178 protein-coding genes, 1 tRNA gene and 6 pseudogenes are annotated in these 182,203 nt (G+C 64.3%); 78 read left to right on the forward strand and 107 right to left on the reverse strand.

The annotated features are described in order from the left end of the window. Positions 1-1,050, reverse strand: a 1,050-nt coding sequence (locus tag ACFDR6_RS34410) for a DUF5801 repeats-in-toxin domain-containing protein (RefSeq protein ID WP_375861073.1), incomplete at its 3' end; no start/stop codon positions are given. Here ACFDR6_RS34410 and ACFDR6_RS34415 point away from each other — a divergent pair. Continuing rightward, positions 1,049-1,288, forward strand: coding sequence for a hypothetical protein (locus tag ACFDR6_RS34415; protein ID WP_317240733.1), 240 nt, complete (start codon positions 1,049-1,051; stop codon positions 1,286-1,288). The genes ACFDR6_RS34410 and ACFDR6_RS34415 overlap by 2 nt on opposite strands. Then, positions 1,285-1,713 carry a hypothetical protein gene (locus ACFDR6_RS34420; protein ID WP_212092651.1) on the forward strand — a complete coding sequence of 143 codons (429 nt, stop codon included), beginning with the start codon at positions 1,285-1,287 and terminating at the stop codon, positions 1,711-1,713. Before ACFDR6_RS34415 ends, ACFDR6_RS34420 begins: the two co-directional genes overlap by 4 nt. 65 nt (positions 1,714-1,778) lie before the next feature. Here the strand turns inward: ACFDR6_RS34420 and ACFDR6_RS34425 are convergent, their stop codons facing one another. The 4 genes from ACFDR6_RS34425 to ACFDR6_RS34440 form a co-directional block, all read right to left on the reverse strand. Continuing rightward, the gene (locus tag ACFDR6_RS34425) at positions 1,779-2,153 is read right to left on the reverse strand and encodes a hypothetical protein (protein WP_375861074.1); all 375 of its coding nucleotides are present in this window, start codon (positions 2,151-2,153) and stop codon (positions 1,779-1,781) included. Between the two features lie 123 nt (positions 2,154-2,276). After that, positions 2,277-2,720, reverse strand: coding sequence for a hypothetical protein (locus tag ACFDR6_RS34430; RefSeq protein WP_375861075.1), 444 nt, complete (start codon positions 2,718-2,720; stop codon positions 2,277-2,279). A gap of 584 nt (positions 2,721-3,304) precedes the next feature. Further along, complete coding sequence (locus ACFDR6_RS34435; RefSeq protein ID WP_317240736.1) at positions 3,305-3,784, reverse strand: hypothetical protein; 480 nt, start codon at positions 3,782-3,784, stop codon at positions 3,305-3,307. Between the two features lie 90 nt (positions 3,785-3,874). After that, on the reverse strand, positions 3,875-4,741 hold the full coding sequence (locus ACFDR6_RS34440) for an HlyD family type I secretion periplasmic adaptor subunit (RefSeq protein ID WP_375861076.1): 867 nt from the start codon (positions 4,739-4,741) through the stop codon (positions 3,875-3,877). 285 nt (positions 4,742-5,026) lie between these two features. Between ACFDR6_RS34440 and ACFDR6_RS34445 the strand changes: the two genes are divergently transcribed. Continuing rightward, a complete protein-coding gene (locus ACFDR6_RS34445; protein WP_317240740.1) occupies positions 5,027-5,404 on the forward strand; it encodes a hypothetical protein in 378 nt (125 codons plus the stop codon). A gap of 46 nt (positions 5,405-5,450) precedes the next feature. Here the strand turns inward: ACFDR6_RS34445 and ACFDR6_RS34450 are convergent, their stop codons facing one another. The 4 genes from ACFDR6_RS34450 to ACFDR6_RS34465 all read right to left on the reverse strand — a co-directional run bounded on the left by ACFDR6_RS34450 (position 5,451) and on the right by ACFDR6_RS34465 (position 9,467). Continuing rightward, positions 5,451-5,705, reverse strand: a complete 255-nt coding sequence (locus tag ACFDR6_RS34450) for a hypothetical protein (protein ID WP_212092658.1) — start codon at positions 5,703-5,705, stop codon at positions 5,451-5,453. A 391-nt stretch (positions 5,706-6,096) separates the two neighbouring features. Then, the gene (locus ACFDR6_RS34455; RefSeq protein WP_249154018.1) at positions 6,097-6,717 is read right to left on the reverse strand and encodes a hypothetical protein; all 621 of its coding nucleotides are present in this window, start codon (positions 6,715-6,717) and stop codon (positions 6,097-6,099) included. Positions 6,718-7,887: 1,170 nt separating this feature from the next. Next, on the reverse strand, positions 7,888-8,160 hold the full coding sequence (locus tag ACFDR6_RS34460) for a hypothetical protein (protein WP_212092659.1): 273 nt from the start codon (positions 8,158-8,160) through the stop codon (positions 7,888-7,890). 101 nt (positions 8,161-8,261) lie between these two features. Further along, a complete protein-coding gene (locus ACFDR6_RS34465) occupies positions 8,262-9,467 on the reverse strand; it encodes a polysaccharide biosynthesis/export family protein (RefSeq protein WP_317240742.1) in 1,206 nt (401 codons plus the stop codon). Between the two features lie 297 nt (positions 9,468-9,764). Here ACFDR6_RS34465 and ACFDR6_RS34470 point away from each other — a divergent pair, with 297 nt between their 5' ends. Further along, positions 9,765-10,070 (forward strand): hypothetical protein, encoded by a 306-nt coding sequence (locus tag ACFDR6_RS34470; RefSeq protein ID WP_375861077.1) that lies wholly within the window; start codon positions 9,765-9,767, stop codon positions 10,068-10,070. A gap of 74 nt (positions 10,071-10,144) precedes the next feature. Beyond that, positions 10,145-10,420 carry a hypothetical protein gene (locus tag ACFDR6_RS34475; protein WP_375861174.1) on the forward strand — a complete coding sequence of 92 codons (276 nt, stop codon included), beginning with the start codon at positions 10,145-10,147 and terminating at the stop codon, positions 10,418-10,420. Between the two features lie 224 nt (positions 10,421-10,644). On the opposite strand, the gene ACFDR6_RS34480 is transcribed toward ACFDR6_RS34475, so the two are convergent. Then, complete coding sequence (locus ACFDR6_RS34480) at positions 10,645-11,067, reverse strand: hypothetical protein (protein ID WP_375861078.1); 423 nt, start codon at positions 11,065-11,067, stop codon at positions 10,645-10,647. A gap of 147 nt (positions 11,068-11,214) precedes the next feature. After that, the gene (locus ACFDR6_RS34485) at positions 11,215-11,454 is read right to left on the reverse strand and encodes a hypothetical protein (RefSeq protein ID WP_375861079.1); all 240 of its coding nucleotides are present in this window, start codon (positions 11,452-11,454) and stop codon (positions 11,215-11,217) included. A gap of 474 nt (positions 11,455-11,928) precedes the next feature. Between ACFDR6_RS34485 and ACFDR6_RS34490 the strand changes: the two genes are divergently transcribed. Next, a complete protein-coding gene (locus ACFDR6_RS34490; RefSeq protein WP_375861080.1) occupies positions 11,929-13,149 on the forward strand; it encodes a hypothetical protein in 1,221 nt (406 codons plus the stop codon). 123 nt (positions 13,150-13,272) lie between these two features. On the opposite strand, the gene ACFDR6_RS34495 is transcribed toward ACFDR6_RS34490, so the two are convergent. From ACFDR6_RS34495 to ACFDR6_RS34505, 3 genes are all read right to left on the reverse strand, one after another. Next, positions 13,273-13,551, reverse strand: coding sequence for a hypothetical protein (locus ACFDR6_RS34495; protein WP_375861081.1), 279 nt, complete (start codon positions 13,549-13,551; stop codon positions 13,273-13,275). Between the two features lie 128 nt (positions 13,552-13,679). Further along, positions 13,680-14,096 (reverse strand): hypothetical protein, encoded by a 417-nt coding sequence (locus tag ACFDR6_RS34500; protein ID WP_212092663.1) that lies wholly within the window; start codon positions 14,094-14,096, stop codon positions 13,680-13,682. Between the two features lie 41 nt (positions 14,097-14,137). After that, positions 14,138-14,428, reverse strand: a complete 291-nt coding sequence (locus ACFDR6_RS34505) for a hypothetical protein (RefSeq protein ID WP_375861082.1) — start codon at positions 14,426-14,428, stop codon at positions 14,138-14,140. A gap of 569 nt (positions 14,429-14,997) precedes the next feature. On the opposite strand from ACFDR6_RS34505, the gene ACFDR6_RS34510 reads away from it, so the two are divergent. The 3 genes from ACFDR6_RS34510 to ACFDR6_RS34520 all read left to right on the forward strand — a co-directional run bounded on the left by ACFDR6_RS34510 (position 14,998) and on the right by ACFDR6_RS34520 (position 16,449). Further along, positions 14,998-15,171, forward strand: a complete 174-nt coding sequence (locus ACFDR6_RS34510; RefSeq protein WP_212092665.1) for a hypothetical protein — start codon at positions 14,998-15,000, stop codon at positions 15,169-15,171. A 329-nt stretch (positions 15,172-15,500) separates the two neighbouring features. Then, positions 15,501-15,920 carry an EAL domain-containing protein gene (locus ACFDR6_RS34515; protein WP_349643074.1) on the forward strand — a complete coding sequence of 140 codons (420 nt, stop codon included), beginning with the start codon at positions 15,501-15,503 and terminating at the stop codon, positions 15,918-15,920. Positions 15,921-16,083: 163 nt separating this feature from the next. Beyond that, positions 16,084-16,449, forward strand: coding sequence for a VanZ family protein (locus ACFDR6_RS34520; RefSeq protein ID WP_212092732.1), 366 nt, complete (start codon positions 16,084-16,086; stop codon positions 16,447-16,449). Positions 16,450-16,494: 45 nt separating this feature from the next. Here the strand turns inward: ACFDR6_RS34520 and ACFDR6_RS34525 are convergent, their stop codons facing one another. From ACFDR6_RS34525 to ACFDR6_RS34535, 3 genes are all read right to left on the reverse strand, one after another. Next, positions 16,495-16,617 (reverse strand): CHRD domain-containing protein, encoded by a 123-nt coding sequence (locus tag ACFDR6_RS34525; protein ID WP_349643075.1) that lies wholly within the window; start codon positions 16,615-16,617, stop codon positions 16,495-16,497. Next, complete coding sequence (locus ACFDR6_RS34530; RefSeq protein ID WP_212092666.1) at positions 16,559-16,840, reverse strand: hypothetical protein; 282 nt, start codon at positions 16,838-16,840, stop codon at positions 16,559-16,561. The genes ACFDR6_RS34525 and ACFDR6_RS34530 overlap by 59 nt, the downstream gene beginning before the upstream one ends. A gap of 165 nt (positions 16,841-17,005) precedes the next feature. Continuing rightward, positions 17,006-17,452: a hypothetical protein gene (locus tag ACFDR6_RS34535; RefSeq protein ID WP_212092667.1), complete on the reverse strand. Its 447-nt coding sequence runs from the start codon at positions 17,450-17,452 to the stop codon at positions 17,006-17,008. 424 nt (positions 17,453-17,876) lie between these two features. On the opposite strand from ACFDR6_RS34535, the gene ACFDR6_RS34540 reads away from it, so the two are divergent. Together ACFDR6_RS34540 and ACFDR6_RS34545 are read left to right on the forward strand one after the other, a co-directional pair. Next, on the forward strand, positions 17,877-18,545 hold the full coding sequence (locus ACFDR6_RS34540) for a hypothetical protein (protein ID WP_375861083.1): 669 nt from the start codon (positions 17,877-17,879) through the stop codon (positions 18,543-18,545). 19 nt (positions 18,546-18,564) lie between these two features. After that, a complete protein-coding gene (locus ACFDR6_RS34545; protein WP_375861084.1) occupies positions 18,565-20,715 on the forward strand; it encodes a CHASE2 domain-containing protein in 2,151 nt (716 codons plus the stop codon). Between the two features lie 188 nt (positions 20,716-20,903). On the opposite strand, the gene pobA is transcribed toward ACFDR6_RS34545, so the two are convergent. Beyond that, entirely contained in the window at positions 20,904-22,076 is a 1,173-nt protein-coding gene (gene pobA, locus ACFDR6_RS34550; protein ID WP_212092670.1) for a 4-hydroxybenzoate 3-monooxygenase, read from the reverse strand. Between the two features lie 50 nt (positions 22,077-22,126). On the opposite strand from pobA, the gene ACFDR6_RS34555 reads away from it, so the two are divergent. After that, positions 22,127-23,026, forward strand: coding sequence for a helix-turn-helix domain-containing protein (locus tag ACFDR6_RS34555; RefSeq protein ID WP_375861085.1), 900 nt, complete (start codon positions 22,127-22,129; stop codon positions 23,024-23,026). Positions 23,027-23,030: 4 nt separating this feature from the next. Here ACFDR6_RS34555 and pcaG read toward each other — a convergent pair whose 3' ends face one another. Then, positions 23,031-23,657 (reverse strand): protocatechuate 3,4-dioxygenase subunit alpha, encoded by a 627-nt coding sequence (gene pcaG / locus ACFDR6_RS34560; RefSeq protein WP_317240749.1) that lies wholly within the window; start codon positions 23,655-23,657, stop codon positions 23,031-23,033. Positions 23,658-23,660: 3 nt separating this feature from the next. Continuing rightward, positions 23,661-24,449, reverse strand: coding sequence for a protocatechuate 3,4-dioxygenase subunit beta (gene pcaH, locus ACFDR6_RS34565; protein WP_212092673.1), 789 nt, complete (start codon positions 24,447-24,449; stop codon positions 23,661-23,663). A 100-nt stretch (positions 24,450-24,549) separates the two neighbouring features. Between pcaH and ACFDR6_RS34570 the strand changes: the two genes are divergently transcribed. The 4 genes from ACFDR6_RS34570 (at position 24,550) to ACFDR6_RS34585 (ending at position 31,302) form a co-directional block, all read left to right on the forward strand. After that, positions 24,550-25,473 carry a LysR family transcriptional regulator gene (locus ACFDR6_RS34570; RefSeq protein WP_375861176.1) on the forward strand — a complete coding sequence of 308 codons (924 nt, stop codon included), beginning with the start codon at positions 24,550-24,552 and terminating at the stop codon, positions 25,471-25,473. A 75-nt stretch (positions 25,474-25,548) separates the two neighbouring features. Next, complete coding sequence (gene pncB, locus ACFDR6_RS34575) at positions 25,549-26,853, forward strand: nicotinate phosphoribosyltransferase (RefSeq protein WP_212092674.1); 1,305 nt, start codon at positions 25,549-25,551, stop codon at positions 26,851-26,853. 246 nt (positions 26,854-27,099) lie between these two features. Beyond that, positions 27,100-28,410, forward strand: a complete 1,311-nt coding sequence (locus ACFDR6_RS34580) for a GGDEF domain-containing protein (RefSeq protein WP_212092675.1) — start codon at positions 27,100-27,102, stop codon at positions 28,408-28,410. Between the two features lie 303 nt (positions 28,411-28,713). Continuing rightward, on the forward strand, positions 28,714-31,302 hold the full coding sequence (locus tag ACFDR6_RS34585) for an autotransporter outer membrane beta-barrel domain-containing protein (RefSeq protein ID WP_375861086.1): 2,589 nt from the start codon (positions 28,714-28,716) through the stop codon (positions 31,300-31,302). Positions 31,303-31,312: 10 nt separating this feature from the next. Here the strand turns inward: ACFDR6_RS34585 and ACFDR6_RS34590 are convergent, their stop codons facing one another. After that, positions 31,313-31,948 (reverse strand): TetR/AcrR family transcriptional regulator, encoded by a 636-nt coding sequence (locus ACFDR6_RS34590; RefSeq protein WP_375861178.1) that lies wholly within the window; start codon positions 31,946-31,948, stop codon positions 31,313-31,315. A 674-nt stretch (positions 31,949-32,622) separates the two neighbouring features. On the opposite strand from ACFDR6_RS34590, the gene ACFDR6_RS34595 reads away from it, so the two are divergent. Next, positions 32,623-36,027: an acyl-[ACP]--phospholipid O-acyltransferase gene (locus ACFDR6_RS34595; RefSeq protein ID WP_375861087.1), complete on the forward strand. Its 3,405-nt coding sequence runs from the start codon at positions 32,623-32,625 to the stop codon at positions 36,025-36,027. Positions 36,028-36,072: 45 nt separating this feature from the next. Here the strand turns inward: ACFDR6_RS34595 and ACFDR6_RS34600 are convergent, their stop codons facing one another. From ACFDR6_RS34600 to tcuA, 4 genes are all read right to left on the reverse strand, one after another. After that, the gene (locus tag ACFDR6_RS34600) at positions 36,073-36,639 is read right to left on the reverse strand and encodes a disulfide bond formation protein B (protein ID WP_375861088.1); all 567 of its coding nucleotides are present in this window, start codon (positions 36,637-36,639) and stop codon (positions 36,073-36,075) included. A 10-nt stretch (positions 36,640-36,649) separates the two neighbouring features. Next, positions 36,650-36,808, reverse strand: coding sequence for a DUF5993 family protein (locus ACFDR6_RS34605; RefSeq protein WP_212092678.1), 159 nt, complete (start codon positions 36,806-36,808; stop codon positions 36,650-36,652). A 73-nt stretch (positions 36,809-36,881) separates the two neighbouring features. Then, positions 36,882-37,988: a tricarballylate utilization 4Fe-4S protein TcuB gene (gene tcuB, locus ACFDR6_RS34610; protein ID WP_375861089.1), complete on the reverse strand. Its 1,107-nt coding sequence runs from the start codon at positions 37,986-37,988 to the stop codon at positions 36,882-36,884. Next, positions 37,975-39,366 (reverse strand): FAD-dependent tricarballylate dehydrogenase TcuA, encoded by a 1,392-nt coding sequence (gene tcuA / locus ACFDR6_RS34615; protein ID WP_375861179.1) that lies wholly within the window; start codon positions 39,364-39,366, stop codon positions 37,975-37,977. Before tcuA ends, tcuB begins: the two co-directional genes overlap by 14 nt. A gap of 150 nt (positions 39,367-39,516) precedes the next feature. Between tcuA and ACFDR6_RS34620 the strand changes: the two genes are divergently transcribed. Continuing rightward, positions 39,517-40,200: a GntR family transcriptional regulator gene (locus ACFDR6_RS34620; protein WP_375861090.1), complete on the forward strand. Its 684-nt coding sequence runs from the start codon at positions 39,517-39,519 to the stop codon at positions 40,198-40,200. A 5-nt stretch (positions 40,201-40,205) separates the two neighbouring features. Here ACFDR6_RS34620 and ACFDR6_RS34625 read toward each other — a convergent pair whose 3' ends face one another. The 15 genes from ACFDR6_RS34625 to mobB all read right to left on the reverse strand — a co-directional run bounded on the left by ACFDR6_RS34625 (position 40,206) and on the right by mobB (position 58,718). Next, positions 40,206-40,961, reverse strand: coding sequence for an IclR family transcriptional regulator (locus ACFDR6_RS34625; protein ID WP_375861091.1), 756 nt, complete (start codon positions 40,959-40,961; stop codon positions 40,206-40,208). Positions 40,962-40,969: 8 nt separating this feature from the next. After that, on the reverse strand, positions 40,970-41,851 hold the full coding sequence (locus tag ACFDR6_RS34630; protein WP_375861092.1) for an NAD(P)-dependent oxidoreductase: 882 nt from the start codon (positions 41,849-41,851) through the stop codon (positions 40,970-40,972). A gap of 62 nt (positions 41,852-41,913) precedes the next feature. Further along, complete coding sequence (locus tag ACFDR6_RS34635) at positions 41,914-43,110, reverse strand: ABC transporter substrate-binding protein (RefSeq protein ID WP_375861093.1); 1,197 nt, start codon at positions 43,108-43,110, stop codon at positions 41,914-41,916. A gap of 21 nt (positions 43,111-43,131) precedes the next feature. Continuing rightward, a complete protein-coding gene (locus ACFDR6_RS34640) occupies positions 43,132-43,983 on the reverse strand; it encodes an alpha/beta fold hydrolase (RefSeq protein ID WP_375861094.1) in 852 nt (283 codons plus the stop codon). Beyond that, entirely contained in the window at positions 43,980-44,423 is a 444-nt protein-coding gene (locus ACFDR6_RS34645) for a hypothetical protein (RefSeq protein WP_375861095.1), read from the reverse strand. The genes ACFDR6_RS34640 and ACFDR6_RS34645 overlap by 4 nt, the downstream gene beginning before the upstream one ends. A 164-nt stretch (positions 44,424-44,587) precedes the next feature. After that, complete coding sequence (locus ACFDR6_RS34650; protein WP_375861096.1) at positions 44,588-45,673, reverse strand: HupE/UreJ family protein; 1,086 nt, start codon at positions 45,671-45,673, stop codon at positions 44,588-44,590. Between the two features lie 18 nt (positions 45,674-45,691). Further along, complete coding sequence (ybaK, locus tag ACFDR6_RS34655) at positions 45,692-46,165, reverse strand: Cys-tRNA(Pro) deacylase (RefSeq protein ID WP_375861097.1); 474 nt, start codon at positions 46,163-46,165, stop codon at positions 45,692-45,694. A 137-nt stretch (positions 46,166-46,302) separates the two neighbouring features. Continuing rightward, positions 46,303-49,071 (reverse strand): formate dehydrogenase subunit alpha, encoded by a 2,769-nt coding sequence (gene fdhF, locus ACFDR6_RS34660; RefSeq protein WP_375861098.1) that lies wholly within the window; start codon positions 49,069-49,071, stop codon positions 46,303-46,305. Continuing rightward, positions 49,068-50,774: an NADH-ubiquinone oxidoreductase-F iron-sulfur binding region domain-containing protein gene (locus tag ACFDR6_RS34665; protein WP_375861099.1), complete on the reverse strand. Its 1,707-nt coding sequence runs from the start codon at positions 50,772-50,774 to the stop codon at positions 49,068-49,070. The genes fdhF and ACFDR6_RS34665 overlap by 4 nt, the downstream gene beginning before the upstream one ends. 292 nt (positions 50,775-51,066) lie before the next feature. After that, positions 51,067-52,719, reverse strand: a complete 1,653-nt coding sequence (locus ACFDR6_RS34670; RefSeq protein WP_375861100.1) for an OFA family MFS transporter — start codon at positions 52,717-52,719, stop codon at positions 51,067-51,069. Positions 52,720-53,066: 347 nt separating this feature from the next. Then, positions 53,067-55,091 (reverse strand): sensor histidine kinase, encoded by a 2,025-nt coding sequence (locus tag ACFDR6_RS34675; RefSeq protein WP_375861101.1) that lies wholly within the window; start codon positions 55,089-55,091, stop codon positions 53,067-53,069. Further along, the gene (locus ACFDR6_RS34680) at positions 55,084-56,517 is read right to left on the reverse strand and encodes a sigma-54-dependent transcriptional regulator (RefSeq protein ID WP_212092693.1); all 1,434 of its coding nucleotides are present in this window, start codon (positions 56,515-56,517) and stop codon (positions 55,084-55,086) included. The genes ACFDR6_RS34675 and ACFDR6_RS34680 overlap by 8 nt, the downstream gene beginning before the upstream one ends. A 129-nt stretch (positions 56,518-56,646) precedes the next feature. Continuing rightward, positions 56,647-56,880 (reverse strand): sulfurtransferase TusA family protein, encoded by a 234-nt coding sequence (locus tag ACFDR6_RS34685; RefSeq protein ID WP_212092694.1) that lies wholly within the window; start codon positions 56,878-56,880, stop codon positions 56,647-56,649. A gap of 44 nt (positions 56,881-56,924) precedes the next feature. Next, positions 56,925-58,181 carry a molybdopterin molybdotransferase MoeA gene (locus ACFDR6_RS34690; protein WP_375861102.1) on the reverse strand — a complete coding sequence of 419 codons (1,257 nt, stop codon included), beginning with the start codon at positions 58,179-58,181 and terminating at the stop codon, positions 56,925-56,927. A gap of 9 nt (positions 58,182-58,190) precedes the next feature. Next, entirely contained in the window at positions 58,191-58,718 is a 528-nt protein-coding gene (gene mobB, locus ACFDR6_RS34695) for a molybdopterin-guanine dinucleotide biosynthesis protein B (protein WP_375861103.1), read from the reverse strand. 208 nt (positions 58,719-58,926) lie between these two features. Here mobB and fdhD point away from each other — a divergent pair, with 208 nt between their 5' ends. Together fdhD and mobA are read left to right on the forward strand one after the other, a co-directional pair. Continuing rightward, entirely contained in the window at positions 58,927-59,817 is an 891-nt protein-coding gene (gene fdhD, locus ACFDR6_RS34700; protein ID WP_212092697.1) for a formate dehydrogenase accessory sulfurtransferase FdhD, read from the forward strand. Further along, positions 59,798-60,439, forward strand: coding sequence for a molybdenum cofactor guanylyltransferase MobA (gene mobA, locus ACFDR6_RS34705; RefSeq protein WP_212092698.1), 642 nt, complete (start codon positions 59,798-59,800; stop codon positions 60,437-60,439). The genes fdhD and mobA overlap by 20 nt, the downstream gene beginning before the upstream one ends. 4 nt (positions 60,440-60,443) lie before the next feature. On the opposite strand, the gene ACFDR6_RS34710 is transcribed toward mobA, so the two are convergent. Continuing rightward, positions 60,444-60,743 carry a hypothetical protein gene (locus ACFDR6_RS34710; RefSeq protein ID WP_212092699.1) on the reverse strand — a complete coding sequence of 100 codons (300 nt, stop codon included), beginning with the start codon at positions 60,741-60,743 and terminating at the stop codon, positions 60,444-60,446. Between the two features lie 109 nt (positions 60,744-60,852). Here ACFDR6_RS34710 and ACFDR6_RS34715 point away from each other — a divergent pair, with 109 nt between their 5' ends. Next, the gene (locus ACFDR6_RS34715) at positions 60,853-61,083 is read left to right on the forward strand and encodes a hypothetical protein (protein ID WP_375861104.1); all 231 of its coding nucleotides are present in this window, start codon (positions 60,853-60,855) and stop codon (positions 61,081-61,083) included. 49 nt (positions 61,084-61,132) lie between these two features. Here ACFDR6_RS34715 and ACFDR6_RS34720 read toward each other — a convergent pair whose 3' ends face one another. The 3 genes from ACFDR6_RS34720 to ACFDR6_RS34730 are packed head-to-tail and all read right to left on the reverse strand — an operon-like array spanning position 61,133 to position 65,089. Continuing rightward, positions 61,133-63,082, reverse strand: coding sequence for a molybdopterin biosynthesis protein (locus ACFDR6_RS34720; RefSeq protein WP_375861105.1), 1,950 nt, complete (start codon positions 63,080-63,082; stop codon positions 61,133-61,135). 13 nt (positions 63,083-63,095) lie between these two features. Then, complete coding sequence (locus tag ACFDR6_RS34725; protein ID WP_375861106.1) at positions 63,096-64,202, reverse strand: molybdopterin-binding protein; 1,107 nt, start codon at positions 64,200-64,202, stop codon at positions 63,096-63,098. Positions 64,203-64,255: 53 nt separating this feature from the next. Then, positions 64,256-65,089: an ABC transporter substrate-binding protein gene (locus ACFDR6_RS34730; RefSeq protein WP_375861107.1), complete on the reverse strand. Its 834-nt coding sequence runs from the start codon at positions 65,087-65,089 to the stop codon at positions 64,256-64,258. Between the two features lie 272 nt (positions 65,090-65,361). On the opposite strand from ACFDR6_RS34730, the gene ACFDR6_RS34735 reads away from it, so the two are divergent. Continuing rightward, positions 65,362-66,255, forward strand: a complete 894-nt coding sequence (locus ACFDR6_RS34735; protein ID WP_375861108.1) for a substrate-binding domain-containing protein — start codon at positions 65,362-65,364, stop codon at positions 66,253-66,255. A gap of 103 nt (positions 66,256-66,358) precedes the next feature. After that, on the forward strand, positions 66,359-67,573 hold the full coding sequence (locus tag ACFDR6_RS34740; protein ID WP_375861109.1) for an ABC transporter substrate-binding protein: 1,215 nt from the start codon (positions 66,359-66,361) through the stop codon (positions 67,571-67,573). Positions 67,574-67,758: 185 nt separating this feature from the next. On the opposite strand, the gene ACFDR6_RS34745 is transcribed toward ACFDR6_RS34740, so the two are convergent. Continuing rightward, positions 67,759-68,733: a TAXI family TRAP transporter solute-binding subunit gene (locus ACFDR6_RS34745; RefSeq protein ID WP_375861110.1), complete on the reverse strand. Its 975-nt coding sequence runs from the start codon at positions 68,731-68,733 to the stop codon at positions 67,759-67,761. A gap of 106 nt (positions 68,734-68,839) precedes the next feature. Between ACFDR6_RS34745 and ACFDR6_RS34750 the strand changes: the two genes are divergently transcribed. Together ACFDR6_RS34750 and ACFDR6_RS34755 are read left to right on the forward strand one after the other, a co-directional pair. Beyond that, on the forward strand, positions 68,840-69,814 hold the full coding sequence (locus ACFDR6_RS34750; RefSeq protein ID WP_375861111.1) for a Bug family tripartite tricarboxylate transporter substrate binding protein: 975 nt from the start codon (positions 68,840-68,842) through the stop codon (positions 69,812-69,814). A gap of 343 nt (positions 69,815-70,157) precedes the next feature. Continuing rightward, a tRNA-Ile gene (locus tag ACFDR6_RS34755) sits at positions 70,158-70,233 on the forward strand. A gap of 314 nt (positions 70,234-70,547) precedes the next feature. On the opposite strand, the gene ACFDR6_RS34760 is transcribed toward ACFDR6_RS34755, so the two are convergent. Together ACFDR6_RS34760 and ACFDR6_RS34765 are read right to left on the reverse strand one after the other, a co-directional pair. Continuing rightward, a complete protein-coding gene (locus ACFDR6_RS34760) occupies positions 70,548-71,273 on the reverse strand; it encodes a LysR substrate-binding domain-containing protein (RefSeq protein WP_375861181.1) in 726 nt (241 codons plus the stop codon). Between the two features lie 66 nt (positions 71,274-71,339). Beyond that, positions 71,340-71,546, reverse strand: a pseudogene (locus ACFDR6_RS34765) (helix-turn-helix domain-containing protein); the annotation flags it as partial. 24 nt (positions 71,547-71,570) lie between these two features. On the opposite strand from ACFDR6_RS34765, the gene ACFDR6_RS34770 reads away from it, so the two are divergent. Beyond that, positions 71,571-72,557 carry an MBL fold metallo-hydrolase gene (locus ACFDR6_RS34770; RefSeq protein ID WP_375861112.1) on the forward strand — a complete coding sequence of 329 codons (987 nt, stop codon included), beginning with the start codon at positions 71,571-71,573 and terminating at the stop codon, positions 72,555-72,557. 85 nt (positions 72,558-72,642) lie between these two features. On the opposite strand, the gene ACFDR6_RS34775 is transcribed toward ACFDR6_RS34770, so the two are convergent. Continuing rightward, positions 72,643-72,906 carry a DUF3833 family protein gene (locus tag ACFDR6_RS34775; RefSeq protein ID WP_375861183.1) on the reverse strand — a complete coding sequence of 88 codons (264 nt, stop codon included), beginning with the start codon at positions 72,904-72,906 and terminating at the stop codon, positions 72,643-72,645. Between the two features lie 1,047 nt (positions 72,907-73,953). Then, on the reverse strand, positions 73,954-76,137 hold the full coding sequence (locus ACFDR6_RS34780) for an ATP-binding protein (protein WP_375861189.1): 2,184 nt from the start codon (positions 76,135-76,137) through the stop codon (positions 73,954-73,956). Positions 76,138-76,326: 189 nt separating this feature from the next. On the opposite strand from ACFDR6_RS34780, the gene ACFDR6_RS34785 reads away from it, so the two are divergent. After that, entirely contained in the window at positions 76,327-76,698 is a 372-nt protein-coding gene (locus tag ACFDR6_RS34785; protein ID WP_375861191.1) for a hypothetical protein, read from the forward strand. On the opposite strand, the pseudogene ACFDR6_RS34790 reads toward ACFDR6_RS34785, so the two are convergent. From ACFDR6_RS34790 to ACFDR6_RS34810, 5 genes and pseudogenes are all read right to left on the reverse strand, one after another. Then, positions 76,600-76,875: pseudogene (locus tag ACFDR6_RS34790) on the reverse strand (winged helix-turn-helix domain-containing protein); the annotation flags it as partial. The gene ACFDR6_RS34785 and the pseudogene ACFDR6_RS34790 overlap by 99 nt on opposite strands. 131 nt (positions 76,876-77,006) lie before the next feature. Then, entirely contained in the window at positions 77,007-77,378 is a 372-nt protein-coding gene (locus ACFDR6_RS34795) for a putative quinol monooxygenase (RefSeq protein ID WP_375861184.1), read from the reverse strand. Between the two features lie 122 nt (positions 77,379-77,500). Continuing rightward, the gene (locus ACFDR6_RS34800) at positions 77,501-78,334 is read right to left on the reverse strand and encodes a VOC family protein (protein WP_375861113.1); all 834 of its coding nucleotides are present in this window, start codon (positions 78,332-78,334) and stop codon (positions 77,501-77,503) included. A gap of 93 nt (positions 78,335-78,427) precedes the next feature. Then, positions 78,428-79,441 (reverse strand): aldo/keto reductase, encoded by a 1,014-nt coding sequence (locus ACFDR6_RS34805; RefSeq protein ID WP_375861114.1) that lies wholly within the window; start codon positions 79,439-79,441, stop codon positions 78,428-78,430. A gap of 53 nt (positions 79,442-79,494) precedes the next feature. After that, entirely contained in the window at positions 79,495-80,250 is a 756-nt protein-coding gene (locus ACFDR6_RS34810) for an alpha/beta fold hydrolase (protein WP_375861115.1), read from the reverse strand. Positions 80,251-80,589: 339 nt separating this feature from the next. Between ACFDR6_RS34810 and ACFDR6_RS34815 the strand changes: the two genes are divergently transcribed. The 4 genes and pseudogenes from ACFDR6_RS34815 to ACFDR6_RS34830 all read left to right on the forward strand — a co-directional run. Then, a complete protein-coding gene (locus ACFDR6_RS34815; RefSeq protein WP_375861116.1) occupies positions 80,590-81,525 on the forward strand; it encodes a helix-turn-helix domain-containing protein in 936 nt (311 codons plus the stop codon). Between the two features lie 102 nt (positions 81,526-81,627). Beyond that, entirely contained in the window at positions 81,628-82,299 is a 672-nt protein-coding gene (locus ACFDR6_RS34820) for a type 1 glutamine amidotransferase domain-containing protein (protein ID WP_375861117.1), read from the forward strand. Positions 82,300-82,368: 69 nt separating this feature from the next. Next, entirely contained in the window at positions 82,369-82,659 is a 291-nt protein-coding gene (locus ACFDR6_RS34825) for a putative quinol monooxygenase (RefSeq protein WP_212092718.1), read from the forward strand. 70 nt (positions 82,660-82,729) lie between these two features. Beyond that, positions 82,730-82,852, forward strand: a pseudogene (locus ACFDR6_RS34830) (NAD(P)/FAD-dependent oxidoreductase); the annotation flags it as partial. A gap of 10 nt (positions 82,853-82,862) precedes the next feature. Here ACFDR6_RS34830 and ACFDR6_RS34835 read toward each other — a convergent pair. Continuing rightward, the gene (locus tag ACFDR6_RS34835; RefSeq protein ID WP_375861118.1) at positions 82,863-84,083 is read right to left on the reverse strand and encodes an ABC transporter substrate-binding protein; all 1,221 of its coding nucleotides are present in this window, start codon (positions 84,081-84,083) and stop codon (positions 82,863-82,865) included. A gap of 54 nt (positions 84,084-84,137) precedes the next feature. After that, a complete protein-coding gene (locus tag ACFDR6_RS34840; protein ID WP_212092720.1) occupies positions 84,138-84,839 on the reverse strand; it encodes a DJ-1/PfpI family protein in 702 nt (233 codons plus the stop codon). 92 nt (positions 84,840-84,931) lie between these two features. Here ACFDR6_RS34840 and ACFDR6_RS34845 point away from each other — a divergent pair, with 92 nt between their 5' ends. After that, on the forward strand, positions 84,932-85,918 hold the full coding sequence (locus ACFDR6_RS34845) for a GlxA family transcriptional regulator (protein WP_249154094.1): 987 nt from the start codon (positions 84,932-84,934) through the stop codon (positions 85,916-85,918). 55 nt (positions 85,919-85,973) lie between these two features. Here the strand turns inward: ACFDR6_RS34845 and ACFDR6_RS34850 are convergent, their stop codons facing one another. Then, a complete protein-coding gene (locus tag ACFDR6_RS34850) occupies positions 85,974-86,246 on the reverse strand; it encodes a hypothetical protein (RefSeq protein ID WP_375861119.1) in 273 nt (90 codons plus the stop codon). A gap of 7 nt (positions 86,247-86,253) precedes the next feature. Beyond that, the gene (locus ACFDR6_RS34855) at positions 86,254-86,934 is read right to left on the reverse strand and encodes a TetR/AcrR family transcriptional regulator (protein WP_375861120.1); all 681 of its coding nucleotides are present in this window, start codon (positions 86,932-86,934) and stop codon (positions 86,254-86,256) included. A 114-nt stretch (positions 86,935-87,048) separates the two neighbouring features. Between ACFDR6_RS34855 and ACFDR6_RS34860 the strand changes: the two genes are divergently transcribed. Continuing rightward, the gene (locus tag ACFDR6_RS34860; RefSeq protein ID WP_375861121.1) at positions 87,049-87,945 is read left to right on the forward strand and encodes an NAD(P)/FAD-dependent oxidoreductase; all 897 of its coding nucleotides are present in this window, start codon (positions 87,049-87,051) and stop codon (positions 87,943-87,945) included. Between the two features lie 157 nt (positions 87,946-88,102). Further along, positions 88,103-88,948 (forward strand): alpha/beta fold hydrolase, encoded by an 846-nt coding sequence (locus ACFDR6_RS34865; protein WP_212092725.1) that lies wholly within the window; start codon positions 88,103-88,105, stop codon positions 88,946-88,948. A 153-nt stretch (positions 88,949-89,101) separates the two neighbouring features. Here the strand turns inward: ACFDR6_RS34865 and ACFDR6_RS34870 are convergent. Further along, positions 89,102-89,212: pseudogene (locus ACFDR6_RS34870) on the reverse strand (SAM-dependent methyltransferase); the annotation flags it as partial. 38 nt (positions 89,213-89,250) lie between these two features. Next, the gene (locus ACFDR6_RS34875) at positions 89,251-89,901 is read right to left on the reverse strand and encodes a TetR/AcrR family transcriptional regulator (RefSeq protein WP_375861122.1); all 651 of its coding nucleotides are present in this window, start codon (positions 89,899-89,901) and stop codon (positions 89,251-89,253) included. A gap of 203 nt (positions 89,902-90,104) precedes the next feature. On the opposite strand from ACFDR6_RS34875, the gene ACFDR6_RS34880 reads away from it, so the two are divergent. The 3 genes from ACFDR6_RS34880 to ACFDR6_RS34890 all read left to right on the forward strand — a co-directional run bounded on the left by ACFDR6_RS34880 (position 90,105) and on the right by ACFDR6_RS34890 (position 92,091). Beyond that, positions 90,105-90,998, forward strand: a complete 894-nt coding sequence (locus tag ACFDR6_RS34880; protein ID WP_375861186.1) for an NAD(P)/FAD-dependent oxidoreductase — start codon at positions 90,105-90,107, stop codon at positions 90,996-90,998. Between the two features lie 21 nt (positions 90,999-91,019). Next, the gene (locus ACFDR6_RS34885; RefSeq protein ID WP_375861123.1) at positions 91,020-91,493 is read left to right on the forward strand and encodes a methyltransferase family protein; all 474 of its coding nucleotides are present in this window, start codon (positions 91,020-91,022) and stop codon (positions 91,491-91,493) included. 139 nt (positions 91,494-91,632) lie between these two features. Then, a complete protein-coding gene (locus ACFDR6_RS34890; RefSeq protein WP_375861124.1) occupies positions 91,633-92,091 on the forward strand; it encodes a nuclear transport factor 2 family protein in 459 nt (152 codons plus the stop codon). On the opposite strand, the gene ACFDR6_RS34895 is transcribed toward ACFDR6_RS34890, so the two are convergent. After that, positions 91,986-92,321, reverse strand: coding sequence for a DUF736 family protein (locus ACFDR6_RS34895; RefSeq protein WP_375861125.1), 336 nt, complete (start codon positions 92,319-92,321; stop codon positions 91,986-91,988). The genes ACFDR6_RS34890 and ACFDR6_RS34895 overlap by 106 nt on opposite strands. Here ACFDR6_RS34895 and ACFDR6_RS34900 point away from each other — a divergent pair. The 5 genes from ACFDR6_RS34900 (at position 92,320) to ACFDR6_RS34920 (ending at position 95,094) form a co-directional block, all read left to right on the forward strand. Continuing rightward, on the forward strand, positions 92,320-93,183 hold the full coding sequence (locus ACFDR6_RS34900; protein WP_375861126.1) for a class I SAM-dependent methyltransferase: 864 nt from the start codon (positions 92,320-92,322) through the stop codon (positions 93,181-93,183). The two genes, ACFDR6_RS34895 and ACFDR6_RS34900, sit on opposite strands and share 2 nt — an antisense overlap. A gap of 293 nt (positions 93,184-93,476) precedes the next feature. After that, entirely contained in the window at positions 93,477-93,938 is a 462-nt protein-coding gene (locus ACFDR6_RS34905) for a universal stress protein (RefSeq protein ID WP_375861127.1), read from the forward strand. Between the two features lie 79 nt (positions 93,939-94,017). Beyond that, on the forward strand, positions 94,018-94,146 hold the full coding sequence (locus ACFDR6_RS34910) for a hypothetical protein (RefSeq protein WP_007600646.1): 129 nt from the start codon (positions 94,018-94,020) through the stop codon (positions 94,144-94,146). An 89-nt stretch (positions 94,147-94,235) separates the two neighbouring features. Then, positions 94,236-94,604 (forward strand): rhodanese-like domain-containing protein, encoded by a 369-nt coding sequence (locus tag ACFDR6_RS34915; RefSeq protein WP_212092742.1) that lies wholly within the window; start codon positions 94,236-94,238, stop codon positions 94,602-94,604. 277 nt (positions 94,605-94,881) lie between these two features. Beyond that, positions 94,882-95,094, forward strand: a complete 213-nt coding sequence (locus tag ACFDR6_RS34920) for a hypothetical protein (RefSeq protein ID WP_212092743.1) — start codon at positions 94,882-94,884, stop codon at positions 95,092-95,094. Between the two features lie 207 nt (positions 95,095-95,301). On the opposite strand, the gene ACFDR6_RS34925 is transcribed toward ACFDR6_RS34920, so the two are convergent. After that, on the reverse strand, positions 95,302-95,526 hold the full coding sequence (locus ACFDR6_RS34925; protein ID WP_249154106.1) for a hypothetical protein: 225 nt from the start codon (positions 95,524-95,526) through the stop codon (positions 95,302-95,304). A 270-nt stretch (positions 95,527-95,796) separates the two neighbouring features. Between ACFDR6_RS34925 and ACFDR6_RS34930 the strand changes: the two genes are divergently transcribed. Then, complete coding sequence (locus tag ACFDR6_RS34930) at positions 95,797-96,072, forward strand: hypothetical protein (protein WP_375861128.1); 276 nt, start codon at positions 95,797-95,799, stop codon at positions 96,070-96,072. 24 nt (positions 96,073-96,096) lie between these two features. Here ACFDR6_RS34930 and ACFDR6_RS34935 read toward each other — a convergent pair whose 3' ends face one another. The 8 genes from ACFDR6_RS34935 to ACFDR6_RS34970 form a co-directional block, all read right to left on the reverse strand. After that, positions 96,097-99,180 carry an EAL domain-containing protein gene (locus ACFDR6_RS34935; RefSeq protein WP_375861129.1) on the reverse strand — a complete coding sequence of 1,028 codons (3,084 nt, stop codon included), beginning with the start codon at positions 99,178-99,180 and terminating at the stop codon, positions 96,097-96,099. Between the two features lie 194 nt (positions 99,181-99,374). Beyond that, the gene (locus ACFDR6_RS34940; RefSeq protein ID WP_317240807.1) at positions 99,375-100,169 is read right to left on the reverse strand and encodes an adenylate/guanylate cyclase domain-containing protein; all 795 of its coding nucleotides are present in this window, start codon (positions 100,167-100,169) and stop codon (positions 99,375-99,377) included. 134 nt (positions 100,170-100,303) lie between these two features. Beyond that, on the reverse strand, positions 100,304-101,494 hold the full coding sequence (locus ACFDR6_RS34945) for an adenylate/guanylate cyclase domain-containing protein (RefSeq protein WP_317240808.1): 1,191 nt from the start codon (positions 101,492-101,494) through the stop codon (positions 100,304-100,306). Between the two features lie 115 nt (positions 101,495-101,609). Then, a complete protein-coding gene (locus ACFDR6_RS34950) occupies positions 101,610-102,194 on the reverse strand; it encodes a HutD/Ves family protein (RefSeq protein ID WP_317240809.1) in 585 nt (194 codons plus the stop codon). Then, positions 102,169-102,432: an alpha/beta fold hydrolase gene (locus ACFDR6_RS34955; protein WP_317240810.1), complete on the reverse strand. Its 264-nt coding sequence runs from the start codon at positions 102,430-102,432 to the stop codon at positions 102,169-102,171. Before ACFDR6_RS34955 ends, ACFDR6_RS34950 begins: the two co-directional genes overlap by 26 nt. Further along, positions 102,429-102,695 (reverse strand): DUF2087 domain-containing protein, encoded by a 267-nt coding sequence (locus tag ACFDR6_RS34960; protein WP_375861130.1) that lies wholly within the window; start codon positions 102,693-102,695, stop codon positions 102,429-102,431. Before ACFDR6_RS34960 ends, ACFDR6_RS34955 begins: the two co-directional genes overlap by 4 nt. Beyond that, positions 102,683-102,994, reverse strand: coding sequence for a hypothetical protein (locus ACFDR6_RS34965; RefSeq protein ID WP_375861131.1), 312 nt, complete (start codon positions 102,992-102,994; stop codon positions 102,683-102,685). The genes ACFDR6_RS34960 and ACFDR6_RS34965 overlap by 13 nt, the downstream gene beginning before the upstream one ends. 244 nt (positions 102,995-103,238) lie before the next feature. Further along, positions 103,239-105,329, reverse strand: coding sequence for an adenylate/guanylate cyclase domain-containing protein (locus tag ACFDR6_RS34970; protein WP_375861132.1), 2,091 nt, complete (start codon positions 105,327-105,329; stop codon positions 103,239-103,241). A 308-nt stretch (positions 105,330-105,637) separates the two neighbouring features. Here ACFDR6_RS34970 and ACFDR6_RS34975 point away from each other — a divergent pair, with 308 nt between their 5' ends. Genes ACFDR6_RS34975 through ACFDR6_RS34990 form a run of 4 tightly spaced genes read left to right on the forward strand, consistent with a single transcriptional unit; the run spans position 105,638 to position 108,182 of the window. Next, on the forward strand, positions 105,638-105,943 hold the full coding sequence (locus ACFDR6_RS34975; RefSeq protein ID WP_212092751.1) for a BufA1 family periplasmic bufferin-type metallophore: 306 nt from the start codon (positions 105,638-105,640) through the stop codon (positions 105,941-105,943). Between the two features lie 43 nt (positions 105,944-105,986). Beyond that, positions 105,987-106,904, forward strand: coding sequence for an MNIO family bufferin maturase (gene bufB, locus ACFDR6_RS34980; RefSeq protein ID WP_375861133.1), 918 nt, complete (start codon positions 105,987-105,989; stop codon positions 106,902-106,904). Continuing rightward, positions 106,894-107,673, forward strand: coding sequence for an HvfC/BufC N-terminal domain-containing protein (locus ACFDR6_RS34985; protein WP_375861134.1), 780 nt, complete (start codon positions 106,894-106,896; stop codon positions 107,671-107,673). The genes bufB and ACFDR6_RS34985 overlap by 11 nt, the downstream gene beginning before the upstream one ends. Next, positions 107,673-108,182 (forward strand): DoxX family protein, encoded by a 510-nt coding sequence (locus tag ACFDR6_RS34990; protein WP_212092754.1) that lies wholly within the window; start codon positions 107,673-107,675, stop codon positions 108,180-108,182. Before ACFDR6_RS34985 ends, ACFDR6_RS34990 begins: the two co-directional genes overlap by 1 nt. 82 nt (positions 108,183-108,264) lie before the next feature. On the opposite strand, the gene ACFDR6_RS34995 is transcribed toward ACFDR6_RS34990, so the two are convergent. The 3 genes from ACFDR6_RS34995 to ACFDR6_RS35005 are packed head-to-tail and all read right to left on the reverse strand — an operon-like array spanning position 108,265 to position 110,348. Further along, entirely contained in the window at positions 108,265-109,110 is an 846-nt protein-coding gene (locus tag ACFDR6_RS34995; RefSeq protein WP_212092755.1) for an SDR family NAD(P)-dependent oxidoreductase, read from the reverse strand. Between the two features lie 10 nt (positions 109,111-109,120). Further along, positions 109,121-109,672 carry a carboxymuconolactone decarboxylase family protein gene (locus tag ACFDR6_RS35000; protein WP_212092756.1) on the reverse strand — a complete coding sequence of 184 codons (552 nt, stop codon included), beginning with the start codon at positions 109,670-109,672 and terminating at the stop codon, positions 109,121-109,123. Further along, positions 109,650-110,348 (reverse strand): TetR/AcrR family transcriptional regulator, encoded by a 699-nt coding sequence (locus ACFDR6_RS35005; RefSeq protein WP_375861135.1) that lies wholly within the window; start codon positions 110,346-110,348, stop codon positions 109,650-109,652. Before ACFDR6_RS35005 ends, ACFDR6_RS35000 begins: the two co-directional genes overlap by 23 nt. A gap of 119 nt (positions 110,349-110,467) precedes the next feature. Between ACFDR6_RS35005 and ACFDR6_RS35010 the strand changes: the two genes are divergently transcribed. The 3 genes from ACFDR6_RS35010 (at position 110,468) to ACFDR6_RS35020 (ending at position 112,972) form a co-directional block, all read left to right on the forward strand. Continuing rightward, entirely contained in the window at positions 110,468-111,457 is a 990-nt protein-coding gene (locus tag ACFDR6_RS35010) for a Bug family tripartite tricarboxylate transporter substrate binding protein (RefSeq protein WP_375861136.1), read from the forward strand. Positions 111,458-111,481: 24 nt separating this feature from the next. Next, on the forward strand, positions 111,482-112,018 hold the full coding sequence (locus tag ACFDR6_RS35015) for a VOC family protein (protein ID WP_212092759.1): 537 nt from the start codon (positions 111,482-111,484) through the stop codon (positions 112,016-112,018). Between the two features lie 141 nt (positions 112,019-112,159). Next, a complete protein-coding gene (locus tag ACFDR6_RS35020; RefSeq protein WP_375861137.1) occupies positions 112,160-112,972 on the forward strand; it encodes a class I SAM-dependent methyltransferase in 813 nt (270 codons plus the stop codon). A 34-nt stretch (positions 112,973-113,006) separates the two neighbouring features. On the opposite strand, the gene ACFDR6_RS35025 is transcribed toward ACFDR6_RS35020, so the two are convergent. From ACFDR6_RS35025 to ACFDR6_RS35035, 3 genes are all read right to left on the reverse strand, one after another. Further along, positions 113,007-114,560, reverse strand: a complete 1,554-nt coding sequence (locus ACFDR6_RS35025; protein WP_375861138.1) for a L,D-transpeptidase — start codon at positions 114,558-114,560, stop codon at positions 113,007-113,009. A 408-nt stretch (positions 114,561-114,968) separates the two neighbouring features. After that, positions 114,969-116,015 (reverse strand): fatty acid desaturase, encoded by a 1,047-nt coding sequence (locus tag ACFDR6_RS35030; protein WP_375861139.1) that lies wholly within the window; start codon positions 116,013-116,015, stop codon positions 114,969-114,971. A 662-nt stretch (positions 116,016-116,677) separates the two neighbouring features. Then, the gene (locus ACFDR6_RS35035) at positions 116,678-116,971 is read right to left on the reverse strand and encodes a GlsB/YeaQ/YmgE family stress response membrane protein (RefSeq protein ID WP_212092762.1); all 294 of its coding nucleotides are present in this window, start codon (positions 116,969-116,971) and stop codon (positions 116,678-116,680) included. A 280-nt stretch (positions 116,972-117,251) separates the two neighbouring features. Here ACFDR6_RS35035 and ACFDR6_RS35040 point away from each other — a divergent pair, with 280 nt between their 5' ends. The 3 genes and pseudogenes from ACFDR6_RS35040 to ACFDR6_RS35050 all read left to right on the forward strand — a co-directional run bounded on the left by ACFDR6_RS35040 (position 117,252) and on the right by ACFDR6_RS35050 (position 118,636). Next, positions 117,252-117,527, forward strand: a complete 276-nt coding sequence (locus ACFDR6_RS35040) for a hypothetical protein (protein WP_375861140.1) — start codon at positions 117,252-117,254, stop codon at positions 117,525-117,527. 148 nt (positions 117,528-117,675) lie between these two features. Then, positions 117,676-118,352, forward strand: a pseudogene (locus ACFDR6_RS35045) (Crp/Fnr family transcriptional regulator). A 56-nt stretch (positions 118,353-118,408) separates the two neighbouring features. Further along, positions 118,409-118,636, forward strand: coding sequence for a hypothetical protein (locus ACFDR6_RS35050; protein ID WP_375861141.1), 228 nt, complete (start codon positions 118,409-118,411; stop codon positions 118,634-118,636). Positions 118,637-118,719: 83 nt separating this feature from the next. Here the strand turns inward: ACFDR6_RS35050 and ACFDR6_RS35055 are convergent, their stop codons facing one another. The 3 genes from ACFDR6_RS35055 to ACFDR6_RS35065 form a co-directional block, all read right to left on the reverse strand. Beyond that, entirely contained in the window at positions 118,720-119,058 is a 339-nt protein-coding gene (locus tag ACFDR6_RS35055) for a hypothetical protein (protein WP_317240822.1), read from the reverse strand. A 46-nt stretch (positions 119,059-119,104) separates the two neighbouring features. After that, the gene (locus tag ACFDR6_RS35060; protein ID WP_317240823.1) at positions 119,105-119,248 is read right to left on the reverse strand and encodes a hypothetical protein; all 144 of its coding nucleotides are present in this window, start codon (positions 119,246-119,248) and stop codon (positions 119,105-119,107) included. A gap of 402 nt (positions 119,249-119,650) precedes the next feature. Continuing rightward, on the reverse strand, positions 119,651-121,087 hold the full coding sequence (locus tag ACFDR6_RS35065) for a lipopolysaccharide biosynthesis protein (protein ID WP_375861142.1): 1,437 nt from the start codon (positions 121,085-121,087) through the stop codon (positions 119,651-119,653). Positions 121,088-121,406: 319 nt separating this feature from the next. Between ACFDR6_RS35065 and ACFDR6_RS35070 the strand changes: the two genes are divergently transcribed. Next, positions 121,407-122,474, forward strand: coding sequence for an endo-1,4-beta-xylanase (locus tag ACFDR6_RS35070; protein WP_375861143.1), 1,068 nt, complete (start codon positions 121,407-121,409; stop codon positions 122,472-122,474). Positions 122,475-122,484: 10 nt separating this feature from the next. Here the strand turns inward: ACFDR6_RS35070 and ACFDR6_RS35075 are convergent, their stop codons facing one another. The 3 genes from ACFDR6_RS35075 to ACFDR6_RS35085 all read right to left on the reverse strand — a co-directional run bounded on the left by ACFDR6_RS35075 (position 122,485) and on the right by ACFDR6_RS35085 (position 127,791). Then, positions 122,485-123,435: a DUF6492 family protein gene (locus ACFDR6_RS35075; protein ID WP_375861144.1), complete on the reverse strand. Its 951-nt coding sequence runs from the start codon at positions 123,433-123,435 to the stop codon at positions 122,485-122,487. Between the two features lie 95 nt (positions 123,436-123,530). Beyond that, positions 123,531-124,325, reverse strand: coding sequence for a protein-L-isoaspartate O-methyltransferase family protein (locus ACFDR6_RS35080; RefSeq protein WP_375861145.1), 795 nt, complete (start codon positions 124,323-124,325; stop codon positions 123,531-123,533). A gap of 1 nt (position 124,326) precedes the next feature. Then, the gene (locus tag ACFDR6_RS35085; RefSeq protein WP_375861146.1) at positions 124,327-127,791 is read right to left on the reverse strand and encodes an AAA family ATPase; all 3,465 of its coding nucleotides are present in this window, start codon (positions 127,789-127,791) and stop codon (positions 124,327-124,329) included. A gap of 185 nt (positions 127,792-127,976) precedes the next feature. Here ACFDR6_RS35085 and ACFDR6_RS35090 point away from each other — a divergent pair, with 185 nt between their 5' ends. The 4 genes from ACFDR6_RS35090 to ACFDR6_RS35105 all read left to right on the forward strand — a co-directional run bounded on the left by ACFDR6_RS35090 (position 127,977) and on the right by ACFDR6_RS35105 (position 136,631). Next, positions 127,977-134,387, forward strand: coding sequence for a non-ribosomal peptide synthetase (locus ACFDR6_RS35090; protein ID WP_375861147.1), 6,411 nt, complete (start codon positions 127,977-127,979; stop codon positions 134,385-134,387). A 131-nt stretch (positions 134,388-134,518) separates the two neighbouring features. Continuing rightward, on the forward strand, positions 134,519-134,689 hold the full coding sequence (locus ACFDR6_RS35095) for a hypothetical protein (RefSeq protein WP_375861148.1): 171 nt from the start codon (positions 134,519-134,521) through the stop codon (positions 134,687-134,689). A gap of 233 nt (positions 134,690-134,922) precedes the next feature. Further along, the gene (locus ACFDR6_RS35100) at positions 134,923-135,654 is read left to right on the forward strand and encodes a 4'-phosphopantetheinyl transferase family protein (RefSeq protein WP_212092775.1); all 732 of its coding nucleotides are present in this window, start codon (positions 134,923-134,925) and stop codon (positions 135,652-135,654) included. Beyond that, positions 135,651-136,631 (forward strand): LLM class flavin-dependent oxidoreductase, encoded by a 981-nt coding sequence (locus ACFDR6_RS35105; RefSeq protein ID WP_375861149.1) that lies wholly within the window; start codon positions 135,651-135,653, stop codon positions 136,629-136,631. The genes ACFDR6_RS35100 and ACFDR6_RS35105 overlap by 4 nt, the downstream gene beginning before the upstream one ends. Positions 136,632-136,682: 51 nt before the next feature. On the opposite strand, the gene ACFDR6_RS35110 is transcribed toward ACFDR6_RS35105, so the two are convergent. The 3 genes from ACFDR6_RS35110 to ACFDR6_RS35120 all read right to left on the reverse strand — a co-directional run bounded on the left by ACFDR6_RS35110 (position 136,683) and on the right by ACFDR6_RS35120 (position 140,863). Further along, entirely contained in the window at positions 136,683-137,708 is a 1,026-nt protein-coding gene (locus tag ACFDR6_RS35110; RefSeq protein WP_375861150.1) for a histone deacetylase family protein, read from the reverse strand. A 127-nt stretch (positions 137,709-137,835) separates the two neighbouring features. Further along, complete coding sequence (locus tag ACFDR6_RS35115) at positions 137,836-138,777, reverse strand: SMP-30/gluconolactonase/LRE family protein (protein WP_375861151.1); 942 nt, start codon at positions 138,775-138,777, stop codon at positions 137,836-137,838. Beyond that, complete coding sequence (locus tag ACFDR6_RS35120) at positions 138,734-140,863, reverse strand: PQQ-dependent sugar dehydrogenase (RefSeq protein WP_375861152.1); 2,130 nt, start codon at positions 140,861-140,863, stop codon at positions 138,734-138,736. The genes ACFDR6_RS35115 and ACFDR6_RS35120 overlap by 44 nt, the downstream gene beginning before the upstream one ends. 169 nt (positions 140,864-141,032) lie before the next feature. On the opposite strand from ACFDR6_RS35120, the gene ACFDR6_RS35125 reads away from it, so the two are divergent. Continuing rightward, the gene (locus ACFDR6_RS35125) at positions 141,033-141,266 is read left to right on the forward strand and encodes a DUF6894 family protein (RefSeq protein ID WP_063196867.1); all 234 of its coding nucleotides are present in this window, start codon (positions 141,033-141,035) and stop codon (positions 141,264-141,266) included. A 9-nt stretch (positions 141,267-141,275) separates the two neighbouring features. Beyond that, positions 141,276-141,452, forward strand: coding sequence for a hypothetical protein (locus tag ACFDR6_RS35130; RefSeq protein ID WP_212092780.1), 177 nt, complete (start codon positions 141,276-141,278; stop codon positions 141,450-141,452). A gap of 190 nt (positions 141,453-141,642) precedes the next feature. Here the strand turns inward: ACFDR6_RS35130 and ACFDR6_RS35135 are convergent. Further along, positions 141,643-142,415 (reverse strand): annotated as a pseudogene (locus ACFDR6_RS35135) (enoyl-CoA hydratase-related protein). Between the two features lie 103 nt (positions 142,416-142,518). Between ACFDR6_RS35135 and ACFDR6_RS35140 the strand changes: the two are divergent. Next, positions 142,519-144,108 (forward strand): gamma-glutamyltransferase family protein, encoded by a 1,590-nt coding sequence (locus ACFDR6_RS35140; protein ID WP_375861153.1) that lies wholly within the window; start codon positions 142,519-142,521, stop codon positions 144,106-144,108. A 152-nt stretch (positions 144,109-144,260) separates the two neighbouring features. Further along, positions 144,261-144,491, forward strand: coding sequence for a hypothetical protein (locus ACFDR6_RS35145; protein WP_375849287.1), 231 nt, complete (start codon positions 144,261-144,263; stop codon positions 144,489-144,491). A gap of 53 nt (positions 144,492-144,544) precedes the next feature. Here the strand turns inward: ACFDR6_RS35145 and ACFDR6_RS35150 are convergent, their stop codons facing one another. The 4 genes from ACFDR6_RS35150 to ACFDR6_RS35165 are packed head-to-tail and all read right to left on the reverse strand — an operon-like array spanning position 144,545 to position 148,003. Beyond that, complete coding sequence (locus tag ACFDR6_RS35150) at positions 144,545-145,831, reverse strand: NAD(P)/FAD-dependent oxidoreductase (RefSeq protein ID WP_375861154.1); 1,287 nt, start codon at positions 145,829-145,831, stop codon at positions 144,545-144,547. Positions 145,832-145,843: 12 nt separating this feature from the next. After that, positions 145,844-146,575, reverse strand: a complete 732-nt coding sequence (locus ACFDR6_RS35155; protein ID WP_375861155.1) for an amino acid ABC transporter ATP-binding protein — start codon at positions 146,573-146,575, stop codon at positions 145,844-145,846. Beyond that, positions 146,572-147,225, reverse strand: a complete 654-nt coding sequence (locus tag ACFDR6_RS35160) for an amino acid ABC transporter permease (RefSeq protein WP_212092786.1) — start codon at positions 147,223-147,225, stop codon at positions 146,572-146,574. The genes ACFDR6_RS35155 and ACFDR6_RS35160 overlap by 4 nt, the downstream gene beginning before the upstream one ends. A 22-nt stretch (positions 147,226-147,247) precedes the next feature. Then, positions 147,248-148,003, reverse strand: a complete 756-nt coding sequence (locus ACFDR6_RS35165) for an ABC transporter substrate-binding protein (RefSeq protein ID WP_212092787.1) — start codon at positions 148,001-148,003, stop codon at positions 147,248-147,250. 180 nt (positions 148,004-148,183) lie between these two features. Between ACFDR6_RS35165 and ACFDR6_RS35170 the strand changes: the two genes are divergently transcribed. Then, positions 148,184-148,822 (forward strand): helix-turn-helix domain-containing protein, encoded by a 639-nt coding sequence (locus ACFDR6_RS35170; RefSeq protein ID WP_375861156.1) that lies wholly within the window; start codon positions 148,184-148,186, stop codon positions 148,820-148,822. A gap of 148 nt (positions 148,823-148,970) precedes the next feature. On the opposite strand, the gene ACFDR6_RS35175 is transcribed toward ACFDR6_RS35170, so the two are convergent. Beyond that, positions 148,971-150,236, reverse strand: a complete 1,266-nt coding sequence (locus ACFDR6_RS35175; protein ID WP_375861157.1) for a D-amino acid dehydrogenase — start codon at positions 150,234-150,236, stop codon at positions 148,971-148,973. A 70-nt stretch (positions 150,237-150,306) separates the two neighbouring features. Further along, on the reverse strand, positions 150,307-151,635 hold the full coding sequence (gene aptA / locus ACFDR6_RS35180) for an omega-aminotransferase AptA (protein ID WP_049801758.1): 1,329 nt from the start codon (positions 151,633-151,635) through the stop codon (positions 150,307-150,309). A 160-nt stretch (positions 151,636-151,795) separates the two neighbouring features. On the opposite strand from aptA, the gene ACFDR6_RS35185 reads away from it, so the two are divergent. Further along, positions 151,796-152,344: a cupin domain-containing protein gene (locus tag ACFDR6_RS35185; protein WP_212092790.1), complete on the forward strand. Its 549-nt coding sequence runs from the start codon at positions 151,796-151,798 to the stop codon at positions 152,342-152,344. A 143-nt stretch (positions 152,345-152,487) separates the two neighbouring features. Here the strand turns inward: ACFDR6_RS35185 and ACFDR6_RS35190 are convergent, their stop codons facing one another. From ACFDR6_RS35190 to ACFDR6_RS35200, 3 genes are read right to left on the reverse strand one after another with little or no spacing between them, the layout of a single operon-like run. Continuing rightward, the gene (locus ACFDR6_RS35190; protein ID WP_375861158.1) at positions 152,488-154,749 is read right to left on the reverse strand and encodes a xanthine dehydrogenase family protein molybdopterin-binding subunit; all 2,262 of its coding nucleotides are present in this window, start codon (positions 154,747-154,749) and stop codon (positions 152,488-152,490) included. Beyond that, a complete protein-coding gene (locus tag ACFDR6_RS35195; RefSeq protein ID WP_375861159.1) occupies positions 154,742-155,797 on the reverse strand; it encodes an FAD binding domain-containing protein in 1,056 nt (351 codons plus the stop codon). Before ACFDR6_RS35195 ends, ACFDR6_RS35190 begins: the two co-directional genes overlap by 8 nt. Further along, positions 155,794-156,291, reverse strand: a complete 498-nt coding sequence (locus ACFDR6_RS35200; protein WP_212092793.1) for a (2Fe-2S)-binding protein — start codon at positions 156,289-156,291, stop codon at positions 155,794-155,796. Before ACFDR6_RS35200 ends, ACFDR6_RS35195 begins: the two co-directional genes overlap by 4 nt. A 256-nt stretch (positions 156,292-156,547) precedes the next feature. Between ACFDR6_RS35200 and ACFDR6_RS35205 the strand changes: the two genes are divergently transcribed. After that, on the forward strand, positions 156,548-157,189 hold the full coding sequence (locus ACFDR6_RS35205) for a TetR/AcrR family transcriptional regulator (RefSeq protein ID WP_212092814.1): 642 nt from the start codon (positions 156,548-156,550) through the stop codon (positions 157,187-157,189). Between the two features lie 45 nt (positions 157,190-157,234). Here the strand turns inward: ACFDR6_RS35205 and ACFDR6_RS35210 are convergent, their stop codons facing one another. Further along, the gene (locus ACFDR6_RS35210) at positions 157,235-158,422 is read right to left on the reverse strand and encodes an MFS transporter (protein ID WP_375861188.1); all 1,188 of its coding nucleotides are present in this window, start codon (positions 158,420-158,422) and stop codon (positions 157,235-157,237) included. Positions 158,423-158,647: 225 nt separating this feature from the next. Here ACFDR6_RS35210 and ACFDR6_RS35215 point away from each other — a divergent pair, with 225 nt between their 5' ends. The 9 genes from ACFDR6_RS35215 to ACFDR6_RS35255 all read left to right on the forward strand — a co-directional run bounded on the left by ACFDR6_RS35215 (position 158,648) and on the right by ACFDR6_RS35255 (position 166,945). Beyond that, positions 158,648-159,088 (forward strand): hypothetical protein, encoded by a 441-nt coding sequence (locus ACFDR6_RS35215; protein WP_212092794.1) that lies wholly within the window; start codon positions 158,648-158,650, stop codon positions 159,086-159,088. Positions 159,089-159,164: 76 nt separating this feature from the next. Then, positions 159,165-159,446 (forward strand): hypothetical protein, encoded by a 282-nt coding sequence (locus ACFDR6_RS35220; protein ID WP_375861160.1) that lies wholly within the window; start codon positions 159,165-159,167, stop codon positions 159,444-159,446. Positions 159,447-159,455: 9 nt separating this feature from the next. Then, the gene (locus tag ACFDR6_RS35225; RefSeq protein ID WP_375861161.1) at positions 159,456-160,883 is read left to right on the forward strand and encodes a TolC family protein; all 1,428 of its coding nucleotides are present in this window, start codon (positions 159,456-159,458) and stop codon (positions 160,881-160,883) included. Positions 160,884-160,896: 13 nt separating this feature from the next. Further along, on the forward strand, positions 160,897-162,231 hold the full coding sequence (locus ACFDR6_RS35230; protein WP_375861162.1) for a multicopper oxidase family protein: 1,335 nt from the start codon (positions 160,897-160,899) through the stop codon (positions 162,229-162,231). Positions 162,232-162,263: 32 nt separating this feature from the next. Beyond that, positions 162,264-162,719, forward strand: a complete 456-nt coding sequence (locus ACFDR6_RS35235) for a cupredoxin domain-containing protein (RefSeq protein WP_212092816.1) — start codon at positions 162,264-162,266, stop codon at positions 162,717-162,719. A gap of 16 nt (positions 162,720-162,735) precedes the next feature. Continuing rightward, a complete protein-coding gene (locus ACFDR6_RS35240) occupies positions 162,736-163,029 on the forward strand; it encodes a copper-binding protein (RefSeq protein WP_375861163.1) in 294 nt (97 codons plus the stop codon). A gap of 193 nt (positions 163,030-163,222) precedes the next feature. Continuing rightward, complete coding sequence (locus ACFDR6_RS35245; RefSeq protein ID WP_375861164.1) at positions 163,223-164,005, forward strand: hypothetical protein; 783 nt, start codon at positions 163,223-163,225, stop codon at positions 164,003-164,005. 304 nt (positions 164,006-164,309) lie between these two features. Then, a complete protein-coding gene (gene flhA / locus ACFDR6_RS35250) occupies positions 164,310-166,451 on the forward strand; it encodes a flagellar biosynthesis protein FlhA (protein ID WP_375861165.1) in 2,142 nt (713 codons plus the stop codon). Positions 166,452-166,744: 293 nt separating this feature from the next. Continuing rightward, the gene (locus tag ACFDR6_RS35255; protein WP_212092800.1) at positions 166,745-166,945 is read left to right on the forward strand and encodes a hypothetical protein; all 201 of its coding nucleotides are present in this window, start codon (positions 166,745-166,747) and stop codon (positions 166,943-166,945) included. A 222-nt stretch (positions 166,946-167,167) separates the two neighbouring features. Here the strand turns inward: ACFDR6_RS35255 and ACFDR6_RS35260 are convergent, their stop codons facing one another. The 7 genes from ACFDR6_RS35260 to fliI form a co-directional block, all read right to left on the reverse strand. Further along, positions 167,168-167,560: a hypothetical protein gene (locus tag ACFDR6_RS35260; protein WP_375861166.1), complete on the reverse strand. Its 393-nt coding sequence runs from the start codon at positions 167,558-167,560 to the stop codon at positions 167,168-167,170. A gap of 2,107 nt (positions 167,561-169,667) precedes the next feature. Then, positions 169,668-170,885: an NAD(P)/FAD-dependent oxidoreductase gene (locus ACFDR6_RS35265; protein ID WP_375861167.1), complete on the reverse strand. Its 1,218-nt coding sequence runs from the start codon at positions 170,883-170,885 to the stop codon at positions 169,668-169,670. Between the two features lie 117 nt (positions 170,886-171,002). Next, the gene (locus ACFDR6_RS35270; RefSeq protein WP_317240854.1) at positions 171,003-171,962 is read right to left on the reverse strand and encodes a helix-turn-helix transcriptional regulator; all 960 of its coding nucleotides are present in this window, start codon (positions 171,960-171,962) and stop codon (positions 171,003-171,005) included. A 238-nt stretch (positions 171,963-172,200) separates the two neighbouring features. Further along, the gene (locus ACFDR6_RS35275) at positions 172,201-173,244 is read right to left on the reverse strand and encodes an anti-sigma factor (RefSeq protein ID WP_375861168.1); all 1,044 of its coding nucleotides are present in this window, start codon (positions 173,242-173,244) and stop codon (positions 172,201-172,203) included. Between the two features lie 36 nt (positions 173,245-173,280). After that, a complete protein-coding gene (locus ACFDR6_RS35280; protein ID WP_317240856.1) occupies positions 173,281-173,826 on the reverse strand; it encodes a sigma-70 family RNA polymerase sigma factor in 546 nt (181 codons plus the stop codon). 180 nt (positions 173,827-174,006) lie between these two features. Continuing rightward, positions 174,007-174,426 carry a flagellar export protein FliJ gene (gene fliJ, locus ACFDR6_RS35285; protein ID WP_008138882.1) on the reverse strand — a complete coding sequence of 140 codons (420 nt, stop codon included), beginning with the start codon at positions 174,424-174,426 and terminating at the stop codon, positions 174,007-174,009. A 121-nt stretch (positions 174,427-174,547) separates the two neighbouring features. Further along, complete coding sequence (fliI, locus tag ACFDR6_RS35290) at positions 174,548-175,873, reverse strand: flagellar protein export ATPase FliI (protein ID WP_212092805.1); 1,326 nt, start codon at positions 175,871-175,873, stop codon at positions 174,548-174,550. 416 nt (positions 175,874-176,289) lie between these two features. On the opposite strand from fliI, the gene ctrA reads away from it, so the two are divergent. From ctrA to ACFDR6_RS35310, 4 genes are all read left to right on the forward strand, one after another. Next, positions 176,290-176,991, forward strand: coding sequence for a response regulator transcription factor CtrA (gene ctrA / locus ACFDR6_RS35295; RefSeq protein WP_008138878.1), 702 nt, complete (start codon positions 176,290-176,292; stop codon positions 176,989-176,991). Between the two features lie 237 nt (positions 176,992-177,228). Then, positions 177,229-177,633, forward strand: coding sequence for a DUF350 domain-containing protein (locus tag ACFDR6_RS35300; RefSeq protein WP_212092806.1), 405 nt, complete (start codon positions 177,229-177,231; stop codon positions 177,631-177,633). 1 nt (position 177,634) lies between these two features. Continuing rightward, positions 177,635-178,030, forward strand: a complete 396-nt coding sequence (locus tag ACFDR6_RS35305; protein WP_375861169.1) for a hypothetical protein — start codon at positions 177,635-177,637, stop codon at positions 178,028-178,030. Between the two features lie 2 nt (positions 178,031-178,032). Then, positions 178,033-179,193: a glutathionylspermidine synthase family protein gene (locus tag ACFDR6_RS35310; RefSeq protein ID WP_375861170.1), complete on the forward strand. Its 1,161-nt coding sequence runs from the start codon at positions 178,033-178,035 to the stop codon at positions 179,191-179,193. Between the two features lie 56 nt (positions 179,194-179,249). On the opposite strand, the gene ACFDR6_RS35315 is transcribed toward ACFDR6_RS35310, so the two are convergent. The 4 genes from ACFDR6_RS35315 to ACFDR6_RS35330 all read right to left on the reverse strand — a co-directional run. Beyond that, positions 179,250-180,122: a CheR family methyltransferase gene (locus tag ACFDR6_RS35315; RefSeq protein WP_212092809.1), complete on the reverse strand. Its 873-nt coding sequence runs from the start codon at positions 180,120-180,122 to the stop codon at positions 179,250-179,252. After that, positions 180,119-181,309: a protein-glutamate methylesterase/protein-glutamine glutaminase gene (locus ACFDR6_RS35320; protein ID WP_375861171.1), complete on the reverse strand. Its 1,191-nt coding sequence runs from the start codon at positions 181,307-181,309 to the stop codon at positions 180,119-180,121. Before ACFDR6_RS35320 ends, ACFDR6_RS35315 begins: the two co-directional genes overlap by 4 nt. A 75-nt stretch (positions 181,310-181,384) precedes the next feature. After that, positions 181,385-181,750, reverse strand: coding sequence for a response regulator (locus tag ACFDR6_RS35325; protein WP_007600538.1), 366 nt, complete (start codon positions 181,748-181,750; stop codon positions 181,385-181,387). A 71-nt stretch (positions 181,751-181,821) separates the two neighbouring features. Next, positions 181,822-182,203: chemotaxis protein CheW (locus tag ACFDR6_RS35330; protein WP_375861172.1), on the reverse strand; the 382-nt coding region annotated here is incomplete at its 5' end.

Consider the following 182,203-nt stretch of genomic DNA (forward strand, 5'->3'; position numbering starts at 1 on the left):
CAGGAAAGTCAAATGCGAACCAACATCGGTTTGCGCGCTGGACGTTTGATTGCTGTTGTCGGTGACGATCGCAGTGATCGTGACCAGTCCGGCCGGCAATGAAATCCCTTCATTGAAATCCCCCGGCGTCAGCTCGTGCACCGCGCGCAGCTCTGTCAGCGTGACGTTGCCCGCTGCATCCACAGAGACAGTGAACACCAGGTCGCCGCCACCAGCGGTCCGCCCTTCCACGACACCGCCAGCACTGACCGACAGCAGAACGTGCTGTCCCGTTGCCGAATCGATCAGACCGGAATCCACATTTGGCGAGCTCACCGACAGCGCGAAGGTCAGCGACTGCACGCCACCCGGCACGTTCAGCGTCACAGGCAACAGTCCGCTTACCGTGGTACTTGCAAGGTTAGGCGTGGTGCCATCGACGCCGTTGGTCGCGGCGGTCAGGAAGCTCTCGTCGACAATCAAGCCCGGCAGCGTGCCGAGCGCAATCGTGGGCGCTGGAGGCACCGGCGTCTGCGGGATGAAACCGGTCGGCAGCTGGATCTGGAATCCGGGCAGCTCTTCCTGGGGCGCCAGGTTGTTGCTGGGGATGGGAGGAAGGGGATCGATCGAGAACGGGCTGAAGTTCGCACCGCTGCCCTGCGCGTTATTCTGGCCGAGCGAATCGCCCGCGGCCGGCAAAACGGCCGAAGCAGCCGTCGGATCGCTGATGATCGGGAAGGCGCTGGCGAATTCGGCGACGGTGAGCACGCGGCCGGGCCCAACCTCGATCGTCAGATTGCCGAGCTGATCGTGCCGCGAATCGAAGAACGGCTCGACGGTGACCGTGGACCGGTTGTCGAAAAGAATGATCAGCTTTTCACCAACGTGGATGAGCGTGATCTTCTCGTTGGCGATGGCGGAGAAATCGACCTGGACTTTTTGATCGTATCCAAGGTTCAACACGACCGCCTGGTCTGCGAACGGTTTGGTGAGCTTGAAGATGCGGGGTGGCGAAGCGTTGTTGGAATTTCCAGCGCCAGTGACCTGCGCAACCCGAAATTGCTCGTTCATGGAAATCTCTCCGCCACAGAACGTGAAAGTAAAAAAAGCTGGCAAATTTGCCGAAAAGTCTAACTTTAGGGTATTGTTAACCCTGGAGAGGGTCAAGAAAACTCTTTGGTTAATCAATACTTTCGATCAAGATGTGGTAAAGAGAACAACATGGCGCCGCCGCGTTGCAAAAATGCTCAGATTTCCCAATTTGGCACGTCGTCCCAATCCGGCAGGCGGCGGGTGGAGCACAGGATGAGACGGCTATTGGTGGTCGCCCTGCTGGCGGGGCCTCTCGGCACGCAGGCAGCTGCGGCTCAAGATCGCGAAATGCCGGTCCAGACCGTCGAACGGACATTCAAGGCGCTGCCGAACAAGGACACGCAAATCGGACTGTACGTCAACGTCAAACCCGATTGCACCTCCGGCCCCCTGCCGACGATCCGCCTGGCCACTCCTCCGGCGTCCGGGAAGGTCGTTGTCAAGACGGGCAAAGTCAAAGCGACGAACTACAAGGCCTGCCTCGCGCTCGAAGTGCCCGCCTACATCGCATTCTATAAGTCGCCGCCGGATTTCGTAGGCAGCGATGCGCTGACCATCGAAATCAAATACTCCGAAGGCCGGACCGAAATTCAGAAGATTACAGTGAACGTTGCCGGGACGGGCACTCAGCAGAAGATCTGAGGTGCCGCTCTTCAAAAGGGCTGACGGTCCGAGCTTCGCGTCTTCGGCAGGCCCGGGACCAGTGCTCAGTTCACCCGCGTCACTTCACACTCGCTTCGCGAGGTCATCCCGACCATGCCGATATTGACGTTCCTGAACTGCTGGCTCATTTGCGCGGAGATCGCCCCGTTGGCCCACACCAAAACCGTGGTCCGGCGCTCCGGGTCATTATCCGTCCAGCACGCCAGCTCGACCGATTCGATCTTGCTATCGCTACCGTTGAACAGGACGAAACTGGCTATTCCGTAACCGTCGGAACGCCTGATCGTCTGCAATGTCTCGACTTTGATCTGGTCCGCCGGGCTGGATTGTTGACCGGGCAATTGCGGTCCTTGCGCCGCGGCTATGTCAGCCAGCGCATACAGACCCGCCGAACATGCAATCCCGATCAGCAACCGCAAAGCCACCTCGCGCACAGACGCGTCATATTTCCGCGTCTTGCGGGGAGGCGCAAGCCCCTGTCCGGCAGGCGCTGAGCAACCAGGCTTCGAAGCAGGCCGATTCTACACTGCCAGATGCGGTATTTAGTGCGAGAGCGTCTTGGCTGTCGGTCGCTGTTCTTCGCCCCCATCACAATCGCCGATCCGGTGCGCCACGACCAACTCGACCCTCGGCATCTGACCTTCGTTCACCTCGTTCTTCTCGGTATAGGCCTCCTCGCTATGCACCGTGATCACGGTACTGACGGGGCCCATGTAGTCGCAGCGATTTGCAAAGGTGTACTGGTTGTCCCGCCGTTCGGGTCTGGCGGACACGCATCTGCCAACGGAAGGAGAAGAGAACGTCGCCTTCATCGACAATGTGGGATCAACGCAAGCGGTCATTTCTCGCTCGAGGAGCCTCTGCTTGGTCTTGCGATGAGCAACCATGTCCAACGTTCGCACGAAGTGCCAAAGGCCCTTCCGAAAGGTCGGCCCTTCGAATCCATCCGCCTTGGCTTGAGCGCTGAACGGAAGGATGAGGAGCACCAAAAGAAATCCGCGAATCAAACAGATCGTCAGGGGTGAGCACCGGCCAGTCATCATTCTCAAAACCCGCTTGTCTGCCCCTTGCGGCGCGATGGCTGTCTATGGTCGAATCGATACTCGAGTTTCAGGACTGGTTGCTAAGCAAGCGTTAACCGCCCGCTTTCCTCCTGAAAACAAGCGTGAACCGCACACCCGCACTTGCCCGTGGTCGAATCACCCTGAGCCACCCGCAACGCCCGAGCGGCAAGTTGTCACGGTGACCTGAGACCGGTCAACCGCATGCCGGTACGGAAGACTACTGGGAGGGGCTGTTGGCCGGTAAAGCGGGAGCCGCATCGATGGAATTCCGGCAACCGAGGCATTTTTGTAACACTCCCGTTCAGACCATGCCGGAGCGAAAGATCCCGTCGCGGCAAGGAAGCCCGCCTCCAGCAGATCAAGGGTCGAAGCGAGGTCGCGACATCCAGAGCGCGCCCAGCTGTTTCCGAGCACGATCATGGCGACAACAACTCCCGATTGCTCGGCGGCACAATCTGACTCTTGGGCCAAAGAGCCCTGTCATGGCCGCATCCCTTTCGCGCATCTTAGAAGCAGTTCGCGGTATTGCCGCCAAGTCCGCCGCAGGCGTCGGGGTTGGACGCCCTCCATTCGATGACGGCCCGGGGACTCTTCGGCCTCGCCTCGGGCGCGGCGCTGAGCCGCGCCTCCTCCTCGGCAATCAGCGCCTTGTGCAACTTCGAAAGCTGAGCATTCCGTTCGAGCAACGACATTGTACCGGTCCGCACTTGTTCGGCGAGGGATTTGCGAAGCCCGTTTTCTCGGTCAAGCAGTTCGGGATAGGGCAGGCCAGGCCGCACCGCGCTCTCGGTGGCCTTGACGATGCACTCGGCCCGCGGCACCGCCTCTACGATCTGGTCGGGGAAGCCATTGCGGCAATGCGCCAGCGCTTCTGACAGGCTGATCGGCGCGACCACATCGGCAGTCTCTTCAAGGATGATCTGCCGAGCGGCGCCGCACCCGGCGAGAAGCGCGAGACTCGCGAGCAAGACGACGGGACGGGCCATTCCCCTCGCTACCCGGCCTGATACTCGAAGCTCACTGTCTTTGCTCGGCCGGCGGTTGGAATGGCCTGGCAGCATCAGCCCGCGAACAACCTACTTTTGACGGAACGACTGGTTGAACGACATGATCAGCGGACCGACGATATACTCGAACGCCGTGCGTTGCACCGTCGGGATCATCACGGTGGCCGGCATACCCGGATAGAGCTTGACGTTGGGCATCGCCGCAAGCTCGGCCTCGTCGATGCGAACGAACGCCGTGTAATAGGGATTGTTGGTCTTCGGGTCAGTCAGCCGGTCGGCCGAGATCTGGGTGACCTCGCCGTGAATGATCGGGATGATGCGCTGCTTGTAGGCCGTCAGGTGAACCTCGGCCGCCATGTTCGGGCGGACGTCACTGATGTCCTCGACTGCGATTTGCGCCTCGATGGTCAACCCGTCCCGCACCGGCACCACGTCGAGGATCTTCTCGCCGCGCTGAATGACGCCGCCCACAGAGAACACGGCGAGCCCGACCACGCGGCCGGCATAGGGCGAGCGGATCTCCATCCGGCCGAGCACGGCCTTGGCGTTCATGGCCTTGGGGATCACCTCGAGCAGCTTGGCCTGGGTGTCCCGCAGGTCCTTGGTGATGTCGGCCATCCGGTCGTTGTCGAGCAGCGCGATCTGCTGCTGCTGCTCGGCGATCGCCTGACGCGCCTTGGCGATATTGGCGTTGGCGTCGGCGATCTGACCGTCGAGACCGTAGGCGGTGCGCTCGAGCTGCAGGATGCGGGGCCGCGCAATCAGCCCCTTCTCGACCAGCGGCCTGATGTTCTCCGCCTCGGCTTGAACCGAGGAAATCTGATCGGTGTACGCCTTGACCTGGGCTTCGGCGCCGACGATCTGCGATCCCAGCTGGTTGATCTTCTCGCGGATGACGCTGCGCTGCCCCTCGAGCGCGGATAAAACGGCCTGCATTCTCCCGGAGAATGGCAGGAAATTTGGATTTCTCGAATAGCTGCGAGCTTGGGCTCAAGCCGCCGTAGGTCGAGAGGCTTTGCCAAATTTTCCAAGGCCGGCGCCCTGCCGAGCAGGGACCCGGATCGGATGCGGCGCGTGTCCCTGACGAGAGGGCAACCGATGCAGGATTGCAACGGACGAGATATCTCGTGCGAAGCAGTCGGCCAATCCCACTTGCGGGTTTGACGTTGCCGCCGCTTTTTGCTCTTTTGCAGGACATTATTTACCCATTTTGGAGCGGCGATGCGCAATCTATCAAGCAAGCTTATTGCGACGGTGGCTTTTGGCCTGCTTCTGGCCGCAGCATCTCGCCCGGCCGCCGCCGCCGACATGGCCCTGCGGGCGTCGCCAGCCGCGGTCGGCGGCTGCTCGGAGCTCGTCTTTACCTGTGAGAACGGCAGGCAATATCCGCTGTGCCCGATCGCGGTATCTATCGCCGGTGAGGTGGTGACGGCGTCGCTGCGGACCGGCCACTCCGGCGGCTTGCACGTCCGCATGATCCCGATGGGCGTCGGCTATCGTTATGCGGGTCGCGGCGTGTGGGTCGACGGCTTCCGGGGAAATGCCCTGCTGAATTTCGGCAAACACAGCCAGATCGCCTGCACGATCGAGAACTATTGATTGGCAGGTCGGAGCGGCGCCTTCGCAAGACGCCGCTCATTGCGTGTTAGCCCTTGGCGCGGACGACTACCGCCCTGGCACGGGGGTACATATAGGCCTTGGGGTGTACATACACGGGGCAATAGTTCTGGAATTGCTGGAGCTGCCAATTCCATTTCCAGCACCCTGACTGGATTTCCGGATCGTAGCCCCAATCGAGCCGGTATGGCTCATCCCCAAGTGGATAGACGCCGCAATGGGCGGCGCCGGAAACAAACATCAGCGAAACGGTCAGAGCGGTGGCAGCCAGCAATTTTGGCATGTTGCCCTCAAGTTGTTGTGCCTTAACGTCCAAACTCTGCCAAAGCGGGAGTTTGCAATCAAGCGTCTAGACGCGGTCTTTTTGAGGAGGTCTCCACTTGGTCTGAACTAGGGAAGCTGAGCTTGAGGTGCGAATCCTGAGACGAACTGCCAAGTTGAGTATCTAAGCATCGCTCTCCACTGCAGCTGGTCGCTTTCGCTTCCGTTGCTTCACATATTCTCTAGGCAAGCGAACTCAGCTCTGAACGTCATGCCGTTCAACGACACGCTTCGCGCCATCAGGGCTGCCGACCTTCTGTGAATTGGCACGGCCATTCGGGCTCTCGGCCTCAGCAACGGATGGTCTTCAAGCCCGAAGACGGGCGCGTCGCCCCGGTCGAGAAGCCCTCTGGTCAGCGAGCGAATATCCGTGCGCCACGAGGCCATTTCCGCTGGTCTCCGATCGGACTGGCTCCGATTTCCCAACCCGCACCCGCCCATATCGCGTCAACAACCCCAAGATCACCCCTACCATCTCGGACAAAAAAAACGTTCGGGCGAGAGTCAATCTGCAAGGCCCCGCTTTCTCCATTCCCCTGCAGCGACAACAGGCACCAGACATCCCCGAGCTTGGTCTCATTGCGCGCGTTCAGTTCTCCTATGATCTCTGTGTCACTTGCGGGGCTCCTCAATACGTAGGCTTGCAGGGATGCATCGTCCGTGCTCGCTTCCACCTTGACGGCAAACCGGCGCGCAAAAGTTGCGCCAAGCCACGAAATCTTCACTCGCGCGCCCGGCGTGATGTTCTCTTTGAAATGTTTCCCGGCAACGAATGCTTCCGTCTGCGGTATCGTGGATGTCGTTGGGGGATCGAATGGTTGGCCAGTGTTTCCGGTCAGCGAGCATTCAACCCTCACGTCCGGAACGATTGAACTCGACCGTTGCTTACCAAGCTCCCTATCGTCCGCCATCACACCAAGGCTCGACGTCGCCATAATGGTGATGAAATACGGTGTGAACCTTAGGCGGCGCATAGTGAGCGTCCTTGAATCGACTTCAAGGAAGGTAAACCGATCGTTGGGACTGTAAATCGAAGATTAGGTTTCTGGTTAAGCTTAAAGTGAATAACAAAGACGAAGAATAGATTTAGTAAATTGGGAGAAATCTCCAGCGGCCATCGACTCCGCGAGCAAGGGTTGACTAGATAAAGCCTCCTGCTCGGTGTCGGTGTGTCGAAGTCTGCGTCGAATGACATGGCTGGATGCAGTAGCGGCGTAGCTGACCGCTGCTCGCTAGCCGCGGCAAGTCCTGAACTCTGCTGAAAGTACCGACGATCACGCCTAAGACGCGCACAACCCGTGGCTGACTCTTACGTAGCCTCCAACCGTGCAATCGGTTGTTTTGTTCCTGGCGCAATCTGCAAATCTCTTCCTGGGGCAAGACCTGACTGTGAAGGCGCCCGACAGCATCTCGCTTGTGCGCGAAGAGGATCGCTCCAGCTCCACTGCACGCGCCAGGCTGGATTACTGGTGTAAGCCGGGATACGCCAGAACCAGATCGTCTCATAAACACTGTCGCCGAACCGCTCCGCATCTGCGTGTCGCGCCGGCCAAAATGCCGCGACTGCGAGAGCGACCGCGAAAACGGGCCCAATTGATACAGCTAACTTGCGCATTCATAAAATTCCAAAAAAAACGAACATGGTCGCTTCGACCAACATTCCCAAAATATCCTCGGTGTTCCTGTAGTTGAACACCCCTTTCCAGATTTGGAAATCCGGAGCTTTACGGCTTCTCGACCAGGCCCCAGAATTATCTGGACCAGCATCCGGCAGCTAGCGGGACTAATGCAGCGCGACTAGTAGACGTAGGAAATCGGTCAAAGCAGTCGCCATGATGCTGCCAGTCCGAGCTAAGGCGACGGCTCGAGGCAGCATCGGCTAGTGCGCCTGCTCATAAAAGTCGGTGCGGTGAGAGCATTTGATGTCTGTCGCACCCGAAACTGAGGTGCGGAAGAGACTTCAATTGAGGTCCGTTGCGCTATACGCAGCCTCGGCAGGCGTCCGGTGATGTGTCGGCCACTTTATGGTGAAAGAGATGATCGCCTGCTTCAAAAAGCAAAGCTGACACTATGAACTAATAAAGCAGCCGTGTAGCTCGCACGACTGCTTCCTGAATTGAGTCCGATCTAATCAATGAGGCGGATCAGTAAGCCCTGCGAAGCACCGGTCCCGTCGGCGCGCAGACGCGATCGAAGTACCAGCCGTAGGGTGTCTCCACACGGACGATCGGGCAGCGGCGCCGCGGCACATAACGTTCGGGATAGGGCTGTGCCCAGAAGGTGACGGGCATCGTCTGGCCATTGCCTGCCAGCAGCGCCGTCGCGCCGGCTATCGGGATGCCGGCGTTTGCACCACTGACCGCCGCGAAGGAAGCGACCATCGCCAAAACGCTGAGCGGCGCAACCGTTTTGAACATTCGTAAAGCTCCCTTCACTCCAAGATGACTATTCGAATCCAACCGCGCAATACGCCAATAAAGCCCCGGTGCCATCGCGTTTGGTCGATCAAGTCGGCGCCTTACGGCGCCAGCTTGACGTTGTTGCGGAAGATCAGGGCGTCGTTGGAGAGGTTCACGGCATCGCTGCCGGTCGCCATGATCACCCGCATGTAGCTCAGGAACTTGGAGACTTCGACGTTGCGCGAGTTCGAGACATAGATGATGTCGCCGTTCTTCATCATGACCTTGGTGGCCAGGAAGAAGCCGCCCGGATCGCGGAAGTTGACGTTGAAGATGACCGGGATCGTCTCGGTCGTGTACTTGCTCACGTCGATGCCGAGTTGGGCAGCAACGTCGCGCGGCTCGCGGCGATAGAGATACACGGCAGCCGGATCGGCCTGACCATCGAGGAGACCACCGGACTTGCCGACGGCTTCGCCGAGGTTGATGCGCCAGGCATCGAAGTTGAACTCGCCGCTCTGTCCGCTGGCGCCGAACGCCATGAATTTCTGCTGCTCGCGATAGACGTAGATGCTGTCGTCGGGGCGAACATAGACGTTGTTCTCGGGCGCCATCACGAGATTTTCGAACGGCACGGTGGCCCGGCGTCCACCACGCTCCAGCATGACCCAGGTCTCGAAGCCCTGGCCCTTGATGCCGCCGGCGCGCGTGATCGCATCGAGCACGCGATCCTTCGCGCCCGCCGCGCTCGCCGGATAACGCGCCGGCGAATTGACTTCGCCGAGCACGCTGATCAGCTGGGTCCGCTGCGAGGACATCGAAACCACCGCCTGCGGTTCGATCGCGCGGTTACCGATCTTCTCGATGATCGAGCGCTGGATTTGGACTGCCGTCAGACCCGCCGCCTTGATCTGGCCGGCATAGGGAACGGTGATGAAGCCGTCATTGTCGACCGTCTGATCCGGGATCGTCACATAGTTGCCCGGGCGAACGCCGGCTTCCGCCGGGATGAACAGACCGCCTGCGGCGGCTTCGAAGATGGTAACGCTGACGACGTCACCGATCCCGAACACGATGCTGGCCGGCGGCCGCTTGTCCGTGAACGCACCGGCGAGCCCCTTGGGTTCGTGGGTGTGCAGAATCTTTACGGTAGCCGGATTGAGCGGCACCAGCTCGTAAGCCGGCGCGTTTTCAGTCTGAATCTTGTTGTTAACGTCATCGGTCAGCGGACCGGAGCCGGGATTGGTTGAGCACGCTCCAAGCGCCAAAGCGACGGCCAGAAACACGGGCCTTAATACATAGGTCTTGGCAACAACAGATGACATGAATCGCGTCCGAGGCTCCTCAGCTGACGTAAATTGGTACGGCGGCGCGGGCAGTGCGACAAGCGTTCCAGAGTGGTTGGGTGGCGATCCATCAGCCGCTGTTGCCCGTAGGCCACTGTTTGGCTGTCAATTCAGCCCTTTGTGACTATTTGTTGTGTTTCGTGTGTCCAGTCGGCGCGCAAATCGCCCAAGTCAGGGCTGCGATGCGGCTAGGCGCGGCTTCGTCGTCTTCTGCTAGGGCTGGTTTGTTAAGCGGTGTCCGGCCGTCTTCTGATGTTCGGCAGGTTCCCTCCTAGCATGAAGACAGCCGACACCAGTCAGTCCGATCCGGACTTCGCCGGCTTGATTGTCCGGTGCGCGTCGAAGGCCGCGATTGATGTGCTCTGGCCTCAATCCGGGGCCTCGCCGCCGCAGAGCCATCCGAAGGTCCTGATGGCTGCGGTGCGATTGCGCGATGAGGTTCAGGCCCTTGCCGCCGGAAAATGGCAGACGACGCTTCGTTGTCTGTTGCTGACAAGAGGAGCACCGGCGAGACAAAGGAACGGTGCTCTTGAATGGGCCGCGAGAAGCCTTTCATGGCTGCTGACAATTTGCGGCCAATAAGCGCAATTTAGTCATACAACTTAAGGGTCTTTTCAGGGGGGGGGACCTAGGGTCCGGAGCACGGAGTGTTTCGGATGATCTCGCTTTTGATTTGCAGCTTTTTGGCAGGGGCCGCGCTGGGCCAACGCTTTCGCGTCCTGGTGCTGCTGCCACTGACCTTCGTCATGATGCTCGCCGCCATCCCGGTCGGCGTGATGGTCGATCTCACCGTCCTCGGTAGCCTGAAAGGCGCGGTATTCGCGGTCATCGCTCTCCAGGCCGGCTATCTCTTTGGCTCAGGCGCTCGCTTTGGCCTTGTTGCCGCCCGAGCCGCCCGCGTCTTCGGTCACCCGGTCAAGGCCACCCGCTGACGCTGATCGCGCCGGTCAACGGTGCAACGAGCCCACACGCAATCGGTCCAAGGTTTAAGTGTTGGAGAGGCAAGATCCGCTCCGCGCTGGCCAATCGCTCCCGTTGCGAACCGCTGCTGATCACGGCCTACGTGCAGACAACGCCGCAAGGCAAGTCGCTGCTGCTCGAGACCACGAAGGTGACCGACGCCAAGTTCAACGAGATCTTGCGGCGGTGCTGAATCTCAGCGGACCGATTTCGGATTGACCGGCATAAAGTCCTGATCGCGGCGCGGCTGGTCGGAACGCCCCTGGTAGACGAACATGCCCTTCTTGGTCGTGACGATATCGCCTCGTTGCAGGCTGTCGTCGCGGAGCAGACGTTCGGTCGCGACGAGGTCCGGATCCTCCGGAATCGGCTTGTAGAGCTCGGGATGCTCGCGCCGCTCGCGCGAGACTTCCTTGGCCCGGCGCCGCGCGTCATCGATCCGCTTCCGCCATTCGTCGCGCGTGACCTCTTGCTCGCTCGGTGGAAGATAGTCGTTGAGCGAGGGCGCCGGTTCGGTCTGGGCGCGACACGGGGACGGACTGGCGAGACCAAGACCGATCGCACCTGCGGCGATGATGACCGTCCGGGACAGCGCCCCGAGCCGCTGGTCAACTGCCAAATGGTCACGTCGAACGGTTCGCACGCGTATCACTTCAGGGACACATCATAGGGACGATTAACCGGTAATTCTCGTCTCCCGCACTCTATCTCCTTGCCAATTGCAAGGAAGCGAATTCGCGGGCGAGATTTCCTTAGTCGCCCTCGCCTAACGACGGCTCGATCCGCTGCCCCGGGTTGTGTTGCCGTGATAGGGCCGGGCCCGTCCATAAGTCGTCACCGGGGGCTCGATCCGGCTCGGAATATTCCGCGTGGCGTTGGGGGGCGCGGGCTGCGACGGATTGACGATGATCACGTTGCGATTGGGCGTCGAGGGATCGTTGACGCCTTGGGCCCAAGCGCCGGCGGGCGCGACAAGGGCGAATGTGATCAAGATTAATCGTTTCATGTGCGAGATCTCCCGAGCATGAACGTCAGGGAGGCGAACACTGTTCCATCACAGATGCTTGCGCTTCACCTGGGCACGGCGACCAGCTTGCCGTCCCTCCAGACGCCTTGGGCCGCCCGTCCGGTCGGCAAGCTCCCTGTCACATTCCGAACCGCGGTCGGCCGGGAGGCCGCCTGAGTGGTCTGTTTCTTCTTATCGGGTGTCGTGATGATGCTGGAGCTCGTGGTGTTGGCCTGATCCTTGGTTCCTTGCGCAGACGCCGGTTGAATCAGGAAGGCCAAAAACGTGATTGCCGTCAAAACGCCGCGCATGGTCAAACACCGGAATGAGGAGCTTGGCGAAATGTCACAGGTTTCCGTCCAAAAGCAACCCTCCGAGACGATCGCGCAGGATCATGGCAGGCCGGCGTAACCGACGGGTACGAGGTGAAAGACCTAGCGAAATAGGCTCATTCGGGCTACTTGATCGGCCTTGATGACCGACTCCGGTGACACTGCGGCCAACGCTCCCACGACGCAAGAGATCAAAGCCGGGTTTATCCGTCTCCTGTCGAGCCGAATCCGCGCCGTATCCGACGATCCCCGACAGATGCGGGAGATCGTCTATGAGCTGGCGCGCGTCAAGCTTCTGGAACAATTCACGCACGCCGACGCGCGGGAATCTCGCGAGCTTCTGCAAGTCCTCGAACTTGCCATCAAGGAGGTCGAGCGTTCCTCCGAGCGCAGCGTCGCGGTGGAAGCGCAAAAACCTGTTGCGGCAGCCGCCGCCCCGGTGCCCCCAATCCTCCACACTCCCACTCCGCCACCCGTTCCGATGTCCTCACCGGTTTCGGTTTCGCCGCTAACTCCGAAGGACACGGGAGCACCACACCGTCCAGCCGCACCGCCAGCATCGCCCGACCGCCCCAAACGGAGCGGCGCCTTAAAATCTCTGGCTCGATTGACGGCCATCCTGCTGCTCATCGGTGCGGCCGCAACCGTGGCCGTCAATTGGCCCCGGCTGAAGACACAGCTTTCCGCATTGTCGCAGATGATCCGGCCGCCGGAGCGAGCGCCGAACAGCCCGGACTCTCAGCCGACCGCCAGCGCACCTCCCGCGGTCGGCGAAACCGCTGAACCGGCGCCGGATAGCCAGAAGGAGCCGGCGCAGCCTGCACACCCCTCGATTCCCCTGCCGACGACGTTTGGCGTCTATGCCCTGAGCGAGGGCCAGCTCCATGAGCTCAAGCCGGTGCCGGGCAAGATTCCGGACCGCCGCGTCGCGATCTCGGCGCCCATCACCACGCCGAGCGCGACTACATTGTCGGACGGCGATGTCAGATTCATCGTGTTCAGGCCCGACGGGGGTGTCGATGCAAGCGGCACCGAAGTCCGGGTGATCGCCAAAGTGTCCCGCGCGATGGGCGTCGATGCTACCGGGAAAGCGGCCATCGTCAGCGCCGGTGATTCCTGGGTCATCCGCAGCATGTCCTACCCCTACAAGGTAGGCCCGATCGACGATCAGTCGAGGATGCTACTGCTTCAACCAGAGCAGGACGGCTTCACGCTCGCTCCCGGTCGCTACATCGTGGTGGTCAAGGGCATGGGCTACGACTTCACGGTGGCCGGAACGATCACCGATCCCAATCAATGCGTCGAACGCGTCAACGCGGCGAACGGCGCGTTCTACTCGCCCTGTCCGCCGCCCCGACGCTAAAGCATGATCGGGAAAAGTGCGCAGCGGTTTTCCGGAAAGATCATACTCAACAACAACCTAAAGCGTGATGACGATCCTCATCGAATCGCGCTTTAGCGCAGCCTCCATCTTGGGCCCTCTGCCTCATTTGGCTGGTTTATTGTCTTTGGGCGCGTCCGCCGGCATGTCGTCGACCTTGCCGTTGTTGGCGACGCATTTCTTGAAGTATTCGCGCTGGTCCTTGCCCGTTCCCTTTGCGCTTCCCGCCGCGGGGTTGCCGACTTGCCTGGGCGGAAAAGCCTTGGCCACCGCCGCATCGCATGCGCGCGCCACTTCGGCCGTGATGGCCGACGCCGTCGCCGTCGCGGCCAGCGTCAGAGCACCCGCCAATCCAACCAACGTCCGCAAATTCTTGACCGGCACCTCGTTGCTCCTTCAATCCGGAAATGATTGACGGGACCATAGCAAAAAGGATCGAGGCCCCAAACGGCAAAGCAACGCCGAAATTGCCACGCGAGCGCCGCTACGTGCGGCGCATCGCGAGCACTGCACTAGCTGTTGAGCTGCGGCGGCTTGAAATCGGGAAAACGCGTGAGCATTGCGGTCCTGACGAACTTCAAGTGAGCAATGCTGCTTGCCAATTCCTTGAGCCGGCGCTGGCCATTCGAGATGTCGGCCGCAAAAAGATCCTGATGATGATTGTCGAGCGGCTCCCGCTCGAGATATTCGTCGGTACCGTTTCCGAAAGTGACGGATGCACGCGCGAGGGCATCGTCGACACGCCGATTGAGGCCGGCCTGCTCCCGCTCCGCCTCCTGCAATGCTGTTTCGATGGCCGTCAGGACCGCACCGATCCGCGCGCGGTCGGTCTCCGCATCACGCTCGGCGGAGCGCGCCTTGAAGGTCTTGTCCTCGCGGCGGGAGCCGAGCAAGTTATGCGCGCGTGCTCGCAGGAACAGCTGAAACATGTGGGCCATCCCCATTTCGAGATCTAAGCCGCTACCATCGGTCAGACATAGTTAACAAAGCCTAAATCCTGCGTCCGCTGCGCCTGGCTTCGTGTGATCCACACCCGCCAGGCTCCTTCGTGCTTGGCATAGAGCTCGAGCCATCGAACGCCGTCAACCGCGGCGGCTCCCTTGGCCACGCTGGGTTCAGCCGCGATTTGCAGCGTCTGCGTCACGGCGACATCCAGCGCTTCGAACTCCGCCGTCTCATCCAGCGAAAGGCCGATCAGAACACGATGCCGTTGCGTGTCAACGAAATACCTGCGGGGCGCGTTGTGCCGTTGATCAATCATTCGGATGCCCCTCATTCATGATCCAGGGACCTGGAAGATCTTTCAGATGCCGGTCATAGGTGCAACAAACGCGATCAAAATGAGGGCGCAGATCACAGCGCCCGGCAACGCAATGAGATACGTCATCCATGCCCACCTGTGCGCCGAAAAAATCGGGACGGCCCAATGCTCGCAGTAAACTGATCCGTCTTAGGCTGCCCTTCTAAAGCGCTCAAGGACGGCGACGAGTTAACCTAACCCCACATGGCTGTTTTGACTTTGCCACGACCATCGGGTTGGAGCGGGCGGGCGATTACGATGGCCGCACCTCCGTTCATTGCAGCAAGCAGGCTTCATCTCATCACGTCGCGCGAGAACACCGTGGTTATACGGAGCGCCGCGTGCGGATTTCATCGCGGTAAGGTTGCCAGGTTAGCTTAATCCGCGTTGTTTGTTGCGAAGTCTCACCAATCGCATATCCATCTTCGCACCGGCTCCCCCAAGCCCGGCCCTACCCAAGCAGAGCCGTCGAGCGAACATGGGTCGCTTGGCGGCTTTGTCGTTGTGTCGACGAGAGGATCATTTTGGTTATGGCGCGCAAGCCCTGGTCGTTCAAGGAAGACCGCAGGCTCATGGAGCTGGCGAAATCTTCGGCTTCGCTGGAAGAGGCGGCGAAAGCTCTCGGACGCTCGCCCGATGCGATCAAGCGCATGGCCTTGCGGCTTGGTCTTTCGCTCAAGTCGAAGTCCGGCAAGAAGAGCTAGTTGCGTGTTTTCTTCTGGGAGCCCATCCCGGGGCTGGTTCCGTAATTGGGTGTCCCCGTCCCCTTGAAAGCTCCACCCATGCTGTCCGAACCGGAGTTCGTGGCGGTGCCGCTGCGCGAGGTTGGCTGACTGCCCGACGGCTGGTCTTTGGTTCCCTGCGCCCAGGCCGCGGAGCTTCCGACGACCAACGACAGGAGGAGGCTTAACGTCCTGATCATACTGCTCAACTTTCATGCTCGGGCCGCGCGACGCTCGGTCAGGCAAACCACTCGGTAGCCCTTCCGGACCGGTCTACCCGTTAAACCCTATCCTGGCCCCCGCTGGCTAGGATCAATTCCCAAGAGCTCGACGATCTCGCGCGCGCCGCAGCCATCGTGGCCGAGCTGCGCGACCATGGCTTCCGTGTCGCCATCGACGACGTCGGCGTTGGCCATAGTGGCCTGTCGCGGCTCAAAGGGCTCGGCGCCAACACGATCAAGATCGACAAGTTCTTCGTCGACACCATCACCGTGAATGCATCGACCACGACGATCGTCGAGATGTTGGTCGCGCTCGCCAAGGACTTCCGGATGACGGTCGTCGCGGAAGGAATCGAGACCGAGGAGCAGCGCCGTGCCTTGATCGCGTCCGGCGTCGAAGAAGGACAGGGCTATCTCGTCGCCGCACCGCTCCCGTTTGCGAAATTCAGCGAGCTCCTCGATTCACGCCGTCGCTCAGCATGCCCGGCTGGCGACGTCATGGTAGCCTGACCATCTCCGCCGCATCGCATCCGTCGCTCGCCGACGAAGTGGCCTCCCGAATTCCGATCGCGTCCAGGTTCCGGACAGTCCGCGCCCCGCAGGAACGACGAGGCGCTTTAACGATATTCTCGTGTTTCGAAGCGGAATGGCATCCCAGCGGCTATGGTGGGCCATGCGCCGAAACCACCTCATCGCAGCCGCAGGAATCTGCCTCGCTCTCATCGTCTATGCCACCCTGGCAAAGCTTGCGGGAAGGCCGGCGCTCATGGGGCATCACGAGGCCTACTGGATCGTGGTGATCGAGCGCTTCAGCGCCTATGGCCTGCTGGGCTTCCTGCTGGCTTTTCTGTTGCCCGGCCGGCTCGTATTGGCCTGCTCGCTCGTCGTGGCCGTCGCAATGGGGCTGGAAGTCCTGCAATCGCTGATCCCCGATCGTGACCCGGGTTTCCTCGACGTGCTGCAAAAGGCGGCGGGAGGCACCGTCGGTGTCATCCTCGCCCAGACGATCTTGGCCTTCCTGCCCCGGCCGCCAGCCTGAAGCTCACGGCGCTGGAAAACCTTCCAGCGCCACGGCACATGCCTCCTACTTCATCATCTGCCCGCGCAGCTCGCCGCCTGGGTTCGCTGCGGTATGCATGTTCGCGTAGTCAAGCCGCCCCGCGCTCGCGGAACCCGGTTGGTGCCAGGGGTTCGGCCATTTGCCTATGGGTGCTCTGGAGCGCCTCGATGGCGCCGTCGAGATCGAAATCCGCTTCGCGGATCGAAGCGAAGAACCTGGCCGTCAGCGCCAGGTCGAGCTTGACGCGCGTTGCGCCGTCGCGGCTCTTGCGGCGGTCAAGCGACAAATGGATGGCCTGCAGTCGGGCTTCTGCCGGTGTGCAGCCGCTGAGCGTCGCCAGTTCGTCGTATGTCATCCATATCTGAGGCATATTCTCGTCCGTCGTTTACTGCGGCCTCATCCTAGCTTTGCGCGACTGAACGCACCGTTGCTGAACCGCGGTCGCAGCCCGTTTCACTGCGATAGGGTCAATGCAAGACTAATCGTTCAAGCATGATCTTCCGGAAAACCGCTGCGCACTTTTCCGGATCATGCTTCAAGAGACGGACGGCCTCGGAGGTGCAGGGAAATGGCGCGGCCGTGAACGGCTGTCGAGGCCCTTGGGCAATTTGTCATTGAACTTCACGACGGCACTGCGAGCGTCCACAGCCGGCGCATCTTCCTGGCTGTAGATCAGCGTCACCTCGAACATCACGTCGGGCGCTTCCCTCGCCGTTCCGGAGCAGGTCGCCATTGCACCGTTGCACACGCCCGAGAGATTGACCTCGACCTCGTCCAGCCCGAACACCGTCGGCGGACCGTCGGCGTAGCGCCGCGTGGTCAGGACGGCCGTGAAGCGCTGCTCGTCATCGAACCGATAGGAACCGCCATAGGTGAAGAAGCTGTCGCAGCCGGAGATCCGTCCTTCCGCCAGATGCACGACGCCAGTGCCCTGGGCGCGCGGGGTCCTGAACCAGGCCGCGTACTTGCCGTCTCTCATCATGGAAACTTCCGCCGTAGAATTTCACTGGTATTTGCAACCAACTCTGGGGCGCGACAATGACCGAGCTGGCGAGCATTCCGCCACGGTTAACGCCCTGCAAAGCCAACCCGTCGAATTGCCGCCGCCGCCCGAGGCTGACCAGGAGACGGCGGTGATCCGGCCTCCTGCGACGATCGGCGAGAAGATCGGGGTCGCGAGCCGATCCAGCTCGGTGCCAAGAATTGCCGCACGACCACCTGATATCGTCCTCCGGCCAACAGCTTGACATCCCTTGTCGCCGATGGCGGGTTTGAACCACTTCCTGCTAAAGTGCACCAACACTCAAAGAGTGATTCTGGTCACACTTGCCTGGCCGCTCTGCTGCTAAGCATCGCGCCGGGACGGGGATCCAACGAAATATCGGTCGAATTGAATGAGCATACCCATGAGAAGCCTGATCGGCGCCGTTGTCGGCGCGTTCTGTATTGCGGCCCCCGCCCTGGCGGAGACGCCGGCCGCGATCGTCGAGGATGTCCAAGGCAAGGTCGACGGCGTCGAATTCATGGACTATGTCGCCCCCGGCAAGATCATCAAGCTCGGGCCCAAAGCGAGGATTACGCTCAGCTACCTCAAATCCTGTCTGCGCGAGACGATCAGCGAAGGCGTCGTGTTGGTCGGCGCCGAGCAAAGCACCGTGCAGCTCGGCGAGGTACAGCGCGCCAAGGTGCCTTGTGACACCAAGGCGGCGCAGCTCTCCGAGCGCGAGGCGAACCAGAGTGCCGCGACCACGTTCCGGACCGTGCGGTCCGACGCCAAGGGCACTCCGTCCAAGCTTCGGACGATCTACGGCGTCGCGCCGCTGGTCCAGGCCAAGAGCGGAAGCACGTTGGTGATCGAGCGCACCGACGGCAAGGAACCCACGATCAGCGTGCCGCTCAAGAACGACATCATGATCCGCGGCAAGTTTTACGATTTCGCCAAGGCCGGGAAATCGTTGACCCCCGGCGGCAGTTATCTCGCAAGCCTCGGCGCCAAGCGTTACACCTTCTTGGTCGACGCCAGCGCCACCTCGTCACCGACCCCGATCATCGGCCGCCTGCTGCGGCTCGAATAAGCAGCCTAGCGACGGGGCGATGCGGCGGATCGGGGGACGGGACATCGTTGCGGCTATCCTGATTGCGCTCCTCGCGGGCGCAATTTTCACGTCTCCGCCGCTCCAGACACTGCAAGGCCTCTCGCTCGACATCCTCACGGCACTGCGCGGCAAGCTCATTGGCGATCGCCGCGATCCCACGACATCGCCGGTCGTCGTCGTGGCCATCGACGGGGAAACCTATGAGACCCCGCCCTTCAAGGGGTCGCCGACGCAGACCTGGACGCGCGAGATCGGCCGGGTGCTCGGCAGTATCACCGAGGGCGGCGCCAAGGTGATCGGATTCGACGTCATTTTTCCGAGCTCGATCGAGCAGTCGGAGATTCCCTTCGGCGACACCTCGGTCGGCAGCCGCATGAAGGGCTTCGACCGGGATTACCTGATCGCACTGCGACAAATCTCGGACAGCGGAAAACTGGTGCTCGGCGATATCCTGAGCAACGACCATCCGGAGGTCCCCTATCGCGCACAGCAGGTCGCGGTGCGCAACAGCATTCGCGCGCTGAACGTGCATACCGACGCCGATGACGTGATCCGGCGAATGCCGCTGAGCTTCTCGATCGAGGGCAAACCGGTGCCCGCGATGGCGGTCGAACTCGCGGCGCGCGCGCTTGGCGCAAAGCCCGAGATTGCGTCGTCCGGCGCGACCGACTTGTCCGGCTATGCGATCCCGAGCGCGGTGTCGAATACAATGACGCTCAACTTTCGGGGGCTCGGCCGCGACGTGCCGGCCTACTCCTTCGCCGATCTGCGCGCCTGCGTCGAAAAAGGCGATCGCGATTTCTTCCGCCGCGCCTTTGAGGGCAAGGTCGTTCTGCTCGGCACGGTCCTGAACTTCGAGGATCGCAAGCTCACATCGATGCGCCTGTCCGGCGGGCATGACGGCATGCCGGCGGCACGATGTGCCCTGCCCGCGCCGGAGCGTGCCACGAAACGCGCCCGCAGCGATGTCGCCGGCGTGTTCGTGCACGCCACCGCGGTCCGCAACCTGATCGAGCGCGATGCCGTGACCGAGCTGGGCTTTCCCGCGCGGAGCATTCTCACGATCGCGTTCGCAGCGATCATCGCCTGCGCGGCCTGCATGCTTGCGCCGAGCGGAGCGCTGATCGCCTGGTTCGCTCTCACCGCCATTTACGCAGCCATGGCGCTCGGCGCGTTCGTCCGTGCCCTGGCGCTGCCGTTGACGGAGCCGGCACTCGCCGGCCTTGCCGCCCTCGCGATCATGATCGGCTACCGCTTTGTGCTAGCCGATCGCGACGAGCGCTTCCTGCGCAAGAGCTTTGCCCTTTATCTCGCGCCCGAAGTCATCGAGACCATGGTCTCTTCCGGCAAGATGCCGGCGCTCGGCGGCGAGCTGCGCAACATCACCATGTTCTTTTCCGACCTCAGCGGCTTCTCGTCCATTGCCGAGACCATGACGCCGGGCGAGCTGGTGACGCTGATGAACGAATACCTGTCCGCCATGACCGACATCATCGAAAGCCATGGCGGCTATGTCGACAAATATATCGGCGATTCCATCGTCGCCATGTTCGGCGCACCGGCCGACGATCCCGCACACGCACGCAACGCCGTTCGCGCCGCGCTGGAGTGCCATACGAGGCTTGCGGAGCTCAATGCCGGCAATGCCGCTTTCGCCGGGCACGGCCTGTCGCATCGCATCGGACTCAACAGCGGCGAAGCCGTGGTCGGCAATATCGGTTCTCGGCGCCGCTTCAACTATACCGTGATGAGCGACACCGTGAACGTGGCCTCTCGGCTCGAGGGCGCCAACAAATATTACGGCACCGCGATCATGGCCTCCGAAACGACGATGGCACAGACCGGCGATAGTTTCGCCTGGCGCGAGCTCGACGCGATCAGGGTGCAGGGCCGCGGCGAGGCCATCAAGGTGTTTGAGCCGCTGGCGGCCAAGGGCGCGGAGAGTGCCGATCAAACGCAGGTGACCGCGGCGTATGCGGAAGGGCTCGCATGCTGGCGCGCGCGGGATTTTGCGAAGGCGGCTGACGCGTTCGGGCGTGTCGCGCGGATTGATCCGGCATCGGCTCGCTTTTCCGACCGCGCGCGAGCGCTGATGGCCGATCCGCCACCGTCCGACTGGATACCGGTCCACGCGCTCGAAGGAAAGTAGCCAGGCGCGCTGAGTTCCTCTAGCCCCTTGTGGGGAGAGGGTGGCTCGCCGCGCAGTGGCGAGGCGCGTGAGGGGTTTGTATCCGCGCGTGCTTCGTGAATACGCGGAGAGAGACCCCTCATCCGACGCTTCGCACCACCTTCTCCTACAAGGGGAGAAGGAAAAACGCCCGCGCCAGACACGCCACCCTAAAACGGCAGTCCCACGTAATTCTCCGCGAGCAGTCGCTGCGCCGTCTCGGACGAGAGCAGGTATTCCAGCTCCGTCTGCTGCAACCGATCCTCGTATGCGGGCCGATCGGGGAAGCGGTGCAGGAGCATCGTCATCCACCAGGAGAAGCGCTGCGCCTTCCAGATCCGCGCGAGCGCTTTGGCGGAATAGCCTGCAAGTCCGGAATCATCGCCGCTCTGATAATGCGCGAGCAAGGCGTGGTAGAGATAATAGATGTCTGATGCCGCGCTGTTCAGCCCGCGCGCTCCTGTCGGCGGTACGATGTGAGCCGCATCGCCGGCGAGGAACAATCGGCCATAGCTCATCGGCTCGGCGACGAAGCTGCGCAGAGGCGCGATGCTCTTCTCGATCGACGGCCCCGTGATCAGGTTGCCGGCGACCTGGTCCGGAAGGCGGCGCTTCAGCTCGGCCCAGAACGCATCGTCGCTCCAGTCTTCGACCTTGTCGGTGAGCGGCACCTGGATGTAGTAGCGGCTAAGCACCTGCGAGCGCAGAGAACAGAGCGCAAAGCCGCGCTCGTGCTTCACATAGATCAGCTCGGGCGACACCGGTTTCGTCCGCGACAGCACCCCCAGCCAGCCGAACGGATAGACCTTTTCATATTCGCGCAGCACGTCCTTCGGGATCGATTTGCGGCTGACGCCGTGGAAACCGTCGGCGCCGACGATGTAGTCGCAATCGATGCGGATGGTCTCACCGTTCGATCGGTAGGTCACGTAGGGCCGGGCCGACGTCAGATCATGCGGCGTCACGTCTTCCGCGTTGTGCACGACCTTGCCGCCGAGGCGGTCCCGCGCCTCGTAGAGGTCGCGCGTCAGCTCGGTCTGGCCGTAGACCAGCACCGAATTGCCGCCTGAATGCCTGTGCAGGTCGATCTTGGAGAGCACCCCGTCATGGGCAATCTCGAAACCGGTGTGGATTTCGCCCTCGCGGTCCATCCGCTCGCCGCACTGCGCCTCGCGCATCAACTTGGCGAAGCCATGCTCGAGCACGCCGGCGCGGATGCGAGCGAGCACATGGTCGCGGCTGTATTTCTCCAGCACGACCGTGTCGATGCCCTTCAGGTGGAGGAGCTGGGACAACAGCAGCCCGGACGGCCCGCCGCCGATGATACAGACCTGAACTTTCATTTTTGAGTCCTCCCGTCGGCACTTTTTTGCAGATTTGGCGCCGCAGACCGATGGAGGGTTTCGCCATTGTCTTGTACAATTCGAACATGAGACGCACAGCCCCGGCGATCCGGATCTATAACCTGTTCGGCGAGTCCGGCGACTTGCCCGATGTCGTGCATTGCGAGACCATCGCGTCCCGCTCGGTATTGCACGACTGGACCTTTGCGGTGCACCGCCACGCCCGGCTGCACCAGGTGCTGCTGATCGAGCGCGGCGGCGGCGAGGCGACGCTCGACGGGCGGGTGGCGCCCCTGAGGCCGATGCAGATCGTGAACGTGCCCGTCGGCCACGTCCACGGCTTCCGCTTCGTGCCCGATACGCAAGGGTGGGTGCTGACCATCGCCGCGGAGATTCTGGACGAGGGGCTGCTCGCCGCCGAGGGCCTGCGCGGTGCGCTGTCGCGCTCGGCCGTGGTGCGCGGCACGCCGCAGATCCGTACCATCATGAAGCAGATCTTCGCCGAACACGCCGCCCGCGATTTCGGCCGGGCGCATGTGCTACGCGCGTTGTCCTCCGCCATGACCGGACTGGTGGCACGCGCGCTCACGAGCGAGAGCGGCGGCAACGGCACGGTCGAGTCCAGCCTGTTCCGCCGCTTCGAGGCGCTATTGGAACAGCATCATCTGGAACGCTGGAGCGTTGCGGACTATGCCGAGGCGCTGGCGGTGACGCCGACGCATCTCAACCGGATCACACGGGCGGCGACCGGCGATACTGCCTCGCACCTCATCCTCAACCGGCTGATCCGCGAGGCGAGGCGCAACCTCGTCTACACCAATTTGCCGGTCTCGACGATCGCCTACACGCTCGGCTTCGATGACCCCGCCTATTTCAGCCGGGTCTACACCGCAGCCACGGGCGTCTCGCCGCGCGCGTTCCGTGCGCAGCTCCATGGCGAAGAGACGTGAGGCCCTACACGTCGAAAAATACCGTCTCCTCCGGGCCCTGCAAATTGATCGTGAAGGAATACACGACCTTGCCGGCACGCTCGCCGCGCTTTGCGATCAGTGTCGAGCGCCGGGACGGCTGTTCGATCAGGTTGAGCACGGGGTCGGCGGCGTTGGCGGCCTCTTCATCCGAGAAATAGAGTCGCGTGTTGAGGCCGATGTTGATGCCGCGCGCGACGATCCAGACATTGACGTGCGGTGCGCATGTCCGGCCCGCTCTGTCGGTGATCGCACCCGGCTTGATGGTCTCGAAGGACACGAGCCCGCTCTCGAAGTCGGAGCCGGCACGGCCCCAGCCGCGAAACTCCTGCTCCAGTGCGCCGGCCGACCGATCAGCCGGATGGTTGTAGCGACCGTTCGCATTGGCCTGCCAGATTTCCAGCAGCACGTCGCGGAGCGGCGTGCCGGTGCCGTCGAGCACCTTGCCTTCCAGCGTGATGCGCTCGCCCTTGGTGTTCGGCGTCACCAGCACGTTGGAAAAGTTCTTCTCGAAAATGTCGAAACCGGCCATCGCCGGGATCAGGCCGATATGGACGTAGGGCCCGGCGGTCTGCGAGGCCGTTTCCTTGAGATAGTTGAGCGGCTGCGTCATGGCTCAGTTCCCCGCGGTGCGATTTTCGAAATAGGTGGAGCGCTGGCCGCGCAGCACGATGTCGAAGCGATAGGCGAGCGAGTCGAACGGCGCCGAGGCATTGAGGTCGAGCGGTGCGACCAGGCGGTCGAGCGCATCCTTGTCCGGTATCGTCGTCAGGATCGGACAAACTGGGATCAGGGGATCGCCCTCGAAATACATCTGCGTGATCAGCCGCTGTGCAAAGCCCGAACCGAATACGGAGAAGTGAATGTGGGCGGGACGCCAGCTGTTGACGTAGTTGCGCCAGGGATAGGGCCCCGGCTTCACGGTGCGGAAATAGTAATAGCCGGTGTCGTCCGTCAGCGCGCGGCCGCAGCCGCCGAAATTCGGATCGATCGGCGCCAGATAGGTGTCCTTCTTGTGCCGGTAGCGGCCGCCGGCATTGGCCTGCCAGAACTCGACCAGCGTGTTCGGCACGCCGCGGCCGGTTTCGTCCAGCACGCGGCCGTGGACGATGATGCGCTCGCCGACGGGATCGCCGTCCTTGGCGTAGTTGCGGATCAGATCGTTGTCGAGCGGGCCGAGATCGTTATGGCCGAACACCGGTCCCGTGATCTCGGAGAGCGAACCCTCCAGCGACAGCAGCGACTGGCGCGGCGAGCGCAGCACCGAGGATTTGTAGCCCGGCGCATGGGCGGGCGGATGGATGGAGCGGTCGCGCTGGAAGAAGCTGCCGTCACCGAGCGGCGGCGCAAGGGGCTCGGGGCGGTTGAGGCGGGGATCCCGCAAGGCTGGCGCCTGGGCGTTCATCGTGTTTCTCCCTGGGGCGCCCGGGTCCGGGGGCGCGGCTTATCGGGAGATCATGGGCCGGTCTATTCCCCGGATAAATAGATCGATTATAATATATTGCATGAAAGAAATCGATCATTTGGCCCTCGACGGCCACGCGCTCGAGCTGTTCCTCGCCGTGCTGGAGGAGGGATCGGTCACCGCGGCCGCAACCCGGCTCGGCCTGACGCAATCGGCGGTCAGTCACGCCCTGAACAAGCTGCGGCGGATCGCAGGCGATCCGCTGTTCGCGAAATCCGGGCGCGGCATCGTCGCCACCGCGCATGCGCAGGCGCTCGCCGCGAAGGCGCGGGCACTGATCGACGAGATGCGGAGCTTTGCCGGCGGCGTCACGTTCGAGCCGTCTCGCGCGCAGCTTTCGCTGACGATCGCCGCCAACGACTTCCAGCGCGACCTGCTGCTGCCGCGATTCTTCGATCACGTCGCCGGCCAGGTGAAAGGCCTGAATTTGCGCGTGATCCCCTCGCAGTCGCCCTCGCCCGCGATGCTGCGCGAAAACCGCTGCGATCTCCTGATCACGCCGCTGCCGCCATCCGGTGTCGATATCGTGCAGAAGCGCCTCTTGAGCGATCACTACGTCTGTTACTTCGATCCGAAGATGCGCACGGCGCCGACCGGCCGCGGCGCCTATCTCGCTGCGCGACACATCACTGTCGTCTACACCGACAATGAGCGGCTTGATTTCGACCGCCGGCTGGCGGCCAACGGCCTTCACCGCGACATCGCGATCTCGGTGCCGAGCTTTTCCGGGGTACCCTCCTTCCTTCGCGGCTCGCAGATGCTGGCGAGCATGCCGAGCCTGCTGGCGTCCGGGGTCATGCGCGGTTTCGCGCAAACGCGGATTCCGCTGGCGTCCCGTACGCGGACGCTGGCCGAACTGCCGATGTTCATGGTCTGGCACCAGCGCTATCAAAAAGACCCGGCCCATCGTTGGGTCAGGAGCCAATTGGAGACGGTGGCAGCGACGGCCGCCAAGGCGCGATAACGATACCGTCTTTCGGAAGACCAGCCCTCGCCAAATCCGCTGGTTGCGCGGCGGCCGCCACGCTAAAATCCCCCCATGACAGTGACCGACATTGCGAGCCGGACCTACAATCACAGCTGGCGGCTGGACCCCATCATCCGCAGCCTGCTTGATACCGACTTCTACAAGCTATTGATGTTACAAATGATTCGGGAATCTTACCCGAACCAGCAGGTGACCTTTTCGGTCATCAATCGCTCGCGCCACGTCCGGCTCGCCGAAATCATCGACGAGGGCGAGCTCCGCGCGCAGCTCGACCATGCCCGCACCATCCGCTTCACCAAGAAGGAGCTGATCTGGCTTGCCGGTAATACCTTCTACGGCAAGACCCACATGTTCTCGGCGGATTTCATCCGCTGGCTGGCTGAATTCCGCCTTCCCGAGTACGAGTTGCGCAAGGTCGAGGGCCAGTACGAACTGCATTTCCACGGGCCGTGGACCCACACCACGATGTGGGAGATTCCGGCGCTCGCAATCCTCAACGAGCTGCGCTCCCGTGCGGCGATCAAGGGCCGCGGCCGCTTCGAGCTCGACGTGCTCTATGCGCGGGCCAAGGCCAAGCTCTGGACCAAGGTGGAGCGGCTGCGCGAGCTGGAGAGTTTGCGCCTGTCCGACTTCGGCACCCGCCGCCGTCACGGCTTCCTCTGGCAGCGCTGGTGCGTGGAGGCGGTGAAGGAAGGCCTGGGCTCGTCCTTCATCGGCACCTCCAATGTGCTGCTCGCGATGGACAACGATCTCGAGGCCATCGGCACCAATGCGCATGAGCTGCCGATGGTCGCGGCCGCGCTCGCCAAGGACGACGAGGAATTGCGCTGGGCGCCCTATCGCATCCTCGACCAGTGGCGCCAGACCTATGGCGGCAACCTCCTGATCGCACTGCCCGACGCCTTCGGCACCAAGGCCTTCCTGCGCGATGCGCCGGAATGGGTCGCCGACTGGACCGGCTTCCGGCCCGACAGCGCGCCGCCGATCCAGGCCGGCGAGGAGATCATCGCCTGGTGGCAGAAGAAGGGGCGCAACCCCAAGGACAAGCTCCTCGTCTTTTCCGACGCGATGGATGTCGGCTCGATCGAGGAGACCTATCATCACTTTGCCGGCCGGGTGCGGCTCTCCTTCGGCTGGGGCACCAACCTCACCAACGATTTCGTCGGCTGCACGCCGGACGGCTCGTTCAATCTCGATCCGATCTCGCTCGTCTGCAAGGTCTCGTCGGTCGATGGCCGTCCCGCCGTCAAACTCTCCGACAATCCGGAGAAGGCGACCGGCATGCCATCGGAGATCGAGCGTTACCTGCGCGTGTTCGGCGACGCCGGCCGCGTGCGCACGCCGGTACTGGTCTAGCCGCGGAGCAACTCTCTTCATCAAGTAAACCGCGCACGACAAATCCGAGGCATTGGTTCGCCGAGACCGCGTCAACTCCGGTTTGACGGTATTTGAAGCGATATGCGCATATCCGCGTGACAGTGGCTTCACCCTGCGATGCAGTCATTCGCGCCTTTCAGGTCGAGTTAAGCAACCATCCTTTCTAATTCGCGTTTCAGCCGCAGCGCATCCGTTGGGACCGTTGCGCGATTTGGGGAACGCCGGGTGTTTCGCAGAACAGCCACGTCGAAGGGAAACAGCTCCCTTCACGTCATCAAGCTCGTCTCGCCTTTCGTGATGGTCGTCCTGCTCCAGGCGGCGATCGCGGGATTCAGCCTGGAGGTGATGTCGTCGGTTCGCGCCTATGTCGCGGGCGAAGCGATGTGGTCCCGTTCGCAGAAGAACGCCGTCTATTTCCTCAATCTCTATCTGCACTCGGGCGAGGCCAGCCAGTTCGCGCAATACCAGGCCTCGCTCGCCGTTCCCCTCGGCGACGAGTTCGCGCGCTGGGCGATGGAGCGCGATCCGGTCGACGTCGAGGCCGCGCGCATCGGCTTCCTGCAAGGCGGCAATCACCCCGATGACGTTCCTGGATTGATCTGGCTGTTTCGTTATTTCAACCGCGTCAGCTTCCTGCAGGAAGCGATTCGCGAGTGGACCGCTACCGATCCGATGCTGCTGGAGCTGAGCGTGTTCGGCGAGGTCATCCGGTCCGAGCTGGAGAACGGTCCCATTCGAGACCCAAATCGCCTGCGATTCCTGTCCTCGCGGCTCTCCGAGCTCAACGCCGAGTTCACGATGCATGCCAAGCGGTTCTCAACTGTCCTCGGCGAAGGCTCCCGCGCCATCAAGCTGACGCTGGCCGGCATCAACATCGTCACCGCCGTCACCCTGATCCTGCTCCTGATCTGGCACACCAGGCGATTGGTGCTGCAACGACAGGCATTCGAAGACGCCCTGCATGCCGAGAAGGAACGCCTGGCCTGGCAGGCTTCGCACGACTGGCTGACGGGCCTGTCCAACCGCCGCGCCTTCGAGGCGCGCCTGCAAGGCGAACTGGACGTCGCCACGGCGGGTCCGATGAGCCTGATCCTGCTCGACCTCGACCAGTTCAAGAACGTCAACGACACCTGCGGGCACCTTGCCGGCGACAGCCTGCTCTGCCAGGTCTCGCGCCTTCTGCAACAGGATCGGCGTCCGCGCGATTTGGTGGCCCGGCTCGGCGGCGACGAATTCGGACTGATCCTGCCGCAGTGCTCGCCCGCGACTGCAGTCGATATCGCCGAACGGCTCCGGCGATCGCTGGAGCTGCTCAACTTCGCCTGGGACGATCGCTGCTTTGCGGTGACCGCCAGCATCGGCGTCGCCTGCATCGCAGACGGCAACACCACGCTCGAGGACGCCATGCGGCGCGCAGATGCCGCCTGCTATCGCGCCAAGGAAAAGGGACGCAACCGCGTTCAGGCCGACGGCGGGAGACTGGACGTCATCGCCGTTGCAACCCGGCCGCGCGAAACCGTCGCAGCGCGAGGCTGACAGCTCGCTGCGCGATCTCGGCCGCGGCATCCGATTGCAGGCATCGGCCAAGGTCGTCGAGACGCCGGTTATGTGACGCCACAGCCACACGGCTCCCAAAAGGCTACGTCTTTCGCATTTGGCCATACCACCCTGCGCGCTGGCCCACGATAGTCAGGACCTCTCCCGCTAAGCATGGCACCAGCCAACGTTGTGGCCCGAATCCGATCGGGCCGCGATAGGAGTTTGCAGGTGCTTTGGATCGATTTGCTGCCCCCACCGGAAAGCCGTGGCGCGAGGACGCATCGACGGCGCGGGCTTCTCTTGAACGCCGCGGTCGGCGCTCTTGCCGTGGGTAGCGCGCTGCCGTGGTTCGCGGCGCCGGCGGAAGCAGCGTGCGTGATCAGCGGAAGCGGCACTCAGCTCGGGCTGCAATCGGACGATTCAATTACCTGTATCGGCGCGGGGAACACCACCGTTCAGACGAATCCGGCGGTCAGCGGCGTCACGGTCAATGTCGGCGACGGCACTGCGACATCGCTGGATGGAGCAGCCTCTCCCGGCATCTCATTCAACACCGTATCGAACGGCGCGATCAATGTCCGCAACGACGCAACGATCACCTCTGCCAATGCAGGCGTCCTCCTCTCCGGCGGCAGCAGCAACACGTTGACGATAGAGGCCGGGGCAACTGTTGGTCCGACGAGCCAGGGGTCGGTCGCGGTCGACCTGGAAGGCGCGAGCAACAACACCATCGTCATCCGAGGTACTGCGGGGAGCCTCTCTTCCGGCACGACGGGTCTCGCTATCGTCAACACCTCGGCCAACAATCAGGTCAACATTCTGTCGGGCGGCGTTGTCCAGGCGAGCAACAACAACGCCGTCAACCTCAACGGAGCCGGCAACGGCAACATCATCAGCAATGCCGGCACGATTTCGAGTGCTTCGAACTACGCGATCTTCGGCTCAGCCAGCCAAGACACGGTCATCAACTCCGGCACGATCAGCGGCAATTTCGCCAACAGAGCCGTGGATCTCAAGGACGGCAGCGACGTCTTCGAGCTCCGCGCCGGATCGAGCATCACGGGCTGGGTCCTCGGCGGCAACGGAACGGACACGCTGCGCTTGGGTGGCACGGCCAACAGCACGTTCGACCTCGACACGTTCGGCGCGGCCATGCAGTTCCGGGAATTCGAGGCCTTGGAAAAGACGGGAGGCTCGACCTGGACGCTGACCGGCTCGACGTCGGATGCGGGGACCATGAATGTCCAGGCCGGCAACCTCATCCTCGACGGCGCGATGGCTAACGTTGCGACGACGGTCAGCGGCGGCACCCTTGGCGGCGACGGCGCTATCGGCGCACTCGCCGTGCTGTCGGGCGGCCGGGTTGCGCCCACCAATCTCGGCGTGCTCACCAGCTATGGCAATGCCACGTTCGACGCCGGCTCGACCTACGCGGTCTCCGTCAACGCGGCCGGCCAATCCGGCAAACTTCTCGCCGTGACCGCGACGTTGAATGGCGGCACCGTCGCCGTCACCACGCTTGCGGGCGCCTATGCCCCCTCGACGCAATACACCATCCTCGGCGCAGTGAACGGCCTGACCGGGACCTTCTCCGGTATAACGATCAGCGGATACAATCCGCAATTCTTCTCCTCCGCCCTCAGCTATGACGGGTTCTCTGTCGTCCTGACACTCGACTACAACACGGCCGCTTTCTCCACTGTCGCTCAGACGCAAAACCAGAAAGCCGTGGCCGGCGCGCTCAGCGCATTCGGCCCCAACCTGCCCTTCCTCTCGTCTTTTGCGGGCCAAAGCGACACCGAGCTCCGTTACAGTCTGGACCAACTTTCGGGTGAAGCCGCGACGGGGGCCCAGCAGGGCGCTTTCCAGTTCACGGGCCAGTTCCTCGGCCTCATGCTCGATCCGTTCGTCAATGGACGAAGCGGCGGCGTCGACACCGGCGGCACGGCATTCGGCTTCAGCCCCGAGCGTGCCGCTCTTCCGGACGATATCGCCCTCGCCTACAACAAGGTGCTGGGGGCGCCGGCGACCAAAGCGCCGAGCTTTGCGGAGCGCTGGACGGCCTGGGGCGCCGCGTTCGGTGGCACCAACAGCACCGGCGGCGACCCGGTCGTGATCGGCAGCCACGACCTCCGCGCACGCACAGGCGGCGTCGCGGCCGGCGCCGACTATCATTTCAGCCGCGACGCGATCGTCGGCTTTGCGCTCTCCGGCGGCGGCACCAGATGGGATCTCGCGCAGGCGATCGGTGGCGGCAGGAGCGAGGCGTTGCAGGCCGGCGTCTACACCGCGATACGTAGAGGACCAGCCTATTTCGCCGCCTCTCTCGCCGTGGCCAATCATTGGATGTCGACGGATCGTCTTGCACCGTTCGGCAACCAGCTCACCGCGAAGTTCGACGCGCAAACCGTCGGCGGCCGCATCGAGGGCGGCTATCGCTTTGCGACGCCAGTGGGGGCCTTCACGCCATACGCGGCAGCGCAGACGCAGGCGTTTCGCACGCCGACTTATGTCGAGACTGACGGGGCCGGCAGCAGCTTCGGCCTGGCCTATCGGGGACGCACGGCCTCCGACACGCGAAGCGAGCTTGGCGCGCGCTTCGATCGTGCGATGCTGGTCTCGCCGAATGCGGTCCTGACGTTGCGCGGTCGCGCGGCCTGGGCCCATGATTGGGTGAGCGATCCGACGCTCAATGCCGCGTTCCAGGCGCTGCCCGGCGCGAGCTTCATCGTCCATGGCGCGACGCCGGCGAAAGACGCCGCGCTCGCATCTGCCGGCGCCGAGCTGAAGTTCTCGAACGGTGTTGCCCTGTCGGCCAAGTTCGACGGCGAGTTCGCGGCCCGCAGCACCACCTATTCCGGCACCGCGAGCCTGCGATACGCCTGGTAGCGGCGACGCCTCATCCAAATGGGCGCGCGCCCACCGGCAAAATGCCGAGGCCGGCGAGATGGGTGTCGACGAATTGTTCGACCTGCTGGCGCAGCATCTGCGGCGGCACGGCCACCATGCGCTCCTCAAGGCCGAGCGAGATGATTCCGTGCACGGCGGAGAACAAGGTGCGCGACAGCAGCGCAATCTTCACGTCGTCCGCATCGGGTAGTAGCTGCACCAGCGGCGGATGCATCAGCGCGAAGGCGTCCATCACCATCTGCAGGATGTCATCGGGATAAGGACGGTCGTCCTCCATCCGATGCTCGAACAGCGAGCGCAGCAGATTGGCATGCTCGGCGAAGAACTCGAGATAGGTCGCAGCCAACCCATAAAGCTGGCGAATGGGGTCCTCGGCGGGAACCCCGCCGAGCCTGGCCGTGAGGGCCTGAACGGTCTCCCGATTGACGGTCAGGATCACCCCGTCGAAGTCGCCGAACTCGTTATAGACGCTGCCGACGGAACAGCCGGCGGCTTCGGCAACGTCACGAACCTTCAATGATTTCAGCCCCTTAGTCGCGATGATGCTGCGCGCGATCTCCAGGATCTGGAGCCGGCGCCGATTTTTTTTCTGGTCCCGCAACGATTCTTCTTGAACATTGTTCATTTTCAAGCTACTCACGTGAACATTGTTCAATTTAACCCGGAGATCTGCAAAATGCAAACCCTCGCTGTTGATATCGCCTCTACCTTCGTCGATGACGCCGCCGCCCTCGTGACCGGCTTCGGCCGGGCCCTGCTGCGGTTCGCCATGGCCCCGATCGATCGCATCGCCAATGCGTGCGACATCGCCGGCGTGCTCACCGAGCGGCGCGCGACCTTCCGGATGTGGCGGGCGAGCCGCGCCCGTGCGCGTCATGAGGGCCGCCGGTTCAGCCTGCTCGGCCGTCTGTCGCCTTTTCGCCACCTCGCCCATCTCACCTGAGGCACGCAGCCGACGCGTTCCGATCGGCTCGAATGCAAGACCCGGTTGCAAGGAAGGAATTACCATCTCCCGACTTTGGCAGCCGGTCTCGCGGGGTGTGGCGATGCGGTTCAGTTTTTCCTCATCGCCCCCACGATATCCCGCCAAGCGCGGCCATTCCGCCCAAACCGGCCGCGACCAGATATTTGCGAACCTAACGAGACCAGTTGGAGACCAAGGATCGGAGGGATGGAGGGGGACAAGGCAGGCCGGCGACCGTCGCCACCCTGCAGTCGTCCGTCCCATACCCTTCCGGTCGTGACGCTTTACAGACAACGTAGCGAACCTCAGGCTGCCTTTCCAAAACAGGATTAGTCATGATCAGGGAATTGATGTCGTCACGCCGCTTTGCGCCGCTGTTCTGGGCGCAATTTTTCTCTGCGCTCAATGACAACGTGCTCAAGAACGCACTCGTCATCATCCTGCTTTACAGCGCCGCGACCGGCCACGGCGATGCGCTGGTCACGGTGGCCGGAGCCGTCTTCATCTTCCCCTATTTCATCCTGTCCGGGCTCGGCGGCCAGCTCGCCGACAAATACGTCAAATCCGTCGTCGCAAGGCGGCTCAAATTCGCCGAGATCTTCGCCGCGTGCTTTGCCGCCGCCGGGTTCTTCCTGCAGTCGGTGCCGCTGCTGTTCGCAGCGCTCGCGCTGTTCGGCACCATCGCCGCCCTGTTCGGCCCCGTGAAATATGCCATGCTGCCGGACCAGCTCGAGCTCGGCGAGCTCGCGACCGGTAACGCGCTGGTCGAAGGCGCGACGTTCATGGCCATCCTGCTCGGCACCGTCGCCGGCGGCCAGTTCGTGGCCGGCTCCGCGCATATGGGCTGGGTCGCATCCGCTGTGGTGGCGCTGGCGCTGTTGTCCTGGGCGTTCGCCGCCCGCATTCCGCAGACAACGCCTTCCGCGCCCGACCTGCCCGTCGATGCCAATCCCTGGACCTCGACGCTGAACCTGCTCAGGACGCTGCACGCCGACCACCGGCTGTGGGACGGCACCGTGATCGTGTCCTGGTTCTGGCTGGTCGGTGCCATCGTGCTGTCGCTGCTGCCGGCGCTGGTCAAGGACGTCATCGGTGGCACCGAGGGCGTGGTGACGCTGTGCCTTACGATCTTCGCGATCGGCATTGCCATCGGCTCGCTGTTCGCCGCCAGCCTGAGCCACGTTCGCCCGAATCTCGCTCTGGTGCCGATCGGCGCCATCATCATGGGCTGCGCGGGCCTCGATCTCGCTTGGGCCATCGGTGTGACCGCCAAGGGCCAGGACATCACCGCGGCCGGCTTCGCCACCTCGTTCGCCGGCCTGCGCATGCTGGCCGATTTCGTCGCCTTCGCCTTCGGCGGCGGCCTGTTCGTCGTTCCGTCCTTTGCCGCCGTGCAGGCCTGGTCGGCGCCGTCCGAGCGCGCCCGCATCATCGCCGCCGGGAACGTGCTGCAGGCTGCCTTCATGGTGGCCGGCTCGCTGTTCGTCGCGTTGCTGCAGGCGGCAGGCCTTCACATCGGCTGGATCTTCTTCGGCCTCGGCGTCGCCAGCTTCGGCGCGGTGTGGTTCGTTCTGACCAAATGGGGCAAGGAAGGCGTGCGCGATGCCGGCGGGCTGCTCTTCCGGGCGCTGTTTCGCACCGAGGTTCGGGGTCTCGAGAACCTGCCGCCTCCCGGCACCCGCATGCTGATCGCACCGAACCATGTCAGCCTGATCGACGGCCCGCTGCTGCACGCCGTGCTGCCGATCGATGCCAGCTTCGCGGTGGATACCGGCATCTCCAAGGCTTGGTGGGCCAAGCCGTTCCTGCGCGCGGTCAAGCACTACACCATGGACCCGAGCAAGCCGCTGGCTGCGCGCGACCTGATCAAGCTCGTCGCCGCGGGCGAGCCGGTCGTGATCTTCCCGGAAGGCCGCATCACCGTCTCCGGCTCGCTGATGAAAGTCTATGACGGCACCGCGATGATCGCGGACAAGGCCGACGCCGTGGTCGTGCCCGTGCGCATCGAGGGCGCGCAACGTTCGCATCTCAGCTATCTCAACAGCAGCCAGGTCAAGCGCTCGTGGTTTCCGCGCGTCACGGTGACCATCCTGCCGCCGATCAAGCTGCCGGTCGACCCGACCCTTAAAGGAAAGACGCGCCGCAATGCCGCCGGCGCCGCGCTCCAGGACGTGATGATCGATGCGATGGTCAAGAACGCCATGCTCGACCACACGCTGTTCGAAGCGCTCGGACATTCCTATCGCGACCGCGACACCGGCAAGGTCATCATCGAGGATGCGCTCGGCACCAAGCTGACCTATCGCAAGCTGATCCTCGGCGCGCAGGTCCTGAGCCGCAAGCTCGAGAGCGGCACCGCCGTCGGCGAGAATGTCGGCGTGCTGCTGCCGAATTCCGCCGGCGTCGCCGTCGTCTTCATGGCGCTGCAGAACATTGGCCGGGTGCCGGCGATGCTCAATTTCTCGGCTGGTCCGGTCAACGTCCTCGCCGCCATGAAGGCCGCGCAGGTCAAGACCGTGCTGACCTCGAAGGCGTTCATAGAGAAAGGCAAGCTCGACAAGCTGATGACGGCGATCTCGGCGGAGGCGCGTGTCGTCTATCTCGAAGACGTCCGTGCCTCGATCGGCGTGGCCGACAAGATCAAGGGCCTTCTCGCCGGCACGACGCCGCGCGTCGCCCGCGAGGCCAACGATCCGGCCGTGGTGCTGTTCACGTCCGGCTCGGAAGGCACGCCCAAGGGCGTGGTGCTGTCCCACCGCAACATCCTCGCCAACGCGGCGCAGGCGCTGGCACGGGTCGATGCCAACGCCAACGACAAGGTGTTCAACGTGCTGCCGGTGTTCCATTCGTTCGGGCTGACCGGCGGAATGATGATGCCGCTGCTCGCAGGCATTCCGATCTACATGTATCCCTCGCCGCTGCACTACCGGATCGTGCCCGAGCTGATCTACCAGACCGGCGCCACGATCCTGTTCGGCACCGATACCTTCCTCACCGGCTATGCCCGCTCGGCGCATGCCTACGACTTCCGCACCCTGCGCCTCGTGATCGCCGGCGCCGAAGCCGTCAAGGACCGGACACGGCAGGTGTTCATGGAGCGCTACGGCATCCGCATCCTCGAAGGCTATGGCGTCACCGAGACCGCGCCGGTGCTGGCGATGAACACGCCGATGGCCAACCGCCCTGGCACCGTTGGCCGCCTGTCGCCGCTGATGGAAAGCAGGCTCGATCCGGTCCCCGGCATCGAGGAAGGCGGCCGCCTCTCGGTGCGCGGACCGAACGTGATGCTCGGATATCTGCGGGCCGAAAATCCCGGCGTGCTCGAAAAGCTCGCCGAAGGCTGGCACGACACGGGCGACATCGTCGCAATCGATGCGGCCGGCTTCATCACCATCAAGGGGCGCGCCAAGCGCTTTGCCAAGATCGCAGGCGAAATGGTTTCGCTGTCGGCCGTCGAGAGCATTGCGGCGACGCTGTGGCCCCAGGCCGCATCGATCGCGGTGTCGATCCCCGACCCGCGCAAGGGCGAGCGCATCGTGCTGCTGACGACTGAGAAGAACGCCGAGCGCAGCGCCATGCAGGGCCAGGCCAAGGCGATCGGCGCGTCCGAGCTGGCGGTGCCGGCGGCGATTATGGTGGTCGACAAGGTGCCGTTGCTCGGCACCGGCAAGACCGACTATGTCACGGCAACGACGATGGCCCGCGAGCAGGCGTCGCCGCCTGAGCGCGAGGTGGCGTAAGGCTGACGACCGTCGCACCGGCGGACGCCCGGTGCGACGGTCCCCTTACCTCAGCAGGAGATACCGGACCGGGTTGTCGTCGCATTGACCCGCGCCGCACTCCAGCACGGTGGACAGCAGATTTGCGGCGACCAGCAACACGAAAATCGCGAACACAGCGTTCGACGCTTGCCCATCCATCGGCGCGTCTCCGTTCCCGTTGCCAGTCGCATCCTTCAGGACAAAGATAAGGGCGACATAGCAGACGACCCCGACCGCAGCGACGAGAGCCCATGTGTGGAAATGCAGTCCGAACAGCGTCGAACCGTAGCCGGGATCGTCAGGCGCGAGATGCAGCGACACCTGCCGCATGGCAATGAAACCGGTGACGAGGCTGGCTATGAGGATCATCGCATAGTGCGACGGACGTTCACCGAGACGCAGGTTGAACAGAAAACCCATGCCGACCGCGATGAACCCGGCCCTTTGCAGCAGGCACAGCGGGCAAGGCAACTCGCCGAGTGCAAGCTGATAGTAGAAAGCGGCAGTCAGAACCGAAGAGATCCCGAGCAGTCCCAGCATATTCAGGATCGCGCCGACCGGTTGTTGTCCGCTCATCTCCGTGGTCCCCATTTCGACGCCGTCAGAAGGAGAATTTCAGCGGATCGGTCGCGTGGTGGAGGAACCATGCGACGGTGACGGCGATCGTCACGGTCCAGAGCGCATAGCCCGCTCCCGCGCGCGCACGCCAGATGCAGACGCAGCCGGCCAGCGCCAGCAGAAAGGGCAGAAACATGTACATGAGCGCGGGCTCCTTGGGCGATTCGCAACCCCTCGTAAACGGCCCAAGGGAATACGTCAGCGCCGCGTGCCTCTCAAGAGCGAGCTTCGCTGCGCCGCTCCTGCGCGTAACGCACCAGCGCAACGAAGCGATAGATGCCGTGCACGAACTTGCCATAGGGCATGGTGATGAACAGCGCGAACACCGCGCCCAGATGCAGCGCCAGCAGCGCCCCCATCGCCGAGGTCTCGCGCAGGAGCAGAAGCGCCATGCCCGTAAGACCGGTCAGGAACAGCATGGCGATGAAGCCGACATCCATGCCGTAGCGAGACTCGTCGAGCAGCGCCGGATCACGCCGCATCCTGGCCACGAACAGGCCGATCGGTCCGACGATGAGACCGACGCCGCCGAGCGAGCCCAGCACCACGGGCAGATCCCACCACGGATACGGCGCCTCGCGCCCGAGCAGGTAGTGATAGAGCGTCGCGACCGACGTTGCGGCAAAGCACAGCAGGAAGCCGTAGAACGTCAGGTGGTGATACAGCTTGCGCCGGTCGGTCGGCTTGTCGTCTTCATTGTAGCAGCCGACGCCGCCGCCATGGAGATAGCGCAGCTCGCCGGCATCGCGGATCGCCTGGAAGATCGAGCCTCCGTCGGCGCGGCCGCCGATCGGTGGACCGATGTCGCGCCAGAACGCGCGCACGCTCAGCACGAGTGCGAGGATCGCATATAGGAACGCGGCGCTGAACAGCGCGGCCATCGCGTTGTGCGGCATCAGTCTGTAGAAGGCGCCGGGGCCAGTGTGAACGCCGAACAGCACGCTCCGGTCATTGAAGGCGACGAAGCCGAGGATGAAGGCAGCCATGCTGAGCGCAGCGACGATGCTGATGACGAGGCCGTTCCGCGCGAACGTGCCTGACAGCGCCCGCGGCCAGGCATAGGCCGCATAGGATTCGGCGCGCGCAATCGCCAGCGTCCTGGGAACGTTGACGTTGAACTCGTGCGGCGGCGAGAACTGGCAATCGACGTAGCAGGCGCCGCAGCCATGGCAGAGATTGGCGAGATAATTGAGGTCGCCGTCCGAGAAGGCGCGGCGCATCTCCATCGCCGGAAACACGGCGCACAGGCCCTCGCAATAGCGACAGGAATTGCAGACCGTCATCAGACGGTCGGCCTCGTCCAGGATCCTAGTTCCGTGCATGTTTCGCCGCTTCCCGTCCTGCGATCCGTCCGAACACGCTGCCGATGGTCATGCCCATGCCGGCGGCATAGCCCTTGCCGAGCACGTTGCCGGCCATGATCTCGCCGGCCGCGAACATGTTGGCCGAGGGCTTGCCGTCAGCCATCAGCATCCGCGCCTCCTTGTTCACCCGCGTGCCGAGATAGGTGAAGGTGATGCCGGGCCGCACCGGATAGGCGAGATAAGGCGGCGTCTCGATCTTGCGCGCCCAGTGCGTCTTGGGTGGCGTGATGCCCTCCGTGACGCAATCATCCAGAATGGTGTGATCGAACGTGCCGGGCCGCACTGCCGCGTTGAATTCGGTGATCGTCTTTTCCAGCGCGACCGGATCGAGCTCCAGCTTGCCGGCGAGCTCTGCGATCGTTTGCCCGGCTATCGGCGGGAACAGGGTCGGCATGAAGCTGGTGACGACGGTGGAATCGAAGATGATGTAGGCGATCTGGTCGGGCTGCGCCGCGACGAGCCGGCCCCAGATGGCGTAGCGCTTGGGCCAGATGTCCTCGCCTTCGTCGTAGAAGCGCTGGGCGTGCTTGTTGACGACGATGCCGAACACGACGGAGTCATGCCGGGTGATGATGCCGCCGTCGAATTTCGGCGCGCGGGCGTCGATCGCGACCGCATGGCACTGGGTGGGATCGCCGACCTCCTGCACGCCCTTGTCGAGCAGCAGCTTCAGGATCGAGCCGCGGTTATAGGGCGTGCCGCGGATCAGGAAATTGTCGGCGGCCTCGCCCCAATATTGCTTGAGCCATTCGATGTTGGCTTCGAACCCGCCGGCCGCGGCAACCAGCGAGGTGGCGCGGATCTCGGTCTCGCCCTTGATCGGCCGCTTGAGGCGCGCGGCCAGAAACATGCCGTCCTCGATTACGAGGTCGATGACTTCGGCGTCGTATTCGACATCGACGCCGAGCCGTTCGGCGGTGAGATACAGCGCATTCAGCATCGCGCGTCCGCCGCCGAGGAAAAATGAATTGGTGCGGCCGAGGCTGAGCGTGCCGCCGAGCGAGGGCTGCCAGCGCACGCCCTGCTCCACGATCCAGTTCAGGATGTCCTTGGACTCCCGGATCATGTGGCGGGCGAGCACCTCGTCGGTCTGCCCGCCGGTGACGCGCAGCAGATCCTCCCAGAACTCCTCCTCGATGTAGGGACCGGTCAGGATCTCGGTCGCGGCGTCATGGGCGCAGCGCATGTTGCGGGTGTGGCGGGTGTTGCCGCCGCGATAGAACTTTGGAGCCCCCTCGAGCACCAGCACCGAGGCGCCGCTGCGGCGCGCCGAGATCGCCGCGCATAATGCCGCGTTGCCGCCGCCGATCACCAGCACATCGTACTTGCTAATCATCATGCCTGCCCGATGGCGTCCGAATTAGAGACATCCTGTCCGTCAGTAGCCTGCCGATCGCGCCAAGTCATTGCGTACGTTTGTATACAAAGATATACATAAGGCAAGCAAGCTGCCTTCTCTGCATGGCACGATGCGTATCGAGGGACCATGGCCAGACGTTCGGCAAAGGCAGACGGATCGATCGCGCGCGGCGCCGGCGTAGCACTGGGTGAAGCCGTTTTCCGGTCGCTTTGCGAGGCGCTGCAGGCCGGCAGCTACCGGGCCGGCGACCGGCTCCGCGAGGAGGAGGTCGCGCAGCGGCTGAAGGTCAGCCGCACGCCGGTTCGCGAAGCGCTGGGGCGTCTCGCCGCGCGCGGCTTTGTCGAGCCCGCCGGCGGCCGCGGGCTGATCGTGCGCAATCTCGACATTTCCGAGGTGCTCGAGCTGTACGTCATGCGCGAGATCATGGAAGGCGCCGCCGCACGCCTCGCCGCCGAGCACGCCTCCAACACGGAGATCGACGCGCTGCACGATATCGAGCAGGCTCTTGTCGACGCCCCGGCGGCGGACGCCGCCGAAATGGCGCGCCTCAATCGCGCCTTCCACGAGGCGATCTGCCGAGCCGCGCGCAACCGCTATCTCGACAACGCCTCGCGCGAATTGCAGGACTGGATCGCTCTGCTCGGCCCGACCACCTTCACAGTGACGGGCCGTCCTTCAACCAGCCACGGCGAGCATGAGGCCATCATCGAGGCCATCGCCGCCCGCGACGGCGACAAGGCCGAACGGCTCGCCCGCGCGCATATCCGCGAAGCACTGCGCTGCCGGCTCAAGCTGCTGCAAAAGCAATAGGCCGCCTATCGCCTTGCCCTGCGCGCGGGACGCAGATCGTTCGCCGCGGCGGACAATGCATTGTCGAGCAGTTCGGTCGGACCGCCCAGCGCGCGCGTCAGGCGGATGGCGGCCTTCAGCAGCAGCGACGTCATCGCTTTGGTATTGTCCGAGGTAAAGCGTGGCTTCGGCCCCGAGAGCGATAAGGCGCCGGCACATTTGCCGTCGGGACCGAACACCGGGCAGGCAAGCCCGGCGCAATCCGGATCACGCTCGCCGAAGGACACCGCGATGCAGCCCTCTCGAATCTCGTCGTATCCCTCGCCTTTCTCACCGTCGAACGCGAGGATGACCCGGCCGGCCGCGCCGCGGTCGAGCGGCAGCAGCATGCCGGCCGCGACCCGGTCGAGCGTCGAGTGCTGGGAATCCACGCGAAAGACGCACAGCCGGCGCTTGGCATCATGCCGCACGTGGTACGAGGGACTCTCGGTGCCATCGGCCACGAGCTGCCGCAGCAGCGGCACCACCCGATCATGCAGATTATTGCTGCGCTGGTAGACCGCCCCGAGCCGGAACGGCGTCGGGCCGAGATGATAGCGACCGTCGGCGAACTGCACGAGATAGCCGAACTCCTGCAGCGACGTCATCAGCCGCAACAGCGTGCTTTTGTACATCTTGGTGCGTCGGGCCAGCTCGGCCAGCGTCATCGGCTCCGTTGCATCCTCGAAGGCCGCCAAAATGCTCAGAGCGCGGTCGACGGCTGCAACGCCGGGCGAGGGCATGAGGTCTCCTACTTGGGAAATCCCGAGGGATCGATGAGCTTTGCGATGACGGGAAAATAGGCGTCCCCCATGCCCTTGTCGATCGTCTCCTGGAAGATCGTCCGCAACAGCGCAGCGCCCCTCAGGTTCAGCCCGGCCTGCGCGCCGAGCTCCAGCGCGTAGGAGAGATCCTTCATGGCATATTCGGTCGAGAAGGCGCGCAGCGGAAATTCCTTGGCGACGATCGCCTTCATGCCGTGATTGCGCAGGGCGAAACTGTCCGCCGATCCCTTGGAGAGCGTCTCCAGCAGCAGCTTCGGCTCGACGCCGCTGTGCTTGGCGATCGCGACGGCCTCAGCCAGCGCATTGACGGTCTCGAACAGCACCATGTTGTTGAGAATCTTCGTCACTTGCCCCGCGCCGGTTCCGCCACAGAGGGTGACATCCGTGGCGAAATGCCGGATCAGCGGCTCGACGGCGGCGAACTGCTGTTCCGTCGCGCCGACCATGACGCTGAGGGTGCCGTCCTGCGCCGCCTGCCGCGTGCGGGCGATCGGCGCATCGATCCAGAGTGCGCCCTTCTCCGCGAGCTGTTCGGCGAAGGAGCGGGTTAGGCCGACGTCGGACGTACCGAGATCGATCACGGTCTGGCCGCGTTTGATTACCGGCAGGATGTCCTCGAATACCGACATCACATGCTTGGCGCTGGGCAGGCACAGGAAGATCGTCTCCGCGCCGGCGGCAATGTCGCCGATCGACGCTGCCGCCGTGGCTCCGTCAGCCACGATCCGCGCCAGCGGCTCCGCGGCAAGGTCGAACGTAAGCACCGGTCGCCCGCTCTTGCGCAACAGGTTGCGGCAGATCGGCTCGCCCATGACGCCAAGACCGATGAATCCAATCGAACCAGACATTCCTTAACTCTCCTCGAAAATCCTGCGATAGGGCGGACACGAGGCCCGCCCTATCGTTCCCGTCACTTCACCAGCGGACAGCCGCCCTCGCCCATCGGCCGGAATACTTCTTCACCCGGCTTGGAGCTGAGGACCCGATAGTAGTCATATTTGTATTTGGACTCCTCCGGCTTCTTCACCTGCACAAGATGCATGGTGTGCAGCACGCGCCCGTCGGGGCGGATGGCGACATCCTTGTTGTACATATCATTGACCTTCAGCTCATGCATCTTGGCGGCAACAGCCGTCGCATCGGTGGTCCCGGCTGCCTTCACCGCAGCGAGATAGTGATGCACGCCGCTATAGACGCCGGCCTGCACCATGCTCGCGACCTTGCCGTCCATCAGAGCGGCGTAGCGCTTCGACCAGGCCCGGGTGTGCTCGTTGAGGTCCCAGTAGAACGAGGTCGTCACCTGCAGGCCCTGGGTGACCTTCAGGCCGAGCGAATTCACGTCCGTGATGAAGACGAGCAGACCGGCGAGCTTCTGGCCACCCTCGACGATGCCGAATTCGCCCGCCTGCTTGATGGCGGTCTGCACGTCCGCGCCCGACGTCGCGAGGCCAACGACGTCGGCCTTCGAGCCCTGCGCCTGTAACAGAAAGGACGCAAAATCAGCGGTGCCGAGCGGATGAGCGGCCGAGCCGATCACCTTGCCGCCGGCGGCCTCGATGAACTTCGTGGCGTCGCGCTGGAGCGCGTGGCCGAAGGCGTAATCGGCCGTCACGAAGTACCAGGTCTTGCCGCCGGCGCGCGTGATCGCGTCGCTGGTCAGCTTCGACAGCGCATAGGTGTCGTAATTGAAATGGAAGCTGACCGGTGAGCAGGCCTTCCCGGTGAAGTCGGACGAGCCCGGACCGGAGATGACGAAGATCTTGTTCTTCTGCTTGGCGACCTCGAGGATGGCAAAGCCGGCCGAGGAGGCCGCGCCGTCGGCGATCATGTCGACGCCCTCATTGTCGAACCATTTTCGCGCAGTGGCCGAGGCGATGTCGGGCTTGTTCTGATGGTCGGCCGAGACAATCTCGATCTTCTTGCCGAGCAGCTCGTTGCCGAAATCCTCCGCTGCCAGCTTTGCGGCTGCGACCGAGCCTCGCCCGCCATTGTCGGCGAACACACCGGACTGGTCGTTGAGAACGCCAATCCTGATGACATTGTCGGCCGCGACCGCGGCACCGGTCTGTGCAGCCAGAACGGCCGCGATCATCCAACGCAACTTCATATATACGCCTCCCGTTTACAACTATTGCTTATCGAGGATGTCTCGCAGCACCGGCGCGATATAGCGGCGGAACTGATCTGGGTTTTCACTCATCGGAAAATGGCCGAGCCGCTCCATCACGGTTGCCTGCGCGCCGGGAATGCCGGCGGCGGTCCGCAGCGTGTCCTGCGTCGTGCAGGAGAAATCGTACTCCCCGGTCAGCAGATAAAGCGGACACTGGTCGACATCGATGCTGGCCGTGCGGCCGCGCAGATCGCCATCGACGCGATAGAAATAGAGATCGCCCTTGAAGATGCCGGGGCCGCCCTGCTTGTAACCCCACAACGTCTCGTCACGTGCAGCCGCGGGGCCACCGGGCGCGATCAGGCCCGAAACCAGCGCGGCGCAGACCTCGCCGCCATGAACGTCCGGCCGGTTCAGCCAGGTCGTGTCGTACCAGGGCTGCTGGAAGTCCGCGGCTTCGAGCCCGATCAGAGCGCGAAACTCGCGGGCATGCTCGATGGCGAGATTGAGCACGATACGGCCGCCGATCGAGCACCCCATCACCACCGGTCGCTCCAGCTTGAGCGCGGCGCAGAACGCGCGAATGGTCGCGGTGTAGCTCGCGGTGGTCAGCCGGTACTCGCTGCCATATTGGCTGTCCGGCGGGTTGGACTTGCCGTGCCAGGGCATATCGAAGGCGATGACGCGGAAATGCTTGGTGAACTCGTCATCGACGAGCAGATGACGCCACTGCCGGGCATCGGAGCCCGCAGTGTGCAGGCAAACCAGGGGAATGCCGCTGCCGTTTTCCTCGAAATAGATCCTGTTGATCTCGCCGTCGATATCGACATGCACGTAGCGCCCCGCGATAGGCTCGATGAAGCCGTTCATGACGCGCCTCCAAAGCCGTGCTGTCTTGGCAGCGCCAGGAGATCCTTGAAGTACTGAAGATGCGCCATGAAGGGGTGCAGATCGCCTTCGAGCGTCGCCTGCCCGCGCTTGGTCAGCGCCAGCAGATCGTGCCAGCCGGCCGGCGGGATCGGCTGCCAATAAGCGGCGAGCGCGGCAGGTGTCGCGCGGTAGGAAAAACGCCAGGAACGCATCAGCACCGGCGCCGGCGCCATCTCCACGATCCGTCCTGCGCGAATGGAAAGGTGAAATGGCTGCGTGCTCGGCCCGAGCAGGCAATCGACATCCAGCCGGCGCCCACGGGCAGTCAGGGCCTCGTCGCGGGCGAGCAGGTCGGGAATCGCCTTGAAGGCCGCGATGACAGCATCGGGTGTGAACGGCACCGGTGAATCGTCGTCTGGACGGTCGCGTTCGGCTTCCATCGTTTCGTCCCTCGTGTTTGTTCTATCTAACAGAACGTTATTCTATTTCCATTCTAGTTCTATACAGGGCTTCCGAGCGAACTCAAGTGTGCAGGGGTTACCTCCAATGCGGGGAGGCGTGGCGCCGGGGAGATGAGCTTGTCCTGCCGCGGGTCGGCTTGATCTCAAGCTTCGAAGGCGCGCGCGAGCAGCCAATAGCTGCCGAGCAGACCGATGACGGTCGACAGCGTGTAAACCAGCCTGGCCGCCCTCACCGGTTCGGACCGATCCTGAGCAATCAATCGATCGGCGAGACGGAGGATCGGCAGCGCCACCGCGACGATCGCGACCTGCCCGATCTCCACGCCGATGTTGAAAGCGGCGAGTGCCGGCACGACGGCGTTCGATGGCAGCCCGATCTCGCGCAGCACGCCGGCGAAGCCGAAGCCGTGGATCAGTCCGAACAGAAAGGCCATGCGCCAGCGCTTGTCGACATCGCGCGAGAAGAAGTTCTCCACGGCCACGAAGACGATCGAGGCCGCGATCGCGGGCTCCACGATGCGGCTGGGGATGACAAGGACATCGAGCGCCGCCAGCGACAAGGTGATCGAATGGGCGATGGTGAAGGCGGTCACGATCTTGACGACAGGAACGAGCCGCCTCGCCCACAGCACCACGGCAATCAGGAAGGCGATGTGATCGTAGCCGAGGAAAATGTGCTCGATGCCGGTGAGGAGATAGCGCTGCATCGTCGACCACAGCGGCGGCGGCGCGGTCGAGAGCGTGACCGTCGTATTGCCGGCGTCGAGCAAGGCCTGCACCTCCGACCTGCCCTGTGCAATCAGCACGACCTGGCGCGCGGCGGGATCCTTCTCGGTCAGCACGGTGGAGCGATAGACGATGTCGCCTGCGGCGTCGGCGCAGACAAAGCCCTGGCGATAAACGATGCCGTCGCCGTCGGCCAGGACCGCTGCAGCTCTGGCCAAGCAGGCCCTGCCACCTCCCGTCACAGCGAGGTGCGTGCCCATATAGGCGAGGATGGCGGTTCCGGCCGCTTCGACCGCGACAGGATCGACCGCGTCCTGTCTCGCATCATGAATCTTCGTACCGATCAGGCGATCGACATCGCTGCCCTTCAATCCGAGCTCGATGCTCACCGTGCGATCAGGGCTGAGCGCCACGCGCGCCGTGACGAGGTTGACCTGATGCGCCTCGGCCGGAAGACCGATGCCGAGCAGAACCGCAAGCCACAGCAGAAGCGGCCACCTCATGGTCTCACCCCGTTGCCGTCACGCCAGCACATCCGCCACGACCGCCTTCAAAACGTCCCGCACATCGGCCGGCCTTAGCCGCACCTGCAATCCGCGCTGGCCGCCATTGAGATAGACGAGATCATGCACGAGCGCGCTCTGCTCGATCACAGCGCCAACCTGCTTGCGCTGACCGAACGGGCTGATGCCGCCGACCTTGTAGCCGGTGACGCGCTCGGCCTCGGGCGGCTTCATCATCTGCGCCGACTTGCCGCCTGCCGCAGCGGCAAGCTTCTTCATCGAGACTTCCTGGTCGGACGGCACGACCACGCACACCGGCTTGTCGTCCACCAACGCCATCAGCGTCTTGAGGACCCGCGCCGGGTCCTCGCCGAGCGAGGCAGCCGCCTGGAGGCCGATGCTCTCGGCGTCGGGATCATAGTCGTAGGTGTGAACGGTGAAGGCAACACCGGCGGCTGTGAGCGTGCGTGTAGCGGGCGTGACTTTGGACATGAGCCACGTTTACCACCATCAGTGCGAGGAGCGAAGCGATGTGGCGCAAGCCCGCACCAGCCAATAGCTGTCGTCGCCCGGCTTGACCGGGCGATCCAGAACTCCGAGGCAGTCGCGATTGAAGCGATGGGCCGGAGCTACTCCGCCGCGTCCCGCATCTCGGCGCGCTCGGCCCTGACTGCGCAGAACTTGAACTCCGGGATCTTGCCGAACGGGTCGAGCGCCGGGTTGGTCAACAGGTTCGCCGCCGCTTCCGCGTAGCAGAACGGCATGAACACCATGTTCTCCGGCACGTCGCGGTCGGAGCGGACCTTGACCTCGACGGCACCACGCCGCGTCTCCAGCCGAATGAAATCGCCGGGTGCGAGGTGCTTCCTGCGCATGTCCTTCGGCGACATGAACGCGACAGCCTCGGGCTCGATCTGGTCGAGCACCTGGGCGCGCCGCGTCATCGAGCCGGTGTGCCAATGCTCCAGCACGCGACCGGTCGAGAGCACCATCGGGTATTCGTCGTCGGGAATCTCGTCCGGGGGGATGACGTGGGCCGGCACGATCTTGCCGCGCCCGCTCGCGGTCGGGAAGCCCGTGGTGAAGATGATCTCGTTGCCCGGCTTGTTAGGATCGTCCGCCGGATAGGTGACGGCACCTTCGCGCACCAGCCGTTCCCAGCTGATGTTCTTGAGTGACGGCATCAGCTCTGCCATCTCGGTATAGACATCTCCGGGACCGCTATAATTCCAGGGCAGGCCCATGCGCTTGCCGATCTCCTGGATGATCCAGAGATCCTGCCGCGCATCGCCAGGCGGCTTGACCACCTGGCGCGCAAGCTGCACGCGGCGGTCGGTGTTGGTGAAGGAGCCGTCCTTCTCCGCGAAGGCCGAGGCCGGCAGGATCACGTCTGCGTGGAACGCGGTCTCGGTGACGAAGAGATCCTGCACCACGAGATGATCGAGCATGGCGAGCGCCTGGCGCGCATGCTGGAGATCGGGATCGGACATCGCGGGATTTTCGCCCTCGATGTACATGCCCTTGATCTCGCCGGCATGGATCGCGTTCATGATCTCGACCACGGTCAGGCCGCGGACAGGATCGAGATCCTGCTGCCAAAGCTTTTCGAAGCTGCCGCGCAGATCGTCACGGCTGACCGGCTGGTAGTCCGGCAGGAACATCGGGATCAGGCCGGCGTCGGAGGCGCCCTGCACGTTGTTCTGGCCGCGCAGCGGATGCAGGCCGGTGCCGGGACGGCCGACCTGTCCGGTGATCAGCGCGAGCGCGATCAGGCAGCGCGCATTGTCGGTCCCGTGGACGTGCTGGCTGATGCCCATGCCCCAGAAGATGATCGAGGATTTTGCGCGGGCATAGGTGCGTGCGACCTCCCGCAAGGTCTGCGCCGGGATGCCGCAGATCGCTTCCATCTTCTCCGGCGTGAACTCCTTGATCTTCTCCTTGAGGTCCTCGAAGCCTTCGGTATAGCCGGCGATGTACTGGTCGTCGGTGAGGCCTTCGGTGATGATCGTGTGGATCATCGCGTTCAGCATGGCGACATCGGAGCCCGGCTTGAACTGCAGATGCTTGGTCGCATGGCGCGACAGCGTCTGCCGGCGCGGATCCATCACGAACAGTTTTGCGCCGTTCTGCTTGACCGCGTTCTTGATGAAGGTCGCGGCAACCGGGTGGTTCACGGTCGGGTTGGCGCCGATCACGATGATGACTTCGGCGTCCATCGCCGCGGCGAACGGTGCCGACACCGCGCCCGAGCTCAGGCCTTCGAACAGCGCCGCCACCGAGGAAGCGTGGCACAGCCGGGTGCAATGGTCGACATTGTTCGAGCCGAAACCGGTGCGAACCAGCTTCTGGAACAGATAGGCCTCTTCGTTCGAGCCCTTGGCGGAGCCGAAGCCCGCCAGCGCCTTCACGCCCTTCTCGTCACGGATCTTGACGAGGCCCTTGGCTGCGATGTCGAGCGCTTCGTCCCAGCTCGCTTCACGGAAATGGGTGAAGGGATTGGCCGGATCGACCTGGTCGTTGGAATCCTTCTTCGCATTCGGCAGCCGAACCAGCGGCTTGGTCAGGCGATGCGGGTGGTGGATGTAGTCGAAGCCGAAGCGGCCCTTGACGCAGAGACGGTTGCGATTGGCGGGGCCGTCGCGGCCCTCCGCATAGATCACCTTCTCGTCCTTGACCTCGTAAGTAACCTGGCAGCCGACGCCGCAGAAGGGGCACAACGAATCCACCTTCTTGTCGGCATAGGTGACACGGGTCTGCTTGTCGTCGAGCATCACGGCCGGCATCAGCGCGCCGGTCGGGCAGGCCTGCACGCATTCGCCGCAGGCGACGCAGGTGGACTCGCCCATGGGATCGTCGAAGTCGAACACGATCTTCGAACCATGATTGCGATAGGCCATGCCGATGACGTCGTTGACCTGGACCTCGCGGCAGGCGCGCACGCAAAGGCCGCACTGGATGCAGGCATCGAGATTGACGCGCATCGCCGGATGGCTGGCATCGGTCGCCCAGCGATCGGCGGCGGGGAAGCGGCTCTCGGTGACGCCTGTGGTCTCGGCCCAGTGCCAGAATTTCGACTCAGGATCGTGCGAGGTCTCTCGCGCCGGCTGGTCGGCGACGAGCAGCTCCATCACCATCTTCTGCGCAGCTGTCGCGCGGGCGCTCTCGGTCTTCACCTTCATGCCGACCGACGGCGTCCGCTTGCAGGATGCGGCGAGCACGCGCTCGCCCTCGATCTCGACCATGCAGGCGCGGCAATTGCCGTCGGGGCGATAGTCGGGCGCAGGCGAATAGCAGAGGTGCGGGATCTCGCGACCCTGGCGTTTTGCGACTTGCCAGATGGTCTCGCCGGCATTGGCCTCGACCTGCTTGCCGTCGAGCTCGAACGTAATCTTGGTCATTCGGCCGCTTCCTTGAACTCGTCAGGAAAATATTTGATCACGGTGGACAGCGGATTCGATGCCGCCTGTCCGAGCCCGCAGATCGAGGCATCGCGCATCGCCTGGCTCAATTCTTCCAGCAGAGCGCGGTTCCAGACCGGCTTCTGCATCAGCAGCGCCGCCTTCTGGGTCCCGACGCGGCACGGTGTGCACTGGCCGCAGCTCTCGTCCTCGAAGAATTTCATCAGGTTCAACGCGGCCGCGCGCACGCTGTCCTTTTGCGACAGGATCACGATCGCGGCCGATCCGATGAAACAGCCGTATTTCTCCAGCGTGCCGAAATCGAGCGGAATGTCGTCCATCGACGCCGGCAGGATTCCGCCGGACGCCCCGCCCGGCAGATACGCGTAGAACTGATGGCCGTCGGCCATGCCGCCGCAATATTCGTCGATCAGCTCGCGGACGGTGATGCCCGCGGGCGCCAGCTTCATGCCGGGGTTCTTGACGCGACCCGAGACCGAGAAGCTGCGCAGGCCATTGCGCTCATGACGGCCATGGCCCTTCCACCAGTCGGCGCCCTTCTCGACGATGTCGCGCACCCACCACAGCGTCTCGATGTTGTTGATCAGCGTCGGCAGGCCGAACAGGCCGACCTGGAACGGATAAGGCGGCTTGTGCCGGGGCAGGCCTCGCTTGCCCTCGATGCTTTCGAGCAGCGAGGATTCCTCGCCGCAGATATAGGCGCCGGCTCCGCGTCGCATGTGCAGCGTCGGACCACCCGGCGGCAGCTTTGCGATCTCGCGCTCCAGGATCTCGCGTGAGGCCGGATATTCGTCGCGCAAATAGATGTAAACGTCGCTGGCCTGCACCACATGCGCGCCGATCAGCATACCCTCGATGAATCGATGCGGGTCGCTTTCGAGATAGACGCGGTCCTTGAACGTGCCGGGCTCGCCCTCGTCGCCGTTGATCGCCATCAGCCGCGGACCGGGTTCGCCCAGCACCGCGCGCCATTTGCGTCCCGTCGGGAAGCCCGCGCCGCCGAGGCCACGCAACGAAGCGTCGTCGAGCCCCTTCAAGAGATCGTCCTTCGACAATGCGCCGGAGCGCACGCGGCCCAGCAGCTTGTAGCCGCCGCCGGCGACATAGGCGTCGTAGCCGACATAGTTGGGCAGATGCGCGTGGGTGTCGCCGGCCTTCGCCGCCGCCATGACATTGGCGACCGTGGCATGGTCGACGAAATTATGCCCGACCTCGGCGGCAGGCGCAGTGTCGCAGCGGCCGACGCAGGGCGCGCGCACGACGCGGATGCCGGGGCCCGACGCGCTCCGCAAATCCTCGAGCAGCTTCTCGCCGCCGAGCATCGCGCAGGTCAGCGAATCGCAGACGCGGATCGTCAGCGGCGCGATGTCGGGCTCGCCTTCCTTCACCACGTCGAAATGGGCGTAGAAGGTCGCAGTCTCGAACACCTCGGCGAAGGCGAGCTTCATCTCGTCGGCGAGCGCGGCCAGATGCGCGGCCGAGATCTGGTGATATTCATCCTGGATCAGGTGGAGATATTCGATCAGCAGATCGCGCCGCCGTGGCTTGTCGCCGAGCAGAAGCTCGATCTCGTGCGCGGCGGTCGGATCAACCTGGCGCCCTTTAGGGGTGGCCTTGGCGCGTCGGCGTCCCTCACCGGGGTGCTCGAACGGGCGGACCTTGTGCACGTCGTCGTGGATCATCGATTCGTCTCGATCTCGTCTTTTAGAACGGCTCAAGTTCTAACTTCTGGCATGCCAGATGCCAAGATAATTCTCGCGTCCGCAAAGCCGGTTAGCGACAGCTAACGGCAAATCCTTAAATCGCTGCTCGGACACGTCCAACGCGCCAACTGGTAGAACGAAGCCTGAATTGATCCGGAGATCAATAAAGGCCTCCCATGCTGCGATAGCGAAATCGCATCGCTCACCGCTCCGGAGCTCCAAGCGGCGGGAAGCGCGCCTTGACGCGCTCCCGCTCGCGAGGAACGCGCGATCAGAAGATCTTGACCGCGCTCTCCAGCGTCTTCCAGACACCCCAGGCCAGGGGAACGCCGACGAAGGCCCAGAACAGCCCCGCCTTGGCGTCGAGACCGCCGAAGCCGATACCGTAGGAACCATGCGGCCCCGCGGCTGCGGCGGTGGCACTCGCCGCCTGCAACTTGGCGACGTCGGCGTCCTTCATGTGCCATTTCGAATCGACCGGCTTGATCAGGTAGTTGCAGATCAGGCCCGCGATCAGCATCGCGCACAGGATGTACATGGTGGTGTTGTAGAGCTGATCGCGCGGCACGCCGGCCGCGAGCTGGAACTCGCGGATGTAGTTCACCACGACGGGTCCGATGATGCCCGCGGTCGACCATGCCGTCAGCAGCCGGCCGTGGATGGCCCCGACGAACTGGGTGCCGAACATGTCGGCGAGATAGGCCGGCACGGTGGCGAAGCCGCCGCCATACATCGACAGGATGATGCCGAAGCCGACCACGAACAGCAGCTTCGAGCCCATCGCCGCGAAGGTCGGCGCCAGCGCATAGAGCACGATGCCGAGGATGAAGAACGTATAGTAGGTGTTCTTGCGCCCGATCTTGTCGGACAGCGAGGCCCAGAAGAAGCGGCCGCCGATATTGAACAACGACAGCAATCCGGCGAAGCCCGCGGCGATCGCCGCGATCTGCGCCTTCTGCCCGGCATCGAGCGCGTTGAAGCCGACCTCCGGCAGACCGATCAACTTGCCGCCGAAGATCTCCTGGAGCATGGGCGAGGCCATGCCGATCACGCCGATGCCGGCCGACACGTTCAGGCACAGCACCCACCAGATCAGCCAGAACTGCGGCGTCTTGTGCGCATCGTTGAGATGGACGTTGCTCTTCGAGATCATCGCGTCGGCCTTGGACGGCGGGGTCCAGCCCTCGGGCTGCCAGCCGGGCGGCGGCAAGCGATAGCGGAATGCGCCGATCATCATGAACACGAAGTAGATGACGCCCATCGCGACGAAGGTCTCCCAGACGCCGACCGAGCTCGGGCTCTTGAAGTAGTTCATGAGGAGGTTCGCTAGGGGCGCGCCGATCATGGCGCCGCCGCCGAAGCCCATGATGGCCATGCCGGTCGCCATGCCGCGGCGATCGGGGAACCATTTGACGAGCGTCGACACCGGGGAGATGTAGCCGAGGCCGAGACCGATGCCGCCGATCACGCCCGAACCCAGCCATAACAGCCAGAGCTGATGGGTGTAGATTCCGATCGCTCCGAGGAAGAGACCGCCGCACCAGCACAGCGCCGAGACGAAGCCCGCCTTGCGCGGGCCCACGCGCTCCAGCCAGCCGCCCCAGACCGCAGCCGCGATACCGAGCAGCACGAAGAACAGGGTGTACATCCATCCCATGCTGGCGACCTTCCAGTCGCAGCTGGTCGTGAACAGCTCCTGCCACAGCGACATGTCCGGGCAGGCCTTTGGCGCGCTGATGCCGATCGCGCGCGACAGCGGCAGCCAGAACACCGAGAAGCCGTAGGCCATGCCGATGCACAGATGGATGCACAGCGCCGCCGGCGGCACCAGCCAGCGATTGAAGCCGGCCGTCGCGATCGTGCGTTCACGATCGAGAAAGCCGGAAGCACCAACTGGTGCAAGAACGGTATCAGCAGTCGTCATAAGCATTACCTCCCAAGCGCGGCCTTGCCGGCACATCGGTTTGAGACCTGTCGTGCGTGCTTGGCAGCCGCGCATGACCGGTCGGACTTCATTCATGCCGAAGTGGAATCGTGTGGTGCGCATCCCGTCGTGTGCGCCATTGCAAGCAGCTGATCGCGAGCGATGTCCCTTCACCTCGCGAGCAGCGTTGCAGTGACGGCTATCGCGCCCTCATCCCCCCTCAACACCCTGTCTTGAAGAGAGCAACGCGCGTGCCAGATGCCGCATCCTGATGAATCAACGACTTCCCGCGGCGCAATGCGCCGCTTGGGACAAAATGTCCTGAAATCCCCGGACAAAATGTCCAGTCAGGTCGCCTCGGGCAGCCACACCGTGAACGTACTTCCGGAGCCGACCCGGCTTTCGGCCGTGATCTGCCCGCCCTGGCGCTTGACCAGCGTCTGGCTGATCGAGAGCCCCAGCCCGGTGCCTTGCCGCTGCTTCGTCGTGTAAAAGGGATCGAAGATCTTTTCGATCACCTCACTGCTCATGCCGATGCCGGTGTCGGTGACCTCGATGGCAACGCCTTGATTGCCGTCGCGCTCGGCATCGAAGGACTGCAGCGTCAGGGTTCCGCCATCCGGCATCGCGTGAATCGCGTTGACGACGAGATTGACCAGCACCTGCTGCAGCTCGTTGCGGTTCATCAGCACCAGCCGGCTGGCGCGGTCGTCCCTGACGACGGCGATCTCGGTCTTGTTCAGGAGATGCTGCACCAGCGGCAGGCAGTCCGAGATGACGCTCGCGGGGGCGTGGCGCTCGACATAGCCGGCATATTCCTCCGGCCTTGCGAACTGCAACAGCTTGGTCACGATCTGGCTGATGCGGTGGATCTGCTCATCGAGCAGGCGGAACTCGACCTTCGCCTTGTCCGCATCGGTCCCGAACACGCTGCGGATGACGTCGAGATTGCCCTGCATCACCGCGATCGGATTGTTGATCTCGTGCGCGACGCCGGCGGTGATCTCGCCGATCGCAGCCAGCTTCTCCGACATGACGAGCTGCTTGGTGGTTGCCTCGAGCTTGAGATTGGCATGCTCGAGGTCCCTTGTGCGCTCCCGCACCCGGACGTTCAGTTCCTCGTTCCATTCCCTGAGCTGTCGGTCGCGTTCCTGGATCTGGTCGAGCAGGCTGTCGAGGTGGACCGCGACGCGGCCGATCTCGTCACCCGATCCCGGCATCTTCGTCCGGGCGGAGAGGTTGCCCCGCTCCACCTCGGTGATGGTCGCCGTGACGCGCTCCAGCGGCATGAAGATGGAGCTGGCCCAGCGCAGGAAGATCGGCACGGTCGCTGCCGTGATCGCGACGAACGCCGCGATGATGATCACCAGCGTCTGGTATTTGGCTTCGCTGAAAGGCTTTTCCAGAAAGCCGACATAGAGCATGCCGACGCGCTTGCCATAGCTGTCGACCAGCGGCTCGTAGGCGGAGATGTACCAGTCATTGACCACGAAGGCGCTGTCGAGCCAGGTGCGCCCCTCGCCCAGCACCGCCGAGCGCACCGCCGCCGACACCCGCGTGCCGAGCGCGCGCCGTCCCTCGAACAGGCGTACGTTGGTCGAGATCCGCACGTCCTCCAGGAACAGCGTCGCGGTGCCCTGGCTGCCCTCCGGCAGGCTCGCCGCGCGATAGACGAGGTCGTTGATCGTATCGATGAATTCGAGATTCTGGTTGAGCAGCGTGCCGCCGACCAACGCTGCGGCGCCACCGTCAGGCAGCATCGCCCGGCTGGCCGCATGCACGACCATGCCGCGCGTCTCGGTGCTGCGATCGGTCGGCACCGCATTCGGAGTCGACACGAGGTCGAGCCGTGCGCGCTCGGCCAGCATCGGCGAGATCGCGGCGAGCTCGTCATTGCCGAAAATGTCGATGCCCGTCGAGGGCACCTCACCCGACAGCGCCGAGGTGATGATCGGCCAGTCATTTCTCGGTTGACGCTGCAACGGCGGCGATGAGGCCAGGATGTCGCCGCGGCCGTTGGTCAAATACAGGAAATCGAGACCGAATTCCTTGCGGGCCTCGTCGAGCAAATCGCGCAGGGACCCGCGCGCGTCCGGCGCCAGCACCTCATGAAAGCGCGCCGACAGGCTGAGCGCCCGGATCTGGACGCCGGTCTTTTCGAGGATGCGGGCGAGATATTGGTGGGCGATGGTCAGATCGCCGTTCACCTTGGAGATCAGGGTCGCGTCGAACTTTGCGTTCCAGCGATAGATCGCAACCCCGAGCAGGAGCGGCAGGATGACCAGCATCGGCAGCAGCGCGATTGCGAGCAGCCGGAAGCGGACGGAGCGTCCCCGGACGGGTTTACCCCTGCGGTCCGGCGCATCAGACATCCCACAACGCGCATTTGCGGTCGATGGTCTTGCGCGAGACACCGAGGCGACGCGCCGCCTCCTCGCGATTGCCATTGACTTCCTTCAGCACGCCGAGAATGTGACGGCGCTCGAGCTCGGCGAGACTGTCGGCGGGCGCGGACTGGCCGTCGTCGCGGGGACCGGCGAAATCGTCGGGGAAGGCACCGAGGATCAGCGTGCGTTCGATCAGGTTGCGCAGCTCGCGCACATTGCCCGGCCAGTCATAGCTGGCGAGCGCCGCCCGCACCGAGGCGTCGATTGGAACCGGTGGCATGCCGAGCTGAACCGACAGCTTGGTCATGAAGATGGTGGCAAGCTCCTGTACGTCGTCGCCGCGATCCTTCAGGAGCGGCAGGCGGATCTGCATCACGTTGAGGCGGTAGAACAGGTCGGCCCGGAAACGGCCCTTCTCGACCTCTTTCTGAAGCTCGGCATTGGTTGCGAAGATGAAACGCAGGTCGACCGGAACTTCGCGCTCGGAGCCGACGGGACGGACGCGGCGGTCTTCGAGCACGCGGAGCAGCTTGCTCTGCATCGGCAGCGGCAGCTCCCCGATCTCGTCGAGGAACAGTGTGCCGCCATGCGCATACAGGAACAGGCCTTCGCGCCCCGAATCGGCGCCGGTAAAGGCGCCCTTGATGTGTCCGAACAGCTCGGCCTCGATCATCTCGGGCGGGATCGCCGCGCAATTCACGGGCACGAAAGGCTTGTCGGCCCGGTCGGACAGCGAGTGGATCGAGCGCGCGGCCACCTCCTTGCCGGTGCCGGATTCGCCGGTGAGGAGAATCGAGGTCGGCAGGCCCGCGACGCGCGCGATGGTCTCACGCACGCGCAGCGTCGCCGCCGACCGTCCGATCAGATTGTCGCGCAGAAAAGTGCGGTCGGACGAGGCGCGCAAGGCATAGCGCAGGACATAGTTCTCGCGCTGGAGGCGGACGCGGTCGAGGCACCGTGCCACCGCGTTGAGGATCTGGTTGGAGCGGAACGGCTTGAGCACGAAATCGGCCGCGCCGGCGCGCAGGGCCTGGATCGCGGTGTCGAGGTCGGCATAGGCGGTGATCAGGATGGCGTCGGCGAAAAAGCCGACGGCGCGCTGCTCGGCGAGCCAATCGACGCCATTCTTGCCGGGCATGATATTGTCGAGAATGACGACGTCGTAGCGGTTGGAATCGAGCTTGCGCGAGGCCTGGTCGGTGTCGGCCGCCTCGTCCACCAGCTTGCAGCGGGGCGCAAGCGTGCGCACCAGGAAATTGCGCATGCCCGGCTCGTCGTCGACGATCAGGATGGAGGCCTGCGCCAGCGCGCTGAACTCGGGACCTGCGGCCGTCTTACCGGGCTTGACGGCAGGCTCGCGGCCCGCCGCGGAACCTGCGGCTGCGCTTGCTTTCGATGTTGAGAAAGTCATGCCCGACGTCTTGGGGTTTGAGAGATCATCCAGCGCAAGAACGGCGCCCTTCGCATTGCAGCGAAGCTCCTGCCGTTTCCACCGTGGAAGCAGCATAGTCAACCGTTACGGCCGTGAACATTCGCCTTTCTACGGGCGATCGCCCTTTTCGATCAGGAACACGATACGCGCCTCATTGCGCGCGGCGACCTCGACCTTGTCGCCGGTCTCGCGGATCAGGTTCGGGATATCGATGATCGAGAGGGGATCGGTGCAATGGACTTCGAGCTGGTCCCCTGCTTTGAGCGGCTTGAGTGCCTTGCGCGTCTTGAGCGCCGGCAGCGGGCATTTCAGCCCGGTGAGATCGAGTGTCGTCCTGGTCATCGCCGCAACATGGCGGGGCGGGGCGGCCGCGTCAACGTGAGGCCTCAGATCAGGCCGGCGTAGGCCAGGAAGCCGACGCCCTGCCCGGGCTCCACGCCGGTGACGGCTTCGTCGAGCTCGACCAGGCCGTCGGTCTCGACCAACGACGACAGGAGGCCCGCGCCTTCGCGCGGAAACTTGGTTACCTCGAGCGCACCGTCCTGCCCCTTGCGCAGGAAGACGCGTACATATTCCCGCCGGCCTGCCTTCTTCTTGTAGGTGAACGCCGCACGCACAGGGATCGGCGTCAGCGGCTCCGGCAAGCCGCCCGCCAGCGCCAGCACCGTCGGCCGGACCACATGGACGAAGGTGACGAAGCTCGCGACGGGATTGCCGGGCAGCCCGATCAGCGGCGTGCCGCCGATGATGCCCATCGCCACGGGACGGCCCGGCTTGATCGCCATCCGCCACAACACCAGCGAGCCGATGCTCTCGACCGCCGCCTTGACGTGATCCTCCTCGCCGGTCGAAACGCCGCCGGTGGTGAGGATCAAATCATGGCGGCCTGCAACCTGCTTCAAGCCATTCGCGAGGGAGGTCTGGTCGTCGCGCAAAATGCCGAGATCGCTGACCTCGCAGCCGAGGCGGCGCAACATCGCCATCAGCATGAAGCGGTTGGAATCGAACAGCTGTGAGGCCGCGCGTGGCTCGCCGGGCGAAGCCAGCTCGTTACCGGTCGAGAACACCGCAACGCGAATGCGCCTGACGACGTCGAGCGTGACAAGCCCGAACGCCGCGGCGAGCGCGACGTGCTGCGGCAGCAGGCGCTGGCCGGCGCGCAACGCGATCTGGCCCTCCGCGATGTCTTCGCCTGCGGGACGGACATTGGCCCCACGCTTCAGCCCCGGCGGCAGCACGACCTTGCCGGAATCCTCGATGCGGACATCTTCCTGCATGAAGACGGTCTCCGCACCCGGCGGCATCGGCGCACCCGTGAAGATGCGCGCGGTGTGGCCGGGCTTGATTGGTGCCTGCGCTAGTCCGCCGGCCTGGATGCGACCATCGAGCGGGAACGCCTGCTCGGCGCGATCAGGAAGATCGGCGTTGCGCACGGCGTAGCCGTCGACGGCCGAATTGGTGAAGGGCGGCAAGGGCAGCGGCGCCGCCACGTCGCGCGCCAGCACGCGACCGTCCGCCTCGACGAGTGTCACCGTCTCCAGATCGGCGATCGCGTTGACGCGCGTCGTGATGAGACCAACGGCCTCGTCGACCGACATCATAGGGCCGCCGAAGGCAAAGCAATCGTCCGAAAGTTGTGCCATGGTGCCTCGTCAGCGTATCGCGGCGCTCTTCGCCACAGCTTCCTCGACCGGCATCGCCGCGCGCAGCAGCAATGCGGCAGCAGCCGCGATATCGTCGAGATGGACAGTCGGCAGCCCGGTGTCAATGGCCGTGTCGGTCGCGATCCCGGCAATCCCGGGATCGTCTGGAAACAGCAGCGGCTTGGCGTTCGCCGCGCGATGCACCTCGATCTTGCGGTGCGGCTCGCGCTTGAAGCCCTCGACCACGACGAGATCGACCGCGGACAGCTTGCTCAAGAGTTCCGGCAGGCGCGGCTCCGCGGCGCCACGCAGCTCATGCATCAGGGCCCACCGGTTTGACGACGCAACCAGCACTTCGGCCGCGCCGGCCTCGCGATGCCGCCAGGAATCCTTGCCGGGCATGTCGACGTCGAACCGGTGATGCGCATGCTTGATGACGGAGACGCGCAGGCCCTGCGCGTTGAAATGCGGGATCAGCCGCGTCAACAGCGTGGTCTTGCCCGCCCCGCTCCAGCCTGCAAGGCCGATGACTTTCATAACCGTTTGATCTCCTACGGCTCGCCAGTCGGTGGAACCAACGCTCCCTCCCCGTCATTGCGAGCGCCGCGAAGGAAATCCAGAGTGTCTCCGCGGATGTATTTCTGGATTGCTTCGCTGCGCTCGCAATGACGAGTGGAGGCATTTTTGCCCATTCGCTGCCATGCTTATATCGGCTTGACCCGAATGTCATGCTAACCTCGCGACCATGATGAAGATCGACAAAGCTCCCGTGCCCCTGATCATCCCGGACCCGGACGACCCGCGCCTGACCCAGAGCGTGACCGGGACCGACCAGACCGGCGCCAGGGTCGAGATCAAGGTGCCGATGGAGCGGCCGCTGACGCTCTACCTGAATGCCCAGGAGATCGTCACCATGATGACGATCGGCGACTACCCGGAATATCTGGCGCTCGGCTATCTGCTGAACCAGAACATGCTGAAGTATAATGACGCGGTGACCGAGGTCGAATACGACGACGACCTCCAGGTGGTCGTGGTGCGCACCACGCACCACACCAATTTCGAAGCCAAGCTGAAGAAGCGCACGCAGACCTCCGGCTGCGCGCAAGGCACCGCCTTCGGTGACCTGCTCGAGGCGGTCGAGAGCGTGGCGCTGCCGAAGGCCGAGCTGCGCACCTCCTGGCTTTATCAGATGACGCAGACCATCAACACCATGCCCTCGCTCTATCTCGAGGCCGGCGCGATCCACGGCTGTGTGCTGTGCAAGGAGGGCAGGCCACTCTGCTACACCGAGGATGTCGGCCGGCACAACGCCGTCGACAAGATCGCAGGCTGGATGTACCGCCACGGCGTCGATGCATCGGACAAGATCCTCTACACCACGGGGCGTCTCACCTCGGAGATGGTGATCAAGACGGTCCGCATGGGCATTCCGATCCTGGTGTCGCGCTCCGGCTTCACCGCCTGGGGTGTCGATCTCGCCCGCCAGGTCGGATTGACGCTGGTCGGACGCACCCGCGGCAAGCGCTTCATCGTCCTCGCGGGCGAGGAACGCATCGTCTACGACCAGGACCTCGCTTACGTCGAGGAGGAATCGGCCAAGCACAAGCGCAAGGGTGAAGGTGGTGACGACTAGGTTTCCTGCGACGCAAGGCGTGCTGCTCGCCGGCGGTCTGGCGCGGCGCATGGGCGGCGGCGACAAGCCGATGCGCACCATCGGCGGCCGCACCATTCTGGAACGCGTGATCGCGCGCCTTTCGCCCCAGTGCAGCAGACTGATTCTCAACGCCAATGGCGATCCAGCCCGCTTCGCCGCGTTCGGCCTGCAGGTCGTCCCCGACGACGTGCCCGGATTTCCCGGTCCGCTCGCGGGCATTCTCGCGGCGCTGGATTGGACTGCGGCGAACCTGCCGGAGATCGCATGGGTGCTCAGCGCCGCCGGCGACTGCCCGTTCCTGCCGCGCGATCTCGTCGCCCGCCTGCATGAGGCGCGGCAGCGTGAGAACGCGGAGCTCGCGGTCGCCGCATCAGGCGACCAGTCGCATCCGGTGATCGGCTTGTGGCGCGTCGCCTTGCGCGAGGAACTGCGCCACGCGCTGGTTGTCGAAGACCTGCGCAAGATCGACCGCTGGACCGCGCGCTATCCGCTCGCGACGGTGACCTGGCCGACCGAGCCGCTCGATCCGTTCTTCAATGCCAACACGGTCGAGGACGTCACCGAAGCCGAACGGCTGGCAGCGCTGGATGAGGCGTCCTGACGACTTACGATTTCGGAAACTCGTTGAGGAGCTGCGCCCAGATGATCGCGAATGCGATCAGGCCGCAGAGGCCGAGGGCCGTGGTGAACCGCGGCAAGCGGCCGATCGCAACCATGAGCCAGGCCGGCAGGAAGAACGCCCCGAAGACCATGCCCAGCGGAAACACCGCCAGCCATTGAAAGCCGCTGCGGTCGCCCTGCGGGACATTCGCGATGTGATAGAAGGTATAGATCCAGAATAGCGTGCCGGCCGCCGCGATGAGCGCAGCGATCTTGCGGAAATTGAGAGGCGTTGGCGCTGTCATGACTTGGCTCATAGTCCTTGGTCGCGACGGCAGCCACCCAAGTTCATGACATCTTGAACCGGACCGGGGAAGGGAGCGACCACAGCCCTGAACATTCCCCGGATGAGCCATGGCCGCCCCTCTCTTGCATACCATTTTCGACTTCGTCGATTTCGTCTTCGATCTCTCCGAGACGATCGATCGGACGAGACAGCTCAGCAAACCCGATCTCATCGAGGTGCCGCCGGATCCGAAGCCGCTGCCGCCCGCCGCACGGCGTGCGCTTGCCGAGGCCGAGGATCGTGAGCAAAGACGGGAGCGAGCCGCTCAGGCCGCCGGCGGGACCGACCGGGCGTCGTAGCCGTAGACTCCCGCAGGCGCGGCTTGAACGCCGCGTCGTCGTCTGTCGCCTATGCCGGCCGGAAGCCCGCTTGCTCGAGCGCCGCGCGCGCCACGTCCGAGCCAAGAGCGTCGAGAAAGGCCCGCACTGCCGGCCGCTCCTTGCGCGCCGTCACCAGCGCGAAGTCATAATGCTCTTCCGCGAGCGGAATGAAACCGAGGCCGACCGCACGGGCGACCGGCGCAATGGTCATGCCCCAGTCGGCGCGGTGCTGGGCCACGGCCGCTGCGACCGCATTGTGCGAGCGCGGCTGGTTCCAATAGCCTTCCGGGCGCACTCCGCCGAGCAGCCGGTCGATCAGGATGCGGGTGCCGGCGCCCTGGTTGCGGTTGACCATGATGCAGGCGGGGTCGGCGAGCGCCGCGGCGACGGCGTCCTTCGCACCAAGACCTTCGAAACGCTTGTCGCCCTTGCGGAACACGATGCCCTGCATCCGGCGCCAGCCCGGCACGAGTTCGAGCCCCTCCACGAGATAGGGCGTGTTGTAGGTCTCGCTTTGATCGTCGAACAGATGGATCGGCGCGAGATCGCATTCACCGCGCTTTGCGGCCGCAAGTCCGCCGAGGCTCCCCACCGCGATCGAGCGCACGGTGAGGCCGGCATGCGCGAGCCCAGCGGTGACGAGATCGAGCCCGGTGCAATGGCTGCCGACGATGACGAGATCAGGCACGCGCACATGCGGCGTGAACAGCGTCACCTCGGCTTCGGTCCCGGCCGGCATCTGGTCGGCGAGCGCGTCGATGCACAGGAAGCCATCGGCCTGCGCGAATGACGTGATCGCACCGGAGCCCTTGCCGGAGGGATAGGCGATCAGGCGATCTTTGCCTTCGACCAGCGAGACCATCACGAATTCGGTACGGCCGAGCTCGGAAGCGATGCGGACCGGCACGGTTGCATTCACCTTGGCATCGGAGCGCGGCGGCAGTCCGGCCATCCTGCGCAGCACCGGCACGATCATGTCATGGAAGGTGAACATCGCCGAGGTCGGAAAGCCCGGCAGGATCACCACCGGCTTGCCATCGCACACCGCAAGGCACAGCGGCTTGCCGGGCTTGAGCGCGACACCGTGCGCAATGATGCCGGGGTGGCCGAGACGGCCGATGATGCGGTGGGACAAATCGCCCGCGCCTTTCGACGTTCCGCCCGACAGCACCAGCATGTCGGCATCCGCCAGTGCAGCGCGCATGGCGGCTTCGAGCTTTGCCTCATCGTCGGGAATGGCGCCGAGGAAGACCGCCTCACCGCCATTCTCGTCGATTGCGGCCGTGACGATCGCACCATTGGTGTCGTAGATCGCGGCGGGCGCGAGCAGCTCTCCGGGCTGCACCAGTTCGTCGCCGGTGGAGATCACCGCCACGCGCGGCCTGCGCGACACACTCACCTCGGCGATGCCGCACGCGGCCAGCATGCCTATCTCGCGCGAGCCGATGAGCGTGCCGGCGCGCAGCAGCGCCTCGCCGCGCGCGATATCGGATCCGGCATAGGAGACGAACTGCCCCGGAGACGCGGCACGACGAACCTCGATCGCATCGGATCCTGCCGGCTGAGTGTGCTCGACCATGACGACGGCATCGGCGCCGCGCGGCAGCGGACCGCCGGTGGCGATCGCCGTTGCGGTTCCAGCCGCCACTTGCAGCGCCGGCGCAGTGCCGCAGTGAATGGTTTCGCCGTTGAGCCGGAGGTGAACAGGCTTGCCTTCGCCCGCCGTGACGACATCGGCCGAACGCACGGCAAAGCCGTCGACATTGGAGCGGTCGAACGGGGGAACATCGATCGGCGCCGTGACGTCTTCGGCAAGCGCCGCACCGAGCGCATCGGCGAGCTTGCGCATCTCGGCCGGAATCGGGCGCGGGAACAGCGCCGCCTCGAAGCGTGCCAGCGCTTCCTCCCGCGACAGGATCTTGAGGAACTGCTCTTGTTCGAGCGTGCTGCGCGCTTGCGATCGCGGAATCATCGTCATGCCGGAACCCATATCATTCCCGCATCAGATAGGCATCGACCGGCGTACCCGCCGCAAACCCCTCGTGGCTGGCGGGGATGAGCAGCCATGCATCGGCACGCGCAATCGCCTGGAGCGGCCATTCGCCCACGGCAAGCGGCATCCACGCATGATGTTCCAGGGACAACAGGGTCATTTCGGCGATGCCGACACTGGATGCGATCTTACGCGCAAGCGGCAGGAGCACCTGTCGCCGCGATTGCCGCGCCGAGAGGCGATCGATGAGCGGAAGCACGAGCGCAAGCCAGACCGCAAGCGCATGATCGGGCGAGCCGGGCAAGGCGATCACGAGAATCCGCCCGAGCCGACCGACCGCGGCGGTGCGTCCGGGCTGGAGCGCAAGACCATGGACCAGCACCTCGCCACGCTGGGCCAGGGCGATGACAGCAGCATCCCGGCGGCCGACACCGCTGCCGCCGACCGTCAGCAGCAGATCGCACGAGGACACATCGAGCGCATCGGCAATCGATGCCTGGTCGCGCGCGCCGGCCTCGAACGTCTTCACATCCAGTCCCGCTGCGCGCGCGAGCCCGGCGATCATCTGCGCGGTTGCCGTTGCGCCCGGCACATTGACGATCCGCAGCCGGGGCCGCCGCACACTGAGTTTCCCCAGGCCCGCGACGCGTGCCAGCAGGAGATCAGCCGTACCGACCGGACGACCCTCGACGCCGGCAGGCGTGCCTTCTGCGACGTCGCTCCCGGCGCGCCTGACGTCCTGCCCCGGCACGCCTTCCGCGAGCACCTGCGCGAGCGGCCCCGACACCTCCACGGCGTCGGCACCGAGTACACAATCGCATCCCGCCAGCATCGCCTCGCCGGCCTCGACCCATTGCGGCGTTTTCGTCAAAGGCAGCGGCGAATAGGAGGACGCGCCGACGAGATCATTGGCGCGGAGCGCAAAGCCGTCCACGGCGGCAATGTCGTGCGGCGGATGGGCCGCAAGCAGCGGCGTGCCCGCCGCGATGCAACCGGCCGCGTCGGCCAGCGGCAACTCCACCGGTGCAAGCGGCTCGAGCCCGTTCAGCGACGCGGCGAGCGCAATCTCGAGCGGCGTGAGCGAAGACGGCAGGCGCTGGGTCATGCACCAACGTGGACCATGCATCGCCCGCTTTGGCAACCGGCGGCGATGCGGGCCTAACCGCCCGACCGGTCCGAATTCGGGAAGAACAGCTGCTGCCCGCCGACCTTGTAGCCGGCGATCGCCGTCTGCCCCTCCGGCGAGGTCAGCCAGTCGATGAAGGTCTGCGCGAGATCCTTCTTCACGTTCGGAAACTTCTCGGGGTTCACCAGCATGACGCCGTACTGATTGAGAAGCCGCCGGTCGCCTTCGACGACGATGTCGAGATCGCCGCGATCCCTCAACGCGATCCAGCTGCCGCGGTCCGACAGCACATAGGCATTCGCGGCGCGCGCGGCGTCGAGGGCCGAGGTCGTGCCTTGCCCGGCCTCGCGATACCAGGCGCCCTTGGCAGCGCCGATGTCGATGCCGGCGACGATCCAGAGCGCGAGCTCCGCGGCGTGGGTGCCCGACCGGTCGCCGCGCGTCACGAACGGAGCGCCCTTGGCTTCGATCGCCTTCAGCGCGGTCGCGATGTCCTTGCCCTTCACGGCCGCGGGATCGCTCTTCGGCCCGATCAGCACATAGTCGTTGTACATCACGTCGAAACGCTTCACGCCGAATCCGTCGGCGACGAATTTCTCCTCCTGCGGCCGCGCGTGCATCAACACCACGTCGGCCTCTCCCCTCCGCGGCCCGCTCAGCACCTCATCGGCGCGCCGCGCGATCACGGTCACCTCGATGCCGGTCTTGTCGCGGAAGATCGGCAGCAGATAGTCGAGCAGGCCGGACTCCTGTGTCGCTGTGGTCGAGGCCAGCACGATCGCCCGGTCCTCCGCGGATGACGCCGCGACGCCCGCGATCAGGCCGCAGAAAAGCGCGAATGCTACGGACGGGCGGCGGACGGCCATGATCGGGTTCCCCACTGGCTAAGACGCGACCATGATGGCGAGCGATTATGCCGCACTCGTGACGCATCCGCTGCCTTGCGCTCCGCAGTCGGGATATATCGGCAAAGCGCGCACACACTTTGAGATCGTTCACCAAAGCAGAGATCGCGTGTGAGGATGTGTTGCAAAGCAGCGAGATCATCGGGCATGGTTCCCGCGGATACGAATTGAAATGCAGAATTCCAACCTGCAAAGACGTCAAAAAGAAGCAAGAATTTGCATAGGAATGCAGGATGGAATTCCTGACCACCAGCGAAGCCGCCGACTACCTTCGGCTCGGCGAGCGCAAGCTGTATGAACTGGTCACCACCGGCGCGATCCCGTGCACCAAGGTGACCGGGAAGTGGCTCTTCCCGCGGCACGAACTCGATCTCTGGGTGCTGTCGGGCCTTGCGCGTCCGGCCGGCATGCTGATCGCGGAGCCGCCGCCGGTCGTGGGCGGCAGCCAGGACGAGCTGCTGGATTGGAGCTTGCGCGAGTCCGGATCAGGCCTGGGATCGATGAGCGAGAGCAGCGTGCGCGGGCTCGAGCGCTTGCAGCGCAACGAGGTGATGGCGGCGGCGGTGCACTTCCACGGCCTGGATGCTTCCGACGATCTCGCCGGCGATGCCAGTGTCGAAGCGCTGCGCGCAGCTCCCGACCTGCATGATGCGGTGCTGGTGGCGTTCGTGCGGCGCGAGCAGGGGCTCGTGCTGCCGCAGGGCAATCCCAAGCACTTGCACGGCCTCACCGACGTGCTCGCGCTCGGCGCCAGGATGGCGGTGCGGCAACAGGGCACGGGCGCGCAGATGCTGCTCGACGTGCTGCTGAAGCGCGCGGGTGCCTCGACACGGGATTTGCGACGGGCCGAGGCGGCCTGCGTGACCGGCCCGGACCTTGCCGAACTGGTCCGCGCCGGCCAAGCCGATTGCGGCATCGCGACGCGCGCCACCGCGCGCTCGGCTGGCCTCGATTTCGTGCCGCTGGTCTGGGAGAACTTTGACCTCGCGATGCGGCAGCGCAGCTACTTCCGTCCCGCCATGCAGGCCCTGCTCCGCTTCCTGGGCGAACGGCGGCTGCGCCAGCGCGCCGAGGAGCTGACCGGCTATGACCCCTCAGGCGCAGGGCAGATCCGCTTCGCAGCCTGACATTGACGCCCGCCCCGAAATAGTTGCAAAAGAAACCAATTCAGCAGGGCCATACCCGGCAAAAAGCAACACCGGCCAACGCGCCGGATCAGGGAGGACAAGCGTGAATCCAACCAGATTTGGACTGCCGGTCGCGGCCGCCTTGACGGCGGCGCTGATGTCGGGTGCCGCACTGGCGCAGGTGTCCGACGAAATCGTCAAGATCGGCGTGCTGACCGACATGAACGGCCCGGCCTCCGCGCCGACCGGCCAGGGCTCGGTGACGGCGGCGCAGATGGCGATCGACGATTTCGGCGGCACCGTGCTCGGCAAGCCGATCAACATCGTGATCGGCGACCATCAGCTCAAGGCCGACATCGGCGGCACCATCGCGCGGCGCTGGTACGACGTCGACCAGGTCGATTTGATCGTCGACGTGCCGGTCTCGGCGGTCGGGCTCGCGGTGCAGAACGTCGCCAACGAGAAGAAGCGGCTGTTCATCACCCACTCCACCGGCACCGCGGACTTCCACGGCAAGTTCTGCTCGCCTTATGCGATCCAATGGGTGTTCGACACCCGCGCGCTCGCGGTCGGCACCGCGGACGCCGTGGTCAAGCGCGGCGGCGACAGCTGGTTCTTCATCACCGACGACTATGCCTTCGGCCATTCGCTGGAGCGTGACGCCTCCGCGGTCGTCACAGCAAACGGCGGCAAGGTGCTGGGCTCGGTGCGGCCGCCGCTGGCGACGCCGGACCTCTCCTCCTTCGTGCTGCAGGCGCAGGCCTCCAAGGCCAAGATCATCGGCATTGCCGCCGGCCCCCCCAACAACATGAACGAGATCAAGACCGGCTCGGAGTTCGGCGTGTTCAAGGGCGGCCAGCAGATGGCGGCGCTGCTGGCGCTGATCACCGACATTCACGGCCTCGGCCTGCAGGCCGCGCAGGGCCTGTTGCTGACGACCTCGTTCTACTGGGACATGGACGACAAGACCCGTGATTGGTCGAAGCGCTATTTCGCCAAGATGAACAAGATGCCGTCGATGTGGCAGGCCGGCGTCTATTCCAGCGTGATGCACTATCTCAATGCCATCAAGGAGGCCGGCACCGACGATCCGCTCAAGGTCGCCGCCAAGATGCGCGAGAAGCCGATCGAGGATTTCTTTTCCCGCAACGGCAAACTGCGCGAAGACAATCTGATGGTGCACGACCTCTGGCTGGTTCAGGTGAAGACGCCGGAGGAGAGCAAATATCCGTGGGACTACTACAAGATCCTCACCACGATCTCCGGCGACAAGGCGTTCGGGCCGCCGGACCCGGCGTGCCCGCTGGTGAAGAAGTGAGATTGGCGAGCGCGACGCCGCGCTGACGGTGCACCCTCTCCCTTTGCGGGAGAGGGTGGATTCGCGAAGCGAAGCCGGGTGAGGGGTTCTCTCCTCACGGACTGCCTCGCGAGTGGAGACATACCCCTCATCCGGCGCTTCGCGCCACCTTCTCCCGCAAGGGGAGAAGGAGAAAAGCGCCATCGCTACTTCACCACCCCGATCTCGCGAAAATACTTCATCACGCCGGGATGGATCAGCTCCGGCCTCGGCGCGGCCGCGACCGTGTTCGACGCGGTCGTTTCGCAGGCTTGTGCGAGCTTCTTGCAGAATGTCGCTTGGGCACCGTGCAGCGTCTTGGCGAGGCGATAGGCGACGTCGTCGGGCAGATCCTCCCGCGTGAGGACAAAACTCCACGATCCCAGCGAGGCGATCGGCGCGTCCTGTTTCGGATAGCTGTTCGCCGGCACCAGCAGCGGCTTCAGGAACGCATGCTTGGCGCGGATGCGCGTCATCTCTTCAACATCAGGCGCAATGAAGCGTGCGCCCGACGCGCTCGATGCGACCGCGGCGAAGCCGGGCCAGCCGATGCCGGCGCCCCACAGCGCTGAGACGCGGCCGTCCTCGACCATCGCGGGGCCGTCGCCGGCGCGGTCGAGATAGACGGCCTTGAAGTCCTCGTCCTGCTTGAGCCCGAGACCATCCAGCACGTAGCGCGCCAGGATCGGCAGGCCCGAGCCCCTGGCGCCGAACGCCACCGGCTGGCCGACGAGATCGCGGATCGTCCTGTAGGGACTGTCCGCGCGCACCACGAACATGCCGGGATTGGAATAGATCGCGGTGAGGATCTTCAGCCGCACGGGCGCGCGGCCGATGCCGGCGAAGGCTTCATAGGCCGGCTCGCCCGCGACCAGGGCGAGATCGAGCTCGCCCTTCTCGAGCAGCGGAATGTTCTCGTTGCTGCCCTTGGTGTTGCGAGGTGCGATGGACATCTGCGGATCCGCCGCGTTCATCACCTCCGCAAAAGCGTTGCCATAGAGCGGAAAGCCGCCGCCGGGCGTGGCGGTGCCAAGACTGATTGTTTGGCTGATCGTCCTGGTCGGAATGGCGTTGCCTCCGGTTTGAGCGGCGGCGGGGCCGGCGAGCAGCACCGCGGCGAGAGCGATCATTGCGAATCTCATGGTGGTCCCTGACGGACTGCGTCAACACCGACTTGCGGCGATGTAGGCAGCAGCCCGATTTTGTGAAAGCATGCCCCCAAACGACAATAGAACAATGGGAGGCGTCATGTTGCGAATTATGCGTCGGGGTGTTTTCGGGCTGGTCATTCTTGCAACGCTATTCAGCGCCACCCCTCCCGCCTCCGCCGCCTATCCCGACCGCCCCGTGCACTGGCTGATCGGCTTCTCCGCCGGCGGCCCGGTCGACATCGTGGCGCGGATCATGGCGCAGTGGCTGTCGGACCGCCTCGGCCAGCAAGTCATCGTCGAGAACCGCACCGGCTCCGGCGGCAACATCGCCGCGGCCGCCGCGATCAACTCGCCGCCGGACGGTTACACGTTGCTGTTCGTCGCGCCCAACAACGCGATCTCGACCTCGCTCTACAAGAAGCTGCCGTTCGACTTTCTGCGCGACACGGTTCCGGTGGCCAGCATCATGCAGCTCACCAACATGCTGGTCGTCTCCAACGCGTTCCCGGCGAAGACGGTCCAGGAGTTCGTCGACTATTGCAAGGCCAATCCCGGCAAGATCTCCTTTGCCTCGTCCGGCAACGGCACCTCGGTGCACATGTCGGCGGAACTGTTCAAGGTGCTGACGAAGTGCGACATGGTGCACGTGCCCTATCGGGGATCTGCGATCGCCTTCCCCGACATCATCTCCAACAAGGTGCAACTGATCTTCGACAACCTCCCCTCCGCGCTCGAGCAGGTGAAGGGCGGCAATGTCCGCGCGCTGGGCGTGACCTCGCCGCAGCGCTGGCCGAGCGTGCCCGACGTGCCCGCCATCGCCGAGACCGTGCCCGGCTTCGAATCGGTCGGCTTCTACGGCATCTCCGCACCGAAGGGCACGCCGCCCGAGGTGATCGAGACCCTCAACAAGGCCGTCGGCGAAGCGCTGAAGGACCCGAAGCTGGTTGCCAAGCTCACCGAAGTCGGCGGCCTTCCCAAGACGATGACGCCGGCCGAGTTCGGCAAGCTGGTCGCTGATGAGACCGAGAAGTGGAAGAAGGTGGTCGAGTTCGCGGGGGTCTCGGTGGACTAGCGAGGGGCTCTGCAGCGAGCTTGCGACACGTCGACAACGCATCGGAGGGGCCCGGAAGGCCCTTCTCTCGTAAAAAGTCGCAAAACAACCCCATGCACAGTAGACGGATCCAATGATTTCAAGGGGTTAGCGGACAGGAAAAAGCTCCGTTCGCGGGGCGGTTTGCGTCGTCGGGCAAAACAGTGGCATACAGGGATCATCGCCGATTTCGGTTATTTGAAAATGACCGGCGGTGCCGCCCGGGCGTTCCCGTCCGCCGGAGCCGGCATTGCACCCCCGCCTCCGTCCCTGTAAACGAACCGCGCACCGTTGCCGGCCGCACATCTGCGACCGCCTCGCGGCGGGGCCTGTAGCTCAATGGTTAGAGCCGGCCGCTCATAACGGTCTGGTTGCAGGTTCGAGTCCTGCCGGGCCCACCAAGGCAAACGTTGGACGCCATCAAAGTTTAAGACTCGTGCCAACCGGGCTGGCCTCGGCACCGCGAATATCTAGACTAGCCGGTTTCTATGCCCAGCGACACCTTCTAAGATCCGGTGAATAATCCACTCCTCTCGAAGGGACGCCTCGGCGCGTCCGCTGAGATATTACGTTGGACATCATTTCCACGACGGGGGCAGCTATGGACCGCACGTTGCGCCTCGCGCGTGACAGTCGCAGGAGGGCATGGCCTTCGATGCGGACTGAGGTATCCGTTATTGCGACAGAAAGCCGGGTCTGAGATTTATGCGTCTGTTTAAACCCCATCGCCCCCCGATTTGACACAATCGATCATGAGCCGGCGCAGCCAGACCGCGCCAGGATCGTCGTGACTTCGTTCGTGCCAGAGCAAGCGATAGCCGTAGGGCGTCACCTGCGCCGGCGGCTTCAGCATCACGAGGCCGAGCCGCGGCGCAAGCTGCCGGGCCGCCCGCGAGGGCATGGTCACCAGGTAATCCGACGCTGCCGTGATCACCGCGGCCGTTGCGAAATATGGAACACGCAGCGCGACGTGCCGCTTGTAGCCGCGCGCGGCCAATGCGGTATCGATCGGCCCGCCCTGCCCGCCGAAAATGCTGACCACGATGTGCGGCCAGGCCGTGAATAGCTTGATCGGCAGCACGTCCTTCGCCCCGCGCACCTCCTTGAGCAAAGGATGCCCTTGCCGGATCAGCGTCACGAAACTTTCGCGGAACAACTCGCGCGCCCGAAACGAGCCGGATACCGGATTATCGGCATACAGCACGAAGTCGACCTGACCGTCTGCGAGCATACGGAATACATCACGCGAGAAGCTGACGACCTCGATCGCCGCACCGGGGGCCTCGCGCGCAAAGCGGGCGGCGACATTGGGGAGGATCGCGAGCGCTCCATAATCGGTCGTCGCGATGCGGAAGATGCGGTCGGTGGCGGAAGGATCGAATTTCGGCTTGTGGAGAAATGTCTCGACACTGCCGAGCAGATTCGCCAGTGGCTCGCGCATGGCCTCGGCGCGGAGCGTCGGCATCATGCCGCTTGCCGCCTTCACCATCAGTCGGTCCCCGAACAGGCGCCGCAGCTTTGCCAGCGCACGGCTGATCGCCGGTTGACTGCTGCCGAGACGCTCAGCGGCGCGCGTGACGCTGCCGGTCTCGAGCAGCGCATGCAACACCACCAGGAGATTGAGGTCGACTCTCGCCAAATCCATCGAACGCATAACGCAAATTCTATCATGATATTTGTGGATGACGCCAGATCGACGTACACAGCCTTCCATCGCCGCTATGCCGGAGAGGCCGTCATGCCATCAGATCTCAACTTCAGTCGTCGCCTCCTGCTTGCTGGCAGCACGGCCGGAGCGATGACGCCGCTGCTGGGCATGCCGGCAGCGATCGCGCAAACGCTGTCTGCCAAGGCAAATTCCGGCCACTACAGTTTTCGGATTGGCGATATCAAGGCAACCGTCGTCAGCGACGGCACGCTGAGCGGCAATCCGCGCATCTACGCCTCTACCGCGCAGGCGGACGAACTCGGCAGGACGTTGAGCGATGCGTTCCTGCCGATCGACACCTTCAGGCTCAACCTGAACACGCTTCTGCTGGAAAACGGTGACAGGAGAATCCTGATCGAAGCGGGTGCAGCGCAAACACTCGGCCCCGATGGCGGACATCTGTTCCGCAATCTTGCGGCGATCGGCGTGCAGCCCGAACACGTCGACGCCATCGTGATCACGCATACCCATCCCGATCACGTCGGCAATCTCAGCCGCTCCGACGGATCGAGCGCTTTTCCGAAGGCGGCAGTCTATATTCCCGAAGAAGATTTTGCGTTCTTTATCCGTAATGAGCCGGACCTCTCGCGGCTGCCCATGCCGGAAGACTTCCGGCGTGCCTTCATCGCCAATATCAAGCGCAGCGTGGCGCCGGTCGCCAAGTCTGCCGTGCTGTACCGGCCGGGCAGCGAATTGTTGCCCGGCATAACGACGATCGCCGCCGGCGGCCACACGCCGGGCATGTCGGCAATCCTGGTGCATTCTGGCACGCAGCAATTGCTAATCACGTCCGATGCCGCCTATAGCCCCCTGCTCAACATCGACAATGCCTGGCGGCCCGGCCCCGATCTCGATCCTGACTCCGCCTTGCAGTCGCGCAGGCGCTTGTTCGACCGCGCCGCGACGGAGCGCATCCCGGTGCTTGGGTTTCATTTTCCGTTTCCGGGCCTCGGCAATATCAGGAAAACGGACGGCGGCTATCGCTGGGTGACGGCGAACTGGCGGTTCGACGGCTGAATCGAAGCAAACCGGCTTGCTTTAGAATCGATTCCCGCGTTGGCGCTACGATGCAGAAGCCCCAGGCGCGATGACGAATCCCTGGTCACGCTTGAGCTCGTGCCCGCCCAAACCTTATAGCTTCCGATAAGTCACATGCGCTGCCGCGCACGATGCAGGCGCGGTCATCGATCGCATAGAACCAGTCATCGAAGTTCAGCTTGAACGACTTGCCATCGCCTTGAGGCGTGTCGCGCGTGTACTTCCAATGGAAGGCACAACCGGCCTGCTCGCCGGCTGCTTCGCCTTCCAGGCGGTTTTCATGGCCGGTGTACTGACCTTCACCTAGCTTGTGAACGGTCCAGCGCAGCGTGCGCTATGACCGTCGTCGAAAGTGTAGGTTTCGGTCAGCGCGACCGTGTCGGTGTCCGCGTCCAGCTCGCCATGAGCAGTGATCGTCGCGCGCTTCAGAAGCCCGTCTGCGCACTACGGTTTCTCCGCCGGGATCCGACCATCCGGATCCATTTCAGATACTCACGGTGATCGGTGGTGAAAGCCGTGGTGCTGGGCAACGCCAGGCGTTGTCTCATAAGCCCTGTTGAGTCCAAACAAGGGAGCCGCGCCGCCAGGGCGTTCCAGGCCCATTCTGCCTGCTGGCGTCAGTTCGCAGTCATTCAACACATCCCGATCGGGATATTGCGCCTGAAACGAATCTGGATCTTGAGTCGCCCACAATGGGCACTGGGCGCTTGCAGAGCTTATCGCGCCAATCGACATAATCGATGCAATAACAAAGGTCCTGAATCCAGTCATGGTCATGCTCCTAACGGCTGTTGTTGTTGTGCGGAGCATTCGCGCTGGTTCGAATCGGCTGCTCTGTTGAGCGCGTTTCCTTCGAGTTTCTTGGATGAACATTAGGTGGGTATGCGCTCGGGAAAAACACGCTGTGAAAAATCACAGCTGCGCGAATGGCAAATCGGTATGCTCACGCTTGCGTGACGCACACCCGCATCCCCGCGTGTCTGAAGTCGCGTCACATCGGACACATTCGCCAAAGTCGCTCCAGCATCGGCTGCTGAGTGCAGACTCCATGCGATATCGAATATGATTACCAGAACCAGGTCATAATCCGTACGAGGGATGGGGTGGTTAACACCCCTCGCCGCCGACTTGGCGCCCTTCGAGCGCGGCGAGATTGGTCCCACCTATTCCGAGCCGCGCTAACCGCTTGCGGATCTCCGCGATTTCGCGGTGATCCGCCCGCGTGACGAAATCGATCGCAAGGCGTCCTGCGCTGCCGCGCCGGCCCTCGCCGTTTTTGGTCGCGACAATTCCGACAGTATCCCGACGGCTTTGAAGTCGCCGGCCAGCATTGGGGCTTCGTCTGGCTCTGCGCAAGGATAGCTTGCCAATTGCATCAACGCCATTTCGGGGTCATTTTCTTGGGAGTTTTCACGCCACTTGTCCCGTCCTCCAGCTGGGTCAACAGTCGGGACGCACGAACAAGGTCTTGCGTACCGAACCCTTCGGTGAATTCATCGAAAATCGGAGCGAGCAATCGAACCGCCTTCATCTCGCGGTCCGTCGCCGCCCAATGAGTGGCGAGGTCGGTGGCGATCCGAAGCGCGAAGGTCAACGCGCCGATGGCGCGAGCTTCAGCCAGCGCCTGTTGTAGCAGCTTCTCGGCGCGGACTGTTTCGCCGGCATGGAGAAGGATCGATGCATTGACCCGCAGGAGTTCCGAGCGGCACCAGCGCTCGCCCTGTCGTTCCTGATAGTCGATGGCTCGCCTGATGGCGTCGCGCGCTGGCGCGATCCGCCCTTGCCGCAGATATGCGCTTGCGAGGAAACCCAGATAGCTGCCGATCCGCATCAGGAAACGGCATTCGATCAGTTCGTCAATCGCGGCTCGGATATCCTGCAGCGCGTGCGGATCGCCGCGCAAGTCGCGCAGGCAGGCGGAGAAATAGCGCTCGACCGCAACCCAGCGCGAGATGCGCTCGCGTTCGAGATTGCGACGCAGCCGTTCTGTGAAGATCTCAAGCGCGCCAAGATCGCCGGTTTCGAGCGAGATAGGCAGTGCGGCGAGCCCAAATGCATTCGATTGCGACACCCAATGGCCCCCGCGGTCCGCAGCCTCAACGGCCTCGCGCGCCAGTCTGGTGGCGTAGTCGGCTTGCCCCTGCATCCACGCGACGAAGGGCAGGTTGAAGCGCACGGTGACGAAGCGGTAGACCTCGTTCGCATCCTTGCGCGAGCGGCCCTCGGCCAGCGAACGGGTTGCCGCGAGCCGATCGAGAACCGGGCGGCTCTTGCTCAATTCGCCTGCAAAGGCGCGGGCCCATGCCAGGGCCCTGTCGGCTTCGGATGTCGCCGTCGAATCGCGCGCCCGGTCGGCCAGCGAGGTGGCCTCCTCAAGATAGGTGATGGCGCGCGCGACTTCGCCGATCTGCAGCAGATAGAACGCAAAACCCACCAGCGCCCGCTGCTTATACTCGATGCTGTCGGCGCGTCTTGCGAAGGCGATCGCATCAAGCCAGGTGACCTCGTTCTCATTCGAAATCTTGCGGGCGTAGAAGAGGCTCCATCCGAGCGCACAGGCGAGCTTTGCTTTCGACAGATCGTCGCAGGCGACGCTCTTGGCCAAAGCGAGCGCGCTCTCCAGCCGCGCCTGCGCCTCCGACAAGATGAAGGTTTCCGACCACAGGGGGATCGCCGCAACCGCAAGTCTGATGCCGAGGATCGCATCGCCCTGCTCGCCGAACGACCATGACAGCGCGGTTCTCAGATCGGCTATGCGGCCGAGGTAGCGCTCGGTCCAATCGGCCGGCTCGCGCCAGTTCCACTCTTCCTCGGACTGCTCGAACAGCGCAAGCATGCGCTCTGCATGACGGCGCGGCGCCCGGCCGCACGCCGGATCGCCCTGACGCCGCTCGGCGGCATAGCGGCGTGTGCTGTCGAGCAGCCGGTAGCACAGGCTCGCCCCCCGGGCCTGCGCGCTCAACAGTGATTTGGCGACGAGGCTGCCGAGTCCGGTCACGACGTCGACTGGCGTGAGCCCGGACGCTTCCGCGACGAAGACCGCATCCTCGGCCTCGAATCCGTCACTGAATACGGACAGCAGCGCGAAAAGCCTGGCTTCCCTCTGCGACAGCAGCCGGAAGCTCCACTCAATCGTCGCCATCAGGGTCTCATGGCGCGGCGGCGCGTCGTCGGTCCCGGTGGCGCTAAAGCCGAGCTTCTGATCGAGAATGACCAACAGCTCCCGCGGCGTGAACCTGCCGATCTGAGCCGCAGCCAATTCGATGGCGAGTGGGAGTCCGTCCAACGAGTGGCAGACCGCGGCGATGGCTTGGCAATCATCGTCGACAAACTCGTAGTCAGACCATTCGGCGGCGCGGCGGACGAACAACTCCACCGCCGGGAACCTGACAGCCTGATCAACCGACAGCCCCAGCCCAGATCTCGGAGAAGCGAGAGCGCCAAGCCGCACGACATGCTCGGAGGTGTTGCCGAGCGGCTCGCGACTCGTCGCAAGCAGCCGGGACGGCGATGTGTCCGTCGTGAACTTGCTGGCGAAGATCGTGGCGGCGGGCAGCACATGCTCGCAATTGTCGAGGATGAGCAGCATCTGCCGCGGCCTCAGATAGTCGAGGACAGCAGCCAGACCAATGTCCGTATTGCCCCTGATACCGAGTGCCGTCACCAGCGCCGCGCCGAACAGAGTAGGATCTGAGATCGTAGCGAGATCGACGAAGCAGATGCCGTCGCGATACCTTGATGCAAACCCTTGGGCGACGGCCACCGCCACGGTCGTCTTCCCGATCCCTCCTGCGCCGGCCAGGGTCACGTGCCTGTCCTCAGCGAGCAGATCGGCGATTTCGACGATGTCGGCTTCGCGTCCGACGATGCCGCGCGGCAATGGCGGGTGGGAATGGGGGAGCGGATCGGCCAGCGTAGGCTCCTCCTCGATCTCGCCGATGCCGGCCTGGACATCGGCGATGAATTTGTACCCGCGCCGCGCCACGGTCGCGATGTAGATGGGCTCCATCTGGGTGTCTCCCAGCGAGCGCCGCAAGCTCCACATATTGACCTTAAGATTGCTGTCGTGGAGGAACGTGCCCGGCCAGGCTGCCGCCATCAGCTCGTTCTTGGTGACTAGCTCGCCACGGCGCTCCACCAGCAGCCGCAAGAGCTCGAACGCGCGTCCGCCCAGTTTGACGGGACGCCCGTCGAGAAGGAGCAATTGGCGGCGGGGTATCAGTCGAAATGGGCCGAAGCAGTAGGTGAGCTCCCGCCGGCCTGTGCCCCGTTGTCGTGCCTCCGTGGCAGCCCGCATTGATCATTGCCAATCGATCGAACCGATCGACCGGTATTATCATGCACTGCAATATTATTGAAGAGAACCCTTCTGAGTTCGTACGATTTGCCGCAGGGCAATGCGACCAAACGCGCGCGGGGACGGTTCGGCTATTTTTTGGGCTTGCCGAGAATGGCCATGCGCATGACTTCGACGCCGCCATCGGCAAGTTCCGGAAGCTTGGCGAACCACTCCTTCACATAAGGCATTGCATTGTGTGCATCGAAATCGGCCTGGCTGGCGAACACTTCGTAGAAGATGAAGTGTCCGGGCTTGGCGCGGTCTTCCTGAAGGAAATAGATCAAGTTCTTGGGATCGCTGCGGACCAGGTCGATCAGCGGCAAGGTGGCGGCGCGCAGCATGTCTTCCTTTCCAGGCTTGGCACGCACCTGGGCCACCACGGAATATGCACCCTCCGGGATTTCCTGATAGTGCACGCGCGGCGCTTCCTGAGCCACAGCCGGAAGCGTTGCTGGCAGCATAGAGGCGATCAGCAGGGCGGCGAGCGAGTTGCGGACGAGAGTTTGCATCGTGAAGTCCTTGACAGGTGATTGTATCGCCGGTGACCAGCGGGGGCGCCGACAGCCGCCCGCCGCACGAGCGTCTAGCGCACGATCTTCTGTTGCCGTTTTGCCAAGGCCTCGCTGAAGCGCTTCTTGACCGGACCGAGCGCCTTGACGAATTCGAGTTGCTCGCCCTCTGGTCCCTTGCAGTAGATCAGCTCCCAGCCGTTCGATGGTTCGGCGGTCACCCGGTTCGTGTTGGTGTTGCGGGGCGCGGCCTTGCGATCCGCCTCCGTCATGACGCGGATGGTGCGGTTCGCTCTCACCTGCGTCATGCCGCGGCGCGCCGATTCCGCTTCGAGATCGGCAATGAACTTGTTGAAGTCGACATCGTCGCGAACATAGAAGCAGATGTGCATCATGCGCGGGAAAGCAGGGCTCATGTGCTCCACCGGTTCGGCGAAGCTCTTCGCGCTGCCGATGGGCTGATCAGCCTCGCGATATTGCAGCAGTTCCAGCACCATGTTGTCGAACTGGATGAAGCGGACATCGAGCCGCTGTGCCCCGCTTCGCAAGTCGGGCACGCCAATGGTTCGCGGATTGACCCCGCGTGCGTTCGCCTCAATCTCCTGGTCGGCCAGCAGCGTGTTCTGCACCCCGTCGCCCTGGAAGTCGCCGTGCCGGAACACCTCGGTGCCGCCAAGAACCTCCGTGTAGAACTGGTACGCCCGTTCCATGTTCTGGACCGTCAGCCCGAAATGCTGGACTCCCTGGAGCCGCGCGCCGAGCGGCGCCTCGTCGCGCTCGGCCTCCTGTGCCGCGGCCCGTGCGTCGATTGCCGTGCCGGTGACGAGGCCCGTGACGACGGCGGCGCCGGCGGTCTGAAGCAAGGCGCGGCGACCCATGTCGGTGGGGTTGTCGGTTTCATCTGTCATGTTGCTCTCTCCTTGGTCGTTCGGTGGATTGGTCTGCCTTCTGCTGCCGGCCGGAGCAGCGCCTGGCCGAGGTGACGTGCCGCCCTCGAGCTTTCAATCAGCGGCGGGAAGCGGAGCTGCGGGGCTGACCAGCCCCTCGGAGCGGAGCTCGCGCCAGAAGTCCGCCGGGATGGCCTCCTCGAACGCCGCGCGATCCTCGGCGATGCGCCCAGGACGGCTCGCTCCGGGAATGACGGCAGCCACCACCGGGTTTGCCAGCGCGAACTGCAGGCCTGCCGCCTTCATGCTGATGCCGTAGCGGCCGGCGATCGCCTTGATCCGCGCCACCTTGTTGAGGATTTCCGCCGGCGCCGGGGCATATTCGAAGTTCGGACCGCCGACGAGCGCGCCAGAACTGTAGGGGCCGCCGACGACGATCGCGAGCTCGTGCTCGGCGACCATGGGCATCACCCGCTGCAGCGCCCTTGCATGGTCGAGCAGCGTGTAGCGGCCCGCGAGCAGGAAGCCGTCAGGGCGCGGCTCTTCGAGCGCGAGCAGCAGCTCGATCGGCTCGACCCGGTTGACGCCGAGGCCCCACGCCTTGATCACACCTTCGTCGCGCAGCCGGTCGAGCGCCTTGAACGCGCCCGTGCGCGCGCTTTCGAAGACCGAAAGCCACTCGTCGCCGTAAAAATCCTGCGCCACGTCATGCACGAAGACGATGTCGATGTGGGACGTAGCGAGCCGCTTCAGACTGTCCTCGATCGAACGCAGCGTCGCGTCCCGGGAATAGTCGTTCACGATCCTGTTCGAACGCCCGTATTTGAACACGGCCCCCTTCTCGCCGAGGTCGCGGGCGCCGATATCCTCGATCTCGTCCAGGATCAATCTTCCGACCTTGGTGCTGACGACATAATCGCTTCGCGGCCGGCCTCCGAGCGCGGCGCCCATGCGGATCTCGGCAAGACCCGCGCCATAGAAGGGCGCGGTGTCGAAATAGCGGATGCCGTCGTCCCATGCCGCATTCACGGTCGCGAGCGCTTCCTGCTCCGGGATGTCGCGAAACATGTTGCCGAGCGGCGCCGCGCCGAAACCCAGTCTTCCCGGCAGAATATCCTTGAGGCCCACGTTGCGAGTCCTTGTATGGCTGCTGAACCGATCCGAACGCCGTCCGGCCGGTCTCAGTCGGTCGCGGATGTGTCCGCACTTCTGATGAACGCCGCGACCTCGCGGGGATGCGACAGCATCACCGCGTGGCTGCTTTTCATCTCCGTCACTTTCGCGCCCGAGCGCTTGGCCATGGTGCGCTGCGCGGTCGGCGGGATCATGTGATCCTCGCTCGTGACCATGTAATAGGTCGGCTTCGTCTTCCAGGCCACGCGGTCGACCTTGGTCTGCACCGCCTGCAGTCCCCACGGCAATTGCGCGGCACCCATGAAGCGGGTCGTCGCGATGTCGACGTCGGCTGCGAAAGAGGCAGGGAATTTATCGCGGTCGACGAGGAGATAGTTGCCCTCGGCGACCAGCGGAGCCTTGTGCTCGCCGGCGGGCACCGGCGCTTCCGCCAGCGTGCTGACCGACTCTCCGGCATCGGGCGCAAACGCCGCGAGATAGACCAGGCTGCGAACCTTCGGATTGTCGCCGGCCTCCGTGATGACCATTCCACCATAGGAATGGCCGACGAGAACGACGGGATGCCGCGCCTTGGCGATCACGCGCTCGGTCTCGGCGACATCGTCGCGAAGCGAGATCGTCGGCTGCTGGACGACGAGCACTTCATAGCCGGCATTCGCGAGGACGTCGTAGGTGTCCTTCCAGCCCGAGCCATCGACGAAGGCGCCATGTACGAGGACGACGGATACGGTCTTCTCGGCCGCGATCGCGGGAAGGGCCATTGTGATCGACATTGCGGCAAGCGCAGGGACGAGCATCTTCATACCAGGCTCCGATCTTCGAGACGGCGGCATCGCCGTTGATGGATGCTTCCCTAGCGCTCGCAAGCACTGCGGTATTTCCGATTCCTGCGCGATGACCGACGCATCTTGCTCAACCGCGGCGAGACCGGCTTTTCAAAGCCGCGCGCGCCGCGCTCCAAGCCCTTGCTTTACCTGGCTTTTACCTCTTTTAACCGCGCCGCCTCTGGACTTCGCGATCGCCGCTTGTGAGAAATTCGCGATCGGCGTGGCAGCGGCCGGGGCTGCAACTCATCACCGGATGGAATGATCGCTCGATCGCGATACGGGACCGGGATTCGCCGCAACGAAGCGGAGGTCGTGATGGCGCTCGTGACGCATGGAGATCAGAAGTACAAGAACAGCGAGAAGCTCGCGGAGGCCAACGACTGGCCGGGGCTGAGCATCGAGCATCGCAAGTTCGAGGCAGGGCGCCAGGCAACGCCCGTTCCCATCTGCACCGAGCTCGTCATGCTGCTGTCGGGCGGCGGCATGGTGTGCCGCGCCGGCAACGGCACAGTCCAGAAGAGCTTCGCCCGGCCGGGCATGAGCTACCTCGTTCCGGTGGGGACGCAGGAGAGCCATCTCGAGCTTTCGGACCGGATGGAGTGTCTTCATCTCTACCTCCCGCCGGCGCTGCTGGACCAGAGCGCGCTTGCGGACTTCAATATCGATCCGGCAAAGATCGAGATCGCCTACGCCCACGGTCTGACGGACCAGGTGCTCTTCCACATCTGCTCGCCGCTTCGGGATCTGCTTCACCGTCCGCGCAAACCGACTGACGCGCTGTTCGTGGAGGGAATCCAAGTAGCGCTCGCGGCGCATCTGCTGGGCAATTATACGATCGATCGTTGGCGCGCGCCCGACAGGTCGCCGTCACTCGACCCACGGCGCCTGCAGCGCGTACAGGACTATATCGAGGCTTCTCTGGGAGACGAAATCAGACTCGAGGACCTGGCGGCTCAGGCCTGTCTCAGCCCCTATCATTTTTCGCGGCTGTTTCGCGAGGCGACCGGACTATCGCCGCACCGTTACGTGACTGATCGCCGCGTGCAGGCGGCGCGGCACGAACTTGCGTGCGACCGCCTGTCCTTGGTCGAAATTGCCCTGGAGTTCGGTTTCGGCTCGCAGGCCAACTTCACGCGTGTGTTCCGCAAGGCCGCCAGTCTCACGCCGGGGCAGTATCGCGAATTGTGCTGCGGTCAGGCCGACGTGAAGAGCGATCGTTCCGATACGGCGCTCCGCAGGGATTGCGCATGATTCCGCAGGAATCGGAAATGCGGCTCTTGGCTGCCCGGGTATTGTTCTGGCAACGACAGATTTAGCGCACCGTCCTTTATGGACTTCTCCAGGAAACGCATCATGACACAACATGTTCTGTTTATCGTCAGCAACGCAGCGGTGATCGGTCCGAAGAATCGCAAGACGGGCTTCTTCTTCGCTGAAGTCGCCCATCCGTTCGATGTTCTTGACAAGGCGGGCATCGCCGTTGAGTTCGCTTCCTTAAGAGGTGGATGGACGCCGTATGATGCTTACGACGAGAAAGATTCCGCGGAAAAGGCCTTCCTTGAAAGCAAGGCTTTTCGCCGCCTCAATCGCAGCCGCAAACTTGCAGAGGTGGATGCCGCCGATTTTGATGCCATTCTCGTGCCCGGCGGTCTGGGGCCGATGGTCGATATCCAGCGTAACCCTATCGTTCAGAATGCAGTCGTGCGCGCCTGGAGTACGGGCAAGCTTGTGTCTGCCGTTTGTCATGGTCCGTGCGCGTTTCTCGGGGTGGACCTTGGCGATGGCAAGCCGTTCGTGCAGGGCAAGAAGCTGACTTCGTTCTCGAAGAAGGAAGAGTATGATTACGCGCGCGAAGACGTTCCCTACGAACTGGAAGATGCCCTGCGGGCGGAGGGCGCCGGGTATACGTCCGCAGCAAACTGGCAACCGCACGTCGTCGTCGATGGACGCCTCATCACTGGACAGAATCCGGCCTCAGCTGGGCCCATGGCAAAAGAGCTGCTGGCAGCACTGAGAGATCTGTAAAACAGGCAGGCTAGCATCGCTGGCTGAAGTCAAGCCAGCAGTCACGCTGAAAAGGTTTGGTCGATCGCGATGCCGTCGAAGATCACTGCCATTCTGGTTGCTCACCCGGGCAAGAGCGTTGAGCTCAGCGAATTTCTGGTCGGTCTCGCGCCGCATTGCAGGGCAGAGCCCGGTAATCTGCGTTGGGACGTATGGCGCGACAATTCGAACGATCATCGCTACGTCATCGATGAGCTGTACCGAGATGTGACTGCGGTCGAAGCACATCGCGCCTCGCAACATTACCAGGCCTACCTGTCCAGGGTTCCCGAACTGGCCGAACGTACGGCAGTCATCGCGGAAGCCGTAGACGTGAAATGATCGGCGTCAGCGACATTGGCCCGTGTCACGCGCGATTCAAATTATATCTTTTGACCTCGGTGCTTGACAGTATCCCGGCGGCTTTGAAGTCGCCGGCCAGCATTGCGGCTTCGTCTCGTCCGGCCCGCAGTCGCACAATCAGGTCAGGCTGTTCCGCGATTGGACCGACAAGTTGACGCTCTTCGCCGATGGTCGCCACACTCTCAGTGCCCCCGCTTCACCAGCGGGCATTCGCTGTCGGCCAGCGGCGCATAGACGTCGCCGCTCGAGACTTTTTCGAGCACGTTGTAATATTCCCAGTTCGACTTGACATCGGAAGGCTCCTTCACCTGGACGAGGTAGAAGTCGTGCACGAGCTTTCCGTCGTCGCGCACCGTCGCTCCGCGGGCGTAGAAATCGTCGACGGGAGTCGAGCGCATCCTTTCCAGCACCGGATCGGTTGCATCGCTGCCGACGTTGGCCACGGCTTTCAGATAGTGGCTTACGCCGGAATACACCGCGGCCTGCGGCGCCGTGGGCATCGTGCCGCGGAGCTTGTAGAAGCGTGCGCCGAAGGCCCGGGTCTCGTCGTTCAAGGCCCAGTACCACGCCGTGAGCGTCGTCAGGCCCTTGGCAATCTGCGGACCCATGGCATGGACGTCGCTGATGAACATCAGTTGAGCCACCGGCTTCTGGCTCCCCGTATTCATGCCGAATTCATTCCACTGCTTCATCAGGGTCACGAGCTGCTCGCCGGCATTGGCGAAGGCGATGACCTTGGCTCCGGACGCCTTCGCCTGCAGGATGAACGAGCTGTAATCGGCGTTTCCGATCGGGTGATACACGGCGCCCAGCGGCTTGCCGCCTGCCTGTGCCAGCACGCGCTGCGATTCCGACACCATGTTCTTGCCGAAGGCGTAATCGGCGGCGATGAAGTACCAGGTGTCGTAGCCCTGCGAGACCAGCGTGCGGATCGGTCCCGATACCAGATTGTAGGAATCGTGGAGCCAGGCCAGCCCGGTGCGCGCGCATTGCTTGCCCGCAAGCTCGGTCGTCGCCACCGCCGCATAGACAGCAATCCTGTTCTTGTCGCGGGCCAGCGACTGGATCGCCAGTCCGACCGCCGAGTTCGACACGTCGGCAATCATGTCGACGCCGTCGACGTCGAACCATTTCCGGGCGATGCCGACGCCGATATCCGGCTTGTTCTGGTGGTCCGCGGCCACGATTTCGACCTTGATCGACGGGACCATCTTCTGGAAATCGTCTGCCGCCATCCTGGCGGCTGTGACGGAGCCCGGTCCCGACAGGTCGGACAGCGGTCCGGTCTGGTCATTGATGATGCCGATCCGGACGACGCCGCCGGAAATTTCGCCCGCTGTGGCGGGGACGCACGATCCGATGAAGGCCCCAAAAATCAGAAGTGTAGCGACGCGGCAGTTCATGCGAGTACCTTTCCAATGATGGCGTTGGGGCCTTCCTCCCGTTGACGCGCGAGCTTAAGCAGCCGCTCTTGATTTGAGTTTTGTAACCGCCTTCTGGACTGCTGCCGCGCGCTTGCGAAGCCAGGGCTCGGCGTCTGCGCGCATACGCGCAATCAGTTCGGGTGGCGCATTCTGCACCGTGATATCGAACGGCGGCTGCGGCTGGTACTCGAGCATCAGCTGGAGCTTCTTCGCGACATCTTCGCCGCAGAGCTCAGCAGCGACCTGAAAACCGAAATCGATTCCCGCTGTGACGCCGCCGCCGGAAATGCGGTTGCGGTCGACTACGACGCGTTCATCGACCGCAATCGCGCCGAAGGCGGCAAGCTGATCGCTCATCAACCAATGGCAGGCCGACTTGTAGCCGTCGACGAGCCCTGCGGCGCCGAGGATCAGGCAGCCGGCGCAGACCGAAGTGATGTAGCGCGCCGATCCACCCTTGTCGCGAACGAAGGCGATCACCTCATCATCGTCCATGGTGTCGACCTGCCCCGGGCCGCCGCCGATGCAGAACACGTCGAGATCCGGGCAGTCGGCGAACGTCGTGGTCGGCAAGAGCGGCAAGCCAACGTCGCTAACGACCGGCTCTATGCGCTTCCACAGCAGATGCACCCGGACGTTCGGCAGACGGGCGAAGACTTCGAAAGGCCCGGTGACATCCAGTTGAGTCATCCCGGGATAGTACAGAATTCCGATCTCGATCCGCTTGCCGGACATGCATCGCTCTCCTCTTTGAACGAACGCATGTTGACAGGCCGGCCGGTTTGCCGAAATGTCAGAACACACGCAATTCCTGCCAAGGCCTGCTGATGGCTCGTTCTGCCGCTCGCCGCGTCGTCTTCGTCCTGTTCGAGGATTGCCTGCTGCTCGACTTCGCCGGGCCGCTGCAAGCCTTTGAGCTCGCCTGCGAAACATCGGAGGCGGAGCGCGCGCCCTATGTCTGGCAGATCTGCTCGGTGAAGGGCGGCCCGGTCAAAACCTCGTCCGGCCTGGAGGTGATGACGACTGCGCTCTCGGACTGTGCCCGCAAGGATATCGACACCCTCATCGTGGGTGGCGGCCCCGGCGTCCATCGCGCCGCTGCCGAGGCCGGATTGGTCGACTGGTTTCGATCAGCCGCGCCGAACGTCCGGCGAGTCTGCTCTGTTTGCACCGGCACGTTCGTCCTGGCCGCGGCCGGCCTGCTTCACGGACGAAGCGCGGTCACCCATTGGAGCTCCTGCGACCTGTTGCGCGCCCAACATCCGGACATCTCGGTCATGGTCGACCCTGTCTTTGTCCACGACCGCGGAGTGTGGACGTCCGCCGGCGTGACGGCAGGCATCGATCTCGCGCTCACGCTGCTGGAAGACGATCTCGGACACCGCGAGGCCATGCGCATCGCACGGCGCATGGTCGTGTTTCTGAAACGGCCCGGCGGCCAGGCCCAGTTCAGCGTGCCGCTGTCGCTGCAGTCATCCGAAGACAGGGCGTTCGAGAATATCGCGACATGGATGCAGGACAATCTCGGCCGCGATCTGCGGGTCGAGAGCCTGGCCGAACGAGCGGGCATGAGCCCCCGCACCTTCGCGCGCGTTTTCCGGCAGAAGACCGGCCGCACGCCCGGCAAGGCGGTGGAAGAGCTGCGTGTCGAGGCCGCACGCCGGGCGTTGGAAGAGTCCGCATCAAGCATCAAGGAAATCGCCGCCCGCGCGGGGTTTCAAAGCGAGGAGCATCTGCGGCGTGCTTTTCGCCGCCGCCTGAATGTGCTGCCGCAGGACTATCGCGTCCGTTTCTCTCTGGGGCAGCGGCAGTAAGAACGCAGGTTACCGGGGCGGAGCTGAACTCGCTCGACACGAGGTGTTTCGCACCTCAAACGACCTGAAAAGCGCTGCCGAGGATTAGCACTTCGCTCAATGATGAGCTTTTTGCACCGTCCGCAATTCCGAGAGCTTGAATCCTCCTGCAAGCAACATGCGCCGTTGCGAACGGAATGGAGGCGTGGTTCTCGATCGCGTAGAACCAATCATCGAAGTTCAGCTTGAACGACTTTCCATTGCCTTTCCGCGATCTTGTCGCCAAGCGAAAGCTCTTCAGCCTCCATGATTTCAAACTGGCCTCGGTTATTCCGACGACATCGGTCACGCGCGATTCAAGTTTTGTTTTTTGACTTTGGGGCAGGCAAATCTCCGCCCGCGCGGTTGCCGCCGTGCCCGGCGATGAACATGGCGACGGCCGACCGGCAATAGGATTCGATTTCGTTGTCGTCCTCTGCTCTCGCCTGATCGAAGCGTGCGATCATCAGGAGATCGGATCCTTTGAAAAGCGCGGCAAACAAGCGGGCGGACCGGAGAGGATCGGGCACGTTCAGAAGCCTCTTCGCGTGCAACTGACGCAACAGGGCCTCGATTTCGGCGATGACATGGGCGGCGCCGGCTTCGAAATGGAGCTTGCTTAACGCGTTTTGACTCGTCTTGTCGGCCATGACCATGGCTTCGACACCGCGGACGTCTGATCTCAACAGCGTGCGAAGCAGCAATGATCCCACCGCCATGAGCTGATCTTCGACCGAACCGCCCTCGCCTTCAAGAAGGGGCTGTGGTGCAAACAATTGCTGGCAGCCGGCCGCCATGGCCGCGCCGAACAGTGCCTCCTTGTTCTCGAAGTGCCTGTAGATGCTGAGCTTGGATATCTTCGCTCGCTGGGCGACCTTGTCCAAGGTCGTCGCCTGAAAACCCAATTCCACAAAGAGTTCGCGCGCGGCGTCGATGATCGTTTGACCAAGCGCCTCGTTGGCGGGCCGGCCGCGCCGGCCCTGTCTGTTTTCGGTCACGACAATTCCAGTACTTGACAGTATTCTAATTCCTCTATTAAGATACCATATAGTATCTGAAATATGCAAGCCAGTGGGCAGGTTTCAACCTGTCCCCCAACGGAGCCCAGCACCATGGATGACGTCATCATCATCGGCGGCAGCTTTGCCGGTCTCGCCGGCGCCCTGCAGCTCGGCCGCGCCCGCCGCAAGGTCACTGTTCTCGATACCGGCCTGCCGCGCAACCGCTTCGCCGGCCACTCCCACGGCCTGCTCGGCCTCGATCACAAGCCGCCGCTGGACATCCTGGCCGAGGCGAGGCGGCAGCTGGCGCGCTATCCCACGATCAGGCTGATCAGCGCCCGGGCCGATAGCATCTCCGGCGCCATCGACAATTTCTCCGTCCTCACGTCCGATGGCGAAAGCTTTGGGGCGCGCCGTCTGATCCTGAGCTATGGCATCACCGACCAGATGCCTGATGTTCCGGGCTTTGCCGAAGGCTGGGGCACGTCCATCGTTCCCTGCCCCTATTGCGACGGCTTTGAAGTCGCCGGCCAGCATTGGGGCCTCGTCTGGTCCGGCCCGCAGTCGCACAATCAGGTCAGGCTGTTCCGCGATTGGACCGACAAGTTGACGCTCTTCGCCGATGGCCACGATATTCCGCCCGATATCCGGGCCGACCTGGCGCGACGCAACATACCCGTCGTCGATGGCCGGATCACTGGGATCGCCCAACGCGGGGCCCATAACGCCACCGTCAAGCTCGATAAGGGCCCCGATGTCGCGGTCGACATCCTGTTCGCGCATCCGCGCAACAAGCCGTCCGCAAGCCTGCATGAATCACTGGGCCTCGCCACGGTCAAAACACCCCTCGGCATCATCCTGAAGGTCGACGAGCGCCGCGAAACCAGCATGCCCGGCATCTACGCCGCCGGCGACCTCGCCAACCCCATCACGCCGCCATCGGTCACCCTGGCATCATCGCACGGCGCGATGGCGGGCATCTTCGTCCAGCAGTCGATGGTGGTTTGAGAGAGCCGATTCCATTTTCCGGACCGGTGTCATCGAAAACCGACTGGCCGGCTGACCCCACAGTTCACCCGGCGCCTGAGGAGATGCACCTGTCCAAAACCAGAAACACCGAAGCCAGCATCTGCATCGTCCGACCGCTGTTGGAGAAGCCCCACACATGGAGTTCGAACACGTCACCTTCGACCTGCCACACGGCACCTTTCACGCGTTGCAGGGTGGTGATCCCGATGGCCAACCGACGATCGTCTTGCACGGCTTCCCGGACCATCCGCCGACCGCGAAGCCCTTCCTTGCCGAACTCGGCCGCCGTGGACGTCACGTCGTCGCACCCTGGCTTCGCGGTTACGCGCCGTCCCCGACGGCGGGACCGTTCGACTTCGCAGCCCTCACCGGCGACGTGCTCGCGCTGATCGACCGCTGGTCTCCGGGGCGAGCCGTGGAGCTGGTTGGCCACGACTGGGGCGCCCTGATCACATATGATGCCTGCGTCACCGCGCCGGAGCGGATCGAACGCGCCGTCACGCTCGCAATCCCGCACCCACTCACCTTCATGAGCCGGCTGATGGACCCCGCTCAGCTGCGCCGGAGTTCTTACATGGGGCTCTTTCAACTGCCGGGAAGCGGCTGGATCGCCACCGCCCGCGATCTCGCCTTCATCGACCGTCTCTGGCATCAGTGGTCGCCCGGCTTCTCGCTCGATCCTGCTCTCAAGGCGGAGCTACACGAGCACCTGCGGGCGAGCATGCCCGCGCCTCTGAAGTACTACCGAGCGATGCTGCGGCCTGGCATGCTTGGGGCGACGCGCCGTATGTCTCGGCCGATCACGGTGCCCATGTTGCAGCTTCACGGTGCCAACGACGGCTGCATCCTCCCTGCGCAAGTCGATGACCGACATCGGTTCGCCGCCCGGCGCGCGGTGGAGGTCGTCCCCAACGTCGGTCACTTCCTGCACATCGAGGCACCGGAGGCGATTGCGGATCGGATCGCGGCATGGGTCGAGTAGAGGATCGCTCGTCCAGGCCGAAGTCAGGACCGTCGACAACGTCGCGAGCGGGGCTGATCACGCCACGGCCGACGCCGAGCCATCGAGATGGGGCGTCTCCCCTGTTAATCCCTGTCAGCTTGCCGGATTGCGCGCCGTGACGATCCACGCCGCGCCGACGCCGGCGGCCAGAACCGGGTTCGACGCGCCCGCGCCGCAGCCGACGTCCAGCACGCGCTCGCCCGCCGCGGGTGCTGCGGCTTCGATCGCGGCCTGGCCGAACACCCATGCGATATCCTTGTTCTGATCCGTTCTTAACTAGACTATCCGCCCGCATAGTCGTTGCCGCTGTGCGCGGCGATGAACATGGCGACGGCCGTCCGGCAATAGGATTCGATTTCGTTGTCGTCCTCTGCTTTCGCCTGATCGAAGCGTGCGATCATCAGGAGATCGGATCCTTTGAAAAGCGCGGCGAACAGGCGGGCGGACCGGAGAGGATCGGGCACGTTCAGAACCGCCTTTACGTGCAACTGACGCAACATGGCCTCGATCTGGGCGATGACATGGGCGGGGCCGGCTTCGAAATGGAGCTTGCTTAACGACTTTTGACTCGTCTTGTCGGCCATGACCATGGCTTCGACACTGCGGACGTCCGGTCTCAACGGCGTGCGAAGCAGTAATGATCCCACCGCCATGAGCTGATCTTCGACCGGACCGTCGACGCCTTCAAGAAGGATCTGTGGTGCAAACAACTGATGGCAGCCGGCCGCGATGGCCGCGCTGAACAGCGCCTCCTTGTTCTCGAAACGCCTGTAGATGCTGAGCTTGGATATCTTCGCCCGTTGGGTGAGCTTGTCCAAGGTCGTCGCCTGAAAACCCAACTCCACAAAGAGTTCGCGCGCGGCGTCGATGATCGTTTGGCCAAGCGCCTCGTTGGCGGGCCGGCCGCGCCGGCCCCGGATTTTTTCGGTCACGACAATTCCAGTACTTGACAGTATTCTAATTCTTAGATTACGATACTATAGAGTATCTAAAATGTGCAAGCCCACGGTGACTTTCCATGCAACGACGAGCCCTACTGAAGTTGGCTGCGCTTTCCACCATCGGCCTCGCGCGCGCTCAGGCCACCGCCAAGCCCAACGCGTCCCCCTCCATCCCCAACACGGAGCCCAGCACCATGGATGACGTCATCATCATCGGCGGCAGCTTTGCCGGTCTCGCCGGCGCCCTGCAGCTCGGCCGCGCCCGCCGCAAGGTCACCGTTCTCGATACCGGCCTGCCGCGCAATCGCTTCGCCGGCCACTCGCATGGACTGCTCGGCCACGATCACAAGCCGCCGCTGGACATCCTGGCCGAGGCGCGGCGGCAGCTGGCGCGTTATCCCGCGATCAAGCTGGTCAGTGCCCGGGCCGACAGCGTCTCGGGCGCCCTCGACGATTTCAAGGTTCTCACGTCCGATGGCGAAAGCCTTCGGGCGCGTCGTGTGATGCTGAGCTATGGCATCGCCGACCAGATGCCTGATGTTCCGGGCTTTGCCGAAAGCTGGGGCACGTCCATCGTGCCCTGCCCCTATTGCGACGGCTTTGAAGTCGCCGGCCAGCATTGGGGCCTCGTCTGGTCCGGCCCGCAGTCGCAAAATCAAGCCAGCCTGTTCCTCGACTGGACCGACAAGTTGACGCTCTTCGCCAATGGTCACGATATTCCGCCCGATATCCGGGCCGACCTGGCGCGCCGCAACATACCTGTCGTCGACGGCCGGATCACCGAGATCGCCCATCACAAGGGCCGTATCGCCACCGTCAATCTCGATACCGGCCGCAATGTCGCAGTCGACATCCTGTTCGCGCATCCGCGCAACAAGCCGTCCGCAACCCTGCATGAATCACTGGGCCTCGCCACGGTGGATACGCCCGTCGGCATCGCCCTCAAGGTCGACGAGCGCCGCCAAACCAGCATGCCCGGCATCTACGCCGCCGGCGACCTCACCACGCCCTTCTTGCCCTCGGTCACCCAGGCATCATCGCAGGGCGCGATGGCGGGCATCTTCGCCCAGCAGTCGATGGTGGTTTGAGAGCACAGATGCAGGATGAGCATGGCCGTCGAACGAGACAGCGCGGGTGTGCGCTTCCCTCCGCCCTTCATCTATCTGGGAGCGCTGCTGTTGGGGCTGGCGGCCGAGCGGTTCGTCCCCCTTCGCTCCTTCGGCATCGACTGGCGGTTGCTGGTCGCGGCGGGCGCGCTGCTGTTCGTTGCCGGCGGGGCAATGATGCTTGCGGCGGCGGGGCTGTTCTGGCGGCTCGGCACCAACGTTCCGCCGTCCCAGCCGACGACCCTCATCGCAACGACCGGTCCCTATCGGTGGACCCGCAATCCCATGTATCTCGGCATGGCGCTTATCTATGCCGGCCTTGCGATCAGCTTCGACGGGCCAGTCGCCTTCGCCTTGCTCCCGTTGGTGCTGATCGCGATCCAGTCGCAAGTGATCGCCCGCGAGGAGCGCTATCTCGAAGCGAAGTTTGGCGACGACTACCGCCGCTACAAGGCCGAGGTTCGCCGATGGCTCTGACTGTTGCGCCGCTGCCGTCTGCGTGGCCGCCCGTCAGCCAGCTTCCCGACAGATCGCGTCGTTACCCGGAGCAGCTTTCAGTATTTGGAAAGTATCCATCCGTGCAGAGCCGTCGGCTATCCAACAACAGGGTGCATCAATGGTCTACAGTCTCATTGTCGAAAAAGAGATCCGCAGGAGCTTCGATCATGTCAACAACCAGCGTTGGGATGATGCTGCAAAGGGCCTGACACCAAACGCGTATCACTGGGTTGCCGGAGATCATGCGTTGGGGGGTGAGCGACATGGAAAGCCATCGGTGAAGCAGTGGTTCGAGCGCATGGGCCGTGTCTTCCCGAAGCTTCACATAAATATCGAGCAGGTCGAGGTGACGGGGTGGCCATGGAATACCACGGTGTTCGTCAAGTGGCGGGCGAATGCGAGGCTACTCGACGGCCAAAGCTCGTATGTGAACAGGGGCGTCCACGTCTTCACGTTGCGATGGGGCAAGGTTCATTCGATTGAGGAATACTTCGATTCGCAGGCTGCAGAACGAGGCCTCGCTATCCAAGCTCGTGCCGGTTTGGATGAAGCTGCGGCTGGACCAATCGTGAGCTGACGCCGATCATTCGTGTGATGCCGCCATCGGCGCACAGACACGCTTCTCCGGTTGCCGCGGACGCAGTTGTCCTTCGAAGTCCGGCGCCAGGCGGCACCGATCTCGACGCAGGAGACGATCACACGCAGGTCTGGCGCCTTATCACTGGTGGAGGCGGGATCGCTGGAGACGATGCGCACTTTGGCATCGGACAGCTTCGTCAAGAGCGAACCAGAACAAGGATAGGTCATGGCAGAGCGAAATGCGGATCAGGTCATCGACTGGAAGGGCCAAAGCGGGGAGCGCTGGGTCGTCCACGAGGCCCGGCTCGATGCCAGGCTGGCGGTGTTCGGCCAGGCCGCGATCGAAGCCGCCGCGCCCGCGGCGGGCGAGCGCGTGCTGGACGTCGGCTGCGGCGCGGGCGCGTCGAGTCTGGCTCTGGCCGACCGCGTCGGCGCGGGGGGCCAAGTGCTGGGCGTGGATATCTCCGAACCGCTGATCAGCCGAGCGCGCGCCCGTGCGCCACGGGATACGCAGGTCCTGTTCCGGGTGGCCGACGCCAGCAACGCCGAGTTGCCCGAGGGCGCGTTCGACCTGCTGTTCTCGCGTTTCGGAGTGATGTTCTTCGACAATCCAACAGGGGCGTTCGCGCATATGCGCCGCGCGCTCAAACCGGGCGGCCGGCTCGCATTCGTCTGCTGGCGCGGCACGGCCGAGAACGATTGGATGCGCCTGCCGATGGGCGCGATCAAGGGCATCGTCCCGCTGACGGCGCCTCCCGATCCCGAAGCGCCCGGCCCATTCTCGTTCGGCGACCCGGGGCGGGTGGGCCGGATCCTGACGGGGGCCGGCTTCACCGATATCGCTATCGCGCCCTTCGATGCTTCCGTTTCGTTTGGCGAGGGCGCGACGCGGGACGCGGCGATCGACGACGCGGTGAAGATGACATTGGAGGTCGGCCCGCTGTCGCGCGCGCTCGCTGATCAGCCCGACAACATCCGTGCCCGCGCCTCGGCCGCGGTTCGCGCCGCCTTCGCGGACCGCCCAGGCGAGCGGTCGCTGATGATGAACAGCGCGACGTGGATCGTCACGGCGCGCAATCCGGCAAGCTGATATCGATTAGCAGGGGAGACGCAAATTGCGGTGCCAGTGCCGGATTGGTGCAGTCCAGCACTGGCACTGCAACTATCGGGTCTCACTGGAGAGGTTGCAGTCCAGCGCACCCGACAGCTTCGATCGCTTTCGAGCGTTTGGCGCTAATGAATCAAATGCAATCCTACCGTAACGGCAGCCTTTCGATCTTCTGACAGCCAGACCGAGCCCAGCACAAGCGCATGGACCCACGGCCTGCACCAGCCCATACTCCCCAGGCATCACTTTGTTCGACGAGCAAGGGAGCCGCCCGCATGTACGCCAACATTCTCTTGAGCACGGATGGATCGGACGTTGCGAGAAAAGGCGTCGAACATGGCATCGCCTTGGCGAAGGCCTTGAACGCCAGGCTGACGATCATCACCGTGACGGAAGCGCTGCCGGTCGACTATGGCAGCGGACACGCCTCGGGATGGATCCCGACGAAGGACGAGATCGACAGCTTCGACGCAGCCTGCAAGGCCCGTGCGGGCAAGGTGCTCGATGAAGCGCGCGCGATGTCGGAGCAGATCGGCACGCCCGCAGAACTTCTGCATGTACCGAATGCGCACCCGGCGACGGCAATCATCGAAACGGCAAAGTCCCGGGGATGCGACCTGATCGTCATGGCCTCTCATGGGCGTCGCGGCCTGAGGAAGCTGTTTCTGGGCAGCCAGACATCCGAGGTCCTGGTGGACGGAAGCGTGCCGGTGCTGGTGGTGCCGAAGCCTGCATGAGTGTAGGGCTTAATTCGCACCGCCCGGCTGTTCCGCCGAGCACCCGCACGAGACCGCCGTCCGGTGGCAGGAGAATTTCATGACGAGTGAAAAAGGCCCGAACATCAAGAAGAAGCAGAAATGCAAGAATTGCGAGGGCAAAGGCCTGCTCAAGAAGGGCGACAAGGTGGTGAAGTGCCAGCGCTGCAAAGGCACGGGGGTGCGGTGACGCTGCGCCGATGACCGCTCTCGCCAGGAGGAGGCACAACGCGAACCAATGTGCTATCGTCCCCGGGGAGCAACAACGGAGGAAACCCAATGCCAACCAGCGTCAAGCAGATGCTCGAAGCCGCCAACGCGGCGGTCCCCAAGATCACGTCGGAACAGGCGGCCGAGATGATCAAGAACGGCGACACGCTGGTGGTCGACGTTCGTGATGCGCCGGAGGTCGCGGCCAGCGGCAAGATCGAAGGCGCCGTGCATGTCTCGCGGGGGATGCTGGAGTTTCGCGCGGATCCGGAATCGCCCTATCACGACAAGGCGTTCGACAAGAGCAAGTCCGTCATTCTCTATTGCGCCTCCGGCGGCAGGTCGGCGCTGGCCGGCAAGGTGCTGAAGGATATGGGCTACGACAAGGTCTACAATGTCGGCGGCTTCAAGGATTGGACGGGGGCGGTGGAGAAATAGCGGTTCGGCGGATCGTTCCCCCGAGCGAGCAAGTCGCCTGATCAGTTCCTGAACAGATTGACGCAATTCTGGCGGGGCGTGTTGCCGCCGAACGCCGTCACCGGCGCTTCGGCGGTGCAGCGGCGCTTCCACGGAGGTTCTGGGCACTTCCACCGTTGGCACTTCCTGAAGACAACGCGCGTTGCCGTCCTTTCGAGGAGGCGATCAAGCTTCATCGTCGTTGCAACAATCAGCCTTCACGCGTGTTCTTCCCGATGGGGACAGAGCGAGGCGCGCCATGGACGAGGATCGCAAGGATGCCGGGAAGGCTACCGGCAAGGATACCGGATTGACACCTGACGACTTCCCGATCGAAGCCGACAAGGACAAGCTCAGGACTCACAAGGGCGAGCCGGTGGCCTCGGCCGAGACGGAGCAGATTGCGGACCAGTTGGCTGAACGGCTCAACGAGCATGCTCACCAGGAAGAGCAGGACCGCTGGTCGGCGTGACGCCCTGGAATAGGAACAGAGCAGTGTTGCCGGGCATTGGTCTGCGCCGGCATTTCACAATTCCGGCAAGAATGGCGGCCTCGGCTCGAAGTCCGCCCCCTGACCAGCGCCGAGGCCGCCTGTTCGCGTCATTCGAGAACTCGTTCTGTTGCCATATCCAGCGCCGGAGCGCCTCTGTCGTCACAGCACATCGACGCGGACGGCGGATCAAGCGGAGCGCGGCATGGCGACGGGCGGGCTGCTTCGCTCGCCCAGCAGCTTGCCGGTGGTGCTGTTGACGAAGTGCAGCGACATGCAGGCCGGGCACCTCACGGCGACGTAGCTATCCGCCGGCTCGGAACTCTCGGGCCGAGCGTCATCGATCCGATGCTGGACGTCTATGCCGGTGCGCGGGCACCTGAAGAGAATCTGGCGCTGCATATCCTGCTTCATGCGCCCAACCCGCCGCCGGCGATATTGCGGACGATTCCTTAGGGGCCTTCCCCATGTTTGCGATGGGTCAATGCGAACGGTTTGCCGGCGCCTATGCTCTGGACGGCATCGGGCGCGTTGTCGCTCCGGTGCCGAACGAAGCGGAGCCCGGACTCCTAGGCACTCCGGGCGCCGCTTCGATACAAGGCCGCGGGTCCGCATGACCCGCCGCCGGACACAGGCCACTTTCGCGCAGGCCACCTTCGCGACTCCTCGCTCAGGAGAGCAGCCATGATGCCCGCCAATTTCGATGATCTGCCCGCGCTGGTGCGCTACGCGCTCGAGACGACGCGCGCCACCACGGCCTGCCCGTTCCACGATGACGTCGTCGTCCGCGTCGGCGACGACGCCGCCGAGAGCCATGCATACGAACGCGCCAAGCGAATCCTGGGGAGCGACAGCACGGATTTCGACGGCAACGCGCTGAGGGAAGAGATCGGCCGCCAACTCGCCATCGCCGCGGACGGGCGATGCCCGAAATGCGACCGAACCGATCCGGCCGGCTAAGGCGCGTTGCGCCGGATCCGACGTTCAGGAAACCGCGCGCCTGGAGGCGTTCTTGCTTTGCTTCGACGACGCGAGGCTCCGGGGCCGCCCGATCAAATATCCCTGCATCTCATCGCAGCCTTCCTGCACCAGGAGCGACATCTGAGCGTCGGTCTCGATGCCTTCCGCAAGCACCGGCACCCCGAGCCCGTGGGCGAGGCCGATCACCGCCCGCACGATGGCCAGCGATCGCTCGCTCTGGCCGAGCGAAGCAACGAAGGATCGATCGACCTTGATCCGGTCCAGCGGAAACGCTTCGAGATATGACAAGGACGAATATCCCGTTCCGAAATCGTCGAGCGCAATCAGGATGCCGAGCGCCTTGAGCGATTGCATCGTCGTCCTGGCGCGCGCCACGTCCTCGATCAGAACGCCTTCCGTGATTTCCAGTTCGAGGCGCGCGGCCGAAAGCCCGCTGTCCCGCAACGCTCGGCGGACCTGCGCATCGAGGTCTTCCCGGCGAAACTGCGTCGCCGACACGTTGACGGCGATTCGGAGCGGCTGATCCCATGACGCCGCTTCCCTGCACGCCTCCATCAGAACCCAGTCGTCGATCTGCGCAATGGAACCGCTTTGCTCCGCGATCGGAATGAACTCTCCCGGAGTAATGACACCGCGCACCGGATGCCGCCAGCGCACCAGGGCCTCGTAGGCCATGAGCGTGCCATCCCGGTGTTGCTGCGGCTGATACTCCAGATAGAGCTCGCCTCGCGCCACGGCAGTCCGCAGATCGTGCTCCAGCGCACGGCGGTCGCGCAACTGCTGGTCCATCGCGCTCGTGAACAGGCGTATCGCTCCCCTGCCCTCGTGCTTGGCGCGATAGAGCGCGGCATCCGCGTTCGCCAGCAGCGAAACCGCGTTGTCTGCGTCTCTCGGATACAGCGCGACGCCGACGCAGAGATCGATCTTCAGCGCACGGCCGTCAACCTCGATCGGTTGCTCGAATTGAGCTCTCATCCTCGTGGCGAGCAGCTCCGCGGCTGCCGGTAGCGGCAACCGATCGATGATGGCGACGAATTCGTCACCGCCAACACGCGCCACATAGGATCCTTGCGCGGCGTCCTGCAGACGTCGCGAGGCCTCGCGGAGCACGGTGTCGCCGACGGCATGGCCAAAATGGTCGTTGATCTCCTTGAAATGGTCGAGATCGATGCAGAGCACGGCAAAGCCGCCGTCGGCGATCTCTGCCCGTTCGATCGCATCGCCGAGGTGCTGGTCCAGGGCGGCCCTGTTGGGCAGCTCGGTGAGCGCGTCGTGACAGGCGAGATAGCTCACCCTCTGCTGCGCCCGATTCCGCTCCGTCACGTCGAAGGCGACGCAGACATGAGCGGAGCGCTCCTCATAAACGAGGGGCCGGGATTCGATCACGACCTCGATCGCCTCGCCGTCGGCGGTCCTGTGCAATTCGCAGTCGCGTTCGGCGCCGTGTTGCGGCTCGCCATACGCGAGTTGAGATTCGGACATGGCGAGGAGGACTTCGCGGGAATAGCCGTAATGCCGGCACATCGCGCCGTTCACGGCAATGAGAAGGCCCGTCTTCGCGTCGACCACCCACATCGGAAGCGGGTTCTCCTCGAAGAGCAGGCGGAAGGAAGCCTCCCGGCGCTTGAGGTCGGTGATGTCGACCCGGATTCCGATGCTGCCTCCGTCGCCGGTGCGTCTTTCCTCGACGCGAACCCACCGGTCACCCGCCAGATGCTGTTCGTGCGAGTGTTGCGGCAGCGCATGGTGGGCCAGGCGCTCGGCGAGCCACTCCTCCTCCCGGCCTGCGGCGTCCGGATACTGTCCGCCGGCCAACCCGGTTCGAATAATGGTTTCGAACGGCGCGCCGACCGCAAAGGCGTCCCTGCTGGCGGTGTAGAACTCGGCATACTGACGATTCCAGAGCACCAGACGATCGTCCTTGTCGAAGACGGCAAGACCTTCGGGGACCACGTCAAGGGCTTCGGTCAGGTGGGTGTGAGCGGCGCGCGCGGCGGCTTCGGCCTGCTCGGCCGCGATCTTGGCTTCCGCAAGCGCCTTCTCGGTGCGATGGCGCTCAGTAATGTCCTCGTGGGTCGCGACCCAGCCCTTCCCCTCCATCGGGCGATGCCGGATCCGCACGATCCGCCCGTTGGTCAATTCCACGGTCGTATCCGAATTTGCGGCGGTGACCGGCGTGCTGTTGCGCCAGTCGAGATAATCCTGCTTCGACATCTTCGGCGCGCTGCCGACCGAATAGCGGAGCTCGACGATGTCGTTCAGCTGCATGCCCGGCCGGACCAGTTTCGGATCCAGATCGTAGATCTCGAGATACTGCCGGTTGCAGACGATCAAGCGCTGATCGTCGTCGAAGAAACAAAGGCCGTGGGACATGTTGTTGAGCGCCCTGTCGAAGCGCTCTGCGAACGCGGTCGCGGTCTGCTCTGCGGCCCGCGCGCGATCGCCCTCCCCGGACAGCCGTCCGTGGGTCTCGACCAGCTTCACGAAGGAGCGGAAATTGGTGTTGATCATCCGGGTGAGCAGGACGAGCAGCGCCAGCAGATTGATCCCGACCGAGACCAGCATCCCGTTGCCGGAGAGCAGCAGAACCGTCGCGATGGGTGCGCCGGCTATCAGCATCGTCAGCCGGGACGACGGCGGGAAGCTGCCGAGGCAGTAGGCCGTCCCGACGCAGCCCATGAAGAGCAGCAGGGAGACCGACACGCGTAGACCGGGATCGACCACCACGAACAGTGCCAGAATCCAGATCACGAAGCTGCCGCTGAGCGCCACCGTGGCGAGGCGAACTCTCGCGAGTTCCCGGTACGCTTCCTCGGCGGTGAAATCGGCCTTCTTCAGCCGGAGCCACTGGGCCAGCCGAAAGAGACAGGCCGCCAGGAGAGCGCCCGGCAAGGCAAATCGCAGCCATGCCGAGACCGTGTTCGGAAGGAGCAGTCCCACGCTGACGCTGTTCACCAGAAGCGCGGCGTAGAGAACTGGCACCTGCTCGCGGAGCACGCGAAACTGCTCGACGAGCAGCGAACGGCCGAGCGGATCGGTCGTATCACCGATCGCGAAAGCGTCACGAAACCGCGCGAAGAAGCCCATCAAGGTTGTCCCAGCCATCTCGGAGGCTAGGATATAGAGGCGAAGGACCCGTAAAGGCGCTTGGTGTTTTCGACGTTAACGCGGCTGCTGAGAATACGAAGACGCCAATCCCGTCAACGAGTTCCGCGCGCCGCAGCCTGCCGTCGCGGGCATGAGCCGGTTCCGGCCTGTGTCGCCCTCGTCCGCAATCCCGCTCAATCCTCCACCCGGAACAGGCGCCATCGCGCCGGCACGCCCTTGAGCTGGTGCACGCCGTGATCCCTGAAGCGGATCTCCGACTGCGCCATCAGGTCCCTGACAGCGCTCGAGACCAGGACCTCGCCGGCACGCGCTTTGGCGGCGACGCGCGTGCCGATGTGAAACGCGAGACCAACCATCTCGCCCCCGCTCACCTTGTATTCGCCCGCATGCAGCCCGACCCTGATGTCGAGCCCCAGCGTGCGCACGGCCTTTTGAATCGCGGTCGCGCACGCGATGCCCGTTGCGGCCTTCTTGAAGGTGGCCAGCACGCCGTCGCCCGTGGTCACGACTTCCTTGCCGCCGCACGTCTTCAGCTCCTTGCGCACGGCGGCGTAATAGTGGCCCATCACCTTGGTCCAACGCGCATCGCCCAGCTTTGCGGCCTTTGCCGTGGAGCCGACGATGTCGACGATCAGGATCGTGGCCAGCGCCTGCTTGGGCTCGGCACTGCGTTCCGCCGATCGGCGCTGGAGCGCGATCGATCCGGCCAGCGGTTCATAGCGATGATTGCGGCGCCGGGCGATCGCGGCCTTGGCATAGTCCTGGGCGCGCTGCACCGTGCCGCAGCGAACCGTCTTCTCCTGCGGCAGACGTGTCCAATAGACCTTTCGCTTGTCGCCGGCGCCCTGAACCTCCACGGCGCCCCACTTCAGGAAAACCGCCGAGCCAACCCGCCTGACACACCACGCCTTCGACGTGTATCCCGATACATTCGACTGATGGACCCCGATGCGAAGGAATTTGGGCATGGACGTGCGGCCGATCGAAGGAACGCCTGGACTGGCTGGGGTAAAGCGTAGTCACCCAGTCGCACGTTGGCAACAAGACAAGCCCCGGTTGGGAAGCTTGCCCTTGGCCCGCCGCCGCCCAGCCTTCATGCCCGTCACCCCTGATAGGCAAACAGCTCGATCGGATCGCTGAAGCCGCGCACCTCGTGCTTGCCGACATGCTCCAGCTCGAACTTCGGCTCCACCAGCTCGGCGAAGTCGCGTGACAGCAGCACTGTTCGTCCCAACTGCTTGGTCAGGGCTTCCAGGCGGGAGGCCATGTTGACGGCAGGACCGATCACGGTGAAGTCGAGCCGACTGCTCGATCCGATATTGCCGTACATGACGTCGCCAACGTGGACGCCGATGCCGTAGTTCAGCGGTGCGCGGCTGGTCGCTTTGTTGCGCTCGTTCAGCGCGACCATGGCTTGGCGCGCTTCGGTCACGGCATGGAGCAGGTCGGCGCAGGCATTGGGCTGGCTCAGCGGAAAGATCGCGAGCAGGCCGTCCCCGATGAATTTGAGGATCTCGCCGCCATGCCGCGCGATGGGTTCGGACATCGCGTCGAAATAATCGTTGAGCAGATCGATGACGTCGTCGCGCGGCCAGTTGTCGGAGATTTTGGTGAAATCGCGCAAGTCGCAGATCATGATCGCCGCGCGCACCGTCGTGCCGGTGCCGCGCCTGGTAGCGCCGGCGAGGATCAGCTCGCCGGCATGGGACCCGACATAGGTCTCGAGCAGCGTGCGCGCCAGGCGGTTCTTGATGCGGATCTCGCTGACCAGCGCCAGCACCGGCATCACCTTCTTCAGGCTGGCGATATCCGCCTCGGCGAACCCGCCGGGCCGGTCGGTCGCGAAAGTGACGAGGTGACGCTTGCCGAGCGTGTGCAGGAGCGGCCAGGCCAGATAGTCCGTGAGGCCCAGCGATCGCATCTCATCGTAGAGCGCGTGCTTGCGCCCGAGCGAGGAGACCTGTTCGAGCCTCTCGCGCACCTCGTCGGCGCCGTCGAGGATTTCGTTGGCGGCGCTACCGATATATTCCGACCGCTCGCGGGCGTCGTAGTCGGCAAGCGTAATCTCCGCCTCTTGCTTGCCGTCGGACCACATCATGCGGGCCCCCAGCCATTGCGGATGATGGATCATCACGTGAAGCGTCGCCCGCTTGAGCGGGATGCCCGCCTGCTGCAGGCGGATGCACATTTGCGCAAAGATGTCGTCGATGAAGCGCTCGTCGCGCGTGCCGCTGGTCAACCAGTCGACGACGCCGTCGGCTTGCGTAGGGGCGTTGTTGTCTGGCGCGTTCATATCTGCCCCTTGAGCGGCGGTTTGCATCGCAGCACATATCGTGCCCCAGCTCCGCCGCGTCAACCTAGCCAGTTGCATGGATTGTGCGCACCCGCGCGACCGGCGCAGCTGCCGCCTAGCCGGTGAGCCGGATCGACGCCAGCACGGCCAGACCGGAGACGACCGCGAGCTTAGAGGCCGTGGTGAGCTCGACCTTCAGCGTGTCTTCGTGCGAAAGTGCAAAATCCTCAAGCCCGAGACGGAGGCGGCAATCGCCGCGCGCGGCGTAAACCAGGTGCGTGCCGGCAGCAAGCTGCCGCTCGCCGGGCTCGCGAAGCGCAAGGAGATCGATCTCGGCCGCCCCGCGCCGCGCCATCAGGTTCACGACCTCGACCGGCCCTGCCTCGAGCGCGGTCACGATCTCCGTCTCGCCGGTGAAGCGCACCGTCGTAAAAGGTTCACGCTCGTCGAAATCCTGCGCGGGCGACTTCAGCACCAGCCCGCGACCATTGACGACCATCTGGAGACGATCGATGCCGGGCATATGGGAGAACGGACCCGGCGCCACGATCGGTGTCGCGGCAAACCGCCAGAGCAGGCTGTTCCAATCCCTCGCCGGCGCATCTTCGCGCCAAGCTCCCGCAAGGTCGGTGAAGATGCCACCGCCGTTCTTCCAGGGCGAGCGCGTGTAGTCTTCAGGTTTGAGCAGTGTGGTCTTCATGGAGATCCTCGATACGATGGGAGTGCGGCGGAGCGTTCGCGTATGCTTCCAGAAACGGCTCAGCGGCCTTCCGCACCGTTTCAAGATGTGTGAACAGCGACACGTGGCCGCCGTCGGGAAGCGCGAGCAGCTTCGCCTGCGGGATTGCCCGACAAATGCTCTCGGCATGCGAGAACAGCACGACGTTGTCGGACGGCGCAGGCCCGACAAGCGGCACAGCGTCCGGGTTTGCGGTCATGTCGCGACCTCCGTTTCCGGGGCACCGACCTTCAGGTGACGCAGCAACGCCGTAGCGTCGCTTGGCGGCCGACGCTCGATCCGGCGATAGTCCCGCCCATCGGCTGTGCGGACGATCAGGCCGTGATCGCACAGCGCGCGGCGGAGCAAGGCATCATCGGCGAAAGCGTGTTGGCGATTCAACAATGCCTTGACCTGCGCCTCGGCAAGACTGCAGCGCGGCGGGAAGCCGGCCCACAACACCCAAAGGCTCAATTGCTGCATGCTATGCCGAGCCGGCCAGCGAAGCAGCCGCCGTAGTCGCCGAAATGGCGCGCCGCCCGTTGCACGCGCTTCAGATCGACCGCATCGCCCTGGGATGCCGGCGCCACGCGGTCATCAACGGAACTTCCGGCCGCACGTGCACGAAAATGCTGGTAATTCCTGTGTCCCGTCGCACGCGCGAGAATGTTGAGCAGCTCGACGTGCCCCGGTGGCGACGTCCGCTCCAGGAGCTGGGCGCGCACGGATTTCGCGAGCGCGGAGATGTCGCCCGCGACAAAGGCAATGGGAGTTCTGGCCATGACCAATCCTCGATGTGCCGATCCGGGTAGGATTGTCGGAGGTCACCGGCTTACGACGCGGCACGAGGTTGGTGTCGGTTCGATTGAGCCTTGCAGGTTTAGCTTCCCTCGCGGGACGGTGACGCCTGGGTGAACTGCAGACCCAAGCCCCCTTTACAACGGACGCCCGTCAAGCTCAAGAGCCTGACGTGAGATGCGCGTAAGCCGCGATCGGAGGCGCTGGGTGCCCCGGACTCCGACGCCGCTATTTCGACGCCAGTGCCGCCACAGGCCGCCAAGCAGCGTCCGGCCCGGCCGATGCGAGCTTGCGGCAGCGGTCGCGCATCAGCTCAGCTGGACGATCGTGGCCGCGCCGTTTCAATACCGTCTCGAAATCGGCTATCGCATCGGTGAACCGGCGCGCCCGATAGCTGGCAAGGCCGCGCTCGTAATCAGCGATCCAGGACGCATCGACGCTAGCGTCGTCATTCGCCATCCCGATCAGCTCGTAGACGGAGATCCCCTCTTCCCGTCCGTAGACAGCGATGCTGTCGAGCTCGCGCGTGACGACGGCGCCGCGCGCCAGACGTTCGGTCGTCTCGCCGATCAGGATCTGCGTGCCATAGGATTTATTGGCCCCTTCGAGCCGGCTGGCGACGTTCACGGCATCGCCGATCACGGTGTAGTTCAGCCGCAGCTCCGAGCCGATATTGCCGACCAGCATGCGGCCCGAATTGATTCCGATCCGGATCTGGAGCGGCTGGCCGAGATCGTCGACCAGCCCGGACTCTTCCACGGCCCTGCGGCAGGCGAGCGCGGCGCGGCAGCAGCGCGCGGCGTGATCGTCCTGCGGCTGCGGCGCGCCCCAGAACGCCATCACGGCGTCGCCGATGAATTTGTCGATGGTGCCGCCATTGGCGACGATCATCTCCGAGGTGACGTCGAGATAGCGCGACAGCAGCGGCACGACGCGATCGCCCAGCCGTTCGGACAGCCCGGTGAAGCCGGCAATGTCGATGAACATCACGCTGAGCTCCTGGACATAGCCGCCGGGCTTCGCCTCGACGCCCTGGTGCAGCAAATCACGAACGAGATCGGCCGGGATGAATTTTCGGAATGCGGACAGCCCGGCCGCCATCTCGGCAATCGCGCCCGACAGGCTCGCAATCTCCCTTAGCCGTGACGGATGGCGACGGACCTGCTCCAGCGCAAAGGCCTCGACATGACGTAGCTCGCCGACGACGAGCGACAGCGGCGCGGCAATGACGGAGCGCGCCAGCAACGCCGAGACGAGCGCTGCGAATACGGCACCGATCGCGAGGCCGAGGATCAGACGCCGCAGCGTCGTCTCGACCGGCCCGAGAAACTCGGCCTCGGGGATCACCGTGGCGAGCGACCAGCCGGGAAACGGCAGCGGCGTCAGCGTTACCTCGTAGGCCGCGCGGCCCGATGTGAGGCGGCTGCGCCACGCCTCTTTGCGGCCGTTCTCACCGGTCTTGTCGAGCGCCAGGCGCGCGAGCGGTAGCAGCTTCAGGTCGCCGCGCGCCGGATGGAGCTCGTCGGCCTCCTTGTCCGGCGCCGCGACGAGTTCGCCGCTGCCATCGACGATGAAGGCGGTCCCAGTGCGCCCGACCTCGAGCTGCGACAGGAAACGCGCAAGCCTCGTGTATTCGATGATGACGGCCAGAACGCCTTGCCGTTCCTGATAGACGTCGATCGGCCCGGCGAAGGCGATCGACGGCCGCTGGCCGGTCGCATGGTCCAGCACCCTGAACCATTGCGGATCGTCCGCCTTCAGCCCCGCCTTGAACCAGGCCTGATCGGCGACGCGGAACGAAGTCGGCTCGAAGCGGCGATTGGCGAATTCGATGTCGCCGGGCACGACGTCGTACTCATCGACTCGGCGCTCGCCAGGATGATCCGTCAGCGAGATCTCCATCATCTCCAGGCGGCGATCACCGAGCTTGTGCGCGGCGAAGTAGGAGCCGTCGGGCCAGCCGAAGGCGACCCAGGAAATCGTCGCCTGCGACTGCAATTGCGACAGAAACACGAATTCGCGCTTGTCGGCCTCGCGGGTGTCGAGCACGTTCTGCAGGAACAGGGTGCGGATCGCGGTGTGCGCGGCGCGCGCCTCGTCGACGATGGCCAAGACCTCCTTGCGCACCGCCGCCACGATCTGCTCGTTGATGGTCGAGGCGAGTTGCCGGCTGGTCGCCTCCGCGGTGCGCCACCACAGGAGGCTGGAGAGCGCGGCCGTCAACAGGATCGCCGTCAGGACCAGCGCGGACACCGCGAGGCGGATGCTGATCGTCAGCCTTGCGATCGTATGAAGCCGTCGTTCGGGATCAACCTTCATCGCTGTCTTCGCCTGCCGGTCCACCGCGCCACTGTCATGCTCTACGCCGCAGGCCCGCGCCCGTTACCTCTGGCATGAATAAGTCGTCCGTCGCCAATGCCCGGCGGCTACCGTCTCGATACGCCTTAAGCATTGGCTTTGAACGCAAGCTTGCCCGCCAATACCGGCCCAAGCGCACGCGTTGTGCGCCCAATCCAACCGGTCACGCCTTCGTGAACAGCAGTCCGTAACGCGGGCTGCGCGGGCAGCGAAGGACACCATGCGCGCATCGCCTGCTAGGCGATGCCATCTCGAACAGGAGAATCCCGATGTCTGCCAAGCATGCCGTCACCTCGCTGGTCCTCGCCGGCGCCCTATCCACCGCGCTCGCGAGCCTCGCCGCGGCCGGCCCGCTGACCAAGGCCGAGGGCGAGGCAGCCATGGCCGCCAAGAAAGAGAAGTGCTTCGGCGTCGCGCTGAAGGGCCAGAACGACTGCGCGGCGGGACCGGGCACGACCTGCCAGGGCACCTCAACCGTCGATTTCCAAGGCAACGCCTGGAAATTCGTGCAGGGCGGCACCTGCACCAGTATCGAGCTGCCGGGCGGCAAGAAGGGTTCGCTGAAGCCGGTCTAGCGGCCCGCACGAAGTCGCCGACAAGCACGAACGGAGCAGCACGATGAGCACGGTGATCAAGTCGACCCGACCAGCAGCCATGCCGCTCCGCTTCGCAATTCCCATCGGCGGCGTAGCCGGGACGAGCTTCAAGCCCGAGCATCTGGCCGATATCCTCGAGGCAGGACCTCGGCGTGGCTTCTTCGAAGTCCACGCCGAGAACTACATGGGCCATGGAGGCCCGCCGCATCGCGCGCTGGAGGCGATCCGCCGCGATCATGCGCTCTCGCTGCACGGCGTCTGCATGTCGATCGGCGGACCCCGGCCGCTCGACAAGGCGCATCTGGCGCGCTTTTGCGGCCTCGTCGCGCGCTATCAGCCGGCGCTGGTCTCCGAGCATCTGGCATGGTCGACCCATGAGACCAGCTTCTTCAACGATCTGTTGCCCCTGCCCTATACCGAAGCGACGTTGGCTTGCGTCTGCGATCACATCGACCAGGTGCAGGAAGCGATCCGCCGTCCGCTGCTGCTGGAGAACCCGTCAACCTATGTCACGTTTCGCGAATCCTCGATGCACGAGACCGAGTTCATCCGCGCAATTGCCGAGCGCACCGGCTGCGGGCTGCTGCTCGACGTCAACAACGTGTTCGTCTCCGCGACAAACCATGGCTTCTCGGCACTCGAATATCTCGCGGACTTCCCGCTGTCGCGGGTTGGGGAGATCCATCTCGCGGGCCATGCCGAGCAGGCGGACGACGAAGGAGATCCGCTGTTGATCGACAGTCACGACGGCCCGGTCGCTGACGCGGTCTGGAAGCTCTACGAGCTCGTCATCCAGCGCCGCGGTCCGGTGCCGACGCTGATCGAATGGGACAGCAAGATTCCGGACTGGCCGGTGCTGCAAGCGGAAGCCGCTGCTGCCCAGGCGATTCTCGACCGTCATCAGTCCCCAGCATTGGCGGAAGACCGCCATGCGGCCTGAACCCGACTTGTCTTTCGCCGCTGCGTTCGCGCCGGCACTGCTGGATCCGGCACGCAGCACGCCCGAGACCGTGTCCGGCCCGAACGGCAAGGCCGCGAGCCGGCGCTACGACGTCTACCGCAACAACGTCACCGTCAGCCTGATCGACGCGCTGGCCGCGGTCTATCCGGCGGTGCAGCGCATCACCGGCGCCGAGTTCTTCCGCGCCATGGCGCGCTTCCATGTTCGCAGCACCCCGCCCACCTCGCCGCTGCTGTTCGAGTATGGCCGCGACTTCCCGGAGTTCATTGTGCGTTATGAGCATGCGCAGGCCATGCCGTGGCTCGCCGACGTCGCGCGCATCGAGCGGGCCTGGCTCGATGCCTATCACGCAGCCGACGCTGCGCCGCTGTCGCCGGCGCGGCTTTCGGCGATCGCCCCGGAACGGCTTGCTGACACCATCTTCATCCCGCATCCGGCAATGCGGATCGTGCGTTCGCCGTTCTCTGCGGTGACGATCTTCGCCGCCAACCGCGACAACGCGCCGGTCGAGCGCATCGACGCGTCCACGCCGGAGGACGCCCTGATCACACGGCCCGAACTCGACGTCGCGGTCCGACATCTTCCGGCTGGCGGCGCCGTCTTTGCCTCTTGCCTCGCATCCGGCCGGCCGCTCGGCGAAGCTGCCGCGTCGGCACTGGATGCAGCGCCCGAATTCGACATTGCCATGAACATCGCCGGCCTGATCGAGGCCGGTGCATTCACCTCGCTTGCTGCTGGAGACGCATGATGATCACGGACCAACGCATGGCGTCGGGCAGCGGGCTGCCGTCGTTCTGGCTGCTCGTCGACAGGGCCAATCGGCTGGTGCAGACGATCGCCACCCCCTCGCTGGTCCAACTCGTGCTGCGCCTCGCGCTGGCGGTGCCGTTCTGGCGCTCGGGCCTGCTCAAATGGGACGGCTTCCTCAGGCTCAACGACACCGCCGTGACGTTGTTCAGCGACGAGTTCATGCTGCATCTGCCGGGCGGGCCCTATCACTTTCCGGCCCCGACGGTGATGGCGTTCCTGTCGGGCTGCGGCGAGGTCACGTTTCCGATCCTGCTGGTGCTGGGTCTCGGCACACGATTCGCAGGGCTGGGGCTGTTGTTCATGACCGTCATCGTCGAGCTCACCGTGCCCGACGGCTGGCCGATCCACCTCACCTGGGCGGCAATGGCGCTCGGCATCATGGCTTACGGACCCGGCAACATCTCGCTCGACCACCTGCTCTGTCGCGCGCGGTCGCAGGCGCGATAGATATACGTTTGTGTCTCCACCAGGTGCGCGCCCTTGCGCGCCTCAGGATGACGTCAGTGGGTGTGGCGCCCGAACGGCGGCCTCACATCCCGCTCAAGCCGCTATCCACCGCCAGCGTCTGCGCGGTGACGTAGACGCTCTCATCCGACAGGAAGAACAGCACGGCGTAGGCAATCTCCCAGGCTGTCGCCTGACGGCCGAAGGGGACGTGGCCCTTGCCGCGCGAGGGGCGGCCCGCGCCGGCTTCGCGGCCGTTGGGGGTATCGACGAGGCCGGGATAGACCAGGTTGGCGCGGATGCCGCGGCGGGAGCCGAGATGGGCGATGTTGCGCATCAGGCCGCCGAGCGCGGCCTTTGAGGAATCATACACCGCCATCTGCGAGCCCGCTTTCAGCGCGGCAATGGAGGAGATGAAGACGATGGCGCCGCCATCGTCAAGCTTCGGCAGAGCCGCGCGGCAACACAGCATGGGGCCGCGGACGTTGACGTCGTAGATCGCATTCCACTCCTCGGCACTGACGGCATCGAGCCCGACCTTGCCGAAGGTGCCGATGTTCAGCACCATGCCGTCGAGGCCGCCCATCATGCGATTGGCTTGCTCGATCATGCCTTGGACGTCGGCCTCAGACGTAACGTCGGCAGCGATCGCAAGAGCCTCGCCACCCTCATCGGTGATGCGCTTGACGGTCTGCTCGGCAGAGCTGCGATTGAGATCGGCGACCGCGACCTTCGCACCTTCACGTGCGCATAGAATGCTCATGGCACGGCCGTTGCCGATCGGGTCGGAGGCGGCATCGAACACACGCTGCCCGCCGCCGACGATCAGGATGCGGCGGCCCTTCAGGCGCCCCCTGCCCGGCGCCTCTCCCAACGATTCCGAGCTGTGCGGACGTACGTAGCGCTCCGGCTTGCTCTCGGCTTCCGACATCTCAGCCGCCCTATTTCTTGCCGCCGTCGTAAACCTTCATGCCTGCGGCGGGATCGAGATCGGTTTCGGTCGCCTCGGTAAGGCGTGCCATCATCATGTAGAAGCCGAGCGCGACGATGGATTCGACGATCTCCTGGTCGCTGAAATGCTTTCGCGCGGCGGCAAAGGTCGCTTCGGGCACGCGGACGTTCTCGACCACCTCACGGCCGAATTTCAGCAGCGCGCGCTCGGGATCGCTTAAGCCGGCGGCATCGTAGTCAGCGCGCTCGACTGCATCGAGCTGCGCTTGCGTGCAGCCGACGCCGAGCGCGATCGGCACGTGCTGGCGCCATTCATAGGCACCCCCTTCGAGCTGGGCCGCCTGGAGGATCAGCAGTTCCCGGTTGACCGCCGAGAGCTTCTGCTTGTGCAGGATCGAGTTGCCGAGCCGCATCGCCGGGATCATGTTGGCCTCGGCATGGGCCATCATGCGGAAGATGTTGAGCTTGACCGGCATGCGGTCGAACGAGGCGCGGATGTCGCCGCTCGTCGTCTCCGGATCAATCAGGGGCAGCCTTGCCACGTTTCTCTCCCTTGGGCTTCCGTTTCTTGTTGTCGGTATCGTTGCCTGCCGCGATCAGCGACAGGAAGAAGGCGAGATAGCGGTCGATCGCCTCGATCACCTTCGCTCGCGGCGAGGGTGCCGCGCCCATCACATAGTGCTCGAGGCGGATGTAGATCAGGCCTGCCGCGAACAGCCGCGCGGTCTCGCGCGGGTCCGGCGTCGACACGAGGCCCGCCAGCGCGAAGCCGCGGAAGTAGTCCGTCATCAGGCTCTGCTCGCGCGCGTAGAAATGATCGGCGAATTTTGCGCGGATGCCGGGCACACGGTTGCGCTCGGCGGTGATGACTTTCTGGAACTGGTGTTCGCGCGGGTCGGACCATTGCTCGACGAGGTCGAGTGCGAACTGGCGGCAGAACGCGGCAGGCTGGCGCGCGAGCTGCTTGTAGCGCGGCTCTTCCAGCCGGCTCGCCGAACTCGCCGGACCGTGCTCGCTGACGATCGCCTCCAGGATCGCGGCCTTGCCGGGAAAGTGATTGTAAAGGCTGCTCTCGCGGATGCCGACGCGGCGCGCCAGCTCGCGCATCGAGGCGCCGCCATAGCCGCTCTGCGCAAACAGGCTGAGCGCCTCGGTGAGGATGCGCTCTCGTGTCGAAGGCGCAGCCGCTTCCGCCGCGTTGGAGGTGTGGACAGCCATGATCACTTGACTAGCGAACGATCGTTCGCTAGTCAACCGCACGAACGATCGTTCGTTTCACCTCGCGTTTCAACTCCGCCCGAAGAACAAGCGGAGAGCAATTTTTGGGAGAATGGTTCATGGCGCGCTTCGCCCGCCTTCGCTTGCTTCGGGCCGTAACATGGTCGTTGGTCGCAACGTTGCCCGCGATGTTGCCGGCGCACGCCGAGGATCCAGCCGCCTACCCCACGCACAAGATCAAGATGCTGCTGCCTTATGCGGCCGGCGGCGGCGGCGACGTGGTCGGCCGGCTGCTTGCCGAGAGAATGGGCAGGACGCTCGGACAGAGCATCTATATCGAGAACCACACGGGCGCGGCCGGCACGCTCGGCACGCAGATGGTCGCGACGTCGCCCAATGACGGCTACACCATCACCGTCGGCGGCATGACCACGCATGTACTGGCACCGGCGATCTATCCAAAGCTGCCCTACGATTCGATCAGGGATTTCACGACCATCGGGCGTGTCGGGACGTCCTCGATCATGCTGGTCGCGACCAAGAATTTCCCGGCCAACGACATCAAAGGTCTGATCGCGCTCGCCAGGAAGGGCGAGCCGATCCAGTACGGCAGCTGGGGCGTCGGCTCGACCGGGCAATTCTGTGCCGAAATCCTGATGCAGCAGACCGGCATCAAGATGGACCACGTGCCGTTCAACGGCATCGCGAAGCTGGCCGGCGACCTGCTCGGCGGCCACATCTCGCTGGCGACCCTCGACGTCGCGACCGCGACGCCACTGGTGAAGGAGGGATCGATCAAGGCGCTGGCCGCCTGCGGCGAGCGTTCGCCGAGCCTGCCCGACGTCGCCAGCTACAAGGAGCAGGGCGTGCCGTTCGACCGCAGCCTGTCCTGGGCGATGTATGCGCCCGCGGGGCTCGCGCCGCCCATCGCCACGAAGCTGTCGGCGGCGCTGAAGGATGCGCTCGGCGACGCCGTCGTGAAGGAGAAGCTGCTGGCGCTCGGCATCACGCCGCAATTCATCCCCGGCGAAGAGCAGCGCGACATCAACGCCCGCGACATCGCGGCCTGGAAGCAGGTTGCCAAGGACGCAGGCATTGAGGTCAAGTGATCGAGTGACGAGAGGAGCGCGAGCATGAGCCGCATCTTCGGCGCGGTGCGCCAGAACGGCTACGTCGTGCGGGACATCCAGGCTGCGATGAAGCATTGGATCGAGGTGATGCGCGTCGGCCCCTGGTACTACATGGACCGCGTCAAGACCGACTGGTTCCGTCATCGCGGCCAGGATTCAGCCGTCGAGATGAGCATTGCGCTCGCCAATTCCGGCGACCTCCAGATCGAGCTGATCCAGCAGCGCAACGATGCGCCTTCGCTGTACAAGGAGTTCCTCGACGCCGGCCACGAGGGCCTGCAGCACATGTCCTATTGGAGCCTCGACTATCAGGCGCTCTACGACAAGGCCCTCGGGCTCGGCTACAGGATCGGCCACGAGGGCCAGATCGGCGGCGACAAGGGCCGCTTTGCCTATTTCGACACCCAGGCCCATCCGGGCACGGTGATCGAGATCTCCGACATCAGCGGCACCAAGGGGCCGTTCTTCGAGCGTGTCCGTCAGGCGGCGTTGAACTGGGACGGCACGCGGCCGATCCGTGAGGTCGGGGCAAAATCGTAAGGCCCCGTCATGGACCTCGCCAATGCCCTTCGAGGGCGCGCAAGACGATGCAGGAGCCGGCCGGGTTCACGTCATTGCTGGCGCGGTAGACGGCTATCCATGGTAGGATGAGCCCCGCATTCGAACCTGCAGCGAGGCAACATGTCCGACACTGACAAGGTTTTCGCCGGCTCGATTCCGAAAATCTACGACGAGTATCTCGTCCCGATGATCTTCTCCGTCTACGCGGAGGACATCGCAAGACGCGTCGCGGCCCGCTCTCCTGCCGTGCTGCTCGAGATCGCCGCGGGCACCGGCGCCGTGACGCGCGCCGTGGCAGCGGCGCTGCCGCGCGGCATCCGCTATGTCGCGACCGACCTCAACGAGCCCATGCTCGCGGTCGCTGCGCAACGCCAGGCCGATGACGATCGGATCACCTGGCGCCAGGCCGACGCAATGGCTCTCCCCTTTGGCGACGGCGAGTTCGACGTGGTCTGCTGCCAATTCGGCGCCATGTTCTTTCCGGACCGTGTCAAGGCTTACAAAGAGGTGAAGCGCGTCCTGAAGCGCGACGGCACGTTCGTGTTCAACGTCTGGGATCGGATCGAGGACAATGTGCTGTCGCATGAAGCAACGCTGGCGCTTGCAAAGCTATTTCCCGACGACCCGCCGCGATTCATGGTTCGCACGCCGCACGGCTATTGCGACAAGACCGTCATCAGGACCGACCTCGAACGCGCAGGCTTCCGCGACATCTCGATCGAGACGCGATCCGAGATCAGCCGCGCGCCATCGCCCGAATACGTCGCGCTCGCCCTCTGTCAGGGCACGCCGCTGCGCAGCGAGATCGAGACAAGGGATGCCAGCAAGCTTCAGGCTGCGACCGACATCGTCGCCGAGACAATCCTGACGCGTCATGGAGCCGGAGCGGTGGAAGGCAAGATTCAGGCTGTGGTGATCGAAGCGCGGTCGTAGCTGCAGGCCGCCGCCCGGGGCGCCGTCCTGCCTCCTACCACCAGCTTCGCTGCATCGGCTGCGTCGACTGATAGTATTGATACTGGCCGCGCTGCCGGCGTGGAGCCGGCTGTACGTAGGGGTCACGCTGGTAGAAGAAGCCGAAGCCGTTGCCGCCATTGTCCCAGCCGTCGTCGCTGGCGATCATGTCGGGGGCGGTCGGCTTGCGGGTGATGAAGCCGCCCTGCGGCTCGTTTTTCAGCACCGCGACGAACTCCGTCCGGTAGTTGGTCTCGCTGCTCAGCGGCTCGTCCGAGATGACGATCGAGGAGCGCGGCAATGCGGTCGGCCCGATGCGATCCCAAACGTCCTGCGGGATCGTGATGCGGTCGAGGGCATTGCGAGCCTCGTCGCCGTTTTCGATCGTGACCACGCTCCAGCGCAGGCCCGTGTCGGTCTTCGCCATCGCCGTGAAGATATGCGTGCCGAGCGGCCGCTCGGGATTGCGGATCGTGACGGGGACCTCGATGCTGGTGTCGAACACCTCGCCGCCGCCGTCGGGCGCCGGCTTGTGCGTGTTTCGCCGCACATAGAGCTTCTGCGTCTCGCGGCTGATATAGACCGAGACCGGCTCGCCCGCGAGTTTCGCGTCGGTCGCGGCCTTCACCGCCTCGGCCCTTCTGGCGGCAGTGGCCTTGGCGGCGTCCTTCGTTGCAGCAACGGCATCGCGCTTCGGCTGCGCGGCCGCCCTGGCGGCGTCGAGCTGCGTCGCCGCGTCGGCGGCCTTGGCTGCCGCCTTCTGCTTCAACTCCTCAGCCTTGGCGCGGGCCTGATCGTTCTTGACGTTTGCGAGCGTCTTGTCGGCGAAAGCGAGCTCGGCATCGGCGCGGGCCTTCTGCTGTTCCAGCTTGCGCAGCGTGGCAGGGAGCGAAGCAGCTTCCTTCGCGGCAGCAGATGCAGCCTTCTTGGCCTCGTCGGCGGCCCTTGTCGCCTCTTCGGCCTCGGCGGAGAGCTTGTTCGCCCGGCCGGGGACGGCAGCGATGGCCTCCGGCTTCGGCACGAAGAGCGAGGGATGAGAGAAATCGGTCGGGACCGTGTCGTGAGGCGAGACGATCACGCGCATGCCGATATAGGTCTTGTCGAACACGTTCTCGGCAAAGCCGAACGGCATCCGCACGCAGCCGTGCGAGGCGGCATAACCGGGCAGCGGTCCGCCATGCAGGGCGATGCCGTTCCAGGTGATGCGCTGCATATGCGGCATCCAGGCATCGTCATACAGGCTCGAGCGATGCTCCCGGTTCTTCTCGAGGATGGCGAACACGCCGGCCGGCGTCTCGCGTCCCGTAGTGCCGGTCGACACCGGCGCGCGCACGATCCAACCGTCGGCGTCGTAGAAGGTGACCTGCTGGCTCTTGATCGATACGATCGCCATGATCGGATCACCCGCCTGCCGCTGCGCCACCGCCTCCGCCGGCTGGCGCGCCTGCTTGGCCGCCCCGGCCGGGGGCAGGGCGCCAAACGCGACCATCGCCGCCAGCGTCACAATTCCGGGAGGGCCCCAACGCCGCGTTGCCAGGGTGGATTGCGCCGTCGTCGGTCGGTCTCTCATGCCATGCCCCGGTCGGAATGCCAGTCCGCGCTCATGTCGATTACGTGTCAGATTGCGATCTTTGGATTAAGAAATCGCAGCCGCCATACGTTCCGTCTGTGGCGATATTCGGCCCGCTTCGGCAACAAATCTCTCATATACGACGGCTTACGCAGGCGGAAGGGTGGCTTGAGCCTGAGGCTGGTCCGAGGCTGGGTCTCTCGCTGCGGCGAAACGTCCGCCTGGAGGGTCGGATCCGCCGGTTCTTGGACCTCACCGGGAATGAACGGCGCCAGCGATCACGATCCGGATCACGCGATGCGGCAAGAACGCATATGTCCTTGGGACGGACAGCGTTTCAGGAGGTCGCCAGCACCTTCCGACCGAACCTCGGCAATCACTGCAACCGCGGTGCGGACATTCACGCCTTCAGCGGCCTGGCCGCAGGCGTGCCGCCAGCGGCGAGGCGGCTGAGGTCAAGGTTGCCTCTCCAAAGGAGACGAGTTGCAGCCGCTCCTCGTCCCATAAGGTCAGCCGCACGGTTCGCAAGCTCTGGACCAGCGTAATCCGTCCGACGGCGGCGAGCTGTGGATGGTCCCGCAACACCTCCGGCAGGCGATAGCAGGGAATTCGACTGCACAAATGATGGACGTGGTGGACGCCGATATTCGCCGTAAACCACCGCAAGACACGCGGTAATTGGTAGTGCGAGCTGCCGTGCAGTGCGGCATCGTGAAAATTCCAGGTCTCGTCATGTGACCAGTAGGTGTGCTCGAACTGGTGCTGGACGTAGAACAGCCAGACACCGATGGACGCCGCCAGAACGACGATCGGTAGGTGTACCAGCAGGAATGGCCCATAGCCGACCAGCCAAATCATCGCGGCGACCAGAATCGCGATGGCGGCGTTCGTGCCCATCGTACTCAGCCAAGGGGTCCAGCCGCCGCGCATCAACCCAATCGGCACCCGATGCTTGAAGATGAACAAATAGGTGGGACCGACACCAAACATCACGATGGGATGCCGATACAGCCGGTATAGCACCCGACGCCATCGCGGCTGGTCGCGAAACTCGCGCACGGTCAACGTATCAATGTCGCCCAAGCCCCGGTGATCGAGATTGCCGGAGTTCGCATGATGGCGGGCATGGTTATGCCGCCAATAATCATATGGTGTCAGCGTCACCACACCGATGGCTCGGCCGACCCAATCGTTCACAGCCCGGCCGCGGAAGAAAGAGCCATGTCCGCAATCATGCTGGATCATGAACAGACGGACCAGCAAGCCCGCAGCAGGGACCTCGAACAGCACGGCGAACCAATAGCCCTGGTCAAGAGCGGCCCAAATCAGCGCCCAGATGAAGCAGAGCGGAACTGCCGTGATCGCCAATTCGAGAACACCGCGTACACTGTCGGGCTCGCGATAGCGAACGAGCGACTGCACGGATGCGCGCATCTCCGGCATTCCTTGCGGCATTTCCGCCTGCTCCAAAAAAGTACTGCGATCGCCCGGACGCCTTCGGCAGCGGTTCGGAAATCGTGCCCCGCACGCGCCCATACTGGTCAGGGCTTAGATATCCTGCTGAGCAATATTGCTCACATCAGGCGCGCCGCAAACGGATCGGGGCCAGATTAGACGCGTTCGCGGCCGGCGATTCCCGCAATGTGAGCAATATTGAACAGTGGCTGACGGACGGGCGCGGCATGCTCATCGTTACGCGGCCGGCGAATCGGCTGTCATCGGCGGCGGCTTCGGGTCCGGCATACGCCGCCATATGAGGAGTAGCTTCATATGTCCGAGGTCTATAGTCGTCCAGAACCGACCTTGATCCCGATACCACGACCACACTGCCCGGCCTGCCAGAGCCGCATGATGCTGATTCAGGTCGGGGCAAGTCGCGACGGCCTCAATCTGCGCATCTTCAAATGCTCCAAGTGCGGGAACGTCCATGAATCTCTGGCCGATCCGATGAGATCAACCGAATAGCAGCTGAAGGAGCGCGCGCAAGAAAGCGGCCCTGGCACGGGGGTAGGAACCAGGACCGCCCTTCATCAGATATGATGAGTGGGCATCACATCCGGTCGTCATCACCAAGTCACCCCGACGACGTTCGTTCCAGGCATATTCTCACGACGCGGCTACCAGCGCTTGCGCCAAGCGCCGCCCCAGCTGCTTCGTCCGCGGACGAGCCCGATGATCAAGAGCAGCAGGACCGCACCCACCACAGCGTTGACAATCTGCGAGACGACACCCGAACCGGGATGAATCCCCAGCTGCGGAATGATCAAGCTCGCAATGAAGGCCCCTGTTATTCCCACGACGAGATCACCAACCAAGCCCAGGCCGGTGCCCATGACGATCTGGCACGCGAGCCAACCGGCCGCGATGCCCACAGCCAATATGACGAAAAGGCCCTCACCAGATATGTTCATTTCACATCCTCAGCATCGGACAACCGAGCAGCATTCCGCCCAACGGTTAGACCTGGGCAGGAGCGGATGATGTGCAAAACTGCTCAAATGACGGTCGTATGATCGGCGCGGGGGTTCACCATCAATTGCGAACCATTCCTTCAAAGATGAGCAATTCTGCTCTGCAGCCGGGCGACCCAACCGTTAGAGTCTCGAATGTCTCTCCCGCGACCCGGCGCGATGAGCCGCGTCGGCAAATGGCGCGGCCGGCGCCCTGCAGGCTCGACCAGGAGATCTCATCTTGACCATCAGAACAACGCGGACCATCGTATCGTTCGCCAATCCCTTCGTCCTTCAGGGGCTGGAGGGCGCTCAGCCCGCCGGCGAATATGTCATCCTCACTGACGACGAGCGGATCGAAGGATTGTCGAGAATCGCCTATCGGCGCGTGGCGACGCTGTTGCAAACGCCCGCGAGGTCTGCCTCCCAATCGCGGACCCGGTCCTGCGCGATCAGCCAGACGGAACTGGACGCCGCACTCATGAAGGATCGGCATCAGACGGTCGTAAGGCATTGAGCGCGGGCAATCCGCTTAACGAGCCCGCCCTAAGCCGCAGGCAGATTGCCTGCTCCAAATCACAGACCGGAGGCGAAGCAAGATTTGCCTAACGTGCCCGGCAAGGTCTTGCTAGACTGAAGCTCTCTCCATTAGGTTGTGCGACGTCATGCCAAAAGCGCCGAAAAGCGCGTTCGATCCAAAACTCTTTCTCGCCAAGGTCGGCGAGGGCAAAACCATATTGAAGTTCGACAAGAACCAGGTGGTGTTCTCGCAAGGCGATGCCGCGGATAACGTTTTTTACATCCAGAAGGGGAGGATCAAGGTTCTCGTCGTCTCGGAGCAGGGCAAGGAGGCGGTGGCCGGAATCATGGAGCCCGGACAATTCTTCGGTGAGGGCTGCCTGAACGGCCATCCCTTGCGGATTTCGACGACCGTGGCGATGGAGCAAAGCGTGATCACGTCCATCACGAAGCCAGCGATGCTCGTCGCACTCAAGGCCGAACCGAAGTTCTCCGAGTTGTTCATGGGTATCTGCTGAGCCGAAACAGCCGCATAGAAGAAGACCTGATCGACCAGTTGTTTAATTCGAGCGAGAAGCGGCTTGCGCGTCTTCTGCTGCTGTTGGCCAATTTCGGCAAGGACGGCGCCACTCAGCCCATCTCGGCGAAGGTTAGTCAGGAGACACTTGCGGAGATGATCGGGACAACCCGATCCCGCGTCAGCTTTTTCATGAACAAATTTCGCAAGCTCGGCTTTATCACCTACAACGGCAAGATCGAGGTTCACACTTCCCTCCTGAACGCGGTCTTGTATGACAAGCCTGAGATCGCGAGGGACGACTGAGACGGTTGGAAGCAAGCGCGCCCCAAGCCCTCTCCTGCAACGATCGAAGGCACCTCATGAAGAAGCCGACCGTGCAAGTCGAAGAGATCGAGCCGAGAACGATTCAAAGGGCCGACGTGGCACCAGCCAGTGGCTTCTCGCTAATCGTCGATGGCCACTTCAAGACCCGTTACGAAAGCGAGACGGCTGCCCGGGCAGCCGGCACCGAGTTGCTCGGCAGGTTCCCGATGCTGCAAATCCTGATCTACGATGCTGAAACGAGGGTGCGGTCGCCGCTGCAATAGATTTTCCAATTGATCGGCCTCCGCATCGGGCATCGTCGCCTGCCGCTTCGCGCGTTGTTCGTGAAAACCTCGGGAGTGCACGATCACCCTTTTTTGGAACGATCGGCCGGGGCGTCGGAGATGATTCGGCGCAGCCGTATTGCTTCCGCAAAATTGGCAGATGGCTGCCTTTGCGGTGCAGAACGGTTCTCGGGCTCGTCAAGCTCCGGCGCTTCCCCAACGGAAAGCAGCGCTTCGCTGCCGCGGTCCAGGCGCTTGTCGGAGCCCGACGCGTCGAGCATATGACCGACCAACTCGCCCGAGAGACGGTAGATGTTGTTTCCCCGAAGATCGTAAACTCTCTTGCCAGTGAGATCGAAAATCGATGCACCGTTCACGACGCCGGCGCGGACGCCCCTATTATTGAATATGTATCCGCTCACCCGCATCTCCCATCCACGCCTCTTTGAAGGTCCCGGCGCTCGCCTATCAGCTCGTGACCCGGCCTTTCGCCTCTTCGTCGGCCAAACGCTCCAGGAGCCATTGCCGCCGGACAGCGTCTTTTTCCAGATCGATGCCCCGTTTGAAGATTCTGAGGTTTTCGCGCCGGATGAACTCGTCCAGCTCGCTCAAGTCGGTGGCCGCAGGTCATGACTGTCGAGCCAGACCATCGTGGCCAACGTCATCGGATCGCTTTCGATTGCGGCGGCGGAACCTTGGTGGCACCCGGCGCACGCGAACGTTCCGATCTCCAATGCTGCCAGGCCCGGAATCCTCACCAAGCTCGTGCATTCGCCACACCAACGACATCGCGGCCCTTCGCCTGATGCAGGTGAGGGACTGTGTGCCTGGGAATACTGCAAGTACATGCGGTGCACCGCGGGGATCCGGCGAGAGCGTTACAGCATCCTCAATCACCGATAGATTGCCGATAAGGGGCGGTGATGAGGCCAGCATAGAAGGCTGGCCCCCCGGTTACTGATCAATATTGCTCGCTCGGGCGAAGGTCTTTCCTGGAACCGGGCCGCCTCCTTGCTACACCCCCAGCACGTTCCGGGTGGAGGCCCGCAAGACGCGCAACGACAGCGTCTGCACCTGGGCGACATTGAGAAGCCACGCTGCGGCGGCATAAGCGAAGCCGCCTGCAAGGCTCACGACGATCAGCGCCACGAGGCCGGTGCCGCCGACTTGCGAACGCGCAACGAGGATGGCGGCCGCCATCGCCGCGGCCGAAACCGCGACCCCGGCGAGACGGCCGAGGTCGAACGGAACCGGGTGCGCACGATGCATCAGGACGACGGCAACGAGGAATCCGATCGCCTCGGTCACAAGCGTCGCCAGCGCCGCGCCGTAGATGCCGTAACCGGCGACCAGCACGACCATCAGGACCACGCTGACCACCAGCGTGACAAAGGATTGCGCCGCCAGCATGAAGGGCCGCTCGGCGAGCTGGAAGCTGATCTGGACGTAGAACTGATTGGCAATCCCGAAGAAGCGGGCAAGCACCAGGGTCGGCAGCAGCGCCGACACGCCGGCGCGAAAGTCGATGCCGACGAGCGTCCCGGCGACCTGATCCGCGGCCAGCGCGAGCCAGACCGCAACCGGGGTCACGACGACGAGCAGCAGCTCGAGGCTCTCGGTCAGCCGCTCCCGCGTCGTCTCCCTGTTATTCTCGGACAATGACCGGAACACCAGCGGCACGGTCGCTGCGGCGACGCTGGATGCAATCATGACCATGAACTGGCGCGGCAGGTCGGCGGCGACGCCGAAGATGCCGGCGGCATCCTTGCCGAGCAGATAAGCCACGATGAGGCGGTCGCAGGCCGAGTAGATCGCGACGGACAATCCGGCCAACGTCAACGGCAGGCCGTAACGCGCAAGCTGCATGAACTGGCTGCGCTGGAAGGACGCGATCCTGGTGCGGTCGCCGACCAGATTCAGGATGATTCCGGTGAGCGAGCCCAGGCCGAACGCGGCAAGCAGCCCCAATCCACCCCAACCGAGCCAGACGGCGGCGAGGCCGAAGCCGACGCTCGCCACGCTGCGCACGATCGAGATGGCGGCAAACCGGTAGGGCCGCAATTTGGCGCGTTCGAACTCCTGACCGACATCGACGGCATTGGCCATGATCGCGACGAACATGCTGGCAAGCAGCAGCTCCACGCTGACGTCGCTGCGGAACAGGAACACCAGCGGAGTCGTGGCGCAGAGCACCGCGGCGGTGAGGGCGAAGGCGACCATCGCAGTGCCGCGAAAATCCACCTCCGACGACATCGCCTGATAGCGGGACACCGACAGCTTGATCCAGGCGAAGTAGATCGCGCCCAGAATGCCGGCGAGGCTGATACCTACGACATAAACGCCGTACTCCGCCGGGCTCAGCAGGCGCGTATAGGCCGTGACGGCGAAGAAGCCCACCGCCGCGGGCAGGATGTAGGCGACGAGATAAATCGAGAAATGGCGGTTCAGCATGCGAGCACGGGACCGGCGGCGGTCTTGCGAGTGTGGCGGCCGTTCATCAATGGGACCATGGCGGAGCGGACGAACTGCGCCGCAGCATCGCTCAAGAGTGTCACATTAGTCTGCAGATCGGGCGGCGAATGAACCTTCGAGGCCGCTTTCGCGCGTTAGCGTTAAATTTGCCCTTCTGGAACGGCAGGCCCTGACAGCAAGGCGACCATGGCCGGAACTCGTGTCTTGCAGATGGCAGAGGTTAACCCAACAAGGCAAAACCCCGGCATCGCAAGGCGCCGCTTGGTACGATGGTGCGTTGGTTCGAAAAAGGACTGCCGTGACGAGGCTCGATAGACGCGAATTTCTTCTTGGCGGCGCCGCAGCACTCGCGGCGGGCGCATCGGCATCGGCCGTGCCGGCATCGAAGCTCGCCCGGCGCCATCAGGGTTTTGGCGCGGCCGCCACGCTCTGGGACCTGCAAGCCGATCCAAGGCTCGGCGAAGCCATCAGCACCTATTGCACGCAGGTGGTGCCGGTGCTCGAACTGAAATGGCCGATGCTGCGGCCGAACGCGCACACGTTCAACTTCGAGCGCGCCGACGCCATCCTGGATTTTGCGCGGGAGAACGATCTGACGATGCGCGGCCACGCGCTCGCCTGGTATCACGACATTCCGGACTGGACCAAGCAGATCAAGTCGACCCGCGGCGTCGAGCGCGCCTATCTCGACCACATCGGCACGGTCGTCTCCTACTACAAGGACAAGCTGACGTCGTGGGACGTCGTCAACGAGCCGATCCCGGACAATCCCCGCAGTCCAAAGGACCGGCGCGACACGTTCTGGACGCAGCATCTGGGTCAAAGCTGGATTCCGCTGGCCTTCCGCACGGCGGCCGCCGCCGATCCCTTCGTCAAGCTCGCGATCAACGAATATGACATCGAATCGGCCAAGGATTCGTTCATCGCGAAGCGCGCGGCCTACCGCAACCTGATCATGGACCTGCTCGACCAGGGTGTTCCGCTCCACGCCGTGGGCCTGCAATCGCATCTGCATGCCGAGCTCGAGATCGACACCCATGGGCTCGCCGAATTCGTCACCGAGCTGCGCTCCTGGGGCCTCGAGGTGCTCGTCACCGAGCTCGACGTCGACGACCAGAAGCTGACGGGCAATCCGGCCGAACGCGACGCCATCGTCGCCAAGCGCGTGGACGATCTGCTCACGGCGATCTCGACCAGCGGCCCGGTTCGCTCGATCCTGACCTGGGGCCTCTCCGATCGCTATAGCTGGATCAACGGCACCTTTGCCCGCGCGGACAAGCAGCCGAACCGACCCCTGCCACTCGACGGCGAGTTCAAGCCGAAGCCGTTCATGGACGTGATCAGCAAGTTCACGAGGGACGCTTGAGCGCGCAAGCTTAGCTGCGCGTCCTTACCTCGAACTCGGCCGCATCTCCCATGTCTTCGGGAGACAGGCTCGGAGCCCGGCGATCACGCGAGCTGAGGCGGAATACGTCGCGGATATCCTCGACCGAGGTCGACGAATAGGACTGGATGCAGAGCGCGACCTGTTCGGGAGAGGCGTTGCGGATCAGCGCTTCGATCGACGGGCGATCGAGCGGCGTGTCGTCCCAATGCGAGACTGCGATGCTGTCTTCCGTAACCCGATGGGTCGCCAAATGCTTCGGCGAGTTCGCGACGAAATTGCCGTAAAGCAGGTATTCGGAGAATTTCTTCTTGCGGCACAAGGCCAGCGCCCAGCTCAGGCCGGTCGCCGACTTGATGGCGTCGGTCATCGCACGCGCGGTGTCCCTGTCCCAGACCAGCGCATTACCGACATAGTCGTCAGCGGGGAAGGAGCGGTCCTGGATGCCGAGAAGCTGATCAACCGTCCGCAGCCACAAACCATGCAACGGATGGTCGGCGCCGATCGCCTTGCGCGCAACGAAGAGCGGCGTCTGCTCTCCACCGGCATATTGACCGACATCGAACTCGCGGAAGAACAGATTGTCCGAATCCAGGATGCAGACGCGCTGCTCGGACGCATTGAGGACGCCGGCGATCTTCAGGATCTGCTGGATGTGCCAGCCGTGCACAGGTGACGACAGCAGCGACAGCCAGACGCGCCGCTTGCTGATGAACTGGAGCGCCGGCGGCAACGCGAACAGCCATTTCGGCAAATAGCGCGAGGCCGGAACGATGACCCGCTTGTCGGACGCAAAGCGCGCGAACAGCGGCACATCCTCATCGTTAACGAGAACATAATGCCGCGTATATCCCGTCAGCCAGGTGTCGATGCTTTCGCTGAGCAGCGAAAAGCGTTCGATATCCTTGGCATAGCTGGCAGTCAGCAGGGCAACGGAATGCATGATGCGTGCTCAAATGGCCATCGATCCTCAGTCATAGCCGTGCCGGAAGGCGTTGGATACCTGCATCCGCAATCAAGGTAAAATGAAATGAAGAATTAGCCATCCGACGGCAGCCCCCGCTCGATGCCGCGAAAGCGCAGTGGCGCCAGCGCCGACGCGCGCTGCCACCAGTCGGCGACGCGGTCGTCGAGCCCGGTGGTGCCGCGGCCCCGGCCGGGGAAGATCCGGATCTGCTGGACCGCTTCGGCTTGAAAGCCCCTGCCCTTGCGGGTGATCTTGATGACCGCGCCTTCACGGTCCCGCTGCGTCAGCGGCACCAGCAGGCGGCCGCGCGGGCGCAGCGCCTCGAGCCAGAGCGGATGCGGGTACGAGAACCCGGCGTGTATGATGATCACGTCGGCGGGCTCGCTAATCTCCTCACATCCATCGCCGTGACATACGATGACGTTGCGATAGGGGCGAAGATAGTTCGCAGCGCGGAGCGCCAGACGCTCGTCACAATCGACCGCCGTTACGCGTCCCTTCGGGCCGACCATCCTGGACAGGATCGCCGTGAAATAACCGAGCCCGCAACCGATCTGGACCACGCGGTCCTTCTCCTTGATGTCGAGCACGTCGATGAAATGCGCCCACAGGCTCGGCAGCCCGGTGTCGAGCCTGCGGCGCGCGTCGATCGCGACCAGCACATTGTCGTAGAGATGGACGGGATCGGCATCCGGCGTCAGCCGGTAGCTGCGGGCCGTCTCGCTCTTGATACGCCACCGGCCTCTGGGCAAAAAATCCTCACGCGGGACGGCAGCAAGCGCTTCGAGCAGGCGCGGTGAGGAAATCCGCTCGCGCTTCGCGATCAGCTCGACGTAACGCGCACGCGCGGCGGCCAGATCGCTCATCTCACCGCATCGGCCCATTCGCGACGAGCGCGTCTGCGCCGAGTTCGTTGACGAGCTCCATCGCCTGCTTCAGGTCCGGCGTGTCGAAACCCTCGCTGAACTTGCCGACGATCGGCACAAGCAGCAGGCTGGCATGCTCACGCTTGCCGGCGTCGAGCGTCAGCCGCGCCAGGCTGACGGCAGTGCGAAGCTCCCAGGACAGCGCGCCCTGCTTGCGCGCGACCTCCAGCGACAGGGTAAAAAGATCCACAGCCTCCTGCGTCGATGCCGGGTCGCCGTCCGACAGCGTGATCTCGCCTTGGAGGCGATAGACTTCGGCGAGATAGGAGTGATCGCCGGTGCGTCTGGCGGTCGCGAGTGCACCGTCAAGCGCGCGCAGGGCTGCCTCGCGCATCCCGACCTTGGCATAGGCTTCGGCGAGCAGACAGCGGAACCAGCAACCGGCGAGCCAGGAATCCATCGCCTCGTACTCGTCGAGGCCGAAGCGCATCTGGCTGAGACCTTCATCGGCCTCGCCGAGCTGGGCCAGCGCCCAGCCGCGCAGGATCGCGGCCTGCTGCTTCCAATGCAGGAAGCTGTGTTCGGTGGCGATGATCATGGCGCGGTTGGCGTAGTCGCGCGTACCCTCGACGTCACGCAGATGCTGGCAGAGATAGGCGCCGAACACGAGCGCGAAGGCGAGCGTGAAGGGATGGCGGATCTTCTCGGCATTCGCGATCGCCTGCTCGCTGTGCTGGCGCGCCGCGTCAGGCCGGCCGAGGAACCACAGGAGGTAGCCGAGATAGGAGAGCGAGACGACGCCGGGATCGGTGCCGTGCCGCTCCATCAGATCGGCGTGCAAATCGGGGCTATAGAGGTTGATGCAGCGGTGCAAATGATGCTGGGAAGCAGCAAAGCGTCCGCGATAGAGCATGGTCATCGCGATCGAGCGATGCGCCTCCATCAGATAGCCGGTCTGCTGGGCCGGCTGCGCCCGTTCGTTCAGCCGCTCGCGCTTGGCGAATTTCAACAGCTCGACGCTGAGATCGTGCGCGCGGGAGAGATCGGCGCGGATGAAATGGCAGACCCACAGGCCGCGGGTGGCGGCAAAGGCCTTTTCGTCGTCGTCGAGCTGCTGACCGAGCTCGAGCGCGCGGATGTAGTTCTCCTCGACCTCCTGCACCGCGTAGCCCTTGGCGGAGATCAGCGCGTTGCCGAGCGCGATGCGCAGCTCGAGCTCCATCTCGTCCGCGCCCTGCATGCGCGCATTGGCGTGCACGACGCTCAAGCCCCGGCGCAGGTGACCGATTGCCTCCAGATTGCCGCCGCTCCTTGCCGCCTGCTTGCCGGCCTTGAGCCAGAAGCTGGCCGCGCCCTCGCTCTGGCCGGACTCGGTCAGGTGATGGGCGAGCAGCTCCGGTTCGCGCTCGGTCCTCTCCGGATACATCTCGGCGAGCACCTGGGCGATCCGCGAATGCAGCTTGCGCCGCTCGCTGTGCAAGAGGCTGTCATGCGCGGCGTTCTGGATCATCACGTGCTTGAACGAATAGAGCGCGTCCGGCGGATGGCCCCGGCGCATGATCAGCCCCGCCTGCTCCAGATGATTGAGCGCGGCCTCGATCTGCTCGGCCGGCGTGTTGGCGACGGCATGCAGCGTCTCGTAGGAGAACTCACGGCCGATGGTGGCGCCGATCTGGGCGATCCGCTTGAACGGGCCCATGCGGTCCAGCCGCGCCATCAGCGAGTCGGTCAGGGTTGCCGGGATTGCAAGCTGCCGCCACGGGCCCGACAGGACGTAGCGCCCGTGCCGCTCGGTCAAGAGGTTGGATTCCAGGACGGTCTTCGTGAGCTCTTCCAGGAACAACGGCACGCCGTCGGTCTTGACGATGATCTCCTCGACGACCTCCTTGGGCATCTCTCTGCCGGCGACGCGCTCCACCAGCGTCGTGCGCAACTGCCGGCTCAGGCGGTTGAGCACCAGCGTCGTGATGTGCGAATGCGCGTTCCAGCTCGGCTGGAATTCGGACCGCGCGGTAATGATGACCAGGATCGGCCGGTTCTGCACCCGATCGACCAGAAGGTCGATCACCTCACGGGAGGTCGGATCGATCCAGTGCAGATCCTCGAATGCGATCACGAGCGGCATCTCGCGCGCAAGGCCCAGGAAGTGATTGACCAGTGCCGCGACGGTGGCGTCCTTCTGCTGCTGCGGTGACAGCTCGAGCGGCGGATAGCGGTCTGCGGTCGGTATCGACAGCAGCGCGGCAAACAGCGGCGTAATCTGCTCGATGTCGCCATGAGCGGCGGCGATCGCGGTCTCGAGGCCCGTCAGCGACAGTGCGGACGGATCATCGCGGTCGAGGCCGAGGGAGAATCTGAGCTGCTCGGCGAATGGATAGAGCGCCGTGGACGTGTAGTAGGGCGAGCACTGGAACGAGACCTGTCCGTGACGGTCGCCCGAGATCCGCTCGAAGATTTCCTGGATGATGCGCGACTTGCCGATGCCAGGTTCGCCGAACTTGACGACGACCTGGCCGTCGCCGTCCTTGGCCTGCTGCCAGCGGCCCATCAGCAGCGCGATCTCCTCCTCGCGGTTGACGAGCGGCGTCAGCCGCGTGCCCATGGCGGCCGCGAAACGTGTTTCCACCCGCGAGGCGCGCATCACGTGCCAGGCCTGGGCCTTCTCGGAGATTCCCTTCAGATCATGGACGCCGAGATTGCGGAACTCGAACTTCCCTTTCAGCAGCGAGTGGGTCGAGGCGGAGATCACCACGCCATTGGGCGGCGCCAGGCCTTGTAGGCGCGCGGCGAGGTTGACGGTCTCGCCGACCGCGGAGTCGCGCTCTTCGGTCCCCTGTCCGATGAGGTCGCCGACCACGACGAGGCCCGTCGCGATCCCGATGCGGACGGCGGGTGAGTGGCTGAGCGCGCCGCGCGGCTCGATCGCGCGTGCGGTCGACAGCACCCGCACGATCTCGAGCCCGGCACGCACCGCGCGCTCGGCATCGTCCTCATGCGCGGTCGGGTAGCCGAAATAGACCAGAATGCCGTCGCCGACGAAACGGGCGGCAAAACCCTCGTAATGCTTCACCACGCGGACGCAGGTTTCGCGGAAGCTCGCGATCATGTCGCGGACGTCTTCCGGATCGAACTGCACGGAGAGCGAGGTGGAATCCACCATGTCACAGAACATGGTGGTGAGCTGACGCCGCTCGGCGCCGACCTCTGTGCGGATTTGCGGCCGCACCGTCGCCGCGGGCGCCTGCGCCGTTTCCGCCTCGAACAGCGCCGCCATCGCCCGTTGCAGCCGCTTGCGATCGCCAAGCGGCAATCCGAGCTCGACCAGATCGGATTCGGTCAGGTCACCCATGACGTCGAGATCAAGGCGGTGCTGTGCGAAGAGATCGGAGTAATGGCCGAGGCCGATGCCCTCGAGCCAGCGCTTCAGCCCGCCTTCCGTTCCCGTGTCCGGCTCGTTCTCCAGCATGGTGATTTCTGCCCGACCCTCATTCCGTCGAAGGGCTTCAGGGCGCCTCAACCACAGATTTTGGGCCCAAAACTTCACCTCAGACTGGACGCGTTCCCCAACTTCTTGGAAGAATAGCTCAATCGCATCAAAAGGGAACGGAATTGTCGGACGTCACACTCCCGGCCCTTGAGGAATCAGGCGGCATGGCGGCCGAAACGAAGATGTTCGCCGATATCGGTGGCCTTCTCGATTTCTACGCCCGCAAGACGCCGACGGCGCCCGCCCTACTCGCCCCGGGCCGCCCGGCCCTCAACTACGGCGCGCTTGGCGCGATGACGCAGGATCTCGTCCATGCGCTGCGCCGGCTCGGCATGACCCCTGCCGACCGCATCGCGGTCGCGCTGCCGCGCGGCGCCGACAGCGCGCTGGCGCTGATCGCGGTCGCATCGAGCTGCGCCTGCGTCCCCGTCAACCCCGATCTGACGGCTGACGAATTGCAGCGCTATTTCAGTGAACTGAAGTTGTCGGCGCTCGTGACGCAGACCGACATGAGCCCTGCGAGCCGCGAGGCCGCCAAGGCGCTCGACATCGCGATCATCGATTTCGTGCCGGGGCCGCAGGACAATCTCGCCGGCTGCTCATTCGTTGGGCCGACAGTCCGGCCAGCGGCGACCGGCGGCGCCTCGCGCGGCGACGACGATGCGTTCATCCTGTTGACGTCCGGCACGGCGGCGCGGCCGAAGATGGTACCGCTGACACATGGCAATGTGTGCCTGTCCGCCGCCAATGCCGGCCGCGTGCTGTCGCTCACGTCCCACGATCGTCTGCTCAACGTCCTGCCGCTGTTTCACGCCCATGGTTTGATCTCCGGCCTGCTGACGGCGCTGGCTGCGGGCTCCAGCGTGATCTGCACCGACGGCTTCGACGCCCTTTCCTTCTTCGGCTGGATGCGGGAGCTGCAGCCGACCTGGTACACCGCCGTGCCGACCATTCATCGCGCGCTGCTGACGGCGGCGGAATCCGACCCGGACAGCGCCCGATCGTCGTCGCTGCGCGTGATCCGTTCGGCCTCGGCCTCGCTCGCGCCCACGATCCTCCAGGGGCTGGAGGCGACGTTCGGCGTTCCCGTGCTCGAAACCTACGGCATGACCGAAGCGGCCTCGCAGATCGCGGCCAATCCGTTCGAGCTGCGCAAGGTCGGATCGGTCGGTCGCGCCGCCGGCCCCGAGATCGCGATCATGGACGAGACCGGCCGCAGGCTTGCGAGCGGCGCGCATGGCGAGATCGTGCTGCGCGGACCGAACATGACCCGCGGCTACTATAATGACGAAGCGGCAACGCAGGCCGCGTTCCGCGACGGCTGGTTCCGGACTGGCGACCTCGGCTATCTCGATGGCGACGGCTATCTTTTCATCGTCGGGCGCATCAAGGACGTCATCAACCGCGGCGGGCAGAAGATCTCGCCTCTCGAAGTGGAAGAGGCCCTGCTCAGCCATCCGGCGGTGCTGGAGGCCGGCGTGTTCGCCGTCCCGCACGACAAGCTCGGCGAGAACGTTGCCGCCGTCGTGGTGCTGCGACCGGATGCCGAGGCGACCTCGGACCAGTTGCGCCAGTTCGTGCGAAGGCGGCTCGCAGCCTACAAGGTGCCTAGCCTGATCCGCAGCGTGGCAGCCCTGCCGAAGGGCGGCAGCGGCAAGGTCAAGCGTAACGCGCTCGCGGGGCTGATCGCCAAGGCGGAACACACGGACGATGCGCGGTTGCCACGCAACCCGCTGGAGACCCAGCTTGCCGCGATCTGGGCCGGTCTCCTGGAGCTGCCGCGGGTCGGCGTCGACCAGGACGTCTTCGCGCTCGGTGCGGATTCGCTCGCGGTGACGCAGATGCGCTCGCGCCTGCGCGAACGCTTCAATGTCGACTTCTCGTTCGAGGACATTTTCGATTGCGCCACCGTCGCCACGCTTGCGGCCCGGCTCGGGACGGCGGCGAGCCGTCGCGAGACGGCACTGCCGGCCTGGCGGCGAGCGACGGTCGCAGAAGCGCCGCTCTCGTTCCAGCAGCAGCGCATGTACGTGCTCTCGCGGCTCGATCCGACGCGCTACAATTACAATGTGGTCGAGGTCGCAGTGTTCAGAGGCCTGATCGACGTCGCCGCGCTTCAGGCCAGTCTTGCCGCGATCTGTGCGCGCCACGAGGCGCTGCGCTCGGTCATCGTCGAACGCCAGGGCGAGCCGTCGCAGCTCGTGCTGCAATCGGCGCCGCGGTTCGAGCGCGTCAAGCTCAAGCCCTGTGCTGCCGACAAACGGGCCGCAACGATCAGGCGCGAGGCGCTCAAGCTCGCGCAATACCCTTTCGACCTGGCGCGCGAGCCGCTGCTGAAAGTCACGCTGCTGTCATTCGACAAGACGAGCCACGCGCTGGTGGTCAACGTGCATCACCTCGTTACCGACGGCTGGTCGCAACGCCTGTTCTGGGAGGAGCTTGCCGCCCATTACGCCGCCGCACACAGGAGGAGCGTGGCGGCAGAGCCTTCGCCGGCTTTCCAGTATCGCGACTTTGCGCTCTGGCAACAGAGCTGGGCGCAGACGCCGGCCGCAAAGGACCAGCTCGACTATTGGCGGACCCAGCTCGACGGCGTCACCACGCTGCCGCTGCGGACCGACCGGCCAAGGCCTGAGGTCTGGAGCGGTCACGGCGCCCGCCACTATCTCGAATTCTCCAGGACGCAGTCGGCCGAGCTGCGCGCGTTCAGCCAGAACCAGGGCGTCACGCCTTTCATGACGCTGCTCGCCGCCTTCCAGTGCCTGCTATTCCGCCACACCGGGCATGAGGATGTCGCAACGGGATCGCTGATTGCCAACCGCAACCAGATCGAGAGCGAGCGCCTGATCGGGCTGTTCGCCAACACCCTGATCCTGCGCAACGATTTTGGCGGCGATCCGAGCTTCAGCGAATTGCTGCGGCGGGTCCGGCAAGTCACCCTCGATGCCTACCGCAACCAGGACCTTGCGATCGAGGAGGTGCTGCGCGCGCTGCAGGTCGCGCGGCGGAGCGATGGCAATCCGCTGTTCCGGATCATGTTCATCCTCCAGAACGCCTCGATCGAGGCTGCACGCTTCCCGGGCCTGTCGACGCTGCGGCTGGAAGTCGATCCCGAGGTGGCACGCTTCGACATCACGCTCGAGCTGGTCGAGGCCGACGGCCGCTTCACCGGCTTCTTCGAATACGCCACCGATCTGTTCGACGCCGCGACGATCGAGGCCATGGCGGCCCAGTTCAAGTCCGTGCTGAAGGCCGCCATCGCCAATCCGGAGCAGCGCATCTCGCGCCTGCCGCTCCTCAACGAGACCGAACGCCGGCAATTGCTGGCGGCAGGCCGCGGCGTGCCGGCCAATTTCACCACAAGCGGCAATTTGAGCGAGCGCTTCGACCGTCAGGCCAGGAAGACGCCGAACGCGATTGCGGTGTCGGACGGGCGCGCATCCCTGAGCTATCGCGAACTGGCCCGCCGCAGCCAGGCGATCGCGCGCTGGCTGGCGCGCGAAGGCGTCGGCGCTGAGAGCGTGGTGGCCTTGCTTGCGGATCGCGGGCCCGACCTGCTCGCCGCGATGATCGGCGTGCAGCGCGCGGGCGCGGCCTTCCTCAATCTCGACCCCGATCAGCCGCCAGCGCGGCTCGCGACCATTCTGGGATCGAGCTGCGCCCGCATGCTGCTGACCGGACGGGCCCGGTCCGCCATGGTCGAGACGCTGCTCGCTCCGCTGGTCGAGCGCATTCCGGTGGCCGAGCTCGAAGACACGATCGCATCGGCAGCGGCCAAGCCGGCCCGCGCCGCGCGGCGCGCGGCCTCCAGCCTTGCTTATCTCATCTATACATCGGGCTCCTCCGGCGCGCCGAAGGGCGTCATGATCGAGCAGCGCGGCCTGTCGAACCATCTGGCCTCGCTCGTCTCCGAGCTCGGCCTCTGCTCCAGGGACGTGATCGCGCAGACCGCGCCGCAGAGCTTTGTCATATCGGTCTGGCAGTTCCTGGCGGGGCCGATGGTCGGCGCGCGCGTGCATGTCTGCGACAATACGATCGTGCAGGACCCGATCCTGCTGGCGCGGGAGATCGAGCGCGAAGGCATCACCGTGCTCGAGATCGTCCCATCGCTCTTGCGCGTCGTGGTCGATCGGATGAACGAGGGACAGGTCCGGCGCGCCTTCGCCGGATTGCGGCTGCTGATTTCGACCGGCGAGCCGTTGCCCGTCGACCTCTGCCGGGCCTGGTTCGCCGAGTGCCCGAAAGTACCGCTGATCAACGCCTACGGCGCTTCGGAGTGTTCCGACGACGTCTCCCTGCATCGCCTGACCAGGGCGCCGGCGATCACGACCGGCATCGTCCCGGTCGGTGCACCGCTGCCGAACACGCAGCTCTACGTGCTCGATGCGAATCTCCAGCCGCAGCCGGTCGGCGTGACCGGCGAACTCTGCATCGGCGGCGCGGGTGTCGGCCGCGGCTATATCAACGATCCCGCGCAGAGCCGGCAGCGATTCCTGCCCGATCCGTTCTCGCGCCAGGCAGGCAGCCGGCTTTACCGCACCGGCGACCTCGCGCGCCGCCGCGCCGACGGCACGATCGAATGCCTCGGCCGCGCCGACCATCAGGTCAAGGTCCGCGGCTACCGCATCGAGCTCAAGGAGATCGAGAACGCGCTCGCCGATCATCCCAGCGTGCGGGCCGGCATCGTCGAGCCGCGCCGCGAGGCGAGCGGCGACATCCGGCTGATCGCCCATATCGTCGCAAGCCCCGACAGCCGGAGCAGCGCCAGCGAGCTGCGCGATTTCCTCAAGAGCCGGCTGCCGGGCCACGCCATCCCGTCCGCATTCCTGTTCCTGGATCACGTTCCGCTGAGCGCCCACGGCAAGATCGACCGGTCCGCGCTGCTGGCGCCGGCGCAGCAGGAATCGTCCGAACCGGATGCGACCGTGCCGGCGCGGCGCTTCACCGAAAAGGTGCTCTCCGACATCTGGATCGACCTGCTCAGGGTGGACAGCGTCGGCGTCACCGACAATTTCTTCGACCTCGGCGGCCATTCGCTGCTGGCGGGCCAGACGATGGCGCGTGTCGCGCGGGCGCTCGGGGTGTCGCTACCGATCAAGACCATCTTCGAAGCACCGACGATCGAAGGACTTGCCCGGCGGGTCGACCAGGCCATGACGGAGTTGCCGCGCAAGCCTGACGCAAGCATGTCGGGCATGGCTGATGCGAGGCCGACCGACGGCGGCGGGCCGACGCTCTCGATTGCGCAGGACCAGATGCTGCGGATCGAGCAGAGCCTCCCGGGGTTGCCGCTGTTCAACCTGCCCTTCGCCTTCCGTCTCCAGGGTCCGCTCGATGCGACCGCCCTGGCGCAGGCGATCGACGATGTGGTCAATCGCCACGAATCGCTGCGGACCGCGTTCGGCTGGAACGGCGAGGAGCCTGTCCGTCACGTCGCCGCACCCGGCACCCTCGGCCGTGTCCTGACCATCGAGACGATCGGCGATGGCCAACCCCACAATAACAAGCGGCGCAGAACCCTGGAGCAGAGGAAGGTCGATCTCCTGATCCAGCACGAGACCTATGACCCAATCGACCCCACGCGCGCGCCCCTGCTGCGTGTCAGGCTGTTGCGGATCCACGACGCCGATCATGTCCTGTTGCTGACGCTGCATCACGCCATTGTCGACGGCTGGTCGATCGGTGTGTTGTTCGAGGAGGTGTCGAGCCGCTATGCGGCGCTGTCCGGACATCCGTCGGCGCCGCTACCAAAGCCGCCTCCGGCCTTTTCGGACGTCTCTCGCTGGCAGCGCTGGTGGTGCGGCACCGACGCTGCCCGCCGCCAGGCTGCCGACTGGACGGAGAATTTGCGCGGTGCGGCCCCCGTCTTCGACGGCAAATCAACCCCAGGCGCGTCCAGCGGGCACCATCCGGTCAGCCTCGAGCCCGAGTTGATCGGGCGGCTCAAGACGTTCGCCAGCCAGCACAACGGCACGCTCTTCATGGGCCTGCTCACCGGCCTGAAGACCCTGCTGCTCGCCCGGACGGGCCGCACCGACATCGCGGTCGCCACCGCCATGGCCAATCGCGCCCAGCCGGACACCGACCGGATCGTCGGCCCGTTCGAGAACACGGTGATCATCCGCACCACAATCACGCCCGAGCTGTCGTTCGCGCAAGCGTTGACACGGGTGTGCCAGAGTGTGCTCGACGCCCATGCGCGGCAAGAGCTGCCGTTCAACCTCCTCGCCGACCATCTGGAGCGGGAAGGGATCGATCCGGCCTCGCTGCTCCAGGTCTATTTCACGCTGCAAAATCCACTGCGTCAGCCGCTCGATTTGCCGGATCTCGCGACCCAATCGATCGGCGACATCGCGCGCGAAGGCCAGCCGGTGCTGCCGATCGACCAGACCTGGCTGTCGCTTATGCTCAAGGAGCGCCCGACCGGAATCACCGGCTCGTGCAATTACAAGCGCGAATTGCTGGACGGCCATTTGGTCGGCGCGTGGATGAAGGATCTCGTCGTGCTCCTGGCGACTGCCGTCGCCCAACCCAACTTGCCGCTCGGCCGATTGCTCGCTCGCAAGGCGGCATGAGGACCGCGCGCCATGACGGCTCACTCGTCAAAGCTGTGCATGACCAAGTTGCATCTTGATTATTTGACGCCACCGCGCAAGATTATTCCTGCGTTTCCATTTGGACGATTATTTTCAACCGGGGGAGTGTTATGGGTTTCATCAAATTTACCAAAGGTACCGCGTTGAGCGACAAGGACCGCAAGGCCCTCCTGAAGCTGCTGAGTGCCGAGAAGAAGAAGCTGCAGTCCGCCCTGAAGGACGTCGATGCCAGCCTGTCGGTGCTGAGCGGCGCGAAGAAAGCCAAGAAGAAGAAGAAGTAAGATTCGTCGGCCGGGACGCCGTACGACTCTTCAGGCTTCACTTTCGGACATGGGCCGCTCGTGTATCGAGCCGGGGTCTCGCACAAGCTTGCGCCTGTAAACCGGCCTGCAAATCGACAAGAAATCGCCCGGGTGGACCGCTAGAAGCGGTCTGCTTGGATGATTCTTGCTCAGTTGTTTCTTCCGTCGGGGCCGGGGATTTTCCCTCGGCCTGACGCAATAGGCCCCAATTGATGGCGGACGACAGAATTGAACTCTTTGTCGGACTGATCGAGTCCATTGACGTGCCGGGCGCGGTCGATACGTGCCGACGGCTGCTTTCGGTGGACGAACGGGCGCGGGCCGATCGCTTCATGTTCGAGCGGCATCGACGGCAGTATATTTTCGCGCACGCCATGCTGCGCCTGGCGCTGTCGCAGGTCGCCTCCAACGTCGCTCCCTCCGACTGGTCCTTTGGAGCCGGGCGCTACGGGCGGCCGTTTGTCGCAGCGCCCGCGACCTCGACCGCGCTGCATTTCAGCCTGTCTCACGCCGACGGCTGCGTCGCCTGCGTCGTGTCGAGGCATGAGACCGTCGGCGTCGACGTCGAAACCGTGTCGCGGCGGGTGGCGCCGCTGTCCACTGCGCTTCGCTTCTTTGCGCCGGAGGAGGTCGAAACGCTGCGCGGACTGCCGGAGCCGGCCGCGATCGAGCGCTTCTTCGACTATTGGACGCTCAAGGAGGCCTATCTGAAGGCCAGGGGCTTTGGGCTCAATTTGCCGCTCGACGCCTTCGCGATGCAGGTGTCGCGCGAGGGCATCGAGATCAGCTTCAAGCCCGATATCGCCGACGATCCCGACGGCTGGCGCTTTTCGCTGTGCTCGCCGTCGCCCTCTCATCGCCTCGCGATCGCCGACGGCTCCCGCGCGAACGGCGGCCTTCCCATCAGCCGCAATGCCTGGCCGCTCCAGGAAGCGGCTGAATGACGTCGCCGCGGCTGCGCGTCTTTCCGGCGATTTCGCGCAACCGCGACCCCGGGACATATGTCGGCGAGCTGATGCGGGTCGCGCAGTTCGCCGACCGCAACGGTTTCGAGGGCGTTCTGCTGTTCGAAGGCAACGACGTGTTCGTCGAGCCCTGGGCGATGGCCCAGCACATCATGGCAGGGACGGTGCGATCTTCGCCGCTGATCGCCGTCAATCCGGTCTACATGCACCCGTTCACGGCGGCGAAATTCGTCTCGTCCCTTGCGCAGCTCCACGGCCGCAAGGTCTATCTCAACATGATCACGGGGACGGCGGTCAGCGACTTGCACGGCCTCGGCGACGACCAGTCGCATGCGGACCGCTATATCAGGCTCGGCGAATTCGTGGAGCTGATGCGCCAGTTGCTGGCAAGTCCGCGGCCGGTCAGTTTCGAGGGGCGCTTCTACCGCGCGCACCACCTGCAACTGCGACCGCGCCTGCCGCCAGAGCTGATGCCGGAATTCCTGATCGCAGGCCAATCCGAGGCAGCCCAGCGGGCGGCGGAGCAAGCGGGCTGCATCAAGATGCAGATGCTGCCGCCCGAGCTCGATCGCGAGCTCCACTCGCCCGGCATGAATTTCGGCATCTTCGCCCGCGAGGGACGCGAGGAGGCGCGGCAGGCCGCCAAGCTGCGTTTCCGCGACAACCCCGACGATCGCGAGCTGCTCGTGCTGACCATGGAGAACACTGATTCCGTGTGGAAGCGGCACCTCTATGACGGCCAGAGCGGCGAGCTCCGGGATAATGGCTACTGGCTGCTGCCATTCCTGACCTTCCAGGCCGATTGCCCCTATCTCGTCGGCAGCTACGAGGAGATCGGCGCGAGGCTGAAGGCGTTTGCGGCAAAAGGCCTGACCACGATCATGCTCGACATGGTCGCCGACGAATCCGAGATGCAGCACGTCTGCAAGGCGCTCGCGGCGAGCGGGATGTTCTAGCTATCACACTCGCCGTCATGGCCGGGCAACGCGGGGAGAGGTGAAGACCCCTCACCGCGCCTCTTCGAATCCCGCCAGCACCGAGGTCAGGTTCGCGCCCAGAATATCCGAGAGGTAGCCGCCCTCCTGCACGAACACGGTCGGCAGGCCCATCCTCGCGATGGCCTGGCCGATACGGCGGAAGCCCGGCGTGGTGACGGCCAATCCCTTGAGCGGATCGTGCTCGGAGGCGTCTAGGCCGAGCGCGATGACGAGGGCCCCGGGAGCAAAGGACTCGATTGCCTTGCGCGCAACGTCCAGCGACTGCATGTAGCCGTCGTCGCCGGTGCCGATGGCCAGCGGGATGTTGAGATTGGTGCCAAGGCCGGGTCCTTCGCCGCGTTCATGGGCATAGCCCCACACGTATGGATAATAAGCGATCGGATCGGCATGAATCGAGATCGTGTAGACGTCGGGCCGGGCGTAGAAGATGCCTTGCGTGCCGTTGCCGTGATGGACGTCGACGTCGAGGATCACGACGCGCTCGTGCTTCTGCCGCAGATGCGCTGCGGCAATCGCGCTGTTGTTGAGGAAGCAGAAGCCGCCGGCCATGTCGCGATAGGCGTGGTGACCGGGCGGACGGCAGAGCGCATAGGTCGCGTCCTCGCCATCCATCACCATCTGCGCGGCGGTGACCGCAACGTCCGTCGCGGCACAGGCCGCGGCCCAAGTGCCCGGACCGATCGGCGCCGCGGTGTCGGCGGTGTGCCAGCCGAGCTTGCCGACGATGTGGGTCGGATAGGTCCCGGCATGCCGCACCGGATGGATGTTGCCGATCATCTCCGGGCCGGAATCGCCGAGCGCGGTCCAGGCGTCCCAGGCTTCGCTCAGGAACGACAGATATTCCGGACTGTGAATGCGCGCGCGCGGCCCCTGCCCGAATTTGGTCGGCTCAACCAGTTGGTGCTTGCCGTCCTTCAATCCCTTGAGCAGGCGGTCGGCACGCTCGGGTTGCTCGGTGGTGCGCTTGACGACGCCGCGGACCAGGAAGAATTGCGGATCGTGGCTGCGGTGCAGTTCGGTATGGACGGCCTTCACTCAAACACTCCGTGCTCGCATGCTCTTAAGGGGCGCCGTAGATGTCTTGATCCCCACGGCGGCAAGATGCAAGCAAGAAGAATGCCGCATCAGCCCGCGCGGCTCTGCGCCGGAAGCAGATCGTCCTCTAGCAGCGCCCGCGCTGGAGACAGTGCTCGCGGCCCTGCTGATCGGTGCGGAAGGACTCGATGAAGCCGCCTTGACGCTGGGTGACGAAGACGGTCTTGCCGTCGCTGCCGCCGAAGGCGAGGTTGGTCGGCTCCTTGGCTTTGAGCGCGATCTCCCGCTCGACCGCGCCATTGGGCTTCACCAGCGCAACCGTCCCTTTGAGAATACGCGCGACATAGAGACGACCGGCAATGTCGGTGCGCAAGCCATCGACGGTGTCGGGCTGAAACGCCTTGACCAGCTTCGCAGCCGTCAGCTCGTTGCCGTTGATCGCATAGGACCAGATCTGGCCGCTGCTGGATTCCCCGACATAGAGCGTCTTGCCGTCCGGGCTGAGATCGATGCCGTTGGTGGTACCCATCGCGCGCGGCGCCAACATCACTTGTCCCTGCACGGTGCCGTCGGCCGCTTTCGCGATCCGCCAGATGTGGCCTTCCCTGCCCTTCCAGTTCGGGTCGCTCGCATAGATCGTGCCGTCGCGGGCGATCGTGATGTCGTTGGGCTGGTTCATCTCGTCGGAGTGAAACCAGATGCCCGGCTGGGTGGCCCCCTTTGGAATCGCGAAGATGTTGTGCTTCTTGTAGTCGGCGATGAACATGGTGCCGCTCGCATCGAAGCGGATGGCGTTGCCGACACTGCCCTCGGGAAGCTGCGTGAAGGGCTCCGACGCCGCACCGCCCGCAGGCAGCCTGCCGATGGTGCCGGCCTTGCCGAGATTGACCACGAACAGATTGCCCTCGAGGTCGGCTGCGGGTCCCTCGATGCCGAAGGTGTATTCGCCGGCGGGCGTCACCTGCACGCTTTCGAACAATCTCGTCTCCGCTTGCGCGGATCCCGCCGCAACGAGGAAGAGGACGCTACTGCACAGGCACCAGAAATTCCTGCCGAATGTAATAGCCATCGCCGTCGGTGCACTCGCCATTCAGATAGGGATCGGCCGGCCGGAAGAATCGGCTGAAGCCGGGTTTGTCTACAGCGCTCCTTTGTGTCACGACCACGACCTTTGCGGCCGGTATTTCGCCGCATTCCCTGTTGGTCTTGCCAAAGAACTTGCGCTGCGGCGGGCCGGGCCTGATCCGCATCCGCGTGCCCGGAACCATCTTCGCAACGAGCAAGTCCATCGTGTCGAGCAGGCGCGTGTAGCCGGGCTCGGTCTTCGGCAGGCTCTCCCCGCCCGGCGGCATCAGCTTCTCCGCGCCCATGCCGCGCAGGCGCGTGCGCAGCCTGCCGGCATCGGGATCGCCCGGATAGATCCAGCCGTCCTGGCTGAGCATGAAGCGGAGCACGGCCCCGTCCTTTTCTGCGTCCGACTGGCCCGGCTTCAAACCGAAATCGGAGTGGCAGCCGACGCAATGCTTCTCGACGAGGACTTTGCGCAGCGTGGTCAGCCGGCTGCTGTTCTGCGCATCCCTGGCGACGAAGGTCGCGAGCTGGTCGATCATCGCCTGGCTGCGCATGTCGCAGGGCAGCGGCGGTGGCGGATCACCCGCTGCACGATCGATGCGGATCACGGTCTGGTTCTTGTCCTCGACCAGCCAGATGGCGCCGTCCTCCGCGACCGTCATGCCGACCGGCGCGCCTTGCGGCCGCGCGCCGTTGACGCGGTGCCAGCCCGCGATCAACTCATCGAACGGCGCGGCAGCCACCTCGCCGGCAGCCGTCTGAAAGTTGCGCGTCGGCTCCGCCGCGCAACTGACGTGATAGCGCACCGGCGCGGTGACGGGCCTCGGAAAGCCGTGGTCGTCGACGTCGTAGACCAGCAGACGGCTGCCGGTCGGACGATAGCCGTGCAGGCCGACCAGCAGCTTGCCCTCCAGCTCCGGGAATTTCGTGCCGCGATAATAGAGCATCGCGAGCGGCGCCCCGTGCGGCGGCAGTAGCGAGAGCGGCGGCTTGTAGAGCGCGCTGGCCGTGCAGAGCGACTTGTAGACCCCGCTTTGCAGCACGTTTCTGAACTCGGGGCTCGGCGTCGACACATCGTAGCAATAGGGCCAGCCATAATGCCTGCCCTGCTCGATTGCGTTGATCTCCTCGTTCGGCTTGAAGATATCCGGCAAGTCGCGGCTGTTTTCGCCCTGCAGGAAGGCATAGCCGGCGTCGGGAAAACCGGGATGCAGGGCCAGGGCCATCGAGTTGCGCAAGCCGCGCGCATGGACGGTGTGCGGCGGATCGGCATCGCCTGGTTTCAGCGCCGGGAAGACGCCGCCCGCAGGCGGCACGAACAGCCAGATCGATGCCAAGGCGGACGCGCCCTCGGCCGCCGCGCAAGGCCTCGTGATCGGCGCCGGCGTGATGCAGTCGTCGCTGTGCGAGCCGACATTGACGAATAGCCGCCCGGTCCTGTCGAAGACGAACTGCTTGAGCGGATGCGCACTCTCCTCGATCCGGGTGCCGTCGGGCAGCGCGATCCGGCGCCCGGGCATGTGACGGATGATGGTCTCGACGGTGCCGCGCGGATTGTCGGCGAGCGGATCGAACCGGAAGATCGTCTCGGCGGTCGAGGCATAGAGCCTCCCGTCCGGACCGACCGCGAGGCCGAACGGATATTCGATTCCCGCGAGAAGTTCCTTGAGCCGCCCGCCCTGTGGCGCACGCGGATCGAGCAGCAGCAGCCGTCCGTCGGTGCGGCCCCAGCCCCCCATATCGGCCACCACGAACAGGTCGCGGCCCGGCACCTGGACGATCGCGCGTGGAAACTTGAGGTGATCCGCTTCGCTGGCGACGAGGCCGGCGCAAAAGCCAGCCTTCATGTCGATCTTGATCCTGGGAAATGCGAGATCACCGTTGCCGCAGGTGTCCGCGCCGATCGCATAGCCGCTCCGGAGCGGCTCCGATGACGCCACCGAGATGTGCCCAAGCAGGGCGGCGAAAGCCCACGCCGAGGCACACGCCAAGGCCTCCGCACATGCGCGCAGCCTTCGGCATTCGCGCTTGGATGTGAAATGGCTCACGGCGGCCCCCAAAACTTCCCGCGAATGGTGTTCCATGACGGGAAAACGCCGTCCAGCTCAAGATCACCCGCCTGTGATTAAACCTCTAACGACCTTGGGACCGACCAATATCCGTAAATTCCCTTACCGGGTTCGACCCGAATGTTTCGCGAAGGCCTCGGGTGGTATCGGTTTGCCACCCCAGTTGCTCCCCCAGGAGGCGGATATGGTCCAGGTCTATTTCCACTGCTCCAACACCGAGGGCACCCTGATCGACCGCTACGGCGCCGCCGTGTCCAATCTCACTGAGGCGCGCGACCGTGCCTCTCAGATCATGCGATCGATGATCCTGACGCCGAGCAGCGAAGACTGGCGCGACTGGGTGATCCATGTCAGCGACGATGATGGCGAAGAGATTTTCGATCTGCCCTTCACCGCCATGCTCGGCAAGCCCCATTGAGGTGATGCCATGCTGATCGCTTCCCTGAGCCTGCTCCGCCAGCCTCTGAACTTCGTCGCCGCCAGATGGCAGACCTTGATGAAGGTCGCAGGCAATCCGTACCGCCCCGAGCTTCACTACATGCGCGGACCTGGCCCGAAATGGCGCGCCAAGTACCAGGCCAGCCGAGTGAACCGCGCGCTCTGACGGACTGCGGCTGCGCTGCTTCCTCGTTAATCTCAGTCTCTCCTTCGTCATGGCCGGGCTTGTCCCGGCCATTCACGTTTTTGGCGCGATTCAAAGACGTGGATGCCCGGGCCTTCGCCTCGCCGAACTGGCTTCGGCTACGCAGGCGGGACAAGCCCGGGCGAGATGAGTGGGGCGAGTGTGCCGCCCCTCACCGCCCGGTAAACCTGGCCTTGCGCTTCTCGACGAAGGCATTGCGGCCTTCGATCGCATCGGCGGTCTTGCGAACCACGGCCTGCAGTTCGATCTCGCGGCGGAACTGCGCTTCGTAGGTCGCATGCTCGCTCTCATCGACGAGCAGGCGCGTTGCCACCAAAGCGCGCGTTGGGCCGTCGGCGAGGCGGCGCGCCAGGGCGAGCGCCTCCTCCATCAGCATGGCATCGTCGACCACCTGCCGCACCAGGCCGATCTCCTCGGCACGTTCGGCCGTGAGCGGCTCGTTCAGCAGCATCAGCTCGAGCGCGCGCTGCCGGCCGATCAACCGCGGCAGCAGCCAGGTCGAGCCGAGATCCGGCACCAGAGCGATGCGGCTGAACACCTGGATGAAGCTCGCCGACCGGGCCGCGACGATCATGTCGCCGGCCATCGCAAGACTGAAGCCGCCGCCGGCAGCGACGCCATTGACGGCGACGACGACGGGCACCCGGCATTCGCGCAGCGCCCTGAAGGCCGGCCAGTAGAAGCGCATGACGCCGGCCGCGATGTCTTCGCCGAGCGCCTCCGATGCTTTCAAATCTGTCCCGAGCAAAAACCGCGCCCGGCGCCGGTGAGGATCAGGGCGCGGATGCCTTCGTCCTGCGTCATCTCGCCGATGGCCGCGGCGAGTGCGCCGAGCAGGTCCGGCGTCATCGCGTTCAGGCTGGCCGGTTCGTCGAGCGTCAGGATTCCGACCGCGCCATCCCGCGCCTGTTTCACACCTGCCATGTCGCGTCTCCCTTTCGATGTTCTCGTTGGCCGCAATGTGCCATTGTCCGCGCGCTCCGCCCATGCAGAGCCCCGACGTCAACGCAGCACACAAGACGACATCATGCCTCATCAGTTCAGCCTCAACCAAATCGTCCGCAAACCCGCAGTCACGTCCAAAGGCGGCATCGTCGCCTCGCAATCGCGGCGGGCGGCCGAAGTCGGGGCGCAGGTGCTCGCCGCAGGCGGCGACTGCGTGGACGCGATCGTGGCAACGACCATGGCGCTGAACGTGCTGGAGCCCTGGAACAGCGGTATCGGCGGCGGCGGTGCGATGGTGCTCTACCGCGCCAAGGAAAATCGCACCGAGGTGATCGACTATGGCATGTGCGCGCCGCAAAGCCTCCGCTTGGCCGACTATCCGCTCAGCGGCGAAGGCGCTGCTTCCGATCTCTTCCCCTGGCCGCGGGTGAAGGATGATCGCAACATCCATGGCCCCGGCTCGATTGCCGTGCCCGGCGTCGTCGCCGGGATGGAGGAGGCACATCGCCGCTACGCCAGGATGCCGTGGAAGGATCTGGTCGCGCCGGCAGCCAGGCTCGCCGGTGAAGGCCTGCTGGTCGATTGGTGGACCACGGTGACGATCTCGGGCTCGGCCGCCGATCTCAGGCGCTACCCCGCCAGCGCGGCGGCATTCCTGAAAGACGGGCTGCCGCCGACCGCGCCATGGGGCATCAAGGCCGAGACGCGCCTGCCGCAGGACACGCTGAAAGCGACGCTGTCGCATCTTGCCGAGGCCGGGCCGCGCGATTTCTACCAGGGTGACCTCGCCAGGAGCATCGCCTCCGACATCAAGGCCGATGGCGGGTCGCTGTCGGTCGAGGACCTCGCCGCCTTCCGCGCGCATGTGCGCGAGCCGCTGGCGATCCCGTATCGCGACGGCAAGGTATATGCGACGCCCGAGCTCACGGCCGGGCCCACCATGGCGCACGCGCTGCGGCTGTTGCAGCAGAGCCTGAATCCGGCAAGCGCGCCGGACGCGGCCGCCTATGTCGAATACGCTCTTGCTCTGCAGGCCGCCTTCCGCGAGCGGCTCAAGGACATGGGCGATGCCGACGGCAAGCGCTCGCTCGGTGCCGAATATCTGGCGCCCGCCTGCACCACGCATTTCTCCGTGGTCGACCGGCACGGCAACATTGCCGCGGTGACGCAGACGCTGCTCTCGTCCTTTGGCTCGAGATATGTGACGCCGCATACCGGCGTCGCCATGAACAACGGCATCATGTGGTTCGACCCGACGCCCGGCACGACCAACTCGCTCGCGCCCGGCAAGCGCTGCCTTTGCAACTACACGCCTGTCATCGTCGAGACGAAGGATGGCAAGCGTCTCGCCGTCGGCGCATCCGGCGGACGCCGCATCCTGCCCTCCGTGATGCAGCTCGTCTCCTTCGTGATGGATTTCGGCATGGATCTCGACGCGGCCATTCACCAGCCGCGTATCGACGCCAGCGAGGGTGCGGTCGTGATCGGCGATGCTCGACTGCCGGAGGACGTGCGCAAGGCACTCGCCGCGCGCTTCGACTATGAAGAGACCCGCGTGCAGGCCTTGCCGCAGAAATTCGCCTGCCCGAGCGTGGTGATGCGCGAGGGCGATACGAATTTTGGCGCGGTCGAGATCTTTCAGCCTTGGGCTGACGCGGTCGCAGAAGGCTGAGTCCGCATCCGAGTTGTTGCCAGCGCGCGTTGAGCACTCGCGCGACTACGCATCCAGGCGAGCGTCACGACTCCTCCACATTCGCAGGGAACTTAGCTGCGCATAGTTCGTTCGCTCAACGGACAAATGCGCTCGCCCCAGTGGAGGACATGATGAAGAAACTTGCGCTCGCCGCGTCGCTGATCATTGCAGCCGGCTTTACATTGACCAGCCCTGCATTGGCCAAGGGCGGCCATGGCGGCGGTCACGGACACGGTCATGGTCACGGTCATAAGATAGGCCATCATTATCATGGCACGCCTCCCGGATGGTCGCGCGGACGCAAGGTCGGCTGGCGCGGTTACAGCTGCCCGCCGGGCCTATGGAAGCAGGGCCGCTGCTGAGGCTCTATCCGAATCGCATGCAAGGCGTCGCCCCCTGACGGGGCGGCGCCTTCTCATATGCCGAGCCGGTCGCGCACGCGGCCCGCGATCACCGCGGTCGTCACCCCGACCGGCCAGAATGCGTGCATCGGGATCGGCTTGATGCCGGTGACGGGCATATCGATCTCGGCCTTGGGGCCGCCGATCAGGCGGCGCGCGAGCTGCGCGCCCATCGCGGTCGAGAGCGCGACGCCACGGCCATTGCAGCCGAGCGAGATCAGGATGTTCTCTGCGGGCTCGTGCACGTGGGGATAATGATCCCCGGTGATGGCGAGCCGGCTGTTCCAACCATGCGTCCAGGCCACGCCCTTGAGCTGCGGCCACAGCCGCTCGGCATAGCGCATGAGATAGGCGACGTCGGACGGCGAGTTGATCCAGCGCATCGGGCCTCGGCCGCCCATCAACAGACGATTGTGCTGATCGATGCGATAATAGACCGTGATGTGGCCGCTCTCGTAGAGCACCGGACGCGTCGGCATGATCGAACGAGCCACCTCGTCCGACAACGGCGCGGTGGCGGCGATCGAGGAAAACACCGGCACGATGGTGCGGCGGAGCGCAGGCCAGAGATCGTCGGTGAAACCGTTGGTCGCGAGCAGGACCTTGTCCGCATGGACCACGGCGCGCGGCGTCTCGATGCGCCAGCGCGAGCCGTCGCGACGCAGTGACAATGCCGGTGTCTCGCCAAAGACCTTCGCGCCCGCCGAAATCGCGGCGCGCGCAAGGCCGCGGGCATAGCTGAGCGGATGCAGGTCGCCGCCGCGGGTATCCAGCATGGCACCGATGTAGCGGTCGGTGCCGGTCATCTCGCGCAGCTGCTCGCGGTTCAGGTAGGTCACCGGCATGCCGCGGCGGATGCATTGCTGCGCGGTCTGTTCGATCGCCGCGGCGCTGGCCTCGTGATAGGCCGCGCGCAGCGTGCCGTTCTGCCGTGCCTCGCACGGAATCTGGTAACGGCGGATCAGATCGTGCGTGAAGTTCGTGGTGCCATAGGAGAAGTCGATCATGCGGCGGCCGAGTTCGGTGCCGAAATCCGCCTCGATTTGATCAGGGTCGTGCTTCAGCCCGGGGTTGGTGTGGCCGCCATTGTTGCCGGACGCGCCCCAGCCGGGCTCCTGCGCCTCCAGCACCAGCGCCTCGACGCCCTGCTCTGCCAGATGCAATGCCGTGGAGAGGCCGGTGTAGCCGCCGCCGACGATCGCGACGGAGACATCCTTGTCGACGTCGAGCGGCGGCGTGGTGACCGGCGCGACGGCGGTGTCGGCATAGACGGAAGGCGGCAGAGGAAGGCGCGCAGGCATGGCAAGGACCGGTCAGAGCGGATGCAGCACACGCCGCAAAAAATCCTGCGTGCGCGGATGCTGGGGTTGATTGAGCAGCGCCTTGGCCGGCCCCTGCTCGACGATGATTCCGCCGTCGATGAACAGCACACGGTCGGCGACATCGCGGGCAAATCCCATCTCGTGGGTGACGACGACCATGGTCATGCCGTCGTCGGCGAGCTTGCGCATCACGCCAAGAACGTCGCCGACCAGTTCAGGATCGAGCGCCGAGGTCGGCTCGTCGAACAGGATGGCTTTTGGCTGCATCGCCAACGCCCGCGCGATCGCGACGCGCTGCTGCTGGCCGCCGGAGAGCTGCGGCGGATGTGCATCGGCCTTCTCTGCAAGCCCGACCTGGGCAAGCAGGGCGCGGCCGCGCTCCAGCACTTGCGTACGAGGCTCCTTCTTCACATAGAGCGGCCCTTCGACGACGTTCTCAAGGACCGTGCGATGCGGGAACAGGTTGAAGCGCTGGAACACCATCGAGACCTGGGTTCGGATGGCCACGATCGACGGCGCATCGCGGTCGACCTTCAATCCCTCGACGCTGATCTCGCCGCGGTCGTAGCTCTCGAGCCCGTTGATACAGCGCAGGATGGTGGACTTGCCGGAGCCGGAAGGACCGACGATGCAGACCACCTCGCCCTTCTCGACCTTCGCATTGATGCCCTTGAGCACCTCGACCTTGCCAAAGCTCTTGTGGATGTCCTTCAGCTCGATCATCGCTTGCCGGCCCGCTTCTCGAAGTGACGGACCAGCAGGATCAGGGGAATGCTCATGGTGAGATACATCAGCGCCACCAGCGTAAACACGCTGGTGTTCTTGAAGGTCGAGGACGCGATCAGCTTGCCCTGCAGCGCGAGCTCGGCGACCGTAATGGTGGAGGCCTGCGAGGAATCCTTCAGCATCATGATCATGACGTTGCCGTAAGGCGGCAGCACGATGCGCACCGCCTGCGGCAGCACCACGCGGCGCATGGTGAGCCACCAGCCCATGCCGATCGACTGCGCCGCCTCGATCTGCCCCTTGTCGATCGCCTCGATGCCGGCGCGGAAATTTTCGGCCTGATAGGCCGAATAGGCGATGCCAAGCCCGAGGATCGCGGCCTGCAGGGCCGACAAGGTGACGCCGAGATCGGGCATCACGAAGTAAAGGTAGAACAACAGCACGATGATGGGGATGCCGCGGATCACGTTGATCAGGCTGGCGCTGAGCATCGACAGCGCCTTGATGCCGGAGACCCGCATCATCGCCCAGACGAGGCCCAGCACCGTGGACAGCAGCAGCGAGCCGATGGTGACGACGATCGTCAGCGCGACGCCGTTCAGCAGAATCGGGAAGAACTCGGCGGCGTCGCGCCAAAAGCCTTTCATCTGATAGCCTGGCCTCTGGCGATCAACCTTGCGCCTTCAGGCCCCATTTATCGAGGATCTTGTCGATGGTGCCGTTGGCCTTCAGCTTCGCGAGCGAGGCATTGATCTTGCCGAGCAGCGCCGTCTCGCCCTTGCGCACGCCGATGCCGACCGAGCCGACGGTGACGGGCTTGTAGCCGTCGACGAGGCGCACCTCGGGGAAGCCGCCCTGCTTCAGATTGTAGGCGAGGATCGGATAATCGGCGTAGCCGGCCTTGAGACGGCCGGTGTTCACGTCGCGCAGGATGTCGGGAATGGTGTCGTAGGCCTTGACGTCCGCGAACAGGCCGGACTTCTTCAGCGCATCGACGAAGGCGGTGCCGACCTGAGCGCCGACCGTCTCGCCCTTCAAATCGTCCTGCGTGGCGTAAGCCTTGGTGTCGCCCTTGGGCACCACGAGCCCTTCGCCGTAGGTATAGATCGGATCGGAGAAGTCGACGACCTCTTTCCGCGGCGGCGTGATGAACATCGCAGCCGCGATGATGTCGATCTTGCTCGAGGTCAGCGACGGGATCAGCGCCGAGAACTGCATCGGCTCGATCTGGACGTTGAAGCCGGCGTCCTTGCCGATCTCGGTGATGAGATCGACCATGATGCCCTGGATGGTGTTGGTCTTGGTGTCCAGGAAGGTGAAGGGAATGCCTGTCGGCGTCGAGCCGACCTTCAGCGCCTGCTGCGCCGAAGCCGGCACCACCGCCAGAGCAAGCGCCGCGATCGCGGCCAGACCAAAACGCTTCATCGCATCCCCCTTTGGGTCTGGCCGGTGACGGCGTTTCGCGCATGTCGTGATCAGACATTGCGGGCCAAGCCGTTTCGGCCTATTTTCACCAATATGAAAATTTGGTCACACTTTCGCGAACGATGCAAGTAGTTTTCATGCACATGAAGGAAGCGGTTTGACGTGAGCGGTGGCAAAAGAATGCGCAAACCGGTCGCCGCAAAGCCGGCGAAGCGGGTGAGGGCCAAGGCCGTGATCAATAAGGCCGAGCCCGCGATGGACGTCGAAGTCGGCCGCCGCATCCGGGATCTCCGGCGCGCCAGGCAGTTCTCGCTGGAGACGGTCGCGGCGCGCACGGAGCTTTCGATCGGCTTCCTCAGCCAGATCGAGCGCGGCCTGTCGTCACCGTCCCTGCGGGTCCTGGCCACGCTGGCCGACGTGCTCGGCGTCGGCATCGCCGCCCTGTTCGGTGCAAGTCCGAGCGCCGATGGAGCATCCGATCAGGTCGTGACGCGGGGATCGCAACGCCCCGAGCTGAAGCTCTGGCGCACCGGCGTGTCCAAGCAGCTGCTGAGCCCGGCGAGCACCGACAACAAGCTCAACCTCTTCCTGGTGCATCTGGAGCCGGGCGGCTCCACGGGCGACGAGCTCTACACCCATGACGGCGAGGAAGCCGGGCTCGTGCTCGAGGGCGAGATGATGCTGACGGTGGACAGCGAGACCTGGTCGCTGAAGACCGGCGACAGCTTCCGGTTTGCGAGCCGCAGACCCCACCGGTTTTCAAACCCGGCCGAGGATGCGAAGGCCGTGGTGCTCTGGGTGAATTGCGTGACGGGCTGACAGCGCTCGGTAACGCTGCGCCGCAGAATAAATCCGCGACGTCTCCACACTGTCATTACGAGCGCAGCGAAGCAATCCAGATTCTCCACGGAGACACTCTGGATTGCGTCGTCGCAAGGGCACCTCGCAATGACGGTCGGATAGAGTCTTACCCGAACCGGTGCTTATACCGCTCCACCGACAGCGCACTCACGTCGATGTCCGGCTTCTTGCCGGACAGCGTATCCGCGAGCACGCGTCCCGAACCGCAGGACATGGTCCAGCCGAGCGTGCCGTGGCCGGTGTTGAGGTGGAGGTTGCCGTACTGCGTCGGACCGATCACCGGTGGGCCGTCCGGCGTCATCGGACGCAGGCCGCTCCAGAACGTCGCCTTGGAAAGATCGCCGCCGCGCGGGAACAGATCGGTCAAGGAATGGTCCAGCGTGGCACGGCGCGCATCGTAGAGCTTGTCCGAATAGCCGGAGATTTCCGCGGTGCCGCCGACGCGGATGCGATTGCCGAGGCGCGTGATCGCGACCTTGTAGCTCTCGTCCATCACGGTGGATTCCGGCGCGCCGGAGGCGTCCTTGATCGGCACCGTGATCGAATAGCCCTTCACCGGATAGACCGGCAGCGAAATGCCGAGCGGGGCCACCAGCCGCGACGACCAGCTGCCGAGCGCGAGCACATAGCTATCGGCCTGCAACGTGCCGGCACCGGTCATCACGCCGCTGACGCGCGCACCGTCGGTGACGATGCGGTCGATCGAGGTGTTGAACATGAAGCGCACGCCGAGCGCCTCGGCATGCTTGGCCAGTGCCTGCGTGAACATGTGGCAGTCGCCGGTCTCGTCCTGCGGCAGTCGAAGCCCGCCGACGAATTTTTCCTTCACGCCCGATAGCGCCGGCTCCACCGCAATGCAGCCCTCGCGGCTCAGCACTTCGAACGGAACGCCGTACTGCTTGAGCACGGCGATGTCCTCGGCCGTGCCGTCGAGCTGCGCCTGGTAGCGGAATAGCTGCAGCGTGCCTTGCGCGCGCTCGTCATATTGAATGCCGATGTCGCGTCGCAGGTCGCGCAAGGAGTCGCGGCTGTATTCCGCGATCGGGATCATCCGGCTCTTGTTGACTGCGTACCGCGCGCTGGTGCAGTTGCGCAGCATCTTGAGCAGCCAGACCCACATGACGGGGTCGAGCTTCGGCCGGATCACCAGCGGGCCGTGCTTCATCAGCAGCCACTTCACCGCCTTCACCGGCACGCCGGGGCCGGCCCAGGGCGAGGAATAGCCGGGCGACACCTCGCCGGCATTGGCGAAGGAGGTCTCGAGCGCCGGCTCCGGCTGACGGTCGACGACCGTCACCTCGTGGCCGGCACGTGCGAGGTAGTAGGCAGAGGTGACACCGATGACACCGCTGCCGAGGATCAGAACTTTCACGCTTGGTCCAACTCCCGCGGCATCACGCTCGCCGCTGCAAGGAAACAACTCGCAACGGCGAGAGCAATTATCAGGCCACCCGCTTGATGGCGTCGCCGAGAATCGAGACGATGTCGTCGATGTGGCTCTTTTCGACGATCAGCGGCGGCGACAGCGCGAAGCTATCGCCACTCATGCGGAAGTACAGTCCGCGATTGAAGCAGTCGACCATGACGTCGTAGCCGCGCGCACCGACAGCACCGTCGCGCGGCGACAGCTCGACTGCGCCCATCAGGCCGCAATTGCGGATGTCGATGACGTTCGGCAGGCCCTTGAGCGAATGCAGCGCATCGCGCCAGTATTCGGCGATCGACGCACCGCGCGTCAGCAGGCCTTCGTCCTTGTAGATGTCGAGCGTCGCGATGCCGGCGGCGCAGGCGGTCGGATGCGCGGAATAAGTGTAGCCGTGGAACAGCTCCATGACGTTCTCCGGGCCGATCATCATGGCGTCGTGCACCTTGCGGTGCGCGAAAACCGCGCCGCAGGGGATGGTGCCGTTGGTGATGCCCTTGGCGGTGGTCATCATGTCCGGCGTAACGCCGAAGAAATTGGCGGCGAACGGCGTGCCGAGACGGCCGAAGCCGGTGATGACCTCGTCGAAGATTAGGAGGATGCCGTGCTTGTCGCAGATCTCGCGCAGGCGCTGCAGGTAGCCCTTCGGCGGCGGCAGCACGGCGGTCGAGCCCGGGACCGGCTCGACGATGACGGCGGCGATGGTCTCGGCGCCATGCAAGGCCACGAGGCGTTCGAGATCGTCGGCAAGCTCGGCGCCGTGCTCGGGCTGATCCTTGGCGAAGGCGTTGCGGGTGAGATCGTGGGTGTGTCGGATGTGATCGACGCCCGGCAGCAGGGTGGCGAAGGCGCGGCGGTTGGCGACCATGCCGCCGACCGAGGTGCCGCCGAAGCCGACGCCGTGATAGCCGCGCTCGCGGCCGATCAGGCGGGTTCGGCTGGCCTGGCCGTTGGCGCGGTGATAGGCGAGGGCGATCTTCAGTGCGGTGTCGACCGACTCGGAGCCGGAGTTGGTGAAGAAGATGCGGTCGAGGCCCTTCGGCGCGATCTCGGCGAGCCGCTCGGCGAAGTCGAATGCGAGCGGATGGCCCATCTGGAACGACGGCGCAAAGTCCAGCGTCATGAGCTGACGCTCGACCGCGGCGGCGATCTGCTTGCGGCCGTGGCCGGCATTGACGCACCAGAGGCCGGCGGAGCCGTCGATCACCTTGCGGCCGTCGACGGTGGTGTAGTGCATGCCCTCGGCCGAGGAGAACAGCCGCGGCGCCTTCTTGAACTGCCGGTTGGCCGTGAACGGCATCCAGAACGAGTCGGTCTTGATAGTGTTCGGAATCTGATGAAGGGTCACGGCCGCGCTCCTTTGCTGACCTGCTAGCAGAGCCACGGCTTGGAAAGCGCAACAAGTCCTTTTCTGCCCCGCCGCAACCCATTGATTTCACTGGGGCGATTGGACCATATTTGCGCGATCCGCATCACCTGCAACACAGGACCAGGGCAAGGACCGGAACATGAGCGTCGACATCGGTGGACGGCTGCGATTCATCCGGGCGCGCCACAAGCTGTCGCAGCGCGAGCTGGCCAAGCGTGCCGGCGTCACCAATTCGACGATCTCGCTGATCGAATCCAACCAGATGAACCCCTCGGTCGGCGCGCTCAAGCGCATCCTCGACGGCATCCCGATGGGGCTCGCCGAGTTCTTCGCGCTGGAGCCGGAGTCGCGGCGCAAGATCTTCTACCGCGCGGACGAGCTGACCGAGGTCGGCAAGAAGCCGATCTCGTATCGCCAGGTCGGCGACAATCTGTTCGGCCGCAGCCTCCAGATTCTGAAGGAGCGTTACGAGCCCGGCAGCGACACCGGGCGCGTGCACCTCGTCCATGACGGCGAGGAAGGCGGCATCGTGATCTCGGGCAAGCTCGAGGTCACCGTCGAGGACGAGCGCCGCATCCTCAATCCGGGCGACGCCTATTATTTCGAGAGCCGCCGCCCGCACCGTTTCCGCTGCGTCGGCGGCAAGCCGTGCGAAGTGATCTCGGCCTGCACGCCGCCGACGTTCTAGAGCATGATCCGGAAAAGTGCGACGCGGTTTTCGGGAAAGATCATGCGCAAACAACAACCTAAAGCGCGATGATGGTTCATCCAAATCTCATCGCGCCTTAGACCTACGCAGCGGAGCGAGAAGATCTCGCCCCGCCCGCCGTCTCAACGCTGCGTCAACAACTCCTCGATTCGAATCGGAAAACGGCGCACACGCACGCCGGTCGCGTGCCAGACCGCGTTGGCGACCGCGCCGGCGCTGCCGGTGATGCCGATTTCGCCGACGCCCTTGATGCCGAGCGCATTGACGTGCGGATCGTGCTCCTCGACCGTGATGACGTCGAGCGGCGGCACGTCGGCATTCACGGGAACGTGGTACTCGCCGAGATTGGCATTCATGATGCGGCCGGTGCGCCGGTCGGTGATCGCTTCCTCGTGCAGCGCAAAGGACAGGCCCCAGATCATGCCGCCGAACAGCTGGCTTTGCACCATGCGCGGGTTGACGATGCGTCCGGCCGCGAAGGCGCCGACCATGCGGCTGACGCGGATTTGGCCGAGATCGGGATCGACCTTCACCTCAGCGAACACCGCGCCATGTGAATGCATCGCGTATTGCTCCATCGCCGCGGGATTCGGCGCACCGGTGCCGCGCGCCTCGACCTCGGCAACGTCGGCGCGCGCCAGGATCTCGGAATAGCTCTCGCTGCGGCTCTCATCGTCGCGTCGGACCAGCCTTCCCTCGCGCGCGATCACGCCGGCATTGCCGGCGCCGAACAGCGGCGAATGCTCGTCAGTGGTGGCGAGATCGGCGAGCTTGGTGATCACGGCCGCGCCCGCGCTGTGGATCGCGGCACCCGCGGTTGCCGTATGCGCGGAGCCGCCGGCAATGCCGGCATCGGGCAAATCGGACGTACCGGCCTTGAACGCGACGCGGTCGATATCGAGCCCGAGTTCGTCGGCCGCGATCTGGGCCAGCGCGGTCCAGGCGCCCTGCCCCATGTCGTGCGCACCGATCTCCATCACGCCTGAACCGTCGCGGCGGATCGCTGCGCGCGCTTCCGCCTGGAACATCAGCGCCGGAAAGGTCGCCGTGCCCATGCCCCAGCCGACCAGCAGCCCGGCATCGTCGCGCATCTGCCGCGGCTGCAGCGAACGCTTCGCCCAGCCGAAACGCGCCGCGCCCTGCTCGTAACAGGCGCGCAACGCCTTTGAGGAGAACGGCTTGCCGCTGATCGGCTCGACCTCGGCATAGTTCTTCAGGCGGAAGGCGAGCGGATCCATGCCGCAGGCCCAGGCCATCTCGTCGATCGCGCTCTCCAGCGCAATCGAGCCGGTCGCCTCGCCGGGCGCGCGCATGAACAGCGGCGTGCCGGTATTGACGCGCACGGCGTCATGCGTGGTGCGGATCGCAGGCGCCGCATAGAGTGTGTGCGAGGCGTCGGCTGCGGGCTCGTAGAAATCGTCGAACGTGCTCGACACGGTCCTCGCATGATGATCGAGCGCGGTCAAACGCCCCTCGCCATCCGCGCCGATGCGCAGGCGCTGGCGCGTCGGTGCGCGATGGCCGACCGGCCCATACATCTGCTCGCGGCGCAGCACGAGCTTGACCGGCTTGCCGACCAGCTTGGCAGCCATGACGCCGAGCACCTGCGGCCCGGCCATCAACCCCTTGGAGCCGAAACCGCCGCCGAGAAACGGGCTCCGAATGTGGATCTTGTCATGCGCGATGCCGAACAACTCGGCGATCCGCGCCAGCGACAGCATCAAGCCCTGCGTCGGCATGTCCACCGATAGCCTGTCGCCGTCCCAATGCGCCACGATCCCATGCGGCTCCATCGCGTTGTGATATTGCGGCGGCGTCTCATAGACGACGTCGATCTGCTTCTCGGCCGAAGCAAGCCCTGCCTCGATGTCCCCATGATGATGCTCGGACGGATTGCCGACGCCGACGACGGGCGGCACGAAGCCGTCGCCGGCATCGAGGCCGACCAGCGCAGGCAGCGCCTCGTAACGCGGCGCCAGCAGCGCGGCGCCTTCCGTCGCGGCCTCCAGCGTCTCCGCGATCACCACGGCGATGGGCTGGTTGGCGTAGCGCACCTCGTCGCTCTGCAACACCTCCATCCGGAAGACGAACGGATTGGTCTTGATCTCGGGATCGATCGCGAGAGCCGGTTTGTGGTCCGGCGTCATGACGTCGACCACACCGGGATGGCGCTTGGCGGCATCGACATCGAGCGAAGTCACACGACCGCGCGCGATGCTGGACACGGCGATCACCGCAAACAGCATGCCAGACGGGTGATTGTCGGCAGCGTAGGTCGCCTGCCCCTTCACCTTGAGAATGCCGTCGCGGCGGGTCAGCGGCTGGCCGATATTCGAGCCGTGGCGCAGATGGGCGGGCGCACTGGTCAGGTTGAGCTCAGGCATGGATGGCTCCAGGGATCGCGGCAAAGGGAGAAGCCGGCAGCGCCGGCAGGCGCGCGGGCGTGCCGGCCGCGGCGAGGGTCAGCGCGCGCACCACGATGCGGCGTGCGAGCTCGATCTTGAAGGCGTTGTCGCCGGACGGCTTGGCGTCGGCAAGAGCGCGCCAGGCGGCTTCCTGGAAGGCGTCGGCCGTCGGCGTAACGTTCCTGAGAACGTCCTCCGCTGCGCGGGCACGCCAGGACTTCGCGGCGACGCCGCCGAGCGCGAGCCGCGCTTCCACGATCTTGCCTTTCTCGATCCGCAATGCGGCTGCAGCCGATACGACGGCGAAAGCGTAGGAGGTGCGATCGCGGACCTTGAGGTAGCGCGCATGCGCAGCAAAGCCGCGCGCCGCAGGCGGCAGGCGCACTGCGACGATGAGATCGCCGGGCTCGAGCACGGATTCGCGATCGGGCGTGTCGCCGGGCAGGCGGTGCAGCTCGTCGAGCGCGATCTCGCGCCGGCCATTTTTGCCCTCGATCTCGACGATGGCATCGAGCGCGACCAGCGGCACGCAGAAATCAGAAGGGTGCGTCGCGATGCAGCTCTCGCTCCAGCCGAGCACGGCATGGCCGCGGTTCTCGCCGTCGCGGGCGTCGCAGCCGCTGCCGGCCTCGCGCTTGTTGCACCGGCTGGCGGTGTCGTAGAAATAGGCGCAGCGCGTCCGTTGCAGGAGATTGCCGCCGACGGTCGCGGCGTTGCGCAGCTGCGCGGACGCACCGGAGAGCAGCGCTTCGGCAACGGCCGGATAGGACCTCGCGAATTCCGCATCGTGCGCGAGATCGGCGTTGCCCACCAAGGCGCCGATGCGTATGCCGCCGTCGGCGAGGCGCTCGATGCCGTCGAGCCCTTCGAGATGGGTGACGTCGACGAGACGATCCGGACGGCTGATATTGCCCTTCATCAGATCGAGCAGATTGGTGCCGGCGGCAAGATAGACGGCGCCCGGCTGGGCCGCCGCGGCAACGGCTTCAGCAACCGTCGCGGGCCTGACATAATCGAACTGTTTCATGCCGAACGCCTCTGGTTGGTTTCGTCCATCTGTCCTTGCGCGTCGAGCACGGCATCGACGATGCCGGCATAGGCGCCGCAGCGGCAGAGATTGCCGCTCATGCATTCGCGGATGCGCTCGGGATCGTTGCCGGCCTGCGCCTCGCTCATCATGCCGATCGCGCTCATGATCTGGCCGGGCGTGCAGAAGCCGCACTGGAAGCCGTCATGGGCAATGAAGGCGGCCTGCACGGGATGAAGCTGGTCGCCGCGCGCCACGCCCTCGATGGTGAGGATGTCGGCGCCGTCATGGCTGATGGCGAGCGCGAGGCAGGAGTTGATGCGCTTGCCGTCGACCAGAATGGTGCAGGCACCGCACTGACCGCGGTCGCATCCCTTCTTGGTTCCGGTGAGATGGACGCGCTCACGCAGGAGATCGAGCAGCGTGACGCGCGGATCGTCGAGGACGAAGTCGCGCCGCGCACCGTTCACGGTGAGGCTGATGGAGTGGTTCATACAAGGCTCCGATCAGATATGGACATGAGTCATCGCGCAGCGCGCCATCGCCATGGCCGCCGTCGATTGCGTGCCGCTCCCCGACATGAAGCGGGTCGGGCACATGAACGAAAATACGGAGGCACCCTCCGTTTAACAAGGGTCGCCGAAAAATATTTGGAATTCGTCAAAAGCCCGTGCGTCACCAACGCGATGCAGCCGCTTCCGGGTTCAACGAGGGTTCAATCTAACCAATTCGTGATCTACATTGTCCGATATGGACGACCACGCCGACCAGACCCGAAAGCCCCGTGCCGACGCCGTGCGCAATCGCGAGCGCGTGCTCGAAGCGGCGAAAGCCGTGTTCAGCGCGGGCGGGCCAGAGGCGAGCCTCGAGGCTGTGGCGAAACGCGCCGGCGTCGGTATCGGCACGCTCTATCGGCACTTCCCGACGCGCGAGGATCTGTTCGAGGCGGTGTACCGGCGCGAGGTCGAGCAGCTCAGCGAGCTTGCCGAGCAGTTGAAGACTGCGAAGGACCCGGTCGATGCGCTCAGGCGCTGGCTGCGTTCGGGTGTCGAGTTCGTTGCCACCAAGAAGGGGATGATGGCTGCCCTGGCGCTCGCGGTGCAGAGTTCATCGGAGCTCGCGGCGTTCTCGATGGATCGCCTGACCAAGGCGATCGGCTCACTGCTCGACCGCGCGGTCGTGGCAGGCGAGATGCGCGGCGATGTCAGCCCGGAGGATTTGCTGCGGGCATTTTTTGGAATGTGCTACATGCACGACCAGCCCGGCTGGCAAGCGTCGGTGCTGCGCCTGCTCGATGTGTTCGTCGATGGCTTGCGCATGCAGCCTGTTAGGACAGCGAAGACGCGCACCGTCGCCAAGCCTGCGAAGCCGGCCCTGAAGCGCAAGCGATAGCGGGCGGCGGCCACAAGATCATGGCTACTGAGGGGTGATAGCGACCTAAGTGGCAAAGCCCGGCCCGGCCTTCACCGCGTTCATCCGCGAGCGGACCAAGAGCAGCACGACAATGCCGATATTGAGCGCGTTCCACGCCACTCCGTTGGCGAACGCCGCTGCATAGGAGCCGGTCGCATCGAAGATGAGGCCCGACACCCAGCCTCCGAACGACATGCCGAACACCGAGGCGAAGATCACGATGCCGACGCGGGTTGCGGCTTCGCTCGCCGGCATCGCCTCGCGCACGATGATCGCGTAGCTCGGCACGATGCCGCCCTGGAACAGGCCGAACATCGCGGAAATCAGATAGAGCGAGGTGAGGCTGTCGAAGAAAAGATAGAACACCAGCGCAAAGCCCTGCGCCAGCGATCCCACCAGCAGCGTCCAGATGCCGCCGATCTTGTCGGCGAGATAGCCGGAGCCGATGCGGCTGACGATGCCGCAGGCCATCATCAGCGAGAGCATCTCCGCGCCGCGCGCCACGCCATAGCCGAGATCGCCGCAATAGGCGACGATATGCACCTGCGGCATCGCCATGGCGACGCAGCAGGAGATGCTGGCGATCGAGAGCAGCACCGTCAGCGCATTGGTCGAGAGCTTGAGATCGACCCGCGGCGGCGGTGCATTGGCGTGATCGTGGACCTTGTCGTCGCCCATCTGCGCACGCAGGACGAGGACCAGGAGCGCCATCGTGCTGGCGCAGACGATGGCGATGCCGATGTGGGTGTAGCGCCAGCCGATCTCCTGGGTGCCCCAGCTCACGATCGGCGGCCACATCGTGCCGGCCACGTAATTGCCGCTCGCGACGATGGTCACGGCCAGTCCGCGATAGCGCTCGAACCAGTGCGAAGCTTCCGCCATCAGCGGCGCGAAGGTCGCGGACGTGCCGAGCCCGATCAGGAAATAGGCCGCCACGAACTGCCAGAGCTGGGTCGACAGCCCCGCGAGCACATTGGCGACACCGAGGAAGGCGATGCTGATCGCCATCGCCCACACGATGCCGAACCGGTCGGTGATCTTGCCGGCGATCACGCCGCCGAGCCCGAAACCGAACATCATCAGCGTGAAGGCCAGCGACACGGCGCCACGTGTGGCACCGAATTCAGCCTGCACCACGGGAATCACGACCACGACCGCCCACATGCCGACGGCGCCGATCGAGCCGATCACGAGCGCAACGAGCAGCCGCATCCAGGCCTGACGGGAATCAGGGCTGAAGGAATCAGGGCTTTGTCCTGGATGACTGGGCGCGTGCACGCGCGGAACATGTTCGCGGAACGCTCCGCGGTCAAGCAGCGTGCCGCGATATTGGGCATGCGCGGTGCGCTGCGGTAATAAGTTCTTGGCGAATGCGCGTTTTGCCATTAGTTTGCATTCAGCGTGTGCAACATTGCCGCGCGGAACGCATGTGGCGGAATGTTGCTGCGATTGACACGATCGATGCGGATCAGGGTGGGGCGGATCGTCGCCCTCGCCTACCTGTTCTGCGTGCTCGCGCCAGCGGCAAGCCTGGCCTGGGGCAGCGGCCCGGCGCCCTGCCTCGACGGGGCCCCGCAGGCATATGCCGCACCGGTCCATCATCAGATGGCGGCCGGCCATGCGCACGATGGCGCCTCGCACAACCACGCCGGGCCACACGAGCATCACCAAGCCAAGCAGGACGCGCCCGCGTCGCATCATCAGGACGGCAAGGGAACAGTCGGTCCCTGCTGCGCGATGATGTGCGTCAGCGCGTTGCCGGCCGACCTGCCGGTCGTCGCAACACCGCTCCGACCGATGTCCACCTGCTCGCCCGAGCTCGTGGCCAGCCTGCACAGCACGGCACCGCCCCAGCACTACCGCCCCCCCATCGCCTGATCTGACACGACGATTTCGGGCCGAGCGCGCTTTGCCACGCGCGCGAACCTGTAGTCTTTCAGATCAGGGATGAATCATGCTTGCGCTTTCCGGAGCGAAATCCGCCGCAGCCGTGGTGGCTGGACGACACCTTCTATTCCATTGGCCGCTTCTGGCCATCGCTGCGCTGGCGATGTCCGGCTGCATGCCGGCCACGACCACAGTCACCAGCGCCGATCCTGCCGATCCCGCGGCGAAGGTGGCGCCTGTCGGCTATCGCTCGACCATTGCGCCCTATACCAGCCTGCGGCCTGCGACACCGGCACCCTGGCGCGGCCGCAACGAGGCGGTGACGCCCCAGCCGAAGCAAGAGCGGTAGGAGCGCGCCATGACACCCCATCTTGCGCGAGGCCTGCTCGTCATCGCAGCGCTCAGCATGTCCGGTTGCGCCGCGTTCTCGCCCGACGGCGGCATGACCGACGTCTCGGATCTGACGAACCGGACCATCAACAAGGACGTCGCCTTCGTGCGCTCGGCCGAGGGCGCCGCCGCGGTCGATTCCCGCGTCCGCCAGCTGCTCTCGCGCACGCTCAGCGTTGACGCCGCCGTGCAGATCGCGCTGCTCAACAACAAGGGACTGCAGGCCGCCTACAACGAGCTGGCGCTGGCGGAGACCGAGCTGGTCGAGCAGAGCCTGCCGGCCAATCCGGTGTTCGCAGTCTCTCGCATCACCGGCAATGGCGCCAGCGAGATCGAGCGCCAGGTGGTCGGCGACATCCTCGCGCTCGCCACCCTGCCGTTCCGGTCCGAGATCGCTCGGGAACGCTTCCGCGGAGCGCAGCTGCGCGCCGCGCTGGCGACGCTGCGGCACGCCTCGGACGTGCGCCGTGCCTATGTCCGTGCGGTTGCCGCCAACGAGATGGTGGGGCTGCTGACCGACGCGAAGGCGACGGCGGAATCGACCGCACAGCTCGCGCTCAAGCTCGGCGAGACCGGCTCGCTCAACAAGCTCGATCAGGCCCGCGAGCAGGTGTTTTATGCCGAGACCACCGCCGACCTCGCCAGCGCGCGACAGGCGGCGGGAAGCGCGCGCGAAAAGCTGGCGCGCCAGATGGGGCTGTGGGACGACGGTCTCGACTTCCGCCTGCCCAATCAACTGCCGCCATTGCCGCGCCGGCCGCTGGCCCTCCCCACGATCGAGGCCGATGCGGTGGCACATCGCCTCGACCTGCAGATCGCGCAGCTTGAGCTGGCCGCGCTGGCGAAGGCGCTGAACCTCACCGAGGCGACGCGCTTCGTGACGCTGCTCGATATCGCCGGCATCTCCCGTCGCACCCAGGATCCGGAAGGGCCGCCGTTCCGCGAGCGCGGCTTCGACCTGCAGTTCCAGATTCCGATCTTCGACGGCGGTGAGGTGCGCGTGCGTCAGGCGGCGGAGACCTACAACCTCGCCTTCAACCGCCTGACCGAGCGGGCCGTGAATGTGCGGTCCGAGGCGCGCGACGCCTATCGCGTCTATCGCTCCACTTACGACATCGCCGGCCACTACCAGCGCGAGATCATCCCGTTGCGAAAGATCATCACCGAGGAGATGCAGCTGCGCTTCTCCAGCATGCAGGTCGACATCTTCGCGCTGCTCACCGAAGCGCGGCAGCGCCTCGCGGCGCTGCGCGGCGCGATCGATGCCAGGCAGAGATTCTTCCTCGCCCAGGCCGATCTGCAGACCGCCGTCAACGGCGGCGGTCTGCCCGCCGCCGTTGGCGACAATCCAACCACCGTTGCCGCGGCAGCTCCTGCCGAAGGCGGCGGCCACTGAGACGGAGGCCAAGATGTTTTCCCGCCGAGGATTTTTAGGCACCGCCGCGCTTGTCGGCGCATCCGCCATTCAAGGCCGCGTCCAGGCCGCGTCGATTCCGGAAGCACCCACCATGGACAAGGTGGTGATGCAGCCGCCGCTGCATCCAATCAGCGGGCCTGACTATCGCCCCGTGGTCACGCTGAACGGCTGGTCGCTGCCGTTCCGCATGAACGGCGACTGGAAGGAGTTCCATCTCGTCGCCGAGCCGGTGGTGCGCGAGTTCGCCGAGGGCATGACGGTGAATTTGTGGGGCTACAACGGGCAATCGCCGGGCCCGACCATCGAGGCGGTCGAGGGCGACAAGGTGCGCATCTTCGTCACCAACCGCTTACCCGAATACACCACGGTGCACTGGCACGGCATGATCATCCCGAGCGGCATGGACGGCGTTGGCGGATTGAACCAGCCGCACATCGAACCGGGCAAGACCTTCGTCTACGAATTCGAAATGAAGAAGAGCGGAACCTTCATGTACCACCCGCATTCCGACGAGATGGTGCAGATGGCGATGGGCATGATGGGCATGGTCATCGTGCACCCGCGCGACCCGAGTTTCCGCGCCGTCGACCGCGACTTCGTGTTCGTGATGAGCACCTATCGCGTCGACCCCGGCACCTATCTGCCGCACGTCAACGAGATGACGGACTTCAACATGTGGACCTGGAACGCGCGGGTCTTTCCCGGAATCGATCCGCTGCCGGTCAGGCTCAACGACAAGGTGCGCGTGCGCATCGGCAATCTCAGTATGACCAACCATCCGATTCATTTGCATGGCCACAGCTTCGCGGTGACCTGCACCGATGGCGGCTGGATTCAGGAGAGCGCGCAGATCCCGGAGACGACCACCGACGTCCCGGTCGGCGCCATCAGGGTGTTCGATGTGCTCGCCGACAATCCCGGGGACTGGGCATTCCATTGCCACAAGTCGCACCACACCATGAATTCGATGGGACACGACGTGCGCAACCTGATCGGCGTGTCGCGCAAGGACCTCGCCAAGGCCGTCGGCAAGCTCGCGCCCGACGGCATGGCCATGGGCTCGACCGGCATGGCGATGGGCAACATGGAGATGCCCGCGCCCGACAACACGCTGCCGATGATGACCGGCACCGGCCAGTTCGGGCCGATCGAGATGGGCGGCATGTTCACCGTGATGAAGATACGCGAAGACCTCGCGCGCGACGATTACCGCGATCCTGGTCCCTACAAATTCCCGCCAGGCACCGTCGCCTACGAAGTCGCCGCACCCGCCCCGGAGCCGGCGCGGCACAAACCCGGCAGTCCGCCGATGAAGCACAAGATGTGAGCGTTTCGATGAACCACCAACCGGAGACCACGATGAAGACCACGATCAAGCTCGCCCTCGCGCTGGCCGCGCTTTTGGCCGCACCCGCCTTTGCCCACGACAAGCATGGGCACGGCAAATTTTCGGCCGGCGAGCCCGGCGATCCGAAGAAGCCGGCACGGACCATCGAGATCGCCATGAGCGAGATGGATTACGCACCGTCCAGGATCGAGGTCAAACGCGGCGAGCAGGTCCGCTTCGTGCTGCGCAATGTCGGCAAGGAGGACCATGAATTCCTGCTCGCCACCACCAAAGAGAATCTCGCGCATGCCGTGGAAATGAAGAAGCATCCGCACATGGAGCATGACGAACCCAATGGTGTGCGCCTCGCGCCGAGCAAGACCGCCGAGATCCTCTGGAAGTTCAGCAAGGCCGGCACGTTCGAATTTTCCTGCCTGATCCCCGACCATCGCGACTACGGCATGGTCGGCCAGGTCACCGTCAAGTAACGATAGGGAGCCTCTCATGAACCGCATCATCCGTATCACTGCCACGCTGGCGCTGTCGTTCGGCCTTGCCACCGCGGCCCTGGCCGCCTCGATCAGCGGCGAGGTCAAGAAGATCGACGAGGGCGCCGGCAAGATCACGCTCAAGCACGGACCGGCCAAGAGCCTCGGCATGGAGGAGCCCATGACCATGGTCTATCGCGTCAAGGACCCCGCGATGCTGAAGCAGGTGAAGGTCGGCGACAAGGTGACCTTCGAGGCCGAGGAGGCGGCGTCGGGGTATACAGTGACGAAGATGGAGAAGGCGAAGTAGGACGGCCCTCCCCGACGATCGTTGCGGGCGACTCGCCCGGCCGCCTGGAAACTCCAATGCGCCTCAGCGCATTGGGAGCTCCGGCGAAGGTCCGGCCCAACCGTATGGGTACCAAGCCTGCAGCCACGCATTGGGGACTGCGGCGACTTGCCTACAACCCTAAACCTTTTCCACAACCTTAAATAATGGCACCATGACGCTCATTGGCGTCATGGAGCTCATTATGGAACAAGATCATATCGACAAGGCCATCGTTGAGAACTACCGGAAACTGCGGACACGAATGGGCGTGCTGACCGCAGCTTTCCCGGTCGTCGTGATCGTGATCGGCCTGCTCTGGGGAATTCGCCCGCAGCCCTCGCTGAGTGATTACTATTTCGCCCAAACCCCTGCGCAAGGCGTGGCAGACCTCTATCCCGTCCGGCTCTGGTTCTGCGGCCTGCTCTTCGCGGTCGGCGTGTTCCTGTACCGCTACAAGGGCTTCTCGAAGAATGAAGACCGCTGGCTCAGCCTGACTGGCGCATTTACCTTGGGCGTCGCGATTTTTCCGATGGGCATCCCCGACAAGACGAGTCCCTTCACATTGGCATCGTTCGGCTATCCAAACGTCACGCTGCACGGCATCAGCGCCGTTCTGGCGTTCGTGTGTATCGGCGTTATCATATTCTGGTACTCGGACCAGACGCTGTCGCAAATCAAGAACGATCAAACGGCACGCAAGCGGTTTAGGACGTTCTATTTCCTGATCGGCGCTTACATGCTCCTGGCGATGGGAGGCTCGGTCATTATGCATTTGCTGCATACGGATCGGGCGAACGATTCCTACATCCTGTACGTGGAATGGTCCGGCCTCTGGGCTTTTGCGGCTTATTGGTTCGTCAAGAACTGGGAGCTTCGCTTCGTAGCCGAATCGATCAGGAAAGACTCGAGCAGCCCTTTGCCGATGGGCAATGCCGATGTGGTGCAGGCGCTCTAGGGCGCGCGATCCCGAGCAGTTCGGCCCGGCCTTCCCTCGGCCGCAGCCTGGCGGCCATCGTCCGGATTCGAAATCCGGGGGCCTAGCGCCCCCGGGTTCTGACCTTCATCGCCCCCGCGTTAACCGTTTGCTAACCATACACCCGGCAAGAATTGCCGGGTGAAGTCGAGTGTCGTCGGCCGCGTAGAACGGGAGGAACCCCGTGGACGCCAGTGCGGTGCCTCACTTTCGGAACGGCGGCCCATCGGCCGCCGCGCAGACGTTCGGGGCGCGCGGACGGCAGTCGCGCGGGGAGGCAGCTACCATGGTCGACGTCACCGCGGGACAGGGCGTAGGCGCCGCAAGGCCCGGCATCCCCTCCGTCAACGAGATCGTCACCATGCTCAAGCGCGGCGATATCGCGCTGGCGCTCGGCGTCCTCACCATCCTGGTGGTGCTGATCCTGCCCCTGCCCGCGATCGTGCTGGACCTGTTCCTGGCGATCTCGATCACGCTCTCGATCCTGATCCTGATGACGTCGCTGTTCATCCAGGCCCCGCTCGAATTCTCGTCCTTTCCGACCGTCCTCCTGATCTCGACCATGCTGCGCCTGTCGCTCAACATGGCCTCGACCCGCCTGATCCTGTCGCACGGGCACGAGGGCACGGCTGCCGCCGGTCACGTCATCGAAGCCTTCGGCAACTTCGTGATGGGCGGCAATTTCGTCATCGGCATCATCGTTTTCGCCATCCTGATCATCGTCAATTTCGTCGTCATCACCAAGGGTTCGGGCCGCATCGCCGAAGTCGCCGCCCGCTTCCACCTCGACGCCATGCCCGGCAAGCAGATGGCGATCGACGCCGACCTCGGCGCCGGCTTGATCGACGAGAAGGTCGCCAAGGAGCGGCGCAAGGAGCTGGAGGACGAGAGCGGCTTCTTCGGCGCCATGGACGGTGCCTCCAAATTCGTCCGGGGCGACGCCATCGCCGGCCTTCTGGTCGTCTTCATCAACGTCGTCGGCGGCATCATCATCGGCGTGGCGCAGCAGGGCATGTCCTTCGCCGACGCCGGCCGCACCTACACGCTGCTGACCGTCGGTGACGGCCTCGTCACCCAGGTGCCGGCGCTGATCGTCTCGACCGCGGCCGGCCTGCTCGTCTCCAAGGCCGGCGTCTCCGGCGCCGCCGACAAGGCGCTGATGAAGCAGTTCTCCGGCTATCCGCAGGCGCTCGCGATGTCCTCCGCCGTGATGCTGGTGCTGGCGGCGCTGCCGGGCATTCCGACCCTTCCCTTTCTGGCCCTGGGCGGCGGCGCCGGCGCGCTGGCCTGGAATGCCCGCAACCGCAACCGGGTGACGGCCAAGGCCGAGGAAGCCGCCCACGCAGCCTCCGCTGCGGGAACGCCGGGTGCGCCGGGCGCTGCCGCGGCCGAAGAGCCGATCTCGGCCGCGCTCAAGATCGACGACCTCAAGATCGAGCTCGGCTATGCGCTGCTGCCGCTGGTCAACGGCCCCGATGGCACCGACCGCCTCACCGAGCAGATCAAGGCGCTGCGCCGCTCGCTCGCGATCGAGATGGGCTTCGTCATGCCGGCGGTGCGCATCCTCGACAACGTCCAGCTCGAGGCCAACACCTACATCATCAAGATCAAGGAGGTCGACGCCGGCACCGGCAAGATCTGGCCGAACCAGTTCATGGTCATGGACCCCGGCGGCAGCCAGGTGCAGGTGCCCGGCATCCACACCACCGAGCCGACCTTCGGCCTGCCCGCGACCTGGGTCGATGCCAGCTTCAAGGAGGAAGCCTCGCTCAAGGGCTACACCGTGGTCGACGCCGCGACCGTGCTCTCCACCCACCTCACCGAGCTGCTCAAGGCCAACATGTCGGACCTGCTCTCCTATGGCGAGGTGCAGAAGCTGCTCAAGGAGCTGCCGAAGGAGCAGAGCGAGCTGGTCAAGGACATCGTCCCCGCACAGGTCACGGTCTCCGGCATCCAGCGCGTGCTGCAGCTGCTGCTCGCCGAGCGCATCTCGATCCGCGACCTCTCCACCATCCTCGAAGGCATCGCGGATTCGCTGGCCTTCTCGCGCAATCCCGCGACCATGGTCGAGCACGTCCGGGCTCGCCTCGCGCGCCAGATCTGCGCGCAGAACACCTCCTATGCCGGCTATCTGCCGCTGATCGCGCTGTCGGCGAAATGGGAGCAGGCCTTTGCCGAATCGATCATCGGCCAGGGCGAGGAGCGGAGCCTGGCGATGCAGCCCTCGAAATTGTCGGAGTTCATGACCGGCGTGCGCGAGGCGTTCGAGCGCGCCGCGCGCGAAGGCGAGGCTCCGGTGCTGGTCACCTCCGCGGCAATTCGTCCCTTCGTGCGTTCCCTGGTGGAACGGTTCCGGGCCCAGACGACGGTGCTGTCGCAGGCCGAAATCCACCCCAGGGCGAGGTTGAAAACGGTCGGAAGCATCTGATTTGGCTTAAGAAGCCGTGTGTTTTTCGGCCACAGGCAAATGGTTTTTGAGTTCCTGGCGCCTTGTGGACCAAACGTCGAAAGTCGCCCGGCAGGCACATTACAGCTTTGAAATAATTGCCAAAATGCACGATTAGCGGTCACTTCTGATCGCGAGCTTTCACGTCCTGTCACGCTCTTGTGATCGCCCCTTGGGAACGAATCCCCCCAATACTAGGTTGTTGGGCACCGGAAGCATGAACCTGCCCAAATACGCAGGCGACTACTTCGGGTAGATGGCGGCAGGAGCCTTCCATGAACCACTCGATTTACAGCGCAGATCGCTCGACCCATTTGAAAGTCGTGGTCGTGGCCCTCGTCGCGGGGATCGCGGTGGCAGGCTTCGGCATCACGGCCCGCACGAATTCGGACGAAGGTCTGACCCAGACGGCCCGCGTCATCAAGGCCGGCAAGCCGGTCGTTATCACCAGCTCGAACGCGTCCCTCGTTCGCTAAGGAGATCTGACGAGTTTTTTGAATTCACGCGGCTCTTTACCAGCCCCCCAAAGTCGCCACGTGGATATGTAGACGACCCCAACCCCAAGTCGACTACAGAAAGCGCCCGCCCCCCACGGGCGCTTTCTCATGTCTGGGGTCTTGCTCCGGCAGATGTCGTAGGCGGGGGAGCGAAGCGAAACTCATCCTTTCAGTCACTCAGGATGATGGGTTTCTACGGGCTCATTCGTCAAGAACTCGGACTTCGATGGCTAGCTTTCCCGCGGCTAGGCTACCAGCCAGCTCATCCGCGACACTCTTTTGATCGATTAAGACTTGAACCTCACCACTTAGAACTGAACTCATCAAGCGAGCACTCATCAAGGCACGCCCTTGAGCGCTGAACGCTATCCGCCGACCGATGTATCGCGCTGTAAATTCAGCATAGTCCGCCTTCGACTGTTCACTGAGATGGATCTTTAGCGCTTGATGATTGTCGAGCGTCTTTGTGAGACTGGCGTCCTTAACTCTAAGAGATAGCTGCTGTGCTCCAGCCGAGTCATTCGAAGAGACCAGAACCAGCAAAACAACGAAGAGCGCGCGAAGAAAACGAACAATCACAAGGCTGTTCATCATTACCCGATTAACCGCTGGCCTGCCCTCGCGTCTCCGACTCGCCTCCAAACGGCGCGACGACATCGACAATCCGCCTGCTCGCCCCCGCTCTTCCACTCCGCCGGCGCCCCCCGCTCATCCCTGCATCGATCCGATTCGCGGCGTTATTTTGAATTCAGAGGTTGTTGCTTCCACGAATTGTAGAGATCGCGTGCCGCCGTTACGACCTCACGCCAACGGTGCGCTTGCTCCCGTGGAAACACGACAAAAAAAGCCAAGTCCTCGGAAACGAAATACACTCGTCCGGAGCACGGCAGGAAAACTCTGAAGCGACCAGGAACAACACAGTCCAGCAATATTTGCGGGTCAGCTCCATCCTTATTCCGGTAGCTGATCGAATAATCCGAACTCGCCTCGTCCGATGGCCAGAACCTGATTAACCCGAACGCTTCTTCCCGAAACGAAAATGGGGAGTTTGGTGGATACCTATTGCGGGCTTGATTTTGAAACGCTTGGTCGGGCGAGACGTAGCCAGGCTCATTTTTTACACTCGGTAGTACATCCCAAACCCTAACTACGAAGGCATCCAGTGAGGGCTCCGCTCGTCCAGGTTCTTTTGGCCGGAAACTCGCGTTCGAAATTGGATTGACCTCAAGATAACGTCTATCGGGCATCCAAAATTCGAACCTCAGGCTCCGCACATTATTGACACGGTGCCTAACCTCTGCATGCGGCCATGGCGACAAATAAGCCGCGGGCACTTGCAGCATCGCGGAACGCAGCTTGACAGTAACGGGTTCGTCTAACCGGAGTACGCCATCTGTCGTCGTTCGCCGTTGGGATGGGAGCGACCGGGGCGACGCGAACGGGCTCTCGGCAATCAAAGGCCCTATCGCGAGATGGTTGGCCTCGCGAGCGAGCACAATGGCAACTTTGCGCTCGAAGAGAACCAATAACGCTATAGATAAAATCCACGACGCGGAAACACGACCATAAGCCGTCATAGGAGCGAGCCCCGTTGAGCCCGCATCAATCGGAAAGCCCAGCACTGCCCAGCACTGACCAGCCCTCGCATCTCCCCCTCCGCGCTTTTTCCTCCCGGTGCCCGGCATCGGCTGCTCTTCCCGCGAGAAAGGCCGAATATTCGCGACCGAGATGCGTCGATCAGTCCTGTCGTTGCGGAATGAGTGGGAAGGATCGGCAGCGACACTCGCCGCAACGATGCTCCTGATCTATGGACAACTGCCATTCCCAACCCCTGCGAGTGACGCTAGACGAAACAACCCGGAAGCATCAAGCAATAATTTGATGGCGGAATTTTCGACGCGTGGCGCGTGTGGATTTCGTCCCCTCTCTCGTGTCCCGGACGCGCTGCAGCGTTCTTACGCTGCTGCAGAGCCGGGACCCAGGAAGCCACGGCGCGCGCTGCCACATGGGCCCCGGCTCTGCAGCGCATCGTCGAAGAGACGCTGCGCTGCGTCCGGGGCATGAGACCTTTGTTCAACGATACACACGATTGATCATCCTCGCGGCGCATCTCGCCCGAGCTTTGCTTCATCTCGTCGCCCTCTGTTGAAAGAGGGCGCAGGGAAGACCGGGTGCCGGCCGGGCACCCACGGTCCACTGTGCGAAAGGTGGCAACAAGAATCTGCACAGCGGCATACAGGTGAAGCCAAACAACCGGCCTTCCCTGCGCAGTGGTTTTACGGCTTATGGCGTGCTCTCCCCGGGGAGCGTTGCACTATTGCCCCCGTCGCCTTGCGGATGACTGATGCGCGCGCCCGGTCGGGCCGCCACATCACCACAAGCCTTGACGCACAGACCCCGGGCGTCAGGACCACACGATTTTGCCGTACGCTAGAATCACACCGGTCGTGTGCGCGAGGTGTTTCGCTCACGGTTGCCCGCCCTGCGAAATCCTTTGCGCCGATGTGACTAACGTCCACCGCCGTCCGGCCCGCGTTCGTGACGATCGCGATACGCCCCTCTTCCTTGGGCCGGGTTGTCGCGACACATACGCCCTTTCCGAATTTCGGTAAAGTGGAATATTTTTTGCGGCGTGCGTTGACCTAGGGCTCGCGTGTTTTGCCCGTCGGGCAACGCAAGGGCTGGTAGGGGAGCAGCGAGACTACCGCGCGCCATAGCTCGGCGGCGGTGCCTGCACGATCGGCGCGGCCGCCGCAAACAGCTCTTCCCTGCTCCCGGTGAGCGGCGGATAGATGCGCTTGCGGTTGATGATCTGCTTGGTCGCCTTCGCGGCCGCGCCGGTGGCGCGCACCTCGCGATCCCAGCCTTCGGTATAGAGCGCGCCCCAGCCGCCGAGATCGAGCACGGTGACGTACCAGTCGATCCGCAGCGGCAGCATCGGCAAGCCGGCGAGATCGGCGACCACGTTGTGACCGGCGAAGCGGCCCATGGGCCGCGCGAACTGGCAGGACATCACGGTCGGATGCAACCCGTCGACCACGCTCGAGGCGACATCGCCGGCCGCGAACACACCGCCGACATCCGCGACCCGCATGAACGGATCGACGAGGAGACGCCCGAGGCGATCGCGCGCCTCCGGAAAGCTCGCCGCCAGGGGGCTCGCACGCATTCCGGCGCACCAGATCACGGTTTGCGCCGGAATGAACTCGCCCGAGCTCAGGTGCATGCCCGCGGCCTCGACCGACACCACGCGCACCCCGAGCCGCGTCTCGACCTCCAGCGCGGCCAAGGCCGTCTCGATGACGGGTTGCGCATGCACTCCAATGGTGGCGCCGACCGCTGGATTGGGATCGACCAGGATGATGCGGCGGCTGCCCCTGATGCCGGCACGCGCGAGCCTCGCGGGCATCTCAGCCGCAACCTCGATGCCGGTGAAGCCGGCGCCGACCACCACCACCGTCGAACGCCCCGGCGAGGGCGCGCTGCGGCCGAGCGAAACGAGATGATCGTCGAGGCGGAGCGCCGCGGCATAGGTGTCGACGTCGAAGGCGTGCTCGGCAAGACCGGGAATGTCGGGACGCATCACCTCACTGCCGAGCGCCAGCACGAGGCGGTCGTAGTGCAGCATCTCCTCGCCGCCGGCCGTGACCAGCGAGATTTTTCGCCGGGCCGGGTCGATAGCCTCGACCTCGCCGATACCGTGGCTGATACCGATCGGATCGAGCAGTTGCGCCAGCGGCAGCGCAACCTCATCGAGATCGGCTTCATAGTTGCGGACGCGGATGTTGTGATAGGGGTTGCGGTCGACGAGACGGATCTCGATGACGCCGTTCGCGCCGATCTCGTCGCGCTTGCGCGCGGCGCCGATGGCTGCCCACAGGCCTGCAAAGCCGGCGCCGAGCACGACGATACGCGCCATGTCCGCCTACTACACTTTCCAAAGCAATCCCGCGGTCCGCCCGCGCGGACGAATATAGCTCAATAGCCCGCATCGACCAACTGCACCACCGCCGCGCCGCTGCACAACGTCGCGAGCTTACGTCTCGCGCAGTTCCGAGGGCGTCGCGCCAAAGCGCTTGCGGAAGGCGCGGTTGAAATAGGACAGATCGGAAAAGCCGGAGGAATGCGCGATGTCGCTGATCTTGCGTGTCCTGGCGCGGGGATCGCCGAGCAGCTTGCGCGCGTGCAAGAGGCGCTGCTCCAGCACGAATTCGGTAAAGGTCGTGCCGGCCTGCTCGAACAGGCGCTGCGCCTGGCGCGGGCTGAGGCCCGAGCGCGTCGCGATCTCGGACAGGCAGAGATCGTTGCGGCCGAGCGCGGCCATCACGTCGGCGCGCATGAGGTCGAGACGGGCCGCCGCATGGCCGCGTCCGCGCGCGAGGCTTGCGTGCTCGGCATCGGTGCCGAGCAGCAGGCCGACGAGATCGACCATGTGCTGCGCCGTCAGGCGCTGGCCCACCGCGTCGAGATGCGGCGCGTGATGGGCGGCGAGCGCATGGTAGCGCAAGACGGTCTCGGCGACCGCGCCGTCGACGAGCACTTGCGACAGCTTGTCCTCGGCGCGCGGATTGATGTCGAGCAGCGCGCGGCGCGGCATGCGGATGCTGGTGAAGCGGTTTTCGTCGGTGTGGCCGACGGTGCCCGTGATAGCCATGTCGACGAGCACCATCTGCGCGGGCGCAAGATCCACGGTGTGGCCGTTCTGCCCGACGCGGACGTGGCCCGCATGGGCGGCGATCAGGACGAGGTCGTCGCTGCCGTCGGCGAGGTGGCTCTGGGTGCGGGAATATTGCGCGGAGGCGCCTTCGGGAATGGCGAGTACGATGTTGTCGACCACGCTGACCTGGAGCCGGCAATCGATGCTGTCGCCATGGCTCGGCCCGATATCGAGGCCGCAGGGGCCGAAGGCCCGCTCGCGCCACTGCTCGAACGCCGGGCCGTGGGGCAGGCCGGTGTACTGGTGAATGAAGATGCCGGGAGGCTTCACTGCATCCATCTGATTCTTCTCGACCTCTTCCGGCGGCGCGGACGGTGGCGCTGCGACTTCAAATTCCGGGGATTTGACGCCGCGAAAGGCCGGGAGGTTCAAATCGGGGGCGGATTTGGCGCGACTTGTCGGGATGCGACGGCGGAATGGACCGCGGCGACAATTGGACCCCGTAGCCCGCATGAGCGAAAGCGACATGCGGGAACAGACGCCCCGGATATCGCTGTCGCTCATCCGGGCTGCGGAATTACTTTTGGGCGGGCGCCTGCGGCTGGGACGGCGGCACGGTCTCGATCAGCCTGCCGGAGAACACCGGGGACGAGGTCGGCTGGCCGCTCGGCGAGCCGCCGGCCTGCTCGACGGTGACGGCGTAGGTCGCGCCGTTGACGACCTCGGCATCATAGGAGGCGAGCAGCGGCCGCGCGGTGAAATCGCCGGAGCTGATCACGCCGAGCGAGCGCGGACGCGGCAGCTTGTCGGAGATCAGCCAGAGCTCGAAGCTCTTGCCGGGCTCCGGCGTCGCGCCGACCTTGCGCACCGTGAAATTCCGCGTCGCGCCGTCGATGGTGAGGATGAAGGCGGGGCCGCCACCCTGGCCCTGCAGCAAGGCAACATACTGCGCGGAGGGGGTGAGCGCCGGCACCGGCGTCTTCACTTCCACCGTCTGGATGCGCGGCGGCGAACGCAGTGGGCCCGGCAGCGCGTCGGGATTGAGTATCTGTAGCGACAACGTCACGAGCAGCGCAGCCGCAAGCGCGCCGACGGCGGATGCGATGTTGCGCCAGCGCTTCACTCGGCTTTCGAGACGGATCACGTTGGTGTCGTCGGCGATTGGAGCTTGCGGCGTCCGGACGACCTCGGGATCGGGTGCGTGGACCTGCGGCATGAAAACGGGCGCGATGTCAGGAATCGCATCGGACCCGGAACGTATCGGCTCGGGCTGCCCTGCTTCGGGAGGCTGCGGTTGTGGTGGCTGCTCCGACGGCGCTTCCGGCGGCGCAGTTTCGATCGGCGGAATTGGTGGCGGCGCGATGTCGGCCGGACCAGGCGGCTGCTGCGCAGGCGCCGTGCGCGCGATCTCGGACCTGATGTTCTCCCACACGATCGGACGCGGCTCCACCGAGCCGACCATCTGGTTGAGCGCGCCGAGCCGGAAGGCCCAGCCCTGCACGATGCCGGCGAACGCCTCGTCCACAGCCATCATGGTCTCGACCTGCGCGCGCTCATCGGCATCGAGGGTGCCGAGCGCATATTCCGCGGCGAGCGCGATATGGTCCTCCGAGTAAGCCATCAATTGCAGTCCAGAACCGTCCTCGTCATCAAGCCCTCACAATCCGAGGCATTCCCGGATATCCAACATGCTGCGCCGGAGCCACGTCTTCACCGTGTTGACGGGAGCTGAGAATTTCTCCGCCAATTGCTCGCGGCTCCAGCCGTTGTAATAGGCGAGAAGCACGAGCCGCTGACGGTCCGGCTCGAGCCGGCCGATGCACTCCAGGAGCCGCTTCAACTCTTCGGTCATCTCCCGGCGCGCCAGCGGATCGGGACTGTCGGCCGCCACCTCCATCGCCTGAGGCTCTTCCTCGATGGAGACCTCCGACTTCTTGCGCACGATGTCGATCGCACTGTTGCGCGCGATCGAGGCCATCCACGTGATCGGCGACGACAGGGCCGGATCGAACCGGCCCGCGCTGTTCCAGATCTTGACGTAGGTCTCCTGAATGACCTCCTCTGCGAGATCCTGTCGGCGCAAGATACGGAGCACGACGCCAAAGAGTTTCGCGCGTGTGGCGGCGTAGAGGCGCTCGAACGCGGCCTGATCGCCCTTTGCCACCGCCTCAATCAACCCGACCAGCTCTGCTGGCGTCAGCATTCAGCCCCCCGACACGCAGGCCCGTCGCATTCCGCGAAAGCCCCAGCACCGCACCACCATAGCGCGCGGCAAAGCCGACCACCAAGGGGTGCGGTGCCACGCTGTGGACAGCACATACGAAAAACCCGGACCTTGCGGTCCGGGCCTGGCAAATTCCAACGCGATTTGGCTGCTAGCGGCTCAGGCGACGGCGCCGATGCGGGCGCGCATCAGACCGATGCTGTCGAGATCGGCCTGCTCGCGGGCATTCTCCTCGGCACGTTCGCGGGCCTGGTCGCGCTCGTCTAGCAGCTCGACCTTCTTCAGCTCCTCGAAGGCCTCGGCCAGCGCAGCCTTGGCTTCGTCGAGCTGGCCCTTGAGCTCGTCGGCCGAGCGGGTCAGGTTCTCGCGGCGCTGGATCGCCGCCTTGGCATAGGTCGGATAGGCAAAGTGCGAGGGATCGTTGATCCCGGCACGTTCCTGCTCGGTCGTGATCTCGCGCTCGAGATCGGTCGACATCCGCTGGAAGTCGGCGATCATGGTCTCGATCTGGGTGACCCGGCGGCGCTTTTCGTCGACCTGAAACTTCTTCAGGCGAATGAGGGTATCTCGTGACTTCATCGACTCGTACTCCCCAGAAGTCCCCCCGCTGCACGTGGGACGATACCGGTCACCCCACGGGCCCGATGGGGGCCCAGACCGGCTCTGCTACTCTGTGGGATGGGATGATGACGGGACAAAGTTAGCGTTCCGTTTCCAAATCGCCGAGGATTTGCGCCAACTGGCGGTAGCCGTCCGCCAGTGATGCATTTTCGTCCTTGCGCTGGCGCAGGAAGGCCTCCAGCGGCTCGTGCAGGCGGATCGCCTCGTCGACTTCGGGGCTGGAGCCGGCCCGGTAGGCGCCGAGACGGATCAATTCCTCCATGTCGGCATAGGTCGCCATCACCGCCCGCGCCTTCTGGATGACGGGCCAGAATTGCGGATCGGCCGATTTCGGCATGGTACGGGAGACGGATTTGAGGATATTGATCGCGGGATAACGGCCGCGTTCGGCGATCGAGCGCTGCATCACGATGTGGCCGTCCAGGATGCCGCGGACCGCATCCGCGATCGGCTCGTTATGGTCGTCGCCGTCGACCAGAACCGTGAAGATCGCGGTGATGGCGCCCTCCCCTAAGCCCGGCCCGGCCCGCTCCAGGAGTTTCGGCAGCTCGGTGAACACGGTCGGCGTGTAGCCCTTGGCCGTCGGCGGCTCCCCGGCGGAGAGGCCGATCTCGCGCTGGGCCATCGCAAAGCGCGTCACCGAATCCATCAGGCAGAGCACGTCCTTATTCTCGTCGCGAAAATATTCGGCGACCGCGAGCGTCAGATAGGCGGCCTGGCGGCGCATCAGCGCCGGCTCGTCGGAAGTCGCGACGATCACGACCGAACGCGCCAGGCCCTCCTCGCCGAGATCGTCCTGCAGGAACTCCTGCACCTCGCGGCCGCGTTCGCCGATCAGCCCGATGACGCTGACCGCGGCATCGACGTTGCGCGCCAGCATCGAGAGCAGCACCGATTTGCCGACGCCGGAGCCTGCGAAGATGCCCATGCGCTGGCCGCGGCAGCAGGTGAGGAAGGTGTTCATCGCGCGCACGCCGAGATCGAGCGGGCTACCTACACGCTTGCGCGAATGCGCCGGCGGCGGCGTATTGCGGAACGGCATCGGCGAGGAGCCTTGCGGCAACGGCCCCTTGCCGTCGATCGGCTCGCCCAGCGCATTGATGACGCGGCCGAGCCAGGCCGCTGACGGCCGCACCTGGTTGGCGGCATTGGCGATGACGGCCTTGCAGCCGCGGCGCACGCCGTCGAGGCCGGCGAACGGCATCACGACAGCGTTGTTGCCGGAGAAGCCGATCACCTCGCAAGGAATGCTGCGGTTGGCGCCGGTCTCGATCACGAGCCGCGCGCCGACCGACATCGCGTGAATGGGACCGGCCACCTCGACCATCAGGCCGCGCACGCCGACCACGCGTCCGTAAATATTGATGCCGTCGATGTCGCCGATCTGCTCGGCCAAAGCCTTCATCGGGGGGCCCTCATTAAGGTGCGCGGCTTGGACATCCGGGACTTCACGGTGAAAACCTTAAGTTTCGCCATATTTCTGAACGGAGCTTAACTTCGTGTTTACCCGCATCATTAATCATTGCGTCACTGTCTTTGTGACTGAGCGTGACTCCCCTTCAGAAGAAGGCTGAGTCGCGGGAGTCGGTTAGGCCCGTCTCTTAAAGTGGAACTTGAACGGAGCTGGGTGACGAAAGCTGCTTCACGCGCAAGACCTTAGGGCGATTCGACAAAAATTGCACCGGGGGGACTTGCGTTCCAGAATCAGAGTTTGTTAACCATCTGTTGTCAGGATCCGAATCAGTTGTTCAAAGGCGTTTTGTTGAGTGCCGCGAATGCGGCCGACCTGACGCCCAGGAGCGGCGACTATGGGGAACTGGCATGCGCGTTTTGCTGATTGAAGATGACAGCGCCGTCGCGCAGTCGATCGAGCTGATGTTGAAGTCTGAGAGCTTCAACGTCTACACGACCGATTTGGGGGAAGAAGGCGTCGATCTCGGTAAATTATACGATTACGACATTATCCTTCTCGACCTCAACCTGCCCGACATGTCCGGCTACGACGTGCTCAAGCAGCTTCGGGTCTCCAAGATCAAGACACCGATCCTGATCCTCTCCGGCCTCGCCGGCATCGAGGACAAGGTCAAGGGTCTCGGCGTCGGCGCCGACGACTACATGACCAAGCCCTTCCACAAGGACGAGCTGGTTGCCCGCATCCACGCGATCGTGCGCCGCTCCAAGGGTCACGCCCAGTCGGTCATCCAGACCGGCGACCTCGTCGTCAACCTCGACACCAAGACGGTGGAAGTCGGCGGCCAGCGCGTGCATCTGACCGGCAAGGAATATCAGATGCTGGAGCTGCTCTCGCTCCGCAAAGGCACGACCCTCACCAAGGAAATGTTCCTCAACCACCTCTATGGCGGCATGGACGAGCCCGAGCTGAAGATCATCGACGTCTTCATCTGCAAGCTCCGCAAGAAGCTCGCCAATGCCTCCGAAGGCCGCAACTTCATCGAGACCGTGTGGGGCCGCGGCTACGTGCTGCGCGAGCCGCACGAGCACGAAGAGCGCATTCCCGCCTGATCCTGGGTTTACGTCGCGAGCCTTGTCAGGCTCGCTCCTCCCAGCCTGGACCCCGCCGCAAATGGCGGGGTTTTGTTTTTTGGGGATGTCTTCTGCCCCGAATTGTACCGCTCCATGCGACTGCCCCTGGCCAAGTGTCAGGCGCGGCGGCCGCGCTGGTGCGACTTCATCCCTCTCTAATATTTGAACCGCTATCCTTCCCCCGCCGACGAATGGTCGCTGCACGATGGGGGAACGATGATCCTGCAATCACTCGCCGGCCTGCCTGCCTTCCTGGTCTATTTCTGCACCGGGCTGATCGCGGTCGTGGCCTATTTGTTCGTCTATACCCGCATCACCGCGCATAACGAATTCCAGCTCATCCGTGACAACGAGCCGGCCGCGGCGATTGCGCTCGGGCTGAGCCTGCTCGGCTTCGTGGCCCCGCTGGTCAGCGCGATCGCCCATTCGGCCAACGTGCTGGATTGCCTGATCTGGGCGACGATCGCGCTGGTCGTGCAAGTCATCGTGTTCTTCCTGGTGCGCGTGCCGGTGCCGAACCTGTCGGCACGGATCGCCGCCGGCGAGCTTGCGCCGGCAATCTGGCTCGGCCTGTCCTCGCTCGCCGCCGGGCTGCTCAACGCCGCCAGCATGATCTACTGAGATGGCCGACAAACCGACCAAGAAGGAGTTCGGCAAGCGCCGGCTGGTGGCTGAGCCGCCGGCTTCGCGTCCGCCGGTGAAGCGATCCGGCCATGTCGCCCTGCTGGTGATGGGCACGCTCGCGGTCGGCACCACCGCCTACACCCTGATGCCGCGGCAGACTTGCGAGCCCACGCCGGGCGCACTGCCGGGGCAGACGACCACGACCTGCACGAGCAGCAGCAGCAGCAGCAGTTCGTCAGGCGGCAGCAGTTCGCGCTGGTCGTCGCGATCGAGCTTCTTCAGCAGCGATTCTTCGTCCCATTCCTCGTCGGCAACGTCGTCCGATTCCGGCCACAGCAGCGTGAGCCGCGGCGGCTTCGGCTCGTTCGGCCATGGCTTCTCGGGCGGCGGCTGACCATGCAGCGCATCACCTGCCTCGAGCGCGACGACTGGCGAGAGACCGCGGCGCAATGCGGCTTCGTCTTCCACACCATCGACGGCGAACGCTATTGGGACGAACGCGCCTATTACGGCTTCACGCTCGAGGAGATCGAGCGCGGCATCGAGACACCGACCGGCGAGATCGAGGCGATGTGCCTGGAGCTTGCCGGCCGCGTCGTCAGTGACGAGCGCCACCTGCGCCGCTTGCAGATTCCGGAAGCGTTCTGGAGCCTAATCGCCGAGAGCTGGAAGCGCGACGACCGCAGTCTCTATGGCCGGCTCGATCTCAGTTACGATGGCAAAGGTCCGGCAAAGCTGCTCGAATATAACGCGGATACGCCGACCTCGCTGTTCGAGGCGGCCGTCTTCCAATGGACCTGGCTCGAACAGGCGATCGAACGCCGCGTCATCCCCTCGCGTGCCGATCAGTTCAACTCCATCCATGAGCGGCTGATCGCGGCATGGAAGGAGGTTGCCGGCGGCCGCCCCGTCCATCTCACCGGCATCATCGGCAATCAGGAGGACGCCGGCACGCTCGCTTATCTCGAAGACACCGCGCGCCAGGCCGGGCTCTCCACCAGGCTGCTCGACATCGAACAGGTCGGCTGGCGCGATGAGCCCGGCTGTTTCGTCGATCTCGACGATGGCGACATCGCGCTCGCCTTCAAGCTCTATCCCTGGGAATGGATGTTCCACGACGCCTTCGGCGCCAAGCTCAAGGACGCGCCGACGCGCTGGATCGAGCCGCCGTGGAAGGCGGTGCTCTCCAACAAAGGCATTTTGCCGCTGCTGTGGGAGATGTTTCCGAACCATCCCCATCTGCTGCCGGCCTTCTTCGAGGACGATCCGCGCGCCGCCGAGCTCGGCACGTCCTATGTGCGCAAGCCGCTGCTGTCGCGCGAAGGCGCCAACGTCACGATCGTGTCCGGCGGCATGCCGCTCGACGAGCAGGCAGGCCCCTACGGCGCCGAAGGTTTCCTGCGGCAGGCGCTGGCACCGCTGCCGAATTTTTCGGGCTTCTATCCGGTGATTGGAAGCTGGCTGGTGAACCACGAGCCGTGCGGATTGTCGATCCGCGAGGACGAGAGCCCGATCACGGGCAACCGCTCGCGGTTTCTGCCGCATGCGATTTTGTGAGGCTTGTCATTCCGGGACGCTCGCGAAGCGAGCGAGCCCGTAATGACGGAAGCATTTCACTTGGCCGCGGCGATCTTCAAAGACGGCGGCATCAAGCCGCCCATGGGGCGGCCGGAGCGCGCGGGGTTGAGCTGGTACAGACCGCGGCGATCGGCGATGGGTCGGAACGCATCGGTGATGCCGACCACGGATTCGGCCGCGCCGAGCAGCAGCGTGCCGTCGGCCTCCAGGCCCTTCGCCATCCGCTCGAAGATCACCGCCTTGGTATCCTGGTCGAAATAGATCAGCACGTTGCGGCAGAAGATCACGTCGAAGGTGCCGAGATGGGAGAAGTCCTGCAACAGATTGAGCTGGCGGAACTGCACCATCGCGCGAATGTCGGCATTGAGCTGCCAGACTTCGCCGACCTGCGCGAAATACTTCATCAGGTGCTGGATCGGCAGGCCGCGCTGCACCTCGAACTGGCTGTAGATGCCGGCCTTCGACTTCTCCAGCACCTCCTGCGACAGGTCGGTGGCGACGATCTCGATGCGCCAGCCGGCGAGGGCCGCGCCCATCTCCTTCACGCACATCGCGATCGAATAGGGCTCCTGCCCGGTCGAGGACGCCGCCGACCAGATGCGCAAGCTCTTGCGCGCCGCGCGCGCCTTGATCAGGCCCGGCAGGATGGTGTCGCGCAAATGATCGAACGGGATCTTGTCGCGGTAGAAGAAGGTCTCGTTGGTGGTCATCGCTTCGACCACGTCGGTGGCAAGCCGGCCGTCGCCGTTCCTGATCTTCAGCACGAGATCGGGAATACCGGGAAGGCTCGCCTTGCGCGCGAGCGGCAGGAGTCGGCTTTCGACCAGATATTGCTTGTCGGGCGACAGATCGAGGCCAGAGCGCTCTTTCAGGAACTTGCGCAGATAGTCGTAGTCGGTCGGCGTCACGAGCGGTCTCCCGCGAACAGGCGGTTGACCTTGGCGCCGATCTGGTTGAGCGGCAGGATCGCCGCGCAGATACCGGCATTGGCCGCCGCGCCCGGCATGCCCCAGACCACGCTGGAGGCTTCGTCCTGCGCGATGACGCTGCCGCCGGCGGCAACGATGTCCTTGCCACCGCGCATGCCGTCCGAGCCCATGCCAGTCAGGATCACGGAGAGGATGCTGCCGTGCCAGATGTCGATCGCGGAGGTGAAGAGCGGATCGACTGCGGGCTTGCAGAAGTTGACGGCGGGGCCGTCGTCGAGCGCGATCACGGTGTCCGCGCCGCTGCGTGCGACGCGCATGTGCTTGCCGCCGGGCGCGAGATAAATCCGTCCCGGCTTCACCGGCTCGCCGTCGACGGCTTCGGCCGCGGGCTTGCGGCTCGAACGTGCCAGGTGCTCGGCGAGAATGGTCGTGAAGGTCGGCGGCATGTGCTGGGTGATCAGCACCGGGACGCGGTCGATGACCGGGCCGAGCTCGGTGACGAGCGACATCAGCGCCTGCGGACCGCCGGTCGAGGAGCCGATCAGCAGCACCTTGGGTGCCTGATTGGAGAACGGGCGCATGGTGAGCGCCCCTGACGACGCAGCAGGCACGGCCGGAGCGGGCGCGGCGGGCCGCGCGACAGGACTGCGTGGGGCCGGAGCCGGGCTCGCAGGCGCCAGCGGCGGACTTGCAACCGCGGATTTCCTGCGCAGCCGCGCGCCGAGATGGCGGATCTTCTGGATCAAATCGTGGTGGAAGATGTCCGCGGCCGACGCCTCGCGCGTCGATTCCGGCTTCGGAATATAATCGGCCGCGCCGAGCGACAGCGCCTTGAAGCTGATCTCCGCGTTGCGGCGGGTCAGCGTCGAGGCCATGATGATGATCAAATCGCGCTTCTTTGCCAGGAGCTGCGGCAGCGCCGAGATGCCGTCGAGCTCGGGCATTTCGATGTCGAGCACGGCAACGTCAGGATTGATGCGTTCGATCTGGTTGACCGCTTCGAGCCCGGTGCGCAGCGAAGCCGCCACTTCCATGTCGTGCTCGGCGCCGACCCAGCGCGAGATCAGACCGCGAATGACGACGGAATCGTCGACGATCATCACCCGCAGCGGCCCCGCCTCGCGCGAGCCGGTCGTGGTCGAATTGCCTGCGAACGCAACACTCATTACTCACCAACTCAGACTGAAAGGAAACAGTTGAAAACAGGCGCCGAAGGATTCGTTCGGCCTCCGGCCGATCGCTCAGATAAGGCCGACTTCCTGGAATTTCGCCGTCACGATGTCCTTGTCGAACGGCTTCATGATGTACTCGTTGGCGCCGGCATGCAGCGCGCGCGCGATATGCGCGACATCGTTCTCGGTGGTGCAGAACACGACCTTGGGCTGGTCACCGCCGGGCATGCGCCTGAGATGGCCGAGGAACTCGTAGCCGTCCATCACGGGCATGTTCCAGTCGAGCAACACCGCATCGGGCAAGCCGCGCTTGCAGGCTTCCAGCGCCTTCTCACCGTCCTCGGCTTCGAGGATCTGGAAGTCGAGGCCCTCCAGGATCCGGCGCGCAACCTTGCGGATGACGCTGGAATCATCAACGACGAGACAAGTTCGCATGTGAACCTCTGCTTCCTCCCCCTTGCGGGGGAACTTCCAATTGCAGGCACGTCGGCGGCGAGGCCGCCGTATCAGGCCGCCATCATCTCGGGCGCGAGCTCGAGGACGCGATCGACGTCGAGGACGACCATGAGCTGTCCGTCGAGGCGGTGGACGCCGCCGGCGAGCTTGGCCATGCGGGGATCGAGGTTGACGGGGTTCTCTTCCATGCCGGCCTCGGGCAGGCGCAGCACCTCGCCGATCTGGTCGATGAGCAGGCCGTAGGATTCGCCGCGCAGATCGACGCCGACCGCCATCGGCACCTTGCCGTCCTCGGGCTGCGGCAGGCCGAGACGGGCGCGCATGTCGACCACGGTGACGATGCGGCCGCGCAGATTGAGGACGCCGGCGATCTCGCGCGAGGACAAGGGCACGCGGGTGACGCGCTCGGGCATGAACACGTCCTGGACGCGC

This window comes from Bradyrhizobium tunisiense (assembly GCF_042263385.1).
Taxonomy (GTDB): Bacteria; Pseudomonadota; Alphaproteobacteria; order Rhizobiales; family Xanthobacteraceae; genus Bradyrhizobium; species Bradyrhizobium tunisiense.

Bases quoted from the DNA above. Each gene is read 5' to 3' on its own strand.
- ACFDR6_RS34415 (WP_317240733.1), top strand. From the start codon at position 1,049: ATGGAAATCTCTCCGCCACAGAACGTGAAAGTAAAAAAAGCTGGCAAA.
- ACFDR6_RS34420 (WP_212092651.1), top strand. From the start codon at position 1,285: ATGAGACGGCTATTGGTGGTCGCCCTGCTGGCGGGGCCTCTCGGCACG.
- ACFDR6_RS34435 (WP_317240736.1), bottom strand. From the start codon at position 3,784: ATGGCCCGTCCCGTCGTCTTGCTCGCGAGTCTCGCGCTTCTCGCCGGG.
- ACFDR6_RS34440 (WP_375861076.1), bottom strand. From the start codon at position 4,741: ATGCAGGCCGTTTTATCCGCGCTCGAGGGGCAGCGCAGCGTCATCCGC.
- ACFDR6_RS34445 (WP_317240740.1), top strand. From the start codon at position 5,027: ATGCGCAATCTATCAAGCAAGCTTATTGCGACGGTGGCTTTTGGCCTG.
- ACFDR6_RS34450 (WP_212092658.1), bottom strand. From the start codon at position 5,705: ATGCCAAAATTGCTGGCTGCCACCGCTCTGACCGTTTCGCTGATGTTT.
- ACFDR6_RS34455 (WP_249154018.1), bottom strand. From the start codon at position 6,717: ATGCGCCGCCTAAGGTTCACACCGTATTTCATCACCATTATGGCGACG.
- ACFDR6_RS34460 (WP_212092659.1), bottom strand. From the start codon at position 8,160: ATGTTCAAAACGGTTGCGCCGCTCAGCGTTTTGGCGATGGTCGCTTCC.
- ACFDR6_RS34465 (WP_317240742.1), bottom strand. From the start codon at position 9,467: ATGTCATCTGTTGTTGCCAAGACCTATGTATTAAGGCCCGTGTTTCTG.
- ACFDR6_RS34470 (WP_375861077.1), top strand. From the start codon at position 9,765: ATGAAGACAGCCGACACCAGTCAGTCCGATCCGGACTTCGCCGGCTTG.
- ACFDR6_RS34475 (WP_375861174.1), top strand. From the start codon at position 10,145: ATGATCTCGCTTTTGATTTGCAGCTTTTTGGCAGGGGCCGCGCTGGGC.
- ACFDR6_RS34485 (WP_375861079.1), bottom strand. From the start codon at position 11,454: ATGAAACGATTAATCTTGATCACATTCGCCCTTGTCGCGCCCGCCGGC.
- ACFDR6_RS34490 (WP_375861080.1), top strand. From the start codon at position 11,929: ATGACCGACTCCGGTGACACTGCGGCCAACGCTCCCACGACGCAAGAG.
- ACFDR6_RS34500 (WP_212092663.1), bottom strand. From the start codon at position 14,096: ATGTTTCAGCTGTTCCTGCGAGCACGCGCGCATAACTTGCTCGGCTCC.
- ACFDR6_RS34505 (WP_375861082.1), bottom strand. From the start codon at position 14,428: ATGATTGATCAACGGCACAACGCGCCCCGCAGGTATTTCGTTGACACG.
- ACFDR6_RS34510 (WP_212092665.1), top strand. From the start codon at position 14,998: ATGGCGCGCAAGCCCTGGTCGTTCAAGGAAGACCGCAGGCTCATGGAG.
- ACFDR6_RS34520 (WP_212092732.1), top strand. From the start codon at position 16,084: ATGCGCCGAAACCACCTCATCGCAGCCGCAGGAATCTGCCTCGCTCTC.
- ACFDR6_RS34530 (WP_212092666.1), bottom strand. From the start codon at position 16,840: ATGCCTCAGATATGGATGACATACGACGAACTGGCGACGCTCAGCGGC.
- ACFDR6_RS34535 (WP_212092667.1), bottom strand. From the start codon at position 17,452: ATGATGAGAGACGGCAAGTACGCGGCCTGGTTCAGGACCCCGCGCGCC.
- ACFDR6_RS34540 (WP_375861083.1), top strand. From the start codon at position 17,877: ATGAGAAGCCTGATCGGCGCCGTTGTCGGCGCGTTCTGTATTGCGGCC.
- ACFDR6_RS34545 (WP_375861084.1), top strand. From the start codon at position 18,565: ATGCGGCGGATCGGGGGACGGGACATCGTTGCGGCTATCCTGATTGCG.
- pobA (WP_212092670.1), bottom strand. From the start codon at position 22,076: ATGAAAGTTCAGGTCTGTATCATCGGCGGCGGGCCGTCCGGGCTGCTG.
- ACFDR6_RS34555 (WP_375861085.1), top strand. From the start codon at position 22,127: ATGGAGGGTTTCGCCATTGTCTTGTACAATTCGAACATGAGACGCACA.
- pcaG (WP_317240749.1), bottom strand. From the start codon at position 23,657: ATGACGCAGCCGCTCAACTATCTCAAGGAAACGGCCTCGCAGACCGCC.
- pcaH (WP_212092673.1), bottom strand. From the start codon at position 24,449: ATGAACGCCCAGGCGCCAGCCTTGCGGGATCCCCGCCTCAACCGCCCC.
- ACFDR6_RS34570 (WP_375861176.1), top strand. From the start codon at position 24,550: ATGAAAGAAATCGATCATTTGGCCCTCGACGGCCACGCGCTCGAGCTG.
- pncB (WP_212092674.1), top strand. From the start codon at position 25,549: ATGACAGTGACCGACATTGCGAGCCGGACCTACAATCACAGCTGGCGG.
- ACFDR6_RS34590 (WP_375861178.1), bottom strand. From the start codon at position 31,948: ATGAACAATGTTCAAGAAGAATCGTTGCGGGACCAGAAAAAAAATCGG.
- ACFDR6_RS34595 (WP_375861087.1), top strand. From the start codon at position 32,623: ATGATCAGGGAATTGATGTCGTCACGCCGCTTTGCGCCGCTGTTCTGG.
- ACFDR6_RS34600 (WP_375861088.1), bottom strand. From the start codon at position 36,639: ATGGGGACCACGGAGATGAGCGGACAACAACCGGTCGGCGCGATCCTG.
- ACFDR6_RS34605 (WP_212092678.1), bottom strand. From the start codon at position 36,808: ATGTACATGTTTCTGCCCTTTCTGCTGGCGCTGGCCGGCTGCGTCTGC.
- tcuB (WP_375861089.1), bottom strand. From the start codon at position 37,988: ATGCACGGAACTAGGATCCTGGACGAGGCCGACCGTCTGATGACGGTC.
- tcuA (WP_375861179.1), bottom strand. From the start codon at position 39,366: ATGATTAGCAAGTACGATGTGCTGGTGATCGGCGGCGGCAACGCGGCA.
- ACFDR6_RS34620 (WP_375861090.1), top strand. From the start codon at position 39,517: ATGGCCAGACGTTCGGCAAAGGCAGACGGATCGATCGCGCGCGGCGCC.
- ACFDR6_RS34625 (WP_375861091.1), bottom strand. From the start codon at position 40,961: ATGCCCTCGCCCGGCGTTGCAGCCGTCGACCGCGCTCTGAGCATTTTG.
- ACFDR6_RS34630 (WP_375861092.1), bottom strand. From the start codon at position 41,851: ATGTCTGGTTCGATTGGATTCATCGGTCTTGGCGTCATGGGCGAGCCG.
- ACFDR6_RS34635 (WP_375861093.1), bottom strand. From the start codon at position 43,110: ATGAAGTTGCGTTGGATGATCGCGGCCGTTCTGGCTGCACAGACCGGT.
- ACFDR6_RS34640 (WP_375861094.1), bottom strand. From the start codon at position 43,983: ATGAACGGCTTCATCGAGCCTATCGCGGGGCGCTACGTGCATGTCGAT.
- ACFDR6_RS34645 (WP_375861095.1), bottom strand. From the start codon at position 44,423: ATGGAAGCCGAACGCGACCGTCCAGACGACGATTCACCGGTGCCGTTC.
- ACFDR6_RS34650 (WP_375861096.1), bottom strand. From the start codon at position 45,673: ATGAGGTGGCCGCTTCTGCTGTGGCTTGCGGTTCTGCTCGGCATCGGT.
- ybaK (WP_375861097.1), bottom strand. From the start codon at position 46,165: ATGTCCAAAGTCACGCCCGCTACACGCACGCTCACAGCCGCCGGTGTT.
- fdhF (WP_375861098.1), bottom strand. From the start codon at position 49,071: ATGACCAAGATTACGTTCGAGCTCGACGGCAAGCAGGTCGAGGCCAAT.
- ACFDR6_RS34665 (WP_375861099.1), bottom strand. From the start codon at position 50,774: ATGATCCACGACGACGTGCACAAGGTCCGCCCGTTCGAGCACCCCGGT.
- ACFDR6_RS34670 (WP_375861100.1), bottom strand. From the start codon at position 52,719: ATGACGACTGCTGATACCGTTCTTGCACCAGTTGGTGCTTCCGGCTTT.
- ACFDR6_RS34675 (WP_375861101.1), bottom strand. From the start codon at position 55,091: ATGTCTGATGCGCCGGACCGCAGGGGTAAACCCGTCCGGGGACGCTCC.
- ACFDR6_RS34680 (WP_212092693.1), bottom strand. From the start codon at position 56,517: ATGACTTTCTCAACATCGAAAGCAAGCGCAGCCGCAGGTTCCGCGGCG.
- ACFDR6_RS34685 (WP_212092694.1), bottom strand. From the start codon at position 56,880: ATGACCAGGACGACACTCGATCTCACCGGGCTGAAATGCCCGCTGCCG.
- ACFDR6_RS34690 (WP_375861102.1), bottom strand. From the start codon at position 58,181: ATGGCACAACTTTCGGACGATTGCTTTGCCTTCGGCGGCCCTATGATG.
- mobB (WP_375861103.1), bottom strand. From the start codon at position 58,718: ATGAAAGTCATCGGCCTTGCAGGCTGGAGCGGGGCGGGCAAGACCACG.
- fdhD (WP_212092697.1), top strand. From the start codon at position 58,927: ATGATGAAGATCGACAAAGCTCCCGTGCCCCTGATCATCCCGGACCCG.
- ACFDR6_RS34710 (WP_212092699.1), bottom strand. From the start codon at position 60,743: ATGACAGCGCCAACGCCTCTCAATTTCCGCAAGATCGCTGCGCTCATC.
- ACFDR6_RS34715 (WP_375861104.1), top strand. From the start codon at position 60,853: ATGGCCGCCCCTCTCTTGCATACCATTTTCGACTTCGTCGATTTCGTC.
- ACFDR6_RS34720 (WP_375861105.1), bottom strand. From the start codon at position 63,082: ATGACGATGATTCCGCGATCGCAAGCGCGCAGCACGCTCGAACAAGAG.
- ACFDR6_RS34725 (WP_375861106.1), bottom strand. From the start codon at position 64,202: ATGACCCAGCGCCTGCCGTCTTCGCTCACGCCGCTCGAGATTGCGCTC.
- ACFDR6_RS34730 (WP_375861107.1), bottom strand. From the start codon at position 65,089: ATGGCCGTCCGCCGCCCGTCCGTAGCATTCGCGCTTTTCTGCGGCCTG.
- ACFDR6_RS34735 (WP_375861108.1), top strand. From the start codon at position 65,362: ATGGAATTCCTGACCACCAGCGAAGCCGCCGACTACCTTCGGCTCGGC.
- ACFDR6_RS34745 (WP_375861110.1), bottom strand. From the start codon at position 68,733: ATGAGATTCGCAATGATCGCTCTCGCCGCGGTGCTGCTCGCCGGCCCC.
- ACFDR6_RS34750 (WP_375861111.1), top strand. From the start codon at position 68,840: ATGTTGCGAATTATGCGTCGGGGTGTTTTCGGGCTGGTCATTCTTGCA.
- ACFDR6_RS34760 (WP_375861181.1), bottom strand. From the start codon at position 71,273: ATGCGCGAGCCACTGGCGAATCTGCTCGGCAGTGTCGAGACATTTCTC.
- ACFDR6_RS34770 (WP_375861112.1), top strand. From the start codon at position 71,571: ATGCCATCAGATCTCAACTTCAGTCGTCGCCTCCTGCTTGCTGGCAGC.
- ACFDR6_RS34795 (WP_375861184.1), bottom strand. From the start codon at position 77,378: ATGCTGCCAGCAACGCTTCCGGCTGTGGCTCAGGAAGCGCCGCGCGTG.
- ACFDR6_RS34800 (WP_375861113.1), bottom strand. From the start codon at position 78,334: ATGACAGATGAAACCGACAACCCCACCGACATGGGTCGCCGCGCCTTG.
- ACFDR6_RS34810 (WP_375861115.1), bottom strand. From the start codon at position 80,250: ATGAAGATGCTCGTCCCTGCGCTTGCCGCAATGTCGATCACAATGGCC.
- ACFDR6_RS34815 (WP_375861116.1), top strand. From the start codon at position 80,590: ATGGCGCTCGTGACGCATGGAGATCAGAAGTACAAGAACAGCGAGAAG.
- ACFDR6_RS34820 (WP_375861117.1), top strand. From the start codon at position 81,628: ATGACACAACATGTTCTGTTTATCGTCAGCAACGCAGCGGTGATCGGT.
- ACFDR6_RS34825 (WP_212092718.1), top strand. From the start codon at position 82,369: ATGCCGTCGAAGATCACTGCCATTCTGGTTGCTCACCCGGGCAAGAGC.
- ACFDR6_RS34835 (WP_375861118.1), bottom strand. From the start codon at position 84,083: ATGAACTGCCGCGTCGCTACACTTCTGATTTTTGGGGCCTTCATCGGA.
- ACFDR6_RS34840 (WP_212092720.1), bottom strand. From the start codon at position 84,839: ATGTCCGGCAAGCGGATCGAGATCGGAATTCTGTACTATCCCGGGATG.
- ACFDR6_RS34845 (WP_249154094.1), top strand. From the start codon at position 84,932: ATGGCTCGTTCTGCCGCTCGCCGCGTCGTCTTCGTCCTGTTCGAGGAT.
- ACFDR6_RS34860 (WP_375861121.1), top strand. From the start codon at position 87,049: ATGGATGACGTCATCATCATCGGCGGCAGCTTTGCCGGTCTCGCCGGC.
- ACFDR6_RS34865 (WP_212092725.1), top strand. From the start codon at position 88,103: ATGGAGTTCGAACACGTCACCTTCGACCTGCCACACGGCACCTTTCAC.
- ACFDR6_RS34880 (WP_375861186.1), top strand. From the start codon at position 90,105: ATGGATGACGTCATCATCATCGGCGGCAGCTTTGCCGGTCTCGCCGGC.
- ACFDR6_RS34885 (WP_375861123.1), top strand. From the start codon at position 91,020: ATGGCCGTCGAACGAGACAGCGCGGGTGTGCGCTTCCCTCCGCCCTTC.
- ACFDR6_RS34890 (WP_375861124.1), top strand. From the start codon at position 91,633: ATGGTCTACAGTCTCATTGTCGAAAAAGAGATCCGCAGGAGCTTCGAT.
- ACFDR6_RS34900 (WP_375861126.1), top strand. From the start codon at position 92,320: ATGGCAGAGCGAAATGCGGATCAGGTCATCGACTGGAAGGGCCAAAGC.
- ACFDR6_RS34895 (WP_375861125.1), bottom strand. From the start codon at position 92,321: ATGACCTATCCTTGTTCTGGTTCGCTCTTGACGAAGCTGTCCGATGCC.
- ACFDR6_RS34905 (WP_375861127.1), top strand. From the start codon at position 93,477: ATGTACGCCAACATTCTCTTGAGCACGGATGGATCGGACGTTGCGAGA.
- ACFDR6_RS34910 (WP_007600646.1), top strand. From the start codon at position 94,018: ATGACGAGTGAAAAAGGCCCGAACATCAAGAAGAAGCAGAAATGCAAG.
- ACFDR6_RS34915 (WP_212092742.1), top strand. From the start codon at position 94,236: ATGCCAACCAGCGTCAAGCAGATGCTCGAAGCCGCCAACGCGGCGGTC.
- ACFDR6_RS34920 (WP_212092743.1), top strand. From the start codon at position 94,882: ATGGACGAGGATCGCAAGGATGCCGGGAAGGCTACCGGCAAGGATACC.
- ACFDR6_RS34925 (WP_249154106.1), bottom strand. From the start codon at position 95,526: ATGAAGCAGGATATGCAGCGCCAGATTCTCTTCAGGTGCCCGCGCACC.
- ACFDR6_RS34930 (WP_375861128.1), top strand. From the start codon at position 95,797: ATGATGCCCGCCAATTTCGATGATCTGCCCGCGCTGGTGCGCTACGCG.
- ACFDR6_RS34935 (WP_375861129.1), bottom strand. From the start codon at position 99,180: ATGGGCTTCTTCGCGCGGTTTCGTGACGCTTTCGCGATCGGTGATACG.
- ACFDR6_RS34940 (WP_317240807.1), bottom strand. From the start codon at position 100,169: ATGCCCAAATTCCTTCGCATCGGGGTCCATCAGTCGAATGTATCGGGA.
- ACFDR6_RS34945 (WP_317240808.1), bottom strand. From the start codon at position 101,494: ATGAACGCGCCAGACAACAACGCCCCTACGCAAGCCGACGGCGTCGTC.
- ACFDR6_RS34950 (WP_317240809.1), bottom strand. From the start codon at position 102,194: ATGAAGACCACACTGCTCAAACCTGAAGACTACACGCGCTCGCCCTGG.
- ACFDR6_RS34955 (WP_317240810.1), bottom strand. From the start codon at position 102,432: ATGACCGCAAACCCGGACGCTGTGCCGCTTGTCGGGCCTGCGCCGTCC.
- ACFDR6_RS34960 (WP_375861130.1), bottom strand. From the start codon at position 102,695: ATGCAGCAATTGAGCCTTTGGGTGTTGTGGGCCGGCTTCCCGCCGCGC.
- ACFDR6_RS34965 (WP_375861131.1), bottom strand. From the start codon at position 102,994: ATGGCCAGAACTCCCATTGCCTTTGTCGCGGGCGACATCTCCGCGCTC.
- ACFDR6_RS34970 (WP_375861132.1), bottom strand. From the start codon at position 105,329: ATGAAGGTTGATCCCGAACGACGGCTTCATACGATCGCAAGGCTGACG.
- ACFDR6_RS34975 (WP_212092751.1), top strand. From the start codon at position 105,638: ATGTCTGCCAAGCATGCCGTCACCTCGCTGGTCCTCGCCGGCGCCCTA.
- bufB (WP_375861133.1), top strand. From the start codon at position 105,987: ATGAGCACGGTGATCAAGTCGACCCGACCAGCAGCCATGCCGCTCCGC.
- ACFDR6_RS34985 (WP_375861134.1), top strand. From the start codon at position 106,894: ATGCGGCCTGAACCCGACTTGTCTTTCGCCGCTGCGTTCGCGCCGGCA.
- ACFDR6_RS34990 (WP_212092754.1), top strand. From the start codon at position 107,673: ATGATCACGGACCAACGCATGGCGTCGGGCAGCGGGCTGCCGTCGTTC.
- ACFDR6_RS34995 (WP_212092755.1), bottom strand. From the start codon at position 109,110: ATGTCGGAAGCCGAGAGCAAGCCGGAGCGCTACGTACGTCCGCACAGC.
- ACFDR6_RS35005 (WP_375861135.1), bottom strand. From the start codon at position 110,348: ATGGCTGTCCACACCTCCAACGCGGCGGAAGCGGCTGCGCCTTCGACA.
- ACFDR6_RS35010 (WP_375861136.1), top strand. From the start codon at position 110,468: ATGGCGCGCTTCGCCCGCCTTCGCTTGCTTCGGGCCGTAACATGGTCG.
- ACFDR6_RS35015 (WP_212092759.1), top strand. From the start codon at position 111,482: ATGAGCCGCATCTTCGGCGCGGTGCGCCAGAACGGCTACGTCGTGCGG.
- ACFDR6_RS35020 (WP_375861137.1), top strand. From the start codon at position 112,160: ATGTCCGACACTGACAAGGTTTTCGCCGGCTCGATTCCGAAAATCTAC.
- ACFDR6_RS35025 (WP_375861138.1), bottom strand. From the start codon at position 114,560: ATGAGAGACCGACCGACGACGGCGCAATCCACCCTGGCAACGCGGCGT.
- ACFDR6_RS35030 (WP_375861139.1), bottom strand. From the start codon at position 116,015: ATGCCGCAAGGAATGCCGGAGATGCGCGCATCCGTGCAGTCGCTCGTT.
- ACFDR6_RS35035 (WP_212092762.1), bottom strand. From the start codon at position 116,971: ATGAACATATCTGGTGAGGGCCTTTTCGTCATATTGGCTGTGGGCATC.
- ACFDR6_RS35050 (WP_375861141.1), top strand. From the start codon at position 118,409: ATGAAGAAGCCGACCGTGCAAGTCGAAGAGATCGAGCCGAGAACGATT.
- ACFDR6_RS35065 (WP_375861142.1), bottom strand. From the start codon at position 121,087: ATGCTGAACCGCCATTTCTCGATTTATCTCGTCGCCTACATCCTGCCC.
- ACFDR6_RS35075 (WP_375861144.1), bottom strand. From the start codon at position 123,435: ATGCATTCCGTTGCCCTGCTGACTGCCAGCTATGCCAAGGATATCGAA.
- ACFDR6_RS35080 (WP_375861145.1), bottom strand. From the start codon at position 124,325: ATGAGCGATCTGGCCGCCGCGCGTGCGCGTTACGTCGAGCTGATCGCG.
- ACFDR6_RS35085 (WP_375861146.1), bottom strand. From the start codon at position 127,791: ATGCTGGAGAACGAGCCGGACACGGGAACGGAAGGCGGGCTGAAGCGC.
- ACFDR6_RS35090 (WP_375861147.1), top strand. From the start codon at position 127,977: ATGGCGGCCGAAACGAAGATGTTCGCCGATATCGGTGGCCTTCTCGAT.
- ACFDR6_RS35095 (WP_375861148.1), top strand. From the start codon at position 134,519: ATGGGTTTCATCAAATTTACCAAAGGTACCGCGTTGAGCGACAAGGAC.
- ACFDR6_RS35100 (WP_212092775.1), top strand. From the start codon at position 134,923: ATGGCGGACGACAGAATTGAACTCTTTGTCGGACTGATCGAGTCCATT.
- ACFDR6_RS35105 (WP_375861149.1), top strand. From the start codon at position 135,651: ATGACGTCGCCGCGGCTGCGCGTCTTTCCGGCGATTTCGCGCAACCGC.
- ACFDR6_RS35115 (WP_375861151.1), bottom strand. From the start codon at position 138,777: ATGGCTATTACATTCGGCAGGAATTTCTGGTGCCTGTGCAGTAGCGTC.
- ACFDR6_RS35120 (WP_375861152.1), bottom strand. From the start codon at position 140,863: ATGGAACACCATTCGCGGGAAGTTTTGGGGGCCGCCGTGAGCCATTTC.
- ACFDR6_RS35125 (WP_063196867.1), top strand. From the start codon at position 141,033: ATGGTCCAGGTCTATTTCCACTGCTCCAACACCGAGGGCACCCTGATC.
- ACFDR6_RS35130 (WP_212092780.1), top strand. From the start codon at position 141,276: ATGCTGATCGCTTCCCTGAGCCTGCTCCGCCAGCCTCTGAACTTCGTC.
- ACFDR6_RS35140 (WP_375861153.1), top strand. From the start codon at position 142,519: ATGCCTCATCAGTTCAGCCTCAACCAAATCGTCCGCAAACCCGCAGTC.
- ACFDR6_RS35145 (WP_375849287.1), top strand. From the start codon at position 144,261: ATGAAGAAACTTGCGCTCGCCGCGTCGCTGATCATTGCAGCCGGCTTT.
- ACFDR6_RS35150 (WP_375861154.1), bottom strand. From the start codon at position 145,831: ATGCCTGCGCGCCTTCCTCTGCCGCCTTCCGTCTATGCCGACACCGCC.
- ACFDR6_RS35155 (WP_375861155.1), bottom strand. From the start codon at position 146,575: ATGATCGAGCTGAAGGACATCCACAAGAGCTTTGGCAAGGTCGAGGTG.
- ACFDR6_RS35160 (WP_212092786.1), bottom strand. From the start codon at position 147,225: ATGAAAGGCTTTTGGCGCGACGCCGCCGAGTTCTTCCCGATTCTGCTG.
- ACFDR6_RS35165 (WP_212092787.1), bottom strand. From the start codon at position 148,003: ATGAAGCGTTTTGGTCTGGCCGCGATCGCGGCGCTTGCTCTGGCGGTG.
- ACFDR6_RS35170 (WP_375861156.1), top strand. From the start codon at position 148,184: ATGCGCAAACCGGTCGCCGCAAAGCCGGCGAAGCGGGTGAGGGCCAAG.
- ACFDR6_RS35185 (WP_212092790.1), top strand. From the start codon at position 151,796: ATGAGCGTCGACATCGGTGGACGGCTGCGATTCATCCGGGCGCGCCAC.
- ACFDR6_RS35190 (WP_375861158.1), bottom strand. From the start codon at position 154,749: ATGCCTGAGCTCAACCTGACCAGTGCGCCCGCCCATCTGCGCCACGGC.
- ACFDR6_RS35195 (WP_375861159.1), bottom strand. From the start codon at position 155,797: ATGAAACAGTTCGATTATGTCAGGCCCGCGACGGTTGCTGAAGCCGTT.
- ACFDR6_RS35200 (WP_212092793.1), bottom strand. From the start codon at position 156,291: ATGAACCACTCCATCAGCCTCACCGTGAACGGTGCGCGGCGCGACTTC.
- ACFDR6_RS35205 (WP_212092814.1), top strand. From the start codon at position 156,548: ATGGACGACCACGCCGACCAGACCCGAAAGCCCCGTGCCGACGCCGTG.
- ACFDR6_RS35210 (WP_375861188.1), bottom strand. From the start codon at position 158,422: ATGCGGCTGCTCGTTGCGCTCGTGATCGGCTCGATCGGCGCCGTCGGC.
- ACFDR6_RS35215 (WP_212092794.1), top strand. From the start codon at position 158,648: ATGTTGCTGCGATTGACACGATCGATGCGGATCAGGGTGGGGCGGATC.
- ACFDR6_RS35220 (WP_375861160.1), top strand. From the start codon at position 159,165: ATGCTTGCGCTTTCCGGAGCGAAATCCGCCGCAGCCGTGGTGGCTGGA.
- ACFDR6_RS35225 (WP_375861161.1), top strand. From the start codon at position 159,456: ATGACACCCCATCTTGCGCGAGGCCTGCTCGTCATCGCAGCGCTCAGC.
- ACFDR6_RS35230 (WP_375861162.1), top strand. From the start codon at position 160,897: ATGTTTTCCCGCCGAGGATTTTTAGGCACCGCCGCGCTTGTCGGCGCA.
- ACFDR6_RS35235 (WP_212092816.1), top strand. From the start codon at position 162,264: ATGAAGACCACGATCAAGCTCGCCCTCGCGCTGGCCGCGCTTTTGGCC.
- ACFDR6_RS35240 (WP_375861163.1), top strand. From the start codon at position 162,736: ATGAACCGCATCATCCGTATCACTGCCACGCTGGCGCTGTCGTTCGGC.
- ACFDR6_RS35245 (WP_375861164.1), top strand. From the start codon at position 163,223: ATGACGCTCATTGGCGTCATGGAGCTCATTATGGAACAAGATCATATC.
- flhA (WP_375861165.1), top strand. From the start codon at position 164,310: ATGGTCGACGTCACCGCGGGACAGGGCGTAGGCGCCGCAAGGCCCGGC.
- ACFDR6_RS35255 (WP_212092800.1), top strand. From the start codon at position 166,745: ATGAACCACTCGATTTACAGCGCAGATCGCTCGACCCATTTGAAAGTC.
- ACFDR6_RS35260 (WP_375861166.1), bottom strand. From the start codon at position 167,560: ATGATGAACAGCCTTGTGATTGTTCGTTTTCTTCGCGCGCTCTTCGTT.
- ACFDR6_RS35265 (WP_375861167.1), bottom strand. From the start codon at position 170,885: ATGGCGCGTATCGTCGTGCTCGGCGCCGGCTTTGCAGGCCTGTGGGCA.
- ACFDR6_RS35270 (WP_317240854.1), bottom strand. From the start codon at position 171,962: ATGGATGCAGTGAAGCCTCCCGGCATCTTCATTCACCAGTACACCGGC.
- ACFDR6_RS35275 (WP_375861168.1), bottom strand. From the start codon at position 173,244: ATGGCTTACTCGGAGGACCATATCGCGCTCGCCGCGGAATATGCGCTC.
- ACFDR6_RS35280 (WP_317240856.1), bottom strand. From the start codon at position 173,826: ATGCTGACGCCAGCAGAGCTGGTCGGGTTGATTGAGGCGGTGGCAAAG.
- fliJ (WP_008138882.1), bottom strand. From the start codon at position 174,426: ATGAAGTCACGAGATACCCTCATTCGCCTGAAGAAGTTTCAGGTCGAC.
- fliI (WP_212092805.1), bottom strand. From the start codon at position 175,873: ATGAAGGCTTTGGCCGAGCAGATCGGCGACATCGACGGCATCAATATT.
- ctrA (WP_008138878.1), top strand. From the start codon at position 176,290: ATGCGCGTTTTGCTGATTGAAGATGACAGCGCCGTCGCGCAGTCGATC.
- ACFDR6_RS35300 (WP_212092806.1), top strand. From the start codon at position 177,229: ATGATCCTGCAATCACTCGCCGGCCTGCCTGCCTTCCTGGTCTATTTC.
- ACFDR6_RS35305 (WP_375861169.1), top strand. From the start codon at position 177,635: ATGGCCGACAAACCGACCAAGAAGGAGTTCGGCAAGCGCCGGCTGGTG.
- ACFDR6_RS35310 (WP_375861170.1), top strand. From the start codon at position 178,033: ATGCAGCGCATCACCTGCCTCGAGCGCGACGACTGGCGAGAGACCGCG.
- ACFDR6_RS35320 (WP_375861171.1), bottom strand. From the start codon at position 181,309: ATGAGTGTTGCGTTCGCAGGCAATTCGACCACGACCGGCTCGCGCGAG.
- ACFDR6_RS35325 (WP_007600538.1), bottom strand. From the start codon at position 181,750: ATGCGAACTTGTCTCGTCGTTGATGATTCCAGCGTCATCCGCAAGGTT.